At 60.4% G+C, this 229,870-nt stretch carries 212 protein-coding genes, 8 tRNA genes and 1 pseudogene (2 of these 221 running past the window's edge); 137 read left to right on the top strand and 84 right to left on the bottom strand.

Annotated features, from left to right (window positions below; translation table 11 throughout):
- Positions 1-2,112, bottom strand: partial view of a TIM-barrel domain-containing protein gene (locus tag HDE80_RS06085; RefSeq protein ID WP_184668771.1) — the 5' portion only. 156 nt of this gene lie to the left of the window's left edge; only the first 2,112 of its 2,268 coding nucleotides appear in the window; the start codon lies at positions 2,110-2,112; the stop codon falls past the left edge of the window.
- A gap of 475 nt (positions 2,113-2,587) precedes the next feature.
- On the opposite strand from HDE80_RS06085, the gene cycA reads away from it, so the two are divergent.
- Positions 2,588-3,961: a D-serine/D-alanine/glycine transporter gene (gene cycA, locus HDE80_RS06080; RefSeq protein ID WP_184668769.1), complete on the top strand. Its 1,374-nt coding sequence runs from the start codon at positions 2,588-2,590 to the stop codon at positions 3,959-3,961.
- An 88-nt stretch (positions 3,962-4,049) separates the two neighbouring features.
- Here cycA and HDE80_RS06075 read toward each other — a convergent pair whose 3' ends face one another.
- The 5 genes from HDE80_RS06075 to HDE80_RS06055 form a co-directional block, all read right to left on the bottom strand.
- Positions 4,050-5,153 (bottom strand): putative zinc-binding peptidase, encoded by a 1,104-nt coding sequence (locus HDE80_RS06075; RefSeq protein WP_184668767.1) that lies wholly within the window; start codon positions 5,151-5,153, stop codon positions 4,050-4,052.
- A gap of 198 nt (positions 5,154-5,351) precedes the next feature.
- On the bottom strand, positions 5,352-6,305 hold the full coding sequence (locus tag HDE80_RS06070; protein ID WP_184668765.1) for a transglutaminase family protein: 954 nt from the start codon (positions 6,303-6,305) through the stop codon (positions 5,352-5,354).
- Positions 6,306-6,325: 20 nt separating this feature from the next.
- A complete protein-coding gene (locus tag HDE80_RS06065) occupies positions 6,326-8,824 on the bottom strand; it encodes a circularly permuted type 2 ATP-grasp protein (protein WP_221437434.1) in 2,499 nt (832 codons plus the stop codon).
- A 186-nt stretch (positions 8,825-9,010) separates the two neighbouring features.
- On the bottom strand, positions 9,011-9,760 hold the full coding sequence (locus HDE80_RS06060) for a sulfite exporter TauE/SafE family protein (protein ID WP_184668763.1): 750 nt from the start codon (positions 9,758-9,760) through the stop codon (positions 9,011-9,013).
- Positions 9,761-9,875: 115 nt separating this feature from the next.
- Positions 9,876-13,178, bottom strand: a complete 3,303-nt coding sequence (locus HDE80_RS06055; protein WP_184668761.1) for a transglutaminase family protein — start codon at positions 13,176-13,178, stop codon at positions 9,876-9,878.
- Positions 13,179-13,536: 358 nt separating this feature from the next.
- Between HDE80_RS06055 and HDE80_RS06050 the strand changes: the two genes are divergently transcribed.
- Complete coding sequence (locus HDE80_RS06050; protein ID WP_184668759.1) at positions 13,537-14,733, top strand: cation:proton antiporter; 1,197 nt, start codon at positions 13,537-13,539, stop codon at positions 14,731-14,733.
- A 135-nt stretch (positions 14,734-14,868) separates the two neighbouring features.
- Complete coding sequence (locus HDE80_RS06045; protein ID WP_184668757.1) at positions 14,869-17,352, top strand: TonB-dependent receptor; 2,484 nt, start codon at positions 14,869-14,871, stop codon at positions 17,350-17,352.
- Positions 17,353-17,456: 104 nt separating this feature from the next.
- Here HDE80_RS06045 and HDE80_RS06040 read toward each other — a convergent pair whose 3' ends face one another.
- Positions 17,457-19,055 (bottom strand): alpha-amylase family glycosyl hydrolase, encoded by a 1,599-nt coding sequence (locus tag HDE80_RS06040; RefSeq protein WP_255483594.1) that lies wholly within the window; start codon positions 19,053-19,055, stop codon positions 17,457-17,459.
- Positions 19,056-19,194: 139 nt separating this feature from the next.
- On the bottom strand, positions 19,195-22,101 hold the full coding sequence (locus HDE80_RS06035; RefSeq protein WP_184668755.1) for a TonB-dependent receptor: 2,907 nt from the start codon (positions 22,099-22,101) through the stop codon (positions 19,195-19,197).
- Between the two features lie 448 nt (positions 22,102-22,549).
- Between HDE80_RS06035 and HDE80_RS06030 the strand changes: the two genes are divergently transcribed.
- Positions 22,550-24,223: an alpha-glucosidase gene (locus HDE80_RS06030; RefSeq protein ID WP_184668753.1), complete on the top strand. Its 1,674-nt coding sequence runs from the start codon at positions 22,550-22,552 to the stop codon at positions 24,221-24,223.
- 53 nt (positions 24,224-24,276) lie between these two features.
- On the opposite strand, the gene HDE80_RS06025 is transcribed toward HDE80_RS06030, so the two are convergent.
- Positions 24,277-25,935, bottom strand: a complete 1,659-nt coding sequence (locus HDE80_RS06025) for a M28 family metallopeptidase (RefSeq protein ID WP_184668751.1) — start codon at positions 25,933-25,935, stop codon at positions 24,277-24,279.
- Between the two features lie 284 nt (positions 25,936-26,219).
- Between HDE80_RS06025 and HDE80_RS06020 the strand changes: the two genes are divergently transcribed.
- The 4 genes from HDE80_RS06020 (at position 26,220) to HDE80_RS06005 (ending at position 33,528) form a co-directional block, all read left to right on the top strand.
- Complete coding sequence (locus tag HDE80_RS06020) at positions 26,220-27,233, top strand: LacI family DNA-binding transcriptional regulator (protein WP_255483593.1); 1,014 nt, start codon at positions 26,220-26,222, stop codon at positions 27,231-27,233.
- A gap of 268 nt (positions 27,234-27,501) precedes the next feature.
- The gene (locus HDE80_RS06015; RefSeq protein WP_184668749.1) at positions 27,502-30,051 is read left to right on the top strand and encodes a TonB-dependent receptor; all 2,550 of its coding nucleotides are present in this window, start codon (positions 27,502-27,504) and stop codon (positions 30,049-30,051) included.
- Positions 30,048-31,973, top strand: coding sequence for an alpha-amylase family glycosyl hydrolase (locus tag HDE80_RS06010; RefSeq protein WP_345776415.1), 1,926 nt, complete (start codon positions 30,048-30,050; stop codon positions 31,971-31,973). Before HDE80_RS06015 ends, HDE80_RS06010 begins: the two co-directional genes overlap by 4 nt.
- Before the next feature lie 247 nt (positions 31,974-32,220).
- Positions 32,221-33,528: an MFS transporter gene (locus tag HDE80_RS06005; protein WP_184668747.1), complete on the top strand. Its 1,308-nt coding sequence runs from the start codon at positions 32,221-32,223 to the stop codon at positions 33,526-33,528.
- Between the two features lie 55 nt (positions 33,529-33,583).
- On the opposite strand, the gene HDE80_RS06000 is transcribed toward HDE80_RS06005, so the two are convergent.
- From HDE80_RS06000 to HDE80_RS05960, 9 genes are all read right to left on the bottom strand, one after another.
- The gene (locus tag HDE80_RS06000) at positions 33,584-34,339 is read right to left on the bottom strand and encodes a molybdopterin-binding protein (RefSeq protein ID WP_184668745.1); all 756 of its coding nucleotides are present in this window, start codon (positions 34,337-34,339) and stop codon (positions 33,584-33,586) included.
- The gene (locus HDE80_RS05995; RefSeq protein ID WP_184668743.1) at positions 34,332-35,252 is read right to left on the bottom strand and encodes a cytochrome b/b6 domain-containing protein; all 921 of its coding nucleotides are present in this window, start codon (positions 35,250-35,252) and stop codon (positions 34,332-34,334) included. Before HDE80_RS05995 ends, HDE80_RS06000 begins: the two co-directional genes overlap by 8 nt.
- A gap of 231 nt (positions 35,253-35,483) precedes the next feature.
- Positions 35,484-35,939, bottom strand: a complete 456-nt coding sequence (locus HDE80_RS05990) for a molybdenum cofactor biosynthesis protein MoaE (RefSeq protein ID WP_184668741.1) — start codon at positions 35,937-35,939, stop codon at positions 35,484-35,486.
- On the bottom strand, positions 35,936-36,178 hold the full coding sequence (locus HDE80_RS05985; protein WP_184600874.1) for a MoaD/ThiS family protein: 243 nt from the start codon (positions 36,176-36,178) through the stop codon (positions 35,936-35,938). The genes HDE80_RS05990 and HDE80_RS05985 overlap by 4 nt, the downstream gene beginning before the upstream one ends.
- A complete protein-coding gene (locus HDE80_RS05980; protein WP_184668739.1) occupies positions 36,175-36,777 on the bottom strand; it encodes an NTP transferase domain-containing protein in 603 nt (200 codons plus the stop codon). The genes HDE80_RS05985 and HDE80_RS05980 overlap by 4 nt, the downstream gene beginning before the upstream one ends.
- Positions 36,774-37,253, bottom strand: coding sequence for a cyclic pyranopterin monophosphate synthase MoaC (gene moaC, locus HDE80_RS05975; RefSeq protein WP_184668737.1), 480 nt, complete (start codon positions 37,251-37,253; stop codon positions 36,774-36,776). The genes HDE80_RS05980 and moaC overlap by 4 nt, the downstream gene beginning before the upstream one ends.
- Complete coding sequence (gene moaA, locus HDE80_RS05970) at positions 37,254-38,249, bottom strand: GTP 3',8-cyclase MoaA (RefSeq protein ID WP_255483614.1); 996 nt, start codon at positions 38,247-38,249, stop codon at positions 37,254-37,256.
- 62 nt (positions 38,250-38,311) lie between these two features.
- Positions 38,312-39,574, bottom strand: a complete 1,263-nt coding sequence (locus HDE80_RS05965; RefSeq protein ID WP_255483592.1) for a molybdopterin molybdotransferase MoeA — start codon at positions 39,572-39,574, stop codon at positions 38,312-38,314.
- A 267-nt stretch (positions 39,575-39,841) separates the two neighbouring features.
- Entirely contained in the window at positions 39,842-40,489 is a 648-nt protein-coding gene (locus HDE80_RS05960; RefSeq protein ID WP_184668733.1) for a DUF2968 domain-containing protein, read from the bottom strand.
- Between the two features lie 575 nt (positions 40,490-41,064).
- Between HDE80_RS05960 and HDE80_RS05955 the strand changes: the two genes are divergently transcribed.
- The 13 genes and pseudogenes from HDE80_RS05955 (at position 41,065) to HDE80_RS05900 (ending at position 53,357) form a co-directional block, all read left to right on the top strand.
- Positions 41,065-42,078: an AraC family transcriptional regulator gene (locus HDE80_RS05955; RefSeq protein ID WP_255483591.1), complete on the top strand. Its 1,014-nt coding sequence runs from the start codon at positions 41,065-41,067 to the stop codon at positions 42,076-42,078.
- A 298-nt stretch (positions 42,079-42,376) separates the two neighbouring features.
- Positions 42,377-42,496 (top strand): annotated as a pseudogene (locus HDE80_RS22140) (ESPR-type extended signal peptide-containing protein); the annotation flags it as partial.
- 969 nt (positions 42,497-43,465) lie between these two features.
- Positions 43,466-45,931, top strand: a complete 2,466-nt coding sequence (locus tag HDE80_RS05950) for a YadA family autotransporter adhesin (RefSeq protein ID WP_255483613.1) — start codon at positions 43,466-43,468, stop codon at positions 45,929-45,931.
- A 183-nt stretch (positions 45,932-46,114) separates the two neighbouring features.
- Positions 46,115-46,831 carry an OmpA family protein gene (locus HDE80_RS05945; protein ID WP_184668727.1) on the top strand — a complete coding sequence of 239 codons (717 nt, stop codon included), beginning with the start codon at positions 46,115-46,117 and terminating at the stop codon, positions 46,829-46,831.
- Positions 46,832-47,108: 277 nt separating this feature from the next.
- On the top strand, positions 47,109-47,975 hold the full coding sequence (locus tag HDE80_RS05940) for an OmpA family protein (protein ID WP_184668725.1): 867 nt from the start codon (positions 47,109-47,111) through the stop codon (positions 47,973-47,975).
- Positions 47,976-48,178: 203 nt separating this feature from the next.
- Positions 48,179-48,490 (top strand): 2-hydroxyacyl-CoA dehydratase, encoded by a 312-nt coding sequence (locus HDE80_RS05935; RefSeq protein ID WP_345776414.1) that lies wholly within the window; start codon positions 48,179-48,181, stop codon positions 48,488-48,490.
- A gap of 404 nt (positions 48,491-48,894) precedes the next feature.
- Entirely contained in the window at positions 48,895-50,109 is a 1,215-nt protein-coding gene (locus tag HDE80_RS05930; protein ID WP_184668723.1) for an integrase arm-type DNA-binding domain-containing protein, read from the top strand.
- 110 nt (positions 50,110-50,219) lie between these two features.
- Positions 50,220-50,795: a hypothetical protein gene (locus HDE80_RS05925; RefSeq protein ID WP_184668721.1), complete on the top strand. Its 576-nt coding sequence runs from the start codon at positions 50,220-50,222 to the stop codon at positions 50,793-50,795.
- 98 nt (positions 50,796-50,893) lie between these two features.
- Entirely contained in the window at positions 50,894-51,124 is a 231-nt protein-coding gene (locus HDE80_RS05920; RefSeq protein WP_184668719.1) for an AlpA family phage regulatory protein, read from the top strand.
- Positions 51,121-51,573, top strand: a complete 453-nt coding sequence (locus tag HDE80_RS05915) for a virulence-associated protein E (protein WP_184668717.1) — start codon at positions 51,121-51,123, stop codon at positions 51,571-51,573. Before HDE80_RS05920 ends, HDE80_RS05915 begins: the two co-directional genes overlap by 4 nt.
- The gene (locus HDE80_RS05910; protein WP_184668715.1) at positions 51,570-52,685 is read left to right on the top strand and encodes an AAA family ATPase; all 1,116 of its coding nucleotides are present in this window, start codon (positions 51,570-51,572) and stop codon (positions 52,683-52,685) included. Before HDE80_RS05915 ends, HDE80_RS05910 begins: the two co-directional genes overlap by 4 nt.
- Before the next feature lie 232 nt (positions 52,686-52,917).
- Positions 52,918-53,130, top strand: a complete 213-nt coding sequence (locus tag HDE80_RS05905; RefSeq protein WP_184668712.1) for a hypothetical protein — start codon at positions 52,918-52,920, stop codon at positions 53,128-53,130.
- On the top strand, positions 53,127-53,357 hold the full coding sequence (locus HDE80_RS05900) for a hypothetical protein (RefSeq protein WP_221437432.1): 231 nt from the start codon (positions 53,127-53,129) through the stop codon (positions 53,355-53,357). The genes HDE80_RS05905 and HDE80_RS05900 overlap by 4 nt, the downstream gene beginning before the upstream one ends.
- A gap of 750 nt (positions 53,358-54,107) precedes the next feature.
- Here HDE80_RS05900 and HDE80_RS05895 read toward each other — a convergent pair.
- Positions 54,108-54,554, bottom strand: coding sequence for a hypothetical protein (locus tag HDE80_RS05895; RefSeq protein WP_184668708.1), 447 nt, complete (start codon positions 54,552-54,554; stop codon positions 54,108-54,110).
- 108 nt (positions 54,555-54,662) lie between these two features.
- Here HDE80_RS05895 and HDE80_RS22340 point away from each other — a divergent pair, with 108 nt between their 5' ends.
- From HDE80_RS22340 to HDE80_RS05880, 3 genes are all read left to right on the top strand, one after another.
- On the top strand, positions 54,663-54,941 hold the full coding sequence (locus HDE80_RS22340) for a helix-turn-helix transcriptional regulator (protein ID WP_184668706.1): 279 nt from the start codon (positions 54,663-54,665) through the stop codon (positions 54,939-54,941).
- Positions 54,942-55,273: 332 nt separating this feature from the next.
- Positions 55,274-55,612 carry a hypothetical protein gene (locus tag HDE80_RS05885; RefSeq protein WP_184668704.1) on the top strand — a complete coding sequence of 113 codons (339 nt, stop codon included), beginning with the start codon at positions 55,274-55,276 and terminating at the stop codon, positions 55,610-55,612.
- Position 55,613: 1 nt separating this feature from the next.
- Positions 55,614-55,934, top strand: a complete 321-nt coding sequence (locus HDE80_RS05880; RefSeq protein WP_184668702.1) for a hypothetical protein — start codon at positions 55,614-55,616, stop codon at positions 55,932-55,934.
- Between the two features lie 243 nt (positions 55,935-56,177).
- Here HDE80_RS05880 and HDE80_RS05875 read toward each other — a convergent pair.
- The 5 genes from HDE80_RS05875 to ftsY form a co-directional block, all read right to left on the bottom strand.
- Positions 56,178-56,253: transfer RNA gene (locus HDE80_RS05875), tRNA-Phe, on the bottom strand.
- 71 nt (positions 56,254-56,324) lie between these two features.
- Complete coding sequence (locus HDE80_RS05870) at positions 56,325-56,603, bottom strand: oxidative damage protection protein (protein ID WP_184668700.1); 279 nt, start codon at positions 56,601-56,603, stop codon at positions 56,325-56,327.
- Positions 56,604-56,693: 90 nt separating this feature from the next.
- Positions 56,694-57,740, bottom strand: coding sequence for an A/G-specific adenine glycosylase (gene mutY, locus HDE80_RS05865; RefSeq protein ID WP_184668698.1), 1,047 nt, complete (start codon positions 57,738-57,740; stop codon positions 56,694-56,696).
- Positions 57,737-58,816 carry an AsmA family protein gene (locus HDE80_RS05860; protein ID WP_184668689.1) on the bottom strand — a complete coding sequence of 360 codons (1,080 nt, stop codon included), beginning with the start codon at positions 58,814-58,816 and terminating at the stop codon, positions 57,737-57,739. Before HDE80_RS05860 ends, mutY begins: the two co-directional genes overlap by 4 nt.
- A 25-nt stretch (positions 58,817-58,841) precedes the next feature.
- Positions 58,842-60,002 (bottom strand): signal recognition particle-docking protein FtsY, encoded by a 1,161-nt coding sequence (ftsY, locus tag HDE80_RS05855; RefSeq protein ID WP_184668681.1) that lies wholly within the window; start codon positions 60,000-60,002, stop codon positions 58,842-58,844.
- Positions 60,003-60,088: 86 nt separating this feature from the next.
- On the opposite strand from ftsY, the gene rsmD reads away from it, so the two are divergent.
- The 6 genes from rsmD (at position 60,089) to HDE80_RS05825 (ending at position 65,124) form a co-directional block, all read left to right on the top strand.
- The gene (rsmD, locus tag HDE80_RS05850) at positions 60,089-60,655 is read left to right on the top strand and encodes a 16S rRNA (guanine(966)-N(2))-methyltransferase RsmD (RefSeq protein ID WP_184668671.1); all 567 of its coding nucleotides are present in this window, start codon (positions 60,089-60,091) and stop codon (positions 60,653-60,655) included.
- Between the two features lie 153 nt (positions 60,656-60,808).
- Positions 60,809-61,348, top strand: coding sequence for a pantetheine-phosphate adenylyltransferase (coaD, locus tag HDE80_RS05845; protein ID WP_184601139.1), 540 nt, complete (start codon positions 60,809-60,811; stop codon positions 61,346-61,348).
- On the top strand, positions 61,341-61,844 hold the full coding sequence (locus HDE80_RS05840; RefSeq protein WP_184600887.1) for a hypothetical protein: 504 nt from the start codon (positions 61,341-61,343) through the stop codon (positions 61,842-61,844). Before coaD ends, HDE80_RS05840 begins: the two co-directional genes overlap by 8 nt.
- A 173-nt stretch (positions 61,845-62,017) precedes the next feature.
- Positions 62,018-62,278 (top strand): YfhL family 4Fe-4S dicluster ferredoxin, encoded by a 261-nt coding sequence (locus tag HDE80_RS05835; RefSeq protein ID WP_184600888.1) that lies wholly within the window; start codon positions 62,018-62,020, stop codon positions 62,276-62,278.
- A complete protein-coding gene (gene ggt, locus HDE80_RS05830; RefSeq protein ID WP_184668661.1) occupies positions 62,275-64,005 on the top strand; it encodes a gamma-glutamyltransferase in 1,731 nt (576 codons plus the stop codon). Before HDE80_RS05835 ends, ggt begins: the two co-directional genes overlap by 4 nt.
- A gap of 63 nt (positions 64,006-64,068) precedes the next feature.
- Positions 64,069-65,124 carry a TMEM43 family protein gene (locus HDE80_RS05825; protein ID WP_184668653.1) on the top strand — a complete coding sequence of 352 codons (1,056 nt, stop codon included), beginning with the start codon at positions 64,069-64,071 and terminating at the stop codon, positions 65,122-65,124.
- Positions 65,125-65,149: 25 nt separating this feature from the next.
- On the opposite strand, the gene HDE80_RS05820 is transcribed toward HDE80_RS05825, so the two are convergent.
- From HDE80_RS05820 to HDE80_RS05805, 4 genes are all read right to left on the bottom strand, one after another.
- The gene (locus tag HDE80_RS05820; protein WP_184668649.1) at positions 65,150-65,725 is read right to left on the bottom strand and encodes an NUDIX hydrolase; all 576 of its coding nucleotides are present in this window, start codon (positions 65,723-65,725) and stop codon (positions 65,150-65,152) included.
- 67 nt (positions 65,726-65,792) lie between these two features.
- Positions 65,793-66,761, bottom strand: a complete 969-nt coding sequence (locus HDE80_RS05815) for a DMT family transporter (protein ID WP_184668647.1) — start codon at positions 66,759-66,761, stop codon at positions 65,793-65,795.
- Between the two features lie 45 nt (positions 66,762-66,806).
- On the bottom strand, positions 66,807-67,721 hold the full coding sequence (locus HDE80_RS05810; RefSeq protein ID WP_184668645.1) for a 5'-3' exonuclease H3TH domain-containing protein: 915 nt from the start codon (positions 67,719-67,721) through the stop codon (positions 66,807-66,809).
- Entirely contained in the window at positions 67,709-68,278 is a 570-nt protein-coding gene (locus tag HDE80_RS05805) for a nitroreductase (protein WP_184668643.1), read from the bottom strand. The genes HDE80_RS05810 and HDE80_RS05805 overlap by 13 nt, the downstream gene beginning before the upstream one ends.
- Before the next feature lie 224 nt (positions 68,279-68,502).
- On the opposite strand from HDE80_RS05805, the gene HDE80_RS05800 reads away from it, so the two are divergent.
- The gene (locus HDE80_RS05800; protein WP_221437431.1) at positions 68,503-68,991 is read left to right on the top strand and encodes a hypothetical protein; all 489 of its coding nucleotides are present in this window, start codon (positions 68,503-68,505) and stop codon (positions 68,989-68,991) included.
- 129 nt (positions 68,992-69,120) lie between these two features.
- Here HDE80_RS05800 and HDE80_RS05795 read toward each other — a convergent pair whose 3' ends face one another.
- Together HDE80_RS05795 and cdd are read right to left on the bottom strand one after the other, a co-directional pair.
- A complete protein-coding gene (locus HDE80_RS05795) occupies positions 69,121-69,780 on the bottom strand; it encodes a MarC family protein (RefSeq protein ID WP_184668640.1) in 660 nt (219 codons plus the stop codon).
- Between the two features lie 110 nt (positions 69,781-69,890).
- Positions 69,891-70,304: a cytidine deaminase gene (gene cdd, locus HDE80_RS05790; RefSeq protein WP_184668638.1), complete on the bottom strand. Its 414-nt coding sequence runs from the start codon at positions 70,302-70,304 to the stop codon at positions 69,891-69,893.
- 143 nt (positions 70,305-70,447) lie between these two features.
- On the opposite strand from cdd, the gene HDE80_RS05785 reads away from it, so the two are divergent.
- A complete protein-coding gene (locus HDE80_RS05785; RefSeq protein WP_184668636.1) occupies positions 70,448-71,548 on the top strand; it encodes an NAD(P) transhydrogenase subunit alpha in 1,101 nt (366 codons plus the stop codon).
- A 66-nt stretch (positions 71,549-71,614) separates the two neighbouring features.
- Here the strand turns inward: HDE80_RS05785 and HDE80_RS05780 are convergent, their stop codons facing one another.
- Genes HDE80_RS05780 through HDE80_RS05770 form a run of 3 tightly spaced genes read right to left on the bottom strand, consistent with a single transcriptional unit; the run spans position 71,615 to position 73,182 of the window.
- A complete protein-coding gene (locus HDE80_RS05780; protein ID WP_184668635.1) occupies positions 71,615-72,148 on the bottom strand; it encodes a DUF3106 domain-containing protein in 534 nt (177 codons plus the stop codon).
- A gap of 3 nt (positions 72,149-72,151) precedes the next feature.
- The gene (locus HDE80_RS05775) at positions 72,152-72,598 is read right to left on the bottom strand and encodes a DUF3619 family protein (protein ID WP_184600899.1); all 447 of its coding nucleotides are present in this window, start codon (positions 72,596-72,598) and stop codon (positions 72,152-72,154) included.
- Positions 72,595-73,182: an RNA polymerase sigma factor gene (locus tag HDE80_RS05770; protein WP_184600900.1), complete on the bottom strand. Its 588-nt coding sequence runs from the start codon at positions 73,180-73,182 to the stop codon at positions 72,595-72,597. The genes HDE80_RS05775 and HDE80_RS05770 overlap by 4 nt, the downstream gene beginning before the upstream one ends.
- A gap of 138 nt (positions 73,183-73,320) precedes the next feature.
- Between HDE80_RS05770 and HDE80_RS05765 the strand changes: the two genes are divergently transcribed.
- Both HDE80_RS05765 and HDE80_RS05760 read left to right on the top strand, forming a co-directional pair.
- Positions 73,321-73,641: an NAD(P) transhydrogenase subunit alpha gene (locus HDE80_RS05765; protein WP_184600901.1), complete on the top strand. Its 321-nt coding sequence runs from the start codon at positions 73,321-73,323 to the stop codon at positions 73,639-73,641.
- Complete coding sequence (locus HDE80_RS05760) at positions 73,641-75,113, top strand: NAD(P)(+) transhydrogenase (Re/Si-specific) subunit beta (RefSeq protein ID WP_184600902.1); 1,473 nt, start codon at positions 73,641-73,643, stop codon at positions 75,111-75,113. The genes HDE80_RS05765 and HDE80_RS05760 overlap by 1 nt, the downstream gene beginning before the upstream one ends.
- On the opposite strand, the gene HDE80_RS05755 is transcribed toward HDE80_RS05760, so the two are convergent.
- Positions 75,114-75,659, bottom strand: a complete 546-nt coding sequence (locus HDE80_RS05755; RefSeq protein WP_255483589.1) for a hypothetical protein — start codon at positions 75,657-75,659, stop codon at positions 75,114-75,116.
- A gap of 161 nt (positions 75,660-75,820) precedes the next feature.
- Here HDE80_RS05755 and sufT point away from each other — a divergent pair, with 161 nt between their 5' ends.
- Positions 75,821-76,378: a putative Fe-S cluster assembly protein SufT gene (gene sufT, locus HDE80_RS05750; protein WP_184600903.1), complete on the top strand. Its 558-nt coding sequence runs from the start codon at positions 75,821-75,823 to the stop codon at positions 76,376-76,378.
- Positions 76,379-76,838: 460 nt separating this feature from the next.
- Positions 76,839-78,653 (top strand): M4 family metallopeptidase, encoded by a 1,815-nt coding sequence (locus tag HDE80_RS05745; RefSeq protein WP_184668633.1) that lies wholly within the window; start codon positions 76,839-76,841, stop codon positions 78,651-78,653.
- 140 nt (positions 78,654-78,793) lie between these two features.
- On the opposite strand, the gene HDE80_RS05740 is transcribed toward HDE80_RS05745, so the two are convergent.
- A complete protein-coding gene (locus HDE80_RS05740; RefSeq protein WP_184600905.1) occupies positions 78,794-79,285 on the bottom strand; it encodes an asparaginase domain-containing protein in 492 nt (163 codons plus the stop codon).
- 138 nt (positions 79,286-79,423) lie between these two features.
- Entirely contained in the window at positions 79,424-81,064 is a 1,641-nt protein-coding gene (locus tag HDE80_RS05735) for an acyl-CoA dehydrogenase family protein (RefSeq protein ID WP_184668631.1), read from the bottom strand.
- Positions 81,065-81,167: 103 nt separating this feature from the next.
- On the opposite strand from HDE80_RS05735, the gene HDE80_RS05730 reads away from it, so the two are divergent.
- The 7 genes from HDE80_RS05730 to HDE80_RS05700 all read left to right on the top strand — a co-directional run bounded on the left by HDE80_RS05730 (position 81,168) and on the right by HDE80_RS05700 (position 86,702).
- Positions 81,168-81,953: a thioesterase family protein gene (locus HDE80_RS05730; RefSeq protein ID WP_184668629.1), complete on the top strand. Its 786-nt coding sequence runs from the start codon at positions 81,168-81,170 to the stop codon at positions 81,951-81,953.
- 78 nt (positions 81,954-82,031) lie between these two features.
- On the top strand, positions 82,032-82,466 hold the full coding sequence (locus HDE80_RS05725; protein ID WP_221437430.1) for a hypothetical protein: 435 nt from the start codon (positions 82,032-82,034) through the stop codon (positions 82,464-82,466).
- Between the two features lie 110 nt (positions 82,467-82,576).
- Positions 82,577-83,275 carry an MgtC/SapB family protein gene (locus HDE80_RS05720; RefSeq protein WP_184600907.1) on the top strand — a complete coding sequence of 233 codons (699 nt, stop codon included), beginning with the start codon at positions 82,577-82,579 and terminating at the stop codon, positions 83,273-83,275.
- A 95-nt stretch (positions 83,276-83,370) separates the two neighbouring features.
- Positions 83,371-83,652, top strand: coding sequence for a hypothetical protein (locus HDE80_RS05715; protein WP_184600908.1), 282 nt, complete (start codon positions 83,371-83,373; stop codon positions 83,650-83,652).
- Between the two features lie 118 nt (positions 83,653-83,770).
- Entirely contained in the window at positions 83,771-84,115 is a 345-nt protein-coding gene (locus HDE80_RS05710) for a hypothetical protein (protein ID WP_184668627.1), read from the top strand.
- Between the two features lie 35 nt (positions 84,116-84,150).
- Complete coding sequence (locus HDE80_RS05705; protein ID WP_184668625.1) at positions 84,151-85,131, top strand: NADPH:quinone oxidoreductase family protein; 981 nt, start codon at positions 84,151-84,153, stop codon at positions 85,129-85,131.
- A 347-nt stretch (positions 85,132-85,478) separates the two neighbouring features.
- A complete protein-coding gene (locus HDE80_RS05700) occupies positions 85,479-86,702 on the top strand; it encodes a GAF domain-containing sensor histidine kinase (RefSeq protein ID WP_184668623.1) in 1,224 nt (407 codons plus the stop codon).
- An 84-nt stretch (positions 86,703-86,786) separates the two neighbouring features.
- Here the strand turns inward: HDE80_RS05700 and HDE80_RS05695 are convergent, their stop codons facing one another.
- Together HDE80_RS05695 and wrbA are read right to left on the bottom strand one after the other, a co-directional pair.
- Positions 86,787-87,155: a DUF2069 domain-containing protein gene (locus HDE80_RS05695; RefSeq protein WP_184668621.1), complete on the bottom strand. Its 369-nt coding sequence runs from the start codon at positions 87,153-87,155 to the stop codon at positions 86,787-86,789.
- Complete coding sequence (gene wrbA / locus HDE80_RS05690) at positions 87,152-87,754, bottom strand: NAD(P)H:quinone oxidoreductase (protein WP_184668619.1); 603 nt, start codon at positions 87,752-87,754, stop codon at positions 87,152-87,154. Before wrbA ends, HDE80_RS05695 begins: the two co-directional genes overlap by 4 nt.
- A gap of 124 nt (positions 87,755-87,878) precedes the next feature.
- Here wrbA and HDE80_RS05685 point away from each other — a divergent pair, with 124 nt between their 5' ends.
- The 3 genes from HDE80_RS05685 to HDE80_RS05675 are packed head-to-tail and all read left to right on the top strand — an operon-like array spanning position 87,879 to position 89,916.
- On the top strand, positions 87,879-89,156 hold the full coding sequence (locus tag HDE80_RS05685; RefSeq protein WP_184668617.1) for a YihY family inner membrane protein: 1,278 nt from the start codon (positions 87,879-87,881) through the stop codon (positions 89,154-89,156).
- Entirely contained in the window at positions 89,153-89,635 is a 483-nt protein-coding gene (locus HDE80_RS05680; protein WP_184600915.1) for a TlpA disulfide reductase family protein, read from the top strand. Before HDE80_RS05685 ends, HDE80_RS05680 begins: the two co-directional genes overlap by 4 nt.
- On the top strand, positions 89,635-89,916 hold the full coding sequence (locus HDE80_RS05675) for an acylphosphatase (protein ID WP_184668610.1): 282 nt from the start codon (positions 89,635-89,637) through the stop codon (positions 89,914-89,916). Before HDE80_RS05680 ends, HDE80_RS05675 begins: the two co-directional genes overlap by 1 nt.
- A 24-nt stretch (positions 89,917-89,940) precedes the next feature.
- Here the strand turns inward: HDE80_RS05675 and ppk2 are convergent, their stop codons facing one another.
- From ppk2 to hemA, 4 genes are all read right to left on the bottom strand, one after another.
- Complete coding sequence (ppk2, locus tag HDE80_RS05670) at positions 89,941-90,717, bottom strand: polyphosphate kinase 2 (RefSeq protein ID WP_184600917.1); 777 nt, start codon at positions 90,715-90,717, stop codon at positions 89,941-89,943.
- A 15-nt stretch (positions 90,718-90,732) separates the two neighbouring features.
- Entirely contained in the window at positions 90,733-92,838 is a 2,106-nt protein-coding gene (locus HDE80_RS05665) for a tetratricopeptide repeat protein (protein WP_184668608.1), read from the bottom strand.
- 60 nt (positions 92,839-92,898) lie between these two features.
- Entirely contained in the window at positions 92,899-93,978 is a 1,080-nt protein-coding gene (gene prfA / locus HDE80_RS05660) for a peptide chain release factor 1 (RefSeq protein ID WP_184668606.1), read from the bottom strand.
- Positions 93,979-94,110: 132 nt separating this feature from the next.
- Complete coding sequence (hemA, locus tag HDE80_RS05655) at positions 94,111-95,436, bottom strand: glutamyl-tRNA reductase (RefSeq protein ID WP_255483588.1); 1,326 nt, start codon at positions 95,434-95,436, stop codon at positions 94,111-94,113.
- Between the two features lie 240 nt (positions 95,437-95,676).
- Between hemA and HDE80_RS05650 the strand changes: the two genes are divergently transcribed.
- The 55 genes from HDE80_RS05650 (at position 95,677) to HDE80_RS05380 (ending at position 139,280) form a co-directional block, all read left to right on the top strand.
- Positions 95,677-97,329 (top strand): tetratricopeptide repeat protein, encoded by a 1,653-nt coding sequence (locus HDE80_RS05650; protein ID WP_184668915.1) that lies wholly within the window; start codon positions 95,677-95,679, stop codon positions 97,327-97,329.
- A gap of 11 nt (positions 97,330-97,340) precedes the next feature.
- Entirely contained in the window at positions 97,341-97,952 is a 612-nt protein-coding gene (gene lolB, locus HDE80_RS05645; RefSeq protein WP_184668604.1) for a lipoprotein insertase outer membrane protein LolB, read from the top strand.
- Between the two features lie 68 nt (positions 97,953-98,020).
- On the top strand, positions 98,021-99,427 hold the full coding sequence (ispE, locus tag HDE80_RS05640) for a 4-(cytidine 5'-diphospho)-2-C-methyl-D-erythritol kinase (RefSeq protein WP_184668603.1): 1,407 nt from the start codon (positions 98,021-98,023) through the stop codon (positions 99,425-99,427).
- Between the two features lie 80 nt (positions 99,428-99,507).
- A tRNA-Gln gene (locus HDE80_RS05635) sits at positions 99,508-99,584 on the top strand.
- A 49-nt stretch (positions 99,585-99,633) separates the two neighbouring features.
- On the top strand, positions 99,634-100,575 hold the full coding sequence (locus HDE80_RS05630) for a ribose-phosphate diphosphokinase (RefSeq protein ID WP_184601145.1): 942 nt from the start codon (positions 99,634-99,636) through the stop codon (positions 100,573-100,575).
- A 133-nt stretch (positions 100,576-100,708) separates the two neighbouring features.
- Positions 100,709-101,392: a 50S ribosomal protein L25/general stress protein Ctc gene (locus tag HDE80_RS05625; RefSeq protein WP_184600923.1), complete on the top strand. Its 684-nt coding sequence runs from the start codon at positions 100,709-100,711 to the stop codon at positions 101,390-101,392.
- Positions 101,393-101,445: 53 nt separating this feature from the next.
- Positions 101,446-102,042 (top strand): aminoacyl-tRNA hydrolase, encoded by a 597-nt coding sequence (pth, locus tag HDE80_RS05620; protein WP_184668913.1) that lies wholly within the window; start codon positions 101,446-101,448, stop codon positions 102,040-102,042.
- An 81-nt stretch (positions 102,043-102,123) separates the two neighbouring features.
- Positions 102,124-103,215 (top strand): redox-regulated ATPase YchF, encoded by a 1,092-nt coding sequence (gene ychF, locus HDE80_RS05615; protein WP_184668601.1) that lies wholly within the window; start codon positions 102,124-102,126, stop codon positions 103,213-103,215.
- Positions 103,216-103,264: 49 nt separating this feature from the next.
- Positions 103,265-103,753, top strand: coding sequence for an acyl-CoA thioesterase (locus HDE80_RS05610; protein ID WP_184600925.1), 489 nt, complete (start codon positions 103,265-103,267; stop codon positions 103,751-103,753).
- A gap of 103 nt (positions 103,754-103,856) precedes the next feature.
- Positions 103,857-103,942: transfer RNA gene (locus tag HDE80_RS05605), tRNA-Tyr, on the top strand.
- 216 nt (positions 103,943-104,158) lie between these two features.
- A tRNA-Gly gene (locus tag HDE80_RS05600) sits at positions 104,159-104,232 on the top strand.
- A gap of 26 nt (positions 104,233-104,258) precedes the next feature.
- Positions 104,259-104,334, top strand: a tRNA-Thr gene (locus tag HDE80_RS05595).
- Between the two features lie 82 nt (positions 104,335-104,416).
- Positions 104,417-105,607 (top strand): elongation factor Tu, encoded by a 1,191-nt coding sequence (gene tuf / locus HDE80_RS05590; RefSeq protein ID WP_184600926.1) that lies wholly within the window; start codon positions 104,417-104,419, stop codon positions 105,605-105,607.
- Positions 105,608-105,738: 131 nt separating this feature from the next.
- Positions 105,739-105,814, top strand: a tRNA-Trp gene (locus tag HDE80_RS05585).
- Between the two features lie 81 nt (positions 105,815-105,895).
- Positions 105,896-106,294 (top strand): preprotein translocase subunit SecE, encoded by a 399-nt coding sequence (secE, locus tag HDE80_RS05580; RefSeq protein ID WP_184600927.1) that lies wholly within the window; start codon positions 105,896-105,898, stop codon positions 106,292-106,294.
- A gap of 10 nt (positions 106,295-106,304) precedes the next feature.
- Entirely contained in the window at positions 106,305-106,865 is a 561-nt protein-coding gene (gene nusG / locus HDE80_RS05575) for a transcription termination/antitermination protein NusG (RefSeq protein WP_184600928.1), read from the top strand.
- A 208-nt stretch (positions 106,866-107,073) separates the two neighbouring features.
- Positions 107,074-107,502 (top strand): 50S ribosomal protein L11, encoded by a 429-nt coding sequence (gene rplK, locus HDE80_RS05570; protein ID WP_179479246.1) that lies wholly within the window; start codon positions 107,074-107,076, stop codon positions 107,500-107,502.
- 3 nt (positions 107,503-107,505) lie between these two features.
- Entirely contained in the window at positions 107,506-108,213 is a 708-nt protein-coding gene (rplA, locus tag HDE80_RS05565; RefSeq protein WP_184668599.1) for a 50S ribosomal protein L1, read from the top strand.
- 347 nt (positions 108,214-108,560) lie between these two features.
- A complete protein-coding gene (gene rplJ, locus HDE80_RS05560; RefSeq protein WP_184668597.1) occupies positions 108,561-109,097 on the top strand; it encodes a 50S ribosomal protein L10 in 537 nt (178 codons plus the stop codon).
- Between the two features lie 46 nt (positions 109,098-109,143).
- A complete protein-coding gene (gene rplL, locus HDE80_RS05555) occupies positions 109,144-109,515 on the top strand; it encodes a 50S ribosomal protein L7/L12 (protein WP_184600933.1) in 372 nt (123 codons plus the stop codon).
- A gap of 327 nt (positions 109,516-109,842) precedes the next feature.
- The gene (gene rpoB, locus HDE80_RS05550; RefSeq protein WP_184601147.1) at positions 109,843-114,006 is read left to right on the top strand and encodes a DNA-directed RNA polymerase subunit beta; all 4,164 of its coding nucleotides are present in this window, start codon (positions 109,843-109,845) and stop codon (positions 114,004-114,006) included.
- Between the two features lie 25 nt (positions 114,007-114,031).
- Positions 114,032-118,246 (top strand): DNA-directed RNA polymerase subunit beta', encoded by a 4,215-nt coding sequence (gene rpoC, locus HDE80_RS05545; protein WP_184600935.1) that lies wholly within the window; start codon positions 114,032-114,034, stop codon positions 118,244-118,246.
- A 178-nt stretch (positions 118,247-118,424) separates the two neighbouring features.
- On the top strand, positions 118,425-118,799 hold the full coding sequence (gene rpsL / locus HDE80_RS05540) for a 30S ribosomal protein S12 (RefSeq protein WP_056386848.1): 375 nt from the start codon (positions 118,425-118,427) through the stop codon (positions 118,797-118,799).
- A gap of 12 nt (positions 118,800-118,811) precedes the next feature.
- Positions 118,812-119,279: a 30S ribosomal protein S7 gene (rpsG, locus tag HDE80_RS05535; RefSeq protein ID WP_184600936.1), complete on the top strand. Its 468-nt coding sequence runs from the start codon at positions 118,812-118,814 to the stop codon at positions 119,277-119,279.
- A gap of 48 nt (positions 119,280-119,327) precedes the next feature.
- Entirely contained in the window at positions 119,328-121,418 is a 2,091-nt protein-coding gene (gene fusA, locus HDE80_RS05530) for an elongation factor G (RefSeq protein WP_184600938.1), read from the top strand.
- Between the two features lie 135 nt (positions 121,419-121,553).
- Positions 121,554-122,744 carry an elongation factor Tu gene (tuf, locus tag HDE80_RS05525; RefSeq protein ID WP_184600926.1) on the top strand — a complete coding sequence of 397 codons (1,191 nt, stop codon included), beginning with the start codon at positions 121,554-121,556 and terminating at the stop codon, positions 122,742-122,744.
- Between the two features lie 437 nt (positions 122,745-123,181).
- A complete protein-coding gene (gene rpsJ, locus HDE80_RS05520) occupies positions 123,182-123,493 on the top strand; it encodes a 30S ribosomal protein S10 (protein ID WP_017461875.1) in 312 nt (103 codons plus the stop codon).
- Between the two features lie 20 nt (positions 123,494-123,513).
- The gene (gene rplC, locus HDE80_RS05515; RefSeq protein ID WP_179479264.1) at positions 123,514-124,155 is read left to right on the top strand and encodes a 50S ribosomal protein L3; all 642 of its coding nucleotides are present in this window, start codon (positions 123,514-123,516) and stop codon (positions 124,153-124,155) included.
- A 10-nt stretch (positions 124,156-124,165) separates the two neighbouring features.
- Positions 124,166-124,768 (top strand): 50S ribosomal protein L4, encoded by a 603-nt coding sequence (gene rplD, locus HDE80_RS05510; protein ID WP_184668595.1) that lies wholly within the window; start codon positions 124,166-124,168, stop codon positions 124,766-124,768.
- Complete coding sequence (gene rplW / locus HDE80_RS05505; protein ID WP_179479268.1) at positions 124,765-125,058, top strand: 50S ribosomal protein L23; 294 nt, start codon at positions 124,765-124,767, stop codon at positions 125,056-125,058. The genes rplD and rplW overlap by 4 nt, the downstream gene beginning before the upstream one ends.
- A gap of 17 nt (positions 125,059-125,075) precedes the next feature.
- Positions 125,076-125,897: a 50S ribosomal protein L2 gene (gene rplB, locus HDE80_RS05500; protein ID WP_184600942.1), complete on the top strand. Its 822-nt coding sequence runs from the start codon at positions 125,076-125,078 to the stop codon at positions 125,895-125,897.
- 12 nt (positions 125,898-125,909) lie between these two features.
- Positions 125,910-126,182 carry a 30S ribosomal protein S19 gene (gene rpsS / locus HDE80_RS05495; protein WP_007082178.1) on the top strand — a complete coding sequence of 91 codons (273 nt, stop codon included), beginning with the start codon at positions 125,910-125,912 and terminating at the stop codon, positions 126,180-126,182.
- Complete coding sequence (rplV, locus tag HDE80_RS05490; protein WP_184600943.1) at positions 126,182-126,517, top strand: 50S ribosomal protein L22; 336 nt, start codon at positions 126,182-126,184, stop codon at positions 126,515-126,517. The genes rpsS and rplV overlap by 1 nt, the downstream gene beginning before the upstream one ends.
- A 15-nt stretch (positions 126,518-126,532) precedes the next feature.
- On the top strand, positions 126,533-127,291 hold the full coding sequence (gene rpsC, locus HDE80_RS05485; RefSeq protein WP_184600945.1) for a 30S ribosomal protein S3: 759 nt from the start codon (positions 126,533-126,535) through the stop codon (positions 127,289-127,291).
- Between the two features lie 11 nt (positions 127,292-127,302).
- Entirely contained in the window at positions 127,303-127,716 is a 414-nt protein-coding gene (gene rplP, locus HDE80_RS05480) for a 50S ribosomal protein L16 (protein ID WP_056386829.1), read from the top strand.
- Positions 127,716-127,901 (top strand): 50S ribosomal protein L29, encoded by a 186-nt coding sequence (rpmC, locus tag HDE80_RS05475; protein WP_179479283.1) that lies wholly within the window; start codon positions 127,716-127,718, stop codon positions 127,899-127,901. The genes rplP and rpmC overlap by 1 nt, the downstream gene beginning before the upstream one ends.
- An 11-nt stretch (positions 127,902-127,912) precedes the next feature.
- Positions 127,913-128,197: a 30S ribosomal protein S17 gene (rpsQ, locus tag HDE80_RS05470; protein WP_184600947.1), complete on the top strand. Its 285-nt coding sequence runs from the start codon at positions 127,913-127,915 to the stop codon at positions 128,195-128,197.
- Between the two features lie 14 nt (positions 128,198-128,211).
- Positions 128,212-128,580, top strand: coding sequence for a 50S ribosomal protein L14 (rplN, locus tag HDE80_RS05465; protein WP_007513359.1), 369 nt, complete (start codon positions 128,212-128,214; stop codon positions 128,578-128,580).
- A gap of 14 nt (positions 128,581-128,594) precedes the next feature.
- The gene (rplX, locus tag HDE80_RS05460; protein WP_179479286.1) at positions 128,595-128,909 is read left to right on the top strand and encodes a 50S ribosomal protein L24; all 315 of its coding nucleotides are present in this window, start codon (positions 128,595-128,597) and stop codon (positions 128,907-128,909) included.
- An 8-nt stretch (positions 128,910-128,917) separates the two neighbouring features.
- The gene (rplE, locus tag HDE80_RS05455) at positions 128,918-129,460 is read left to right on the top strand and encodes a 50S ribosomal protein L5 (RefSeq protein WP_179479735.1); all 543 of its coding nucleotides are present in this window, start codon (positions 128,918-128,920) and stop codon (positions 129,458-129,460) included.
- Positions 129,461-129,474: 14 nt separating this feature from the next.
- Entirely contained in the window at positions 129,475-129,780 is a 306-nt protein-coding gene (gene rpsN / locus HDE80_RS05450; RefSeq protein ID WP_184668592.1) for a 30S ribosomal protein S14, read from the top strand.
- Positions 129,781-130,002: 222 nt separating this feature from the next.
- Entirely contained in the window at positions 130,003-130,398 is a 396-nt protein-coding gene (gene rpsH / locus HDE80_RS05445) for a 30S ribosomal protein S8 (protein WP_184600949.1), read from the top strand.
- A 10-nt stretch (positions 130,399-130,408) separates the two neighbouring features.
- Complete coding sequence (rplF, locus tag HDE80_RS05440; protein WP_184600951.1) at positions 130,409-130,936, top strand: 50S ribosomal protein L6; 528 nt, start codon at positions 130,409-130,411, stop codon at positions 130,934-130,936.
- A 108-nt stretch (positions 130,937-131,044) separates the two neighbouring features.
- Positions 131,045-131,404: a 50S ribosomal protein L18 gene (gene rplR, locus HDE80_RS05435; protein ID WP_184600953.1), complete on the top strand. Its 360-nt coding sequence runs from the start codon at positions 131,045-131,047 to the stop codon at positions 131,402-131,404.
- A 117-nt stretch (positions 131,405-131,521) separates the two neighbouring features.
- Positions 131,522-132,031, top strand: a complete 510-nt coding sequence (gene rpsE, locus HDE80_RS05430; protein WP_007082191.1) for a 30S ribosomal protein S5 — start codon at positions 131,522-131,524, stop codon at positions 132,029-132,031.
- Entirely contained in the window at positions 132,024-132,227 is a 204-nt protein-coding gene (rpmD, locus tag HDE80_RS05425; RefSeq protein WP_184600955.1) for a 50S ribosomal protein L30, read from the top strand. Before rpsE ends, rpmD begins: the two co-directional genes overlap by 8 nt.
- A gap of 3 nt (positions 132,228-132,230) precedes the next feature.
- Positions 132,231-132,662, top strand: a complete 432-nt coding sequence (gene rplO, locus HDE80_RS05420; RefSeq protein WP_184600956.1) for a 50S ribosomal protein L15 — start codon at positions 132,231-132,233, stop codon at positions 132,660-132,662.
- Positions 132,663-132,668: 6 nt separating this feature from the next.
- Complete coding sequence (gene secY / locus HDE80_RS05415) at positions 132,669-133,991, top strand: preprotein translocase subunit SecY (RefSeq protein WP_184668583.1); 1,323 nt, start codon at positions 132,669-132,671, stop codon at positions 133,989-133,991.
- A 126-nt stretch (positions 133,992-134,117) separates the two neighbouring features.
- A complete protein-coding gene (gene rpsM / locus HDE80_RS05410) occupies positions 134,118-134,474 on the top strand; it encodes a 30S ribosomal protein S13 (protein ID WP_179479306.1) in 357 nt (118 codons plus the stop codon).
- 12 nt (positions 134,475-134,486) lie between these two features.
- Positions 134,487-134,873, top strand: coding sequence for a 30S ribosomal protein S11 (rpsK, locus tag HDE80_RS05405; protein WP_007513384.1), 387 nt, complete (start codon positions 134,487-134,489; stop codon positions 134,871-134,873).
- An 11-nt stretch (positions 134,874-134,884) separates the two neighbouring features.
- The gene (gene rpsD / locus HDE80_RS05400) at positions 134,885-135,511 is read left to right on the top strand and encodes a 30S ribosomal protein S4 (RefSeq protein ID WP_184600960.1); all 627 of its coding nucleotides are present in this window, start codon (positions 134,885-134,887) and stop codon (positions 135,509-135,511) included.
- A gap of 17 nt (positions 135,512-135,528) precedes the next feature.
- Complete coding sequence (gene rpoA / locus HDE80_RS05395; protein WP_184600962.1) at positions 135,529-136,527, top strand: DNA-directed RNA polymerase subunit alpha; 999 nt, start codon at positions 135,529-135,531, stop codon at positions 136,525-136,527.
- Between the two features lie 299 nt (positions 136,528-136,826).
- Complete coding sequence (rplQ, locus tag HDE80_RS05390) at positions 136,827-137,210, top strand: 50S ribosomal protein L17 (RefSeq protein ID WP_184419205.1); 384 nt, start codon at positions 136,827-136,829, stop codon at positions 137,208-137,210.
- Between the two features lie 172 nt (positions 137,211-137,382).
- A complete protein-coding gene (locus HDE80_RS05385) occupies positions 137,383-137,886 on the top strand; it encodes a disulfide bond formation protein B (protein ID WP_184668581.1) in 504 nt (167 codons plus the stop codon).
- Complete coding sequence (locus HDE80_RS05380) at positions 137,883-139,280, top strand: 3-deoxy-7-phosphoheptulonate synthase class II (protein ID WP_255483587.1); 1,398 nt, start codon at positions 137,883-137,885, stop codon at positions 139,278-139,280. Before HDE80_RS05385 ends, HDE80_RS05380 begins: the two co-directional genes overlap by 4 nt.
- An 18-nt stretch (positions 139,281-139,298) precedes the next feature.
- Here the strand turns inward: HDE80_RS05380 and bla are convergent, their stop codons facing one another.
- Positions 139,299-140,198, bottom strand: a complete 900-nt coding sequence (gene bla, locus HDE80_RS05375) for a subclass B3 metallo-beta-lactamase (RefSeq protein ID WP_184668579.1) — start codon at positions 140,196-140,198, stop codon at positions 139,299-139,301.
- Positions 140,199-140,358: 160 nt separating this feature from the next.
- Positions 140,359-141,957, bottom strand: a complete 1,599-nt coding sequence (locus HDE80_RS05370; protein WP_184668577.1) for an amidase — start codon at positions 141,955-141,957, stop codon at positions 140,359-140,361.
- A gap of 195 nt (positions 141,958-142,152) precedes the next feature.
- On the opposite strand from HDE80_RS05370, the gene HDE80_RS05365 reads away from it, so the two are divergent.
- Together HDE80_RS05365 and HDE80_RS05360 are read left to right on the top strand one after the other, a co-directional pair.
- Positions 142,153-142,842: a c-type cytochrome gene (locus HDE80_RS05365; RefSeq protein ID WP_255483612.1), complete on the top strand. Its 690-nt coding sequence runs from the start codon at positions 142,153-142,155 to the stop codon at positions 142,840-142,842.
- A complete protein-coding gene (locus HDE80_RS05360) occupies positions 142,842-144,134 on the top strand; it encodes a cytochrome c (RefSeq protein WP_184668907.1) in 1,293 nt (430 codons plus the stop codon). The genes HDE80_RS05365 and HDE80_RS05360 overlap by 1 nt, the downstream gene beginning before the upstream one ends.
- Here the strand turns inward: HDE80_RS05360 and HDE80_RS05355 are convergent.
- On the bottom strand, positions 144,103-144,663 hold the full coding sequence (locus HDE80_RS05355; protein ID WP_184668575.1) for a mismatch-specific DNA-glycosylase: 561 nt from the start codon (positions 144,661-144,663) through the stop codon (positions 144,103-144,105). The two genes, HDE80_RS05360 and HDE80_RS05355, sit on opposite strands and share 32 nt — an antisense overlap.
- On the bottom strand, positions 144,650-145,366 hold the full coding sequence (locus HDE80_RS05350; protein WP_184668573.1) for an ATP-binding protein: 717 nt from the start codon (positions 145,364-145,366) through the stop codon (positions 144,650-144,652). Before HDE80_RS05350 ends, HDE80_RS05355 begins: the two co-directional genes overlap by 14 nt.
- A gap of 314 nt (positions 145,367-145,680) precedes the next feature.
- Between HDE80_RS05350 and rng the strand changes: the two genes are divergently transcribed.
- Both rng and HDE80_RS05340 read left to right on the top strand, forming a co-directional pair.
- On the top strand, positions 145,681-147,162 hold the full coding sequence (gene rng / locus HDE80_RS05345; protein WP_184668571.1) for a ribonuclease G: 1,482 nt from the start codon (positions 145,681-145,683) through the stop codon (positions 147,160-147,162).
- A 33-nt stretch (positions 147,163-147,195) separates the two neighbouring features.
- Positions 147,196-151,155, top strand: a complete 3,960-nt coding sequence (locus HDE80_RS05340; protein ID WP_184668563.1) for a YhdP family protein — start codon at positions 147,196-147,198, stop codon at positions 151,153-151,155.
- Positions 151,156-151,185: 30 nt separating this feature from the next.
- Here the strand turns inward: HDE80_RS05340 and HDE80_RS05335 are convergent, their stop codons facing one another.
- A complete protein-coding gene (locus HDE80_RS05335) occupies positions 151,186-152,412 on the bottom strand; it encodes a sterol desaturase family protein (protein ID WP_184668561.1) in 1,227 nt (408 codons plus the stop codon).
- 199 nt (positions 152,413-152,611) lie between these two features.
- On the opposite strand from HDE80_RS05335, the gene tldD reads away from it, so the two are divergent.
- On the top strand, positions 152,612-154,051 hold the full coding sequence (tldD, locus tag HDE80_RS05330) for a metalloprotease TldD (RefSeq protein WP_184600977.1): 1,440 nt from the start codon (positions 152,612-152,614) through the stop codon (positions 154,049-154,051).
- A 135-nt stretch (positions 154,052-154,186) separates the two neighbouring features.
- Here tldD and HDE80_RS05325 read toward each other — a convergent pair whose 3' ends face one another.
- The 7 genes from HDE80_RS05325 to HDE80_RS05295 form a co-directional block, all read right to left on the bottom strand.
- A complete protein-coding gene (locus HDE80_RS05325; RefSeq protein ID WP_184668559.1) occupies positions 154,187-155,206 on the bottom strand; it encodes a Rieske 2Fe-2S domain-containing protein in 1,020 nt (339 codons plus the stop codon).
- Complete coding sequence (locus HDE80_RS05320; RefSeq protein WP_184600979.1) at positions 155,203-156,318, bottom strand: hypothetical protein; 1,116 nt, start codon at positions 156,316-156,318, stop codon at positions 155,203-155,205. Before HDE80_RS05320 ends, HDE80_RS05325 begins: the two co-directional genes overlap by 4 nt.
- Positions 156,315-157,151 (bottom strand): ATP-grasp domain-containing protein, encoded by an 837-nt coding sequence (locus HDE80_RS05315; RefSeq protein ID WP_255483586.1) that lies wholly within the window; start codon positions 157,149-157,151, stop codon positions 156,315-156,317. The genes HDE80_RS05320 and HDE80_RS05315 overlap by 4 nt, the downstream gene beginning before the upstream one ends.
- A 313-nt stretch (positions 157,152-157,464) precedes the next feature.
- Positions 157,465-158,793 carry a F390 synthetase-related protein gene (locus tag HDE80_RS05310; protein WP_184668550.1) on the bottom strand — a complete coding sequence of 443 codons (1,329 nt, stop codon included), beginning with the start codon at positions 158,791-158,793 and terminating at the stop codon, positions 157,465-157,467.
- Positions 158,790-159,617: an MBL fold metallo-hydrolase gene (locus tag HDE80_RS05305; protein WP_184668548.1), complete on the bottom strand. Its 828-nt coding sequence runs from the start codon at positions 159,615-159,617 to the stop codon at positions 158,790-158,792. Before HDE80_RS05305 ends, HDE80_RS05310 begins: the two co-directional genes overlap by 4 nt.
- Positions 159,604-160,599, bottom strand: a complete 996-nt coding sequence (locus tag HDE80_RS05300; protein ID WP_184600983.1) for an NAD(P)-dependent oxidoreductase — start codon at positions 160,597-160,599, stop codon at positions 159,604-159,606. The genes HDE80_RS05305 and HDE80_RS05300 overlap by 14 nt, the downstream gene beginning before the upstream one ends.
- A 3-nt stretch (positions 160,600-160,602) precedes the next feature.
- Positions 160,603-161,616 (bottom strand): 3-oxoacyl-[acyl-carrier-protein] synthase III C-terminal domain-containing protein, encoded by a 1,014-nt coding sequence (locus HDE80_RS05295; protein WP_255483584.1) that lies wholly within the window; start codon positions 161,614-161,616, stop codon positions 160,603-160,605.
- Between the two features lie 156 nt (positions 161,617-161,772).
- Between HDE80_RS05295 and HDE80_RS05290 the strand changes: the two genes are divergently transcribed.
- Both HDE80_RS05290 and HDE80_RS05285 read left to right on the top strand, forming a co-directional pair.
- Complete coding sequence (locus HDE80_RS05290; protein WP_184600985.1) at positions 161,773-162,504, top strand: helix-turn-helix transcriptional regulator; 732 nt, start codon at positions 161,773-161,775, stop codon at positions 162,502-162,504.
- Positions 162,505-162,794: 290 nt separating this feature from the next.
- Positions 162,795-164,219: a putative sulfate exporter family transporter gene (locus HDE80_RS05285; protein WP_184668546.1), complete on the top strand. Its 1,425-nt coding sequence runs from the start codon at positions 162,795-162,797 to the stop codon at positions 164,217-164,219.
- Between the two features lie 290 nt (positions 164,220-164,509).
- Here the strand turns inward: HDE80_RS05285 and yjgA are convergent, their stop codons facing one another.
- Positions 164,510-165,070, bottom strand: a complete 561-nt coding sequence (yjgA, locus tag HDE80_RS05280; protein ID WP_184600987.1) for a ribosome biogenesis factor YjgA — start codon at positions 165,068-165,070, stop codon at positions 164,510-164,512.
- A 44-nt stretch (positions 165,071-165,114) separates the two neighbouring features.
- Complete coding sequence (locus HDE80_RS05275) at positions 165,115-165,366, bottom strand: DUF1653 domain-containing protein (protein WP_184600988.1); 252 nt, start codon at positions 165,364-165,366, stop codon at positions 165,115-165,117.
- A 167-nt stretch (positions 165,367-165,533) separates the two neighbouring features.
- Here HDE80_RS05275 and pmbA point away from each other — a divergent pair, with 167 nt between their 5' ends.
- From pmbA to HDE80_RS05260, 3 genes are all read left to right on the top strand, one after another.
- Positions 165,534-166,901, top strand: coding sequence for a metalloprotease PmbA (gene pmbA, locus HDE80_RS05270; protein ID WP_184668905.1), 1,368 nt, complete (start codon positions 165,534-165,536; stop codon positions 166,899-166,901).
- Positions 166,902-166,991: 90 nt separating this feature from the next.
- Positions 166,992-167,375, top strand: a complete 384-nt coding sequence (locus tag HDE80_RS05265; RefSeq protein WP_184668544.1) for a DUF4870 domain-containing protein — start codon at positions 166,992-166,994, stop codon at positions 167,373-167,375.
- Between the two features lie 360 nt (positions 167,376-167,735).
- Entirely contained in the window at positions 167,736-168,107 is a 372-nt protein-coding gene (locus tag HDE80_RS05260) for a DUF805 domain-containing protein (RefSeq protein ID WP_184600990.1), read from the top strand.
- Positions 168,108-168,177: 70 nt separating this feature from the next.
- On the opposite strand, the gene HDE80_RS05255 is transcribed toward HDE80_RS05260, so the two are convergent.
- The 6 genes from HDE80_RS05255 to HDE80_RS05230 form a co-directional block, all read right to left on the bottom strand.
- A complete protein-coding gene (locus tag HDE80_RS05255) occupies positions 168,178-169,068 on the bottom strand; it encodes a farnesyl diphosphate synthase (protein WP_184668542.1) in 891 nt (296 codons plus the stop codon).
- Entirely contained in the window at positions 169,052-169,303 is a 252-nt protein-coding gene (locus HDE80_RS05250; RefSeq protein ID WP_184600992.1) for an exodeoxyribonuclease VII small subunit, read from the bottom strand. Before HDE80_RS05250 ends, HDE80_RS05255 begins: the two co-directional genes overlap by 17 nt.
- Positions 169,304-169,377: 74 nt before the next feature.
- Positions 169,378-170,679, bottom strand: a complete 1,302-nt coding sequence (gene tilS / locus HDE80_RS05245; RefSeq protein WP_184668540.1) for a tRNA lysidine(34) synthetase TilS — start codon at positions 170,677-170,679, stop codon at positions 169,378-169,380.
- Positions 170,676-171,416 (bottom strand): NYN domain-containing protein, encoded by a 741-nt coding sequence (locus HDE80_RS05240; protein WP_184668532.1) that lies wholly within the window; start codon positions 171,414-171,416, stop codon positions 170,676-170,678. The genes tilS and HDE80_RS05240 overlap by 4 nt, the downstream gene beginning before the upstream one ends.
- A gap of 73 nt (positions 171,417-171,489) precedes the next feature.
- Positions 171,490-171,876, bottom strand: a complete 387-nt coding sequence (locus tag HDE80_RS05235) for a VOC family protein (RefSeq protein ID WP_184668530.1) — start codon at positions 171,874-171,876, stop codon at positions 171,490-171,492.
- Between the two features lie 5 nt (positions 171,877-171,881).
- Complete coding sequence (locus HDE80_RS05230; RefSeq protein WP_184600996.1) at positions 171,882-172,838, bottom strand: acetyl-CoA carboxylase carboxyltransferase subunit alpha; 957 nt, start codon at positions 172,836-172,838, stop codon at positions 171,882-171,884.
- 167 nt (positions 172,839-173,005) lie between these two features.
- Here HDE80_RS05230 and HDE80_RS05225 point away from each other — a divergent pair, with 167 nt between their 5' ends.
- Complete coding sequence (locus tag HDE80_RS05225) at positions 173,006-173,389, top strand: YajD family HNH nuclease (protein WP_184668529.1); 384 nt, start codon at positions 173,006-173,008, stop codon at positions 173,387-173,389.
- Between the two features lie 23 nt (positions 173,390-173,412).
- Here the strand turns inward: HDE80_RS05225 and dnaE are convergent, their stop codons facing one another.
- The 17 genes from dnaE to rpsB all read right to left on the bottom strand — a co-directional run bounded on the left by dnaE (position 173,413) and on the right by rpsB (position 193,855).
- A complete protein-coding gene (gene dnaE, locus HDE80_RS05220; protein ID WP_184668903.1) occupies positions 173,413-176,985 on the bottom strand; it encodes a DNA polymerase III subunit alpha in 3,573 nt (1,190 codons plus the stop codon).
- A 106-nt stretch (positions 176,986-177,091) separates the two neighbouring features.
- Positions 177,092-177,661, bottom strand: a complete 570-nt coding sequence (locus HDE80_RS05215) for a TlpA disulfide reductase family protein (RefSeq protein ID WP_184668527.1) — start codon at positions 177,659-177,661, stop codon at positions 177,092-177,094.
- 73 nt (positions 177,662-177,734) lie between these two features.
- Positions 177,735-179,024, bottom strand: a complete 1,290-nt coding sequence (locus HDE80_RS05210) for an Nramp family divalent metal transporter (RefSeq protein ID WP_184668525.1) — start codon at positions 179,022-179,024, stop codon at positions 177,735-177,737.
- A 123-nt stretch (positions 179,025-179,147) separates the two neighbouring features.
- A complete protein-coding gene (rnhB, locus tag HDE80_RS05205; protein WP_345776417.1) occupies positions 179,148-179,720 on the bottom strand; it encodes a ribonuclease HII in 573 nt (190 codons plus the stop codon).
- A gap of 70 nt (positions 179,721-179,790) precedes the next feature.
- Positions 179,791-181,005 (bottom strand): lipid-A-disaccharide synthase, encoded by a 1,215-nt coding sequence (lpxB, locus tag HDE80_RS05200; RefSeq protein WP_184668520.1) that lies wholly within the window; start codon positions 181,003-181,005, stop codon positions 179,791-179,793.
- Positions 181,006-181,083: 78 nt separating this feature from the next.
- Complete coding sequence (lpxA, locus tag HDE80_RS05195) at positions 181,084-181,857, bottom strand: acyl-ACP--UDP-N-acetylglucosamine O-acyltransferase (protein ID WP_184601001.1); 774 nt, start codon at positions 181,855-181,857, stop codon at positions 181,084-181,086.
- On the bottom strand, positions 181,854-182,327 hold the full coding sequence (gene fabZ / locus HDE80_RS05190) for a 3-hydroxyacyl-ACP dehydratase FabZ (RefSeq protein WP_184668518.1): 474 nt from the start codon (positions 182,325-182,327) through the stop codon (positions 181,854-181,856). The genes lpxA and fabZ overlap by 4 nt, the downstream gene beginning before the upstream one ends.
- Positions 182,320-183,348 (bottom strand): UDP-3-O-(3-hydroxymyristoyl)glucosamine N-acyltransferase, encoded by a 1,029-nt coding sequence (gene lpxD, locus HDE80_RS05185; protein WP_184668516.1) that lies wholly within the window; start codon positions 183,346-183,348, stop codon positions 182,320-182,322. Before lpxD ends, fabZ begins: the two co-directional genes overlap by 8 nt.
- 55 nt (positions 183,349-183,403) lie before the next feature.
- Entirely contained in the window at positions 183,404-185,809 is a 2,406-nt protein-coding gene (bamA, locus tag HDE80_RS05180) for an outer membrane protein assembly factor BamA (RefSeq protein WP_184668514.1), read from the bottom strand.
- 195 nt (positions 185,810-186,004) lie between these two features.
- Complete coding sequence (gene rseP, locus HDE80_RS05175; RefSeq protein WP_184668512.1) at positions 186,005-187,351, bottom strand: RIP metalloprotease RseP; 1,347 nt, start codon at positions 187,349-187,351, stop codon at positions 186,005-186,007.
- A gap of 36 nt (positions 187,352-187,387) precedes the next feature.
- Positions 187,388-188,575, bottom strand: coding sequence for a 1-deoxy-D-xylulose-5-phosphate reductoisomerase (locus tag HDE80_RS05170; protein WP_184668510.1), 1,188 nt, complete (start codon positions 188,573-188,575; stop codon positions 187,388-187,390).
- A gap of 1 nt (position 188,576) precedes the next feature.
- Entirely contained in the window at positions 188,577-189,398 is an 822-nt protein-coding gene (locus HDE80_RS05165) for a phosphatidate cytidylyltransferase (protein ID WP_184668508.1), read from the bottom strand.
- Positions 189,399-189,406: 8 nt separating this feature from the next.
- A complete protein-coding gene (gene uppS / locus HDE80_RS05160; protein ID WP_184668901.1) occupies positions 189,407-190,147 on the bottom strand; it encodes a polyprenyl diphosphate synthase in 741 nt (246 codons plus the stop codon).
- Positions 190,148-190,453: 306 nt separating this feature from the next.
- A complete protein-coding gene (gene frr, locus HDE80_RS05155) occupies positions 190,454-191,011 on the bottom strand; it encodes a ribosome recycling factor (RefSeq protein ID WP_184601008.1) in 558 nt (185 codons plus the stop codon).
- A gap of 92 nt (positions 191,012-191,103) precedes the next feature.
- The gene (gene pyrH / locus HDE80_RS05150; RefSeq protein ID WP_184601009.1) at positions 191,104-191,826 is read right to left on the bottom strand and encodes a UMP kinase; all 723 of its coding nucleotides are present in this window, start codon (positions 191,824-191,826) and stop codon (positions 191,104-191,106) included.
- A gap of 171 nt (positions 191,827-191,997) precedes the next feature.
- Positions 191,998-192,879: a translation elongation factor Ts gene (tsf, locus tag HDE80_RS05145; RefSeq protein ID WP_184668506.1), complete on the bottom strand. Its 882-nt coding sequence runs from the start codon at positions 192,877-192,879 to the stop codon at positions 191,998-192,000.
- A gap of 100 nt (positions 192,880-192,979) precedes the next feature.
- Entirely contained in the window at positions 192,980-193,855 is an 876-nt protein-coding gene (rpsB, locus tag HDE80_RS05140; RefSeq protein ID WP_184668504.1) for a 30S ribosomal protein S2, read from the bottom strand.
- Positions 193,856-194,176: 321 nt separating this feature from the next.
- Between rpsB and map the strand changes: the two genes are divergently transcribed.
- From map to HDE80_RS05080, 12 genes are all read left to right on the top strand, one after another.
- The gene (map, locus tag HDE80_RS05135; protein WP_184668900.1) at positions 194,177-194,941 is read left to right on the top strand and encodes a type I methionyl aminopeptidase; all 765 of its coding nucleotides are present in this window, start codon (positions 194,177-194,179) and stop codon (positions 194,939-194,941) included.
- A gap of 162 nt (positions 194,942-195,103) precedes the next feature.
- Entirely contained in the window at positions 195,104-197,752 is a 2,649-nt protein-coding gene (glnD, locus tag HDE80_RS05130) for a [protein-PII] uridylyltransferase (protein ID WP_184668502.1), read from the top strand.
- Between the two features lie 65 nt (positions 197,753-197,817).
- A complete protein-coding gene (locus tag HDE80_RS05125; protein ID WP_184668500.1) occupies positions 197,818-198,267 on the top strand; it encodes a CopD family protein in 450 nt (149 codons plus the stop codon).
- 283 nt (positions 198,268-198,550) lie between these two features.
- Positions 198,551-200,452 carry a threonine--tRNA ligase gene (gene thrS, locus HDE80_RS05120; protein WP_184668498.1) on the top strand — a complete coding sequence of 634 codons (1,902 nt, stop codon included), beginning with the start codon at positions 198,551-198,553 and terminating at the stop codon, positions 200,450-200,452.
- A 41-nt stretch (positions 200,453-200,493) separates the two neighbouring features.
- Entirely contained in the window at positions 200,494-201,036 is a 543-nt protein-coding gene (gene infC, locus HDE80_RS05115) for a translation initiation factor IF-3 (RefSeq protein WP_083743671.1), read from the top strand.
- A 232-nt stretch (positions 201,037-201,268) separates the two neighbouring features.
- The gene (gene rpmI / locus HDE80_RS05110; protein ID WP_077445148.1) at positions 201,269-201,466 is read left to right on the top strand and encodes a 50S ribosomal protein L35; all 198 of its coding nucleotides are present in this window, start codon (positions 201,269-201,271) and stop codon (positions 201,464-201,466) included.
- Between the two features lie 16 nt (positions 201,467-201,482).
- Positions 201,483-201,842 (top strand): 50S ribosomal protein L20, encoded by a 360-nt coding sequence (rplT, locus tag HDE80_RS05105; RefSeq protein WP_184601016.1) that lies wholly within the window; start codon positions 201,483-201,485, stop codon positions 201,840-201,842.
- Positions 201,843-202,012: 170 nt separating this feature from the next.
- Positions 202,013-203,008, top strand: a complete 996-nt coding sequence (gene pheS, locus HDE80_RS05100) for a phenylalanine--tRNA ligase subunit alpha (protein ID WP_184668496.1) — start codon at positions 202,013-202,015, stop codon at positions 203,006-203,008.
- A gap of 125 nt (positions 203,009-203,133) precedes the next feature.
- On the top strand, positions 203,134-205,512 hold the full coding sequence (gene pheT / locus HDE80_RS05095; RefSeq protein ID WP_184668494.1) for a phenylalanine--tRNA ligase subunit beta: 2,379 nt from the start codon (positions 203,134-203,136) through the stop codon (positions 205,510-205,512).
- 1 nt (position 205,513) lies between these two features.
- Complete coding sequence (gene ihfA / locus HDE80_RS05090) at positions 205,514-205,813, top strand: integration host factor subunit alpha (RefSeq protein WP_184601019.1); 300 nt, start codon at positions 205,514-205,516, stop codon at positions 205,811-205,813.
- 5 nt (positions 205,814-205,818) lie between these two features.
- On the top strand, positions 205,819-206,175 hold the full coding sequence (locus HDE80_RS05085) for a MerR family transcriptional regulator (RefSeq protein ID WP_056386704.1): 357 nt from the start codon (positions 205,819-205,821) through the stop codon (positions 206,173-206,175).
- Between the two features lie 68 nt (positions 206,176-206,243).
- A tRNA-Pro gene (locus HDE80_RS05080) sits at positions 206,244-206,320 on the top strand.
- Between the two features lie 106 nt (positions 206,321-206,426).
- Here the strand turns inward: HDE80_RS05080 and serA are convergent.
- Positions 206,427-207,659, bottom strand: a complete 1,233-nt coding sequence (gene serA / locus HDE80_RS05075) for a phosphoglycerate dehydrogenase (RefSeq protein ID WP_184668492.1) — start codon at positions 207,657-207,659, stop codon at positions 206,427-206,429.
- 121 nt (positions 207,660-207,780) lie between these two features.
- Between serA and HDE80_RS05070 the strand changes: the two genes are divergently transcribed.
- Both HDE80_RS05070 and pip read left to right on the top strand, forming a co-directional pair.
- A complete protein-coding gene (locus HDE80_RS05070) occupies positions 207,781-209,172 on the top strand; it encodes an FAD-binding oxidoreductase (protein WP_184668490.1) in 1,392 nt (463 codons plus the stop codon).
- 65 nt (positions 209,173-209,237) lie between these two features.
- On the top strand, positions 209,238-210,194 hold the full coding sequence (gene pip / locus HDE80_RS05065; RefSeq protein ID WP_184668488.1) for a prolyl aminopeptidase: 957 nt from the start codon (positions 209,238-209,240) through the stop codon (positions 210,192-210,194).
- Between the two features lie 70 nt (positions 210,195-210,264).
- Here the strand turns inward: pip and HDE80_RS05060 are convergent, their stop codons facing one another.
- The 4 genes from HDE80_RS05060 to HDE80_RS05045 all read right to left on the bottom strand — a co-directional run bounded on the left by HDE80_RS05060 (position 210,265) and on the right by HDE80_RS05045 (position 216,068).
- Positions 210,265-212,691, bottom strand: coding sequence for a TonB-dependent receptor (locus HDE80_RS05060; RefSeq protein WP_184668486.1), 2,427 nt, complete (start codon positions 212,689-212,691; stop codon positions 210,265-210,267).
- 577 nt (positions 212,692-213,268) lie between these two features.
- Positions 213,269-213,916 carry a uracil phosphoribosyltransferase gene (gene upp, locus HDE80_RS05055; protein WP_184601025.1) on the bottom strand — a complete coding sequence of 216 codons (648 nt, stop codon included), beginning with the start codon at positions 213,914-213,916 and terminating at the stop codon, positions 213,269-213,271.
- 120 nt (positions 213,917-214,036) lie between these two features.
- Entirely contained in the window at positions 214,037-214,396 is a 360-nt protein-coding gene (locus tag HDE80_RS05050) for a PsiF family protein (RefSeq protein WP_184668484.1), read from the bottom strand.
- Positions 214,397-214,568: 172 nt separating this feature from the next.
- Positions 214,569-216,068, bottom strand: a complete 1,500-nt coding sequence (locus HDE80_RS05045) for an aminotransferase class III-fold pyridoxal phosphate-dependent enzyme (RefSeq protein ID WP_184668482.1) — start codon at positions 216,066-216,068, stop codon at positions 214,569-214,571.
- Positions 216,069-216,690: 622 nt separating this feature from the next.
- Between HDE80_RS05045 and HDE80_RS05040 the strand changes: the two genes are divergently transcribed.
- From HDE80_RS05040 to HDE80_RS04990, 11 genes are all read left to right on the top strand, one after another.
- The gene (locus HDE80_RS05040; RefSeq protein ID WP_184668480.1) at positions 216,691-217,620 is read left to right on the top strand and encodes an ABC transporter ATP-binding protein; all 930 of its coding nucleotides are present in this window, start codon (positions 216,691-216,693) and stop codon (positions 217,618-217,620) included.
- A 1-nt stretch (position 217,621) separates the two neighbouring features.
- Positions 217,622-218,407 (top strand): ABC transporter permease, encoded by a 786-nt coding sequence (locus HDE80_RS05035; RefSeq protein ID WP_184668479.1) that lies wholly within the window; start codon positions 217,622-217,624, stop codon positions 218,405-218,407.
- A gap of 6 nt (positions 218,408-218,413) precedes the next feature.
- On the top strand, positions 218,414-219,676 hold the full coding sequence (locus tag HDE80_RS05030) for a sensor histidine kinase (protein ID WP_255483583.1): 1,263 nt from the start codon (positions 218,414-218,416) through the stop codon (positions 219,674-219,676).
- Between the two features lie 46 nt (positions 219,677-219,722).
- Positions 219,723-220,325 carry a response regulator transcription factor gene (locus HDE80_RS05025; protein WP_184668477.1) on the top strand — a complete coding sequence of 201 codons (603 nt, stop codon included), beginning with the start codon at positions 219,723-219,725 and terminating at the stop codon, positions 220,323-220,325.
- Positions 220,326-220,983: 658 nt separating this feature from the next.
- A tRNA-OTHER gene (locus tag HDE80_RS05020) sits at positions 220,984-221,055 on the top strand.
- Positions 221,056-221,549: 494 nt separating this feature from the next.
- Positions 221,550-222,671, top strand: coding sequence for a slipin family protein (locus HDE80_RS05015; protein WP_184668475.1), 1,122 nt, complete (start codon positions 221,550-221,552; stop codon positions 222,669-222,671).
- A 70-nt stretch (positions 222,672-222,741) separates the two neighbouring features.
- Entirely contained in the window at positions 222,742-223,965 is a 1,224-nt protein-coding gene (locus HDE80_RS05010) for an RtcB family protein (protein WP_184668896.1), read from the top strand.
- A gap of 172 nt (positions 223,966-224,137) precedes the next feature.
- On the top strand, positions 224,138-225,352 hold the full coding sequence (locus tag HDE80_RS05005) for a DUF3142 domain-containing protein (RefSeq protein ID WP_184668473.1): 1,215 nt from the start codon (positions 224,138-224,140) through the stop codon (positions 225,350-225,352).
- Positions 225,339-227,843 (top strand): hypothetical protein, encoded by a 2,505-nt coding sequence (locus HDE80_RS05000; RefSeq protein WP_184668471.1) that lies wholly within the window; start codon positions 225,339-225,341, stop codon positions 227,841-227,843. Before HDE80_RS05005 ends, HDE80_RS05000 begins: the two co-directional genes overlap by 14 nt.
- 120 nt (positions 227,844-227,963) lie before the next feature.
- Positions 227,964-229,010 carry a tRNA preQ1(34) S-adenosylmethionine ribosyltransferase-isomerase QueA gene (queA, locus tag HDE80_RS04995; protein WP_184601034.1) on the top strand — a complete coding sequence of 349 codons (1,047 nt, stop codon included), beginning with the start codon at positions 227,964-227,966 and terminating at the stop codon, positions 229,008-229,010.
- Positions 229,011-229,453: 443 nt separating this feature from the next.
- Positions 229,454-229,870, top strand: partial view of a flavin reductase family protein gene (locus HDE80_RS04990; protein WP_184668469.1) — the 5' portion only. The gene runs 192 nt beyond the window's last position; the window shows 417 of its 609 coding nt (coding positions 1-417); its start codon is at positions 229,454-229,456; the stop codon falls past the right edge of the window.

Below are 229,870 nucleotides of genomic sequence, written 5' to 3'. Positions count from 1 at the left end.
GACAAATGACGGCATGGCGCGACTATCCGTGACAACGGAAGCTGCGGCGCCGCCATGAATCTTCAGCAGATAGAACGCCAGATCCGGCCGATAGCTGCCGACGGCGGCGCTGATGTCAACGTGTACCGTGCCGCTCTGTCGCTGCACAGCCAGCGACTGGCGGAACGACGCGCCGTGCTCGTAGGCGTAGGTGCTGCCATCGTCGTCGTAATAGTCGAAGTGGGTGCGGCGATCGTCTGGAAAGATCTCGACGTCGAGCTGTGTCAAGGGTTGCTGGCCGACGTAGTCCATCACCGGCTGTGTCGGGATGATCGCGCCCTGGCGTACGAACAGCGGAATATCGTGCCAATGCGAGCTGTCGTTGACGTAGTGGACGCGCTGGCCGCCTTTGTAGAGCTTGCCGCTGAACCACTCGGTCCACGTGCCAGCGGGCAGGTAGATGTCCTTGGCGGTTTGTCCCTGAACCACCACTGGCGAGACCAGCAGGCTGTCGCCGAACATCCATGCATCGACATCGTTGCGCACCTGGGGATCGTGCGGCCAGTCGAAGGTCAGTGGTCGAACCAGGCCGATGCCATCGACATGGCGCGTGTATTCGTAGCTGTAGATATACGGGATCAGCGCGTAGCGCAGGCGAATCGCATCGGTGGCGGCCTTTTCGGCATCGCTGCCGTAGGTCCACGGCTGACGTTTTTCGCCGAAGTCGCCGTGCACGCGAAAGATCGGCGTGAACGCGCCAAACTCGATCCAGCGCGCGTAATTTTCATCTGACGGATGGCCGTGGAAGCCGCCGCCATCCATACCCCACTGCATCGCGCCTACGTCGATCGCGCTGAGCATGCGTGCGCGTTGCCCGGCCATGCTGGCGAAGCCGGTGGCAATATCGCCAGACCACAAGCCGTAGGCGTAACGCTGCGCGCCAAGCCAGAAATTGCGGTTGACCGACCATACGCGTTGGTCGGAATGCTCGCGCTGGCCGTCGTAGAGCGCACGCTGCATGTTGAGAAACTGGCCGTCGTTGCCGGTGTCGTCGGCTTCGTCGTTCCACCAGCCGACGATGCCGGTGTCGAACGAGTGTTCCAGCGTCTTGTTGAAAAACCATGTACGTGCGGTGGGCTTGTCGAAGTCGATATCGCGCACGGGCTTATGCGAAAAATAATCGTCACTCACCGGTTTACCGGCAAACCACAAGTCGTGTGCGGTGGCGTAACGACCTTCGACGGTGTCGACGTGAATGCGTGGTTTCATGATGCCGGTGAGGTGCATGCCGCGCTGATCGAGCAACGATTTCAGCTTGCCGCTGGGGCCGTCGGGAAACTTCGCCGGGTTCCAGCGGAACTCGCCGTAATCATCTTCACCCCAGGCCTTCCAGTCGAAGTCGAGAGTGAAGTTGTCGATCGGGATATGTTTGCGGCGATAGGTATCCACGATCGACAGCAACTCTTTCTGGTCGATGCTCCACTGGCTGTTGGTAAAGCCCATGGCCCATTTCGGAAACAACGGCGAGTGTCCACTGAGCCGCGCGATCGCGGCAAAAATATCATCGGGCTGACCGAGCACGATGAAGTAATCGAGATTGCCGGCGGGCGCCTGGACGTCCAGATGCGACCCGACCAGGGTGAAGCTGGTAGTGGGATTAATCACCAGAAGTCCGTAGCCGGCGGTGCTCCAGACCAAGGGCGCACCGGCATGCCCTTGTGCCCCGGCGGTGGCCAACTGGCGGCCATGCCGAAGGAGTCCTGCGGAGACGGTCTCGGTCGCGTTGTAGCCGCCGATGCCGTACATCGGATCACTGGCGGCGTGGGACAGATGCAGTTCGCCGCGAGCGAGTGAGGCAAGATCGTATTGACGCAGCAGAGGCTGGTGATCGGCATCCTCGATGCTCAACTCGCGCCGCTTTTTATCCCAGATCACATGCACCTGCGGCGCATCGAGTTCCAGCGTGGATGAATTCTCCTGCACGCGTGCAGATGGTGCTGTCGCTGCGTGCCACGTTGGATCGAGTACGAGGGATTCGGTTGCAGCCGGTGCATCAGCCAGGAATTGCACCTGCACGGTATCGTTAGCGACCAGTGCTATCGACAGCTGACCCTTTTCAAGCGGTATCTCCATGCATGCGCTGCAAGGCGCTGCACGATCCGACGACTGCGCCGATGTAGGCGAGGCCCGCGATAAACCCAGCATCAATAAGAAAAGAACCGGCAGGCAGGTGCGGAGCCTCATCAGCCAATATCCCGATTGCCGTTGTGGCATCGATTGTTGCGCTTTGGATGAATGGCCATCGCATGTCTCCCTCGAGTGCGGCCATGTTAGGCCGGACATCGAGCGAGGGTACATCGGTGCATACGTATTCATGCGGGCGTACGTCGCTTTGTGTTCTCAAGCACGATTCACCCAGTCATCAGCGAGCGGGCCGACCATAATGCGAAGTGGCCCGTCGAGGAGGCGTTGATTCGATCAGGCATGCAGTGCACTCTGCTGCAGCCAGCTGTCTTCTACGTCCCATGGCATTCCGTCGTCGAGCGGAACTGTGTCATAGCCGTATATCCATTGTATTCGTCATCCCCTGCCACTCACAGGAGTACACATGTCCCAGCACCTGGACCAACCAGACCATCTCCATCGCAGCCTGTCGAACCGCCACTTGCAGCTCATCGCCATCGGCGGCGCCATCGGCACCGGGTTATTCATGGGGTCGGGAAAGACGATCAGCTTGGCCGGTCCCTCGATTCTCCTGGTGTACCTGATCATCGGTGGCATGCTGTTCTTCGTCATGCGCGCGATGGGCGAGCTGTTACTTTCCGACCTTTCGTACAAATCCTTCATCGACTTCTCCACGGACCTACTGGGTCCCTGGGCAGGTTTCTTCTGCGGCTGGACCTACTGGTTCTGCTGGATCATCACCGCCATCGCCGATGTCATCGCGATCGCGTCCTATGCTCAGTTTTGGTTCCCGGGAATGGCGCCATGGATCCCGGCGGTGCTTTGTGTCTGCCTGCTGCTGGTGCTGAACCTCGCAACCGTCAGGCTCTTCGGCGAGATGGAATTCTGGTTCGCGCTGATCAAGATCATCGCCATCAGCGCGCTGATCGTGACAGGCCTGGGTCTCGTGGCTTACGGCTTTACTTCGCCCAGCGGACACCGGGCCAGCTTCGCCAACCTCTGGAACGATGGCGGTCTTTTCCCCATGGGTCTCGGTGGCTTCTTCGCCGGTTTCCAGATCGCGGTGTTCGCTTTCGTCGGAATTGAGTTGGTGGGTACTACGGCGGCGGAAACGGCAGACCCCCAGCGCAACTTGCCCAAGGCGATCAATTCGATTCCGGTGCGAATCATGCTTTTCTACGTGCTCGCGCTGATCGCAATCATGGCCGTAACGCCCTGGCGTCAGGTGGTGCCGGGCAAGAGCCCGTTCGTGGAGCTCTTCGTGCTTGCGGGTATTCCTGCCGCCGCAAGCCTGATCAACTTCGTTGTGTTGACCTCGGCTACCTCGTCAGCCAACAGCGGCATATTTTCCACCAGCCGAATGCTCTACGGCCTGGCTGCAGAGAATCACGCGCCGAAGGCATTCGCGCGCCTGTCGCAGGCATCCGTGCCTTCCCGGGGATTAATTTTTTCGTGCGTTTGCCTGCTGGTAGGCGCCATGCTCGTCTATGTGATCCCCAACCTGGTCACCGTGTTTACGCTGGTGACCACGCTCGCCGCCGTGCTCTTCATGTTTGTGTGGTCGCTGATCCTCTGCGCTTACATTGCTTACCGTCGCAAGCGTCCCGCTCTGCATGCAGAGTCCGCGTACAAGATGCCCGGCGGCGTATTCATGTGCTACGTGTGCCTGGCCTTCTTTGCTTTCGTCATCGTCCTGCTTACGCTACAGGCCGATACCCGACAGGCATTGCTGGCGAGCCCCGTGTGGTTCCTCTTGTTGGCAGCGGGCTACTTGCTGAAGCGCCGGTCGGTGTCGTGATCGATATTTGAAAATTATGGGGACGATGCGCTAAGTACTCGCGATAACCGTGCTCAGCGCATCGAATCCGTCCAGGCTCCAAGGCACATCATGCGGTGCGTAGGTTTGAATCTTCCTGCATATGCTCCGACGCTTGTCCCTGCGTGCGGATCACCTTGTGGATGAAGCGCAGCTTGTCGATGACTGGCGACGCCAGTGCGAACGGATAGCCGTCCGGCGTACCCATGCTGCGGTTGAGGCTGTTGAGTACGTAGGTCAGCGGAAACCAGCGCTCGATCATTTCACTGAAGGAGCGTGTTACCGTATCCACCGGGTCGACCTGCAGCGAGGGTTCGCTAGGGTTCGACGGCGCCAGCATCAGGCCGCAGGCGCTGGCGGTTTCCAGGGTGTCGACCATGTGCATGTAGTGCGCCCAGGTTTCGGCCCAATCCTCGAAGGGATGCATCGTGGCGTAGGCGCTGATATACGACCCCGCCCAGTTGGCCGGTGGGCCTTGCTTGTAATGACGCTCGATCTCTTCGCCGTAGTCGATGCGCTCGTCGCCGAAAACTACGCGGCACTCGTCCATCAGCTGACCTTCCTGCATCAGGCGCATGAAGTAGTAGTGGCCGATCTCGTGACGGAAATGACCGAGCAGGGTGCGATACGGTTCGTGCAGCCGCGTGCGTGTGCGCTCGCGATAAGCGTCGTCCGCCTCGGCGATATTGAGCGTGATCAGGCCGTCGGAGTGGCCGGTGTGTACTGGAGGTTCGCCTTGCTGGTTTTCCAGAAATTCAAAGGCGAGGCCGGTTTCCGGATTTTCTTCGCGTGACTCGATCGGCAGGTCGAGATGGCTGAGCGTGTAGAGCAGGCGGCGCTTGGCGCGCTCGAGCCTGTACCAGTATTCGCGATTTTCGTCGGACGACAAGGTGGGAATGGTCAGCGTCAGCCGGCATGACTTGCACAGTGCTTCGGGATCGTCCGTCGGGATCATCCGGTTGCAGACGTGTTCGGCGATGTAGTTCTGGCACTGCTTGTAGCTGCGGCCATTCGTGCGCGTATCCAGGCTGCGCCAGAAGCCGTTGTTGTCCGGCTCGAACGCGCTGACATCGTCCAGATCGTAGACATAGCCGAGCATATGGCCGCAGCGTTCGCACAATACGTTTTCGAAAAATACCTGCTGGTTGCAGCTGTTGCAGTGGAACGTTTTCATGAAGTTTGAGTACCCCTTTGGCCGCGTCCGGGCGAACCTTCATCCAGTCCAGTTTGTCGGCAGTCGCGCATGCTGCAAGTGAACTGCTGCGCCGACTTCGTTCACCGCTCGCCGTTCCAGGGCGAACGGACTGATGGCCTCGTCAAATCCGCTCGAATCGAGGCTGCGGTCGATAGGCTTGTGAGGTTTGGAAACGGATCACTGCGTCTGCCACTGCGCCAACGCGTCATTCGTTGCACCATCCAGCGGCAGTTCGTCCAAAGGCAGCATGGTGACGCTGACTTTCAACTCCTGTTCGCCGCCGCCGAGGATCACCCCGCGCAGCGGTGAGACGTCGCCGAAGTCGCGGCCCCAGGCGAGCGTGACGTGTTGGCTCCCGGGCAGCAGGTTGTTGGTGGGATCGGCGTCGAGCCAGCGGTTTTCGTCTTCGCCGGGGCACCATACGGATACCCAGGCGTGCGAGGCATCGGCGCCGATCAGTCGCTGCTGCCCTGGCGGCGGCGTGGTGAGGATATAGCCGCTGACGTATCGAGCCGCCAGACCGATCGAGCGCAGGCACGACACCATCACATGGGCGAAGTCCTGGCACACGCCACGGCGTCGGGTGAGCACGTCGGAAACCGGCGTAGCGACGGTGGTGGCTTCGGGGTCGAACTTGAAATCCCGGTGGATTTTTCCATTCAGCGCGATCACGCCATCCAGTAGTGACCGGCCCGGTGGGAAACAGTCTGCTGCATAGATCGCGAAGCGGCGCTTGATCCGCCCATACGGCGAGCCAAAGCGATACTGCAAGGCGGCGAGGGTGATTGGTGAAGGCGCTACGCCGGCATGGTAGTGCAGGCGATTGCGCACGCTTTCCCAGGCGGGCGTTTCGGCGAACGTGGACGGCTCTGGCGAAAACACCTCGACGATACTTTCGGTGCGCACCCACAGCTCGTCGTGTGGTGCCTCGAATGCCATCATCGCGGCGACGTTGCCGAAGGCATCCAGATGTTCGAGTTGAAAGCTCGGTTCCGGAATGACCTGCCGGCGATGCTCTAGGCACTGCTGCCGTGGCAGCTCGCGCGGCGTCAGGTGCAGCAGCTGGCGCGACAGCGCCACCGGCGCGTCGTACTGATAATGCGTGTCGTGAGTAACCCTGTAACGTGCCATATGCGAACGATAGCAGCCTCTCAAGCGGCCAGCGTCTGCCGACTGAGTTCGCCGACGTGGGTGAAGTGGCGCGCGGCCAGTACATCGGACAATTCACGCGCCGCACGCGTCGTTCGCTCGAGCAGTTCGGCCAGCGCGAGATAGACGTTCGCCTCAGGCCGCTCAAGCGTAGCCAGATCGAAGTCCGTGTATTGCTGCAGCACGGCCTGCAGCTCGTCGGCGAGTGCGTGATGGTTACCGCCGAGATCAGCAGACAACTCACCGAGGTGGATCAGCAGCTGGCGTAGCTGAAACACCACGCCATGCGGGTTGGTGTCATCGAACACCACCAGGTCGAGCATCGGCAGCAGCTCGGCCTGCGCGCGGTAGCGGCTGCGATAGGTGATGCTGCTGTCGGCCACTTCCAGCAGCCAGTCCAGGCTATGCCAGCCCTGATCCAACCCGTGATGCAGAAAACACGCGGTAGCCGATGCCATGAAGGCCAACCGTTCCAGATGACGACCGATCATCAGGAAGCGCCAGCCGTTGTCGCGCGTCATGCCATCCATCGCGAAGCCCGACAGGCCCACGCCGAGAATCAGGCTGCTGTCGAGATAGTCCAGCGTTGCGCCGAGACCGGATTTCTTGCGTGTTTCGATCGTCGGTGGATGTGGCAGATGATTGAGCACCAGCCAGTTGTCCAGCGACAGATGCTCGCGAATCTGCGTGCCGGTCCAAGCCAGGTGACGTAGGTTGGCGGTCAGGCTTTCGACGCGCTTCTCATCGCAGATAGCCGTCCAGATGGCATCTTCGGGTGTCGGCTCAGGCTCGTCTTTTTCCGGCGGCGAAAAAAGACCCAGCTCCTTGCAAAGCAGCAGTGCCGATGCGCGCGTGGCCGGTGCACCCGTATCTGTGAATCGCGTGAGCGTGATGCGCAGCAGTCGCGCGCTGTCGTCGCAGCGACTGGTGTAGCGACCAAACCAGAACAGGTTTTCCACTACGCGCGATGAAAGATTGGACGGACTACGCACCAAATTGCGCGCGGTAATCGTGTTGGCCAGCAGGCTGAAGTGACTGACCGCGACTTCGGATAGTACCCATGTGTCCTTGCTGCCGCCGCCGCGCTGCATGCTGATCATCTGCGCCACCGGCGTGCCGGCCACGCGCGCCAGACCACCGGGCATCACTGTGTAGCCCCCCTCGGTGTTCGCCGTGGCATACATGCGCAGGCCGACCGGCCGCGCGGCCAGATGATGTTCGTGCGAAATCACTGGCACCTGCGATAGCCGCACGATTTCCTGTGCCACCCATGCGCGCGGCTGCTTGCGCAGGCGCAGGATCAGCGCCGCGCGTGCCTTGCCGCGCATATCGCGCCCCAGCATCGGTCGATGCGTGGTCGAAGGGTAAGCCGGCTTGATCACCAGCTCGTCCAGATGCTCGATCACATAATCCAGTGCCGACGGCTCGCCGCACCACCAGCTGGCCACTGCCGGCATCGCCAACGGCTCGCCCAGCAGGCGCTCGCAGACGCGTGGCAGAAACGCGGCGATCGCACCCGATTCCACCAGTCCGCTGCCCGGTGCGTTGGCGATCAGCACGCGACCAGCTCGCGCGACCTGCAGCAGGCCGGGTACGCCCAGCGCGGAGTCGCCACGCAGCTCCAGCGGATCGCAGTAGTCGTCGTCGAGCCGGCGCAGAATCGCGTGCACGCGTTGCAGGCCGGTCAGTGTTTTCAGGTATACCGTCTCGCCACGCACGGTGAGATCCTGACCTTCGACCAGCGGAAAGCCGAGGTAGCGCGCGAGGTAGGCGTGCTCGAAATAGGTTTCGTTGAACGGACCGGGTGTCAGCAACACCATCAGGGGCGTCTCGCCCTCGTCATGCGGTGCATGCTGGTTGAGGTTTTGCCGTAGCGCGCGGAAAAATTCGGCGAGATGCTGCACCTTCAGATCGCGAAACAGCTCGGGAAATGCATGCGAGACGATCAGCCGGTTTTCCAGCGCGTAGCCTGCCCCCGAAGGTGCCTGCGCGCGATCGCCGATCACCCACCACTGGCCATCGGCGGAGCGTGCCAGATCCACTGCGTAAAGATGCAGAAAACGGCCGCCCGGTGGCTTCAGTCCACGGCACGGCCACAGGAAATCGGGGTGTCCGTAAACCGTTGCTGGTGGTATCAGCCCCTCGGCCAGCAGCGCCTGAGGGCCATACAGATCGGCCAGCACGGCATCCAGCAGTCGTGCACGTTGAGCAACAGCAGTGGCGAGATCGGACCATTCGCTGGCCGGTAGCAGCAACGGCAGCGGGTCGAGATCCCACGGCCGCGCCGCGCCCTGGGTCGACGCATACATATTGTACGTAACGCCGTTCTCCAGCACCTGGCTACGCACAAACTCCTGCCGCTGGCGCATTTGCGCCGCCGTGGTCTCGCGCAGATGCGTCAACAGCGGTCGCCAGTGCGGTCGCGACACGCCATTGGCGTGAAGCATCTCGTCGTAGCGATCGCGATGCGGCTGGTAGGCGTCGGTGTTCATCAATGCCATGAAGGAAACGTATGGCCTGCAGTTTAGAGAAACTGCAGGCAAGTGACAGCACGGAGTCATTATCGGTTAACGCAGAGGTCCGAGCCATCGTAGGTTGGGATGAGCGTGAGCGAATCCCAACGTCATGATCCTAATGCGGCAGGACTATTGCCATTTTCATGGCTCGCCACTTGCTTTGCATGCATGTCATCGCGTCACGAATAAGCCTATGGTCAGGACGATGCCGATGATCACGATAAGGATTCGCAGCAGCTTCTCTGGCACACGTCGCAGTAGCCATGCGCCAAGGAGTCCACCGAGGATGGCGCCTGCGGCCAGAAGCAAGGCAGGCATCCATACCAGCGATGGAGAGAAAAGAAAGACCAGCAGCGAGGCGGTGTTAATCACGGCAGCGAGCGCATTTTTTGTCGCCGAAGCTGGCCGCGCTGAAAGACCCATCAGCCCGAGCGAGGCCACCGTCATGAAACCCAGGCCGCCACCGAAGTACCCGCCATAAATCGATATGGCGCTCTGGATGACGACCGCTACCGTGGTCGGTGCCGGCTTCCTTTTCTCCTTCGTGCTGCCGCGACCAAAGGCCGACCAGGCGAACAGGCCCGTGGCGAACAGGATGAGCCAAGGCAGCATGGATTTAAACGTGTTGCTTGGCGTCCACAGCAGAAGTAGTGCGCCGAGCAGTCCTCCACTGGCACCAAGCACGCACATCATCTTGAACGACAGCGTTTCGGCATCGGCGATCAATCGCCGACCGGCATAACCGGTGGCAACCTGACCTGGATACAGCGCCACTGACGAGGTGATGTTGGCGGACCGTGCATCGAGGCCTGCAAGCATCAAGGCGGGAATGGTGATGAACGATCCGCCGCCGGCTAACGCATTCTGCGCGCCGGCCCAGAGGCCGGCGATGAAAAGCAATCCGAGGGTGGTCGCGGTCATGGTCTGAAGCATAAGCGAGGCGGTATTCGCTGTTCGATCGTCAAGGCCCAGGCGCTCCGATTATTTCGTCAAACGATACGGCTGGCTCGATACAAAGTCCTTTGCTGGAATAGTCCTACCGCCGCAGATCCAGCGTAAACGGAAAATTTGGATTGCGATCGGCCGGCTGTGCGCCGATCCTTCCCGGCGTATGACCGATGCGGAAGAAGCGGGTGAGGCGGCGGCTTTCGGCGGCATAGGCGTTGACCGGGAAATCGTCGTAGCTGCGGCCGCCGGGGTGCGAGACGTGGTACTGGCAGCCGCCCATGCTGCGGTCCATCCAGGTGTCGACCAGGTCGAATACCAGCGGTGCGTCGGCCGGGATGGTGGGATGCAAACTGGTCGGCGGCTGCCAGGCCTTGTAGCGCACGCCGGCAACGAATTCGCCGATGTCGCCGGTGGACGATAGCGGCAGGCTGCGGCCGTTGCAGGTGATTACGTAGCGATCGCCGACCATGCCACGCACTTTGACCTGCATGCGTTCGACCGAGGCGTCGACGTAGCGCACGTTGCCGCCGGCCGAGCCCTCTTCGCCAAGCACGTGCCACGGCTCCAGCGCGTGACGCAGATCCACGTCGACGCCGAGGCTGGCGAAGTCGCCGACCTTGGGGAAGCGGAATTCGAAGTGCGGTGCGAACCATGCCAAGTCGATCGGATAGCCGGCGTTACGGGTTTCCTCAAGCACGTCGGCCAGGTCTTGCTTGACGAAGTGCGGCAGCATGAAGCGGTCATGCAACTCGGTGCCCCAGCGCATCAGTCGCGGTGGTGCGTAGGGTTCTTTCCAGAAGCGCGCGATCAGTGCGCGGATCAACAGTTGCTGGGCGAGCGACATGCGCGCGTGCGGCGGCATTTCGAAGGCGCGCATTTCCAGCAGGCCGAGACGGCCGGTGGCGCTGTCGGGTGAATACAGCTTGTCGATGCAGAACTCGGCGCGATGGGTGTTGCCGGTGACGTCGATCAGCAGATTGCGCAGCAGGCGATCGACGACCCACGGCTCGATATCACCGCCGGGCGAGGGCATTTGCCGGAAGGCGATTTCCAGTTCGTAGATCGAATCGTTGCGCGCTTCATCGATGCGCGGTGCCTGGCTGGTCGGTCCGATGAACAGGCCGGAAAACAGGAACGACAGCGATGGGTGGTTGTTCCAGTACGAGATCAGGCTGCGCAACAAATCGGGTCGGCGCAGGAACGGCGAGTCCAGCGTCTGCGCGGCGCCCAGGGTGAAGTGGTTGCCGCCGCCAGTGCCGGTGTGTCGACCGTCGAGCATGAACTTCTCGGTGATCAGCCGCGTTTCGCGCGCAGTGTCGTACAAATGCGTGGTGCGCTCGACCAGATCGTCCCAGCCGGTAGCCGGATGGATGTTCACTTCGATCACGCCCGGGTCCGGCGTGACGCGGAACTGGTTGATGCGCGGGTCGCGCGGTGGCTCATAGCCTTCCAGTATCACCGGCGTTTTCAGTGCAGCGGCAGTGGCTTCGATCGCGGCGACGATCGCCACGTAATCGTCCAGCTCATCGGTGGGCGGCATGAACAGATAAAGGATGCCGTCGCGCGCTTCGGCGCACAGCGCGCGGCGGGCGATGTTGTCGGCCGATTCACCGACCGCTGGTGGCGCGTCTTCAGTGGCGGTGACATGGCCACTCAATGCGACGCCGCTCTCGATCGGCAGCAGCTGCTTTTTCAGCGCTTTGGCACTCGGCAGTTTGAGCACGGGGCGCGAAGGGTCGGGCGGAATGACAAACGGGAAATCGATTTTCCTCACCCACGGCTGCGAATCCAGCGGCAGGCGATAGCCCAGCGGCGAATCGCCGGGCACCAGATAGCAATGTTCGCTGCGCAGATACCATGGACTGCTTTTCCACTGGCCGTCGCTATTGCGCGAAACGGGCAGCACGTGGCCGACGACCTTATTTAGCCCTTGCCCAAATACCTTGGCCAGACGCTTGCGCTCCAGTGCATCGTCGAGCTTGGAGTCGATGGGGTCGACATTGATCGGCAGCTGACGTTCGCGCCACAGGTAATAGAAGCTGTCCTCGTACGCGGGGAACACATGGTCGGGCTGCACGCCCAGCGCCTTGGCCACACCGTGCAGAAAGCGCTCGGCCAGAGCCGTATCGGCCTTGCCGGGCTTGCGCTCGTCGGCATGCAGCGATGGATCGCTCCACAGCGGCTCGCCGTCGCGGCGCCAGAAACAGTTGAGCGACCAGCGCGGCAACTGCTCGCCCGGATACCACTTGCCCTGGCCGAAATGCACCATGCCATGCGGCGCGTACTTGTCGCGCAGCTTGTGGAATAGCTCGCCGGCCAGCTTGCGCTTGGTCGGGCCTAGCGCGGCGATGTTCCACTCGGCGCCATCGGGATCGTCCATCGCCACGAAGGTCGGCTCGCCGCCCATGGTCAGGCGCACGTCGAGCTTTTCCAGATCGTCGTCGATGCGATGGCCGAGTGTCTCGATCGTCTGCCACTGCTCTTCGGTATATGGCTTGGTGACGCGCGGGGCTTCCCATACGCGTTCGATCCGCATGATGTGCTCGAACTCGACCTCGCTCTCGTCGACGCCACCACTGATCGGTGCGGCCGAGGCGGGTTCGGGTGTAGCTGCCAGCGGAATATGACCTTCGCCGGCAAACAGGCCCGAGGTCGGGTCCAGACCGATCCAGCCTGCGCCAGGCAGGTAGACCTCGCACCAGGCGTGCAGGTCGGTGAAGTCGACCGTGGTACCCGATGGACCGTCCAGCGATTTGACGTCGGGCACCAGCTGGATCAGATAACCGGAGACGAAGCGTGCGGCCAGCCCGAGATGGCGCAGCAATTGCACCAGCAGCCAAGCCGAATCGCGGCAGGAACCCGAGCCGTTAGTGAGGGTTTCTTCTGGCGTTTGCACGCCGGGTTCCATGCGGATCAGGTAGCTGACGTCGCCCTGGACCATCTGGTTCAGCGCGACCAGAAAATCCACGCTGCGCAGTGGTTCGCGCGGCACCTTGGCCAGATAGCGCTCGAACAGCGGCGTCATCGGCAGCGTCTTGAGGTACGGCGCCAGCTCCTCGTTCTGTTCCGGGTCGTACGGGAACGGAATGGTCTCGGCGTAGGGCTCGAGAAAAAAGTCGAACGGGTTGATCACCGACAGCTCGGCGACCAGATCGACCTCGATGCGCAACTCGCGCGTCGGCTCGGGGAACACCAGCCGCGCCAGCCAGTTGCCTTGCGGATCCTGCTGCCAGTTCACGAAGTGCTTGGCTGGATCGACCTTCAGCAAATAGCTGAGGATCGGCGTGCGGCTGTGCGGGGCAGGGCGCAGCCGCACTACCTGCGGCCCGAGCTTCACCGAACGGTCGTAGCGGTAATGCGTGATGTGGGTCAGGGCGACATGGATCGACATGGGATCTCGATAGGCGTGGTGGGGACTGAAGGAGGCCCGCGCGGAATGATTTTCTGATGCAGCCGAATCTGTAGATCGCGACCCGACGTTGCCAAGGCTGAGTTATTGCCAGCCCGGCATCGGATCATCGGTTTGGTTACCTTACTGGTCATCGTGTGAGCAGACTATCGCGGTGCGTTTCGCGCATTCGTCCGCCCAGTCCGACACAACAAGTCGATGCGCAATGTTGTTGTACCAAGAGGTCGTGTCAGCAGCAACCGTAATTGCGTTGGACCACGGACGAACGGGGAATGCGCGGCACGTATTTCCGCTACGCTCAACACGCTTGCGCGCCGGCTGGCGCATCCTGGGGTGAGTGATGAACAGCACCGATATTTTCCTGATCGCGATGACGATCATCTTCGGCGTGCCGTACCTGATCTGGCGGCTGGGCCGCTTGGATTACTACGCACCGCTGGTGGTGGTGCAGATCATCACCGGCATCCTGCTGGGGCCGGGCATTCTCGGCGCGGCGTTTCCCGCCTACTACGCGGCGGTATTCAGTCCGCCGGTGATTCAGGCGCTCAACGGCATCGCGTGGTGGGCGGTGATGGTGTTTGTGTGGATAGCTGGCATCGAGCTGGACTTGAAGCAGGTATGGGTGCAGCGGCGCGAGTGCGGCATTACCGCCGGCCTGGCGCTGGGCGTGCCGCTGATCTTTGGTAGCGCGGCGGCTGCCGGGCTGCTGGTTTGGCGCGAGGGCTGGATCGGCGAAGCCGCGGCGCCGTGGCAGTTTCTGCTGGGTGTCGGCATGGCCTGTGCGGTGACGGCGCTGCCTATCCTGCTGCTGCTGATGGAAAAACTGGAAATCATGCGTGCGCCGTTGGGACAGCGCGTGTTGCGTTACGCCAGCCTGGATGACCTCGCGATCTGGGGCGTGCTGGCGCTGATCCTGCTCGACTGGCATCGGGTCGGCCTGCAGCTGTTGTTTCTGCTGCTATTTGCGCCGGCCGCCTGGTTATTCCGCAGGCTGATGCAATGGATGCCGGAATCGGACCGTTGGTACGTCGGTTTGATCTGGCTGGCCGCCTGTGGTTTTGCGGCAGATCGCGCCGGCCTGCATTTCATGGTGGGTGCATTTTTATCCGGTGCGGTGATCGACCGGCAGTGGTTCAATCAGGAGCATATGGATCTGCTGCGCAAACACGTGCTGCTGGTGGTGATGCCAGTGTTCTTTTTGTCGACCGGGCTGCGCACCAACTGGACGGTGGGCGGCGGTGCCGTGTTCATCGCCGCCGCGCTGCTGCTGATGGCGGGCGTCGCCGGCAAGTTGACTGGCATCCATTTGGCCGGCCGTTGGCTGGGTTGGCCGAAGGGTGATGCGTGGATCGTCGGCTGGCTGCTGCAAACCAAGGCGCTGATCATGATCATCTTCGTCAACATCCTGCTTGATCGCCACCTGATCACCAGCGCCACCTTTACCGCGCTGCTATTGATGGCGGTGGTCAGCACCATGTTGACTGTGCCGATGGTGAGCCCGCGGCTGGCGCGCGAGCGGTCGCTGCCAGGTCGGTAACATCGTTTTGTAACTTTAATTGAGTCGCCATGACATACCGCCTGCCTAGCATTCGCAGGATGTTGCGTCGGGCCTGAGGGCCGGCGTTGTATGGCGGCCGTGCGTTGTGCCGGCCGCGTCATTGGAGGCCGCAAAATGTTGAAGTTAGAACCCGCGCGATCTTTCGTGCGGCCGTACCGTGCCCGGCTGCTCGCCGCCGCCATCGCCACCGCCTTGATAACCGCGCCATGGATTGCCACCAACGTGGGCGCGACCGAAGTGCTGGCGACGCCCGCCGATGTCACCCCGGCAGGCGTTGCGCCTGCAGCCGCTCCGACGGCTGCACAGGACGCCCCGGCATCCAGTTCCAGCGCGTCGGCCAAGCAGCTCGACTCGGTAGTCGTAAGCGCCAAGAGCACGCGCTCGGCGGTGTCGCTGACCGGCAAGGAAATCCAGAAAATCCAGCCCGGCGCCAGCCCGTTGAAAGCGATCCAGACCCTGCCTGGCGTGCTCTATCTCACGGCCGATCCGTGGGGCAACAACGAGCAGAACACGCAGCTGTTCGTGCATGGTTTCAGCACGCAGCAGTTGGGCTACACGATGGATGGCGTACCGCTGGGCGATCAGCAGTACGGCAACTACAACGGTCTGTCGCCGCAGCGAGCGGTGATCAGCGAAGACGTCGGCTCGGTGACTCTGGCATCCGGTGCAGGCGACCTGTCGACAGCGTCGACCTCCAATCTGGGCGGTACGGTCACCACGCTTTCCAGCGATCCGGCCAAGGAAGCGGGCCTCAAGTTTGCGCAGACCTTCGGCAGCTACTCGGCGACGCGCACATATCTGCGTTACGACACAGGCAACTTCGGCGACGGCAACTCGGCCTATGGCTCGATCGTCAATCAGGACCAGCGCGCATGGGATTTCGCTGGTCATCAGCGCGGTGTGCAGGCTGACGGCAAATTCGTCCATGACGACAGCAATGGCAAGCTCACCCTGTTTGCCGATTACTCGGACAAGGTCGAGCCAAACGAGGACAGCATTTATCACGGCACGGCTGCAGGACAGGGCACGGTGCTGCCCTATACCCGTGCTTTCACTTATCCGAACTTTCCCTATGCGCTGGCCTACCTTGGCGCCAATGGCGCGCCGCCCGCGTCGGCGGGCAACAACTATCGCAACTACTACAGCGACGCCCAGCGCACCGATTATCTGACGTATGCCAAATACGACTGGAAAATCAGTGATGGCGTCACCTGGTCCAACCAGATTTACTACCACCACAATGACGGCGTCGGTGTGGTCGCCGGTCCGATCCAGGTGGCCGGGTTGCCCGCATTATTCAGCGTTTACTACCCGGGTCAGAACCTCAAGCAGGTATTCGGCAATTCGGGTTACGCCACGCGCACGACCGAATACGACATCAATCGTCGCGGCTTTCTCTCCAGTGTGGACTGGGTGGCCGGCAACAACCAGCTTGATGCGGGTGTCTGGTATGAGCTGAATCGTTCGGGCCAGTACCGTCGCTGGTATGCGCTTGACGTCAACGATCCAACGTCGCCGTATCAGCGTCCCAACGACAGCCTGCAGCCGCTGATCACACAGTACAACGTCGAGAATCGTACGCAGGTCGTGCAGCCGTACGTGTCCGACCAGTGGTTCATTACGCCGGAGATCACCCTGCAGGCCGGCTTCAAATCGAGCTTCCAGTTCGCCAATGGCCAGGTGCCAACGCAGCCGCTGCCGGGTTCGACGGTAGGTGTCACCCAGCTGCCGGTAGGCACGATCGATACGCGTCAGAAGTTTCTGCCGCAGATCGGCGCGACCTGGGATATCACCAGCCAGGATCAGCTGTTCGCCAACGTCCAGAAAAACACGCGCCAGTTCATTACCTACGGTGCGGGTGGACTGTCACCGTGGAGCCTGGGTAGCCAGGCCGCGTTCGAGCAGTTCAAGCAGAACGTATCGCCGGAAACTTCATGGACCGAAGAGCTGGGCCTGCGTTCGCAGCATGATTTCAATTTCGGTCCGATCAGCGGTATAGACGGCCAGGTCAGCGTCTATCACGTCGACTTCTCCAACCGCCTGCTGTCGATCAGCCCGACGCCGGTGATTTCGTCCATCGTCGGTGGTGCGCCAATCATCGCCAACGTGGGCAGCGTGACGACCAACGGCGTGGATATCGCGGGCACGTTGCACTTTGGCGATCACTTCAGCTTTTACGATGCGCTGTCGTACAACCAGTCGCAGTACAACGACAACTATCTCAGCGGCACTACGGTCGTGCCGACCTCAGGCAAGAATGTGCCGGGCAGCCCGGAGTGGTTGAACAAGTTCATCCTCAGCGCGAACTACGGTGCGATCAGCGGGCAGTTGGTCGGTGACTATGTCGGCAAGGTTTATGCGACTTATACCAACGATTTGTCGGTACCGAGCTACTTTCTGCTCAGCGCGCAGGCCAGCTATGCGATACCGGGTTCCTTCGGGATTCTGCACGACGCCAAGATCAGCTTGAACGTCAGCAACCTGCTACAGAAGAAGGGTGCCTACGAGGTGGTGGTCGGAGCGGCATCGGGAACCTACAACACTTATCCGATTCCGCCACGGCAGTTTTTCGTGACGTTCTCTGCGAGCTTCTTTTAGACCTCACCGGATCGTTCGACCGCAAAGTGTGTCAGCGCAAACATGAAGGCCTCTCCCGATTTGGGAGAGGCCTTTTGTTTTGAACAGAGTTGCCGGCAACGATTTCAGCGCACGATCGCGCTGCTGTAGGGCGGCATCTGCAGCTGCCCCTGAGTCAATGTGATGCCTGGGTTGCTTTGCTCTTGCAACGCACCGAAACGATGTCCCGTCGCATGCGTCACATCGACGGTCTGCGCTGTCCCTGAGAGGTTGTGTACCACCAGTACGCGGCTGTGTGCATCGCGCAGTTGCCACGCGACAATCTGTGGATTGGCCTGCGGCCAGTTGCTTAGTGTGCCGTCGCGCAATGCGCTGATCTGACGGCGCCAGCCGATCAACGTGGTGTAGTAGTTCAGCAGTGAATCGGTGTTGGTCTGCTCGGCATCCACCGAGATGTCGGGACCATCGCCGGCGCTGAAGGTTTTCCAGCGCGTTTCGTCGGCGCCATGATCATCGCGATGCCAGCGCATCGGCTCGCGGATATTTTCGTCGGGCTTCTGCCCGCGCATGCCCAGTTCCTCGCCGTAATAGATGAAAGGATGGCCGGGCAAGGTCAGCAGCATCGCGGCGGCCATGCGCATGTGCTGCGCGTTGCCATCGAGCTGGCTCATCACTCGATCCTGATCGTGGTTGGACAGGAAGGGTGCATCGACACCGGATTTTCCGGTCACTTTGCGATACGCGGTTTCGGTGCGATCGAGCAGTGCACCGAGATCGCCGGCGCGCTCGCTTTTGGCGCTGTCGATCAGCTGCTTGGCCAGTGGGAAATCGAATGCTGCGCTTAGCGGCTTGAAGTAGGGTGCGATTTCTTTGGCGCTGTCGCGCGCCACTTCGCCGACGACGTAGGCATCGGGTTTCACGGCATCGATACCGTGACGGAAGTCCGACCACCAGGTGATGTTCTTGGCCAGGATTTTCGGATCGTTCTTCTGCGACTTGAGGTCGAAGTAGATGTGCTGGGCCGCGTCCAGCCGGAAACCATCCACGCCCTTGTCCAGCCAGAAGCGGCCGAGTTTGATCATCTCCTGACGCACGGCGGGGTTGTCGTAATTGAGATCGGGCATCGCGCGGGTAAAAACGCCAAGGTAATGCTGGTCGCCGATAGCGTGCCATGCCGGAGTGTCGGTGGCGCTGATAGCGCCCAGGTCGGTTTGCGCATTCGACCAGCTGTACCAGTCGTGATACCGGCTCTTTGGATCAACGGCAGACTTGAACCACGGATGCTGGTCACTGCTGTGGTTGATCACTAGGTCGATGATCACCGCGATACCGCGCTTGTGCGCTTCGCTCAGCAGGTGCTGAAAATCGGCCGCCGTGCCGTACTGCGGATTGATGCCGTAATAGTCGGTGATGTCGTAGCCGTGGTAGCTCGGCGTCGGGTTGATCGGCATCAGCCAGAGGCCGCTCACGCCCAGCGATTTCAGGTAATCGAGTTTGGCCGTGATGCCATTGAGATCGCCTATGCCGTCGCCGTTGCTGTCGGCGAATGCGCGCACGAAAATCTCGTAATAGACGCCGGACGATTGTTCGCCATGTGCCGCGACTGTCCGTGCATCGTGATGGGCTGGCGCTGATGGGGTATGCGCAAAACAAACCGGTGCGCCGAGCATGGTAGCGAACCATCCGGCGAGCATGCGGTGCAGAAAGGAGCGGTGCTTTGACATATAGCCTCCCAGGGACACTAGCGGATGGTGCTACAGCAAGCCCGAATCCGCCGAAAAAAACCGGCCCCGAGGAGCAGAGCCCCAGGACCGGACGGGGAGAAGCAAAGCGGGCATCGTGAGGGACGATGCCCGGCCTGGATTACAGCTTGAGGTTCAAACCCACGTAAGACGTACGACCGAAATACTGGATCGTGCCGGTCTGTTGGGGGTTGCCGCCGAAGTAGGTACGCGTCGGCTGGTTGCTCAGGTTGAGCAACTGATAGACCACGCTCAACTGCTTGGTGACGTTATACGACGCCTGAAAGTCGAACACCGTCTCCCCGGCGAAGGTCACCAGCTGGTTGGTTACTGAAAGCTGCGTATCGGAGAGGAACGCCGAACGGTAGTTGCCCGACAGACGTGCCGAGAACGGGCCGTAGTCGTAGAACACCGCCATGCTGGCCACGCGCTTGGACAGGCCCGGCAGGCCGACATAGGTGGTGGGGCCACCGAGGGTGGTCGGGTTACGCACCGTGCTCGAGGTGAGCGCGAAGTTGCCGTCCACACCCAGTCCGCTCCAGATACCCGGCAGGAAGTGCGTCTTCGAGCCGGACAGTTCGAGGCCTCGCACCAGGCCGCCCTTGGCGTTATAGGCTGTCTGGAATTCACCGTTCTGGTAGGGCACGCCGGTGGTCGGGTCGATCGGCACGGTGATGCCGGCCGCGGCGAAATCGTAGTTGTTGTAGGTGACTTGCTGGATGAACGACTTCACGTCCTTGAAGAACACACCTGCGGTGAGCGCGCCTGACGAATCGTCAAAGTAGTGCTCGTAGTCGAGGTCGTACTGCGTGGCGCGCAGCGGGTTGAGCAGCGGGCTGGTACCGCCGTATACGTTGTACTGGCCGTTGGTTATATACGAGCCGGCACCGGCCAGCATCTGGTCGATCGGCGGGCGCGACAGCACCTTGGCGGCCGAGAAGCGCATCTGGTCGTCGTCGGTAAGGTGATAGATCAGATTCAGCGAAGGCAGGTAGTCGGTATAGGTCTTGCCGACGGTCAGCGGCGCGAAGTCGTCGCTGGTGTAGCCATTGCCATCGGTGATCGGAATGCCCGCGCCATTGCCCACCTGCTGCAGACCGTTGCTGTACTGCGACTGATGCGAGACGCGCACGCCGACGTTGCCGGTCAGCTCGTGGCCGAACACCTGGGCGTCGATGTCGGCCATGAAGAACAGGTCGTGGGTCTTCTCTTCGACCGTGCCGCTCTGGACGTACGTCCAGTTCTGGGTGTTGATGTCCTTCACCGGATTGGCGGTGATGCCGTGTGCTGCCAGGATGGCCGGTGCATTGAGCGTCAGGAAGCACGGCAGGCCGGAGAACTGACCCTTCCAGCAGGTGACCTTGGCGTCAGCTGCCGGAATGCTCAGCGGCGGCTCGCCCGCCACCGGCGAGGTGTTCCACTCCGAACCGTAGACGTAAGCCTCGCGGTCGGCCTCGTAGTTGTGGTTGTTCAGATAGACACCAGCTTCCAGCGCCGACAGCCAGGAGCTGTCGGGCAGGTCGTACTTCACGCTGGTGCGGAATGCCTTCATCTTGTCGTGATAGATGTATGGGTACACGCCGTAACGCGATAACCCCATGTCGTTGAGGTTGGTGTACAGGCCAGGGTTGGCGAACGACGCCGTGCCGATGTTGCCACCCTTCAGCATGTACGTCACCGACTGCGGCATCAGCTGCGGATTGGCCGTGCCCAAGCCGCTGTACGGATCGGCCGTGGTATCCACGTTGATGTCGTTGCTGGTCGCGCGCGACAGCGAAACGTCGGCATCGACGTGCCAGCGGTCGTGATCCCACTTCATGTTCAGGCCACCGGAGAGCACATTAGTGGTGGTCGAGTAATTATCGGCGGTGGTCTCATTGGAGAACTGGTTGCCGCCAACGCCGGTCGGATTGCTGCTTACCGTGCCGCCGATCAGTGTACCCAGTGAGCTGAACACCGGGTTGGTGATCTGCGCGTTGTTGCCGTAGAAGTTCTGCGAGCGCAGGCCATAGCCGAACGACTCGTTGTCGAATTTGGAGTAGAAACCGTCGCCGGTGAACTTCAGCTCATCGGTGGGCTTCCACACGATGGTGGCGACTTCACCGGTACGACGCTCTTCGCCGCCGTTCTGCTGCAACTGGATGCCCTCGGGCAGGTAACCCGAGGGCGAGTTGGCGCTGGAGTTCATCTTGTAGACCGCGCCATCGGAAGCCTCGCCCACGAACTGCTCGGCCACATGCGGCTGGTACATCTGCGCCACGCCCAGGCCAACACCCAGCGTATCGTCGAGGAACTTGCCCTGGTAGGCAGCGCTCAGGCGATAGCCAAGCGCGTTGGCACCAGACACGTCGTGCGCGGTGCCGTCGTAGCTGCCGCGTGCGTCGAGGTTGAAGTTCTGCTCCTTGGGAGCCTGCAGAGGATCGGCCGTCTGCATGGCAATGGTGCCGGCCACGCCGCCGGTGACCAGCGACGCCTGCGAGGACTTGTACACCGTGGCCATGTTGATCAGCTCGGACGGGTACTGGTCGAATTGGATGTAATTGCTGCCGCTGGTCGAGGGCTGCTCGCGACCATCAAGCGTGGTTTGGATAAAGTTGCCCGAGAGGCCGCGGATATTGATCTGCGATGCCTGGCCTGCGATGCGTTCGGCACTCACGCCAGGCAGGCGCGTCAGCGAGTCGGCGATCGACTGGTCCGGCAAGCCGCCGATGTCTGCAGACGTCACTACGTTCTGGATGGTGTCGGCATAACGCTGGATGTCGATTGCAGCCTCGGCGCCCTTGCTGTAGCCAGTGACCGTGATCGCGTCGAGGCTCTTGGCGAGTTTGTCTTTGCTGGTGTCTTTCTTTTTCGGATCATTGCTTGCCGGCCCACTGGCATCCTGCGGCGCGGATGCCTGGGCGGCCGGCGTTGCGGGTGTGTTGGCCGGCGCGGTGTTGTTATCGGTGGGCGTCGCCTTGACAGCAGCGGTGAAGCACATCCCGGCAGATATCAGCGCCACGGCCATCACGTTGCGTTTCAGTAGCATGTTCTCGTCTCCCCACGAAAATGTCGTTGTTGCTTGGACGCTTGCTACCCCATGCCTGTTGGCGATGGTGGCAGATTGCACTGGTTGGTGATCTCCAGCGGCGTGCCGGCATGGTAGGGCCGGCATTCCACGAGTCACCAGTTTCTGCATACGTATTCATCACGGCTGCACCAAACGACAGATCGCAGTGCAGCATGATGCGCGCTGTTCGAATTTCCGGATGAGCGATGGCTGTGCAAACGGCTTGCCGTAGGTGATGTTCCGGACATCTGCCCGATATTTCCGGAGAGCTGTTCGACCTGTACGCTCCATGGCGTGACGCAATCGCAGCACGAATGAATACGTATGCAGACCCCTGCGTGATGTCACGAGGCTGCCGCTAAGCTGCTGCCATTCGCCGACGAGCGCCTGCATGGCACGGCCGGTTCATGTCATGGGGTTTTGTTCAATGTCCGACGCATGCTGGTGGCGCGGTGCCGTCATCTATCAGATCTATCCGCGCAGCTTTCTCGACACCAACGCCGATGGTGTAGGTGATCTGCCGGGAATCATCGATCGGCTCGACTACGTGGCGAGCCTCGGTGTGGATGCGATCTGGATTTCGCCATTCTTCAAGTCGCCGATGGCTGATTTCGGTTATGACATTGCCGACTATCGTGACGTCGATCCCTTGTTCGGCACGCTGGCGGATTTCGATCGTCTGCTCGCCAAGGCGCATGGGCTCGGCCTGAAAGTAATGATCGACCAGGTGCTCAGTCATACATCGGTCGAGCACGCGTGGTTTCGTGAGAGTCGCGAAAGTCGCGACAATGCGAGAGCGGACTGGTACGTGTGGGCCGATGCGCGCGATGACGGCAGTCCACCGAACAACTGGCTGTCGCTGTTCGGCGGTTCGGCCTGGCAATGGGAGCCGCGGCGTGGCCAGTACTATCTGCACAATTTTCTGGCAGCGCAGCCGGATCTGAATTTTCATCATCCGCAGGTGCGCGCAGCGATACTCGATAGCGTGCGGTTCTGGCTGGACAAGGGCGTCGATGGCGTACGCCTGGATGCGATCAACTTCTGCTTCCACGATCGCCAGCTGCGCGACAACCCGCCCAAGCCGAAAGAGAAGCGCATCGGTCGCGGTTTCAGTGCGGATAATCCCTACGCGTTCCAGTATCACTACTACAATAACACGCAGCCGGAAAACCTGGCCTTTCTCGGCGAACTGCGCGCATTGATGGATGGCTATACAGATGTCGCAGCGCTGGGCGAAATTTCCTCGGAGGACTCGCTGGCGACGATGGCCGAATACACTCAGCATCATCGGCTGCACATGGGTTACAGCTTCGAGCTGTTGACCGACGATTTCAGTGCGGGCTATATCCGCGACACAGTGCAGACACTCGAGTCGCAGATGACCGAAGGCTGGCCGTGCTGGGCCATCTCCAACCATGACGTGGAACGTGTACTTTCGCGTTGGGGCAAGGGCAAACCTGTCGTGCCGCTGGCCAATTTGCTCACGGCGCTGGTCTGTTCGCTGCGTGGTTCGGTCTGCATCTATCAGGGCGAGGAGCTGGGACTGACCGAAGCCGATTTGCCGTTCGATGCGTTGCGTGATCCTTACGGCATCGCCTTCTGGCCACAATTCAAGGGGCGCGATGGCTGCCGTACGCCGATGCCCTGGAGCGATAGCGCAAACGCCGGTTTCAGCGATGGCACGCCGTGGTTGCCGGTGGCGGAAGAGCATCGCGCGAGCGCCGTGAGTCGACAGGAAGGTGACTCGCATTCCGTACTCAACGGCTTTCGCGCCTTCATGCACTGGCGGCAGTCGCAGCCGGCGTTGCGTTGGGGTGATATCCAGTTCATCGAGATGGCGGAGCCCGTCCTTGCGTTCACTCGGAGTTTCCAGGGTGAGACGTTGCTGGCAGTGTTCAACCTCGCCGATGCCACCATCGATATTTGCGTGCCGGTCAACGGCTTTGCCGAGGCTCTGAGTGGGCACGGTTTGCTACAGGGCACGCTTCACGATGGGCAACTGCGTCTGCCTGGATACGGCCTGTGGTTTGCATCGTTGCAGCCGTCGGATATCCGCGGCGCTACAAGTAGCTTTCACCACACGACTGTTGAAAGAGGTTGAAAAAAAGCCACTCCGATGCGGGAGTGGCTTTTTATTTTCGCTGCAGTTACCGACTACTTGCGATCGGCTGCTGTCTTGTCCCGGGTGGCGCGGAACTCGGAGTCTTGGCTCCAGTCCGGCCACTGGTTGGAGTTGGCCAGCTCGCTTCCCAGCACATAGAGCACCTGCAGATCGCGGGCCATGCCGGTGAACGGCCAGTCGGCCTGCCACTCGTCGCCCTGCTGGTGGTAGCGTTTGGCGGTGTAGTCGTCTTCGGCGGCCTTGCCGGCGGCGATGCCGCCAGCAACCCAGTCATTACCCGAGCCGAAGGAGATCGCCGGCACGCCGCGCTTGGCGAACGAGAAGTGATCGGAGCGGAAGAAGTGACCGGCTTCCGGCTTCGGGTCCGGGCTGTAGACCATGCCGAATTTTTTCGCGTTGGCGATCAGATCGTCCAGTAGCCCGAGTTTGGCGCTGCCCGAGATGGTGAAGTTGCGCGACGGGCCGTGCGGATCGAGCGCGTCCATATTGATCACGCCAACGGTGGTGGCCAGCGGATACAGCGGCTTGGCTGCGTAATACTCCGAACCCAGCAGACCCTTTTCTTCGGCGGTGACGTTGAGGAATACCACCGAGCGTTCCGGTCGTGGCGCCTTGGCAAAGGCTCGACCCAGCTCGATCAGCGCTGCCGTGCCGGTGGCGTTGTCGACGGCGCCGTTGTAGATGCGATCACCTTTCGCATCGGGCTGGCCGACGCCGAGATGATCCCAGTGCGCGCTGTAGATGACCGTTTGGTCGGGATGTTTGCTGCCCTCGATGCGGCCGACGATGTTGTGCGAGGTAATAACTTTGGAATCGACCTTGAAATTGGCCGAGAAACTCTCGCCCTTCAACGTCACCGGCTTGAATTCGCGTGTCTGTGCCTGCTTTTTCAGCGCCTCGAAATCGAGTCCGGCGCGCTTGAACATATCGACGGCGAGGTCGCGCTGGATCCATGCTTCCAGCTGCGGATGCACCGCGGCCGGCTTGTCACGCACGATGTCGAACATGGTAATGGTGTTGGAGTTCTTCACCGTGTTCCAGCCGTACGAGGCCGGCGCGGTTTCGTGTATCACCAGCATGCCCAGCGCGCCCTGACGCGCGGCTTCCTCGTACTTATAGGTCCAGCGGCCGTAGTAGGTCATCGCCTTGCCGCCAAAGTCGCCGACGCCGGTTTCGAAGTCGGGGTCGTTGATCAGCACCACGGCGATCTTGCCGTGCAGGTCGACACCCTTGAAATCGTCCCAGTGACGCTCCGGCGCATTGACGCCATAACCGATGAAGACCAGCGGTGCGTTGGCAATCGCGACGGACGTCGAGCCGTCCATCGGCGCACGCACCGCGATCTCGTTGCCCTGGGTCAGTGATTGCGCCTTGCCGTCGATCGACAGGCTGAGTGCGGGTGTGCCGATGATCTCGGTGCGCAATAGCGGCACGGCCTGGGTCCAGGCGCGTTTGCCGTTGCTCAGGTCACCGCCGGGCTGCAGGCCCGCGGCCTTCATCTGCGAAACGACGTAGTCGATTGTCTTGGTTTCGGCAGGCGTGGCCGGGCCACGACCTTCGAACGCGTCCGACGAAAGTACCTTGTCCTCTTCGGAGAGACGATGTGGATCGAAGGTCGGTGAGGGGACGGCAGCAGCCATCAGAGCCGTCGATACGGCCAAGGTGAGCGTGGAAAGAATCAGTCGTTTCAAGAGCAGCTACCTGTCTGTGGAATCCGCATCGATAGTAGGCAACTGACCAACGCGGGTCTACCCGTACGAGGGGGTGCCTTCGCGGCCAAGGTGATAAGGCGGGTTGCGCGCAATGATGTGCACGAATCGTCAAGCCTCTGATCCGTTATGCTCCTACTCATGCTTTCATTTTTCTTTTGTCGATCGAATTTGCCGTGCCACTTGACGGGCACATGGCGTGTTGTCGTCCGATGAGCCGGTTAACAAAATCCCGGCAAAGCAACTCAAATGCTCCGCGTCAGCGTATGCAGATGGCCGATCTGGCGAGGCTGGCCGGCGTGTCGACTTCAACGGTGTCGCGCGCACTGAGCGGTAGCGCCTTGATCAACGAGGAGACGCGAGAACGCATACAGGCGCTCGCTCGCCAGTTCAACTACACCATCAATAGCGTTGCGACCAACCTGCGTTCCGGCGTCAAGCGCACGATCGCTGTCGTGGTTCCTTATGAGATGGCCAGTCGTCAGAGTTTTGCCGATCCGTTCCTGCATGGAATCATCGGTAGCCTTGCTGATGCGCTTACCGAGCGTGGTTACGAGATGCTGCTGTCGCGCATGGATGCTGATCGGCTCGACATGGCGGCGGCATTGATCGATGGCGGCCGTGCCGCAGGGCTGATTTTGATCGGGCAGTGGCGTCATCACGATCAGCTGAACGCCATGGCAGAACGTGGTTTGCCCATGGTGGTTTGGGGCGCGCGCCTGCCGCATCAGAATTATTGCATTGTGGGTGGCGACAACGTCCTTGGAGGCCGTCTGGTGGCTGAGCATCTGCTTGCTCAGGGCCGTCGACGTATGGTGTTTCTCGGTGATGCGGGTCTGCCCGAAGTCGCCCAGCGCTATCGTGGTTTTGCACAGTGCCTGCGCAAGAACGCATTGCCGCTGCTGGAACAGCAGCGCGCAGCGGCATCGTTTCTGGCCGACAGTGGACGCAAGGCAATGCTGGCCTTGATCGATGCCAACCCGACGCTGGATGCAGTTTTCGCCAGCAGTGATCTGCTGGCGATGGCTGCCATCGGCGCACTGCGCGAGCGAGGTCGTCGCATCCCGGCGGACGTCGCCGTAGTGGGCTATGACGACGTTGAGCTGGCGGCGTATTTCAATCCACCCATCACTACGGTGCGACAGCCCATCCATGAAGCCGGTGGGCGGCTGGTGGAGACGCTTTTGAGCTTGATCAAAGGGCAGTCTTTGCCGGTCTCGGCTCCGCTGGAAACCCAGCTGATCGTGCGGGAAAGCAGTCAGGCGACAGCTGCGTACTGACGCAACGCAATATTTTTGCTGAATCGATCAGGGGCGATGTAGTGAGTTCTGGTCGACGCTATGCCGACTGCAATCGTTCCCATGACTGGCATTTTTCCGTGCCAATATTTTCGTAGAAAGTACTTAATAGAAGCTTTTTTGTGATGTTGCAGCGCAAATTGCAATCGATTGCATTAAAGTCGAGCATGCTCCCCGGGGATCGAAACACTAGGTCAGGCACGCGCGAAGTCGAACGCATGCCTGCTTCATAACTCGAAGGGGATGCGCGATGAAAACTGACGTGATTCGCAAGCATGTGCTTGCAGTTGCTGTGATGCTGGCCTTGATACCGGTGGCCGCGACGGCGCAAAGCACTTCAAGCGGAGAACCAGGTCCGCAGGCGCCTGGCAGCACCAACGGATCAGATCAGGGCAAAGCCAGTCAGAGCAAGCAAGAGCTGAACAAGTCCGATCACAACAAGGCGGTCAACCTGGACGAGACCGTGGTCACCGCGTCGCCAGGTGCACTGACCAAAATGGGCTCCAGCGTTTCCGTCAGCTCGCTGGAGGCCGATCAGATCAGCGACAGCGGCCTGCAGAACGCTGCAGACATTCTTCGCAACATTCCCGGTATTCGCGCCGAGTCCTCCGGCGGCGACGGCAATGCCAATATTTCGGTGCGTGGCCTTCCGGTGGCTTCCGGTGGCGGCAAGTACGTGCAGTTCCAGGTCGATGGCATGCCAGTGCTGGAATTCGGCGACATCTCTTTTGCCACGCCTGACACTTTCCTGCGCCCTGACTACAACATCGATCATGTGGAGGTCGTCCGCGGCGGATCTTCGTCGGTGTTCGCCAGCAACGCACCGGGTGCGGTGATCAACTTCATCACCAAGACGGGTGAGCAGCAGGGCGGCGACATCGGCATCACCACCGGGCTCAACTACGATGCCAAGCGGCTGGACTTTGACTACGGTCAGCCGATTTCCGACACAACGCGCTTCCATATCGGCGGCTATCTGCGTGACGGCACCGGTCAGAAGGACGTCGGCTACGACGCCCAGAAGGGTGGCCAGCTGATGGGGAATGTGACTCACGACATCGATGGTGGATTCCTGCGACTGAATTTCCAGTTGCTGGACGACAAGTCGCCGGTGTATCTGCCGGTACCGCTGTCGATCACCGGCAGCAACAGCAACCCGAGCGTGAACTCGCTGCCCGGCTTCAATATCCAGAGCGGTGCGCTGCAGTCGCCGTACTTCCTGCACGACCTCGCGGTCGGCGCCAATGGCGACCGGATCTTCACCAACATTTCAGATGGTTACCATTCCAAGGTGGCCGCCATTGGCGGCCTCGGCGAATTCAGCCTCGGTGATGGCTGGAAACTGGATGAGCAGTTCCGCATCGCCAACAACTCCGGTGATTTCGTCGGGCCGTATCCGGGCTCGGTGCAAACTGCTGCGTCTGCAGCCCAAGCTCTCGGTGGTACCGGCGCCACGCTGGCCTATGCCACCGGCCCCAAGGCCGGGCAGGCCGTCAACGCGGCCAACGTAGGCGGCAATGGACTGGTCTCGAACACGCTGTTGTTCAATGTGTCGCTGCCCAACATGAACAATGCCACCAACAACCTCACCCTCAAGCGCTCGTTCGATACGAACAACGGCCCGTTGAACCTGCTGTTCGGCTATTACCATTCCGATCAGACCATCGAGCAGGACTGGCACTGGAACCAGTATCTGGAAACCGTGCAGGGCAAGGACGCGGTGCTGCTCAACGTCTACAACGCGGCCGGTCAGGCTGTCACGCAAAATGGTCTGGTGGCTTATGGCCAGCCGGTGTTCGGCAACTGCTGCACTCGCTATCTGGACGTCGACTACAAGATGGATGCGCCATACCTGTCGCTGAGCTGGCAGCCGGGCAGCTGGCAGCTCGATGGTGGCGTGCGCTACGACTATATGAAAGCCAACGGCAGCTACGCGAGCGCGTCGACCGTCCCGCTGGATGTTAACGGCGACGGCATCATCGAAGCGCCGGAGCAGAACGTTCAGGTGGTCAATCTAGCCAATGCCTCGCCGGTGAATTACGACAAGAAGCACCTGGAATACTCCTTTGGCGCCAACTACCTGATCAACACCGAGGTAGCCCTGTTTGCGCGTATCAGCGACGGCGCTCGCTTCAACTCCGATCGATTGCTGTTCGGCGGCGGCGTGCTACCTGATGGCACGGTGCCGTCGGCGGTGGCGGTGAACGTGGTGAAACAGGACGAGGTCGGCGTGAAGTGGAGCACGCAGCACACCAGCTTGTTCGTCACCGGTTTCTACGCGACCACTCAGGAGACCAACCAGGACGTCACGATACCGTCCAATCCGATCATCAATCGCGACTACAAGTCCAAGGGCGTTGAGGTGGAGGGCTCGCTTGACTACGGTGATTTCAGCGTGCGCGGCGGTGTGACCTACACCGACTCGAAGATCACCAAGGACGAGATCACTCCGGACGACGTCGATGACGAGCCGCAGCGCCAGGCGCACTGGGTGTGGCAGCTCAATCCCAGCTATCGCTTCGGCCCGGTAACGGTCGGCGCCACGGTGATTGGCACCACCAAGTCCTACGCTGCTCAGCCAAATGGATTGGTGATGCCGGGCTATACCCAGGTCAATGCGTTTGTCCGCTACGACATCACCCCGCGCATGACCGTATCGCTGCAGGCGGACAACCTCTTCAACGCGGTCGGGTTGACCGAAATCGACCAGAGTCCAGGCGGCGTGACCACCAACGGATTGAACACGGCTCGTTCGATCCTCGGTCGAACGGTATTCGCCAGCTGGCGCTATAGCCTGTGAGTGAAGCGCAGCACCAGGAGACGTTCGAGCTGGCCGCGCTGCGTCAGCGATTCGTCTCGATGTTTAGCGTCGCGCGTCGGGCCGCTGCCGAGCGACAGTTCGATCGGGTCGGGCCGGCGTTGGCCGAGCGGCTTGCCGCGGTATACGGCGGCACCGCCGGATTCGGCGAATGGATGGCTACGGTGTATGAGGACCTTGGTCGGCTCGCGGCAACCCGATCCGCTGCGCTGGTTGCGCTGGACCAGCAACGTGCGCTGCAGCCGGACTGGTTTTTGCGGCAGCACATGGTGGGTTATTCGGCCTACGTCGATCGATTCGGCGGCACGCTTGCCGGTGTGGGTGAACGTATCGACCACCTGCGAGCGCTCGGTGTGGACTACCTGCATCTTCTGCCCTTTCTGCAGGCGCGCCAGGGCGAGAGTGATGGTGGGTTTGCGGTATCCAGCTTCGAGCACGTGGAGCCGGCATTGGGAACGATGGACGACTTGGAGACGCTGGCATCGCAGCTCCAGGAAGCTGGCATAAGCCTGTGTGCCGATCTGGTCCTCAATCATGTGGCCGATGATCATCCCTGGGCGCAAGCGGCGGCTGCCGGTGATGCGGCGATGCGCCAATTTTTCCACGTGTTTCCCGATCGCATCCTGCCCGATGCCTACGAGGCTACGGTGGGGGAAGTGTTTCCCCAGGCGGCGCCAGGCAACTTTAGCCAGGTACCGGCCATGGGCGGCTGGGTCTGGACGACGTTCTATCCGTTCCAGTGGGATCTCAACTACGCCCACCCACCCGTTTTCGCGGCGATAGCGCACGCGCTGCTGCAACTGGCCAATCGCGGTGTAAAAGTTTTTCGGCTCGATTCCGCACCGTTCCTTTGGAAACGTCTCGGTACCCTCTGCATCAACCAGCCTGAAGTGCATCAAATACTCGCCGCGCTGCGTGCTTGCGTGGAATTGGTCGCTCCGGGTGTGTTGCTGAAGGCCGAAGCCATTGTGCCCACAGAGCAGGTAAGCGCCTATTTCGGTCGCGATGAACTGCGCGGGCGCGAGTGCCAGCTGGCGTATCACAGTGGTTTGATGGCTTCTGCGTGGGCGGCACTTGCCGAAGGTCACGCCGGGCTGCCGAAGCAGCTGCTTGCCGACACTCCGCCACCACCGGAGGCGTGCGGATGGGTGACTTATGTGCGCTGCCACGACGATATTGTGTGGGGTGTGTTGAGGCCACTGGCGGAGGCTGCTGGTGAAGATTTTTCGCGGCGCATCGGTGCGGCAGCGGCCTATCTGGAAGGTCGCACACCCGGCAGTTTCGCGCGCGGTGCAGCTTTTCAGACGCTGGATGGAGAGGGGGTGCACGGTAGCAACGGCATGGCTGCTGCTCTGGTCGGGCTGCCAGAGCATATGCTGGACGACATCCAGCCCGCAGCGTTGCGCCGTTACGTTTTGCTTTACGCGCTGGCCTTCTGGGTCGGTGCTGTACCACTCATCTATATGGGCGACGAGTTGGGTCAGTACAGCAATACGGATCCGGCTGACGCTGGGCGCGTAGCGCTGGATGGTCGCTGGTTGCAGCGCCCAGCGCTCTCTACCGAGGCACTGGCTGCGCTGTCGAGTGGGCGAGGTGTGCCAGCTGCCACTTTTGCCGCGCTAACGGCGTTGGTCGCTGCACGTCGCCACCAGCATTGGCCGAGTGCCAGCAAAGTGTCGGTCGTTGCGCACCCGAACCCCGGTCTGCTGATAGTGCAACGTGGGGACGAGACGCTGGGCATATTCAATTTTTCTGCCAGCCACGCGATGGTCGATCTGGAATCGTTGGGGGTAGGGACTGGATGGTCGGATCTGTTTGCGTCAGGTGCCGATGTGATGACATCGCGTGACCTGCGGAAGCTGCAACCGTGGGCTACGCTGTGGCGGAGCCGCACACATGACTAAGTTGATGCAGAGCATGGCGCACCGGACAGGTCTGCTGCGTCAGTGCACGCTGGCGTTCTGTTCGATGAGGCGGTGGAGTTCGCCAGCCATAGTGGTAGCCGGCGCGGCGTCTTGCCGGCTGAGATGGTGCGCTCCGAGCCTTGGCATGTCTCCGTGGATGACGCTACATCGGGTGATGTTGAACTGGCCATTACCTTTGGCTCCGGCACGATTGCATCTACACAACGGTCGACGGAGTAGATAGAGAATGTCCACACCCAAGCCTCGTCTGCGTTTCTGGCAGATTTTGAACATGAATGTCGGCTTCTTCGGCATCCAGTTCAGCTTTGGTCTGCAGCAAAGCAATATGAGCCCAATCTACAAATACCTGGGTGCACACGACGGCAGCCTTCCATATTTGTGGCTGGCTGGGCCAATCACCGGCCTGTTGGTGCAGCCGCTGATCGGAGCAATGAGCGATCGCACCGACTCACGGCTGGGCCGACGCACACCGTATTTTCTGATCGGCGCGCTGATCTGCAGTGTATGCCTGCTGGCGATGCCGTTCAGCCCGACGCTGTGGGTGGCCGCGAGTCTGCTGTGGATACTGGACGCGGCCAACAACGTGACGATGGAGCCGTATCGCGCGTTTGTCAGCGATCGCCTGGACAGCTCGCAGCACGCGGTGGGTTTTCTCACCCAGAGCGCCTTCACCGGGCTGTCGCAGACGCTGGCCTATCTGACGCCATCGCTGCTGGTGCTGTTCGGGATGAACGTGGCCGCGCGCAACGCGCATGGCATTCCGTATGTGGTGGTAACCGCGTTCGTGATTGGTGCGCTGTTTTCGGTGGTGTCGATTGGCTGGTCGACGCTAACCACACGCGAGTTGCCATTGTCCGATGAAGAGCGCCAGCGTGTGCGCGCGGCGCCACGATCACTGGCAGCCACGCTGGGCGAAATCACCTCAGCCGTAAGACAGATGCCATCAACCATGCGCCAGCTGGCGGTAATGATGCTGTTCCAGTGGTACGCGATGTTCTGCTACTGGGAATACGTGCCGTTGTCACTGGCGCGTACTTTGTTCGGTAGCACCGAGGCGGACTCTGCTGGTTTTAGCCACGCGGTACTCATCAATGGCCAGATCGGCGGCTTCTACAATTTCGTGGCGTTCGTGAGTGCTTTTGCGATGATCCCACTGGCACGCCGGATAGGCCCGCAGCGCCTGCATGCCGCTTGCCTTACGTTGGGCGGCGCGGGTCTGCTGGCACTGCCGTTGATTCACAGCCAGCTGCTGCTGTTCGTGCCGATGATCGGGCTGGGGCTTTCGTGGGCCAGCACGATGGGCAACCCGTACGCGATGCTGGCTGGCAGCATTCCCCCCGAGCGAGCAGGGGTCTACATGGGTCTGTTCAACATTTTTATCGTGGCGCCGATGCTGCTGCAGATCATCACAATCCCACTGCTTTATCACGGAGTGCTGGCAGACAACCCGGAAAACGTGATTCGCCTGGCCGGTGTTGGCCTGTTGTTGGCTGCCGTGCTGGTGCTGCGTGTGCGAACGGGCAGTTTTCGTTAGCTTGGCGACATGGCCGTATAAACGTCCAATTTTTCTGGCCAATCAGCTGATGGCCTCAGATGCCGGCGTACCACTCATAGCCCTGGTCTTCCCAGTAGCCGCCGTTGCCGCTGCCAATCTTGGCGAAGGTATCGACCAGCTCGATGCTTCCTATGTACTTGGCCTGCTTGTAGCCGAGCTGCCGACCCACGCGCAGACGCAGTGGCGCGCCGTTGGATACCGGCAGCGGCTTGTCGTTGAGGTCGAAGGCTAGGAGGGTCTGCGGATGCCGCGCTTCCCGGATGTCGACGCTTTCGTAATACGGGGTGTCTTCGTCCATATTGTCCAGGCAGTGGAACACCACGAAGCGCGCCTTCGGATCGACGCCGACGTGATCGAGCAGGGCCGACAATTGCGTGCCCTGCCATTTACCGATGGCGCTCCAGCCTTCGACGCAGTCATGCCGCGTGATCTGGGTACGGTTGTCCAGTTTCTTTAAATCATCAATGGAGAACTCGCCCGGCTTCGTGACCAGGCCGGTGACCTTGAGCTTGTAGTCGCGAAAGTTGTTCGCCATCAATGCCTGATATTCGGGTGTGTCCGGCATGGTGGTGCCGTTGGGGTGAAACGTCGGCGAGATGTCGGCCTCGGTGTACTCCTTGGCCATCGCGCTGGACGGCGACAGCAGCGCTTGCACGCGGCGGTTCAAGCCCTGGGCCTTGCCCAGTACTTTCGGTCCCCAGCTACTCTGCGAGATCTTGTCGCAGCCGGCGACCAGCAGGCCGGCGGTGCCCATGATGGCCATGCGCAGAAACGTTCGGCGATCAGTCATGGGGCGCCTCCTTTATCACGGCAATCGGTTCGGGCCCAGCCACTTTCACTGGGTCCACGTCCACCTTGTAATAGCCGGTGATCATGCCGCGCAGCTGGTTGAATGCACCGCTGATCAGCACCTCGAATACGTGGATCAGCACGAACGCGACGAAAGCCCAGGCGATGATGAAGTGGATGGTGCGAGCTGCCTGCCTACCGCCGACGAACTCCACCATCGGCGACAGCACGGCATCCATCCGTGGCGACATCGCCAGTCCCATCAGCACGATGCCGATGCCGAAGACGAAGATCACGATCAGATATGCCAGTCGCTGCAGGATGTTGTAGCGCAGTGCTTCCTCACCGTGTGGATGCTTGAAGCGCACATGGTCGGCGATCGATTTGCCTATGCCACGCCAATCGGATTTGGTTGGCCAGAGGTCCCGCTGTACGTGTTTCCTGGCCAGCGAATAGCCGATATAGCAAATCCCGTTGAGTACGAAGATCCAGGCAAAGAAGAAATGCCACTGCCGGCCCATCGAGAGCCAGCCCGGGCCGGGCACCGTAAGCCAGGAGGGAAACCCGCGCGCGATTGGCGTGCCATCGGGGCCTTTGGAAACACCGAGTAAGCCAGTGGTATTGAATTCGTGCTTGCCGATGCGGGTGATGCCGACCAGATTGCCGCTGGCATCTTCGCGGGCTTCCAGCGACAGCAGTGGTTTGTCCGGATTGTTGTAGTTGCCCCACGCCAGGCTGGGATGCGCGTTGAAAATCTGCAGCCCGCTGAAAAACATCAGCGACAGGCTGATCACGTTGATCCAGTGCATCAACCGGATCGGCAGCGAATGGCGGTAGACCAGACGTTTTGATTTCGCGGGCGCGGGAGGCGCGATTATCTGCGCGTCGGCAACGATCACGTTTTCAGTGGTCATGGCATGTGCTCCCGATCAGCAGGATGAGCGGTTCGGTTCTTCAGCACAGTGTGCGCTTGCCAGGGTCTTGCCATGAAGATTTCTCCGCAATGCGCTCTGAAACGTGCTGTCTGGCTGAATGAGCGGCCGAACGGGTCACTTTGACGACCGAAATCCGACGGCTTCCTTCAACCATTTCGTTTCGAACGAGGCAGAGGTTACTTTGTGCAGTAGATTGAATTTGTCTGCCACTCAGCCTTGGTGAGCATGGTCGTGTTCGTCCGCCGGGGCATGGGCGCATGCCACCCAGGATGATTCGCCGACCAGGTAATGCTCTTTTTTCCAGATCGGCAGACGTTGTTTGACCTGGTCGATGATGTAGCGACAGGCGCGGAACGCCTCATCACGATGCGGTGAAACCACGCCGATCCACACCGCCGTATCACCGACCGCAAGGCTGCCCACGCGATGCGCGCAACGCGCATCGGCGATGCCGAAGCGTTGCACGGCTTCGTCGATGATGCGTTCGCCTTCGCCGATCGCCAGCTCGTTATAGGCCTCGTAATCCAGACCGCTGACTTCGCGGCCTTCGTTGGTTTCGCGCACCCATCCCTCGAACACGCAAAAACCGCCGCAACCGGGTTGCTGCAATGCCTTTCGCAGCGTATTGGTATCGACGGGCTGCGCGGCAATCGTGACGCGGCTCATCCGCCGGCCACCGGTGGAATGAAAACGATCAGATCGCCATCGGCAAACGCCTGCTGCCAGTCACGGAACTGCGCGTTCACGGCGACTTTCAGCTGTGCGATATCGAGCCGGAAGCCGTGCCGCTGGCGCAGTTCGCCATATAACGCGGCGAGCGAATCGGCATCGCTGGTGATGGTTTCGCGGCCTTGCCCGGCCTGCTCACGCAGTTGTGCGTAGTATTCGACGGTAACGGATGTCATGGCAGTGTGGCTCGCAGTGTGGCCAGTTCTTCGGGCGTATTGATGTTGTCCAGCGCATCGGCCGCGTAGGGTTGCAGCAATTGCGTGTCGCCCTGAATCAGCGCTTTGCGTGGGCAGCTCCGACCCTCCTCGACGCGTGCGAGAAGCTTGGCGCGGCTGGCCGGTTCCCATAAAGCGCACAGTGGCTCAGGAAGCCCATCATGACTGCTGACAAAAGCGGTGGCTTCGCGTTTCGGATCGCGCGCTTGCAGCAAATGCTGCAAGGTCGCAGCATCCAGTCGGGGCAGGTCGCAGGCAACGACCAGCCAGGCGACGTCGGGATAAAGCGCCTGCGCGGACAGGATGCCGGCCGCTGGGCCGGCATCTTCATAGGCATCGACGATCTGCGGCAGCTCGCGGCGTAACGGTTCATTGCGCTGATCGTTGCGTATCGAAATGAATACACGGGGGAGCACCGACGCCAGCAGGTGGTAAGTCCACAGCAGTTGCGGTTCGCCGTGGTAGTCGATCAGCGCTTTGTCGCGCTGCATGCGTTGGCTGGCACCACCGCTGAGTACGAGGCCGTAGACGGTTGTTGTTGAATCGGTCGATGCATTCATGACCGGCCAGTCCCTGCATCTACATCGCGTTTGCCGCCTGACTTGTGCAGCAGGCGCACGTCGCGGATCACTATGTCGTGCGACATCGCCTTGCACATGTCGTACACCGTCAGCGCCGCGATGCTGGCGCCGGTCAGCGCCTCCATCTCCACGCCCGTGATGCCGTGGCAGGCGACTTCGCAGACGATTACGATCTCGTTGTCCTCGACGGTGATATCCACATGGCAGCGTTGCAGCATCAGTGGATGGCATAGTGGGATCAATTGTGGCGTGGCCTTGGCGCCCATTACGCCGGCCAGGTTGGCGGTGGTCAGTACCGGACCTTTCGGCGTCATGTGGCCGGCCTCGCGCAGTTGTGCCGCCACGTCAGCAGGTAGCAACACCCGTGCCTGCGCGCGCGCCACGCGCTGCGTTGCGGCTTTGGCGCCGACGTCGACCATGCGCGGCTGGTTGTCCGATCCCACGTGCGAGAGCATTCAGCCTCCGATGAAATACATTTCAATTTTCTTGTGATGGTGAGCTTGCGGCGTGGCGCGTTCTTCGCTGTAGCGATCCGTGCGCTGTAGCCAGGCGTTACGCATCATGTCGAGCAGTTGCTCATCCGAGGCGCCGCTGCGCAGCGGCGTCTTCAGATCCATGCCGCGTTCGGCAAACAGGCAGGTATAGAGCGAGCCATCCGAAGAGATGCGTGCACGGGTGCAGGCGCCGCAAAAAGGTGCCGTGACTGACGAGATGAAACCGATCTCGCCCTGGCCATCGCGGTAGCGATAACGTTGTGCAACTTCGCCTTTGTAGTTCCCTGGCAGCGCTTCCAGTGGCCAGCGCTGCTCGATCTGTTGCAGCAATTCCGCGGACGGCACTACTTCGGCCATCGACCAGTGGTTGAGATTGCCCACATCCATGAATTCGATGAAGCGCACTACGATGCCGCTGCCGCGAAAATAGTCGAGCATGTCGAGCAGGGTGTGATCATTGACGCCGCGCTGCACAACCGTATTGACCTTCAAATGAGTCAATCCCGCATCAGCGGCGGCACGGATGCCTTTCAGTACGCGCTGCAGTTCGCCGCGTCCGCCATTCATGATCGAGAACACGGCGGGATCGAGCGAATCGAGGCTTATCGTGACGCGATTCAAGCCCGCTGCCATCAGTGAGGGCGCCTGTTGGCCCAGCAGCACGCCGTTGGTGGTCAGGGCGATGTCGGTAATCGACTCGATAGATCGAAGCTCGCTGATCAGTTCGGCCAGGTTGGGCCGCAACAGCGGTTCACCGCCGGTGATGCGTACCTTGCGCACGCCGAGCAGGGAGGCCAGCCTGGTCAGGCGCACGATCTCGTCGAAATCGAGCCGTTCGGCGCTCGGCAGAAAAGCGAAATCCTTGCTGTATTTCGCCTCCGGCATGCAGTACGGGCAGCGGAAGTTGCAGCGATCCATTACCGAAATGCGCAGGTCGTGCAGCTGTCGGCCAAGCATGTCCAATGGTGCAACGAGCTTGGCGCGCAGCGTGTCAGGCAGGGAGTCGGCGTTGTTCATTTCTACCAAGGATAGTAGGTGGCGATGAAACCGGCGGGAAAGTGCTGCTCGTCGGCGGGTAGCTCGATAAAGCCATCAGTTTGCGTGAGCGCTGAAAAGTCGCCCGAAGTCTGCGGTGGCAACGGCATGGCTGCAGGCATGCCCGAGGCATCCGGCTGCAGCTGGATCGGCACGAAATATGTCAGAGCCGCGGCAAAATCCATCGGCGCGGCCAAACGGACACGCTGAGGTGGCGCCATTACATGCCCCATTGCCTCCAGCAGCGCTGGCAGCACATAGCGTGTGCCACATACCAGCGCCGACACCGGATTGCCGGGTAGTGCAAACACCATCTGGCCCTGCGGCCCGATACCAAACCACATCGGTTTGCCTGGACGTTGAGCGATCTTGTGAAAGACGCGCTCGACGCCGAGCTCGCGCAATACATCGGGTACGAAGTCGCGTTGGCCCATCGATACGCCGCCGGACAGAATCAACACATCGCGCGTGCTCAATTGTTGCTCGATCGATGACTTCAGCAGATTGCGATCGTCAACCACATGCTCAAGCCGGACATCGTACAGACCACGGCTGGCGAGCAATGCGGCGAGCGCACGATCGTTCGATCGGCGGATCTGCCAAGTCTCTATCGGAGCGTCCACATCCACCAGCTCGTCGCCGGTGGCAAGAATGGCTACCCGTGGCTGTCGAGATACGGTCACTACCTTACAGCCGTTGGCGGCAATCACGGCGATCTCCGGTGCCCGCAGTGTCGCGCCGGCTTCGATGAGCGTTTCACCGGCACGGCAATCGCTGCCACGGCGGTGAATGAATTGCCCTTGCCGGGGGTGATGATCGATCGAGATCGTGAGCTGCGATCCATTGCGCCGGGTCTGTTCTACCGCAATCACCGTATCGCAGCCCTCGGGCATCACCGCGCCGGTCATGACCTCAATGCATGCATTGTTTTGATTCATCGAGATCGGTGCCATGCCGGCTGCTTGCATGCCTGTCACGGCGAAGCGGCGAGTGCCGTGCGCGAAATCGTCGAAGCGGATAGCCATACCGTCCATCGTTACCCGGTCGAAGGGGGGCTGGTCACGCTCGGCGATGATGGGTTCGCGCAAGATGGCACCGCCAACGCTATCGATCGGCCGTGACTCGGTCGGGAATCTGGCCAAGCGTGAGCGAATCAGCGCTTCCGCCTCGCTGACAGAAATCATGGTGGTCATGGAGTGGTCTGGCATCAGCTCATCGTGAACGGGTTCGTCGCGCAACGGGCGCATGGAAACATTCGACGTGTGAAGCCGCCGAGTTACGTCATGATAAGTCGGAAGACGCCGGGTAATGCCGGTGCAGGCGATGGAGCGGAGTCGTAGAAAAGTGCCGATGTTTCACGCAGCGCGCAAGGTGCATCGAACGGACCGTGTTGAAGCGAAGCTGGTTCAGCTCAGTGCCTACATTCCCCGTCCAGCTCCATCGATACCGGCGCCATAGCGAAGCGTTTGGTGGCCATCGCGTTAAAATACAAGTTGGGCGACCCGCAAACAGAGTCAGTTCGACGGAGTGCTTTGAGCTGGTGGATTGGCCGCCGCGGCTTGCTGTGGCGGCGTTGGCAGAATCAGCTCCGGATTGGCCTGCTGTGCTTCGAGTGCCCGAATACGCTCCTTCACCGCATCGAGCTGATTGCTGTTGTTACGCAAATCGTTGGATAGAGCTATGGCCTGCTGCTGGGCCTGTTGCTGCTGTACTGCTACTTGCTGTGCCTGCTGCTGCCGAAGGCTGGCATCCTGCTGCAGGTTCTGCAGTCGCTGTTGATTCATCGCGACCATCCGCTCAGCGTAGATATTGCCGGCTTTGAGGCGCATCGCGTCAATATCCACCTCGGCCAGCTTTTCCGACTGTTGCGAAAAAGCACGATAGATGGATTCGGCATCCGTCTCCGAATCGGTCTGGATGACACGCCAGTACACGTCGCTGTGAAACATTGCGACGTAGTAACTGAGCTTTTCCGGCTGAAAGAACAGTGTCGCGCCGTAGGTGCCGTTGAACGTGGTACGCAGCTGAGTCAGCTGACGGCTATCCATCAACTGGTGAAGGTAAAACACTGTTCCGCCCGAAGCGTTGTTTTGGGCAGGTGGCGTCTGGACATTTGGTGCCTTGGAAGGGTGCACCTGGGTGGTGCACGCTGAAGCAGCCATAAAAGTCAGTGCAATCAATAACCTCAAGAACCGCCGAACGTTCTCGCTGCCGATCATCGGATTCAACCCCTTGCGTTACTGGCCAAGTGACAACCAGCGACGAAACCAGGTCTGCGGTTGCCAAAGGGCTCACACGTGCGGCCCAACACTCGCAGTCTAATGGTGCGGTACGGTGGGTCAAGTAGCGCTTGCTGGCATGCAGAGGCTGCAGTGACGATCGACTTGTCTGGTTTTGATGGTTGGTTACTTACGCAGGTTTATGCTTGCAAATGATTTGCATCTTTATTTTCTGAATTCCAAAAGATTCCAAACAAAAGTGAGCTATTTCGCAAAATTGAAATCAGCGCACCTATTTTTTGTGATGTAAATCTCATTTGTTGACATTTAAATTTGCAAGGAGCGAAATATTGCCGAATTTGCGCATTCTGGCTCTGTGTACCCGGATTCAATCCAACCGAAATCAACCTGATTCGTACAAAACCTCGTTATGTCGTTTTTGGAAAACGAAATTGATCGAGATTTAATCGGAGTCGATTCCAGTTACATGAATTGGTCGCCAAATGGAGCAGGGCATCATGATTGCAGAAAACGCTCAAGCGTTGCTTCCACAAGATCTCATATCACTGAGTGGAGTTCTCAAAGTCTGCGATATGGAGACCGTGGTTCTCGGTGCCCACCTCCGACGGGCGACGATTGATTCCGAGGTTGTGGGAGAGTCGATTTTTTGTAATATCGAAACGGATTTTTCTTTCCGAGGTCGTTTCACGATTCCGGCCGACTGGTGCGTGATCGGTTGTTTGCAACACACAACCAAAGCGAGCGGATGCAACGGCACACCGGTAAGCTCAGGTACCGCGTTTACCATTTTGCCTAACGGAATTAGCGAATTCGTTTTTGGAGCCGGTAGCCACGTCGTTCTTATGCTGGTGCCGTTGCGGAAGATCCAGCTTAAATTTGCACGGCTCGTGCATCCTGATGTGGAAATTCCCGCAAGAATGCTCGCTCTTTTTAGTCTGAGCAGTACCCAGCAGGGAACCACACTTTCCGCGCATTATGAAAAGGTGCATCAGCATCTGATTCATGATCAGCGATCTGTGAGATCCGATCCTGTGATCGAGAAAGAGATCGATATGCTGCTGGAAAATCACCTGCTGGCCGGCCTTAGTGCGCAGGCAGACGATCGGCCACAGTGCTCACGAGGGCGTCGCGCTCACTATCAGATCGTGCAGCGCGCCGAGCAATATATGCGTGGAAACATGCGGCGCGTGATCTATCTCGATGAATTGTGCGCCGCTGCAGGAGTAAGCGAGCGCGCCTTGCGCTATGCATTCGACGATCTGTTAGGTCTGTCGCCCAATCGCTACCTGTCCATGCTGCGGCTTTGTACGGCATTCCGGGCGTTGTCTGTCGCCGATGCCAGTCGGCGTTCGGTGAAATCCGTCGCATTGAGCTGTGGACTATGGGACCTTTCCCGCTTCGCCGATCACTACCGACATACGTTCGGCGAGTTGCCACGCGACACGTTGATGCGCGCACCTCCGGGTGAGTTCACGTCATCTCTTGGAGCGCATGAAATGGCCTGTGGCTGAATTTGGAGTCCAGATTTAAAAGTTTGGCCAAATTCTTGTGGCTGGTTTTCATTCGGCTGAAGTGTTCGATGGTGATGTTGTGGTCAGCGAATGCTTTTCTTCTGCCGCCTTGCCGCCCGCATGCCGAATTTGTCTAGTCTCTTGCCGAATCGGCTTATCGACGAGTCGCAATTTGCACTCCGATAGAGCATGAGTGCGTCATATCAAGTTTCGCCGAATGGGAGTCGCATAGGGTGCTCTTCCATTTGCACAGAGGCTATTCCGCCGTCTTGCATCGATAAGTGATCAGGGGCAGCAAATGAATCGTATATATCGGCTGGTTTGGTGCCATTCGCGCAAGATTCTGGTGGTAGCGTCGGAGCTGGCTTCCTCTTGCCACGGCAGCTCATCAAGCGGCGCAGGCAAGATCGATCGACGCACGCCTGGATCGACAAGCAGGTTGTTGCTAGTTGCGCTTATCGGCGCAAGTGGCATGTTGTTCGCATCAGGTGTATCGGCTCAATCGGCTGGCGATGCAAAGCTGGATGACTTGCAGCTGTTGATTACGAAATACGATACCAGCCACGCCAGCGCAGCCCCGACTCAGGTGGTGGCCTCCAGCGGGATTGCAGCCAACAACAGCTCTGTCTCGAACGAAGCTCCGATTGCCACTGCACTGCCAACCGCAATGAAGAAACATGCCGCAGTCGTCCAGTCCGGGATTGCGTCAGCGGCCACTCGTGAAGCCCACACTGCCGCGGCTACCCCCGCATTGGCGGATATTCCGTCGACCGTGGCAAGTCGGACGCCAGTCGTCTTCGCCAAAGCATCAGTTGCATCACAACAGCAGCTACAGTCGGCCGTAGCGACCCCATCAGCGAGCCCGAACAGTGCGCAGGGTTCTGTTTTTCAGGCAGCTGACACGACTGATCGAAAGCTTACGCAGGTTGTAGGCGCTCAACTGGCGCAGCAGTCGAGTACTACAAAAACCCAAGATAGTCCGAGTGACGTGCAGGCTATTGACGTTGCCGCACCGGTCCCGGCTATCAAGCGGCCAGAGCAGCCGGTTGCGTTAACGGTTGCTGCGACGGACAAGGTAGGTTTGGTCGAGGCGATACCTCCCGTTTCCTTGAGTCTTGCAGCGACCGCTGCGTCAACGCCTCCGACAACGGCCACCTCGTCGACACCGGTACCGAAAGCGTCCATCGCAGCGAGTGTAGTTGCGGATGCGGCGTTGAAGAGCAGCTTGTCAGGTCCGATGGCTTCGACGAGTGAGGTCGCCGATCGTCGCCTTAAGCATCGCACTGATGCCAATGATACGGGGCAGACCAAATCCACGGATGTTTTTGACGATACCGATACATCAGAAGTTGCTGCTGCGAACGCATCTCCGACCGGCGTATCTCCCTTGGCATTCTCACCGCTGAGTTCGGTTGCAACGGCCACGTCGCTGTCGTCGTTGGAAGCTCCAGTTTCGCAGGCGGCACCGGTGACTGCGGCCGTGCCAGTGTTTCCAACGCCAAGTAGTTTGCCTACTGGCCTTATCGTTGGTAATGGCGGTCTCGTGGGAGCGGCGAGCCAACTGCTCGGCACCACGACCAATAGTCTTTTCTCCAGCAGCAACGGTTATGTGAGCAACGGTTCCCTGCAAGTCATCAATTCCAATTTCAGCCAGGGCTATTCCGTTGTCAGTGTCCTGGGCATTCCTCTGCTCACGCTTAATCCTGTGGGTACCCTTCTGACATCGACCACTGGCGCGCTGGTAGGCGGCACGGGTGAGAATTCACATCTCACCCTGCTGGGCGGCGTGACTTCCAACAGCTATATCTACAACATCAACAACGGCAACCCCAGTGGAGTGCTCGGTCTCCTCTTGCCGAATGCGGCGCCGGCATTTGCTTCAACCTGTCTGAATGCGCTGGTGGTTCAGGTGGCCTGCTACGGCATCAATGCGGCTCAGGATTATCAGGTGCTGGTCGGTGACGGTGCTACCGCGAACGGTTCGAAAGAGGTCGTGATCGGCACCAACGCCAGCCACACCTTGCCGCTGGTGAATGCCGATACGGCATTCCCGGGTAATGGCGTCAACGATGCCACGGATCCCACCGGTGTGCCGACAGCCGATTACGAGGCGCGCCTCGGGCACTCGGTCGTGATTGGCGATTCGGCCTCGGGCACCGCGAATGCACAGACGATTCTCGGTGCGGAGGCGACATCGGATGCAGTCAATAGTGTGGCGCTCGGCTACCAGTCCATAGCCAATCGCGGACCGTTGGCCAATTACACGGCTTATGGGCTTACCGCACTCCAGAATTCGGCTGGTGAAGTTTCGATTGGCTCGCCTGGTCAGGAGCGACAGATCACCAATGTGGCGCCTGGCAGTGCGGCAACTGATGCAGTGAACGTGGCCCAATTGGAAGGTGTTGTCGCTGCTGACACGAGCGATTCAGTGCAATACGACACCGCAACGCATACCAGCGTTACGCTAGCGGGCGTAACCAGCACGGATGGCGGAGTGACCAATGGAACCACCCTGACCAACCTCCATCAAGGTGCCGTGAGTTCGACAAGCACCGATGCCGTAAATGGGGCGCAGCTGTGGAACTGGACGCTGAATCCCGCCAATCAGTACAGCAATACCAGTCTCTACAACGACATCAATAATTCGGCTGGTAGCAAGTATTACGCCGTCGACTCCACGCTGGCCGCATCTCAGGCCACGGGCACCAATGCAATAGCGGCCGGTCCAACCGCCGTGGCGTCCGGTGCGGACGCGCTTGCGGTTGGCGACGGCGCCAATGCCAGCTTTGCGAATAGCATCGCGCTGGGTGCCGGATCGGCAACCGTCGTGGGCGCACTTGTCAACTACACCGCCTACGGTCTCTCGGCGCCCCAGACATCGGCCGGCGAGTTGAACGTGGGCAATCGTCAGATCACCGGTGTTGCGGCGGGCTCCGCTCCGGATGATGCGGTGAACCTGGCGCAGTTGGAGGCCGTATCGACGGCTGGCGGCGGCGGTACGAGCAATCGTGCCGTGCTCTACGATGCCGACGCCTCTGGCAATCCAACCAATACGATTACCCTTACTGGCAATGGAAGTGGCGCGCCTGTCGGTATCACGAACGTCGCTGCAGGCGCCGAAACAGCAACCAGTACGGATGCCGTGAATGGTTCGCAGCTGTGGAACTGGACTCAGAACGCTAGCAACATGTACAGCAATTACAGCCTGTACAACGACTTCAACAGTCTCACCACGCAGGGCGGCGGCGGAAACAGTAAATACGTCCAGGTAAATTCCACGCTGGGTGGTGCCACAGCGGGCGGCACGAACAGTGTTGCGATCGGCCCAGTGGCTAGCGCCAGTGGAGCCAATAGTGTGGCGGTGGGTAATGGCGCATCAGCCACTGCGGACAATTCCGTGGCGCTGGGCGCGGGGTCTCTTGCCAATAGGGATAATACGGTTTCTGTAGGTACCGCTGGTGGCGAGCGACAGATCACCAATGTTGCTGCAGGGACGTCAGATACCGATGCGGCGAATGTGGGGCAGGTGAATACGGGCGTGCAGCAGGCGGAAAACTGGGCGAGCAGCTACACCGATCAGCGTGTTGGCGCGCTCAGCAGTGAGATCCAGCAGGTAGGCAATCGGGCCAACGCAGGCGTTGCAGCAGCCATGGCGATGGCCGGCTTGCCGCAAGCCTATGAGCCTGGAAAGAGCATGGCTGCTGTCGCGGCAGGCACGTTCCGAAGTGAGTCCAGCATTGCCGTCGGTGTCTCAACCATCTCCGAAGGTGGGCGTTGGGTCTACAAGTTGACTGGATCTGTCGATACCCGCGGAGACGGCGGCATGTCGATTGGCGCTGGCATGCAGTGGTAATGCCCGATGCAAGCCCAAGCCAACGCTAACTCTTATCGATAGTTATCTGGGGGGTGCAAGATGCCACGGTTTCAAGCGCACGGATGGAAAGCTCTGGCAGTCGTCTTTGCCGGGTTACTGGCGATTGTCGGCTGCAGCAAGGTGCCCAGGCATGCTGCTGCAGACAGCGGTGCTACGGAAGGGGTGACTTTTCCTGATCCAGCCAAGGCCACCAGACCTGAAGGTACCTTCGTCAATCTGGCGAACCTCAGAAAAGTCGAGCCCGGCATGACCAAAGACCAGCTTTACGACTTGCTTGGAGCACCGGACTTCAACGAGGGCGTCTTTGAAGTGAGAAAGTGGACCTATATCTTCGATTTTCGTAATGCAGGAGGAGTGGCTGACTATTCCCGCTGTGAGTACCAAGTTGTTTTTGGCAAAGACCACCACTCGCAAGCCGTTTACTGGAAGCCGGAATCCTGCAAATCCGAACTCGACACCCCAGCGGCCGCACCCGCAGCAGTGGCAAACGTCGCTGCACCTTTGCCGCAAGAGCCAATCCGGCTGTCGGGGGATGCTTTGTTCGCGTTCAACCGTGCGGATTTGACCGATGACGGCCGGCAGAATCTTGGTCAATTCCTGCAGCGCATACAGCAGGCGAGCCAGGTCGAGGATATTTCGATCGTCGGCTACACCGATCGCATCGGCAGCGATAGCTACAATTTGTCGCTCTCCCAGCGTCGCGCAGATGCGGTGCAGCGCTATCTCGCCGAGGGCGGCGTCCCTGCAACGGCGATGCACAGCACGGGTAAGGGTAATGCCGACCCGGTAGTGCAATGCTCTGACGCCAATCACGCCGCATTGATCAAATGCCTGTCGCCCAACCGTCGCGTCGAGCTATCGGGCGTCGCGCGCCCCTGATTGTTTTCAGCTCGTTGCGATGAGCCGCCCCTGGGATTACGCCGATTTGGCGTGCGGGTGTCTTCAGCACAGTCTTGTGTAATGGCAGAAAACCACAGTGCGATGGCATATATCGCGCCATTTTCGTGCCGACTAACTTTGGACGGGCTCTTACCAAGGTCAATGAATAACTAAATGGGTCGATATTCGTGCTGATTACGCACTATCGATTGGCGTCAGTGCGTAATAGTGAGATATTGAGCACGGAAACGCGCAATTATCTTTGGCAGGGGTGCTGATGAATGTCATTCGAGTGCTTAAATTGCACCCTTGGAAAGTATTGCCGGTAGCTTGCGCATGGCTGCTGCTGATTGCAGGTTGCAGCACGTTATCGAATCACACGCCTGTTGCCAGCAGCGTGCAGGGGGAAGTTGCGTTCCCGGATCCCGTCAAATCCACCGCGCCCGAAGGTGCTTTCATCAGTCCGGAAAACCTTCGGCAAGTCACGCTCGGCATGACAAAAAATCAGCTCTACAAATTGCTGGGTGCGCCGCATTTCGATGAGGGTGTATTCGGTGTAAAGCAGTGGAACTACATTCTGAATTTCCGCCGAGAAGATGGTGAGGCTGATTTTTCCCGTTGCCAGTACCAGATTGTTTTTGACGACAAGCATCACGTGCAGGCAACGCATTGGAAGCCAGAGTCGTGCAAGTTCATTGTGGATAAACCAGAAGCTGCCGCTCCGATAGCGCAAGCCGTTGCGGCGCCAGCGGCCATGGTGGCACTGCCCAATGAACCGATACGTCTATCGGCGGATGCTCTGTTTGCGTTCAATAGCGCTGATTTGACGGAAGGCGGACGTGAGAGCCTTGGTCAGTTCATGCAAGAGGTTCTGGTAGCCAGCCAGATGGAAGATATTCTGGTGGTCGGCTACACCGATCGCATCGGCAACAGCCAAGCCAACCTGCTGCTGTCCAAACAACGCGCAAAATCAGTGCAGGGCTATCTTATCCAGGGCGGCGTTTCCGCATCAGCGATCCATAGCGATGGACGAGGGAGCGCCAAGCCGGTGGCCAAATGCACCGACAAAGATCGTACTGCGCTGATTGCATGTTTATCGCCGAATCGACGCGTGGAACTTTCCGGTAATACTCGACAAAAGTAATCCGCCAATCAGGTCCGCTCAGGATCTCAAACGCGTCACGCCAAACTTCGGCGGTTTTTCGAAAGCCGGCAGCTTGACCCACCGGTTACAAGAAGTAAGGGTGAAATCAGCGATGGTAAAACTACAGTCGCAGACAGATCGAAGAATATGGGGCGAAATTGCATTGTGAGCCCCTTTTCCGCCAGGAAACCTCAGAAGCGACCTTGGCTTTCGCACCCTGTGGGACAATAGCTTTCCATGCTGACTACCCCAATTCTGCTATGACCGTTTCAAAAGACGCCTTCAAAAAATTTCAGGAAGAATTAGCCGCGCTGGATAGCCAATCTGATCCGAAGTCTTCGAAGACACCACAGATGTCCAGACTGGATCATGCCAAGGCAGAATTTCTTACTTTGAAGAGAAGGTATGGGCTCACCGTGGCAGATGTAGTGGCATTCTTTCCTGAAGAGGACGGGATAACGTATCTGCAGCAGCTCATTGCAGCTGCAGAGGAAAAGCGTCTCAAGAAAAGATAGGTGGTATTCGGAACTGCCGTAGACCGTCCGATGGCACATCGCTCGACGAAAAAGAGCGGCTACTACATATTTTAATGGGGCAATACCCGTAGCTCGGTGCCCTTGTTTGTGGACTAGGCCCCTAAACGGGCGGTTCAAAACAGCCACTCCGAGAGGGCCGCAAAACGAAAAAGCCCACTCGATAGAGTAGGCTAAGTCATTGTTCTACATGGTGGCCGGGGACGCTAACTAACTGGTGTTTTCATGGGTCGGGATGGGACGCTATGGAACAGTCGGCAAGGTAATAAAACGGCGTAACCAAGCTATTTACTGGCTATCGATGGAATCAAGCCATCCCATGTAAGCCCATTGTGTCCCTCAACCTTTGTGGGTAAATTGAGGGTAACTCGCAAGGGGTTACCCGCATGCTCAATCTGCTGCAGATCAAGAACGCTAAACCTGTCGAACGTGCCTATAAGGTGGCGGACGGCAATGGCTTGACCCTGCTTGTGCAGCCAGACGGCGGGAAGTTCTGGCGACTGCGCTACCGGTACGCCGGCAAGGAGCAAATGCTCAGCCTAGGCCAATGGCCCGACGTGTCGCTCGCTGATGCCCGCGCGAAGCGCGAGGATGCCCGAGCCAAGCTACGTGCAGGCCAGAACCCGGCCGCTCTTCGTAAACAGGCCAAGGCTCAGGCCCAAGTCGCCGCGGGGAACACGTTCCGCGCTGTCGCTGAGGAATGGCTAGACATCCACCGGGCAACGTGGCGCGTATCGCACATGTCCCGCGTCGAGTCGCAATTCAAGATCGACATCTTTCCGTCCATTGGCGATAGGCCTGTCAGGGACATCTCGCCGGCCGAGGTGTTGGCGATTGCAAAGCGCATCGAGAAACGCGAAGCCCTCGACATGGCTCGCCGGGCGTTGCAACGGATGACAGCTGTCTTTGCGCTTGCTGTGCGTACGCTGCGTGCTGACAGCAACCCAGCCCGCGAGCTTACTGGAGTGATCCGCACCAAACGCGTGCAGCACCACGCTGCGCTCAAGCTCGATCAGATGCCTGACTTCCTGCGCCGCCTCGACGCGGTGGCTACCTACCCCGAAACGAAAGCGGCACTTGAGCTACTGGTTTACACAGCCAGCCGATCGGGCGAGATTCGGGGCATGCGCTGGTCTGAGGTCGATTTCAACGCCGAAGTGTGGACCATACCCGCAGACCGCATGAAGATGGACGCTGACCACTTGGTGCCGCTAAGTTGCCAAGCCCTAGCGTTGCTGGAGCGCATGCGTCCTCTCACAGGCGGCGGTGACCTCGTGTTTCCGAGTCCATCAAAGCCGAAACAGGCGCTCACGGCGAATGCGTTGCTGATGATGCTTAGGCGCATGGGATACGAAACTGGCGACATTACCGCACACGGCTTCCGGGCCACCTTTAGCACGACGATGAACGAGCTCGGGCATCAGCCCGACGTCATCGAGCGCGCGCTAGCGCACGTAGCAAAGGACAAAGTGCGTGCGGCCTACCACCGCGCGGCGTATATCGACGAACGCCGCGACTTGCTGCAGAGCTGGGCCGACTTGGTCGACTCGAAGCGGTCAGGCGCGGACGTCATACCAATTAGACGCCGAGCGCGTCGGTAAAGGCCAATCACGAGATTGACCATTTCAACGCCGCGTCTAGGCTTATCCCCGAAACCCTGACACTTTCTCAGGCGGATGCGGCTCCTTTTGAAAGGGCAAGGGTCTGCGCTATGGCCGCAAAAAAAAGTGCATCGACAGGAGATGACGTCTTGTTTGCGGCTCTTATCGAGGAGAACGCGACGCAAGTTGCTGATGCATTGCGCCTGCATGACCAAAATCAAAGCCGAACTTTGGTGCTAAAGATGATCGGTCATGAAATGGTCGCTAAGGGAGCATCAGACATAGACGAAATGTCCCCTAAAGAATTACGCGTTCACGCTAAAAATATGCTTTTACTCGCATCTCACCTTATGGGAATGCTCATACACGGGGATGCAAACCGGGTCGCGATCGGTATTCAAAACAGCGAAATAAAAAGAAAATTGGCCGGAACCGTTAAGACGCTCGACAAGGCGGCTAACCATGCATCAAGCAGGAAAAGTGCTGGTGCAGCACTTACAAACGCTGATAAGGCAGAAGCCGAGGCGACAGTTTTGGAGCTGTGGAATCGGCTTCCTTTACGTGAAAGAACAAGGCGGGGTGCGGTTAAAAGCTTTGCAGGGGAAACAGTTTCTAAAGTGAATAACACAACTTATGACGGCATCAGGAGGTGGGTTGCTAAGTTTCGGAAAACGTCCAATCGCTAGCGCTTAAGCGCAACCGCTAGCGGCTGCGCCTCGGATTGCTCTGCATGTGAATAATAGGCTTCCAACAAGGCCCGCCGGGTCTTGATTGGAGCCACTTCATGCAACCAAACGCCATACCCATTACAGGCTTTTTGCGTCAAGCCCAGCTTTTGGGCAACCCGAAAGCTGAGCCACCAATCGCCGGCATCCTTCCTATAGGAGCCAGCACACTTTGGCGTTGGATAGCGGATAAAAAATTTCCAAAACCTCTAAAACTCAGCCAGCGCGTCACTGCCTGGAAGTGTGAGGATATACGAGCGTGGATGGACGCTCAGGAGGCCGCGGAATGAGTGCACCTCCTAATTTGGCCCCATCTGTTCTGCTGCTGGCACGTCTTGATGGGGTCCAAAAGACCGCCAAGGGGTGGCGCGCATGCTGTCCGGTTTGTGGCGGCAAGTCTCGCAAGCTGAGCGTAGGTGAGGGTAACAACGGCGCGTTGCTTGTGACCTGTTTCAGTTGCCACGACACCCCTGCGATTCTCGATGCTGTCGGCTTGCAGATGGGTGACCTGTTCCCCGAACGCATCCGCGATACAACCCCCGAAGGTCGGCGCGCAGCGCAACAAGCGTTCAAGCAAGCGGGATGGGGTGCGGCACTTGGCGTCGTAGGTCGAGAGGCGAAAGTTATCAGTATCGCCGCGCATGACCTTGCAGCCGGCCTCGTGTTGAACGATACCGATGCCGAACGGCTGGCGCTCGCTATTGATCGAATCGACACCGCTCGCGAGGTGCTGGTATGACGCCCGCCGCGGAACCACTTCCCGCCAGCATCCGCAGTCTGGATGAACGCGCCGAACGCGACTTGGCCACTGTCGAACGTACCGTGGGTTCGCCTTGGTGCAATGGTGCAAATCCTATGAACGCACCAGCGCACCACGAGGAGAGGCTGCCGCGTAAGGTCGTGGCGGTAGATGCTGCAGGGCTTTTGTCCGAAAGTTTTCCGCCGCGCGACAAGCTGCTGAAGCCGTGGCTCACGACCCAGTCGCTCGCGATGATTTACGCGCCGCGCGGCATCGGCAAAACGCACATGGCGCTAGGCGTTGCATACGCGCTCGCATCGGGTGGCGAGTTCCTGGGCTGGAAGGCGACGGTGCAAACGCCTGTGCTGTATCTGGATGGTGAGATGCCGGGCGCGGATCTGAAAGCTCGCGTTGCCACGATTATCGCCAGCAATGAACGCGAGGCAGCGGACGGATACCTGCGGTTTGTCACGCCCGACCTGCAAGAGGATGGCGTGATGCCTAACCTATATCGGCCGGAAGGTCGGGAAGCCGTCACCGCGGCTCTAGGTAATGCCCGCGTGATTATCGTGGACAACTTGAGCTGTCTTGTACGTGGTGGCAAAGAGAACGAGGGAGAGAGCTGGCAGCCGGTCCAGGAGTGGGCGTTACAAATGCGCTCGCAAGGTCTTAGCGTTGTTTTCGTTCACCACGCCGGCAAGGGAGGCCAGCAACGCGGCACGTCTAAGCGCGAAGACGTTCTCGACACCGTCATTGCGCTGCGCAAGCCCGCTGATTACGAACCCGATCAGGGCGCACGGTTCGAGGTTCACTTCGAGAAAGCCCGCGCACTCTATGGGCAGGATGTGTCTCCCTTCGAGGCCGCGCTTACCACGCTGCCTGACGGGAACCAGACATGGGCGACGCGAGCGGTATCCGATGCCAGCGAGGAGCAAATGATCGAGTTGGCTGGGCTGGGTCTGACCATGCGCGAGATTGGCAGCGAGCTGGGTGTGAATCATTCGACCGTAGTGCGCGCACTGAACAAGGCAAAAGACGCGGGCCGTTACATCCCGAAGCCAAAGCCGAAAAAAAAGCCCACGCCGAAACGGGGGAACTGTGATGATGACTGACCCGAACGGAACCTGGTGCGCGGGTGCACCGCCAAAGAATGCACCAACGCACCAAAGCCCTAAAACATCGCTCAAGGTTCTTGCAGATAACGTTTTGCAAGGGAATGGCCGCGCACCAAAAGAACCTGCGCATGGTGCGTGTCCAAGTGCCGTTTCTGGTGCGTCTGGTGCGCTTGGTGCGACTGATGCACTAAAACGGTTAGACGCTTGCCAGCTTGCTGCACTTGAGTCGATGCAGCGCGACACCGACGACCGACATGCCGGACGTGTACCGGCTGGCGACACGGCGGCGATGCACTGCGAACTGTGCGGCCCGGTCTGGATACATCCGAGCATTGCCGAGGTGTTGCCGGTGGTCGACCATTGGCCGCGTGCGCTGGGCTGCCCGTGGTGTTTTGTGCGCAAGGCCGGTGGCTATATTCCGCGTCCGTCGGTGGCCTTATGACATGGCAACCGGGCTTACCCCTCGTGACGGCTGCCGACCACGCCGACTGGCAAGTGTGGCGTAAGGCTCGAAAGTTGGCGCAGCAGCGCGAGAGCCGGAAATTGTACCCACGCATCGACTACTACCCCAGTGATGAAGCTTTGCGCATTATCGGCGCACAGCGGGGCGACTATTCCAGAGTGATTGATGCGCTGGTGCTGATCGCCGCTGGCGAGCTTCCGGAATAAATAACAATGATTTACAGACGAACTGAGTCAGCTCGTGAATCTCCTTATACCGCCGTTAGATAGAACAGGTCTGCAGACAAACGCACCAGGAAAGCGATCAGTTTTGATTTAGGCGGTTTCCGCGCGCGCGATCAAGTTAGAGGCAAAAATGACGGCAAAGCGAATTTTTGAACCAGTACGCGCGCGGGCGAATGACTTAGCTGGGTTGCCTGTTTGGGCGGCGGCCTACCTACAGAAGCATGCTTGGCTAGCAGCGCATATGCGTGTGCCTTGCGGCGGTCGACGGCGTAGCGATGGCCAGCCCTGTACCGCGCTGAGCGTACCGGGCAAGCGCCGTTGTAAATGGCATGGCGGCCATTCAACAGGGCCGCGCACCGCAGAGGGTAAGGCGAAGGTCGCAGCGAACCTTCCAAAGCGCTCCGTTGCTGATTAGATGCATGCCTCGCTGGGTTTCTCTACGCTTCGCCCGCGCGTGGGCGCGCGAATGACTTTGGTTATTAGGGAGCAGTCAATGGCCGTATGTTTTTTTCGTTCCGGCCCTGCCTGTATACGGGTTTACGTTTCCCTTTGAGGAGAAATTATTAGTCTTGCTGCCGTCGGCACGCGAGCGGTTCGATGGCGCCACCCGGTTTCCGTTGCGCTTCGAGTATCCGTCAACGTGACTGGCGTAGGCACTTTGGTGCGGGTTTCTTGTCCCGGCACCAACTGCGCCGGTGGCCAAAATTAGACCTAAGGCTAAGATCACGGGTTTCATATCCTGCGCCTTTGTTGAAGGTTATGAATGTCCATCTCCATCATCGATTGCTGATGCTTGAGCTGGGCAATTGTTTTATTCATCTCGTCTAGCTTAATCAGTAGATAAATCCCCCATGCGGCCGCCATTATCAGCAACCCCCGCTCCGGCGAAACATGCCAATTTGCGTCGCTGATTTCTGCGTAGATAAACCACAAAAGTGCGCATCCTACGAGAAGCAAAAGCAGTTCCCATGCTGCGCAAAGGGAAACAAAAACGCCGATGCCTCCCAGAATAGGAGGGACGAAAGCTCCTCCTTGGTTGTGATCGAGCCATGCATAAAAAGCTGTCGATAGAAACACACCGCCGAAGGCGATTGGATATCTCCAATACCAAGGCCATCGAAAGATGTTCTGCATCGTTCCTGAATCAGTCAGGGGAATTTTCCAACGTGTAGCTGCCATGTCTCCCCACTCTTGAGGGCTGCCGCCCACCTGTCTGCCTGCGATTGCTATAAGTAACGTGACTCATAGTCCGTGGTTTCATAGTCCACATCAAGTGAACGTAAGGGAGTGGATATCACCCCTTACATTGGTCCCGCATTTCGCTTGTTGCGGGAAAGCATTGATTTAAGTCAGGAGGAGCTAGCGTTCCGGGCTGGGTTAGATCGAACCTACGTCAGCGGGATAGAGCGGGGACGGCGCAATCCTTCACTCAAGTCAATGCAGCGACTTGCTGCCGAGCTGTCGCAATCGCTAGATCAAGTTTTTATTCTCGCGCGCGAGTTGGCCGAGAAAATGGATGACGCGCCAGTTCAGAGGCGAGTCAAAAAGCGGACGAGCGGCGGCTAAGGCTGAACCACTCTCAACGCAATGGGCTCAAGCGTCTTACGTCGTCTTCGGAAATCACCTACAGCCTCAGATTGCGTAGGCCGATACCATTCGTGCATCGGATAGCCGTCCCATGCAGCACCCAACCTAGGTGGTTGTTGTGAGCATCCAGGGGCGCTGCAACGGCTGACCAGTCGGCCAGCAGATCGAACGAAAAGGATTTAGCGCGTTTGGGTTGTCGGGGCATGGCTGCAGGGTAGACGGCTGCCGTCTCATGCGATGATGTGCAATACAGGGCAAGTATCTATATTCAACGAGCGCGATTTGCGCTAGATCGGGATCTGGGGAAACTGATGGAAATGGATGCTGAGGGTTATAAGAACGCGCTTTCTGGATTGACGGATCTGCCGTACATTTCGTCGGAAATGCTCGAGGAGTTCCATAAAGCCAAAGGAATTACCGACATAAAGTGCCACCGTTGTGGGAACGAGGGCTGGTTCGTTTATTCGAGTCCGGAGGTAGGAGGTAATGGAATACCTGCGGCAAAAAATGAGAGTCGGGTTGACGTAGATTTGTTCACTCCGGTCATCATGCTCTCCTGCTCGAATTGCGGAACAATATGGATGATGGCCCTAGCCGCCGTCATGCAATGGCTTAAAACCACTCGCTACGCCGAGATGATGAAGGATTGACATGGGAACTTTGCACAAGCTCGGAAGCTATGGAGACAACGAAAATCACCCTTCGGGACTTGCAGGCGGCAATGAGCCACCCCATGATGACGGTATGAAAGAGCGCATCGACAGATTGGACCGCGCCGTGGAGCGCATAGATGCTGACCTGGGTGCCATCAAGGTATCAGCTGGGCGTATCGAGGAACGGCTGTCGCACATGCCGACCAGCGCGGAGCTTCTGCGCGTAGTGAGTAACGTGCAGTGGACGATCCTCGGCGCTTTGTTGCTGATCGTCCTTGGTGCAGCTCTTAAATGGGCGTGGCCATTCATTTTCAAATGACCCATAACCTCACGTAATCCCGAGAGCCCGCCATGCGCGGGTTTTTTGTTGGGTGATTAAAGCTTGTTAGGCGCTGCGCGCATCCGCAATCCGCAAGCTTCGCAGTTGAGCGAATGACTTTGGGCCAATTCAGCGTCGAGCCGAAGATCTGGCGCCGAAAAATGTTTGAGGGTAGAACTGTGGGTATGTTTCAGATGGTTGAGGGATAAAGCGGTTAAGTATCAACCGCTTGCCCTATCTACATGGTGGCCGGGGACGGAATCGAACCGCCGACACGGGGATTTTCAATCCCCTGCTCTACCAACTGAGCTACCCGGCCGAAGATACACAACCGCGCGGGTTGTTCGTTCCATGTAGAGCCGCGCATTAAACCGAATACGCGGGTTTTCGTCAAGACTCAGTATCAGGAGTGACGTAGCCAGTGGGTTTGGCGAAGTCGCCGCCGAACAGGAATTTCTCCATTTCTTCGGCGAGATACTTACGCGCTTTCGGATCGAGCGGGTTGAGGCGGTATTCGTTGATGAGCATGGTCTGATGGCTCAGCCATTGTTGCCACGCGGGCTTTGAAATCTCCGCATAAATGCGTTGACCCAAGGGACCAGGCCATGGCGCGAAATCCATACCTTCGGCATCGATGTCGAGCTTGCTGCAGTGAATGGTGCGGCTCATGGGTGATCCTCGGCGGTTACGGCTTTGCAGACAACAGTTATGGAAGATATTTGGTGCAAGGGGTGCGCCAGCCGGTCACTGGACTCAGACTCAGGCCAGGTCATTGATCTTCAGAAGCAGCTCACGCACCGGCGCGGGCAGGCCCAGTGTGACGAGCTCGTCTGCGGTGCACCAACGCTGTTGCGGATTATCGGCGATGCCGTGATGTGCTGTCGCCCCATCAAACAACAATGGCTCGATATTCAATCGATAGTGGCTGAAAACGTGCACGAATGAAGTGAGCGTCTGCGCGTCGTCGATCTGCGCGAGCTTTTGCGCAGTCGACCACGCGGTAGTTGCATCGGCCGCTTCAGGCAGGCTCCACAGGCCGGGCCAAACGCCGAGCGGGCCGCGGCGCTCCAGCAGCACGCGTCGCCGTGCATCGCGCAGAATCAGCATCGCCGTAGTGCGCGTTGGAATGGCCTTGGCTGGTTTGCGGCTGGGCAATAGCGCGGTGAGGTTGTCGCGATAGGCGATGCAGTCGCCTGCTAACGGACAGGCTTCGCATTGAGGGCGTGAACGCACGCAAATCGTGGCGCCCAGATCCATGATCGCCTGCGTGTAGTCGGCCACGCGTGCGGTGGGTGTGTGGGCGTCGGCATGCTTCCACAGCTGCTTTTCCACCGTGCTTTGACCAGTGTGGCCGTGGATGCCGTGATAGCGGGTCAGCACGCGTTTCACGTTGCCGTCGAGGATCGGGAAACGTAGTCCGTATGCCTGTGCCAATATCGCACCAGCGGTCGACCGGCCAATGCCGGGCAGGGCGGCGAGCGCATCGTAATCGCGCGGCATCTCACCGCGGTATTGCGCGATGCAAATCTGTGCCGCGCGATGCAAAAAACGGGCGCGGCGGTAGTAGCCCAGGCCTGACCACAAGGCCAGCACGGTGTCTTCATCGGCTTCGGCGAGATCGCGCAGTGTCGGCAACGCGGTGACGAAGCGTTCGAAGTAGCCGACGACTGTACTTACCTGGGTCTGCTGCAGCATCACTTCGGATAACCATACGCGGTAGGCGTCGCGCGGATGCTGCCAGGGCAGGTCCTTGCGGCCGTGCTGGTCGAACCAGCGCAGCAGCCGTTTTGCCACGGATAACGTCATGGTTTTTTGTTGACCGCAAGTTGGGTCGCGGCGGGTTTGGCGACGAGCGCCGTGCTGGCAGCGGCCGGCACGCTGTCGCCGGTATCCAGTGTCAGCCCTTCGATGGTGACGCCAGCAGCCTGGAGCTTGGCCATTTCAAGGTGACCGTTGACGGGGGGGGCATTGAGCGGCAGCGGTTGTTCACCGCCGAGCTGATTCCACCAACTGGCCAATGCCAGCGGTGGCAAGCGCAGGTCGGCGTGGTTGCCCGGTCCATCCAGTTTCAGTACGAGCAGTAGCGGATTGGTCTGGTCGGCTGGCGTAAGCAATAGTGAAATCGCGTATTGCCCAGCATTGGCCTGGTCGAGCGTACCGGTCAGGTTGGCTGCTGCATCGGCAGCACCATGCCAGCGCGCGCTGCCGCTCAATGCGAGAACCAGCAAATTGCCTTGCGAGAGATGCAGGGCGACATCATCCAGTTGCAGCGAGTTTTCGTGGATGCGCGGCGTGGCCGATAGCCGAAGTTGCAGTGGCACGCCTGTTGCCGTAGTGGCGGATAGACTCAGCGGAAATGGCTGGCCCGAGATCAGGCTGCCGGCATTGAGCCAGACGTTGCCAAGCAGTAGCTGATCACCGCGTACGATGCTGCCGCGCACGATGTTCACGCCGGTATCGATACGGGGGATATTGGTCGGCGCACTTTGCGGCTGAGCGGGCAAGGCGGTCAGCCACGCTTGCAGCGCTTCGAGGTCGACTCGGGGTGCATCAATCTGCAGTTGCGAGATGACGGTTGGGCCGCCAAGCAATGTGCGCCACGGTAGCTCCAGCTCCCCGTGCGCGGCCAGCAGGATCGGCACGCTGGCATTTTGCGCGTTGATGGTGATGCCGTTGAGATCCAGCGCCGGGCGCGGAAACAGCGTTGGACTGGCCGGGCTGGCGAGGTTCAACTCAAGCCCTGCAGCGCGTGCCTGGGCTTGGAGCATGGCAGTGAAACGATCCGGCTGCAGCAGCAAATAGACGGCTGTGACCACGACGAGCACAACCGTCAGCGCGAGGCCGCCGAGCGTTAGCAGGATCAGTCGCCACCGGCGCGGCATCGATCAGCCCCGTGATTGCCGGTGGTCAGTCATGGCTGCGCTCATCCTGACCAAGGCTGGTGGGTAAAAGGCCGTCGACAAACGCCTCGACTTCGAACGTGCGCAGATCCGTCGCGGTTTCACCGAGTCCGACGAATCGGATCGGAAGGCCGAACTCACGCGCCAGCGCGAAGATCACGCCGCCCTTGGCAGTGCCGTCAAGTTTGGTGACGACCAGTCCGGTGACGCCCACGATCTGGCGGAATTGCCGCACCTGATTCACGGCGTTTTGGCCGGTGGTGCCGTCGATCACCATCAGCACCTCGTGCGGTGCATCGACATCGATTTTTTTCAACACGCGGGCGATCTTGCCCAGTTCGTCCATCAGGCCACCCTGCGTGTGCAGACGACCGGCGGTGTCGGCGATCAGCACATCGGCGCCGCGCGAGCGCGCGGCCTGCAATGCATCGAAGATCACGCTGGCCGAATCGGCATCCTGTCCCTGCGAGATCACCGGCACCTGGTTGCGCTCGCCCCAGGTTTTCAGCTGGTTGACGGCGGCGGCGCGAAAGGTGTCGCCGGCGGCCAAGATCACTGAACGTTTTTCGTCGCTCCAGCGACGGGCCAATTTGCCAATGGTCGTGGTCTTGCCGGCACCGTTGATGCCGACAGTCAGCACTACAAAGGGTTTGTGACCAGTCACATCCAGCGGCTTCTCGATCGGCTTGAGCATGGCGACCAGCGACTCGCGCAGCGCTTTCAGCAACGCCGGTGCGTCGGCAAACTCGCGCTTGTGCATGCGCTTGCGCAGGTTTTCGACTAGCTCGGTACTGGCCTCGATACCGACATCGGCGCTGATAAGCGTGGTCTCGAGCTCGTCGAGCAGATCGTCGTCGAGCTTGGGATGACGCACGAACAGTGAGGTAAGCCCGCGGGAAAACGCATTGCCGGACAGTCGATCGCGCCAGCTGCGTTTGGCTGGTGCCTGATCTTCGGTGATGGCGCTGATAGCAGGGTTGTCGGCCTGCTGCTGTCCCACGTTATCTTGATCGCCCGGTTGTGGCTCGATACTCGCCGGAACTTCCGCCAGAACCTCGCGCAGCATTGCCTCGCTGCTTTCCGGTGTGGCGGCGACATCAGCCGATGAGGGAGGGGTAATCGGCTCCGACGTGGTCTCGGTGGGCTTCTTCTTCCAGAACTTGAGCATTGCGGCGGCGATTCAAAGACAATGGCGGGCATGCTATCACCCCAACCTATACTGCCCGCTGAGGATTCCGTAGCACGGAGGCGCATGTGAGCGCGGCGCGCGCCGCCGGGCCCGGGCGCATCCGCATCATCGGCGGCAGCCTGCGCAATTCCCGGCTTGACGTACCTGATCTGCCGGGGCTGCGCCCGACGCCCGAGCGAGTGCGGGAAACCCTGTTCAACTGGCTGGCGCCGACGATTGAAGGTGCGCGCTGTCTCGATCTTTGCGCCGGTACCGGCGCGCTGGGCATCGAGGCGCTGTCGCGCGGCGCGGCCAGTGTGCAATTCGTCGAGCGCGATGCGCGTGCGGTGCAGGCGTTGTGGCAAAACCTCGATAGGCTGAAGGCAGCTGCCGGCCAGGTGGCCGCCACCGACGCGCAGCAGTTCCTCGGCGGCTCGCCGCAGCCGGCAGATCTGGTGTTTCTCGATCCGCCGTTTGCCCTGGATCTCTGGAGCGGGCTGGCACAGCAGCTGGAGCAGGGCGGCTGGCTGACCGCGCGGGCCATCGTCTATGTCGAGTCGCCGCGTGCCGTGGTTCCCCCGTTGCCGCCGAACTGGCAGCTGCACCGAGAAGGTCATGCCGGTGAGGTGCGCTTTGCGCTCTATCGGCGCTAATACTAGTGATGACACGCCATAGTTGGTGCCTCGAATCCATGCGCCTACGCATGGCTTGGCTCGGTGATCCACCACCGCGCGGCTTCCGTTAAGCTACGCGGACTTTTCATCGACCTTCCCCGTCTCATAGAACTCCGTCTCGTGAACAAACCTTTGGGCAATCCGCGCTTTGCCGTTTATCCCGGCACGTTCGATCCGATCACCAACGGTCACGCCGACCTGGTGGCGCGTGCCGCACCATTGTTCGACCGCGTGCTGGTAGCGGTGGCCGACAGCTCCAGCAAGGGGCCTGGCTTCAGCATTGACGAGCGAATCACTCTGGCGCGGCTGGCGCTGGCCGATCTGCCCAATGTTGAAGTGCGTGGCTTCGATTGCCTGCTGGCAACCTTTGTCGAGGAAGTGGGGGCTGGCGTGATTATCCGCGGCCTGCGCGCGGTGTCGGATTTCGAATACGAATTTCAGCTGGCGAGCATGAATCGTCATCTGATCCCGCAGGCGGAGACGCTGTTTCTGACGCCAGCGGAGCAATACAGTTTTATCTCCTCGTCGCTGGTACGCGAGATCGGCCGCCTCGGTGGCGACATCTCCGGTTTCGTCCATCCGGCGGTACAACAGGCCATGCGGCAGCGCTGGCAAAAGAGCCGAGCCGGCTCCCACAAGCAACCCGAAATAGAAGGTGATCACCATGCGTAAGTTCGCTCTCATCGCTGCCCTCGCGCTGGCCGCTACCCTGTCCCTGAGCGCCTGCAACAAACAGCAGGACGACCAGCAGGCCGGCCCGGCCCAGGCACAGCAGGTGCCCAAGCCCACCAACCCGAACGACGCCAAGGGGTGGAATGACTATCTCGGCGACCTCGTGCAGAAAAATCTGCAGGGCATGACCGCCAGCCAGCCATTCGCTTATCTGGTTGATGCCGGTGATACCGACGAGGCCAAAGCCAACAACCAGCGGCAGCTGTCGAACGTGCAGGACTCGGTGGCTCGCGGCGTGCTGCCGGGTAACCTGATGGCCTTTGCCGGCGCCAATTCCGGCAAGACGGCCGACTTGCTCGTCGCCGCATTCAAGGATGCCAAGCCGGGTTCGTTCAAGGACGTGATCGTGTTGTTCATCGGTGACAAGGCCGACGAGCAGCGCGTGACCGACGTGATCAAGCCAACGGGTGCGACGTTCCACTTCGTGGCGATGTAAGACCTCGCGAATAGCTGTGGCCGCGTCTCGCGGCCACAGCTCGCGGGCTTCCCTGTTTACGGATAGGGTGAACAAAAGGCTGCTCCCGGCCGTATCGCCGCAGTGACGAAACTCTGCGTGCCAGCTCGACCATTACCCCGGGAATCACGCGCCCAGCATGTATTATTGAATGCATGTCTCTCAAAATCCTCGATACCTGCGTCAACTGTGACGTCTGCGAACCGGCTTGCCCGAACAAGGCAATTTCGCTGGGTGAGGAGTTCTATGTGATCGATCCGGACCTGTGCACCGAATGCATCGGTCATCACGACGAGCCGCAGTGTGTGGTGGTCTGTCCGGTCGAATGCATCATCACTGATCCCGAAAACGTCGAGTCGCACGAGCAGCTCGATCTCAAATACCAGCACCTGATGGCCAAGGAGTCTGTTGCATGAAGGTATCCCTGCGCTGGCGCGCATTGTCGTGCAGCCTGTTATTCGTGACGAGTGTCGCCTGTGCCGCCGACGGTTCACCAAAAGATTCGCCTTCAACGTCGATCAAGTCTGTCGCCCCCCAGCAACGCCCGGGTCATGCGGCGATCGCCAGCGCCAATTTTCTCGCCACCAATGCCGGCCTCGAAGTGTTGGCCAAGGGCGGCAATGCGTTTGACGCAGCGATCGCGGTTGCGTCGACGCTCTCGGTGGTGGAGCCGGAAAGCTCCGGCATCGGTGGTGGTTTCATGGGCGTGCTGCATCGGGCCAAGGACGACCACGACACGTTTATCGACGCTCGCGAAACGGCACCGATGGCGGTCAACAGCAAGGACTACCTCAACCCTGACGGCAGCCCGAACCGCGATGCTGCGTTGAAAGGTCCGCTGTCGGCGGGCATTCCCGGCGAACCGGCAGGCCTGGTGCTGATCGCCAAACGTTACGGCAAGCTGCCGCTGCAGCAGTCGCTGGCGCCGGCGATCCGCATTGCCCGTGATGGCTTTCAGCCGGACCCGCGTCTGCTGGGTGCAATCAATGAGCAGCAGAAAGATCTGCAGCGCTGGCCCGCCTCGGCTGCCAAATATCTGCCCAATGGTGCGCCGCCGGTGCAGGGCGCCATCTGGCGCGATCCCGATCAGGCACACACGCTCGAACTGCTCGCTGCGAAGGGCGACGAAGGTTTTTATCACGGTGAGACGGCGGCCAAGTTGATTGCTGCTGTGCAGGCGGCTGGCGGCAATTGGACGCTGGCTGACCTGGCCAATTACCGCGCGAAGGAGCGCACGCCGATCACGGTCAACTATCGCGGATACCGCATTGTGACCGCGCCACCGCCGTCGTCCGGTGGTGTGGCGATTGCCGAGATTCTCAACATATTGTCTGGTGTCGATCTGGACAAGCTCGATCAGGCGCATCGCGTGCATTACGTCGTCGAGGCAATGCGTCGTGCGTATCGCGATCACAACGATTACCTGGGCGATCCGGATTTCGTCACTATGCCGCTGGACATGCTGCTGTCGCCGTTCTACGCCGATGGTTTGCGTCAGAGCATCCTGCCGGATCGGGCCACGCCATCGTCGATGTTGCCGGCCGCCGAGGCTAGCGAGCCAGGCATGCATACCACGCATTTTTCGATCATCGATGCAGACGGCAATATGGTCGGTATCACCTCGACGGTGAACTACGTGCTGGCCTCCACCTTCGTCGCTGCCGGTACCGGCGTGCTGCTCAACGACGAGATGGATGACTTCGCCCTGGTGCCGAACAAGCCCAACGTCTATGGCTTGCTGGGCAGCGTGGCTAACGCGCCAAAAGGTGGCAAGCGCCCACTCTCGTCGATGTCGCCGAGCATCGTGATCGGTGCCGATCGCACCGCTGTTATCGGCTCGCCGGGCGGCTCGACCATCATCACCCAGGTGCTTGAAGGCATCCTCCATTTCATCGATGGTGAGAGTGCGAAGCAGATCGTCGCGGACAAGCGCTATCACCATCAGTACATGCCCGACGAAGTCGACGTGGAGACCGGCACGTTTGACCAGCCCACCAGCGACGCGTTGACCCAGATGGGCTATGCGTTGAAACAGCGGGAGTCGTGGGGTTTCATGAACGTGGTTACCTGGGATCGCAAGGCCAACCAGCTCGATGCGGCCAGCGATCCACGCCATCCATCCGGCCTCGGCAAGGTGCAGTGATCGCGTGACCGCGAAAGCTTCTATCCGTCATGCATTGCCGCGATTTGCGGCCGGATTCGCTTGATGAGCCCATTCAGCGGTGCGTCGATGCGTTGCGTGGTGCTGCACATCGTCGGCGTCCTGCTGATGTTCGCAGGGGTGATGCTGGTGGCGCTCACCGCGCACAGCCTGATGAATTACCGCCTGGCTGCCAATCGGCACGGTGGCGAAATAATGGATCTGGGTAGCGATACCAGCCTGCAGACTGGCCAGTATGGCCACATGGCGAGAGTCGTTGGTACGCCGAGCGTAGTCGAGCCACCGAGCGATCCGGAGTTTGGCCAGAAGGTCAATACGCCGGTGCTTGTGCGACACGTGGAAATGTTCCAGTGGCGTGAGCTTCACTTTGGCAGCGCGATCAGTTACGAGCTCGCCTGGATGGATCGACTGCTCGATGCCAGTCGCTTTGACCAGCCGGTGGGTCACGCCAATCCCGCCAGTTTCCCTATCAGCGGCAAAAAATTCGACGCGACACTGGTGCAGATCGGTGGTTTCAGGCTCTCGCCTGAACTGGTTCGCGCACTTCCCGGTTCCGCGACCGTTGAACCGGATATGAAATCGCTGCCAGCCAATCTCGCGGCAAGCTTCAGTCCCTATCAGCAGTACCTGACAACCAGCACTCAACCGGATAGCCCAAGAGTGGGTGATGTGCGCGTGAGCTGGGACGAAATTCCGTTGCGGGAGATGACGATTTTTGCGCGCATCGACGGCGATCGGTTGGTGCCGGCCACCGACGTCGCCGACGGCAAGGGCTACGATATCGAGGTCGGCGAAGTGCCTCTGCTCGACATGCTGCCTGACATGCCGATTCCACCGGACTATCTGGTGTTTCGGCGGATAGCTGCCGTTTTGCTGGCTGCGTTGGGTGCCTTTGTATTGCTGGTGGCGCGCAATCGCCGCCGTGATCCGCTGCTGGCCCTGGGTCTGGGTGCGCTGGTGGTTGGCGTGATGTCCACCGTGCTTTGGCTCGGTAACGATACGTGGACCATGACCGCCTGGTTGCTGGTTACCGTGCTTGGCATGGCCTTGGCTGTCTGGCGGTTGCGCTGGCACAAGCGTCGAGCGACCGACAGGCTTTGAACACGACAATCATTTGGACGTCTATTTATTTCGCTTTGAACAGGTTCTCGTGTTCGATGAACCATAGTCCGGCGAACAGTTTCGGGTCGATGGAATAGCCCTCTGCCGCACGCGCAAACAACCATGCGCCAGCCTCATTGCGCGGCACCGCATGCACGATGATGTTTTCCGTTTCATCGCCGCCGCCGGCGCTGACCTTCTCCAGATCGTATGCGCGTACAAAGGCGATCATCTCGGTGCTCATCCCCGATGATGACGGTCCGCGATGAATGAACTCCAGGCGCTGGCAGCGATAGCCGGTTTCTTCTTCCAGTTCGCGCTGAGCAGCAAGTAACACGCCCTCGTCTGCTTGCTCGGCGATGTCGCCGACCAATCCCGCGGGCATCTCGATGGTGTGCTGCTGAATCGGCACGCGATACTGCTCGACGAACAATAGTTCGTCCTCGGGAGTCACTGCCAGAATGATCACGGCACCGGCGGGATTGGTGCGCTCGACATATTCCCAACGGCCGCGCTTGTACAGGCTCAGCCAGCGGCCTTGATAGAGCATTTCGACTGATGCATGAGCGTCGGCAGGTAGCGGATGAGTGTTGGGCTTCATCGGAGGTCTGATTTGGGGGCCTCGGCATGTTGCCGTGTCCGGGCCGGCACGACAACCGTGCGTGCGATCAGGCGCTGTGCTCCTGCGCGACCACGGGCACTGGTTTCAACCGTACCGCGAACGCGACGCCGGCGATCAGCAGTGCGATACCGAGCAGCGTCAATGGTGCAGGCATTTGACCGCGCAGCGCGAATGCATAGCCCAGTGCCGACAAGGTCTCGAACACGATCAGCTGGCCGGCCAGGGTCGTTGGAAGGCGTTGGCTGGCCTCGTTCCAGCACAATGTGCCCAGCCAAGAAGCGAACAAGCCGATGGCTACCATCAGCCCGATGAATAGCCCGGGCCGCGGGCCGAATGGCAACGCTAGCGGATGGCTGGTGGTGCGAGTGACCAGCCACAGCAAGGCATAGCCGGCCAGTGCCAGCGGCAGCACGGCGACGCCCTGCGCCGTGCTCCACACGCGCGGATGCCGATCGGGATGCGCGCGCAGCCAATCGGCATTGCGCAGCGGATACCAGGTCCAGCAGGCAACGGCTGCAATGGCCAACACAACGCCGAGCGCATAGTTGCTGCCATCGATGGGCGTCTGTTGCTGCAGGTCGAGCAGCTCAACCCGATTGACGCAGCCGATGCCGGCGGCGATCAGCAGCAGCGAAGGCAACAGCTGGCGCCAGCGCAGGGTGCCGTCGCGCTGCGTGTTGCGGTGATTCGCGCAGACCGCGATCACTACCGGCAAAGTGCCGATGATCATCGTCGGTAGCGGCGCCCCGACGCGCTGGATCGCGCTGGCTAGGCACAGGTAGTACAACAAGTTGCCGACCAAGGCGAGCTTGAGTGCTTCCAGCCAATCGCCACGGCTGAGTCGACGCAGACCGGCGCGGTCGAACCAGGCCAGCATCAGCGCAATCAGGCCGAACGCAAAATAGCGCCCGACCGATAGCAGGGCGGCAGGGTAATCAGGCAGCAACAAGGGGGCGATAAAGACCAGACCCCACATCAAGCCCGCAGCCAGGGCGTAGAGGATTCCGAGCGGCATGGTTCGGAGTATGGGTGAAAACCGCCCATTCGGCCCAGCGTCTGCTCAGCGCAGCAGGCTGCGCAGTCGGCTGCGGGTGAAGGCGCCGAAGTTCAGCTCGTCGCAAAGATTATCGAGACGGTTCTGTGCATCGGGCCGACGCAGCAGCGTATCGGCGGCGTTGGCTCCAGGTGCATCCAGCGCAATGCGTGTCAGGCGTCGATAGAGCCGCGCCTTTTCGCCGTGTTCGCGCAGCTTCAACGCGCAGGCGGCTGCGCCGCGAAAACGCAGGTAACCCACCTCATCGATGCGGTCGAGCAAGCTGTCCAGGCTGCCGAAATGCGTGAGCAGCGCGGCTGCTGTTTTCGCCCCCACGCCGGGTACGCCGGGAATATTGTCCACGGCGTCGCCGCATAGCGCGAGGTAGTCGGCCACCTGATGCGGGTGAACGCCGAGCCGCTCATGCACGCCGGCCGGTCCCCAGCGCAGGCTGCGTGCGTAATCCCATTGCTCGTCGTGTTCACCCAACAGCTGACCGAAGTCCTTGTCGGCGGACACGATCACGCTGCGCCAGCCCAGGGCACGCAGGTTCCACACAGTGCTGCCGATCAGGTCGTCGGCCTCGAAGCTGTGGTCGATCATCAGGTGGATGCCGAGCGCTTCGGTGATGGCGCGGCACTGCACGAACTGCCGTTCGAGATCCGGCGGCGGCAATTCGCGGTTGGCCTTGTAAGCGGGATAGATCGCGTTGCGAAACGAGCTGGTCAGCGATGCATCGAACGCGACCGCGATATGTTCGGGTTGTGCACGTTCCAGCAGTTCGCACAGAAAGCGGGTGTAGCCATGCACCGCGTTGATCGGATGGCCGGCCACATCGAAAAATTCGTTCGGCATCGAATGCCAGGCGCGAAATACATACAGGCTGCCGTCGACCAGGTGCGCCGTGGGTGTGGACTTTATTGCCGGACTTACGGCTTCCATGTGCTGAGCAGGCCTTTCAGTGCCGGGCGATCGCGATCGGGTACGTCGATCTGCGCCGTGCCCATGTGGATAAAGGCGATCACATGTTCGTTTTCTTTCAACTTGAGCAGCGCCGCCACGTCGGGATCGTACGCGGCCCAGCCAGTTAACCATTGTGCACCGATGCCAAGCGCGTACGCGCCGATCAGGATGTTCTGTGCGACGCAACCAGCGGTCATCTGCTGTTCGATCGCCGGTACCTTGCTGTGCTTGTCGATGCATGCCACCAGCACCAGCACCAGCGGCGCGAACGTGTAGCGCCGACGCTCCTTGTCCAGCCTGGCGTCGGACATATCCGCATCCTTGCGTATGGCAATGTCAGCGACCTGTTCGCCGAAGCGCTGCTTCGACTTGCCTTTCAGCTTGATCAGACGAAACGGCACCAGTTTGCCGTGGTCCGGTACACGAACGGCTGCTTTCAGCAATGCATGCAAAGTCGCCTTGTCTGGCGCTGGCTCACCGAGTTGGCTTGAGGGAACGGAGTGGCGCTGCAGAAGCAGCGAGAGCGGATCGGACATGATGCAACTCGGTGATACAAAGAAGCTCATGCTAACTGGCGAAACGTTCTCTGGCGACTTTCGGCCACGTTAGGCCAGTAGCCGGTTTGGCAGTTGTGTTGCAGGTAGCGATTGGCTTGCCGCCGTGCTTTTTCGCTACATGTCTTTTTTTCTTAAAGAAAACGCCACAGAGTTCTCCTATGGTGGTCGGTGCAGGGGGACAACATGCACAAAGGAAGGTAGTCATGAAGCTTCGTTACATGTCATTCGCGCTGCTTGGCGCGACATTGATGATTGGCACGGCAGCGCATGCCCAGGACAACTACAGCAACGGCATATTCAAGCAGGCAAAGGCGCAGTCGTTTCCATGCAACAACTCGCAGTTTCTGCAGGACCAGCAGGAATTCGAAAACGGCGAAATCAGCGCCGATCAGTTTGAGGACGTTTGTGGCATGGTGACGGCCGTGTTGCCTGCTAAGAAAACCCGTAGCGGCAATCACGGCTATTTCTACGTACAGGTTGCCTCGGGCGTTACCATCGAAATCGTTTCCGATCTCGATCAGATGAATGCCCCGAAGTGGCCATGGGTTGCGGTAGGCGATACCACCTATGTGCAGGGTCGTTACTACTACGACAACGACGACAGCCAGGGTATCGACTGGACCCACCATGGAACCAGCAGCTCGTGGCCGCATGCCGGCTACGTTGTGGTTAACGGCACCGAGTATCAGTAAATCCTGATCGCTCGGTCCTGATCGAAGAAACGGCGCTACATGCGCCGTTTTTTTATTGAAGGACTGTTCGAATTTTCGGGGTTGACCGTATTCGGGGCTGACCGTAATCGCGCCATCAATATCCTGCCATCAATGCGGCAGGGAGCGAAGTAGCGTATCGAGGCCGCCCCAGGCGATCTGAACACCGATGCAGAGCAGGATGAAAGAGATGAGGCGCTGTACGCCGTTGAACGCATGCTCGGGAATCTTGCGCGCCAGTACGGGAGCATAGCCATAGCTGAGGAAAACCAGCACAGCCAATAGCGCAGACGCCACAAAAATGGAGGCGTGCGCCAAAAGAATGTCTGTCCAGCTGTGACCGGATGCGTTTGCACTGAGCGTCAGCACGACCACGATCGTGCCGGGACCAACAGTCAGGGGAAACGTCAATGGGTAGAAGACTTTATCTATCGCTGCATTACTGTCGCTTTCGATGGCTGCGGCAGCAGGGGTCGCAGCATCCGGAGCATTGAGCATTCTCCAACCCATGGCTGCGAGCGTAATGCCGCCACCTACCTGCAGGATCGGCAGGGAAATGCCGAAAAATTTCAGTATCCAGGCGCCAAGCAGCTCGACCACCGCGATAAAGATCAACATGTTGATCGCGATACGCAAAGCCAGTTGGCGATATACCGCTGGCGGTTCCACGCCAACGATGCCCAGAAAGATCAGCGCCGACCCTACCGGATTGACGATCGGCAGCAGCGCGGCGAAGGCCAGCGGGATGAAATGCAGCGCGTAGTCGAACATGGTCCGGTGTTCTCAAAAGTTTGCTGAGTATTGGCGCCCTGATCCTGCAACTGTGATCGCTGACGATTTCGATTTTCGCCTATACCATGTCCACGACAGGACCGGAACGATCAGCCTGACTCCGACAACTTGAACGCGCCAGGCAGCAGTGCTGCCACCGTCGTTTGATGCCTGTCATCGCGCAGGTTCGCCAGCAGCACCGGCATGGCGTCGGCGCACAGTTCGGCCATCACCTGGCGGCAGGAGCCACAGGGGCTGATCGGGCCGGAGCAGTCGCCGACGACGGCGATGGCGGCAAAGTCGCCGGGCTTGCAGCCGGCGGCAATCGCGCTGAACAGTGCGGTGCGTTCGGCACAGTTGCACAGGCCGTAAGCAGCGTTCTCCACGTTGCAGCCGCTGAACTGGCGGCCGTCGTTGGTCAGCAAGGCGGCACCGACGAGAAAGTGGGAGTAGGGCGCGTAGGCAAGCTCGCGCGCAGCGTGTGCCGCTGCCAACAGTGAATCGAATGAATTCGGTGCAGACATCGCGATCTCCGGTGACCCCGAACGATCCATACCATCGCTGCCGGCGGGCCAGCTTACTCTGCCAGTAGCGCGCCGCAAACCTGGCAGAACCCAAGCACCCGAGTGCCGCTAAGATAGCTGGACCATATGAAGGGAACTGCCTCATGCCGATCACCGTAGCTGCCTTGCGTGAAACCGCACCGGGAGAACGCCGCGTCGCGATCACGCCGGAGATGGCCAAGAAGCTGCGTGGCAAGGGTCTGCGCATTCTGCTCGAACATGACGCGGGGCGTGCGGCCGGGTTTCCTGACGGCCTTTATATCGATGTCGAATTTGCCGATGTCGCCGGTGTGCTGGCACAAGCAGACCTGCTGGCCTGCGTGCTGCCACCGGACGATGCGGTGCTCTCGCAGTTGCGTGAGCGCGTTATCGTGGTCGGTCAGCTGCGGCCATATGGTGCGCCTGAGCGCGTCGCAACGCTGAGCGCGCACAAGCTCACGGCGTTTTCGCTGGAGCTGCTGCCGCGCACTACCCGTGCGCAGGCGATGGATGTGCTGAGTTCGCAGGCAGCGGTCGCCGGTTATCGCGCGATGCTGATTGCAGCCGAGTCGTCGCCCAAATTTTTCCCGATGCTGACCACGGCAGCAGGCACCATTCGGCCGTCCAAAGTGCTGGTGATCGGTGCGGGTGTAGCGGGACTGCAGGCGATTGCCACAGCGCGTCGGCTCGGCGCGCAGACGGAGGGCTATGACGTGCGGCCGGAAACCCGTGAGCAGGTCGAATCGCTGGGTGCCAAGTTTCTGGAGCTGGGCGTCAGCGCGGCGGGCAGCGGTGGTTATGCGCGCGAGCTTTCCGCCGAGGAGCGCATCGCGCAGCAACAGGCGTTGGGTGAGCATCTGAAAACGGTCGATGTGATTGTGAGCACCGCGGCGGTGCCGGGTCGGCCGGCGCCGAAGATTCTCACTGCGGCCATGGTCGACGGCATGAAGCCGGGTGCGCTGATCGTCGATCTCGCTGCCGAAAGCGGCGGCAACTGCGAGCTGACCAGACCGGGCGAGCGGGTCGAGCACGGCGGCGTGGTGATTCTCGGACCGTTGAATCTGTCGGCCGGCGCACCGCTGCATGCGTCGGAAATGTACGCGCGTAACGTCTATAACTTCGTCGAGTTGCTGGTACATGACGGTGCGCTGCAGCCGGATTTCAATGACGAGCTGGTGGCAAAAAGCTGCTTGAGTCACGCCGGCGAAACGCGTTTCGCTGGTTGAAACAACAGACCCTGAAATAGCACGCCGTAAAACCAAAGGCCCCGCACATGGCGGGGCCTTTGGTTGTTAGTGCTCTGGGGTACCAGCGGGCGGCAATCCTTGATGCTCTGACCAATGCATGCGTTGACCGGGTGGTATCGCCTGCCATTGTTGCATCAGCCGATCGCGCTGCTCCGGCGGCAATTCCTGAAAGCGCTCGAACGCGGCGTGCAGTTTTGCGCGCTGCTCCGGTGGCAATTGGCGAAACTGTTGCACGTTGGCCCGTGCCTGTTTGCGCTGGTCGGGCGTCATTTCTTGCCAGTGGGCGATGCGCAGGCGCACTTCATCACGTTTTTCCGGTGGCAGGGTCACCCAGTGTTCGGCTTTTTGCAGCATGTTCTGCTGCCGGCTTGGCGGCAGCGTGTCCCACTTGTCCCGCAGCGGCGACAGCACGTCGCGCTGCGCGGGATTCAGACTGCTCCATGGCCGCGGCGGCGGAGGCGGCAAGTTCTGATCTTGTGGCGGCGGTGGAAAATCCTGCGCGTGCAGCGGCGTGGCGATCGGGCCAGCAAGCAGCGCTGCCAGCAGCATCGCAACCCCCAGTGAAAAAAATCGGCCCATGGTTCAGCGATTCACCGGCTGATTGTTCGATGCATTGTTGGCGGCCAGCCAACCGTAGAAATCGAGATTCTGGTAGAGATTGGGGTCGGTCTTTTCCGCATCGGGTGGCAGGTCGTTGTCCACATCCGCGCTCTGATCGGCAGCGTTGATGGCGTGGTTCGTCGGCACGGCCGGACCGCGCGACAGCGGCTGCCAAACCATCAGCATCGCGAAGGCGACAGCAGCGAATGCGCTGCTCGGGATCAACCAGCGGGCAGTGTGGCGCGGTGGCGATTTGGCGGCATCCAGCGCCTGTCGACGCACGGCGCGCAGGCGCCCGGCCGTAACCGGGTCGATGCGCTGGCTGGCCTCGCGAAAAAGCTCGCGGGCACGTTGCGCGATGCGCTCATCGCGTTGATCGGCCTGATCACCGGGTTGATGATCGGATGTCTTGTTGCCAGGCGTAGTCATCGCCAGTCCTCCAGTTGGTCGCGCAGATGATGCATCGCGCGCGACAGATGTGTTTTGACGCTGCCTTCGGAGCAGCCCATGGAACGGGCCGTTTCCGCGACATCCAGACCTTCCAGCATGCGCAACATGAAAGCCTCGCGCTGGCGCTGCGGCAGCTTTTTTACAGCGTCGGCCATGTCCGCGTACGACTGCGAATCGTGCAGCCGGTCGAGCGGGCCGGGGCCGCGATCGGCAGGCTCCCAGACGGGCATCTCGTCGCCTTCGTCATCGCGACCACCGCCGAGCCAGCCCACCACGATCGAACGCACCTTGCGGCGACGCTGCAGATCGACGATGCGTCGGCGCAGGATGCCCCAGAACAGCGGCGGCCACTCGGCGGCAGGCTTTTCACGGTAGTGCTTGACCAGCCGCAGCATGGCGTCCTGCACCGCGTCCATCGCATCCTCGCGATGGCGCAGATTGAGTTCGGCCATGCGGAAGGCGCGCCGTTCGACCTGCGCCAGAAAGGCGTCCAGCGTGGCAGGGGTTTCGCGTGCACTGTCCAGCAGCAGCTCGGCTTCCAAGGTACCGGCCACCGTGCTCATGGCCACTGCGTCCGCATCGTCAGTTGATGCATGCTCAGGCTCCAGCGGTTCGACTCCTGTAATCAACGCAGCAGGCTCGCACGGGTTGACTGGCAACCGTATAGTGTGCGGATAACTAAGTCCTGGCGGGGTGGGGTCATGATCGACGGTTTCCTGGCGCTGTACATCTTCATGCTTGCTGCATTTACCGGCTATGAAATCATCGCGCGGGTGCCGGTGATCCTGCATACGCCACTGATGTCGGGATCCAACTTTGTGCACGGTATTGTGCTGGTTGGGGCCATGATCGCGCTAGGCCATGCCCAGACACCGCTGGAAATGACGATCGGCTTCATTGGTGTGCTGCTTGGCGCGGGTAACGCTGCCGGTGGCTATGTGGTGACGGAGCGGATGCTGGAGATGTTCAAGTCCAGCAAGCCTGACGCGGGCAAATCGGCCATCGGCAAGGAGGCCAAGTGATGATCTGGCTGCCGAGCCTGATCAAGGCCTGTTATTTTCTCGCCGCACTGCTGTTCATCTTGGGTCTCAAGCGCATGAGTTCGCCGCGCACCGCGCGCGGTGGCATCGTATGGGCGGGCTACGGCATGTTGGTGGCGGTGCTGGCCACATTCTTCCTGCCGGACATGCACAACCGCGGATTGATCATCGCGGCGGTAGTGGTCGGGGTAGGCGCGGCGTGGTGGAGCGGTCGGCGTGTGGCGATGACGGCCATGCCGCAGATGGTAGCGCTGTACAACGGCATGGGCGGCGGGGCGGCGGCGGCGATCGGTGCGGTCGAGCTGATCGGCTACGTGCGCAACCTGCTGGCCTCCCACTGTATTCCCGACACTTCGCCACTGCGGCCGGAGGCCTGGGCAATCGACGCACCGCACCCGGTCATCCCGGTAGTGCCGCTGTCGCCGATCGAGCTGACGTTGGGCGTGCTCGGTGCGCTGATCGGTGCGGTGAGTTTCTCCGGCTCGCTGATCGCGTTTTCCAAGCTGCAGGGCTGGCTCGACAGGCGCTTTGTGTTTCCGGCCCAGCGTGCGGTCAACCTCTTGTTGCTGGCCGTGGCGATTGTGGTCGGCATTCTTCTGGTCAGCGGCTACGCCAGCTATCCACTGATCGCCGCATTTTTCGCGCTGGCGCTGCTCTTCGGCCTGATGATGACGCTGCCGATCGGCGGTGCCGACATGCCGGTGGTGATCTCGCTGTACAACGCGTTCACTGGCTTGGCGGTGGCTTTCGAAGGCTTTGTGCTAGGTAACGAGACGATGATCATCGCCGGTACGGTGGTGGGCGCGGCAGGTACGCTGCTGACCCAGCTGATGGCCAAGGCGATGAACCGCTCGATCGGCAACGTGCTGTTCGGCAGCTTCGGTGCTGCCGGTGGCGAAGCGAAGGCCATTGACGGTGCGCAGAAACCGGTCGACGCGGCTGACGCAGCGGTGATGATGGCCTATGCCGAGCGCGTGGTCATCGTGCCCGGTTACGGCATGGCCGTGGCACAGGCGCAGCACAAGGTGTGGGAGTTCGCGCAGCTGCTGATCAAGCGCGGCGTGAAAGTAAAGTTTGCCATCCACCCGGTGGCCGGCCGCATGCCGGGCCACATGAACGTGCTGCTGGCCGAAGCCGGCGTGCCGTACGATCTGATCGCCGACATGGACGAGATCAACCCGGAGTTCCCGGCGACCGATGTGGCGCTGGTGATCGGCGCGAATGACGTGGTCAATCCGTTGGCCAAGACCGATCCGGCCTCACCGATCTACGGTATGCCGATTCTCGACGTCAGCAACGCCAGGCACGTGATTGTGGTGAAGCGCGGCAAGGGCACCGGTTTTGCGGGCATCGAGAACGCGCTGTTCTATGCCGATAACACCCGCATGCTTTATGGCGATGGACAGGCGGCGGCGGGCGAGCTGGTGACCGAGTTGAAGTCGTTGGACGCCTGACTATTTCGGCTGTTTCTTGATCGGCAACGGGCGCAGGCCTAGCCAGGCCGCCAGCAGCATGGCCAGCAAGGTCCACACCACATCCGAAGTCGAGAAGCCGATGCGCGCCAGCTGCCAAAGCATGCCGGTGCCGGCGGTAAGCAGGGTATCGACGATGCCCAAGCCCATACTGCCGGCAATCTGCGCCGCGGCAATCAACATGCTGACGTAGATTTCCGCCAGCAAGGTGGCCAGCGCGGCCAGCGCGGCGGCAACATTGCCTGGTTTGCGAACGCTGTTACGGATGGCCCAAGCCAGGATGGCGGCGACGGGCAACACCAGCCATGGCATCGGTTGCCGCTGATAAACCGTCACCACCATCCACAGTGCGCCGGCAGCCAGCCCAAGCATCGCGGCGATGAAGGTGGAAAAGACCAGGCTGACGATGGACCGCACGCTCATCGGCAGCCACGCGACAAAAAGGGGGTAGGCAAGGGCTGCGGCGTTGGGCAGCTTTGGGTCGTGCAGTGCGCCATCAAGCATCCATCCATCGGGCAAAGCAGCCATCATAGCGTGGCTGGCCCACGGCCAATTCTTGAGTTCCACGATTTTGGCCTGATCTTTCTGGGGTCAGTTCGCTTCGCGGACGGCATAATAGGCAACCCGACGCGGCGTTCCATGCCGTACTTGGTGATGTTTTCTCGCAGACAGCGTATTTGGCAGGTGGCATGAGCGGTTTCAGTTTGAGCAGCGAACCTTTCACTCTGCAGCGCGACTGCAGCGCGGTGATGGTGCCGCAGGGCGATGTGGTGGAACTTCCGGCCGGCCAGATCGGCTATATCACGCAGGCGCTGGGTGGCAGCTTTACTGTGTATGTCGAAGGCAACCTGTTCCGCATTGCCGGCAAGGAGGCCGATGCATTGGGCAAGGAGTTGCCGCCACCGATCGAAGTGGCCGCCAACGCCACTGACGCGGATGTGGAAAAAGTCGCGTGGGATCAACTGCGTACCGTGTTCGATCCGGAGATCCCGGTGAACGTGGTGGAGCTCGGTCTGGTCTACGATCTCAGCCTGGAACACACCGAATCCGGCGAGCGCAAGGTCTACGTCAAGCTCACGCTCACCGCACCGGGTTGTGGCATGGGCGACATCCTGGTCGACGACGCACGCACCAAGCTGGAGATGATCCCCACGATCATCGAGGCGGATGTTGACCTCGTGTTCGACCCGCCGTGGACGCATTCGATGATGTCCGATGCCGCCAAGCTCGAAACCGGGATGCTTTGAGCGCGCATAGCGGCTAATCAGGCGTAAGTTTTAACGACATGGCGATCTCAGGCTCGCTTCAATTCGCGAAATATCGCGAATTCGCCCAAGGTGCTTCAGGCCCATAGGCTCGGTTTTCCGTGGTATTTCCGGCTTTCTACGATCTTTAGCCAAATCTGTGAGCTAATCGATGGTCGTAAGAAATATTCATATTGCCTACTAATATCGTAAGTAATAACGTCTAATGGTCTGGCTGACGGTCGGTTGATCGATAGATCTGCTCATCAAGTTACCGCCGCCGGTCAGCACCGCGTTTGAAATCGGCCTTGCGTGCCAAGGCCAGGGGACGCGAGCAGAACCCCGGCCTCGCCGGGCAGTCACCGAGTGCGAAGCCGTGCCGCCAGCACGGCGAATTTGAATGGGGTCCTCATGGCCGCATCGGGCGGTCTTGTCCCCAATACATCGTGGAGCTCTCACCCTAATGCTCAACACTTTCCGTTCGAAGCTTATGGTTGCAACGATTGGCATGGTCGCCGCCTCCACGGCTACCGCTGCCACCACTCAAACCCTGCGTGCTCAAAATCTCGGCGCTCAGCCGGTCAGTTCGCTGGCCACACGTCTGAACCTTGGACAGGATATGACGCTAGTGGCACGCGGCGCGGTGTCGCTCGCCAACGGTACGCAGGTTGTCCGTCAGCAGCAGTTCTATCGCGGCGTGCCGGTTTACGGGCGCAGCATCGCCGTGGTGCAGGATGCCAGCGGCAATGCATTGCGTGCCACCGGAGACCTGATGCAGGGCACACCATCCGACCTGATCTCGGCCGTTCCAACGCTGACGCCAGCTGCGGCGCTTGCGGTGTTGAAAGGACATGTACATACCGTAGTGGTTGCCGGTGCATCCATCCAAAATCAGCAGACTGATCTGTTCGTCTATCCGCAGGACAACGGTCCGACGCGGCTGGTCTATCGCGTCTCGTACTTTGTTGATGACGCGAAAAATCCGACTCGGCCGACCGCGATCATCGACGCCAGCACTGGCGAGGTAATCCAGAGCTGGAACGGCCTGACCGACGCCACGGCCAATGGACCCGGTGGCAACACGAAGACCGGTATGTACACCTATGGCACCGAATACGCCGCGCTCAATGTGACGCAGTCGGGTACGACCTGCACGCTGAAAAACACCGACGTCAGCACGTACAACCTCAAAAATGCCACCTCCGGGACCGGCACTCTGGTGAGCTTCATTTGTCCGACCAGCAATACCGATGCCATCAACGGCGCCTACTCGCCGGCCAATGATGCGCATCACTTCGGCAGCGTGGTGCACGACATGTATCAGGGATATACCGGCGGCAACCCGCTGAGCTTTCCGCTGGTGATGAAAGTGCATTATGGCAAAAGTTACGAGAATGCCTTCTGGGACGGGTCGGTGATGAGCTTCGGCGACGGTGCCACCACGTTCTACCCGTTGGTCTCGCTCGACGTGACCGGCCACGAGATCAGCCACGGCTACACCGAGCAGCATTCGGCATTGCAGTACACCGGCCAGTCCGGCGGCATGAATGAAGCCTATTCGGATATCGCCGGTGAGGCGTCGGAGTATTTCGACCGCGGCAAGAATGATTTCCTGGTCGGCGCCGACATCATCAAGAATGGCACGGCGTTGCGCTATATGTGCAACCCGCCGCAGGACGGCGGCTCGATCGACAACGCCGCCAACTACACGTCCAGTCTTGACGTCCATTACTCCAGCGGCGTCTACAACAAATCGTTCTGCCTGCTGGCCAAGACCTCTGGTTGGGATACCAAGAAAGCGTTCCAGGCCTACGCGCTCGCCAACAAGGTCTACTGGACTGCCACTTCAACCTTCAACTCCGGCGCCTGCGGCGTAGAGTCGGCAGCGACCGATCTGGGTTACAACAAGGATGACGTGATCGCCGCGTTCGCCGGCGTGGGCGTGACCTGCCCGGGCACCGGTGGCGGCAGTACTGGCGGTTTGCAGAATGGTGTGGCCGTGACTGGACTTGCCGCCGCCAAGGGTGGTGTCTTGAGTTACACCGTGACCGTGCCTTCAGGCTCCGGCACCCTGACCATCGCCATATCCGGTGGCACCGGAGACGCTGATCTCTACGTAAAGCTGGGTTCGGCACCGACTACCAGCAGCTACGACTGCCGCCCATACAAGACTGGCAATGCCGAAAGTTGCACCTTCAGCGCGCCGTCCGGCACGTACTACATCAATCTCAACGCTTACGCCGCTTTCTCGGGTGTTTCGCTGAAAGCCAGCTGGTAAGTCCAGCCGCGGACAGGGAAGATCTGCAACCTCGAAAGGGATAAATCGAAACGGGCCCGACGCTATTCGCCGGGCCCGTTTTGTTGTGTTTCGCACAGACGGCAAGAGCGCTGTCGACTGCTCGACAGAACAGAGCTGGCTCAGTCCGCTGCTTCCTCGAAGCGATTCGCATCACGATTTTTGCGCACCTTGGCTGGATCCCATATGCGACCATTCATCGCGATGTATACGCCATCGGGCAAGGTCTGCACGGCAGCCACCGCACAACCGATATTGAACACCGCGTCGGAACCCTGGAATCGCGCCGGGTTCAGTGCGCCGGTCAGTACGATCACCTTGCCCTCGATATGCGCCAGCTCGCGGGCAGTCTCCACCATCGTGTCGGTGCCGTGGGTCACCAGCACATGCCGTTGCGCCTGGCCCTCGATCGTCGAGCGCACCAGTACGCGGTCTTCTGCACCCATGTGCAGGCTGTCCTTGCGCAGGATCGGAATCACGTCAAACTGAAACGCCACGCCGAGTTGGGCGAGAATCTCGCCGATCTGCGGTGCGCCGATCTTGTAATCCGACTTGTCGTCAAAATAGATCTTGTCGATGGTGCCGCCGGTGGTGACGATGGTGAGATGCTGCATAGGGATGGGCCAGGGTTGATGACTCGCTTATTTTAGCTGGTGCGGCCAAGTAGTGCTTATCAACTTTGTTTCTTCAGCTCTTTGGTTTTGATCAGTCGATTGAGACGAAGAGCCTCGCTGTCAGAGCCATAACAAGGGTCAAGCCAGCAACAATTCCGTATCCGCCGCATCCTGCGTACTTAACCGCAACAAACCATGTCCCACAAAACGCCGTAACGCGGCTGCTGGCCTGGCATCGCCCCGCGCGGCTGACCACGTCGCCTGACGCGCCAGCAACGCGGCCGCTGCGCATCGCACCAACGTAATTGCCAACCCACGCGCGCCAGCTTCCAGCGAGTCACGACTCGCACGCTGAGTGTCCAGAAACGTCGCCGCGTCATCAAGCGCTGCATAAATCGTGTTGATCGAACGCGCATCCTCGCAACCGTCCAGCCATCCATCGACCGCAGTGCGCAGGGAGGCAAAACTGCCGCCAGCCAATGCGCGCAGGCTGTCCAGCGACAATACGTTGGTCGTGCCCTCCCAGATCGAATACACCTGTGCATCGCGCAACAGCTGCGGCAGGCCGGTGTCCTCGATGTAGCCGGCGCCACCGAAGCATTCCAGTACTTCGGAACAGATCTTTACCGCCAGCTTGCCGGTCCAAAGCTTGGCCAGCGGCGTCAGTAGACGCAGCAGCAGCGTTTCGTGTGGAGCGGCGATGTGCTGCTCGACACGGCCGAGTAGATGCGTTACTTCGAACGTCAGCGCAAAGGCGCCATCGAACTCCGCCTGTATGTCAGCCAGCGTCTGGGCGTGCAAGGGCTGCTGAATCAATGGACGTCCAAACGATTCGCGGCGCGCCGCGTAATCGCGCGCCAGGCTGATCGCACGCGCCATGCTCGCAATGGCGCACACTGCGTTCCAGGTGCGGGTGACGTTGAGCATCGGCGCGATCTGCCGCACGCCGTTGGCCAGTTCACCCAGCGGCCAAGCGGGCAGGCCATCGAGATGAATTTCCGCGGTAGGCAGTTCGTGCGTGCCGAGTTTGTCCTTCAGTCTATCGATGACCAGCTGCGGCTTGCGTTGCGCGCCATCCATCGTCTCGACGAAAAACAACGCCAGTGCACCGGTGCCTTCACCTGCACCCTCGGGCCGCGCCAGCGCCAGCGCGGCTTCACCGACTACCGCTGAGCTGAACCATTTGCGGCCGTGTAACCGCCACTGGCCATCGGTGTCCCGCCGCGCGATGGTTTCGGTGTTGCCGACGTCGGAACCGCCTGCGTTCTCGGTCATCCACTGACCGCTTAGCCAAAAGCTTGATGCTTCACGGCTCAGGAAATGCGGCAGCGCGTGATCGATCAACGCCTTGTTGCCGGAGGCTTTCAGCGCAGTAGCCGCGCCATCGGTCATCGCCAACGGGCAGGTGTAGAACTCGCTGGCCACGTGGTACAGATACACGCGGGCAAACTGTTCCAGTCGTGCGTATTCGTTGTTCGCATGGCCGGCTGCAAGCACGGAATGGCGCGTAGTGAGCTGCGGGCCCTCCAGCCAGGCCGTGGTCAACTCGATGCGATCGACTCGACGGCCCCATGCATCCCATTGCGTCAGCACGGGCTTGCGTCGCGTGCTGTTGCCCACGCGCTGCCATGCCATCTGTGCGTAATCACCCAAGGCATCGAGATCGGCATCCAGCGCGACCCGCCGATCAGTTGGCAGTGCGCGGTCAAGCAGTGCGCGTAACAAGCGGTCGCTGCGATAAGGGTGAGCCAGTTGCGGGGCATCCTGCAGGAAGGCCATGGCGTTCTCCATCCAGAGTCGAAGTACCAAAGTATAGGCATGCAAGCAGTTGGCTGGCTGTGCTGGCATCATCGAAGGCAACTTCACTGTGCAGGTAACGATCATGCGATTTTCCGAAGCGATGCAATCTGTCACCCGACACGGCGACAGTTGGCAGGCGACAGTCAGCGAGGACTGGCTGCAGGGGCGCAGCGCCTTCGGCGGACTGCAGGCGGCGCTGGCTTTGCGCGCGATGCGCGAATTGGTGAGTGCAGACATACCGCTGCGCAGCCTGCAGACCACCTTTGTAGCGCCGGTGCCGGCAGGTCAAATCACCCTTCACGCGCGTTGCCTGCGCGAAGGGCGCAGTGCGGTTCAGATCGAGGCAAGTCTATGCGACGGCGATCAGACCCTGTGCCGGCTGGTCGGCGTGTTCGGTAGCGCGCGACCTTCGGTGCTCAACTTTCAGCCCGAGCAGGCAGCCGTCGAAAGCAAGGTGTCGCGCGAGCTGCGCTATGTGGAAGGGCAGATGCCTGCCTTCACGCAGCATTTCCACGCGCGCTGGCTGCGGGGCGACCTGCCCTTCACTGGTGGCCGGCAGCGCGACAGCACGCTGCAGATTTCACTGCGCGACGAAGGCGTGCCCGATGAGACACATGTGCTCGCCTTCGCTGATTTCATACCGCCGATCGCGCTGGGTATGTTCGACAAGCCCACGCCGGGCAGTTCGCTCACCTGGATGATCGAGTTGCTGCGCGACCGTTACGATGACCTCGGTCTCGACGACTGGCGCGTCGACGCCGAGCTCATCGCCGCCCGCGACGGTTATACCAATCAAGGCGTGATGCTATGGGGTCCGCGCGGCGAACCAGTGGCGTTGAGCAGGCAGAGCATGGTTGTGTTTGGATGAAAGACTGGGGACTTTCCGCGTGTCGCTTGCCCCGTTGTAGGCTCACGCTCATGCGATTCTGAGCGTATCGAGCATTTCATGTCCTCATACCCGCCATCTGCGATGTCTCGCTTCACATCACTGGCCGGTCTGAGCCGCTGGCGAATCGCCGGTGTCGTGTTTGTATTCCTGTGGTTTTTGCTGGGCGGCATCGCGCATTTTGCGGCCACTCAAACGGAAATGCGGATCGTGCCACCTTACATTCCGTGGCCACGAGCGGCGGTGCTGGTGAGTGGCGTGTTCGAGTTGCTGGGTGCTGCCGGGTTGCTTTGGGGCAAGACGCGCCGCGCGGCAGGTATTGGCCTGTTCATCCTGACGTTGGCGGTGACGCCAGCACACATCTACATGCTGCAGTATCCGGCGTTGTTTGGCGTTCCGTACTGGGCGCTGATTGTGCGCCTGCCGGTGCAGGCCGCGCTGCTTGCACTGATTGCGTGGAGTACAGCGACGCCCAAGACACGTAATGGCAGGTAGTCTCGATAGTGTTGAATCGGCATCATCGCCACGGGTTGTTGTCCCATGGGTCGAGTCGCTACTCGATGCCACCTTCATGATTTGCCAAGCCAAAGCGAGAGGTTCCCGCCTTGATTTCAGATATTGACGTAGTGCTTCGACTGTTGACCGCCGCTGTGCTGGGTTCGGTGATCGGCGTTAATCGTGGTCGGCTCGAGTGGGCGGCGGGGCTGCGCACTCATATGCTGGTCAGCGTGGGCGCTGCCTTGGCGGTGATTGTTTCCGCTTACGGATTCAGCCACGCAATCGAACAGGATCACGTGGTACTGGACCCTTCCCGCATCGCCGCACAGGTGATCAGCGGCATCGGTTTTCTGGGCGCGGGTACGATCTTGTTTCTGCAGAAAGAACAGGTGATCAAGGGGCTGACCACGGCGGCGAGTCTTTGGGCTGTGGCCGCTGTTGGTCTGGCTGCCGGCACCGGCCTTTATTTTCCCGCCGTTTTCGCGACTGCCATTCTATGGGTCATTCTTGCTCTGCTGAAGCCGATCGAGCGACGATTTGTTCGGCCTCGCCGAAAGTACACGTCGATACAGGTAGCAGTGACGCAAGGCTCGGCGCTCTCGGCGGTCGAAGCGGTACTCGCAAGCTTTCATACGCCGGTGGATCACATGCTGTTGCGCCGGGATGCCGACGGTCAGGATCGGGTGATCATCCGTTTCGCTGCGGATTTTCCGGCCGACAAGCTGGCCGCCATCGCGGATGCGTGTCGCGAGATTGAAGGCGCTGAGGCCGTGTCATTTACTACGGCGGGCAAAGTAACGCCGTAGTTTTGTACTGGTCAACGCCTGAAGCCATCACGCACTTTTGTCTCACCGCCTGACACATTGCCGTGATACGTATGAGTGAACACATGGAGATGGTGATGACTGAACCGGTGACGGTACCGACTGCTGAAGGTGTGCGGCGATACCCGCGTACGGAGGGCTATTTTCCCGAGCTGCCGGCGATTGAGCTGTTTCCAGATCTGGACAAGCCGTGCACCTGCACCCCGGCATGCCGGTCGCGTTGCGGCGGCGAGTGCGGTTGCGCGGCGTGCCACATGCAGTTCTCGGTCTGGCGCGAAGAGCGCGGTGTGCCGGCGATTCGGCCAACGGAGCCAGATCACGAGGTGCAGCTCAAACGGTATCGCGGTGAAGTGCGCTAAACGAAGGCTGCATGCCGGACTAGCGCGATCTTGCATTCGGCGTCACATTCATTGACCGTATGGTCGGTCTTTCCGCAACAGCTTCATTCAAAGAACATTGACTTGAAGAGGAAATCTCATGAAAGCACGTTGGCTTGTTTTGGCAGGCGCCCTTGTTCTCGTTGGTTGTGGCAAAGATCATCAGGGCAGCGAGACGTACGATGTGTCGATCCTGCGTGAGACTCAGTGCGTGGCCGCGTCCGAACGCTTTCAGCTTTATGACCAAGCCAAAAAGCACACCGAGCATGCGAACGGCGCAGAAGACGAGCGCTTCGACAAGACCAAGCTGCGCAGTGATCTGGGTTTGAAACTTAAAGAGGCGCGAATCTCGATGATTTCCCAGGACAAGTCCTACAACGCCGAATACCTGAAAAACCGCTGCAACACGGAAATGTCGCAAGACCAGTTCAACGCCGCTGAATAAGTTATTCGATCGTTTCACAAGTCGTCGGGATTTTCATGAAAGCTCTTGTTTGCAACGCATTCGGCCCGATCGAAGATCTGAAAGTTGAAGACGTTGAATCGCCATCCGCTGGCCCCGGGCAAGTGGTGGTTGCCATCAAGGCGGCGGCGCTCAATTTCCCTGATGCGCTGATCGTGCAGGGGTTGTATCAGGTCAAGCCGGCGTTGCCGTTTTCGCCAGGTGCCGAGTTTGCGGGTGTAGTGAAAACCGTGGGCGAAGGAGTCAGTCACCTGAAAGTCGGTGACCGCGTGATGGCGTTGGTGCCGCACGGCGGGCTGGCTGAAGAATGCGCGGTGGATGCGCGCGGCGTGATTCCGTTGCCCGATGACATGGATTACGCGACCGGTTCGGCACTGCTGTTGACTTACTGCACGTCGTTGCACGCGCTGAAGGACGTGGCGAAGCTTGCGGCGGGCGAAACGTTACTGGTGCTAGGCGCATCCGGCGGAGTCGGCATTGCGGCGATCGAGATCGGCAAGTTGATGGGTGCGCGCGTGATCGCTGCGGCATCGAGCGAGAAAAAGCTCGCGCTGTGCCGAGAGCACGGTGCCGATGAAACGATCGACTACGTGCGTGACGATCTGCGCGAGCGCGTGGATGCGCTGACCGAAAAACGCGGTGTCGATGTGGTCTATGACGCAGTCGGCGGTGCTTACAGCGAGGCTGCGCTGCGAGCGACCAGCTGGGGTGGACGCCTGCTGGTCGTTGGATTCGCGACAGGCGAGATTCCGCGGATACCGTTGAATCTCGCCTTGCTCAAGGAGCGCGAGATTCTGGGCGTCTACTGGGGTGACTGGGCCAAACGTAACCCCAAGCTTCAGCAAGCTCATCTATTGCAGTTGCTGGACTGGTTTCGCAATCAACAGATTGCCCCGCCGGTGACCGAACAACTGCCGCTGGCTGGCGCTGTCGATGCACTGCAACGCATGGCAAAACGTCAGGTGCGCGGCAAGGTCGTGGTGTTGATCGATAAGTAGGCAACGGCGCACGGTGGGGCGAAGTGCTGGATGGCCTCGGCTGAGGTAGCGAGAGCAGCTCCTTCGCCCACCCAGGACGTGCCCGTGGCAGCTATCCACCTGCCATCCGTCCGGAAGTCATGCAGCGTGTTACTCGCTTGCCGTTTACGACTGTGTCGTTGCAAGCGACAGCGTGCTGGCCCGACGTTTTGACCATGAGTCTAGGTAAAAGCCGCGTTTCCATGCATATTGGCCCCATAAACGGGGTCGATAGCTGTCGAATGACCAAGCAGCGTGTTGGTTTTGGGGCAATGGCGAGCAACACGATTACCGAAGGTTGCTTTGGTATTCCTACATTTGAGCAATTCATGGATAACCGTTCTCCCATTGATCGCGACATTGCACTGATCTCCCGATCAGACGCTGTGCCCACGATATTGGAAGTGGTGGCGCGCACGACTGGCATGCGCTTTACCGCGGTGGCGAGAGTCACCGATACCCAGTGGGTTGCCTGCGCCGTCTACGACCGCATCGAATTTGGTCTGAAGCCCGGTGGCGAACTGGTGCTCGAGTCCACCATCTGCAACGAAATTCGTGGGCATCATCAGCCGGTGTTATTCGGGAGTGCCAGCGAGCACGCGCTTTTTTCGAACCATCCGACACCCAAGTTGTACGGATTCGAAAGCTATATCTCGATTCCCATTTTTCTTTCGGATGAAAGCTTTTTCGGGACGTTGTGTGCAATCGACCCTGCACCCGCGAAGCTCGATGATCCCGAACTTCTCAAGACGCTCCAGCTTTTCACCCAGTTGATTGCCGCGCAGTACGAGACCGAGCAGCGCAGGGATGCTGCCGAGCTGGCATTGGTTGATGCGCAGTCGACCGCGCGACTACGCGATCAGTTTGTTGCTGTGCTGGGTCATGATCTTCGCAATCCCGTGCAATCGATCAGCATGGGTGCCGATATGCTGGAGCGCGATCTGCCCGACGGACGCGAGCGGCGTGTCGCAAAGCATATCCAGCGCAGCTGCCAGCGCATGTCGGAGTTGATCAACAACGTGATGGATTTTGCACGCGGCAGGCTGGGTGAAGGTATCTCGGTTTCACTTGAACGTAGCCACGATCTTGCCGGCGATCTGGAGCATGTTGTATCGGAAATTCAGCGCGTGCATCCCGATCGAAAGATCGAAGTCACCATGTCGCTGGATCGAACCTTTCGCTGCGATCGCCGTCGCATCGCCCAGTTGCTCGGCAACCTGCTTTCCAATGCCGTAACACACGGATCGGACAAAGCGCCAGTGCGCGTTTTCATGACCAGCACGGAGTCCGCCTTCGAGCTTGCGGTGGAAAATGCGGGCAAGCCGATCGAGGGGGACAAGATCGAACGTTTCTTCCAGCCCTTTACGCGAGGTACATCCGCCTCACCACGCCCCGGTCTGGGGCTCGGCCTGTACATCGCTGCGGAGATCGCGAAAGCGCATGGCGGCACGCTGCAGGCTGCCTCGGATGCTTCAGCAACGCGATTCGCTTTTCACATGCCGCTCGACTGCGACGAGACGAGCCAGCCTGGGCTCACGAATGCGGGTGCCTGATTGTAGGTTGAGCTGAGCAAAGCGATGCCCAACCTGCTGATGCTATGAACGTTGGAATTTACAAGCTTCCCGCCCCCCACGGCATCAACGCAACGACGACCTCTCGGGTTGATCCGGACGTCGCCGTACACCGGCACCCAGGGTACCTATCAATAACAGGTTGAGCGCTACTTCGATCAATGCCAGCCAGCGTTCGCCGGCTGAACTCCACGCCTCTGCGATGCCGTGACAGAAATAGAACAGGCTGAGGATGCCGACCCAGAGCAGGGCACGTCGCGTATTGCGAATGGCCAGCAGCGGCAGCAGCAGCGGCACGACCGTGATGGCGAGCACCAACCACAGTGGAACGGTTTGCGCCGGTACCAGCCACGCATGCCAGACGAACTGGAGTAGCACCAGCATGGCCCAGGCACACAGTCCCCAGCGTTGCTCGGCAGGCAGGTGCGAACTCATGCGCTGGCCGCCAGCTTGCGGGCGGTGTCGGCCAGCCGTCGGCCCAGGGCCCGGGCCAGGTCGCGTTCGTGATCGCTGATCGGGTTGTCCCCCTTGCCGCCGGTGACGTGGCTTGCGCCGTAGGGCGTGCCGCCGGTTTGCGTGCTGCTGAGTGCGGCTTCGGTATAAGGCAGACCAAGCAGGAACATGCCGTGGTGCAGCAGCGGCAGCGCCATGGTCAGCAGGGTGGATTCCTGACCGCCATGCATGCTGCTGGTGGAGGTGAACAGCGCGGCCGGCTTGCCGACCAGCGTGCCGTTGGCCCATTCGGCGCCTGTGCTATCGAGAAAGTATTTCAGCGGCGCGGCCATATTGCCGAAGCGCGTGGGGCTGCCCATGGCCAAACCGATGCATTCAAGCAGGTCCCGCTTCTCCACGTAGGGTGCACCGTCTTCCGGCTCAGGCGGCTGCGCGGTTTCGGTGACAGGTGCGACGGGCGGCACCTGGCGCAGGCGCGCACGCATGCCGGCTACTTCTTCGATACCGCGCGCGATAAGTCGCGCGAGCTGTGCCGTATGGCCGGTTCGGCTGTAGTAGAGAACGAGGATGTCGTGGTTCATGCAGTGATCCTTAAGGGCGCGTGATGGGCCGGTGCGTTGAGGCTTTCACGGGCGATACGCTAGTGTACCTACCGATACCGACGACGATGGCTGCTTTCAAGCGCCGCTAAATTCGAGAGAGCCGATGGCCTTGCGTTTCAACCGCAACCGCGTTGTACATTTCAGCCGCTTTCTGTGGCAACGGTTTCTCGACGACAAATGTTTCGAGACCGCTGGTGCGCTGTCCTACACTACGCTGGTGTCGCTGGTACCGCTGACGGTGGCGGTGTTCGCGATGTTTTCGGCGTTTCCGGTGTTCGAGGGTGCTCGCGCCACGCTGGTCGATTTTGTGTTCGACAACTTTGTGCCGGCGGCTGGTGAAACGGTGCAGAACGCGATACAAGGCTTTGCCAGCAACGCCAGCAAGCTGACCGGCATCAGTATTCTGGTAATGCTGTTCAGCGCGTTGTCGATGATGATCAGCATCGAGGATCGCCTCAACCAGATCTGGCGCGTGCACCGGGCGCGCGCCTGGGGTTCGCGGTTGTTGCTGTACTGGGCGGCGTTGACGCTGGGGCCGATTCTGATCGTTGGCGGCATCGCGGTGACCTCCTACGTGACGGCGCTGCCCTTGTTGCAAGGCGCGGCGACCCAGATCACCGGCATCGGTCATAGCCTGCTCAGCGTGTTGCCCTTCCTGGTGACCTTTCTCACACTGTGGCTGCTGTATGCGGTGGTGCCCAACTGCAAGGTATCCCGGCGCGATGCCCTGATTGGTGCGACGCTCGGCGCGATATTGTTCGAGATCGTGCGCTGGGGGTTCACCATGTTCGTGCGGCATGCGCAGACGTATCAGCAGATCTACGGCGCGCTGGCGGCGATTCCGATTTTTCTGCTGTGGATTTATCTCTCGTGGGTGATCGTGATTCTGTCCGCGTCGATTGCGGCATCGGTTTCGGCGTTTGATTTCCATGCGCCGAAAGAGCGTCTGCCCGCGGGCGCCGAGTTTCTCGGTCTGCTGGTGGTGCTGGGGCATTTCATCAGCGCACAGCGCAGCGGTGACACGGTGGATCAGGCCACGGTACGGTTGTGTGAACCGTATTTGCACCGCGGCACGATCGCTGACTATTTTTTCGAACTGGAACAGGCTGACCTGATCAAGCAAAGCGAGCTTGGTAGCTGGCTGCTGTGCCGAAGCCTGGATAGCACCGACCTGCTGCGTGTATACGAACATTCCCGCTATCGTTTGCCGTTGAATCCGGTAGAAGAGGCAGCGGAGCTGGGTATCGAACTACCATCGCCGCTACTCGCCCTGCTGGCCGCGCTGGCTGACGAAGTGGCGACTACATTGGCTACCCGACTCAACACTGTTTATCCCCCGGACGCGAATCGCGCGGCCGATACCAAGGAACTCTCTGCATGACTTTGTTGCTGCGTAAATTGAAATTTGCCGCGATTGCTTTGATAGTGGTCGCTGCCATTCCGGCACATGCCGACATGCCTGCGCGGCCGACGCTGAAAGTTGCCACGCTGGACGGTAAGACGTTCGATCTTGCTGCCGAGCGCGGAAAGTGGGTCATCGTCAACTACTGGGCAACCTGGTGTGTACCGTGCATCAAGGAGATGCCGGATATCTCCAACTTTGTCGCAGCCCACAAGAACGTCGCCGCCATCGGACTTGCTTTCGACGACAGCGAGCCGGCCGATATCAAGGCGTTCGTGGCCCAGCATCCGGTGGTCTATCCGATTGCACAAGTCACGCTCGATAAGCCGGTGAAAGACTTCGACGAGCCGCGTGGCCTGCCGACGACCTGGCTGATCAGTCCGGATGGAAAGGTGGCCAAGCGCTTCGTGGGCCCGGTGACTCCGGCGCTGCTGAAGGCGGCGATTGGCGGCAAGTAATGCCGGCGGCGAAGTTTCTCGTCAGTGGCAGGGTGCAGGGTGTGTTCTATCGGGCCAGCACCCGCGAGCAGGCGTCAAGTCTGGGCCTGTCCGGCTATGCGAAAAATCTGCTGAGTGGCGACGTCGAAGTGCTGGTTGTCGGCGATGTCGCCGCTCTGGATGCGTTGGAGCAATGGTTGAATCGTGGTCCGCCGGCAGCGAGGGTCGAGTCGGTGAGTCGCGAAAATGTGCCTGAAGAGGATGTAGTCGAAAGGCACGGGCAGGGATTCCACATCCGCTAGCTCTTGCTTGCAGCCGAGGCACCATTAAAACGTATCGGGTACCCACACGGCCTTGTCGGTAAGCTGTTCATGCGCGGGCTGGCTCTTGAGCGCGGACAGTTTCACCTCGGCAATCGGTTCGTCGTCGAACTGCAGCTGCTGCAGCAGATGCCGGATCAGATTCACGCGGCCGCGTTTCTGGTCGTTGAAGTCGACCACGAACCATGGTGCATGTTTGGCATCGGTGCGCTTGATCATGGTGTCGCGCAGTTTGCCGATCTCGGTATATTTCTGGCGTGCAGCCATATCCACCGGCGACAGCTTCCATCGTTTCAACGGATTTTCGGCGCGCTGGCTGAAGCGCTCTTCCTGCTCCTCCTGGTCCACCGCCAGCCAGTACTTCAGCAGGATGATGCCATCGTCGGTGAGCAGCTTTTCGAACGTGGGCACGGCGTCGAGAAAATCCTTGTACTCATCCTTGCTGCAAAAACCCATCGCCGGCTCCACCACGGCACGGTTGTACCAGCTGCGATCGAACAGCACGAATTCGCCGGCGCTCGGCAGATGGGCGATGTAACGCTGGAAATACCATTGCGTAGACTCGTGCTCGCTTGGCTTGGACAGCGCGGCGATGCGGTAGCTTCGCGTATCCAGACTCTCGGTGATGGCCTTGATCGTGCCGCCCTTGCCGGCGGCGTCGCGCCCTTCAAAGATCACCACCAGCCGTTTGCCGCTGCGCCGTAGTCCATGCTGCAGACGGATCAACTCCAGCTGCAGTTCTTTCATGGCTTTTCGGTAGTGGTGTTTGGCGTGCTTGCCCATGCGAACTCCGGAAGTCTATTGAATATCGATATCGGCGGCCGGCCGACCAATCCGTCGACGCGCCACCATGGCCTGTAACGCGCGACGGAAATCCGATGCATAGCCGACCATGTCGAACAGCTTGCCGTGCTTGCGTTGATGCGACAGATGATGCCGCAACAGCTGCAAGGCTTCGTGATTGCTGCCCAGGCTCACCGCCAGCGCGACGAAGCTGGCTTCGTCCTCGGTCACCAGTTCGGGCAGGCCGGCATGCTGAAGCAGGCTTGTCGCCACGCGACCGGCAAACGTTTCGCCGGCAAAGGTAAGTACTGGGCAGCCGGCCCAGAGCGCATCGGATGCAGTGGTGTGCGCGTTGTAGGGGAGGGTGTCGAGAAACAGGTCGACGTGTTCGTATTGAGCGAGGTATTCCGCATGCGGGAGCTTGGCCATGAAGATCAGCCGTTCGGCGGCGATACCGGCCTGCACGACGTGCTCGCGCAGGCGCTGATCGGCATTTTCCGGGCCGCTCAACAACCACAGCACGCTGTCGGGTGTCTGATCCAGAATGCCGAGAAAACGATTGAACGCCTGCGGGTTGATTTTGTAGCTGGCGTTGAAGCACGCGAACACTGTGCCTCGTGCCGGCAGGCCGCATTTCTCCCGCGACGGTGCCTTTGGAATTTTCCGACTGGGGTCGTTGGGTTGAAAACAGCGCGGCAGGCGAACCACCTTTTCGCTGACAGTGGCGCGCAGACTATCCGGCTGTACAACGGCATCGGCCAGCATATAGTCCATCCATGGCGCACCGGACGTGCCGGGATAGCCCAGCCAATTAACTTGTATCGGTGCCGGACGCAACGCAAACAGCTTGGCGTTGGAGCCGCTGGAGAAAACAGTCAAGTCGATCAGCAGTTCGATTCGATCGGCATGGATGCGCTGGGCTAGCGGTGCCTCGCTTAGGCCGCTGACGTCATCCACATGACAGACCGCTTCAAGCCGAGCGCGGATGGCACCGCCATCGTTGGGCGCGGTGGCATAAAGGTGCAGCTCCAATTCGCTACCCGCGAGTGCTTCCAGCATGGCGACGATCAGCAACCCAGTGGCGTGTTCGCCGAATCCGTTGGAGACGAAGCCAACCCTTATCGGCGTTTTGGGTGCCGGCATCGAGTGCGCAAAGGCGAGCTGCCGACGGAGCGGCGCCATCTGCGTGTCGATGGCCGCGGCGAACGTTTCAGCGCAGTGGCGCTGCTCACCGGCCGAAGCATCTTCTGCCAGAAAACCGAAGGGCGTGATGCCTGCCATGCCTTCCGCCACGGCCACACGCAGTTGCGCGCTTAGGGTTTCAAGCTCGCTCCACTGGCAGAGCCGGCGCAGGGTAAATACGCGCTGGCTGAGCGCGGCGCCGTGACCGGCATTGCGTTCCAGTGCACGCGCATAGGCCATCTGGGCCTCATCGAAACGCGCGAGGTCATCCAGCATCATGCCGGCGTGATAGGGATGTTCGCTTTGTGCCGGTTCCAGTTCTTCAGCGCGCAGGTAGGCCTGCAGTGCTTCGGCAGACTGGCCGCGTACGCGATGGGTATGCCCCAACATGGCGTACGCGGGTCCCATTCCCGGCGCGATCTGCAGCGCCTCCTGGGCATGAATGGCGGATTGTTCGGGGTGATCGATCGCCAGTTCGGCGGCAGCGACGTTGAGGCGCAGACCCGGGTGACTGGGTGCACCATAGGTCGCCATGGCGTAGGAATCGCGTGCCTGTGCATACCTGGCGGCGGCCATCAGCGCGTTGCCGAGCGTCAGCAGGATGATCGGGTGACCTGGCCTAAGGCGCAGCGCTGCGCGCATGCGTTCGATCGCCTCATCGGCACGACCGTCGGCAACTTCCAGGCTGGCCAGATTGCACTGCACCTCAAGGCTGTCGGGGCTGAGCTTTTCGGCCTTGTATAGGAGGCGCAATGCTTCGTCGCGTCGATCGAGCTGATGCAGCGTGATGGCGTAGATGCGCAGCAGTTCGGCCGAGTCCGAGAAGCGCTTCAAGGCTTCTTCGGCCAGCGGCACGGCGTCGGTAAACGCACGAGCTTCGAGTAGCGAGGTCAGACGCGCCAGGTAGCCGTCGAGTTCGGATTGGAAGAGATCAGTCATTTGCTCACGCTAACGTATGGGCGTAGGGACGCCAAGCACGGGTTTCACGAAGGTCTGGTATCAGCCGCCGCTCAGCGATTTCAATTCGTCGGCCTGGTGCTCTCGGGTCAGGCTGTCGACCAGTTCGGCCAGGTCGCCCTGCATGATTTCGGTGAGGCGATAAAGATTGAGTCCGATCCGGTGATCGGTCACCAGATTGTCCTTGTAGCGGTAGGTGCGAATACGCTGGCTGCGGTCACCCGTACCCACCTGCAATCGTCGTGACTCGGCCTGAGCGGCGCTCTGCTTGCTGCGCTCGGCATCGAGCAGACGCGCCTTCAAAAGGCTCATCGCGCGGGCGCGGTTTTTGTGCTGGCTGCGCTCTTCCTGGCATTCCACGACGGTGCCCGTGGGGATGTGCGTGATGCGGATGGCGGAGTCGGTCTTGTTGACGTGCTGGCCACCGGCACCGGAAGCGCGGAAGGTGTCGGTTTTCAGATCGGCCGGGTTGATGACGATGTCGTCGATCTCATCCAGCTCGGGCAGCACGGCCACGGTGGCGGTGGAGGTATGTACTCGACCCTGCGATTCCGTCGTCGGCACGCGCTTGACGCAGTGCGTACCGGATTCGAATTTCAGTTTTGAATACGCGCCAGCGCCTTCGACGCGGGCAACGACTTCCTTGTAGCCGCCATGCTCGCCGGCGTGTTCGTTGAGAATTTCCACATGCCAGCGTCGGCTCTCGGCGTAGCGCAGATACATGCGCAACAGGTCGCCGGCGAAGATCGCGGCCTCGTCGCCGCCGGCGCCAGCGCGTACTTCGAGATAGAGGTTGGCTTCGTCGCGCGGATCTTTCGGCAGCAAAAGCAACTGCAGTTCGCTGTCCAGATCGAGCAGCCGCTGCTCCAGCCGCTGCATGTCGTCGGCGGCCATGTCGCGCAGTTCGGGATCATCGAGCATCCCGCGCGTTTCGGTCAGTTCATGCTCGGCCTGGTCGTGCTCACGCAGTGAGGTGGCGACCGGTTCGAGCTGGGCATATTCCTGCGACAGTGTGCGGAAACGCGTGTTGTCGGCCAGCACATCGGGCTGGCTGAGCAGCAGTCCAATTTCCTCATGGCGCTCGGCCAGTGCTTCGAGCTTGCGGCGGATCGATGGGGTCATGAGCGTGAACGGATCCCGATGAGGAAAAAATCCCTAAAAAGGGATAAATGGCGAGAGACGAGAGGCGAGTAAGGGCGTGAGTGCCAGTACTGCGTGGAGAATCATTCGACAAGCGGCAGCAAGCCGCCCTCGCTATTTATCCCTTTTTAGGGATTTATCCCCTTCCAGGGACTTATCCAGCTCTTGGGAGCTGTCTCTCGTCTGTGTCTCATCGAGCCCGTAAAGTCGGCCGGCCGCATGCAGCAGATCGAGATCGCCACTCAGGGCCGCTTCGCGCAGGCGGGCGCTGGGGTGGTGCAACAGCTTGTTGGTCAGCGTGTTGGCAAGGAATGCCAGCGCTTCATCAGCCGACTTGCCTCGCGCAAGCATGGTGCGGGCCTTGTCCAGCACTTCATCGCGGTAGACCTCGGCGTGCTGGCGCATGTCGAGTGCGGGATTCTTCAGGGTCAGCGCGCGGCGCCAGGCCATGTAGCGATCGACCTGCAGATCAATGATCGTGGCGGCTTCGTGCGCGGCGGCTTCGCGCGAGCGGCGGTTGTCGTCGATCACCTGTCGCAGGTCATCGATGCCATAAAGATAGACGTCTGGCAGTTCGCCGACACCGGCTTCGATATCGCGTGGTACCGCGATATCCACCATGAACATCGGCTTGCGCCGGCGCGTGGCCATCGCCTTCTCGACCATGGCGCGGGTCAGTATCGGCTGCCGTGCGGCGGTGGAGGAGATCACGATGTCGACCTCGGCCAGGTGTTGCGGCAGATCGGCCAGTGCGATCGCATAGCCACCATAGCGGCCGGCCAGCTCTTGCGCGGCTTCCAGCGTACGGTTGGCGACGATCAGCCGACGGGCCTTTTTCTCGGCAAGATGCTTGGCGGCCAGCTCAATGGTGTCGCCGGCACCGATCAGCAGCACGCAGGCATCGGACAGATCCGAAAACACCTGCTCGGCCAGCCGTACCGCGGTAAACGCAACCGACACCGTGAACGCGCCGATGCGCGTGTCCGTGCGCACCCGCTTGGCGACCGCGAACGTGTGCTGCAGCAATCGATCCAGTGGTGCACGCAGTGACTGTGCTTCGCGGGCCTGCTGGTAGGCATCCTTCACCTGACCGAGGATCTGCGGTTCGCCGAGCACCATCGAGTCCAGTCCGGTGGCGACGCGGAACATGTGACGCACGGCATCCTGTTCATCGTGCCGATAGAGGAACTCGTCCAGCTTGCCGGGAGTCAGATGATGATGACGACTCAACCACGCTTGCGGAATGCTTTCTGCACCTGCCGCCACGCCGACGTAAAGCTCGGTGCGGTTGCAGGTGGAAAGAATCATGGCTTCTTCCACGCCGGGTTCACGCGTCAGCTCGAGCAGCGCCTCGTTGGCGTCGTCGGGATCGAACGCCACCTGCTCGCGCAGGCTGACCGGCGCGGTGAGATGGTTGAGTCCGAGGGCGATCAGCGGCATGAGGGTGACAAGATCTCGACAGTGGGTATCAGCACGTCGTCTTCAGCGGCGTAGGCTAAGCTTGCTGCAGTGTGCGTACGGTGCCGTTGCCAGCAATAGCTTACGGGCTATGGCTGAAACGGGCCAACGACAGGCAAATGTTTGGAGAGTGATGTGCGGAGTAGGTTGACCAAGTTCAAGCAACTGCGTCATTTTACGGTACTGACGGCGTCGGTGCTGGTTTTGTGCGGCTGCGCCCAGATGTCGCAGCGTTCGTCGCGGCAGGCTTCCGCGGACGCGCAGCCGTTGGCTCACCTGGTGGTTGCTACGCCGGACGCCGAACACGACTTGCTGGCCCAGCTGTTGGCTGGGGAAATGGCGCTAAGTCGCAATGACCTCAATTCGGCTTCGGTCGCCTATAGCTATGCGGCGGCGCTCAGCCAAGACCCCGAAGTGGCCGAGCGCGCTGCCCGGCTGGCGATTGCCGTGCATGACAATGCCGCAGCCCAACGCGCGCTGGATCGCTGGCAAGTGCTCGGTGCCACGCCGGTGGGCATGGCCGAAGCGCGTGCCGAGTTGGCGCTGGATCGCGGCGATGGGGACGAAGCAAGGCGCCAGCTGAACATTCTGATCAGCAGCGGCGACAAAGATGCCTGGCGTCAGTTCGGCCGCGTGATGCTTGGTGCGCGCGATCAGGCGCAGGCGGCCAATCTGCTGGTCGAACTGGCCACGCCGCAGCGACTGCCGGCCGATGGACATGCCTGGTTGGCAATGAGCGAGCTGGGCGACAAATTTGGCCGGCACGCTTACGCGCTGCAGATCGCCGAAGGCGCGATGCAGCGTTTCAAGAGTGCCGAAACCTACGCCTGGCTGGCACAGATGAAGTTCAAGGACGGCGATCACGACGGTGCCCGCGTTCTGCTGCAGAAAGCCATTGCCAAGGCGCCTGACAACATCCAGCTTCGGTTGGCCTATGCGGGCATGCTGAGCCAGGCCGGCGACTACACGGGCGCGTCCAAAGTACTCGACCACGGCCCGCAGAATGCCGATACCTATGCGCTGCGTGTTGCACTGGCGGCCCAGAGCGGCAACGGCACCGGTCTGGCGACGCTTTACCGGGAGTTGCAGAAAGCGCCGCCTGGTGTGCGCGAACACAGCGCCTATCTGCTTGGGCAGCTGGCTGAGGCGCAGCATCTCAACGATGAGGCGCTGGCGTGGTACGGCCAAGTCGACGATGACGACGCGCACGCGTTTGAAGCGGATTTGCGCAGCGCCGTGATCTTGCAGTCGCAGGGCAAGGAAAACGAGGCGCATCAGGCGCTGGAACAGATGCAGATCGACTACCTCGATCAACCCGCGCAGCTGCGTCAGGCCTATCAGGTCGACGCCGAACTGTACATGCGGGACCAGAAATACCCGCAGGCGGTGACGGCTTTTAGCCGGGCGCTGCAGGTGGTGCCGGATGATCCGGATCTGCTGTATGGGCGCGGGCTTGCCTACGCTGAAGCGGGTAACGTCGATCTGGCCGTCAAGGATTTTCATCGCCTGCTGAAGCTCAAGCCCGGCGATGTCGATGCCAGCAATGCGCTCGGCTTTACCCTGGCCGATGCCGATCGCGATCTGCCCGAGGCTGAGCAACTGATCCAGACCGCCCGCACCGCCAAGCCGAATGATCCGGCAATCGCCGATTCGTGGGGGTGGTTGCAATACCGGCTGGGTCATCTGGACCAGGCCGCGCAGGTCTTGAGCAGTGCCTGGCAGGCGCAGAAGGATGCCGATGTTGGCGTGCATCTGGGCGAAGTGTTGTGGAAACAAGGTCGTCAGCAGGAGGCGCAGCGCGTTTTCGACGACGTGCGCAAGCTCGATCCAACGAATAAAAGCTTGCAAGACACGCTGAAGCGTCTGCACGCATGAAACAGGTACTGATGAAAAAGGGTCTTCGATTCCTGACTGTCGCGTTGCCGCTCTTGCTCGCAGCCTGCGCGCCGGCGCCAGCGGTGCGCATGAAAGGTGACGCCGGACAGCTTGCGGCGCAGCAGTCGCGTGAACAGTCGCTGGCGCAGGCCGACCATTGGGTGATGCAAGGTCGGCTCGGCGTTTCTAGTGGCAAGGATGGTGGTAGTGGCAGCTTCAGCTGGACGCAGAACGGCGATCAGTATGAATTTGTGCTGCGTGGGCCGGCGATCAGTGGTGCGGATTTTCGCTTGAGCGGTGGGCCAGATGGTGCGCTGCTGGAAGGTCTCAAGTCCGGCCCGATTCGTGGCCCCGACGCCGAGGCGCTGATGCGCAAGGCGCTGGGCTGGGAAGTGCCACTACGCGACCTGCGCGCCTGGGTGCTTGGCTTGAGGGCGGACAGTGGCCCGGCCGACGTGAGCTTTGGTGACAACAAGCTGCCCTCGCTGCTGCTGCAGGACGGTTGGGCGGTCGAATACCGTGAATGGGATACGAGCCGGCAGCCCGCGCTGCCAACCAAGGTGTACGCCTCGAAATCGCCATACAAGGTCAAGCTGTCGATCGAGTCGTGGCAGTTCCAGTGACGTTGCAAGATCGGCCAGCCAGCGTCGACTTGCATGCTGCGCTCCTGCGCTGAAGCGTGCGATCTGTCATGGCTGATCATTCAATCGCAACGTCCTTTTCCATTGAGCGCGCCCGGCCAGATCAGGTTGTCGCGCTCTGTACGATCGAGCGCAAGGCAGTGCAGCTCTTTCGTGGCCATCCGGCGTGGTCAGCGTATGTGGCGGTGTCGATTCCGCCAGAGCTGCTGCAGCAGGCGATCGGTCGCGGTTTGGTGTGGGTGGCGCTGAACCTGTCGGTGAAACCCATCGGCTTTGTCTGGTTGGACCTGGATGTGGGCGGCGCTGCGATCGGCATCGCTGAAATCGACGTGTTGCCTGACTACGGCCAACGCGGTATCGGTGCGGCCCTACTTGAGCATGCCTGTGAGTGGGCGCGTGCTGCAGGCTACCGTCGGATCGATCTGGGTACGCTGGTCGATGTGCCGTGGAACGCCCCGTTCTATGCCAAACATGGGTTTGCAGTGGTCGACAAGAACGATCCCGTTTTTGCGTATGCTCGCCAGCGCGACCGCGAAAACGGTTTTCCTGATCACTTGCGGGTGTTCATGAGCCGGTCTTTGCCTGCACCCGCGCACGTTGACTGGACGGCTTGGCCCGCACCGGCCAAGTTGAATCTGTTTTTGCGCATCACTGGGCGCCGCCCTGATGGCTATCACGAGTTGCAGACGGTATTTCGACTTCTCGACTGGGGCGACGAGATTCGCCTGCGCCTGCGCGACGACGGTGACATTCGTCGACTGCATGACGTGCCCGGAGTGCCTGAAGATACCGATCTGGCGATACGTGCGGCACTGCTTTTGCAAAGTTACGCAGGCATCGAGGTTGGCGTCGATATCGACGTGGAAAAACGCGTTCCGATGGGTGGAGGCTTGGGTGGTGGCAGTTCCGACGCGGCGACCGTGCTGGTTGCGCTGAACCGGTTGTGGGGGCTGGATCTGGATGAGGACACCTTGGCTGAACTGGGTCGCCAGCTGGGTGCCGACGTACCGGTATTCGTACGCGGGCGTTCGGCCTGGGCGGAAGGCATCGGTGAGCAGCTCACGCCTTTGCCCTTGCCTCGACGAACCTATGTGGTGCTGGATCCGCACGAATCGGTGCCAACCGGCGCACTTTTCCAGGCATCTGAATTGACACGAAATGCACCGCGGGCGACAATTTCATCCTTTGCTTCTGGCGAAACGACGGAAAATGCCTTTGCACCGGTAGTACGCGCGCGTCATCCGCGGGTGGCCGCAGCGCTCGACTGGCTGGGCAGTTTTGGTCAAGCGCGACTCTCCGGTAGCGGTGGTTGCGTGTTTCTGGAAGTGAAATCATTCGAGCGGGCGGTATCGATCGCCGGGCAATGTCCGGCAGCCTTCACGGCCCATGTGGCGTCAGGTGTCGATGTTTCCCCATTGCAGCAAGCTCTGGCGCGCCATCGGGCGCGTACCGGGTGAAATCAATAATTCGGCAATCGCTGGCGGCATGGCGAAGCCAAACGAGTACGAACAAAAGCACAATCGAACACACCTAATACTGGGGCGTCGCCAAGCTGGTTAAGGCACGGGATTTTGATTCCCGCATACGCAGGTTCGAATCCTGCCGCCCCAGCCATTCCTGATGGCTTGAGTTCTGAGGTAATACTGTGGACACGTCCACCCCGATGATGCTGTTTACCGGCAATGCGCACCGCGCGCTGTCGGAGGATGTTGCCCATCGCCTCGGCGTACCGCTGGGCAAGGCACTGGTCAGCACGTTCAGCGACGGCGAAGTGCAGATCGAAATCGAGGAAAACGTTCGGCGGCAGGAAGTGTTCGTGATCCAGCCCACCGGTGCACCGAGTGCGGAGAATCTGTTCGAGTTGCTGGCGTTGGCCGATGCGCTGAAGCGCGCTTCCGCCATGAGCGTGACGGCGGTGATTCCGTATTTCGGCTATGCGCGGCAGGATCGTCGGCCCCGCTCGGCGCGCGTGCCGATTACCGCCAAGCTGGCTGCCCGGATGATTGGCGCCGCAGGTATCGATCGGGTACTGACGGTGGATCTGCACGCCGACCAGATTCAGGGTTTTTTCGATATTCCGGTCGACAATGTGTATGCCTCACCGGTGCTATTGGCGGATATCTGGCGCCACCACAGCATGGACGACGTGATCGTGGTCAGTCCGGACGTGGGCGGTGTGGTGCGCGCTCGCGCACTGGCCAAGCGGCTGGATGATGCGGACCTGGCCATCATCGACAAGCGTCGGCCGAAGGCCAATGTGGCGACGGTGATGAACATCATCGGTGACGTGAACGGCAAGACTTGTGTGTTGATCGACGACATCGTCGACACCGCCGGTACGCTGTGCGCGGCAGCCGCTGCGCTGAAGGAGCGCGGTGCCCGCAAGGTGGTTGCCTATTGCGTGCATCCGGTGCTTTCGGGCGCGGCAGTCAGCAATATCGAAGGCTCCCAGCTCGATCAGCTGATTGTCACCAATACGTTGCCGCTGAGCCCGCAAGTGCAGGCCTGCGCCAAGATTCGCCAGCTCTCGGTTGCCGAACTCCTGGCAGAAACCATTCGCCGAATCGCCTTTGGCGAGTCGGTGAGTTCGTTGTACGTGGATTGATTCACACGAGTTGATTCACACTATCCGGCTTCAAACGCGGTGGCATCGGTCACCGCACCATCGACTTTTCTGGTCGCGGGAAAGTCAATCGGCCGCTGCGAAGCGGTCATTACCCAACTAAGGCAATACCAACATGGCTAAGACACACGAAATCAAGGCGCAGAGCCGCAAGGACGAGGGGAAAGGTGCGAGCCGCCGCCTGCGTCATGCGAGCTTTGTGCCTGCCGTCGTTTACGGCGCTGGCAAGGATCCGGAGAGCATCCAGATCGAACACAACACCATTCTGCTTGCCGCCAAGCACGAGTGGTTCTTCTCCTCGGTGCTCGATCTCAACGTCGATGGCAAGGTGCAGAAGGTGCTGGTGCGTGACTGGCAGAAGCACCCGTTCAAGCAGCTGATGATGCATATGGATTTCCTGCGCATCAACGAGAACGAAGTCATTCGCGTCAACGTTCCGCTGCACTTCCTCAATCAGGAATCCTCGCCCGCCGGCAAGACCTCCGGTGTGGTTATTTCGCACAACCTGACGGAAGTCGAAGTCTCCTGCCTGCCGAAGGATCTGCCGGAGTTCATCGAGCTCGATCTGGGCAAGCTGAAGGAAGGCGACATCATCCATCTGTCGCAGCTGACGCTGCCGGCGAACGTCGAGATTCCGGCGTTGGCGCTGGGCGAAGATCACGATATCGCCGTGGTCACCGTGATGTTCGTGCAGGAAGAAGTGGACGAAACGCCGGAAGCCGCTGAAGGCGACGCTGCTGCTGCCAAGCCGGCCGCCGCCAAGCCTGCTGGCGACGCCAAGAAGGACGACAAGAAGTAAGCCGTTGCAGCCCGCACCTTCGCTGGTGCGGGCTGCACTGCTTGCCTTCCGTTATGGCGGGTCTGCGACTTATTATCGGGCTGGGCAATCCCGGTGCCGAATACCTCCGAACCCGGCACAACGCCGGGTTCTGGCTTGTTGATGCCCTGGCGAATGCTCAGGGCCAGCGGTTCGGTTTCGACGGCAAGCTGCATGGCGAAGCCTGCAAGGTGAGCATTGGCAACGAGTCGGTCTGGTTGTTGAAGCCGGCGACGTTCATGAATAAAAGCGGCATCGCGGTGATCTCGGCGCTGCGCTACTACAAGATCGAGCCGGAGCAGTGTCTGGTGGCGCATGACGATCTGGATCTGCCTCCTGGCATCGTGCGGGTCAAGTTCGACGGTGGTCACGGCGGCCAGAATGGTTTGCGCGACATCATGGCGCATCTCGGACACGGCAAATTTCATCGCCTGCGCGTGGGTATCGGTCATCCCGGACATCGGGATCAAGTCACGCCTTGGGTGCTGGGCCGGCCATCGGCGGCGGATGAAGATGCGATGCTTGTCGGTATTGGCCGTGCGCTGGATGTGTTGCCGCTGGCGGTCAGCGGTGAGTTCGAGAGGGCGATGCATCAGCTGCACAGTGCAGAAAACGTCGAGTCGAAAAAATAGGCTTCACTCAATAGCAGACGCGATACGCAAGCCGAGCCACCGGATCGATTTGCGCCTCACGTTTCACGGTACGGAATCATCATGGGCATCAAATGCGGCATCGTCGGCCTGCCTAACGTTGGCAAATCCACCCTGTTCAATGCGCTGACCAAGGCAGGTATCGAGGCGGCGAACTATCCGTTCTGCACCATCGAGCCCAACGTGGGCATCGTGGAGGTGCCGGATGCGCGACTGGCTCAGCTTTCCGAGATCGTCAAGCCGCAAAAGATCGTCTCGGCCATCGTCGAGTTCGTCGATATCGCCGGACTGGTGGCGGGTGCGTCGAAAGGCGAGGGGCTTGGCAACCAGTTCCTGGCCAACATTCGTGAGACCGATGCCATCGTCAATGTGGTGCGTTGCTTCAACGACGACAACATCGTGCATGTTGCCGGTCGCATCGATCCGCTCGACGACATCATCGTGATCGGCACCGAGCTGGCGCTGGCCGATCTCGCCACGGCTGACAAGGCGCTGCAGCGGGAACAGAAAAAGGCCAGAGCTGGCGACAAAGATGCCAAGCTGATGGTCGCCGCGCTGGAAAAGGTGGTGCCGCATCTGGATCAGGGCAATCCGGCGCGCTCCGCACCGCTGTCGGATGAAGAACGGCTGGCGCTCAAGCCGCTGTCGCTGTTGACCATCAAGCCGGCGATGTATGTGGCCAACGTGGCCGAGGACGGCTTCGAGAACAACCCGCTACTCGACAAGGTACGCGAACACGCGGCGATCGAGGGTGCGCCAGTGGTCGCTGTCTGTGCGGCGATCGAGTCGGACATGGCCGAGCTGGATGATGCCGACAAGGCGGAATTTCTCGCTGAAATGGGTTTGCAGGAGCCGGGCCTCAATCGGCTGGCGCGCGCCGCATTCGGGCTGCTCGGACTGCAGACGTACTTCACCGCTGGCGTCAAGGAAGTACGTGCCTGGACCATCCATATCGGCGATACCGCGCCGCAGGCGGCTGGTGTGATCCATACCGATTTCGAGCGCGGATTCATTCGTGCGCAGACGATCGGCTTCGACGATTTCATTCGCTATCGCGGTGAGCAGGGCGCCAAGGAAGCGGGCAAGATGCGCGCCGAGGGCAAGGACTATGTCGTCAAGGATGGTGATGTGCTGAACTTCCTGTTCAACGTTTGATCTGCTTCAGTCATAGGTAAATTCTTTTCGATCATCTGCCGGAGTTTTCATGTCAGGCCAGCAGCACGAAGTAACGTTCCGTTTTCTCGCCCAACCCACCGACGTGAATTTCGGCGGCAAGGTGCACGGCGGTATGGCGATGAAATGGATCGACCAGGCTGGCTACGCCTGCGCGGTAGGCTGGAGCGGGGCGTACTGCGTCACCGCGTCGGTCAGCGGCATCCAGTTTGTGGCGCCGATCCTGATTGGCGACCTGGTGACCGTGCGGGCGCGATTGATTCATACCGGCACATCGAGCATGCACATGGCGGTGGACGTGCTGGCGCGCGATCTGCGCAAGGACGAGCAGCGTCTGGCGACCAGCTGCGTGATGGTATTCGTGGCGCTGGATAGTCCCGATGGCAAGCCCACGGCTGTGCCGCGCTGGGAACCGCGCGACGACAACGAGCGCCGCCTGCAGCTGCAGGCAAAACAGCTGCTGGAATTGTCCAAGGGAATGGAGCAGCTGATCGATATCCAGGCGTCGTCAGCAGGCTGATTTCTGCGTCGGCTGGGCTGAAATAGTGCGCCAATCATGCGTATCCGAGTGCGCAAGGTGTTGACAGCTCAAGGCCCGATCCACACAATACGCGTTCTTTGTTGGAGGGATACCCAAGCGGCCAACGGGGGCAGACTGTAAATCTGCTGGCTTACGCCTTCGGTGGTTCGAATCCACCTCCCTCCACCAGCTTGGATACCACTCTGAAAGTTCGAGAGTGGCGAAAAGTTAAAGTTTTCGACAAAGCGACCTTGGTCGCGATGAAGAGAAAAGATTCAACAGGGTTGCATGGAAGCAATCTTGATCGCGACGCGAAAGCGGCGCGGCCCGGATGAAGGAGCTGGGTTGGTTGGTTCGTGGCGGACCAGGCGATCGATCTTTTTTATCAAGCGAGTTCCGCGCAGGGCGGGAGTAGTTCAATGGTAGAACATCAGTTTTCCAAACTGATTACGCGGGTTCGATTCCCGCCTTCCGCTCCATTGGCTCTCGCGCTGCGTTAAAAAACGCTCATGTAGCTCAGTCGGTAGAGCACTTCCTTGGTAAGGAAGAGGTCACAGGTTCGATTCCTGTTATGAGCACCATTTCACTGCGACCGTAGAAGCTTCGGCCATATACGGACGGTTTTTTCCTTCAATTGATTGACTCCATCGGGGTTTAGCGCGCATGGCAAAGGGTAAATTCGAACGCACCAAGCCGCACGTCAACGTCGGCACGATTGGTCACGTGGATCACGGCAAGACGACGCTGACGGCGGCGCTGACGAAAGTCGGTGCAGAACGTTTCGGTGGCGAGTTCAAGGCCTATGACGCGATTGACGCGGCGCCGGAAGAGAAGGCACGTGGCATCACGATCTCGACCGCCCACGTGGAATACGAGTCGCCGCTGCGTCACTACGCGCACGTCGACTGCCCGGGCCATGCGGATTATGTGAAGAACATGATCACGGGTGCGGCGCAGATGGACGGTGCGATCCTGGTGTGTTCGGCCGCTGACGGCCCGATGCCGCAGACGCGCGAGCACATTCTGCTGTCGCGTCAGGTGGGCGTGCCGTTCATCGTGGTCTACCTGAACAAGGCGGACATGGTCGACGACGCCGAGCTGCTCGAGCTGGTCGAAATGGAAGTGCGCGAGCTGCTGACCAAGTACGACTTCCCGGGCGACGACACCCCGATGATCCACGGTTCGGCCAAGCTGGCGCTGGAAGGTGATCAGAGCGAAATCGGCGTGCCGTCGATCATCAAGCTGGTCGATGCGCTGGACAGCTACATCCCTGAGCCGGTGCGCGTGATCGACAAGCCGTTCCTGATGCCGGTCGAAGACGTGTTCTCGATCTCCGGCCGCGGCACCGTGGTGACCGGCCGTATCGAGCGCGGCATCATCAAGGTCGGCGACGAAATTGAAGTGGTCGGTATCCGCAACACGCAGAAGACCACCGTGACCGGCGTGGAAATGTTCCGCAAGCTGCTGGATCAGGGTCAGGCAGGCGACAACGCCGGTCTGCTGCTGCGCGGCCTGAAGCGTGACGACGTCGAGCGCGGCCAGGTATTGGCCAAGCCGGGCACGATCACCCCGCACACGGACTTCGAGGCCGAGGTGTATGTGCTGTCGAAGGACGAGGGTGGCCGTCATACGCCGTTCTTCAAGGGCTACCGTCCGCAGTTTTACTTCCGTACCACCGACGTCACCGGCGCTTGCGAGCTGCCCGAGGGCGTGGAAATGGTGATGCCGGGTGACAACGTGAAGATGGTGGTGAGCCTGATCCACCCGATCGCGATGGACGAAGGCCTGCGTTTCGCCATCCGTGAAGGCGGTCGTACCGTCGGCGCGGGTGTCGTGGCGAAAGTTCTCAAGTAAGCTGCACTTATGAAGAGTCCGGCATGGATGCCGGACTTAGCTCTGCCATCAGGGAGGATGGCTGAAATTACAGTTCACGGGGCGAGCGGACTTCATCCGCTCGCCGTCGTGTTTTAAAGTTCAAGTCATGTACGCCAGTAGCTCAATTGGCAGAGCAGCGGTCTCCAAAACCGCAGGTTGGGGGTTCAAGTCCCTCCTGGCGTGCCACTTTCCCGAGGATCGATGACGGGTGACGATGGCAAGGCCGCCCGCATGGGCCGGCATGCTGCTGACACTTGATCACTGTGCATGAATACCAAGGCAGAACAGCAGCCCAAAGGCACGAATGCCGCCGATGTTGCCAAGCTGGTGCTGGCGGGGCTGATACTGGTTGGCGGCATCTTCGCCTATTCCTGGTTCGGCAACGACGCCAGCATCCCATCCTCCGTGCGCTTGCTTGGCGTGCTGGCAGCGCTGGTCATTGCGCTGGCCATTGCGGCATTTACGGCGCTGGGCCGGCGGGTGCGCAATTTCATCGGCGAATCGCAGTTCGAATTGCGCAAGGTCGTCTGGCCGACCAAGGACGAGACGATCAAGACCACCGGCATCATCATTGTCGTGGTAGTGGTTCTTTCGTTGTTGCTGGGTCTGATCGATCTGATTCTGAAGTCGGTCATCCTCGACTGGCTGCTCAAGTTGGGTACCTGAGGTGGAAAACATGAGCAAGCGTTGGTACGTGGTGCACGCCTATTCGGGTTTCGAGAATCAGGTGAAGCGTTCCCTTGACGAGCGCATCAAGCGCGCCGAGATGGAAGAGAAGTTCGGCGAAGTGCTGGTGCCGACCGAAGAAGTCATCGAAATGCGCGGCGGCCAGAAGCGTCGCAGCGAGCGCAAATTCTTCCCTGGCTATGTGTTGGTGCAGATCGAGACGAATACCGAAGGCAAATCGCCGCGGATCGACGACGAATGCTGGCATCTGATCAAGGAAACGCCGAAGGTCATGGGCTTCATCGGCGGTACGGCGGATCGTCCGCTGCCGATCAAGGACAGTGAAGCCGAGGCCATCCTTAGCCGGGTTCGTGAAGGTGTCGAGAAGCCGCGGCCCAAGGTGCTGTTCGAGCCGGGCGAGATGGTTCGCGTCACCGAAGGCCCGTTCAACGATTTCAACGGTGTGGTCGAGGAAGTCAATTACGAGAAGAGTCGCCTGCGCGTTGCGGTGCTGATCTTCGGTCGGTCGACCCCGGTTGAGCTGGAATTCGGTCAGGTCGAGAAAGCCTGATCAAAGCCGGCTTGATCACCAAAGGCGTGTCTTGGCACGGGGCTTGCTGAAAGCCTTATCAATCTCTATACTGCGCGGTTCACGTCGAGGTCTCACGATCTCGGCGTGCCCGTGTTTCAGGGTTTGCAAGAGGCGAACCTTCCTTCCATCCATGGATCGGTGAACAGCGAGGAGCCGCAAGGCGCCTGGACTCGCGAGGAAAAACGCAATGGCAAAGAAAGTAACTGGTTATATCAAGCTGCAGGTCAAGGCTGGTCAGGCCAATCCGTCGCCGCCGGTGGGTCCTGCCCTCGGTCAGCGCGGCCTGAACATCATGGAGTTCTGCAAGGCGTTCAATGCTGCCACGCAGAAAATGGAGCCTGGTGCGCCGATTCCGGTCGTCATCACCGCTTACTCCGACCGCAGTTTCACCTTCGCGATGAAGACTTCTCCGGCCACTTTCTGGTTGAAGAAGCTGACCAACACGGCCAAGGGTTCGCCCAAGCCGAATACCGACAAGGTTGGCAAGGTCACTCGGGCGCAGCTCGAAGAGATCGCCAAGCAGAAGAGCGCGGATCTGACAGCGGCTGAACTCGAAGCTGCGGTCCGTACGATCGCCGGTAGCGCCCGTTCCATGGGCTTGGTAGTGGAGGGTTAAGACATGACGAAGCTCACAAAACGTATGAAGGCCGCGCAGGGCGCGGTGCAGCTGGGCAAGTTCTATGGCCTAGATGAAGCGCTGAAGATCATCAAGGACAACGCCAAGGCCAAGTTCGCCGAGTCGGTGGACGTGGCTGTGCGTCTGGGTATCGACGCGAAGAAATCCGACCAGGGTGTGCGCGGCTCCTCGCTGCTCCCGCACGGCACCGGCAAGACCGTCAAGGTTGCCGTGTTCTGCCCGCCGGGTGAGAAGGCTGAGGCCGCCAAGGCCGCTGGTGCTGACGCGGTTGGCATGGACGATCTGGCTGAGCGCATGCAGGCTGGCGATCTCGACTTCGGTCGTGTAATTGCCACGCCGGACGCGATGCGCGTGGTCGGCAAGCTCGGCCAGCTGCTCGGTCCGCGTGGTCTGATGCCGAATCCAAAAGATGGTTCGGTCACCGCTGACGTCGCCACGGCCGTCAAGAACGCCAAGGCCGGCCAGGTGAAGTTCCGCAACGACAAGGCGGGCATCATCCACGCCACCATCGGCAAGGCCAGCTTCGAGGCTTCGCAGCTTGCGGACAACCTCAACACGCTGATCGCCGATCTGCTGAAGGCCAAGCCGTCCACGGCGAAGGGCCAGTTCCTGCAGAAGGTTGCGTTGTCCAGCACGATGGGCGTCGGCGTTGCCGTCGACACCTCCACGCTGACCACGGCGGCCAAGTAACAGAATCAAGTCCTGTGCCAGCGAAAGCTGACGCAGGCAGTTTTTGAGGGCAGTTCCGACTTCGCATGAAGGCCGGGACGGCTGTCAAAGACCGCAGGTGTGACCAGCGCACGACGACGACGGGCAGGAGGCTCGCAATGGCAAGGAATCGCCGTTATCGGTAGCGAGGTCGCTTAATCGGATTGTTCAAATCCGGCCAGCGTAGATGGTGCTGCCCATTCTGGAATCGTTCGATTTGTTCTGGAAAGGCCGACACCCGGGGCGCTCGCGCCCCCGACGTCAAGGACGGCGTCGCCCAGGACCGCAAGCGGCAGGAGCCGTAAGCGGAGTTCATTTGGAGGAGTGATATGGCTCTAAATCTTTCTCAGAAACAAGAAGTAGTTGCCGAACTGGCAGAAGTTGCCTCGAAGGCTCACTCCTTGATTGCTGCCGAATATGCGGGCACCACGGTCGCGCAGATGACCGCGATGCGCAAGCAGGCCCGTGAATCCGGCGTGTACTTGAGAGTCGTCAAGAACACGCTCGCTTCGCGCGCTGTGGCTGGTACCGAATTCGAGGTCGTCAAAGACTCTCTGGTTGGTCCGCTGCTTTATGCATTCTCGACAGAGGAACCCGGTGCTGCCGGTCGTCTGATCAAGGAATTTTCCAAGAGTAACGACAAGCTGAAGGCGAAAATCGTCTCGGTCGAAGGCAAGCTGTTTGCGGCCGAGCACGTTGATGTGCTGGCCTCGCTGCCGACCCGCGAACAGGCGCTTTCCATGCTGGCACGCGTGCTGGCCGAGCCTGCTGCGATGTTCGCCCGCGCCATCAAGGCCGTGGCCGACAAGCAGGACGGTGGTGGCGAAGTTGCCGCCGAAGCGCCGGTCGAAGCCGAGCCCGCTTAAGTTCGATTTCTATTCAAACTGAAACCCATTTCCAGAGGTAAATAAAATGTCCCTGTCCAACGAACAGATCGTTGAAGCTGTTGCCGCCAAGTCGCTCATGGAAGTGATGGAGCTGGTCAAGGCGATTGAAGAGAAGTTTGGCGTGTCCGCTGCTGCCCCGGTTGCTGCTGCCGGTCCGGCCGCTGCCGCTGCTGCCCCTGCTGAAGCGCAGACCGAGTTTGACCTGATCCTGAAGTCCGCCGGCGCCAAGAAGGTCGACGTGATCAAGGCCGTCCGCGCCATCACTGGCCTGGGCCTGAAGGAAGCCAAGGACCTCACCGAGGCCGGTGGCGTCCTGAAGGAAGCCGTGTCGAAGGAAGACGCAGAGAAGTTCAAGAAGGATCTCGAAGCTGCCGGCGCCACTGTCGAACTGAAGTAATCGGCGTTTGCGCGCCGATAGTTCGACTTGACGTCAAGCAAGCCTGGGGGCGAAAGCCCCCGGGCTTTGCCTGTTAACGGTGAACTTCACCGAGTCTGTGGCATCGAAACCGTGTTCAGGCACCAACGCGTAAGCGTCAAGAATCACCAGTAATACCGTCAGAAGTCAGCACTGAGAGATCGACAGCTTCAGTCGCGATCTTTGATTCATGCCTTTTGACGTGCCGGCTGACAAGTCATCGTTTTCCGGTCACTAGCGGCATCCACAGTTCTTACCATTTAGCCGGTGTGTGCACCACCGGCGTCACTGCGAACCGAGGCGCTCCCGATCATGGCCTACTCGTTTACCGAGAAGAAACGCATCCGCAAGGACTTTGGCAAGCGTCCGCCCGTATTGGGCGTACCCAACCTGCTGACCATCCAGACCGATTCCTACCGCGAGTTCCTGCAGGAACATATCGCGCCCAAACAGCGTGGCGAAAAGGGTTTGCACGCTGCGCTGAAATCGGTGTTCCCGATTACCAGCTACTCGGGCAATGCCGCGCTGGAGTATGTCGAGTATCGCCTCGGCGAGCCGGCGTTCGACGAACGCGAGTGCCGCAACCGCGGCATGACCTATGGTGCGCCGCTGCGCACCACCGTGCGCCTGGTCATTTATGACAAGGACAGCCCGGCATCGAAGAAAGTCGTCAAGTACATCAAGGAGCAGGAGGTCTACATGGGCGAAATTCCGCTCATGACCGACACCGGCACCTTCATCATCAACGGCACCGAGCGCGTGATCGTCTCGCAGCTGCATCGTTCGCCGGGCGTGTTCTTCGATCACGACCGTGGCAAGACGCATAGCTCGGGCAAGCTGCTGTTCTCGGCGCGCGTGATTCCTTACCGTGGCTCGTGGCTCGATTTCGAGTTCGATCCGAAGGATGCGCTGTTCACCCGTATCGATCGTCGCCGCAAGTTGCCGGTGACCGTGTTGCTGCGCGCGCTCGGCTACAACAACCAGGAAATGCTGGGCATTTTCTTCGAGCACAACGTGTTCCACCTCGGCAAGAAGGGTGGTACCACATTAGAGCTCGTCGCCGAGCGTCTGCGTGGCGAAACGCTGAGCTTCGACCTGGCCATTGGCGGCACGGTGCTGGTGGAAGCCGGCAAGCGCATTACGGCGCGTCACGTGCGTCAGCTGGCGGCCGAGAACATCACTGCGCTGGAAGTGCCGGACGACTATCCGGTCGGCCGCATCGTGGCGACCGATATCATTGATCCGGCCACCGGCGAGCTGTTGGCGTCGGCGAACGACGAGATCACGGCCGAGCAGCTGGAAAACTTCCGCAAGGCCGGTATCGAGATCGTGCCGACGCTGTACGTCAACGATCTGGATCGCGGCGCCTACATCTCGCACACCCTGCGCATCGACAACACCAAGACGCCACTCGAGGCGCTGGTGGAAATCTATCGCATGATGCGCCCGGGCGAGCCGCCGACCAAGGATGCCGCACAGAACCTGTTCTTCAACCTGTTCTTCACCTTCGATCGCTATGACCTGTCGGGCGTCGGCCGGATGAAGTTCAACCGCCGCGTGGGCCGCAAGGAAATCCTTGGCCCGGGCGTGCTGTATGACCACAAGTTCTTCAGCGAGCGCAAGGAAGAGGCGTCGCAGAACCTGGTCAAGGAGCAGGGCGAGACGTCCGACATCCTCGACGTGCTCAAGGTACTGATCGACATCAAGAACGGCCACGGTACCGTGGATGACATCGATCATCTGGGCAACCGTCGCGTGCGTTCGGTTGGCGAAATGGCCGAGAACACCTTCCGCATCGGTCTGGTGCGCGTGGAGCGTGCGGTGCGCGAGCGCCTGTCGCTGGCCGAGGCCGATGGCCTGACCCCGCAGGACCTGATCAATGCCAAGCCGGTGGCAGCAGCGGTGAAGGAGTTCTTTGGCTCCTCACAGCTCAGCCAGTTCATGGATCAGAACAATCCGCTGTCGGAAGTCACGCACAAGCGCCGCGTTTCTGCGCTTGGGCCAGGTGGTTTGACGCGTGAGCGTGCCGGCTTCGAAGTGCGCGACGTGCATCCGACCCATTACGGCCGCGTCTGCACCATCGAAACGCCGGAAGGCCCGAACATCGGCCTGATCAACTCGCTGGCCGTATACGCCCGTACCAACTCCTACGGCTTCCTCGAGACGCCGTACCGCAAAGTTGCCAGCAGCAAGGTCACCGACAAGGTGGATTACCTGTCGGCGATCGAAGAGGGCGATCACGTGATCGCGCAGGCGAACTCGCCGCTCGACAAGCACGGCGGCTTCATCGAGGACTTCGTGTCCTGTCGTTTCCGCGGTGAGTCCGAACTGCGTCCGGCGTCCGAAGTCGATTACATGGACGTCTCGCCGATGCAGACCGTGTCGGTGGCCGCGGCGCTGGTGCCGTTCCTCGAGCACGACGATGCGAACCGCGCGCTGATGGGCGCGAACATGCAGCGTCAGGCCGTGCCGACGCTGCGTTCGCAGACTCCGCTGGTCGGTACCGGCATCGAGCGCGCCGTGGCGCGTGACTCGGGCGTCATTGCCACTGCCAAGCGCGGCGGCGTGATCGACCAGGTCGATGCGGCCCGTATCGTGGTGCGCGTGAACGAGGAAGAAGTTGGCGACAACGACGCCGGCGTGGATATCTACACGCTGACCAAGTACACCCGCTCCAACCAGAACACCAACCTCAACCAGCGTCCGCTGGTGAACGTGGGTGACGTGGTGGCGAAGGGCGACACGCTGGCCGACGGTTCGTCGACCGATCTGGGTGAGCTCGCGCTCGGCCAGAACATGCTGATCGCCTTCATGCCGTGGAACGGCTACAACTTCGAAGACTCGATCCTGCTCTCCGAGCGTGTCGTGCAGGAAGATCGCTACACCTCGATCCATATCGAGGAGCTGTCCTGCCCTGCGCGTGACACCAAGCTGGGCGCCGAAGAAATCACCGCCGACATCCCGAACGTGGGCGAGCAGGCGCTGGCCAAGCTCGACGAGTCGGGCATCGTCTACATCGGTGCCGAAGTGAAGGCGGGCGACATTCTGGTGGGCAAGGTCACGCCGAAGGGCGAGAGCCAGCTGACACCGGAAGAGAAGCTGCTGCGTGCGATCTTCGGTGAGAAGGCGTCCGACGTTAAGGACAGCTCGCTGCGCGTGCCGCCGGGCATGGATGGCACCGTCATCGACGTGCAGGTTTTCACCCGCGACGGCATCGAGAAGGACAAGCGCGCCAAGCAGATCGAAGAGACCGAGATCAAGCGGGTCCGCAAGGATCTGGACGATCAGTTCCGCATCCTCGAAGGTGCGATCTACAGCCGCATGCGCACCGCGCTGGTCGGTAAGTCCGCCATGAGTGGTCCGGGAGGCCTGAAGCGCGGTACGGAAATCACCGATGCCTACCTCGACGGTCTGAAGAAGGACGACTGGTTCAAGGTCAACGTCAAGGACGAGGATGTCACCGAGTTCCTCGAGCGCGCGGCCGATCAGGTCAAGCGCCACAAGGAGGAGTTCGACAAGCGCTTCAAGGAGAAGCAGGGCAAGATCACGCAGGGCGACGATCTGGCTCCGGGCATGCTGAAAATGGTCAAGGTGTTCTTGGCCGTGAAGCGCCGCATCCAGCCAGGCGACAAAATGGCTGGCCGCCATGGCAACAAGGGTGTCGTTTCCAACGTGGTGCCGGTCGAAGACATGCCGTACTCCGCCGACGGCGTGCCGGTCGACATCGTGCTGAACCCGCTGGGCGTGCCGTCGCGCATGAACATCGGTCAGATTCTGGAAGTCCATCTGGGCTGGGCCGCCAAGGGCCTGGGCAAGAAGATCCAGAAAATGCTCGAGGCACAGGCAAAGGTGGCGCAGGTCCGCGAGTTCCTCGATCAGATCTACAACCACCATGTGGCCGGTGCCGTGCAGCACGTCGACCTGAAGTCGCTCACCGACAAGGAAATCTTCACCCTCGCCACCAATCTGCAGGAAGGTGTGCCGATGGCGACGCCCGTGTTCGACGGTGCCGAAGAGTCCGAGATCAAGGCGATGCTCAGGCTGGCAGATCTGCCCGAGTCCGGTCAGACCATGCTGTACGACGGCCGCACCGGCGAGGCGTTTGATCGCCCAGTCACCGTGGGCTACATGCATTACCTGAAGCTCAACCATCTGGTCGACGACAAGATGCATGCCCGTTCAACCGGTCCGTACTCGCTCGTTACCCAGCAGCCGTTGGGCGGCAAGGCGCAGTTCGGCGGCCAGCGCTTCGGCGAGATGGAAGTGTGGGCACTGGAAGCTTACGGCGCGGCATACACGCTGCAGGAAATGTTGACGGTGAAGTCCGACGACGTGCAGGGCCGCAACCAGATGTACAAGAACATTGTCGACGGCAACCACGAGATGTCGGCCGGCATGCCGGAATCCTTCAACGTGCTGGTGAAGGAAATCCGCTCGCTCGCCATCGATATCGATCTGGAAGAGATCAAGTGACCCGCGCGCATACAGGAGCCAAGCAATGAAAGACCTGCTCAATCTGTTCAATCAGCAGCGCGCCACACCGGATTTTGATGCAATCAAAATCGCGCTGGCGTCGCCTGAGCTGATCCGTTCGTGGTCATTCGGCGAAGTCAAAAAGCCGGAAACCATCAACTACCGCACCTTCAAGCCCGAGCGTGACGGCCTGTTCTGCGCCGCCATCTTCGGACCGGTGAAGGACTACGAGTGCCTGTGCGGTAAGTACAAGCGCATGAAGCATCGTGGTGTGGTCTGCGAGAAGTGCGGCACGGAAGTGACGCTGGCCAAGGTGCGTCGCGAGCGCATGGGCCACATCGAGCTGGCCAGCCCAACCGCGCACATCTGGTTCCTCAAGTCGCTGCCGTCGCGCATCGGCCTGATGCTGGACATGACCCTGCGTGACATCGAGCGCATCCTGTACTTCGAAGCCTTCGTGGTGATCGATCCGGGCATGACGGCGCTCGAGCGCGGCCAGCTGCTCAGTGAAGACCAGTACCTGGAAGCGACCGAAGAGCACGGCGACGAGTTCGATGCCCGCATGGGTGCCGAGGCCGTCTTCCACCTGCTGAAGTCGCTCGACCTGCCGGGCGAAGTCATCCGCCTGAAGGAAGAGATCACCTCCACCAATTCCGAGACCAAGCTGAAGCGGCTGACCAAGCGCGTCAAGCTGATCGAGGCGTTCCTGGAATCCGGCAACAAGCCGGAGTGGATGGTGCTGACCGTGCTGCCCGTGCTGCCGCCGGACCTGCGTCCGCTGGTGCCACTGGACGGTGGCCGCTTTGCGACATCCGATCTGAACGATCTGTACCGTCGCGTGATCAACCGCAACAACCGCCTGAAGCGTCTGCTCGAACTCAATGCGCCGGACATCATCGTGCGCAATGAAAAGCGCATGCTGCAGGAATCGGTCGATGCGCTGCTCGACAACGGTCGTCGGGGTCGTGCCATCACCGGCACCAACAAGCGTGCACTGAAGTCGCTGGCCGACATGATCAAGGGCAAGCAGGGCCGGTTCCGTCAGAACCTGCTCGGCAAACGCGTGGACTACTCCGGTCGTTCGGTGATCGTGGTCGGTCCGACCTTGCGTCTACATCAGTGCGGTCTGCCGAAGAAGATGGCGCTTGAGTTGTTCAAGCCCTTCATCTTCGCCAAGCTGCAGGCGCGTGGCGAAGCCACCACCATCAAGGCGGCCAAGAAGCTGGTCGAGCGCGAAGAAGCGCAGGTGTGGGACATCCTGGAAGAGGTGATCCGCGAGCATCCGGTGCTGCTGAACCGCGCGCCGACCCTGCATCGTCTGGGCATCCAGGCGTTCGAGCCGAAGCTGATTGAAGGCAAGGCCATCCAGCTGCATCCGCTGGTCTGTACCGCATTCAACGCCGACTTCGACGGCGATCAAATGGCCGTGCACGTGCCGTTGTCGATCGAGGCACAGCTCGAAGCGCGCGCGCTGATGATGTCGTCCAACAACATCCTCAGCCCTGCCAACGGTGAGCCGATCATCGTGCCGACCCAGGACGTGGTGCTGGGTCTGTATTACATGACCCGCGAGCTGATCAACGTCAAGGGCGGCGGTATGGTGTTCTCCGGCATCGCCGAAGTGCGCCGCGCCTACGATAACCGTGCCGTTGAATTGCACGCCAAGGTCAAGGTTCGCCTGAAACTGGTGAACATTGCCGAGGACGGCACCCGCACCAACGAAACCAAGATCGTCGACACCACCGTCGGCCGCGCGCTGCTGGCCGAGATTCTGCCCGAGGGTCTGCCCTTCGAGCTGGCCAATACCGAGCTGACCAAGAAAGCGATCTCGCGTCTGATCAACTCCAGCTATCGTTTGCTGGGCTTGAAGGAAACGGTCGTGTTCGCCGACAAGCTGATGTACACCGGCTTCCGTTTCGCTACGCGTGCCGGTATCTCCATCGGCATCGACGACATGCTGATTCCGGACGAGAAGAAGCCGATCCTGGAAGAAGCCGAGAAGGAAGTGGTCGAGATCCAGCAGCAGTATCAGTCGGGTCTGGTCACGGCCGGCGAGCGCTACAACAAGGTGGTCGACATCTGGTCCCGCACCAGTGAGCTGGTGGCGAAGGCCATGATCGACGGCATTGGTACCGAAAAGGTCAAGGACGTCGACGGCAAGACGGTCAATCAGAAGTCGATGAACTCGCTGTACATCATGGCCGACTCCGGCGCCCGTGGTTCCGTGGCGCAGATTCGTCAGCTGGCTGGTATGCGCGGTCTGATGGCCCGTCCCGATGGCTCGATCATCGAGACGCCGATCAAGGCGAACTTCCGCGAAGGCCTGAACGTGCTGCAGTACTTCAACTCCACCCACGGTGCTCGTAAGGGCCTCGCGGATACGGCGTTGAAGACGGCGAACTCCGGCTACCTGACCCGTCGTCTCGTCGACGTGGCGCAGGACGTGGTCATCACGATGGACGACTGCGGCACCGAGAACGGTGTGATCATGCAGCCGATCGTCGAAGGCGGCGATGTGGTCGAGCCGCTGCGCGAGCGCGTGCTGGGCCGCGTCGTGGTCGAGGACGTCTACGGCCCCGGCGACGACGATCAGCCGATCGTTACCCGCGACACGCTGCTCAACGAGGCACTGGTCGAGAAGCTGGACAAGGCTGGCGTACAGATCATCAAGGTCCGTTCGCCGATCACCTGCGCCGCGGCGCACGGTGTCTGCAAATTCTGCTATGGCCGCGATCTGGCCCGTGGTCACCTGGTCAACATGGGTGAAGCCGTGGGCGTGGTTGCCGCGCAGTCGATCGGCGAGCCCGGTACCCAGCTGACCATGCGTACGTTCCACATCGGCGGCGCGGCTTCGCGTGCAGCGGCGGTGGACAACGTGACGGTGAAGACCACCGGCTCGCTGAAGTTCAACAACCTCAAGTCCGTGCAGCACAAGCAGGGCCATCTGGTGGCCGTGTCGCGTTCAGGAGAGCTGAGCGTGATCGACACCAGCGGCCGTGAACGCGAGCGCTACAAGGTGCCGTACGGCGCCATCATCGCGGTCAAGGACGGTGCGCCGGTCAAGCCGGGCCAGACCGTTGCCAACTGGGATCCGCATACCCATCCGATCGTCACGGAAGTGGCCGGTGTGGTGCGCTTCATCGACTTCCTCGATGGCGTCACCGTGCAGAGCCAGACCGACGACCTGACCGGCCTGGAGTCGGCGGTGGTCACCGATCCGAAGCGTCGCGGTGCGCAGGCGAAGGATCTGCGCCCGATCGTGCGCCTGGAAGACAGCAAGGGCCGCGAGCTCAAGCTGCCGGGTACGGACATCGCCGCGCAGTACTTCCTGCCGGCCGGTGCCATCGTGTCGATCCAGAACGGTGCGGAAGTGGGCGTGGGCGACGTGGTGGCACGTATCCCGCAGGAAACTTCCAAGACCCGCGACATCACCGGTGGTCTGCCGCGCGTGGCCGACTTGTTCGAAGCGCGCAAGCCGAAGGAGCCGGCGATCCTCGCGGAGCGTTCGGGAATCATCAGCTTCGGCAAGGACACCAAGGGCAAGCAGCGTCTGATCATCAAGGACGTCGACGGCAACGAGCACGAGGAGCTGATTCCCAAGTGGCGTCAGGTCATCGTGTTTGAAGGTGAGCATGTCGAGAAGGGCGAAACCGTTGTCGACGGCGAGCCAAGCCCGCATGACATCCTGCGCCTGCTGGGTGTGGAGCCGCTGGCTTCGTACCTGGTCAAGGAAATTCAGGACGTGTATCGCCTGCAGGGCGTGAAGATCAACGACAAGCACATCGAAGCGATCATTCGCCAGATGCTGCGCAAGGTCGAGATCGTCGAGCCGGGCGAAAGCCATTACCTGCGTGGCGAGCAGGTTGAGCGGGTGCGCATCAATGGCGAGAATGATCGTGCGATCGCCAAGGGTGAGCGTCCGGCCGAGTATCAGTCGGTGCTGCTGGGTATCACCAAGGCGTCGTTGGCCACCGAGTCGTTCATCTCGGCCGCTTCGTTCCAGGAGACTACCCGCGTATTGACCGAGGCAGCCGTTCGCGGTACGCGTGACACCTTGCGCGGCCTTAAGGAAAATGTTATTGTCGGGCGCTTAATTCCGGCAGGAACGGGCCTGGCTTACCATGCAGCGCGTCGTCGCCAGGGCGGTTTGACCGATTCGGAACTGGACGCGTTGTCCGGCTCCACCCCGGTCGTATCCTTTGCCGAGGCTCCGGCCGGTAATGATGATGGTGCCGAGTAAGCCTGCTCAAGGCCTTGCTCGCTGAAATACGAAATGAGGCGCATGGATGCGCCTCGTGTTCGGGTCATGGATGGCTGGGTATCTTGGTTGCCTCTGGTGGCCTGCCCATGTTAAATTTCCGCTTCTTGGCAGACCGAGCTTGTTCGGGCTGCCTTTATGTTTTCAGGATCAGCTTCGCATGACGACAGTCAATCAATTGGTGCGCAAATCCCGCAGCCCCAAGACCTACAAGAGTGGGTCGCCGGCGTTGCAGAGCAGCCCGCAGCGTCGCGGCGTCTGCACGCGCGTATACACAACTACCCCGAAAAAGCCGAACTCGGCCTTGCGCAAGGTCGCCAAGGTGCGCCTGACCAACGGCTTCGAAATCATCAGCTACATCGGTGGTGAAGGTCATAACCTGCAAGAGCACTCGGTGGTTCTGATCCGCGGCGGTCGCGTCAAGGATCTGCCTGGTGTGCGCTACCACACGGTGCGCGGCAGCCTCGATTGCGCTGGTGTCACCAAGCGTCGTCAATCGCGTTCGAAGTACGGCGCCAAGCGCCCGAAAAAGTAAAGGACTAGAAACATGTCGCGTAAAGGTTCACATCCCGCCCGTCTGATCCTGCCGGATCCCAAGCACGGCAGCCAGCTCATCGCCCGTTTTATCAACATGGTGATGAAGAGCGGCAAGAAGTCGGTCGCCGAAAGCATCGTCTACGGCGCACTGCAGCACATTGGTGAGAAGAACGGCGAGCCGGTAGCGCTGGTCGAGAAAGCACTGAACAACATCGCGCCTGCCGTCGAGGTGAAGTCACGTCGCGTCGGTGGTGCCACGTACCAGGTGCCGGTCGAAGTTCGTCCGGGTCGCCGCATGGCGCTGGCGATGCGTTGGGTGATCGACGCGGCGCGCAAGCGCGGCGAGACCTCGATGCCGCGCAAGCTGGCTGCCGAGCTGCTGGAAGCCTCGGAAAGCCGTGGTGGTGCTGCCAAGAAGCGTGAAGAAACGCATCGTATGGCCGAAGCCAACAAGGCGTTCTCGCACTACCGCTGGTAAGCGCTGCTGGTCGTCTGCAGACGCTGCAGGTTTTTTGAGGTCAACTCCGTGGCACGCACCACTCCCATCGACCGTTATCGTAATTTCGGCATCATGGCCCACATTGATGCCGGGAAAACCACGACAACGGAGCGCATCCTGTTCTACACCGGTGTCAGTCACAAGATTGGCGAAGTGCATGATGGTGCGGCAACGATGGATTGGATGGAGCAGGAGCAGGAGCGGGGCATCACCATTACGTCGGCGGCAACGACGGCGTTCTGGAAAGGCATGGATCGCTCCATGCCGGAGCATCGTTTCAACATCATCGATACGCCGGGACACGTTGACTTCACGATTGAAGTTGAGCGATCCCTGCGCGTTCTTGATGGCGCCGTCTTTGTGTTGTGCGCCGTGGGTGGTGTGCAGCCGCAGTCCGAGACTGTCTGGCGTCAGGCCAACAAGTATTCGGTGCCGCGCTTGGCGTTCGTCAACAAGATGGACCGCACTGGTGCCGACTTCGACAACGTGGTCAGCCAGCTGAAATCCCGCCTAGGTGCCAATCCGGTGCCCATGCAGGTGCCGATCGGCTCCGAAGAGGGGTTCGAAGGCGTTGTCGATCTGATCAAGATGAAAGCGGTTATCTGGGACATGGAGTCCCAGGGTATGAAGTTCGATTATCGGGAAATCCCGGCCGACCTGAAAGATGCTGCTGACCAGGCGCGCAACTTCATGGTCGAGGCGGCGGCGGAAACGTCCGAAGAGCTGATGAACAAGTACCTGGAAGAGGGTGATCTGGCTGAGGAAGACATTCTCGCCGGCATCCGCGCAGGTACCCTTGCAGCAACGCTGATCCCGGTTTTCTGCGGTACGGCGTTCAAGAACAAGGGCGTGCAGGCCATGCTCGACGCGGTGGTGCAGTTGCTCCCTTCGCCGGCCGATCGCCCGCCGGTCAAGGGTCTGGACGAAGACGAGCAGGAAATCACCCGCACCGCCGGTGATGACCAGCCGTTTGCCGCACTGGCATTCAAGATCATGACGGATCCATTCGTCGGGTCGCTGACCTTCTTTCGCGTCTATTCGGGCGTGCTGAAGTCGGGCGATGCGGTATACAACCCGATCAAGAGCAAGAAAGAGCGTATCGGTCGCCTGCTGCAAATGCATGCGAACGAGCGTCAGGAACTGAAGGAAGTCTGCGCTGGTGACATCGCTGCAGCAGTCGGCCTGAAAGATGTAACAACCGGCGATACGCTATGTGCTCAGGATCATCTGATCACGCTGGAGCGGATGGTTTTTCCGGAACCCGTCATTGCGATGGCGGTTGAGCCGAGAACCAAGTCCGACCAGGAGAAGATGGGTATCGCGTTGGGCCGCCTCGCGTCGGAGGATCCATCCTTCCGCGTGCGCACTGACGAGGAGTCCGGCCAGACCATCATCGCTGGCATGGGCGAGTTGCATCTGGATATCCTGGTCGACCGCATGCGCCGCGAGTTTGGTGTCGAGGCGAATGTCGGCAAGCCACAGGTGGCCTATCGCGAGACCATCCGCAAGCAGGTCAAGCAGGAAGGCAAGTTCATTCGCCAGTCCGGTGGCAAGGGCCAGTTTGGCCACGTGGTGCTGGAAATTGTTCCGCAGGAACGCGGGCAGGGCTATGTGTTCGAGAATGCAATCGTCGGCGGTGTGATTCCGAAGGAATACATCCCGGCTGTCGACAAGGGTATCCAGGAAGCGATGACCTCCGGTCCGCTAGCGGGTTTTCCGGTTGTCGACATCAAGATCCGTCTGATTGACGGTTCGTATCATGAGGTCGATTCCAGCGAAATGGCGTTCAAGATTGCCGGTTCGATGGGCTTCAAGGAAGGTTTCCACAAAGCCAGTCCGGTTTTGCTGGAGCCGGTCATGAAGATCGAGGTGGTGACACCCGAGGATTACATGGGTGATGTCATGGGTGATCTGAGCCGCCGTCGTGGCGTCTTGCAGGGATCCGAAGACACCAACTCGGGCAAGGTGATCAATGCAACGGTTCCGCTGGGTGAGATGTTTGGCTACGCCACGAGTCTTCGTTCGCAGACCCAGGGGCGGGCCACGTACACCATGGAATTCGATCACTACGCCGAAGCGCCGACCAACATCGCCGAGCAGGTCATGAAGCGGGCCTGATGATTCAGTTTTTGCACCATCGTTTTTGCATTCGTCCTTGAATGCGAAGATCAAGAAGCGGCCATTCATGGCCGTACTTTTTATAAAATTCCGTTCTTAAAAGTTCCGTGTTTTCAAATTAGAGGTTTTTCGGTCATGGCAAAGGGTAAATTCGAACGCACCAAGCCGCACGTCAACGTCGGCACGATTGGTCACGTGGATCACGGCAAGACGACGCTGACGGCGGCGCTGACGAAAGTCGGTGCAGAACGTTTCGGTGGCGAGTTCAAGGCCTATGACGCGATTGACGCGGCGCCGGAAGAGAAGGCACGTGGCATCACGATCTCGACCGCCCACGTGGAATACGAGTCGCCGCTGCGTCACTACGCGCACGTCGACTGCCCGGGCCATGCGGATTATGTGAAGAACATGATCACGGGTGCGGCGCAGATGGACGGTGCGATCCTGGTGTGTTCGGCCGCTGACGGCCCGATGCCGCAGACGCGCGAGCACATTCTGCTGTCGCGTCAGGTGGGCGTGCCGTTCATCGTGGTCTACCTGAACAAGGCGGACATGGTCGACGACGCCGAGCTGCTCGAGCTGGTCGAAATGGAAGTGCGCGAGCTGCTGACCAAGTACGACTTCCCGGGCGACGACACCCCGATGATCCACGGTTCGGCCAAGCTGGCGCTGGAAGGTGATCAGAGCGAAATCGGCGTGCCGTCGATCATCAAGCTGGTCGATGCGCTGGACAGCTACATCCCTGAGCCGGTGCGCGTGATCGACAAGCCGTTCCTGATGCCGGTCGAAGACGTGTTCTCGATCTCCGGCCGCGGCACCGTGGTGACCGGCCGTATCGAGCGCGGCATCATCAAGGTCGGCGACGAAATTGAAGTGGTCGGTATCCGCAACACGCAGAAGACCACCGTGACCGGCGTGGAAATGTTCCGCAAGCTGCTGGATCAGGGTCAGGCAGGCGACAACGCCGGTCTGCTGCTGCGCGGCCTGAAGCGTGACGACGTCGAGCGCGGCCAGGTATTGGCCAAGCCGGGCACGATCACCCCGCACACGGACTTCGAGGCCGAGGTGTATGTGCTGTCGAAGGACGAGGGTGGCCGTCATACGCCGTTCTTCAAGGGCTACCGTCCGCAGTTTTACTTCCGTACCACCGACGTCACCGGCGCTTGCGAGCTGCCCGAGGGCGTGGAAATGGTGATGCCGGGTGACAACGTGAAGATGGTGGTGAGCCTGATCCACCCGATCGCGATGGACGAAGGCCTGCGTTTCGCCATCCGTGAAGGCGGTCGTACCGTCGGCGCGGGTGTCGTGGCGAAAGTTCTCAAGTAAGCTGCACTTATGAAGAGTCCGGCATGGATGCCGGGCTTAGCTCTGCCATCAGGGAGGATGGCTGAAATAAAAGCACGTAACAAAATTATTGCCGGACCACTTCACTAAGTGGAAATTTACCGGTATACTCCGTAGCTCACTTGCTTATCTCGCTACTGGGATGGGTACACCGCGAAATGAGGCGCAGGATGTGCTTCGAGTTCGCAGGCCGGGATGGCCCTCGCAATACCGTGATCGCAGGGGAGACTCTGATGGTCGTTGTTTTGCTTGATTTTCAAGGTTTTCGCCTAGCGACTCTAGTGAGTCCGCTTGGCGTTTTTGAGTTGAAGTCACGAGCAATCGCGACTTTTGATGTGGCGGTAAAGGTAAAGGGTTGTGCGAAATGGTGAGAAGCCGTTTCGTTTCACATTACGTTCTTTCGACAACAGGACACGGTTATGGCGAACCAGAAGATTCGGATTCGATTGAAGGCGTACGATCATCGTTTGATCGACCGCTCAGCCAGCGAGATCGTCGAGACAGCCAAGCGCACTGGCGCAACGGTTCTCGGCCCCATCCCACTGCCGACCAAGATCGAGCGTTACACCATTCTGGTGTCTCCGCACGTCGACAAAGACGCACGCGACCAGTACGAAACCCGTACTCACAAGCGCGTGCTGGACATTGTTGACCCGAACGACAAAACCGTGGACGCGCTCATGAAGCTTGATCTCGCCGCTGGCGTCGATGTTCAGATCAAGCTCGGTTGAGCGATAGACAGGATACGAAGATGAGTATCGGATTGGTTGGCCGCAAATGCGGCATGAGCCGACTCTTCACTGAAGATGGTCGTTCGATTCCGGTGACGCTGATTGAAGCGACGCCGAACCGGGTGACCCAGTTGAAGACGGAAGATAACGATGGCTACAGCGCTGTCCAGGTCGCGGTTGGCACCAAGCGTGCAAACCTGCTGACGCAGCCGCTGAAAGGTCATTACGCCTCGGCCAAGGTTGAGCCAGGTCGTGGTTTGTGGGAATTCCGCGTGTCTGCCGATGATCTCGGCAAGTACGCCGTGGGCAACGAGATCAAGGCGGACGAGGTTTTCACCGTCGGTCAGATCGTAGACGTTGCCGGCGTGTCGAAAGGCAAGGGCTTCCAGGGCACGATCAAGCGCTGGAACTTCAAGATGGGTGACGCCACCCACGGTAACTCGCTGTCGCATCGCGCTCCGGGCTCCATCGGTCAGCGCCAGACGCCAGGACGCGTGTTTCCAGGCAAGAAAATGTCCGGCCACATGGGTGCGGTAAACCGTACGCAGCAGGGTCTGGAAGTGATCAAGGTCGACGCCGAGCGTCATCTGATTGCGGTGAAGGGTGCGGTACCGGGTGCAACCGGTGGCGACGTCATCATCCGTCCGACGACGAAGAGCTGAGGAGTACGCCATGGAACTTAACGTTATTGGCGCAAAGCCGCTCAGCGTATCGGACGAAGTGTTCGGTGCCGAGTTCAAGCAGGCCCTGATCCATCAGGTGGTTGTTGCCTACCAGGCAGCTGGCCGTGCCGGTACCCAGTCGCAGCTTTCGCGCGGCGAGATGTCCGGTACCACCAAGAAATTCAAGAAGCAGAAGGGCGGCGGTGCGCGCCACGGCGATTACCGCGCTCCGATCTTCGTTGGCGGTGGCCGTACGTTTGCTGCCAAGCCACGTAGCTATGAGCAGAAGGTCAACCGCAAGGCGTATCGCGTTGCGATCCGTTCGATCCTGGCCGAGCTCAACCGTGCCGGTCGTCTGAAAGTGGTCGAGAGCTTCGGCATCGACAACCCCAAGACCACCACGATGGTGGCCAAGCTGGCCGAGCTGGAAGTGACTGGACGCGTGCTGCTGGTGTCGGAAGATGCCTCGGAGAACGTGTTCCTGGGCGCGCGCAACATTCCGTACATCCATGTGCTGGACGTGATGGCGCTGAACCCGGTCAGCTTGGTCGGTTCGGATCATGTGGTGATGACGGTTGACGCCGTGAAGAAGATCGAGGAGTGGCTGGCATGAACAACGAACGCATTCTCGATACGCTGCGCGCTCCGCACATCTCGGAGAAGTCGGCCCGTCTGGCCGAGCACAACCAGTACGTATTCGTGGTTGCTCCTACCGCAACCAAGGCCGACGTCCGCGTTGCCGTGGAAAAGCTGTTTGACGTCACCGTCAAGCAGGTGAACCTGGTCAACACCAAGGGCAAGGTCAAGGCTTTCCGTCAGCGCGCTGGCAGCCGCCAGGGCAAGCGCAAGGCTTATGTGCGTCTTGCCGATGGTCAGACCATCGACGTTTCCGCCAAGGCCTGAGCCAGGAGTTCTTTGAGATGACATTAATTACTCACAAGCCGACCTCGCCGGGACGCCGTGACGCAGTAAGCGTTCGCACCGAAGGTCTGTACAAGGGCGCACCGTATGCGCCGTTGACCGAATCGCAGTCGCGCACCGGTGGTCGTAACCATCATGGTCGCATCACTGTTCGTCACCGCGGCGGTGGTCACAAGCAGCATTACCGCATCATCGACTTCAAGCGTGACAAGGAAGGCGTGGCGGCGAAGGTCGAGCGGATCGAATACGATCCGAATCGTACTGCACACATCGCGCTGCTTTGCTACGTCGACGGCGAGCGTCGCTACATCATTGCGCCGAAGGGTGTGGCGGTTGGTGACGTGCTGCTGTCCGGTCGTGAAGCGCCGATCAAGTCCGGCAACTGCATGCAGCTGCGCAGCATTCCGATGGGTAGCACGATTCACTGCATCGAGCTGCGTCCCGGCAAGGGTGCGCAGATCGCCCGCAGCGCCGGGGCATCGGTGCAGCTGGTCGCCCGTGAATCTGGTTACGCCACGTTGCGTCTTCGCTCTGGCGAAATGCGCCGGGTGCCGGTCGAGTGCCGCGCCACCATCGGTGAAGTCGGCAACGGCGAGCACAGCCTGAAGAAGCTCGGCAAGGCCGGCGCAAAGCGCTGGCTCGGTATTCGCCCGACCGTTCGCGGTGTGGTGATGAACCCGGTCGATCATCCGCACGGTGGTGGTGAAGGCAAGACTTCAGGTGGTCGTCATCCGGTCAGCCCATGGGGCACGCCGGCCAAGGGCTACAAGACCCGTAACAACAAGCGCACGCAGCAGTTCATCGTGCGTCGTCGCAAGTAATAGGAAACCGACATGCCGCGTTCTCTAAAAAAAGGTCCGTTTGTCGACCTCCACCTCGTAAAGAAGGTGGAAGCTGCGGTTTCCGCCAATAACAAGCGCCCGATCAAGACTTGGTCGCGTCGCTCGATGATCCTGCCGGAAATGGTTGGCTTGACCATCGCAATTCATAACGGCCGTCAGCACGTACCCGTATTGATCAACGAGAACATGGTCGGGCACAAGCTCGGCGAGTTCGCGGTGACCCGTACGTTCAAGGGCCATGTCGGCGACAAGAAGGGCAAGTGATGAGCACTGAAGCCAAAGCGATCTTGCGTGGCGCCCGCATTTCGGCGCAAAAGGCACGCCTGGTAGCTGACCTCGTCCGCGGGCTTCCCGTCGGCCGGGCCAGTGACGTGCTCACCTACACCAACAAAAAAGCCGCCATCCTTGTTCGCAAGGTGCTGCTGTCGGCCGTCGCCAACGCTGAGAACAATCTCGGCGCTGACGTTGACGAGCTGAAAGTGTCCAGCATCTTCGTTGATGAGGGTCCGGCGATGAAACGTATGCATGCCCGCGCCAAAGGCCGTGGATCACGCATTCTCAAGCGCACCAGCCACATCACTGTGGTTGTTGGCAACTAACCGAGGATAGAGACGATGGGTCATAAAGTTCATCCCACCGGTATCCGCCTCGGCATTGCCAAGGACTGGAACTCCAAGTGGTTCGCCAACAAGCGTGATTACGCGACGTACCTTGTCGCCGACATCAAAGTGCGCGACATGCTGAAGAAGAAGCTGGCTGCTGCCGGTATCTCCCGCATCCAGATCGAGCGTCCGGCCAAAACCGCACGTGTGACGATTCACACCGCCCGTCCGGGCGTGGTGATCGGCAAGAAGGGCGAGGATATCGAGAAGCTGCGCAAGGAAGTCAGCGACATGATGGGCGTTCCGACGCACATCAACGTCAGCGAAGTGCGCAAGCCGGAGTTGGACGCGCAGCTGGTTGCCGAGTCGATCGCGCAGCAGCTCGAGCGTCGCATCATGTTCCGCCGTGCCATGAAGCGTTCGGTCGGTAATGCGATGCGCCTTGGCGCCCTGGGTATCAAGATCAACGTGTCCGGTCGTCTGAACGGTGCCGAGATTGCCCGTTCCGAGTGGAGCCGTGAAGGTCGCGTGCCGCTGCATACGCTGCGTGCCGACATCGATTACGGTACCGCCGAAGCGAAAACCACGTACGGCATCATCGGTATCAAGGTCTGGATCTACAAGGGCGAGATCTTTGATCTTGCTGCTGCCAGCCAGGAACAGAAAGATGAGCCGGCATCGTCGCAGCCGCGCCGCGAAGGTGGCGAAGGTCGTCGTAATGATTCGCGTCGCGAGGCCGGTGACGGCCGCCGCGAGCGGACGGCCAAGTAAGGAGAGTTGCCATGTTGCAACCTAAGCGAACCAAATACCGCAAGCAGTTCAAGGGCCGTAACGACGGCTTGGCCCAGTGCTCCAATCTCGTCAGCTTTGGCGAGTATGGCCTGAAGGCAACCACGCACGGCGCGCTTACCGCGCGCCAGATCGAGGCAGCTCGTCGTTGCATCACCCGTTTCGTCAAGCGTGGCGGCAAGTTGTGGATCCGCGTGTTCCCGGACAAGCCGATCACCAAGAAGCCGATCGAAGTGCGCATGGGCGCCGGCAAGGGCAGTGTCGAGTTTTGGGTTGCCCCCATCCAGCCCGGCCGTATGCTTTATGAAATCGAAGGCGTCGACGAATTGACGGCGCGTGAGGCATTCCGTCTGGCGGCAGCGAAGCTGTCCGTGCAGACCCAGTTTGTGACCAGGGCGGTGATGTGATGGCCACCAAAGATATCAACAACCAGTCGGCCGACGAGTTGCAGCAGCATTTGCTGGACCTTCGCAAGGAGCAGTTCAATCTGCGCATGCAGAAAGGTTCCGGTCAGCTCACTCAGCCGCACCAGCTTCGCCGCGTTCGGCGTGACATCGCCCGCACGAAGTTTGTGCTCGGCGGCAAGAAGTAAGGACGGCTGACATGAGCGCTAATCAAGAAGTTCAGGTTCAAGAAACCAAGAAACAGGCACGTACCCTCGAGGGTCGCGTGACCAGCAACAAGATGAACAAGACGGTGACCGTGCTGGTCGAGCGTCAGGTTCAGCATTGGCTGCTCGGCAAGATCATCCGCCGTTCGACCAAGTTGCATGCGCAGGACGATATCGGTGCAAATGAAGGCGATGTGGTTCGTATCGCCGAGTGCCGTCCATTGTCCAAGACCAAACATCACCGCGTGGTTGAAATCATCACGCGCGCTAACGTCTAAGGGAGGGTGCAGCCATGATCCAGATGCAAAGCACGCTTTCCGCAGCGGACAATAGCGGCGCGAAAGAACTGATGTGCATCAAGGTGCTCGGTGGCTCCAAGCGCCGTTACGCCGCCATCGGTGATGTGATCAAGGTTACCGTGAAGGATGCGATTCCGCGCGGTAAGGTAAAGAAAGGCGAGGTGTACAATGCCGTGGTGGTTCGCACTGCCAAGGGTGTACGTCGTCCCGATGGCTCGCTGATCCGTTTCGACGGCAATGCAGCGGTGCTCCTCAACAACAAGCTCGAGCCGATTGGTACCCGTATCTTTGGGCCGGTCACCCGCGAGCTGCGCAGCGAGAAGTTCATGAAGATCGTCTCGCTTGCTCCCGAAGTGCTCTGAGCGGAGTTTAAGAAATGAACCGTATCCGCAAAGGTGATCAGGTCCTCGTGATCACCGGTAAAAACAAGGGTCAGCGCGGCGATGTGCTGCGTGTTGCAGACGATCGTGTATTCGTCTCCAACGTGAATCTGGTCAAGCGTCACACCAAGCCGAATCCCCAGGCCAATCAGGCCGGCGGTATCGTCGAACGTGAAGCTTCGATCCATCTCTCCAATGTGCAGCTGTTCAACCCCGCCACGAACAAGGGTGAACGCGTCGGCACCAAAACGCTCGAAGATGGGCGCAAGGTCCGCGTGTTCCGTTCGAATGGCGAGGTCGTGGACGCGTAAGGAACACGATCATGACCCGCCTTGAAAATTTTTATAAAGAGCAGGTAGTTGCCAAGCTCACTGAGCAGTTCGGCTACCAGAACGTGATGCAGGTTCCCCGCATCACCAAGATCACGCTGAACATGGGCGTGGGCGAAGCTGCCGGCAACAAGAAGGTGCTCGAGAACGCCGTGGCCGACATGGCGAAGATCGCCGGACAGAAGCCGATCACGACGAAAGCTCGCGTGTCCGTCGCCTCGTTCAAGATCCGTGACGGCTGGCCGATCGGCTGCAAGGTCACCTTGCGCCGCGCTCAGATGTGGGAATTCATGGATCGTCTGATCAACATCTCGTTGCCGCGCGTGCGCGACTTCCGTGGTGTGTCGGCGCGTGCATTCGACGGCCGTGGCAACTACAACTTCGGTATCAAGGAACAGATCATCTTTCCTGAGATCGACTTCGACCAGGTCGACGCGCTGCGCGGTATGGATATTTCCATTACCACCACCGCCAAGACCGATGAAGAAGCGAAGGCCCTGTTGGCCGCGTTCAGCTTCCCGTTCCGTAACTGATAGGCGCGATATCCATGGCTAAGACATCAATGGTGAACCGCGATATCAAGCGGACCAAGCTCGTCAAGAAGTACGCTGTCAAGCGCGGCGAACTGAAGTCGATCGTGCTGAGCGCCACCGCCTCCTACGAGGAGAAGATGGAAGCGCAGGCGAAACTGCAGAAGCTGCCGCGTGACGCCAGCCCGTCGCGCCAGCGTACGCGCTGTGCTTTGACCGGCCGTCCGCGCGCCGTGTATGCAAAGTTTGGCCTCGGCCGCAACAAGCTGCGTGAAGCAACCATGCGCGGTGACGTGCCGGGTCTGCGCAAGGCTAGCTGGTAATAAAACTCTTACAGAATCGAAGTCTGCTTACTGCAGATTTTGATTCGACCGGTGGTGTGTTTGCCGCCGTTATATGCGACTACCGCACTTGATACTCGCTAAAACCTGGTAATGCTGATATAGTCGGCGGTCTGCGCAAGGCAGGCCGACGTTCTCGGTCGGCTCACAATCTAATTGATTTCCGGTTTTATCGGATATCGGTGCACTCAGGAAGGACTTTTCATGAGCATGACTGATCCCATCGCCGATCTGTTTACGCGCGTCCGCAATGCCCAGGCTATGGGCAAGCCGGTCGTGAGTATGCCGTCGTCGAAACTGAAGGTGGCAATTGCCGACCTTCTCAAGAACGAGGGCTATATCCTCGACGCCAAGACTTCCAGCGAGGAAGGCAAGCCGGTGCTCGAGATCAAGCTCAAGTATTTCGACGGCCAGCCGGCCATCGAGACCATCGCCCGTGTCAGCCGCTCCGGCCTGCGTGTTTATCGCGGCAAGGACGAGCTGCCCAAAGTGCTTGGTGGCCTCGGTATTTCGATCATCTCGACTTCGGCCGGTCTGCTGACCGACGCTCAGGCCCGTGCAAAGGGTCTCGGCGGCGAAGTCATCGGCCGCGTGGCGTAAGGAGACTACGATGTCACGTGTAGCCAAACAACCTATTTCCCTGCCCAAGGGCGTCGAGCTGACTGTCGGTAACGACGACATCTCCGTCAAGGGTCCGAAGGGCAAGCTTTCCATGCATCATCTGCCGGGCGTGTCCATCACGCAGGACAACGGTGTAGCAAACATCAGCCTGGCCGAAGGCACCGACGACAAGTTCGGCGGCACCGCTCGCGCGCTGCTGGCCAACATGGTGAAGGGCGTTTCCGATGGTTACGAGCGCAAGCTTGAGCTGGTCGGCGTCGGCTACCGCGCTGCCATGCAGGGCAAGTCGCTGAATCTGAGCCTTGGCTTTTCGCATCCGGTTTTGTTCGACGCGCCGGAAGGCATCAGCATCGAGACCCCGACGCAGACCGAGGTCCTGATCAAGGGTTCGGACAAGCAGATCGTGGGCCAGGTCGCGGCAAAAATTCGCGGTTTCCGTCCGCCAGAGCCTTACAAGGGCAAGGGCGTGCGTTATGCCGGTGAGAAAATCACGCTGAAGGAAGCCAAGAAGGCGTAAGTGAATTAGTACGCTGTCCCTGCGTGTGGGAGCGGCCATCCATGGCTGCACTCTTCACAAAGTGCCACGACTACCAGCTCAAGCCGATCCGCTTTCGAGGAATTAACGATGAACAAAACCAAGAACGAAAATCGCATTCGCCGCGCCAAGTCCACGCGGAGTCACATCCGTAAGCTGGCCGTGCCGCGTTTGTCGGTGCATCGCACCGGGCAGCACATTTATGCGCAGGTCTTCGACGCTTCCGGCCTGAACGTGGTGGCTGCTGCCTCCACCGTGCAGAAATCGGTTGCCGAAAGCCTCAAGGGCACGAAGAACCGTGAAGCCGCGGCTGCCGTGGGCAAAGCCATTGCCGAGCGCGCTGTGGCGGCAGGTATCGAGTCCGTCGCATTCGATCGTTCGGGCTTTCGCTACCACGGCCGCATCAAGGCTTTGGCCGATGCGGCGCGCGAAGCTGGTCTGAAGTTCTAAGCAACAAAGTTTAGCGATACCGGAGCGAGGCTGGATTTGCTCCATAGAGTCACCTAAAACTCCAAGCGGCCAAGCCGCAAGCAAAGTCCTGGTTTTGCCGGGCACATGGAAAAGAACATGTCTTCTAACGATCGCGAAAATTCGGATGGCCTGCTCGAGAAGCTGATTGCCGTCAACCGCGTGGCCAAGACCGTCAAGGGTGGCCGCCAGATGAGCTTTACTGCGTTGACCGTCGTCGGCGACGGCGAGGGCAAGGTCGGTTTTGGTTATGGCAAGGCACGTGAAGTGCCGGTCGCCATCTCCAAGGCGATGGAGCGCGCCCGCCGCCAGATGGTCAACATCGAGCTGAACAACGGCACCCTGTGGTACGCCATCAAGGCCAACCATGGTGCGGCCCGCGTCTACATGCAGCCTGCCTCGGAAGGTACTGGCGTGATTGCCGGCGGCGCCATGCGCGCTGTGCTGGAAGTGGTTGGTGTGAAGAACGTGCTGGCCAAGGCGGTCGGTTCGCGTAACCCGATCAACTTGGTGCGCGCGACCATTAAGGGCCTGCAGGCTGTCGCCTCGCCCAAGAAGATCGCCGCCAAGCGTGGCAAGACTCTGGAAGAGGTGTTGGGCAATGGCTAAGTCAAAAGCAACCGCCGAAAAGACGACCGTGCGCGTGCGTCTGGTCAAGGGCCTGCGCGGCGTGCAGGCGCGTCATCGTCTCAGCGTCAAGGCGCTGGGTCTGGGCAAGATCAACGACGTCCGTGAACTGAAGGACAGCCCGCAGGTGCGTGGCCTGATCAACACGGTCTATTACCTGGTCCGGGTCGAGGAGTAAGTCATGCATCTCAATACACTTAAGCCGAATGCCGGTTCGCACAAGACGCGTCTGCGCGTCGGTCGCGGCATCGGTTCGGGTATGGGCAAGACCGCAGGTCGTGGACACAAGGGTCAGCACGCCCGTGCCGGTGGTACCCATAAGTACGGTTTCGAAGGCGGCCAGATGCCGCTGCAGCGCCGGTTGCCGAAGGTCGGCTTCCGTTCGTTGAAGAAGGCTGAGAGCCAGGAAGTGTTCCTGTATCAGTTGGCCAATATCAAAGACGAAGTGATCGACATCGTTGTGCTGCACAAAGCTGGCCTGATCAGCAGCCGCGCGAAGAAGGTCAAGGTTGTGCTGAAGGGTGAAATCGGTCGCGCCGTGAAGCTGACTGGTCTGCTGGCTACCGCCGGCGCCAAGGCAGCGATCGAAGCGGCCGGCGGAAGCGTGGAGTAATCGACGGTGGCTGAAGCCAAGGGCAATTCGCTCGGCAAGCTCGGCAAGCTGACGGAGCTTCGTCAGCGCATCTTCTTTGTGATTGCGGCACTGGTGGTTTTCCGGTTGGGTTCTTTCATACCGGTACCCGGCGTCAATCCGGAGGCGATGAGTAATCTGGTTAACGGCAACGGCTTGATGGACATGTTCAACATGTTCTCCGGCGGTGCGCTGTCACGTTTTTCGGTGTTCGCGCTCGGTGTGATTCCGTATATCTCGGCATCGATTGTTTTCCAGATGATGGGATCGGTGATTCCGAGCCTGCAGGGCCTGCGCAAGGAAGGTGAGTCCGGCAAGCGCAAGATGACGATGTATACGCGCTATGCCACGGTGGGTTTGGCGGCGTTCCAGTCATTCGGTATCGCGGTCGCGCTGCAGAGTCAGGTAGCCGCTGGCGGCGCGCCGGTGGTCTATACGCCAGGTTTCGGTTTCATCATGTCGTCGGTTGTGGGTTTGACTGCCGGCACGATGTTCCTGATGTGGCTGGGCGAACAGATGACCGAACGCGGTATCGGTAACGGTATTTCGTTGCTGATTTTCGCGGGTATTGTTGCTGGTCTGCCTGCGGCGCTAGTGCATACGCTCGGGATGGCCAGCAACGGTGAACTGACGGTGCTGATGCTGCTGATGGTGGTAGCGCTGGTGCTGGCGGTTACGGCATTCGTTGTGTTCATGGAGCGCGCTCAGCGGCGCATTACCGTGAACTACGCACGTCGCTCTGGTGGGCAGCGCGCGTACATGAATCAGACGTCGCATCTGCCGCTGAAGATCAACATGGCCGGTGTGATTCCGCCAATCTTCGCCTCCAGCTTGCTGATGTTTCCGGCGACTGCGGTGGCCTGGTTCGGTACGAATCACCAGTCGCGCTGGTTGCAGGATCTGACGCAGCAGCTGAGTCCGGGCAATCCGTTGCACGATATTGTTTTTGCGGTACTGGTTATTGCGTTTGCGTTCTTCTATACGGCAATTGTTTTCAACGCCGAGGAGACAGCCGACAACCTGAAGCGGTCGGGTGCATTGATTCCGGGTATTCGCCCAGGTCGTGCCACTGCCAATTACGTTGACTCGGTAATGACGCGTTTGACCGGTGTAGGTGCTCTGTATCTGGTGCTGGTATGTCTAGTGCCGTCGTTCATGCAGGCCACGTGGCACGTACCGTTTGTTTTCGGCGGCACATCGCTGCTGATCGTGGTGGTGGTGGTGATGGATTTCACGGCTCAGGTGCAGGCGCATCTGGTCAGTCACCAGTACGAGAGTTTGCTTAAGAAGGCCAATCTGCGCCGCAGCTAAGGCTGCAAACAGACGGCTAAAGGTGGGAGGCGTGGTGGCGGTGAATGCCACAGGGCTTTCCAGTCAGGGTAATTCAGGTTAGAATTGCGCGTTTACCGCGCACGAAAGCATCGGAGATAACACATCATGGCGCGCATTGCGGGTGTCAATTTGCCGGTCCAGAAACATGTCTGGGTTGGGCTGCAGAGCATTTTCGGTATCGGCCGCAGCCGGGCCAAGAAAGTCTGCGTGGATGCCGGAGTGGTTCCGACCACGCCGATCAAGTCACTCAGCGAAGGCGAGGTGGAGAAAATCCGCCACGAAATCGCCAAGTACACCGTCGAAGGCGATCTGCGCCGTGAGGTGGGTATTGCCATCAAGCGTCTGATGGATCTGGGCTGCTACCGCGGCCTGCGCCATCGTCGCGGTCTGCCGGTGCGCGGCCAGCGCACGCGTACCAACGCACGTACCCGCAAGGGTCCCCGTCGCGCGATCAAGAAGTAACGGATTTCGAATATGGCTAAGCCGGTTAAAACCAAGAAGAAGATCAAGCGCGTTGTCACGGATGCCGTGGCGCACGTGCAGGCCTCCTTCAACAACACTATCGTCACCATCACCGATCGTCAGGGTAACGCTCTGTCGTGGGCCACAGCCGGCGGCGCCGGGTTCCGTGGTTCGCGCAAGTCGACTCCGTTCGCTGCTCAGGTTGCTGCTGAAAAGGCAGGCCGCGCCGCTGGCGATTACGGTGTAAAGACGGTCGAAGTGCGCATCAAGGGCCCAGGCCCGGGTCGCGAGTCGGCCGTGCGTTCGCTGAACGCGTTGGGCTACAAGGTGCTCAACATTATTGACGTTACGCCGATTCCGCATAACGGCTGCCGTCCCCCCAAGAAGCGTCGAGTCTAAGGAGCATACCCATGGCCCGTTATCGTGGAGCTACCTGCAAACTCGCCCGTCGTGAGGGTGCAGATCTCAGCCTGAAGAGCCCGGCGCGCGCGCTGGATTCCAAGTGCAAGCTGGAAAACAAGCCCGGCCAGCATGGCGCCAACAAGCGCATGCGCATGTCGGACTACGCTGTGCAGCTGCGTGAAAAGCAGAAGGTCAAGCGCATCTATGGTGTGCTCGAGCGTCAGTTCGCCAACTATTACTCGAAGGCGGCAACGACCAAGGGCAACACGGGTGAGAACCTGCTGCAGCTGCTTGAGAGCCGTCTGGACAATGTCGTCTATCGCATGGGTTTTGCGGTCACCCGCGCCCAGGCTCGCCAGCTGGTTGCCCACAAGGCGATCCTGGTGAATGGCAAGAAGGTCAACATTCCTTCGTACCAGGTTCGTCCGGGCGACGCGATTGCATTGACTGAGCGCGCCCGCACCCAGCTGCGTGTGCAGGAAGCGTCGACGATCTTTGACACCATGGATCTGCGTCCGATCTGGGTCGAAGTCGATGCCAAGAAATTTGAAGGTACGTTTAAGTCGGTACCGGATCGCAGTGACCTGCCGTCCGATATCAATGAAGCCCTGATCGTCGAGCTTTACTCGAAGTAATTTTACCGGAGCTCTGCATGGCAGTTTCGTCAACTAGTGTGCTGCGGCCTCGGGGCCTCAGCGTCGAACAGCTCGGAGCCAATCGCGCCAAGGTCGTGGTAGAGCCGCTCGAGCGTGGCTTCGGCCATACCCTCGGCAACGCGCTGCGTCGCGTGCTGCTCTCCTCGATTCCTGGCAGCGCTATCGTCGAAGTTGAAATCGACGGCGTGTTGCATGAATACACCACGCTTGAAGGTCTGCAGGAGGACGTGATCGAAGTCCTGCTCAACCTGAAGGACGTGGCCATTCGCCAGCATTCGGGCGATGAAGTCACTCTGACCTTGTCCAAAAAGGGCAAGGGTGTGGTCACGGCCGGCGACATCGTGGTCGATCATACGGTTGAAATCATCAACCCGGAGCATGTGCTTTGCCATCTGACCAAGGACATTGCGCTCAACATGCGTTTGAAGGTGCGTCGCGGCGTCGGCTATCAGCCCGCCAGCACGCGTCAGCATCCGGATGACGAGGCGCGTCCGATCGGTCGCCTGCAGCTCGACGCGTCGTTCGCGCCGGTGTTGCGCGTAGCTTACGAAGTGGACGCCGCCCGTGTTGAGCAGCGCACCAATCTCGACAAGCTGGTTCTGGACATCGAGACAAACGGCACGATCGGCGCTGAAGATGCAGTCCGCAAGGCGGCTGAAATCATCAACGACCAGCTGTCCGTGTTTGGTGACTTTTCGCGTCGCGAAAGCGCGACCGACAAGGCCGAGAAGAGTGGTTTCGATCCGCTGTTGCTGCGCCCGATCGACGATCTGGAGCTGACTGTGCGTTCGGCCAATTGCCTCAAGGCCGAGAGCATCTACTACATCGGTGATCTCGTTCAGAAGACCGAAGTGGAACTGCTCAAGACGCCGAACCTTGGCAAGAAGTCCTTGACCGAAATCAAGGACGTGCTGGGTGGACGTGGTCTAGCTCTTGGCATGAAGCTTGAGAACTGGCCGCCGCCGGGCTTGTCGCACGGTATGCAGTTGGGTTGATATTTGATTTTTGCGATCGTTTTCGATCGCTGTGGTATCGGTGTTTTGGCGAGTTTGAGCCTAGCTCTCTCGCCAGTCGCCAGAAGCGTTCATCCATGAGCGTGATTGTTTTTTGCGATCCTTCTTGATCGCTGAATTATTTCGGTTTGGCGACTCGCTTTGCCAACCGCCAAAGGCGGGCATCCGTGGCCGCACTCTAATTAAGAGCCTGTTCTAAAAAGGCTCCTCATAGCGGGTAACCGCGGGAAGCCGGACACAAGCGCCGGTTTTTCATAACAACAGACATCAGAGAACTAGCCATGCGCCACCAAAAATCCGGACGCAAACTCAACCGCACCAGCTCGCACCGCGAAGCCATGTTCAAGAACATGGCGTCCTCGTTGATCAAGCATGAGCTGATCCGTACCACCCTGCCCAAGGCGAAGGAACTTCGCCGTGTGGCGGAGCCGCTGATCACGCTCGCCAAGGCCGACGGCGTTGCCAATCGCCGCCTTGCCTTCTCGCGCCTGCGTGACAAGGAAGCGGTAGGCAAGCTGTTCGTCGAGCTGGGCCCGCGTTACCGCGAGCGTCCCGGCGGCTATCTGCGCATCCTGAAGTGCGGCTTCCGCCCCGGTGATAATGCGCCGATGGCGTACGTCGAACTCGTCGGTCGCCCGCAGGTCGAGGCAGTCGACGCCGAGTAATCGGTGGGGCTATCCAGCCCCGGTTGTGTCGATATAGAAACCCGGCAGGGTAGCTTGCCGGGTTTTTTGTTGATTGGATTTGCCGAGCCAAAGTCAGCGCGATATCGCTGCGCTGCTGACAGTGGGACAATGAGCAGGTAATGTCGTCATCCCTGCAACGTACCAATCTGCCATGAATCCATTTCGCTGGTCGTATCGCCTCAGTTTTCTGCTCGGATTTCTCATCTGCATCGGGTTGCTGGGTTTCGCACTCTATGCGGAACACGAGTGGGGCATGAATCCTTGTCCGCTGTGTATTTTCCAGCGCATCGCCTTTATGGTGATGGGCGCTTTCTTTTTGTTGGGCGCGATCTTCGGTCCTCGAGCTGGTGGCCGATGGATCTGCACCGGCGGCGCGTTGCTGGGGGCGATCTTCGGCATCGGCGTGGCCAGCCGGCATTTGTGGATCCAGTCGTTGCCACCCGACCAGATCCCCTCATGCGGCCCTCCCTTGGATTACATGTTCGGGGCCTTTCCGTTCGCGAAAGTGCTGAAACTGGTTTTTACCGGTTCCGGGGAGTGCGCCAAGGTTGAGCCGATTCTCGGTTTGCCGATGCCCGCATGGAGTCTTCTGTGGTTCGTGTTGTTGGCCATACTGGCGATCATCGCCACGCGTCGGCGGAGTGTTTTGAGATGAATGGCCGACAGTTGAACGCGGTACCGACGGATTCCAGCTTGCCGGCTTTGCCCGAGGCTTCACACTGGGCACCCGATTCCTGGCAGCAGCATGAGGCGTTGCAGCAGCCGCGTTACGACGATGCTGTCGAACTTGCGGAGGCTGGAGCCCACCTCGCGCGCTTGCCACCGCTGGTGACCTCATGGGAAGTACTTTCGCTGAAGCAGTCGCTGGCAGAAGCACAGGAGGGTCATCGTTTCCTACTGCAGGGTGGCGACTGCGCGGAAAGCTTTGGTGACTGCACCAGTCCGATCATTTCCAACCGTCTCAAAGTGTTGTTACAGATGAGCCTGGTGCTGGTGCATGGACTCAAGAAGCCGGTGCTGCGCGTGGGTCGTTTTGCCGGGCAGTACGCCAAGCCGCGTTCGACCGATAACGAGACGCGCGATGGGGTGACGCTGCCCAGCTTTCGCGGCGACCTGATCAACGGTCAGGCGTTCACGCCTGAGGCGCGCCGCGCGGATCCGCAACGTCTGATTCAGGCGCACGCGCACTCGGCACTGACGATGAACTTCGTACGTGCATTGATCGACGGCGGCTTTGCTGATCTGCATCATCCGGAGTACTGGGATCTGGCCTGGGTCGAGCGCTCGCCGCTGGCGGCCGAGTACCGGCAAATGGTCGCCAATATTGGAGATTCGCTGCGCTTCATGGAGACGCTGGCGGGACCGATCGCCGGGTTCTCACGCGTGGATTTCTTCACTTCGCACGAAGCCTTGCTGCTGCACTACGAGCAGGCTTTGACGCGTCAGGTGCCACGTCATCGCGGCTGGTTCAACCTGTCCACGCACTTCCCGTGGATAGGCATGCGCACGGCCGCGCTCGATGGTGCACACGTGGAATATTTTCGCGGTATCAGCAATCCGATCGCAGTGAAAATCGGTCCCAGCGTCACGCCCGAAAGGCTGCTGCCACTGATCGACGCATTGAACCCGCATGACGAACCGGGCCGGCTTACGCTCATTCATCGGATGGGCAACGCGCAGATTGCCAATGCACTGCCGCCGCTGCTCGATGCAGTGAAGCGTGAGGGACGCCGCGTGCTCTGGGTAGCCGATCCGATGCATGGCAACACCGAGAGTACCTCGAACGGTCACAAGACCCGTCGCTTCGACAATATCGCGGGCGAGCTTGATCAGGCGTTCGATATCCATGCCGCCGCGGGAACACGGCTCGGTGGTGTGCATCTGGAACTCACCGGTGAAGACGTCACCGAGTGTATGGGTGGCGCGCGCGATCTGTCGGAAACCGATCTGGATCGCGCCTACAAGTCGACGGTCGACCCGCGTCTGAACTACGAGCAGTCGCTGGAACTGGCCATGCTGATCGTGCGCAAGTCCGGCGGTATGAGCTGATAGCTTGCCCTGCGCCTGTCAGTGCGCAGGTGCTTCAGCGGCTTCCTTGGCGATCCGCTTTTCCAGGTTGTCCTGGCCAGTCGCCGCGTAAGCTTTGCAGGCTTGCGGATCAATCAACGGGTCAGCTTTTTCGCCCGGTCTGCGACGCATGGCGCGCGCCAGGAAATCGATGGCGTCTTGGTGTGGAACCATCAGGATGTCGCAGGGCAGGGCCGCAATGGTTTTCAATGCCTGACGAAATGCATCCAGCCGCTCCGGGTGCGCCGGGTCGTTATAGTGATATCCATCGGCACTCAACAAGCTGAGGCTGTCCGCGTAGACCATCGAGAGGCAGCGTTTGCCCTCGCATGATGTCCATGTCCATGTGGTGCTGCCCGGCGTATGTCCCGGCGTGTAATGGGCCTGTACAGCGAGAGAACTTACATGCACCGTTTCGTTATCCGCCACGCTGCGTACGTTGTCGACCTTGGGATAAAGCGGTGCGTCACCGTGCTGCGGATCATTCGGGTCGTCACCGCCGAGCATGATGGCCTTGGCACCCTTCACGCTTGCCGCAACCGATGCACCGCTGTCGCGCGCAATCGCAGCAATCCCGCCGGCATGATCGGAATGCGCGTGTGAATTGAGGATCAGCTTGATGTCTTTCAGCTTGAATCCAAGAGCACGGATATTCGCTTCGATCATCGGCGCGTTTTTCGCCAACGTGCCGTCTATCAGGATGTCGCCATCCGGCGAGGTGATCAGGATGGCGCTCAAGCCTTTGCTGCCCACGTAGTACGTATTGCCGTAGATGCGGAACGGCTTTTGCGGCTGCTCCCAGGCGGTCTTGTCGAAGACTTCTGGTTTGGTTATTGGCGCGGCATGTATGACACAGCATGCAGACAGCGCGATGATGCCCACGGCGATTCGTGCATTCATGGGGTTACCCCAAAAGAAAGTGAGGCGATTGTGCCGATCAGGAGTGGCACTGCGCCGTCGCATTTGGGGTGTTATGCGGGCACGCGTAGCGACCGAAGCCGTTGCCACACGAATCCCGCGGGGCAGCGCGAATGACTTTGGCCGCGGGACGATATGGAGATCAATCGCTTGCCTGCGGCTTGCCGGCAACGGTATCGAGAAACTTCGGTGGCTGCCAAACATGCGTGTGCTGTTCGAAACCATAGCCAATGGCGATCAGCGTCGGCTCGCTCCATTTCGCGCCAAACAAAACGATGCCCACAGGCAAACCGTGCGCCCAACCCGCCGGTACGGTGAGTGATGGATAGCCGGAAACGGCTGCCGGTTGCGAGGCGCCGCCAACGGTGGGATCGCCACTGACGATGTGGTCGCCCAGCACTGGATCGGTCATATAGGCCGGACCCCATGACGGTGCCAGCAGTGCATCGAGGCGATCCGCCTTCAGCGCCGCATCAATACCTTCCGGGCCTGCCAGCCGCTTCGCTTTTTCCAGAGCCTGCATGTATGCCGTTTCGGTGAGAGGGCCTTTTGCTTCGGCCTGCTCGAACAGCTCCTGCCTGAACCAGGGCATCTCGCGTGCCGCTTCGCGTTTGTCGAAGGCGATCAGATCGGCCAGCGTATGCACGGTGAGGCCGCTGCGCGTCGCCAGATAGGCATTGATGTCGTGCTTGAAGTCATACAGCAGCACGGTCGTCTCCGGCGCGCCCAGCTCACTGAGATGCGGCAGCGTAACGGGGTCTACGATGATGGCGCCGTTTGCCTTCATCGCCGCAATCGCCTGATTGAGCACGCGATCGGCGTTTGGCTCCGCACCACCGAGCTGTCGCACCACGCCGATGCGCTTGCCGCGCAGGCCGTTCGGATCGAGGAAGCGGGTGTAGTCGGTGGCGTGCTTGTCTGCATCGATCGTGGCCGGGTCTTTGGCATCGCTACCGGCGATGACGCTGAGCAGGGCCGCGGCATCGGCGACGTTGCGTGCAATGGGGCCGGCAGTGTCCTGATTGTGGCTGATCGGTACGATGCCGCTGCGACTGACCAGACCCAACGTCGGCTTGATGCCGACGAGACCGTTCATCGATGCCGGGCAGATAATCGAGCCGTCGGTTTCGCTGCCGATCGCCACCGTGGTCAACCCGGCGGCCACCGCGGCGGCCGAGCCTGCGCTCGACCCGCAAGGGTTGCGATCGAGCGCATACGGATTGTGCGTCTGCCCACCACGACCACTCCAGCCGCTGCTGGCGTGGTTAGAACGATAGTTTGCCCATTCGCTGAGATTGGTCTTGCCCAGGATCAATGCTCCGGCATCGCGCAGCCGCGTGACTAAGGTGGCATCGTGCGTCGCTGGTGTACCTACCAGCGCCAGTGAGCCGGCGCTGGTCTGCATGCGGTCGCCGGTGTCGATATTGTCTTTCAGCATCACAGGAATGCCGTAAAGCGGACCGTGCTTTTTCTTGCGCTGCTTGTCGAGCGCAGATGCAAGACTCGCTGCATCCGGATTGACTTCCAGCACGGCGCGCAAGCTTGGTCCGCTCTGATCGATCTGTTGAATGCGCGCAGCAAATTGCTGAGCCAGAATCGCGGTACTCAGCCTGCTCGCATCCATCTGCTGCTGCAGTTGAGCGATTGAGGCATAGGCGTCAGTGGCATCTTGCGCAGCCATGGGTGCGCTGGCCAATGTGGCTCCGCCGAACAGTACGCAGAGGAGAATCGAACGAACCATGCTGCACTCCGGCTGTTATTGAAGGCACAGGTTATCGCGTCATCGCGACTTGGTCGCGTGCGCGCCCTTTTTACACAGGCATCCGTGCACTTTTTCGATGAGAATGCGCAGATGAATCTTTGCGCCAAGCTGAAAGAGTCACCGAACGCCATCAGCCGATGGCTTTCCATCGCTGTCATTCTGGGTCTGCCTGCCATGTGTCCGGCGTTTGCCGTTGATGCCGCGGCATCAGCGGCAGTGCCAATTCCCGATACTCTGCAGCAACGTATCGCCGCCTGCACCGCCTGTCACGGGGTGCATGGCGAAGGTTCGGCTGATAGTCATTTCTTTCCGCGACTGGCGGGCAAACCGGTCAACTATCTCGCGCGACAGTTGCAGTACTTTCAGAGAGGCCAGCGCAGGTACGCACCGATGCAATACATGGTGCAGTCGCTCAGCCCGGCTTATATGCGCGTGATCGCCGAATACTTTTCCATTCAGCGTGTGCCTTATCAGCAGTCGCTGGTGCCGACGCTGTCCGCCGCGGTGTTGCAGCGTGGCGAGCAGATCGTTACGCAAGGCAATCCCGCAACGAAGCTACCGGCGTGCCAGAGCTGCCACGGCAGGCAGCTCACCGGAATGGAGCCGAATATTCCGGGGTTGGTTGGCCTGCCATATGACTATCTGAGTTCGCAGCTCGGCTCATGGCGCACGGGTACACGTTCATCTGCTGCGCCGGATTGCATGGCGCAGATTGCAAACCGGTTGAGTCCTGACGACATCACTGCCGTATCCGCCTGGCTTGCCAGTCAGCGACCACCTGCCGATACGCGGGCACAACTGGCGGGTTCGGTAACGCCGCCACTGGCGTGCGGCGTGCTGGCTGTGAAAGGAAGCGGTGCATGATGAAGTGGCTGCGTCGTGTCATGACCGTGTTCGTGCTGTCCATTGCCGTGCTGGCCGGCTGGTTCTTTTTTCGACGCGATCATGCCGAGCCGCTGCCGGTTGCGATGCGCACGGTCGATGCCGCCATGCTGAAGGATCCTGTGCTGATCGCCCGTGGCGAATATCTTGCCAAAGCTGGAGATTGCAGCGTCTGTCACACGGAGCAGGGCGGCCAGCCGTATGCCGGTGGACGCAGCGTCGCAACGCCATTTGGCGATATTCCCGCACCGAACATCACGCCGGACAACGATACGGGTCTGGGCAACTGGAGCTTCGAGGATTTCTGGCGCGTCTTGCATAGTGGTATCGGTCGAGATGGGGCGCTGCTCTATCCGGCGTTTTCCTACACGGCATTTACTAAGGTTCATCCCGACGACGCGCTGGCCATTTTCGCCTATCTGCGTTCGCTGCCGCCAATACATCAGACGTCTAAACCGCCAAACCTCAGGTTTCCTTACGGCATCCGCAATACTTTGATTGCCTGGCGTCTGCTTTATTTTCACGAAGGACAGTACCGGCCCGATACCAGACAATCGGCACAATGGAATCGTGGCGCCTATCTCGTGCAAGGCCTGGGCCATTGCAACGAATGCCACGATACACGCAATGCGCTGGGTGCACTTTCCGGTCGGCAGTCTTTGTCCGGCGGCGAGATCCCTGCACAAAACTGGTATGCGCCGGATCTTGGCTCGCGACAGAACGGCGGCTTGGCGGGTTGGAGCGGCAAGGATATTGTCGACCTGCTCAAGACTGGCCAGTCGGCTAAAGGTGTGGCTTTGGGACCGATGGCCGAGGTTGTGACCAAGAGTACGCAGTACCTGGCTGACGATGACCTGCAGGCCATCGCGGTCTATCTGCAGTCGCTGCCGGAGCGGCCAATGGCGGTAGCTCCGAAAGAGGCTTTCAACAGCAAGGCGCTGGCCGATCAGGGCGAGAAAATTTATGCCCAGCAGTGCGCGAGCTGCCACGGCCAGGACGGTAACGGTGTCGATGGTATCTATCCACCGCTCAACGGCAATGTGTCAGTGACCGAACCGGTGGGTATGAACGCTACGCGCGTTGTCCTGCTCGGTGGCTTTTCGCCGGGTACGGTGGCCAACCCACGAGCGTATTCCATGCCACCGTTCGCCCAGCAGCTCAGTGATGCCGATGTCGCCGCCGTGGTCAGCTACGTTCGTCAGGCATGGTCGAATCACGCACCGGTCGTGCAGGAGCGCGACATCAGCAAATATCGAACGACGCCGGTCGACTGAGCGTTTCATTTTTCCGGTGTTCTGCCGCAAGGTCGGTGAGTTCGGCCAGCGCCAGCCACGGTGCCAGCGTCCAGTGGCCACGGGCCTGTCCCGAGGGCGATGGCAGTACAAATATTTGGGTGCTGCCGATGGTATCGGCCTGCAAGCCATAGTCGACTGCGTGACCAAGTGCTGCTCGCGCGCCATTCTTGCTGGTGAAGGCAAGCACGCGTGGCGCGTGGTATTCGATCTTGGCGATGAGTGCCGAGGTATCGAAGGCGTCACGTGGCAGCTCGTTGTCATTGCCGATGTGGTGCTTGGCCAGATCGGTAAGACCAATACCGTAGCCGGGCAATTGTGCGAATTCGGCAGGCGCCAGCAGGCGTGGCGTCAATCCTGATTGATGCAGGGCGCGCCAGAACAGGTTGCCCGGATGCGCGTAATAGGCGCCCTCGGCTGCCGAGCGTTTGCCGGCAGCGGTGCCGCAGAACACCAGCGCCAATCCGGATTGCAGCACGTCGGGTAGCACGTGGCCATCATCCGCGCACATCAAGTCTCGTGCTACCAGGCGGCGCATCATCCAGCAGGAAATCAGTGAACTGGAAACGTCCATCGCGTAGTACGGACTCGCCTCGGCGCAGCTTCAATGGTTCGGCAAACAAGGGGCCACCGAAAGCGAGTGTATGGAATTCACCGCGTTCGCCGCACGCATCGGCGCCGGGCGGTAGTTCATCGAGCAGGGCCGTGTTGTACTCGCGGCCACAATACGCGGCGTCCAGTTGCTGGGTATCCACGCAGCACAGCATCGCGCGATGTCCCTCGCTGACGAAGCGTCGCGACAGCGCGGCGGTATCCTCGCCCCACAGTGGAAATACCGCACGCCAGTTGTCGCGACCGAGCTGGCGCACGCGGTAATCACGCACGTCCTGCAGGAACAGGTCGCCAAAGGCGCAATGGCGAATACCCGGCCAGCGCATGCGTGCTTCGACCAGCCCTTTGGCATGGGCTTCCTCGTAGGCGTCGTTGCTGCCGGGCCAGTCCAGCAATACTTCGATCAACGGCAGCCCGATCGCGGCCGTTTGCGCCAAAAGGATGTCACGATGGATGCCGTGCATGGCCACGCGCGAATAATTGCGATTGACCGTAGTCAACAAGCCAACCACCCGCCATTTCGGATCGGCCAGCAGCCGCTGCAGCGCCAGCAAACAGTCCTTGCCGCCGCTCCAGGCCAGTAATGTCGGAGTTGCCGTCATCGCGCTACTTTACGCGATGCAGCGTCGGGAATTGAACGGGCTCGTCCCCTTGCCTACACCTCGTGTACGCACCGGCCGCCAAACTGCGCGTATGTCATTCATGGATGTCTGGAATCAGGACCGGTGGGTACAGCCGGGCGTGGCAGTAAGCATCGCGTTGGTGCTGCCTGGGCATAATGCGTCGGCTAGCCTGGGGGTTGTCGCTGGGCAGCCTGGGCTCTGTAAATCGCTATGTTGCTAGGTGTCGTGAAAATGGTTCATCGACAGTCAACCGCCGCAGCCGCTATAAAGAAGCTCAATTTGGGGAGTATCTGGTGAGTGAAGAAATTCTGATCAACGTGACGCCGCGCGAGACGCGGGTCGGCGTGGTCGAGAACGGCATGTTGCAGGAGGTGCACGTTGAACGGGCCTCCAAGCGCGGCTACGTCGGCAACGTCTACAAGGGTCGCGTGCAGCGCGTGATGCCTGGCATGCAGGCAGTGTTCGTGGAGATCGGGCTGGAGCGTGCGGCGTTTCTGCACGCCTCGGACATCGTGCGCCCGCCGTCGGCGCCGTCGGTTGATGGCGCAGAGCCGGTCGGTAACGGCCACACACCCTCGATCAATGAGCTGGTGCACGAAGGCCAGGAAATTGTGGTGCAGGTGGTCAAGGACCCTATCAGCACCAAGGGGGCCCGGCTGTCGGCGCACTTGTCGATTCCCTCGCGCTATCTGGTGCTGCTGCCGTACGCGCGTACGCTGGGTATTTCCACCCGGATCGAGGACGAAGCCGAGCGGCAGCGACTGAAGGACGTGCTGACGCCGCTGATTGGCGAAAACCCATTGGGTTACATCGTGCGCACGAACGCGGAGGGGCAGAGCGCCGAGTCACTGGCGTTCGATGTGACCTATCTCAGTAAAGTCTGGCGCGTAGTGCAGGAAAACATCGCCAAGGCCAAGGTCGGCGAGCGTGTCTACGAAGAACTCTCGCTGCCGCTGCGCAGTTTGCGCGACATGCTCAACGACGATATCGAAAAAGTACGGATCGATTCGCACGCAACGTTCGAAAAAGTGGTGAAGTTCGTGCACAAGTTCATGCCGCATCTGGACGACCGCATTGAGCATTACGACGGCGAGCGGCCGATCTTTGACCTCTACGGCGTCGAAGACGAGATGCAGCGCGCGCTAAAAAAGGAAGTTCCGCTGAAATCCGGCGGTTATCTGATCGTCGACCAGACTGAGGCGATGACCACGATCGACGTCAATACCGGCGCTTATCTGGGTACGCGCAATCTCGAAGAGACGGTTTACAGGACCAACCTCGAAGCGGCGCAGGCGGCGTCGCGGCAGCTGCGCCTGCGTAACCTCGGCGGCATCATCATCATTGACTTCATCGACATGATCGATGAGGAGCACAAGCGCCAGGTGCTGCGCATGTTGAACAAGGGGTTGGCGCGCGACCACGCGAAGACCACGGTATACCCGATGTCGGCGCTGGGTCTGGTCGAGATGACCCGCAAGCGCACGACGGAAAGTCTTGCGCGCCAGCTGTGTGAACCCTGCGCCACCTGCAACGGTCGTGGGCAGCTGAAGACCGCCGAAACGGTGACCTACGAAATTTTTCGCGAAATCACCCGTGCGGTGCGCCAGTTCAACGCCGAGAAATTGCTGGTGATGGCCAGCCAGTCGGTAGTCACCCGTATTCTGGAAGAGGAGTCTGGCGCAGTGGCCGAACTGGAAGAGTTCATCTCGAAAAGCATACGCTTCCAGGCCGAAGAACATTATTCGCAGGAACAGTTTGATGTGGTTTTGCTGTAAGTCTGTCCCGAAATCCGGCCCGGATTACTGCGCGTGAAGGCGTTGTGGCAGAGACGGGCGCACGGCTGCGCGCGTGCAGTGGGCTGGATCAGCGGTGTCGCGGTGATCCTGCTGGCGGTGGTGATGGCGTTGACGCAACTGCTGCTGCCGCTACTGGCACGTCACCCTGAATGGGTGGCTGCGCAACTCAGCGAGCGATTGCAGCGGCCAGTCAGCTTTGCCTCGATGGAAGGGCGCTGGACGCCGTCCGGGCCGCTGTTTGTGATGCATGGTGTGACCGTCGGTGCGTTGAAAGGCGAAGCCGGTACGCCGCTGCAGATTCCCGAGTCCGAATTGAAGCTGGATTTTGGCGGCTGGCTCGCGCCATCGCGGCACCTGGTCAACCTGCACGTGCGCGGCCTGGAGCTGGATCTGGCTCGTGACGCCGACGGTGGTTGGCACGTCAACGGTATCGGCGTGGCAGGCGGTGGAAATCAGCAGCCGCTGTCGCTGGGTCCGCTGTCGATGGATATCTGGCTGGAGAGTCTGCGAGTTGTCATCACCGATGCAAAGCCCGCCAAAAGCTACACGCTGCTCGCTCAGCAGTTGCGTCTGAGCCGCCAGGGCGACCATATTCGTTTCGGCGGCGTTCTGCGGCGTGACGGTGCTGCTACCGTGTTGCATGCGGCGGGGCGTTTCCGCGAGGACGGCAGCTCAGGTCATCTGTGGCTCGGTGCTCATGACGTCGATCTCAAGCCGTTGCTGCAGGGAATCGATCTGGACGGCTATACGGCTGAGCAAGGTCACGGTCAATTGGCATCATGGCTCGACTGGCGCCGCGGAAAGCTGGTCAGCAGTACGATCCGCTTCGACCTCGATCAGCTGGCGGTGTCCCACGCCGACGGAGCGCGTGCCAGCGTTTCGGCCTTGCACGGGGTTGCCGGCTTGCGCCGCATCGCCGACGGTTATGACCTGCGCTGGGCCGGCGACGACGGCAGCCTGCTGGCGCTCAGCCTGCATCAGCCCCAGGGTCAGCCAGTCAGCGTGGGCGTTGCCGCCCGTGAACTGCAGCTGGCGCCGCTGTTACCTTGGCTGGCATTGAAGCCGGACCTGGGGCTACCGATGGCCCAATGGCTGGGCAGCGGACATCCGCGTGGCGATCTCAATCGCGTTGCCTTGCACTGGAATCAGACCGACGGCGTGCAGGCAGTCGATCTGGCGTTCGCTGGCTTGGGCATCGACCCCGTAGGCAAGCTGCCCGGAGTGAGTGGTCTACATGGCGAACTGCGTGGCGACGACGAAGCGTTCTCGTTGGAGTTGCCGGCGCAGGCAACCACCCTGCAATTTCCACAGAGCTTCCGCCAGCCGTTTTCCCTGACCTCGTTGGGCGGCACGCTGGCGTTCTGGCCAGACAATGGCGACTGGCATATCGGCGTGGATGCACTGGACTTTGCCGGTACTGGCTATGCCGGTGACGCGCGTGGCGAGGTGACTCTGCCGGCGCAGGGTGGGCCGCCTTTCGTGGATATGTATGCGAATCTCGACCATGCCGACTTGCCGGTGGCAAAGCAGTATTTGCCCATCAATGCGTTACCGCCCGCCACGGTTGCGTGGTTGGATAACGCCTTGGTGGCGGGCAATATCGATCAGGCGCAGGCGCTGTTGCGCGGTAGTCTGGCCGATTGGCCGTTCCGACATAACGAGGGTCGTTTCGAGGTGCGCGCTGCGATCAGCGATCTGACGTTCGACTATGGCAAGGATTGGCCACGTGCAGAAGGCCTGGATCTGGTCGCCAACTTCGTCAACAACGGGCTGTTGGTCGAGTCCAGCGCCGGTCATGCGCTCGGCGTCAAATCGGACAAGGCGGTTGCGTTGATCCCCGACTTTGCCACGCCCTTGCTCGACCTGAACGTGCAGGGCAGCGGTAGCGGTGCCGACCTGATGGAGTTCGTGCGCAAAAGCCCGATCGGCAATCGTCAAGCCGATATCCTGACCAAGTTGAACCTTGGCGGCAGCGGCACCGTCGATTTTCATCTTGCGTTGCCTTTGAACAAACCCGCCGACGCGCAACTGAACGGTATAGCGCAGCTGAAGGACGCGGACTTCACCGCACCGGAATGGAACCTTAAGCTGGACAAGATCAGCGGTCCATTGCGCTTTGACCTGCATGGCCTGCAGGGTGGTCCACTGGATGCCGGCTTCCGTGGACAGCCGTCCAAGCTGCAGCTGGCCATCGCCGGCGGCAACACCGATCCGAACACGACTTTTTCGGCGCAACTGACCGGCAGCTATCAGTTCACCGAAATGCTGCAGGACTATTCTTCATTGAAGTGGATTGCACAGCTGGTCGATGATGGCCGCAGCGATTTCACCGTAGGCTTCACGATTGCGCATGCCCCCGGTAGCGATGCGCTAACGCAGAACCTCAGCATTGATTCCCCCCTCAACGGTATCGCACTGAATCTGCCCGTGCCGCTAAAAAAATCGGCCGATGAAACCCTGCCTCTGCACGTGGCGATTCGTCTGCCGGTTGCAGGGGCTGATGTGCAGTTGGGGCTTGGCCAGGCGATGCGCGGACACCTGCGTTTGAGCGACGGCGCGCAGAAACCGCTGGCGGCCACCCTAGCCTTGGGCAGCGTGATGCCGGATGACTTGCCTGCACAGGGTCTGCGCATTCGCGGACATACCGATCAAATGGACGTTACCGGCTGGGTGCAGCGCGCAGTGGCTGGCGGTAGTGGCGATGGTCCGTCAATGGAAAGTATCGACATCAGTGCGGGGCAGGCTACGCTGTTTGGTTACCCGTTGGGTGCAATGCAGATCAAGGCCAAGCCACAGGCCGATGCGCTCAGCGTGGACGTCGATGCTGCCACGATGAGCGGCAATTTCAATATACCGACCCGCGAACTGGACAAACGCGGTATCACCGCCCGGCTGCAAAAGTTGTACTGGCCCAAGGATACGGTGACATCGGTTGACGCAAAAGGGCGTCCAATTATTGTGCCGCCCGTCAGTGCGTCGACAACCGCCGCAAACGGATCAACCGCGGAAACTACGGCAACAGCGAATACGCCGCCGAGCAATCCGGCCAACACTGGCATCAATCCCGCTGCACTGCCACCGTTCCATCTGTGGCTTGGAGACCTGCGTCTGGGCGATGCCAAGCTCGGTGAAGCGCGCTTGGAAACGTGGCCCACACCAGCTGGGCAGCATATTGAGCAGTTGCGTGCGCTGTCCAGCCGCGTGCAGATAAACGCCAGCGGCGACTGGAATGGCACGGCTACCGATAGCCACACTCATATGAAAATCAGCTTCGCGGCTGAAGACCTCGGTGGCATGCTCAGCGCCTTCGGTTTTGAAGGCTTGGTCAACGGCGGCAAGACCAATGATCAACTCGATGCGAGCTGGCCTGGCGCGCCAAACGCTCTGACACTGGCCAGCATGGACGGTACGCTGAGCGTGCATGTGAATGATGGACGTATTCCGGAGGTGTCATCACCGGGCGCGGGGCGTTTATTGGGTCTGGCTTCGCTGGCCGAATTGCCCCGCCGGATGACGCTGGATTTCGGTGACGTGTTCGGCAAGGGGCTGGCGTTCGACTCGATGATCGGTGATTTCCGTTTGGCCAACGGCACGGCAACCACCAATAACTTCAAGATCCATAGCCCTGCAGCGGAAATCAGTATCACCGGCCGTACCGATCTGCGCGCGAAAAAATTCGATCAGCAGATTGTCGTGGTGCCGCACGCGGGCAACAGTTTGCCGATTGTCGGCGCGGTAGTGGGCGGTCCGATCGGTGCAGCAGCGGGCTTCGCGGTGCAGGGCCTGCTGGGTCACGGTTTGAACAAGGCGGTCGGCGCGCGTTACAAAATTACGGGTAGCTGGGATAAACCCGTAATGACCCTGCTCGAAAAGCATACGGCGCCGGTGTTGGGGCCGGCACCCGTTGCGCCGATGCCGATCAATGCATCCAAAGATGTCGAGCCGGCATCGGCGCAGTCAGCGGGACACTGATCAGGCCAGCTCTGATCAGGCAGATCAGGATCAGGCGACCGGCTCAGCCGGTTTAGTGCTACCGCGGAACGGAAACAGCTGCTGGTTGATGAAACCGTCCGGCATGTAGTCGCCGACTACGCCGTAACGGACTGGAAACTTGTCGCTCGTCTTCACCACGGTGCCGAACAGGTAGTCGATAAAGGCGTAATGCGCGGCATAGTTCTTGTCGATCGCGATATCGTCGGAGGCGTGGTGCCAATGGTGGAAGTTGGGCGTCACGAATACGTACTTCAGTGGTCCCCATGGCAGGTGCACGTTGGCGTGGTTGAACACCGCCTGGAAGCCCACGATCAGGATGTAGCCATTCATCACTGACTCGCTGAAGCCCAGTATGTACAGCGGCGCCAGCACGCAGACGCGGGTGGCGATCAATTCAAACATGCTCTGGCGCGAACCGGCCAGCCAGTCCATCGTCTTTACGCTGTGGTGTACCGAATGGAAGCGCCACAGGAACGGCACCTCGTGATACGCGCGGTGCGTCCAGTACTGCGCCATGTCCGCTACCAGTACGCAAAGCAGCAGTTGCGGCACGAACCAGATGTGCTGCACGAATTGTTGGAAATCGCTGCGTACCAGCCAGCCGAACAAGTGGTGTAGCAGGAAATTCACTGTCAGCAACGCCAATCCCACGATGAAATGATTCACCGCGAAATGCTTCATGTCGGTTTGCCATTCAGGCCGGAAAATCGCCTGGCCCTTGTATAGCGGAAACAGTTTTTCGATCACCACGAAGATCAGTGTGGAACCGAGCAGGTCGAGGATGAACCAGTCCAGGCCGATATACGGCGTGTGATCCGGAAAATTGCCGACTGGCACGCGCGAGCCGCCCAGCGCCACTGCCGCAATGACCAGCACAAACGACGTGATATTGATATTGCGCTGGCGGTTGAGTATCAGGTTGCCGAGTGATAGCGCGCCGGCAATCAGCAGCGCGCCAAACAGTGCCTGGCGCAGCACATCCACCGAGTATTTGACGCGTAGCTCGGGCGTGGTGAGGTACTGCGGAAAGTGGAAAGCCAGTACGCCAAGCAGGCACAGGATCGCCAGCGACATGGCGATCGCGGTGGTGACCATCGCCTTGCCGGGCACGAGCTCACCGCTGCCGCGGAACATCTCGCGGGTGTCGTCGACCACGATGCCGATGCGTTCGGCGGGCGCGATCACTGCAACATTGACCAGCTTGTGTGCGAACTTGCGTCGTGAGGGATGCGTCATCAGCGTTCCTGCGTCAAAGAGTGCATGTATGACGGCCTATCCGGTCGTCTAGCGCATGGTAGCGCCAAGTTTGGGCAGTGGTCATGTCGGGGCAGGCCGCGATATTGATGCTGACCGGGCTTGCAGCGGCAGGCTTTAAGCCGCAGGATTTGACCTCATCTAGTAAGCAATTCAACTGCACCAGAAACGGCAGAACCCCATGGATTCACTGATTGCCCAGGCCGAGCGCCGTTTGCTCGCGCCAGGCGGCATTGCCGCCACCGACCTCGACCGTGTGTTCAACCAGCTGATGGGCCCGTCGATCGACGCGGCCGACCTGTATTTTCAGCATTCGCGCAGCGAGTCGTGGCTGCTGGAAGAGGGCATCGTCAAGGACGGCAGCCACTCGATCGAGCAAGGCGTTGGCGTGCGCGCCATCAGCGGCGAGAAAACCGGCTTCGCCTATTCCGATGAAATCGTGATGCCGCAGCTGCTGGATGCTTCGCGCGCGGCGCGCGCGATCGCCCACGATGGCAACGGCGCTGGCAAGCCGCTGGCCCTGAACGGTGCGCGCCAGCTGTATCCGGCGATCGATCCGGTCGACAGTCTGCCCAATCCCGAGAAGATTGCGCTGCTGCGCGAGGTCGATGCGTACGCGCGCTCGCGCGATCCGCGCATCAAGCAGGTGATCGTCAGCATTGCCGCCACCATCGACACCATTCTGATTGCCGCCTCCGACGGCACCCTGGCCGCCGACGTGCGTCCGCTGGTGCGCCTCAACGTGCAGGTGATTGCCGAGCAGAACGGCCGTCGCGAGCAGGGTCATTCCGGCGGCGGCGGCCGCTATGGTTATCGCGAGCTGATCGAGAACGGCCGCGCGCTGGCCTTTGCCGACGAAGCCGTGCGCCAGGCGCTGGTGAACCTCGATTCCGTCGATGCACCGGCTGGCAACATGACGGTGGTGCTTGGTCCCGGCTGGCCCGGCGTGCTGCTGCACGAGGCGATCGGCCATGGCCTGGAGGGCGACTTCAACCGCAAGGGCAGCTCTGCCTTCTCTGGCCGCATCGGCCAGCGCGTAGCAGCCAAGGGCGTCACCATCGTCGACGACGGCACGCTGCCGGGTCGCCGCGGCTCGCTCAGCATCGACGACGAAGGCACGCCGACCGAGTGCACCACGTTGATCGAGGACGGCATCCTCAAGGGCTACATGCAGGACAAGCTCAACGCACGACTGATGGGGATGGCGCCCACCGGCAACGGTCGCCGCGAATCATTCACGTCGTTGCCGATGCCGCGCATGACCAACACCTACATGTTGGCCGGACAGCACGATCCGGCCGAGATCATCCGCTCGGTCAAGAAGGGTCTGTATGCGCCCAACTTCGGCGGCGGTCAGGTCGACATCACCAGCGGCAAGTTTACCTTCACCGCCAGCGAGGCCTACCTGATCGAGGACGGCAAGATCACGCGCCCGGTGAAGGGCGCCACGTTGATCGGCAGCGGCCCCGAGGTGCTCAACCGCGTCTCGATGATCGGCAATGATCTGAAGCTCGACGAAGGCGTCGGCGTCTGCGGCAAGGATGGTCAGAGCGTGCCGGTGGGCGTTGGTCAACCGACGCTGAAGATCGACGGTATGACGGTAGGCGGCACGGCGTCGTAACGCATATGGAATTTGGTTTGTCTTGAATTTAAGCGCAGTTGAAGAGTGAGTGCGATGCCGGGGGCCTTATGGCAATTTGCGGATTTCGGCGCTTGCCTCTGTTGCTAAGAATGCCCGCAATTGCTTGATGTTCCGTCAAAGCTTCATCAACGTTTCGCTATCAGCGGAGTTACCGTTAGCGTCGACAAAATTCGCGTCCCACCGTGCCACTATCCTTCGCCTAACGAGATCGAACGGCGTGACCGCGTCTTTTCGTTCCGGAAAGCGTCTGATATTTGCGGCCTGCAGCGCGAGAATATCTCGATCCTGGTTAGCGACCCTGCGAATCAGTGGCCATACGAATAATCGAACGGCCCATGCCGGCGCCCAGCGGCCATCGATATGCAGTGTGCCAAATACGTTGGTTCGATGGCTGGACTCCGGGGACACATGGATTGATATGCGTACGCGGCTGCCGTTGCGGTAACCATAGTCCAGTTGAACGGAACCCGGCTCGTAGAAGTGCGCGCGCTCGAACTCGCGTGGTGATTCGAACAGTCGATAAATCAAGCCCGATTGCTGCGCATTGCCCTTGTAGTCGACCGTAAAGCCGCTGGCTGTTGTCGAGCACGACGCGACCGTATCGCGTCGTGTCGCGGAAAAGCGGATAAGGCCGCGGTGGACAAAGTGCGTATGCAGGGGATCAAGCACATTCTCCAGGATGTCCGCTGCACCCGCGTGCCATGTCGACTGCCATATAAATCGTCGATTTTCATCTGCAAGGCTCTGAATGGCTGGAGGAATGCTAGTGTCGTTGTTGCGCTCCAGTCTCGCCCATACGAACCCGCCGTTTTCCATGACGTCGATCGCACGCGCGCGAACATTGGGCAGACAATTACCGACGGGCATTCCCGGAAGTTCGACGAGCGTACCCGATGGATCAAAACGCCAGCCGTGATAGGCGCATTGCAGCGTGCGGTCAACAATGCGCCCGGCTGAAAGGGGAACCTGCCGATGCGGGCAACGGTCTTCGTAACCGACGACGTTCTTTCCGTCTACTCTGGCGAGGACGATGGGTTGCTTGAGCAGTATTGCCGCGACGGGCTTCGTGCCGATGCGATCCGCACGCCCGACAACAAACCATTTTTGATACAGCTCAGCGGGCCAGGAATTCATAGCTTGTACCGCCTCATGATGGGCACGCCAATATGACGTGTCGCCGCACCCAGGATTTTGAGCGCAACCTGCGTGCGTTGGGGAAGGTGGCTTGCGAACACGGCGCTGTACTCAATCGCCGGTTGACCGCCGCGCTGTCGTTTGAAGTGCGCTACGCCAGCGCTGAGGTTAACCAGGCATGTGTCTGTAGCTGCCTGGCGCATCACGAGTGCCGAAAGCATGCGATACAAACCAAGCTTTGCAGGTAGCGACGTGTTGTAGCCAACGATGGGCGAGGTCAAGAGATTGCCAAAGCGGATGATACCCACGGCCCCCTGGAGTACCCCGGCCTCATCGCGTATGCCGCTAAGTTCCAGCAGCCCCCCTTGCGACCACGCCTTGATAAGTGTCCAGTCATAAAACGGATTGAGCGCGGAGTACTTGTGCATATACAAATCTGCGTAGAGCTCTGCGATTCGCCGAAAATCCGCATCATCAAAATCACGGGCGATTCGGTTATTTCGATCAGTTTGGCGCAGCAGCGCGAGGTCGCGTTTCAAATCCGTTCTGTGCAGTGCGAGTTTGGCAACATCCTCAAATAGGTAGACCTGGCGGCTGGGTACCATGATGCACCCACGGTCGGACAGCGCGCGTAGCCAGTCGGCGTGATGGGCGCTGTTGAGCGACCTCAACCAGATCGCATGCGTCGGATAACGACGCATTGCCTCTGCCAAAACCTGGTCAAGCCCAACCCCACCCAGGTCGGGATACGCATTGGTGGAAACCAGCCAGTTATTTATCGCTACGGCGCGATCAATAGATGCGTGGCGCAACCAACTGCCAACTCCTCTGGCGAGCCCTTTCAACGGTGCAGTGATCAGCGGATGGCCAAGGCGTTCAACCTCCTCCATGGCGTAGCTCGCGTAGGTCGTCAAGGGTGAACAGACCCATGCGTTATCGGGCTCGGCGTCGTTAACCGTCACGGGAAACAATGCGCCACCCGCTTCGATGGCATCAACCTCAGTCTGGACGTTGGCAATAAAAGGTCGTGTTGGTCGTCGCCGGTGAATACGCAGATACGCATCCGCTTTGGCATTGAACTCGTCCAGCTTTACGACAGGTACGGCGGTCATAGCGCAGCCAGGGGGTCGCCATCCCATTCGATATCACAGGTAGCCGCTTGACGCAGGTTGCAGCGATTCTGCACTGCCAGCCTTGCGTAGGAACCAAAGTCCAATAGCCCGCCGAAGAACGGCAGCGGATCGCGCGGCGCTGCGATCACATCAACCCCCCGTCGGAAATCCTGCCACCAGAGGCCGACACGCGAATCACGTAATGCCTGCGCACCACCGGCGACTAACATCACGGCTGAAATCATCCGTGCCGCATGATTCGCCGGAACGACGCAATCGGTGGCAGCACCCGCCAGCGCGGCCGGCAATGCGTCGTCCAGGCCGAACAGATGAACACCACTGATCGCGCGTGGATTGCACTCAAGCACTTGTGCGTTGCCGTTATCGGCTTCGATCCAGTCGAACGATAATTGCCCGGTGTAGTCCATCTTGCGTGCGAACATATCGACAAACTTTTGGATGGCTGGTGAGGGACAGGCTTCGAAAAAGAAACTGGAACTTGCCTGAAGCCGGTAGCTGGGACGATAGGTGACATGGGCAAGCAAGCGCCCACGGTCGATCACGCTGTAAGAGCACAGTTCGCGTCCATGGCAAAATCGCTGGACGACCCATCGCCCGGGGACGTCGAACGGCTTGGCATCGGCTGGGATACCGTTCGGGTGCAGGCGTACATGCACGCCGAAGCGGGAGTATTCCGGTTTGAGTACCACCGGGTCGGTACCTGCCCAGCTCCGCGCCTGCTCAAGTGTATCGACGCATGCACTCTCGGGAACGACAGCGCCACAACCTTGCGCTGCTTCAAGGAATCGCCATTTACTATGCAACGTGTCCATCGTATCGAACACGCCGACGGCGACTCGTGCGGATTCCGGCAATAACGCACGATAGCGCGAGAGATAAAATACTTCCTCGCAAGTCGGTACGACGAGATCAATGCGGTGGGTACGGATGGCGTGGGAGAGGCCGTCAACATACGCGCGGGATGCAAAGCGCGCTGATGGTAGCGTTACAGTTGACGTAACTGAGCGAGACCACCCTGACATCCTGCAGGGGATGCTGTCTCCGATCGTCACCGTCCAGCCCTGATGCGCAAAACGTCGTGCGTGGTCCAGCGCGGCGGGAGCCCGCCCGCCCAAGATGAGTACGTTAGGCATGAAACTCCCCAGGGACGTCAATCAAACGGCGAACCCGCCGGCATTTCTGCGTAGCAGGACGTTCTGCCCAAACGTCGAACTCTATTTGAGGAACCGCAGCGCCAATACGCCGAGTGCATTCCACGAGTGCTTCTCGGACGTTATCCTGCTGGGTCGACGTGAGAGTAGGGCTTACGCCAATGCGTAGTGTGGCGGGTCCGCATTGCTCGATTTGATATTGATCCGCCGACGGAATGGCATTCAGCAGCGCACGTGAGAGGACGTCCGGAAACATCGGCACAACGCCTGTGCCTGCAAATTTGGGTAACCACACAATGTCATCCTCTCTCCCCTCGATCCGTTCGAGTGCGATAAATGGCGAACCGCACGGACAAGCTTGCTCGCGCTCTACCAAAATGTCGTTTAGACGATAGCGGATGACAGGCTGGGTACTGCGATAAAGATCCGTGATGATCGGAGCGAAACGACGCGTCGCGCGATCAATCCAGTCTCGTTCGACGATAAGGCAATCCTCGTTGAGGTGGATAACTCCCTGTGCGCAGGTATGGCCGAGAAATCCTTCGGTCGCCTGGTAGATCTGTTCAATGGGCACGCGGAAAGTATCGGTCACGCGCGCCGCATCGAGCGGATCAAGCACTTCGGCTACAGCAATGATGCGCGTGGGACAGATATTTATTTGCCCAGACTTCATGGCAGCGGCGACCAGTGCGATAACGCTTGGCGGCCCCACCAGAATTGTCGGTTGGAAATGGTCAAGTCTTGCAATCACCTGATCGAATGGCATTGCCAGATCAAAGTGTTGAAAACGAAGCCGCACGCCGCCGGAAAGGGTTTCGTAGAGGTTGCTACCCGCTCGCAACAACAGCGCGATTCTCGCGGGTGCGAAGATGCCCGCTGGCAACAGCTTCGCGAGCAAGGTGCCCGCCCAACGCAACCGCTCCGATCGACTGGCGAGAAAAATGCCGCGGGCACCGGACGTACCCGTCGACATGCCAACGGCCGTACCTTTCAGCATGGGATTGAAGTCGCGCGTACGTTCCGCTTCCTCGGCGACACGCATTGCGTCCTCCAGCGCGACATGCAAAGTGTTGATGTCATTGAAATGCTTCATCCATTGCTGCTTGTCGATGAGCGGATAGTCGTGAAATTGTCGCCGGCCATACGGTGCGTATAAGGGAGATTTCGTCAGCACGTGATCCGCCAGGTGGCGCCATTGCTTCTGCTGATGTTTCACCACATCCGCACGGCTTCGAAACCGTCGTAGGCGTCGGGCCGAGGCGTATTGCCATAGCAATCCCAATCCTTCGGTCACGCGGCTCACCACTGCATCCATTCATTGCAATGCGAGGGTAATATGCGGATCTCCGGCGCATTGACTGCTAGCCGATGCAGTCGCTGCAACGTATCGCGGTAAACCCGCGTATCTCCCAACCAGCCGGTGACGAGTGATGGGGGTGGCACCCCTTCGCGGATGGCTTGAGACGACCAGGCGGCGTCTGCAACCAGAAATATAGACTTCCCTTTTGCATCCTCAAACAACAAGCCGTAGTGGCCAGCCGCGTGACCTGGCAACGACACCGCAAGCATGCTCGCGTCACCAAAGAGATCGTGTCCGCGACCAAATTCGATCAACTCGGGAGGGAGATCACGCAGCGGAGCATCTTCAATCCAGCTGACCCGCTCGAGAAAATCATCGGGCAGCAGCTTCGGTAGTAGTCCGACCCGGAGCGAACCCAGACGGGTGCGCGAGCAAAGATCTTCCCAGGCCGCACGAGAACAAATGAGCGCCGCCTCAGGAAAATCCAATAGTCCGCCGACGTGGTCGCCGTGGAAATGCGATAGCACGATGTGTTTGATGTCCAGGGGCGACAAGCCTGCGCAAGTCAACTGCGAACGCAACGACCCGCTGTCCTGCAATTGCACAGGGGTGACTGTGCGATAAAGGCGCTCCGGAAGATGCCTCGTGGCATGAAGAAAATGCTCCGAGTAACCCGTGTCGAAAAGTATGTTTCCCCACTGCGGATGATCGAGGAAAAACGTCAATGCGGGAAAACGCGCTACCGCGAGTGGGGCGCCCCACCGGGTCGCGCATTCGGCATGCGTGCAATAACCCGCTTCATAGATATGCCATTCAATATTGGACACGAGACTTCCACCATTGGGCAAAACGGGCGATGCCTTCGATAACGCTGATCGTCGGCGCGTATCCCAGCTGCTGGCGTGCGGCAGAAATATCCAGCGTTTGTGAGAAGCCGAGGACGCCCACACCGTAGCGACTCAAGCGAGGCTCTGGACGTCCCGGCATTACATTGGCAATCGTCTCGGCCGCGCCGCCGAGGGCGATAGCAACACTGCGCGGCAATGGAATCATTCTTACCTTCAAGTCCAATGCGCTGAAGAGATGGTGCAACAATTCACGCACTTGCATGGATTCACCATTAGTGATGTTGAATGCGCGACCGTCAACAGGCACGGTGTATTCCATGCTGGCTTGCACGGCTGCTACAACGTTGGCCACGTATGTGACATCAATCAGTGCTTTTCCGTCGCCAATCCTTGGAAACCACCCGCGCTGCGCCAATCCAAGCAAGCGGGGAAATATGGCGCGATCGCCCTCACCAAACACTGCCCTCGGCCGAAGAATTACGGCGGGAAGCCCTGCCGATACCGCCTCCCTCACGCATTGCTCAGCCAGCCATTTGGTTTCGGCATAGGGGTTGATCCATTTGCGGGGCGGTTCAAAAGCCTCGGGTGTATTGAACTGATCGCCGAGGCGGAAATAAATACTGGGCGAAGAGAAATGTACGAAACGTCGAACACCAGACTGTCGGGATGCATCCAGTAATCGCTTGGTGGCAAGCACGTTCGCCGCCATGAATTGCTCGCGCCTACCCCATGGTGATGACAACGCGGCGCAGTGCACGACCACGTCGGTCTCGTCAGTCAGTGGCGACAAAGGGTCGCTCGAAAGATCGCGGACCCACGAGCGCAATCCCGCACGGGAAAGAACGTCGAGCCGAGCCACGTCCCGACCTGTTGCGATTACCTCATGCCCTTGCGCGTGAAAATGCTTTGCTACATGGGAACCGATAAACCCGGAGGCGCCCGTCACCAGGATACGCGTCATGATCTAGTACCTCAGCACCGTGCCGCCGAAGGAGAGGCCCGCTCCGGAACCTACCAGCGCTATCAGGTCGCCCCGCCGTACGCGACCGGAAGTGATGGCGTGATGCAGCGTGACAGGAATGGAGGCGGCCATCTGATTGCCGCGGTGAGCTAGCACGCGCACCAGTAGATCCGACGGCAGTCCCAATGTCGCTTCCAGATGATCGAGTCCCTTGGCGCTTGCCTGATGGGGGACGATGCAAGCCAGTTCCCCAAGCGCAATGTTTGCACGTTGAAATAGCCGCTCGAGAAAAGCGGGCAGGCGTTGTGCTGCCATCCGGTAGGTTGCCCGTCCCTGCATTTCGAAACAGGCACCGCGAAGGAATTCTTCCATCTGGGTGCGTGGTCGAATGCGCGTTCCGCCGGATTTCACCTGACATAGCTCGGCGCCGACCGAAAACGTTTCGAAGTGTGTGCCAAAAACTTTCGAGTCGTCCGCTTCAGCCGCTTGTCCAAGTATCACGGCGGCCGCACCGTCACCAAACAACATGGCGGTTTCGGGATCGTCCCAGCGAAGGCCGGCCGAGGCGATCTCGCTGGATACGATAAGTACGCGCCGGTACCTGCCTGCAGCCATCGCGGCGCTCAACAGGTCCAGTGCCGCGACAAAGCTCAGGCAGGTAGCGTTAATGTCGAACGCCGGGATACCGCTTTCTCCAAGACCGAGCTGGCGCTGGATCAGTACACCCGAACACGGTATGGCCTGTTCCATAACGCTGCATGCCGAAACGATGCAATCGAGCTCGTGTGCTTCCATGCCAGCGGCCGCGAGCGCGGATCGCGCGGCCATGGCACCCATGAACGACGAAGTCTCGCCATCGTCTGCGTAGTAGCGCCGTTCGATGCCCGCATGTTTGAGGGTCCAGCCCGACGTTTTTTTCCAGCGCTCATCGAGTATGTGCGATTCGACGCAGTTACCGGGAAGATGCTCCCCCGTGCCGAGAATCCTGATGGGAAGCGAGTAGTTGATATTTGTCATTTGCACGATCCTTGCCCTCAGATGCATCCGTTGCGGTGAAGCGTGCTGCGCTGGCAAACATGGTGCAAATCGGAATGCCAACCCAACACTTTTTGAGCCCTTGGGTATCATATATTGATACTCTTGGCATCGTTGGTGCCCTCATGGAGTATAGATATGGCTGGCTCGGCGCTTGTGGTGCAAGCAATCCGCGCCATTCTTCGCGAACGTGGCATCACCTATCGCAACCTCGCCGACCTGATGGGTGTTAGCGAGCCGACCGTCAAGCGGGACCTGGGGCGAGGCGATTTTTCGCTAAGTCGGCTTGATCGCATTTGCGATGTCCTCGGCGTCACCGTGGAGGACCTAGTCCGCAATGATCGCCCGCTGATCAATACGCTAACCGAGCTCAGTCAAAAGCAGGAAGCGGCCCTCGTGGTCGATTCCAAACTGTTACTGATCACTTACCTGATCGTAAACGACTGGCGATTTAGCGAAATGATGTCTACGTTCCGAATCGAAGAGAATGAGCTGATATCGCTATTGTTGAAGCTGGACAAGTTACGGGTCATCGAATATCGGCCACCGCGTCGCATCAAGAAACTCACTGCACGCAATTTCTCCTGGCGCAAAGATGGCCCCGTTCAAGTGTTCTTCCTTTCCCGCGTTTTGCCGGAGTTCTTCAACGGCTCCTTCGAAGGCACCGGCGATGCATTTCACTTCGTCGGAGGAACCCTCTCGGAAGCCTCACGCGCACGCATGAAAGTGGCTATTGCGCATCTCGTGGAGGAGTTTGAACAACTTGCACGCCAAGATTCAAGACTGCCACTCGACGCACGGAACGGCTGCAGTGCCGTCATTGCCATCAAGAAGTGGGAATTTTCGGATTTCACGCTACTAAGGCGATAAAGCGCGGAGCGTGTATTCTGAATTCAAGCAACCATGCGCGTGGACACGCCGCTACTTGCAAGCCACGGTGCACCCTGTGGAAGAAAACCTGAATAAGTTTCAAATCCTGCTGGCCGGCCATCACGATCCGGCATAACGATAAAACGAAAGATCATTTTGTTCTCACCGCTCGCGCGTCAACACTTGGCGCTGAAGGTGCGAGGGGGTGAGCTTCAAACAGATCGCCAATTTTGGCCGTCTGTCTCACTTTTTGACATACCGCACCGCTGATTTCAGTCAGGGGCAAGGCGATGAATCAAGTGAGGAGCGAGTTGCCGGCGAGTGTTCGGCCATCCGTTTCCGCTGCGACGCAAACGGCGCGCGGCGGCGTGTTTTCAAATGAGGACTGGTGGTCGGTGTGGATCGGCTTGTTGCTGGTGGTGATCGCCTGGCTGGTTTTTGCATCCGGTAGCAGTATCAAGTGGCTTGCCGCAGCGCCGGCCAAATGGTCGAGCGTGGCGCAGGCCGGCGCGGATATCGCCGCGCACTTGCCGAACTATGCGGTGCTGTTCGTGGTTTTTGCGCTGCTGTTCGGTATCGCTTCTACGGTGTTGAAGCAGCGCCTCGCGCACTTTCTGCCGGCGTTTCTGGTTCTGTTTGTTGTCTCGTTATTGATCTTCGAAACGGCAGCCTGGACGCAGGCATCCCACTACAACCTCGAGGCGCCGTTAGTGGCGTTGCTGCTTGGCCTGGTGATATCGAATGTTGTGCGTCTGCCTGCGTGGTTTCTGGCTGGTTTGCGGGTGGAGTTTTTCATCAAGGTCGGTATCGTGCTGCTTGGTGCGACGCTGCCGTTTACGCTGCTGGTATGGGCGGGGCCGGTAGCGGTCGGGCAGGCGACGGCGGTGTCGCTGCTGACGTTCTTCGTGATCTTTTTCACCGGCCGCGCACTTGGCCTGGATCGGCGTTTTGCCGCGGTGCTCGGCGTTGGCGGTGCGGTCTGCGGCGTATCGGCGGCAATCGCTATTGCTGGAGCCGTGCGCGCCAAGCGCGAGCAGGCCTCGGTGGCGATTACGCTGGTGGTGTTATGGGCGATCGTGATGATCTTCGTGCTGCCATTCACCTCGCATGCGCTGGGTTTGTCGACTGGCGTGGCCGGTGCGTGGATTGGCACCTCTGAGTTTGCCGACGCGGCGGGCATTGCTGCGGCCCAGGCGTATGGCGACATTGCCCGCAACGCCGGTGGCGCGATTGCTGGAGCGCCGGAAGCGGCAGTGCAGAACTTCACCCTGATGAAGGTGGTGGGACGCGACATCTGGATCGGTATCTGGGCGTTCGTGCTGGCCTGGGTGGCCACGACGCGCTGGGATGCTTTCGACGATGGCGTGCAGGCAAAGAAGGTCAATGTCGGCGAGATCTGGGCACGCTTTCCGAAATTCGTGATCGGCTTTGTGATCGCCTCGGCACTGATCACCTGGATTGCCAGCGCGTACTCGCTGGCGGATTACCGCAAGGTCGTCACGCCTGACCTGGTGGCGCCGATCACCGCGCTGCGCACGTGGGCTTTCACTTTCTGCTTTCTCAGCATTGGTCTGACGACACGCTTTGGTTCGCTTAGTAAAGCTGGATGGAAGCCGTTCGTGGCGTTCACCGCCGGCGTGGCAATCAACATCATCATCGGCTACGTGCTGTCAGTTCATGTGTTCGCGGCGTATTGGAATAGCGTGGGTCACTGATGAGCCGGGTGTCCGCGACCAGCACGGACGTTGTCGTCCAGGCTCGTCGCCAACCCATGGAAACGCCCCGCTGCGCTGACTGCCACCATCGGCTGGATGATCGTCAAGCAATCGAGCGGCGGGTTTCGGGGTTGGCGGTGTTCGGTTCGGCCTACGGCGCGAGCATCGGTGAAAGCCGACTATGCGTGTTGCATGATCGGCTGGTGTCGCCGGACGATCGATGTGCGCGCTTTAGTGCTCTCGACGGCAGTGCTATGAGCGGTTAGTGCTGCAGCTGCGAAGCGCTCGATTCAGGCTTGCTCGCCGTCGGCATCTTTGCTCGCTGCCAGATCCTTCAATAGCTGAAAAATTTCCCGATACGCCCGCGGTGGCTTGTTTGGAGTTTCCTTTTCGATGCGCGCCTTGCGGATCAGCGAACGCAGGTGCTGGCGATCGACCTGCGGATTTTCGTTGATCAGCTCGGAGAAGGCGGCTTCGTCTTCGCTGATCAGCCGATCGCGGGTCGCTTCCAGGCGGTGCATCGCTGCGTTTTCCTGGCGCTGCTTTTCGCGGTTTTCGCCGAGTTCGGCGCGCACGGAGGCGAAAGCTTCGTCGTCGTAGCGACGCATGACTTTCGCGAGGAAGGCGAGCTGGCGCTTGTGCGCGATATGCGCGGTGATGTTGCGTGTGCGGGTGATTTCGTCACGGACGTCGTCGGGCAACTCCAGCTTCGCCAGCCGGCTGGGCTGCATCTCGACAAGCTGGCTGGCCAGTGCCAGCACGGCTAGCGCCTCGCGGCGCTGCTGGGTGCGGCTGGGGCCGTAGTCCTCTTCGTCGAGTTCGGTCTGGTTGCGGCTGCGGCTTGGGCTCACGGTTTCAGTTCCACGGTTTCAATTCCAGGATCGGGCTTTCAGGATCAGGCTTGCGTATCACGTTCGGTAGCTGCGTCAGGCGGGTCAGCCTGTTCGAGAGCGAAGCGCGGGATCGGTTCGCCCTCCAGCTCGATGGTTTCAATAAACATCGCCGCTGGGCGTACCCACAGGCCATAGTCGCCGTAGAGCGCCTGATAGACCACCAGCGGTTCCATCGTTTCGCTGTGCTGCGCCGTGCCCAGCACGCGGTAGCGCTGGCCTTTGTAGTGGCGATAAGTACCGGGGACGGGTTGCATGGGCGTTCTCCGCGGCTCTTTTCATTTCGCCGCGGCGACCCCATCTCCGAGTCTGAACCCGTTTCGGGATCGCGTTGAATGGCAAGCCGGCTTAAGCGAGCCACTATTCTACGCGTCAAACCTTCAGGAAGCCCAACGTGAGCGAAGTCGTTATCAGCCAGGACGTTATTCACCAGAACGCCATCAATCAAGATCGCAGCCTGGAAGAACTTGATCGATTGTCCGAACTGGCCGAAGACGTGATTCGTCGCGCCCGTGCCGCCGGCGCCAGTCAGGCCGAGGTGGCCGCCAGCATCGATAGCGGACTGAGCGTGAGCGTGCGGCTTGGCGAGGTCGAAACGGTCGAGCACACGCGCGATCGCGGCTTCGGGCTCACCGTGTATTTCGGCCAGCGCAAGGGTTCGGCCAGTACAGCCGACCTGCATCCGGATTCGATCCAGGCCACGCTCGACCAGGCCTGCGCGATCGCGCGCTATACCGAGGCCGATCCGGCCTCCGGTCTGGCCGATGCGTCACGCATGGCGACAAACTTTCCCGATCTTGACCTTTGGCATCCGTGGGATATCGACACCACCCGCGCCATTGAGCTGGGTATCGAAATCGAGGACATCGGCCGCGCACATGCGGGCATCACCAATTCGGACGGCACCAGCGTGCAGGCCGGGCAGGGTGTGTCGGTGTATGCGAACTCGCATGGTTTTGTCGGGCGTGAGCGTGGCACGCGGCATTCGCTCTCGCTGGCGCTGATCGCCGGTGACGAAGCCGGTATGCAGCGTGACTACTGGTACGACAGTGTGCGTCGCGCTGGCGACTTCATCAGCGCAAAGACGCTGGCGGATCGTGCCGCCGAGCGCACGCTCGCACGCATGGGGGCTCGCAGCCTGTCGACCCGGCAGAGCCCGGTGCTGTTCCCGCCGGAGTTGGCGCGCGGATTGATCGGGCATCTGCTTGGTGCGGTGAGCGGCGGTGCGCTGTATCGCCAGGCCAGCTTTCTGCTCGATCATGTCGGCAAGCAGGTGATGCCATCGTGGTTGAACATCAACGAGCGGCCGCATCTGATTGGCGGTCAGGGCTCGGGCAATTTTGACGCCGAGGGCGTAGCGACGCGCGATAGTTCGCTGATCGAGGGTGGCGTGCTCTCGCGCTACATCCTGGGCAGCTATTCGGCGCGCAAGCTCGGATTGGAATCGACCGGCAATGCCGGCGGCATCCATAACCTGATCGTCGAGCCGGGCAGTGTCGACAATTCCAAAGATGATTTTGCAGCACTGCTGAAACGCATGGGCACCGGTCTGCTGGTGACCGAAGTGATGGGGCAGGGTGTGTCGACCATTACCGGCGACTACTCCCGCGGCGCGGCGGGTTTCTGGGTCGAGAACGGCCAGATCGTCTATCCGGTGGAGGAGATCACCATCGCGGCCAATCTTCGGCAGATGTTTACCGGAATTCTCGCGGTAGGCGCGGATGTCGATCTGCGCTCGGCCATTCTTACCGGCTCCATTTTGCTGGACCAGATGACCATCGCCGGCGAATAGGCCAACGGTCACCTTGCGGTGGCCTGCGACAGGGCTGAATATGGCGCTCGAAGGCTTTTACGGCAGCACTTACCAGGGAGCGAAAGGTCCATGAATACTCCGTCCGATCAATTTCCACCGGTAGCCCCGGAGCCGCAGGTCGTCGGTCATTCCACCGACGATAAAAACCTGGCAATGCTCACGCATCTGTCGGGTTTTATTCTGAACATCGTCGTGCCGCTGATTATCTGGCTGATGTACAAGGACCGGGTTGAAAAAGCCTATCTCGTCAGCGAGGCGAAGGAAGCGCTGAATTTTCAGATCACCGTGCTGATTGGTTACGTCATCTGCTGGATTCTCAAAATCATCCTTATCGGTTTTTTCCTGAGCTGGGTGCTGTGGATCGCCAATCTCGTGTTCTGCATCGTCGCGGCGGTAAAGGTGAGCTCCGAAGGAACCTATCGCTATCCCATTGCGCTTCGTCTAGTGAGCTGAAAGACGTCAGTGTCGTAGGCGACATTTCATAAAAGAAAAAGCCCGTTTTGCGGGCTTTTTTATGGGCGGCTAGACGGTCATATTTTAAGTGGCCAATTGCGATGTGCCGTATTGCGGATAAGCCACTATCCGATAGCGATGAAGTATCGGACGTTATTTCTGGTCTGCTGCAAAGGTTCTCGGGATGATTTCAAAATAAGATGATCTGTCGGCACCGTAGCTGTAATCGACGTTCCGCATCTACAATGCTCGACGGGGGGCAGGGGAGTCCTTGTGGCTGGTGGCTGAAACGTTTTCCTGACGGGTAGCGTCGGTGCTTATTTGCTTTCGCAAACTGAAATCACAACCAAGGAGTAGTTCATGGGTTTCTTTGATTGGTACCTGAAGTGCATTAAGGATCATTACGCGGACTTCGAGGGGCGCGCGCGTCGCACTGAATATTGGATGTTCACTCTGGTGAATATCCTTGTCGCGATCGTAGTCTTCATTATTTTCCGTATTATCCATTTGCCAATGGTGGCAAATCTTTACAGCTTGGCTGTGCTGGTTCCTGGCTTGGCTGTTGGCGCGCGTCGGCTGCACGACACGGATAAAAGCGGTTGGTGGCTACTGATCGGCCTGATTCCGCTCATCGGGGCCATAGTGCTCATCATCTTCTTTGCGACCGAAGGAACTCGCGGATCGAACCAATACGGTCCGGATCCAAAGGGTGAATTGCCGCCTGCGATCTGAGTCATCAGGTAAGTACAAGGGCAGCTGAGGCTGCCCTTATACTTTGCGTCAGGCGTCGCGAGTCTGTTGATCAGCTGCTGCGATGTGCCGCGTAGTGAGCCAGCTCCTGCAGCAGCACGCCGGGTGTGCCTAGTGGTGCAATAGCGTCAAGCGCGAGTGTCGTCAGTTCACGCAAGCGCGCTCGTGAGGCATCGAGGCCAATAGTTGAGGGGAAGGTCGGCTTGTCGTCAGCGGCATCTTTTCCGGCGGTTTTGCCGATCACGGCGGCATCGCCTTCCACATCCAGAATGTCGTCGCGCACCTGGAAAGCCAGGCCGACGGCGGCAGCATAGCGATCCAGCATGTTCAGGGTGGCGGCATCTGTTCCTGCGCTGAGCGCGCCCAGGCACACCGATGCGCGGATCAGCGCGCCGGTCTTGCAAGCGTGCATATGTTCGAGCTCGGCGAGAGTCAGCGTGTGACCGACGGCAGCGAGATCCAGCGCCTGTCCGCCGGCCATGCCTTCGGCACCGCAGGCACGGCCCAGTACGCGCTGTTTTTCCATGCCGATAGCGGCATCGCCTTTGTCCTCGCTGAGGATCTCGAACGCCAGCGCCTGCAGCGCATCGCCGGCAAGTATGGCCATCGCCTCGCCAAACACGATATGACAAGTGGGTCGGCCGCGGCGCAGGGCGTCGTCGTCCATCGCGGGTAGATCGTCATGCACCAGTGAATAGGCGTGGATCAGTTCCACTGCGCACGCAGCGCCATCGAGCTGCGGGCCGTCTTCGCCAAGCGCATGCGCCGCGGCATAGACCAGCAGCGGACGCAGCCGCTTGCCACCGCCGAGCACGGCGTAACGCATCGCGCCATGCAGGGCAGAGGGGGATTGTTCGGCGGGCGGCAGGCAATGTTCCAAGGCCTGTTCGGCGCGGCGGATCAATGCTTGCAGTGCAGGGCCAAGCTCAGAGTTCGGGTTCAAACGGTTCGGCACTATCGGGAGCATCGGGGTCGAGCAGCAGACGAACACGCAATTCAGCTTTTTCCAGCGACTGCTGGCAGTGCCGATACAGGCCGATGCCACGTTCGAAGGAGGCCAGCGACTCGTCGAGGCTCAGCTCGCCGCCTTCCATCTTCGCAACCAGCTGTTCGAGCTCATCCAGTGAATGCTCGAAATCCACGGCGGGCGGGGTTTTGACGGAAGCGGTCTTGGCCATGGGCAGCAACGCTAACCGAGTGTCAGCGCGGAATCAATCTGTAGAGGGTCCGAAAGCACCTGCGTGTGATGCAGTCAGCGCGGTGGCAACCAGCGGGGCAGCGTGCCGGCCTGCTGGAAGATCACCTTGCCACGTGCCGTGATCCAGCGGTCGGCCACGGCGATGATTTCATCGCCGGCATAGAGCAGCGGCACGCCGAGGCGTCGCCATGGAGGAATCATGGCCTGCTGGAACAGGTCGCGCAGCTCGCGTGTATGCGCATCGCCGGCGGGTTTGATGCGTTCGCCACCCTGGCGCAGGCGCACATGCAGTGGTTCGATCAGATGCGTATTGGCATCGACCAGCGACAACGTGCCGCCATCGGGTAGCTTCAACGGTTCGCCGTGCCAGTGGGTTTGCCAGTCGTTTTCGATCATTGATCTTGGCGATATGGCCCACAGCCGTCCCCGCCAGATATGCAATTCAGCTCCAGACCACTGGATGCAAGGCTGTTGGCCGGCGCGTGCACCGCACTGGTATTCGATCTGCTGGCGTTGCGCCGTTGTCGGTGCGGGCAGGCCGCGTGCGTGCAGCCAGTAGTCGAGCAGGGGTTCGCGCAGCGCAGGATGCAGTGCCAGCCAGCCGGAGGCTTCCAGGCTGTCCGTGGCCGGATCGCGCAGTACATCAAATGCCGCCAGCCATTGTGCTTGCAGCGCATCAGCGGCAGCGCGGCTAAGCGCGGCGCTATGCACGATCGAATCCACCGCCTGCGGCCAGTGTCGCGTAAGCCGTGGCAGAATCTCGAGGCGCAGATGATTGCGCGCCAGCCGGGTGTCGCTGTTGGAAGGGTCGTCGATGCAGGGCAGCTGGTGTGCATCCACATAGTCACGAAGCTGTTTCCGCGATAGCGCCAGCAGTGGTCGCCAGAGCAGCCCATGGGCGAACGGGCGCAGCGCCTGCATGCCGCCAAGGCCTTCCGGACCCGCGCCGCGAAGCAGTTTCAGCAACACGGTTTCGGCCTGATCGTCGCGATGATGGGCGAGCAGCAGCCGTTCGCCGGCATGTAATTTCTCGGCTAACGCATCGTAACGGGCATGGCGCGCAGCCGCTTCCAGCCCCAGACCTTTGCCGACATCGACCTGCACGCGCAGCACCTCACACGGCAGATTCAACGTGGCGCAAAAGCGCTGGCAGTGTTCCGCCCAGGCTGTGCTTTGCACGTGCAGTCGATGATCGACATGCAGTGCGCGCAGGCCAGATGCTCGTGCCTCGGGCAGCTGCGCCAGCGCGTGCAGCAACGCCGTGGAGTCCGGGCCACCGCTGAAGGCGACGCATAGTGGTATCGATGGCGCATCCGCCAGCGCGGCGACGAGATGTTGACGCAGCGTATCGCTCATTTCTTGCCGACGTGGGGGCGCACGTAGAAATGTTTGCCGTTACCGATATGTCGCTCTTCGGTATCGAACAGGCCGAGGCCATTGACCAGTCCGCTGAGTTTGGCGTAGCCGTAGTTGCGCGAGTCGAAGTCGGGCGACTGCTTGTTGATGATGCTGCCGATGGCGCCGAGCCCGGCCCAGCCGGTGTCATCCGAGGCTGCCTCGATCGCATGGCGCAGGAGATTGAGCAGGTGCGTGTCGCCACGCAGTTCCTTGGCGGAGCGTTTCTTCGGCGCGCTGTCGGAAACAGCCTCGGCGGAGCCTGCCAGCACTTCGGTATAGATGAACTTGTCGCAGGCAGTGCGGAAAGGCTCCGGCGTCTTCTTTTCGCCGAAGCCATAGACGATGCGTCCCGATTCGCGGATACGCGAAGCCAGCCGGGTGAAGTCGCTGTCGCTGGAGACGATGCAGAAACCGTCGAAGCGCTCGGTGTACAGCAGGTCCATCGCGTCGATGATCATGGCCGAGTCGGTCGCGTTCTTGCCTACCGTGTAGCGGAACTGCTGAATCGGCTGGATCGAATGCCGCAGCAGCACTTCCTTCCAGCCGTTGAGGTCGGGCTTGGTCCAGTCACCGTAGATGCGTTTGACGTGCGCGGTGCCGTACTTGGCCACTTCGGCGAGTAGGCCTTCGACGATCGCCGGCCGCGCGTTGTCCGCATCGATCAGTACGGCGAGCTTGGTGGTGTCGTTGGCCATGGCGGTTCCCGCGGTGTTGGGTGCTTCGATGGTAGCGCTGCTTGTGTCTGTCCGGGTTTGTACCCAGCGAAACTCAGCGGCGAAAGTTCAGCTCGACCGTGATGCCCGCTGGATCGACGACGAAGATCTGCACCTGATGCCCCTCATCCAGCACCTGGATTCGCGCGGTGATCCCCGCTGCGTCCAGCCGCTCGCGGGTTGCCGCCAGATTGGTGCAGGCGAATGCGACGTGACTGAAATACCCATTGCCTTGGCTGACCGAGCCGCCGGCGTTGCCGGTGCTCAGATGCAGCACCGCCGCATCACCGGCGTAAAGCCAGTAACCGTGCGAGCCGGAAGCGACCGGCGGCCGCGGGCCGTCGTGCAGGCCAATCAGGTCGATGTAGAACGCGCGTACCGGTTCGAGCAGCTCTAGCGGTACGCGCAGATTGATGTGATCCAGTCCGCGCACGCCTGCCATGCGGGTTATTCCTGGTACGCGCCGTAGCTGCGCAGGCGCTTGTAGCGCCGTTCGAGCAGATCGCTCACGGGCAGTGCTTCGAGCTCGTCGAGCTGGTTGAGCAGCACGGCTTTCAGGCGCACGGCCATCGAACGGGCATTGCGGTGGGCGCCGCCCAGCGGTTCGCGCACGACCTTGTCGATCAGGCCCAGTTCGAGCAGGCGCGGTGCGGTCATGCCCATGGCTTCGGCGGCGTCGCGTGCCTTGTCGGCGCTTTTCCACAGGATCGAGGCGCAGCCTTCGGGCGTGATGACGGAATAGGTGGAGTACTGCAGCATCAGCGTGCGGTCGCCGACACCGATGGCCAGTGCGCCGCCGGAGCCGCCTTCGCCGATCACCGTGCAGATGATCGGCACTTTCAGGCCAGCCATTTCGATCAGGTTACGTGCAATCGCCTCGCTCTGGCCGCGCTCTTCGGCGCCCACGCCAGGGTAGGCGCCGGGGGTGTCGATCAGGGTCAGCAGCGGCAGATGGAAGCGCTCAGCCATCTTCATCAGGCGCAGCGCCTTGCGGTAGCCCTCGGGACGCGGCATGCCGAAGTTGCGGCGGACCTTGGTCTTGGTGTCGCGGCCCTTCTGGTGGCCAATGATCACCACCGGCCGGCCGTTGATGCGACCGAGGCCGCCAACGATGGCGGCGTCCTCGGCATACATGCGGTCGCCAGCCAGCTCGTGGAATTCTTCGCAGATCACACCGATGTAATCCAGCGTATACGGCCGTGCCGGATGGCGTGAGAGCTGGGTCATCTGCCAGGAATTCAGGTTCCGGAAGATTTCCGCCGTCTTGATCTTCAGCTTCTCGCGCAGCCGGCTGACGTCATCCTCGATATTGAACGCCTGGCCCTGGCTGGCATGCCGAAGCTCTTCGATCTTCGCTTCCAGGTCGGCGATCGGTTGTTCGAAATCGAGGAAGTTGGGGTTCATTCGCGACATTTCGTTACATAGAGCGGCGCAGTATACCGTTACGCGCGTAAGGGCGAGAACGGCGCCGTATGGCGACAAGAGTTGAAATTCGACGGACAGGCAGGCACCAGACGCCAACCGATTACGCTATTGTCCGCGCCAACATGCGCTTTTCGCTGGACCCGACCATGCCGATCCAACCACCTATCGACCATAACAAGCTCGACCGCATCGTGGCCGAGGCGCGGCGCAATGCCGAGCAGCGCGAGCTCGGCTACCGCGAGCGGGCGCTGAAGATGTATCCGTGGATCTGCGGCCGCTGCGCGCGTGAGTTCACCCGGGTCAATCTCTCGGAACTTACGGTGCATCACCGTAACCACGATCACGACTTCAACCCGGCTGACGGCAGTAACTGGGAACTGCTGTGCGTGTACTGCCATGACAACGAGCATTCGCGCCACATCGACCATGTGCGCGGCGCGGGTTACAGCGTGCAGGAAGAGGTGGCGCCAGCCACCGGCAATCCGTTTGCCGACTTGAAAGCGATGATGGAGCGTGGCGGCAAAAAATAATCAAGGCTGCAGAAGCGTCGACCTTAGTCCGCCTGCTTGACGATACGCAGCCGTACCGCCTGCACGCCTGGCAGCGCGCGTACCGTACGCAACAACGCTGGTATCGCGTCGACGCGCCAGGCGTCGCTCAGTTCCAGATCGGCCTGCGCATTCTGGTTGTGGTAGCCGTGCAGCACCACGGTGGCGCGGCCGCCGCGATAGCCGGCCAGCGCATGCTGGAGCTGCTCGACGAAATCGGGTTTGACGCCGTTCAATTTCAGCTGCAGCAGGCGTGCGTGCTTGCGGCAGGCGTCGGCCAGCGAGGTCGCGCTGCGTGCACGAATCTGGAAGCCGCCGCCGGAGAAATCGTCGATGCGCAAACCACCTTCGACGACGAGCATTTCGTCGCGGGTCAACAGCGGCGCGATCTGCTGATACAGCTCGCCGAAGAAGCTCACTTCGATGCTGCCGGTACCGTCCTCGATGCGTACGAACGCGTCGCTGTCGCCGCGCTTGCGCACGGCGGTAACCATGCCGGCGATCGTCCACGGCGTGTCCGGGCCACGGCGAAAGCGGTTGCCGTCGTCATTGTCGTTCTTGCGCGGCTTGGGCGGCTGGTAACGCACGGAAATCTCACCCAGCGGGCAGGTCGACAGTTGTGCCAGTTCGTCTTTCCACGGGTCGGTCGGGTGGCCGGACAAGTAGTGACCTAGCGTGTCGCGCTCACCCTGCAGCAGCTGCTCCAGCGGCCATTCCGGCGCGGTGGGCAGGTCGATGTGCACCACCGGTGTCAGCGCGCCCGAGGCCGCGCCGAACATGTCGTTCTGGCCCGACTGCCGATCGCGCAGATGCTGCTCGGCAGCCTTGATGGTGTCAGGCAACTGCAGCATCAGGCTGGCGCGTGTGGGCGCCAGTGCGTCCAGTGCGCCGGAATGGATCAGCGCCTCGAGCACGCGGCGGTTGAGCTTGGTCGGATCGACGCGTCGGCAAAAGTCGGCCAGGTCGGTGTAACGACCGTTCTGGCGTTCCGTCACGATCGCCTCACACACGCCTTGCCCCACGCCCTTGATCGCGCCGAGGCCGTATTGGATCGTGCGAGCGCTTTGGCGTGAGTTATTGGATGACGTGTCGGGCCCTACCGCGACGAACATGTAGTCCGACGCGTTGACGTCCGGCGGCAGCACGGTGAGCCCGATGGCGCGGGACTCGTCGAGGAAGATCACCGCCTTGTCGGTGTTGTCCATGTCCGACGAGATCGTGGCGGCCATGAACTCGGCGGGGTAGTGCGCCTTCAACCAGGCCGTCTGATAACTGACCAGCGCGTAGGCCGCGGCGTGCGACTTGTTGAAGCCGTAGCCGGCGAACTTCTCCATCAGGTCGAAGATTTCGTCGGCCTTGGAACCAGCCAGACCGTCCTTCGCCGCACCGTCGCGGAACTTGGCGCGCTCCTCGGCCATCTTCTTGGCGTCTTTCTTGCCCATCGCGCGACGCAGCAGGTCGGCGCCGCCGAGCGAGTAACCGCCGACGATCTGCGCCATCTGCATGACCTGCTCCTGGTAGACCATGATGCCGTAGGTCTCCTCCAGGATCGGCTGTACGCGCGGGTCGGGATAGCTCACCTCCTCGCGGCCGTGCTTGCGCGAGACGAAGCTGGGGATCAGATCCATTGGGCCGGGTCGGTACAGTGCCACCAGCGCGATGATGTCCTCGAAGCGATCGGGCTTGGCATCTTTCAGCATGCGTTGCATGCCTGAGGATTCGAGCTGAAATACCGCGATGGTCTGTGCTTTTTTCAGCAAGTCGTAAGGCTTTGGATCGTTCAGCGGCAGCTGCGAAATATCTAGCGGCGCTTCGTCGGTTTTCGCGCGACGAAGGTTGATCGCCTTCACCGCCCAATCGATGATGGTGAGCGTGCGCAGCCCGAGGAAGTCGAACTTCACCAGGCCGACCGCTTCGACGTCGTCCTTGTCGAACTGGGTTACCACGCCGCCGCCGCCCGCTTCGCAGTACAACGGAGCAAAATCGGTCAGCGCGGTGGGCGCGATCACGACGCCGCCGGCGTGCTTGCCGGCGTTGCGGGTGAGGCTCTCGAGTTTCAACGCCAGGTCGATCAGCGCGCGGGCGTCTTCATCCTGCTCATAGGCTTCGCAGAATTCCTTGACGACGCGATCGGTTTCTTTCTTCGATTTTTCCGAACGGCCCAGCGCATCGGACAAGGTCAGATCGAGCGGGCGCGGCGGCACCAGCTTGGCCAGCTTGTCGACCTGGCCGTAAGGCATGCTCAGCACGCGACCCGAATCGCGCAGCACGGCCTTGGCCGCCATCGAGCCGTAGGTGATGATCTGGCTGACGCGGTCGCGGCCGTATTTGCGCGATACGTAATCGATCACCTCGTCGCGACGATCCATGCAGAAGTCGATGTCGAAGTCGGGCATCGACACGCGTTCGGGATTGAGGAATCGCTCGAACAGCAGGTCGAACTGCAGCGGGTCGAGATCGGTGATCTTCAGCGCCCATGCGACCAGCGAACCGGCGCCTGAACCGCGACCCGGGCCCACCGGAATGCCGTGTTCCTTGCCCCAGTTGATGAAGTCCGCCACGATCAGGAAGTAACCGGGAAACCCCATCTCGATGATGACGTCCAGTTCTCGCTCGAGCCGCGTCTGGTAGTCGGCGGCTGTACGGCCGTTGGCCAGCGGTACAGCGGCGTGGCGTTGCTGCAGGCCTTCGCGCGACAGCTCGCGGATGTAACTCGCCAGGTCGTGCCCCGGAGGCACCGGAAAGTCGGGCAGGTAATACGTGCCGAACTTCAGCTCGACATTGCAGCGCCGGGCCAGCTCGACGGTGTTTTCCAGCGCTTCGGGAATATCGGCAAACAGCGCCTCCATTTCCTCTGGCGATTTCAGATACTGCTGGTTGCTGTAATCACGTGGGCGCTTGTTATCCGCCAGCACACGTCCCTGGTTGATGCATACGCGCGCCTCGTGCGCCTCGAAGTCGTCCTGCAGCAGAAAGCGCACATCGTTGCTGGCGACCACCGGCAGATCGAGTTCGCCGGCGAGCGCCAGCGCAAGGGTGTTCCAGTTTTCCTCGCCCTCGCGGCCACAGCGGGTCAGCTCCAGATACAGGCGGTCTGGGAAAAGGCGCATCAACGGCTGCAGTTTCGCCAGTGCTGCATCGATGCCCTGATTCAAGGCAATGCGCCCGATCTCGCTTTCGCGTCCCAGCAGGGCGATCAATCCATGTGCTGCATCGGCATGTAGCCAGCCAGCTTCGATCAGCGCGCGGCCGCTGTGCTGGCCCTCGCGCCAGGCACGCGATACGAGACGCGACAGGTTGAGGTAACCATCGCGGTTCTGGCATAGCAGGTTGAGCCGCCAAGGCCGCGGGTCGTCGGGTGCGGAAATCCACAGGTCGCAGCCGCTGATCGGCTTGATGCCCGCCGCGCTGCAGGCCTTGTAGAACTTCACCAGCGCGAACATGTTGCATTCGTCGGTGAGTGCTACCGCCGGCATGTTGGCGCGCACGCAAGCGTCAACCAGCCCCTTGATGCGGATGGTCGAATCGACCAGCGAATACTCGCTGTGCAGATGCAGGTGGACGAAGCGGGTGGTCATGGAACTCACGCGGCGAGTCCATGAAGGCTACCCGTCCGATTGCGCACCGACAAGGTTTGACTTACGCGCATATTCCGCGATTCGTTGCGCTGGGCGGGAGCCGCGTTCAATTCACCGAGGTAATCGTTTTTTGCGCAGCGGATGAGCTGGACGCCGCGGGCAGTGCGGACGGTTCGGCCATCAACGTATTTATTTCGGCAAGCAGGTCATCAAGCATGGCTTCGCTATAACCCACATGGACGTCGGCCACAGTGCCGTCGCGATGAAGCATCACCATCACCGGAATGCCCTTGTTCGTGCCGAACGGTTTGCCGATTGAGCCGTCACGATCCCAGCTCATCAGCAGGCCGGGCAGGCGAGGCCGCAATAGGCGGGCGGTCCGGAGAAAAACGTCGCGATCCTCCTTATGATCGATGGAGACAACCTGAAGCGGCAGATGGCGTTCGGTGGCCAGCTTCTGCAAGCCCGCGAGTATCGGCAACTCCTTCATGCAGTAGGTGCACCATGTGGCCCAAAAGCTGATAACCACGACCTTGTCACGCATCGAAGCGAGGCTGACGATCTCACCATTGGGCGTTTTGCCCAAGGCGTCAGGCGGCACCGCACCCGGCTGGATTTCCGCGTTCGCCGAGAAGCAAATCAAGGCGATGATCCATGCAAAAACTATCCTGCGCATCCGGCAAACTCCCCTGTCCAGGCTGCTAGCGTAGCGCCTTGTCGGGAGTACTGAAACGCTGCTTTATTGCCGCTCAGCCGAAGGCAGTCAGGAGCAGGTAGCCATCCAGTACGATCACGACCGCGGTACCGGCTGCAGCCAGCGCCATAAAGATACGACCGAAGCCGTACTGACCCATCAGGTCGCGCCGGCGCGCCAGCATCAGCATCGGCAGCAGAGCGAACGGCAGGGCGACGCCCAGCACGCACTGGCTGAGTACCAGCAGGGTGTCGGCACCCATCCTGGGGCGGGCGGCGAGCAGCACGAACCCGATGCAGACGCCGGCCAGGCGCGTGGCGATGCCGCGCAGCCAGGTACGGCTTGCTCGGCCGCGAAAGCCTTGGCTCAATATGCGGCCAGCCAATACGCCGGTGATCGCCGAACTCTGCCCGGCGGCGTATAGCGCCACGGCGAATATCACTGCCGCGCCGCTGCCCAGGGTCAGGGCAATCGCGTGGTAGGCATCGTCCAGGCTTTGTACCGGCCTGCTCAGGTGAGCCAGCGAGGCGGCGGCCACCATCAGCATCGCCGCGTTGACCAGGGTGGCCAGCAGCAGCGAGACGCGCGTATCGGTTTCGACCACGCGCAGCGCCATGGGTCGTTCGTGTGCAGGAAGCTCTTTGCTGCGTTCGGCGATCAGGCCCGAATGCAAAAACAAATTGTGCGGCATCACCGTGGCACCCACGATACCCAGCGCTATGGCCAGCATGCCGTGGTTGCCAAAAATATCGCCGCTGGACGCCAGCCCATGCAGTACATCTTGGGCAGCCGGGCTGGCCTTGATCAGCAGATAGACAAAGGGCAGCGAGACGACGGCCAGCAGTGCACTGACCACATACTCGTGCGTGCGCTGGCGACGTTGCGAAAGCGCCATGATCGCCAAAGTCCCCATGGCCGCCACGATCAAACCAGCCTGCAGCGGCAGCCCGAACAACAGCCGTAGCGCGATCGCCCCACCGACCAGTTCAGCCAGGGCCGTGGCGACGATGGCCAGCTCGCTGGCCATCCACGCAGACACCGTCAACGAGCGTGGCAGCAGGCGGCGGGTCAGCGCGGCGAGATCTTCACCGGTAGCCATTCCCAGTCGTGCAGCCATGGTCTGGAACAACAGCCCGAGCAGGCTGGCCAGCAATACCGAACCTAGCAGCGTGTAGCCATAGCTGGAACCCGCAGCGATATCGGTGGCCCAATTGCCCGGATCCACGTAGCCCACTGCCACCAGCAGCCCCGGTCCAATCATCCGGCGCATGGAAATGCGCGTCGCCGGTGACAGCGATCGGTTGACAGGATGCAGAAGGCTCAAGGTTTCGATCAGCGCAGACATGGCCGCAAGGCAGGGGTCTAGATCCCTCCATTGGGGCCCATCCGAGGTGCCACTGTCCAAGTGATCCTGCCCATGTCGACCATAGGCAAAAGCTATGACCTATCGATCACAGGAAAGCCGTATCTATGGCATGAGCAGCCGCTTTACCGGTGCAAAGCTGCGGCGATGCTGCGGGCACGGGCCCAATAGCGTCAGCGCAGCGAGGTGTGCCGGCGTGGGATAGCCCTTGTGTATGGCAAAACCGTAGCCTGGATGCTTCGCTTCCATCGTCACCATCAATCGATCACGGGTGACTTTCGCGAGAATCGAGGCAGCGCTGATGGCCGGTTCCAACGCATCGCCACCAACGATCGCGCGGCCGCGGCAGGGCAGGTCCTTCGGCAGCTGGTTGCCGTCGATCAGCGCCTCATCGGCGACGATCGCTAGGCCGGCCACGGCACGGCTCATGCCGGTCATGGTGGCCTGGAAGATATTCAGCCGGTCGATTTCGTCCGGCTCGATAAGCACCACGCACCAGGCCAGGGCGCGCTCGATGATCCGCGGATACAGCGCTTCGCGTTTCGTTTCGCTGAGTTTCTTCGAGTCATTGAGGCCGACGATGGGGCGGGCAGGGTCAAGGATGACGGCAGCCACAGAAAGCGGACCCGCCAGCGGTCCACGGCCAGCTTCGTCGACGCCAGCCACTAAAACGCTTATTGCCTTTGCCCCGTCCCCCTCCCGAGGCTTCGGTTGGGATGAGGTGACGGTGGCACTTGCCTCAAACAAATCAGTCGCCATCAGTACCACCCACCAACTCGGCAATCGCCGCCGCGGCTCGTTCACCCGCGTGGCCTTCCAGACCGCTACGCAATGCTTGATGCAACTGCTCGAACGCGCTGACGATGTAGCCGCGTCGTTCGCTGTCCTGAAACAGCGCAAGCGTTGCAGCGGCGAGATTTCCGGCGGTGCACTCATCCTGCATGAACTCCGGCACCAGCAGTTCGCCCTGGATACCGCTGGCGCGCGCGAGAATATTGGGTAGCGCGTAGACGTCGGTTTTCAGCATTTTCAACGCGCGTGCAATGCGATAACTCAGCGGCGCGACGCGGTAGCCGACCACCATGGGTCGTTTGGCCAGCATGGCTTCCAGTGTTGCTGTGCCCGAGGCCAGCAACACCACGTCGGCCGCCAACATGGCTTCGTGCGCATGGCCGTCCAGCAACAGCGGTCCGGTCTCATCGCGAGGCAGTTTTGCCAGCAACGCCTTGAGCCTGGCGTGCACCTGCGGGTTGGCCGCGGGTATGACGATGCGCAGGCCTGGAAGTGCTGCGGCAACGCGGGTTGCCGCGTCGATAAAAATCTGGCCCATCCGCGCCAGTTCGGATGGCCGGCTTCCGGGCAACAAAGCCAGGATTGGCGCCTGTTGCGGCAACTGCAGAAACTCGCGCGCGCCGACGCGATCGGACACCAGCGCAAAGCGATCGGCCAGCGGATGCCCGACAAAGCGCGCATCGATGCCGTGTTTGGCGTAGATCGCTGGCTCCATAGGGAACAGGCACAGCACTCGGTTGGCGCTGCGGCCGATTTTCTCCGCGCGTTTTTCGCGCCACGCCCACACCGACGGGCTGACGTAGTGAACGGTTTTCAGGCCGGCCTGCTTCAGGCGCTGCTCGACGCCAAGATTGAAATCCGGCGCGTCGATGCCGACGACTATCGCGGGCTGCACCTTGAGCAATTTCGCAATCAGTGCGCGGCGCAGTCGCAACAGTCGCGGCAGATGGCTGATGACCTCGCTGAAACCGAACAGCGACAGTTCGTGGATGTCGTACCAGGATTCGAAACCCTGTGCCTGCATGCGGGCACCGCCAATGCCGACGAAGCGCACATGCGGATAGCGTTGACGCAGAGCGATGATGAGGTCAGCGCCGAGCTGGTCGCCGGAATCTTCACCGGCGATCAGTGCGATGAGTGGGGTGTTGGTGGAGACGTCGATGTTTTGCATTTCGTCTCCTAAGTAAAGCGGGAGTCAGAGCGCGATCTTGATTCCCTCATAAGCGCGTAGCACTTATGAGGGCGCATATCAGCGGGCTAGCGCGCGATTGCTGCGGTCAAGAAAATCGAGCATGGCGTTAACATCCTCACTCTCGCCTGCCTGTTTTGTCAGCAGTTCTCGGGCTTCGGGCAACGACAGGCCAGCCATGTAGAGGGTGCGATAGGCACGTTTGATTGCGGAAATACGCGCGGCATCGAAACCGCGACGTTTCAGGCCTTCACTGTTGATGCCACGTGGACGACCGTGCTGCTCGTTCGCCATCATCACGAAGGGCGGCACGTCCGAGCCGACCAGGCAACCCATGCCGATGAAGGCATGGGCACCGACCTTGCAGAACTGATGGATGCCGGAATAGCCGGACAGGATCGTCCAATCGCCGATTTCCACGTGTCCGGCCAGTGCCGAGTAGTTGGAGAACACGATGTTGTTGCCGACCTGACAATCGTGCGCGATATGCACATAGGCCAGTAGCCAGTTGTCATTGCCGATGCGGGTAACGCCGCCACCGTCACCGGTGCCACGGTTGATGCTGGCGAACTCGCGAATCAGGTTGCGATCGCCGATCACCAGCTCGGTGCGCTCACCGGCAAACTTCTTGTCTTGCGGATCACCACCCAGTGAAGCGAATTGGGCGATACGGTTGTCACGTCCGATTTTTGTCGGTCCTTCGATCACCACGTGCGGACCGATGACCGTGCCATCGCCGATTTCCACATCAGCGCCGATAACACTGTAGGCGCCGATGCTGACGTTTTCGCCAATGCGCGCGGAGGGATCAATCAACGCCGTTGCGTGAATCATTTCTCGGACCTCGCGGCACACATCAGCTCGCAGCTGGCTACCTCTTTGCCATCGACCAGAGTGCGCGCGACAAAGATACCCATGCCGCGCATCAGGCGCTTCAGACTTACTTCCATACGCAGCTGATCACCAGGTCCGACGACAGCGCTGAAGCGTGCGTTGTCGACCTTGACCAGATAAAACAGCGGGCTGCCGGCGTTGCCTTTCATGCGGCTGCTGATCTGCGTCAACAGACCTGCGGTCTGCGCCATCGCTTCGACGATCAGTACACCGGGCATGACTGGGTGGCCAGGAAAGTGGCCCTGGAAAAACGGCTCGTTGATGGTCACATTTTTCAGTGCGACCACACTGACGTCAGGCACGATCTCGATGACGCGATCCACGAGTAGGAATGGATAGCGATGCGGAAGCAGTTCCTGGATCTGCTCCACATTCACCGGCATGGTGATGGCGGCAGGTTTGTCACTCATGATTCTTGTCCTTTTCCAGCGCCGACAGTCGGCGCGCGTACTCATCAAGATGTTTGAAACGCGCTGCGTTCTTGCGCCATTGGAGATTGGCTTGCAGCGGCACGCCCGACGAATATTCGCCCGGCTCACGGATCGAGCTGGTGACCAGGCTCTTGGCAGTAATGGTAACCCGGTCGGCCAGCTCGAGATGACCGAGTACGCCGGCGTTGCCGCCGATCATGCAATAGCGACCGATTTTTGCACTGCCTGCCACCGCGGCACAGCCAGCCATGGCAGTGTGTGCGCCGACATAGACGTTGTGGGCGATCTGGATCTGATTGTCCAGCCGCACGTCTTCCTCGAGTACCGTATCGTCGAGCGCGCCGCGATCAATGGTGGTGTTGGCACCAATCTCGCAATCGTCACCGATGCGCACGCCGCCGAGCTGCGGTAGTTTGATCCAGTGATCTTTGTCGAAGGCCAGGCCAAAACCATCCGAGCCGATCACCGCGCCCGGATGCACGAGGACGCGCTTGCCGAGGGTCACGCGTATCACCAGTGTGACCCTCGCGACCAGGCGCGATTGCGCACCGACGGTGCAGTCGGTACCGATCATGCAGTGCGGGCCCAGTATCGCGCCGTCCTCGATAACGGCCCCATCCTCGATCACGCAGCAGGGTCCGATGCTGGCGCTGTTGCTCACTCGCGCACTCGCGGCAACCACCGCACTGGAGTGAATGCCCGGCGGAGCGGAGGGTAAACGTTCGAACAACGCGGCAATCTTGGCGTAGGCGACGTAAGGGTCTTTGGCTATCAGCGCAGCTGTCGGGCACGAGGTCAGATTTTCCTCGCGCAGCACGACCACGCCCGCGTGCGTGGCGGAAAGCTGGGCATCGTATTTGCTGTTGGAGAGAAAACTCAGCTGACTGGCGGTGGCGCCAGCCAGTGTACCGACGCCGTCGATACGGTGCGTGCCGTCGCCGTGCGACGACAGCCCGAAACGTTCGGCCAGCTCGGCCACTGAATAGGACAATTCGCTCAAGAGCATGCTCCGCACATCGGCGTCCGGCGGGACGCCGGTGCGCCGGGCTTGATCATCAGAACTGGCTACCGAAGGTGAACTGGATCTTCTCTTCGTAATGACTATCGTCGGCCTGGGTACGGAACGGATGCGCCAGGCTGATGATCAGCGGACCGATCGGCGCTTGCCAGTGCACCGAGACACCGGCCGATGCTCGCAGGGTGCTGGCGCTGAAAGTGCTGAGGCTCTGGTAAGCATTACCCACATCCATGAACACGGATACGCGGGCGGTGTTGATGTCCTTCAGGAACGGCAGCGGTAGATAGACTTCCGTCGTGCCGAGCACCTTGAACGCGCCACCGATCGGCTCGGCGTAATTACCGTCCGGGCAGTAGCCATTTTTCGCCGGAGCGACATCGGCAATACAGACGCGTGGTCCCAGGGTGTTGTCCTGGAAACCGCGCACGTCGCGCACACCACCTGAATAGAAGTTCTCAAAGAACGGGAAGTCCTGCCGCATATCGACGAGGGTGTGGTCGGTGACGGCATTCTGCAGGGTGGTGTAGTCGCTATCGCTGATGCCATTACTGCCATAGGTCTTGCCGTAACCCACCTGACCATCCAGATAGAGCACAAAGCCCTTGCCGATTGGCCAGTAATGGTTGGCTTCGGCGGTGAACTTCCAGTACTGGATGGTGGAGCCTGGTAATGCGATGTCCGCCGATGCCGAGATCAGGCCGCCACGCGTTGGGGAGAAGTAGGCGTTCCGCGTGTCGTGGTTCCAGCCCAGTGTGCCGGTCCAGGTATGGATGGTCTGGTTGCCGATTTCATTCTGGTAATCGATCAGTACCTGCGGGCTGTAGCCCGGGATCAGGCTGACTTTGTCGCTGCTGATACCCAGGCCGACGCGCACGCCATCCGTTTCGGTGATCGGAATGCTCAGATAGCTAGAGAAGCTCTTATCACTGGTCGAATAGTCGGCGAAATCAGTATCGCCGTAGTCGGTTTTGGAATATGTAGCGTTATAGCCGATACCGACATTACTGTCGGTGAGATACGGATTGAAGTAGTTGACACTGAACTTCGTGTAGTAGCTGCTGCGCTCGCCGCTGATCGATGCGCTGTCGCCTGTGCCAAAGATGTTGTTCTGCGACACCGACGCGTTGAGGATGATGCCGGAGTACTGTGAATAACCCACACCAAACTGCAGGCTGCCTGCGGACTGCTCTTCGACCTTGACCGTAACGTCGACCTGATCCAGCGAGCCTGGTATCAGTTTCTTGTCGATGTCCACGGTCTTGAAATAACCCAGACGCTGCAGGCGGATCTTGGAGCGGTCGAGAGCCGCCTGCGAATAGAAGGTGCCCTCGAGCTGGCGCATTTCACGGCGCAGCACATCGTCCTCAGTGCGGGTATTGCCCTGGAATACCACGCGGCGCACATACACTCGCTGACCTGGTTCGACGAAGAGGGTCAGGTCGACGGTATGGTTGTTCTTGTCCAGTTTCGGAATCGGCGTGACCTTGGCGTAGGCGTAACCGATGTTGGCCAGAATCGCCTTGATCGCCTTGCCGCTGGTTTCGATGGCCGAGCGATTGAACAGCTCCCCCTTTTTGACGTACAGCAGCTGGCGCAGCGTGGATTCCGGCAGGATCAAGGTGCCGAGGAGCTTGACGTCGGAGATCGTGTAGGTATCGCCTTCCTTCACGCTGGCATCGATGTACATCGAGCGCTTGTCGGGGGCGATGCTCACCTGGGTCGAGTCAACGCCGAAATCGGCGTAACCGCGATTCATGTAGTACGACTGCAGTTTTTCCAGATCGCCGGAAAGCTTTTCGCGCGAGTACTGGTCGTCCTTGGAGTACCAGGACATCAGACCCGGCGTGTTCGATTCGAAACCGGTGCGCACTTCCTTGTCGGTAAATGCGTGGTTGCCGACAATGTTCAGTTCCTCGATCTTGGCCGCTTTGCCCTCGCGGATTTCGATATCGACAGCGACGCGATTGCGTTCCAGCTGGGTAACATGCGGCGTTACCGAGACGTTGTACTTGCCGCGGTTGTAATACTGACGGACCAGTTCCTGTTGCACATTGTCCAACGCCAGGCGGTCGAAGGTCTCACCCTCGGTGAGGCCGATCTGCTTCAGCCCCTTCTTCAGGTCATCGGTTTTGATGTCCTTGTTGCCGCGGATCGTCAGCTTGGCAATCGACGGCCGCTCGACCACCTTGATCACCATGATGTCGCCTTCGCGATCGATTTCCACGTCGCTGAAGAACTTGGTCTGATACAACGCGCGGATGGCTTTCTGGGCCTGGTCATTGGTCAGGCGGTCACCCTTGCTGATGGGCAGATACGTGTAAACCGTACCAGGAGCGATGCGGCTGAGGCCGTCGATACGAATGTCTGACACCACGAACGGGTCGAACGCAAACGCATTGGCGGAGAGGGAGGCAAGCAGGATCAGCGCGGCGATACGCTTCATCGTCGGTTCCGTTGGGTTATTTCGATGGAGCAGCCAACGTGGCCGCCCCGATCAACACATGAAACAAGGCAACGCCCTGCTTCGAAAAAGAGTACGTGCTCTGCGGGAGCACATCGCGTAACGCACCACATCGATCTGCTGCATCAAGAGCAGCGGAGCTCCTCACCGATACATCCGATTTGCCTGTCATCGCCATCACGACAGCAAAATGCCATGGATGTCGTTGTAAAACGCCAGCCCCATCACGGTAAACAGCAGAGCGATGCCGATGTACTGACCAACAACCATCGTCTGCTCGCTAACCGGACTGCCTTTGATCAGCTCGATTAGATAATACAGCAGGTGCCCACCATCAAGGACGGGAATCGGCAACAGGTTGATGATGGCCAAACTCAGGGACACCAGTGCAAGAAACTGCAGAAATGACGCAAAACCCATGCTGGCCGAGGCGTTCGCCACCTGGGCGATGCCAATCACGCCGTGCAGGTTCTGGGTCGAGGCTTCGCCGGTAATCAGCTTGCCGAACATGGCAAATGTCTGTGCGGCGTTGTGCCAGGTACTCTGCAGCGATGCGCCGAAAGCCTTGATCGGTCCATAGCGCACCATGGCTTCTTCAGGCATTGGAGCGCCGATGCCCATCACCCACTTTTGCGGCTGACCCTGCAGTGACTCCCACTTGGTGACGACGCTGAGTTTTTTCGACTGACCGCTGCGCTCGATCACTACGGTGAGCGTAGGTGATTTGACCGCATCGGCCTGTACCAATTTGCCGAAAGCTTCGAAGTCACTGACGGACTGGCCGTTGACGCTGATCAGACGATCACCACCTTGCATGCCGGCAAGGGAGGCGGGCATGCCTGGCGTCACCGATGCAGCAATCGCCGGTGGTGGCGCTGGCTTCAGACCCAAGGCATCGAAAGACTTTTCAACCGGCTGTCCGGCCGGTAGCTGGTCCAGCGGAAGTACAAGCTGGCGAGAACGGCCATCTGTGCCGCGGACGGTTATCGGCAGAGGCGCGCGCCCGAGCAACCCGTTCGCCAGCGCGTCCAGGGAATCGCCCATGGTCGTCACGGTCTGGCCATCGATGCTGAGAATGCGGTCGCCGGGCAGGATACCTGCCTTGGCGGCAATACTCTGCGGCGTGGCGGTGATGACGGGTACATAGTCCGGCCGTCCCAGCATGAACATCAGCCAGAATGCGGCCAGCGTAAAGATCACGTTGAAGCCGGGTCCTGCGGCAACGATGGCGATACGCTTCCACACGGATTTGCTGGTGAATTCCTGGTCGCGCAGGGCCGGATCGACGTCACCTTCGCGTGCGTCCAGCATCTTGACGTAGCCGCCGAGCGGGATCGAGGCAATCTGGTATTCCGTGCCGTCGCGGCCGGTGCGTTTCCAGATGGCCTTGCCGAAACCTACCGAAAAGCGCAGCACCTTGACGCCACAGCGCCGTGCGACCCAGTAGTGGCCGAACTCATGAAAGGTCACCAGCACGCCAAGCGTGACGATCAACCAGAAAACCGAGCCGAAAAAAGAGTTCATCAATCGCCGTTGAAAAGTGACATCACGCCAAGAATATCAGCAAGCATTGCGCAGAATGCGCCGAGCGGCTTCCCGGGCCACCCGATCACGTTCAAGCAAGATCTGAATATCGACCACGGCTTGCGCTGGCAGTTCCGCAAGAACCGACTCCACGACGTCGGCAATGGAAAGAAACGGCAGTGCGCCGGCCAGAAATGCCTCCACAGCGACCTCGTTCGCGGCATTCAGCACGGCAGGTGCGTCGCCGCCAGCGCGCAGCGCCTGAAACGCCAACGCCAGGCAACGGAACGTCACCAGATCGGGCGGTTCGAAGGCTAGCGGTGCGCAGGCGGTCAGATCCAGTGGTGCGACGCCGGCATCGACTCGCTCAGGCCATGCCAGCGCGTGAGCGATCGCGGTGCGCATATCGGGGTTCCCCAACTGCGCCAGCACGGAGCCATCGACGTATTCGACCAGCGAGTGCACCAGGCTTTGCGGGTGCACCACCACGCCGATCGCATCGGCTGCGGCGCCGAACAGGTGATGCGCCTCGATCACCTCGAGGCCCTTGTTCATCAGCGTGGCCGAGTCGACCGAAATCTTGCGGCCCATCACCCAGTTGGGGTGTTTGCAGGCCTGCTCCGGGGTAATGTCGGCCAGTTCAGCCCGCGTGCGACCGCGAAACGGGCCACCCGAAGCGGTGAGCGTTAGCCGTCGAACACCTTTGTGCAGCATCGGTCTGCCACCGGCCAGGCCTTCAGCAGGCAGGCACTGGAACAGCGCATTGTGTTCGGAGTCGACCGGAATCAGCGCGGCGCCGCCAGCAGCGACCGCATCCAGCAGCAGCGGGCCGGCCATCACGATGGCTTCCTTGTTGGCCAGCAGCAGGTGTTTGCCGGCGCGTGCGGCCGCCAAGGTGGACTCCAGTCCGGCGGCGCCGACGATGGCCGCTACCACGGTATCGCACAGGGGGCTCGCCACGGCTTTGGTTAGGGCATCGTGGCCGCTGGCCACGTCGCATGGAACACCAGCAGCGCCGAGCTTGCGGGACAGCTCGGCCTCCAGAGCCGGATCGGCGATCACCGCCAGTTCGGGGCGATGCTGCACGCACAGCGTGACGAGCGCATCGACTTGCCGATGCGCGGTCAGCACGGTGGCGCGAAAACGCTCCGGGTGCCGGGCTATCACGTCCAGTGTATTGCCGCCGATCGAGCCGGTGGCGCCAAGTACGGCAACGTTCTTCATGTCACAAACCCAGCAGCATCAGGCCGGCGGCAAAGATCGGCAGCGCGGCAAATACGCTGTCCAGGCGATCCATCAGGCCGCCGTGGCCTGGCACCATGGTGCCGGAATCCTTCACCTGGGCATGGCGCTTCATCAGGCTTTCGATCAGGTCCCCCACGATCGAGGCACCGACGGTGACGATGGCCAACACAGCGAGCCCAACGAGCTGGTCGCCGCGTACGTCGAACAGCCACCAGCCGCCCAGCGTGGTTACTGCCACGCCTGCGACCAGCGCACCATATGCGCCGGCCCACGTCTTGCCCGGGCTGATCTGCGGGGCCAGTTTGCGCTTGCCAAAGGTGCGGCCGCTGAAATAGGCGCCGATATCGGCAGCCCAGACGATCACGAGGGCGAGCAGGGTAAAGCCGTGACCGTGCGGCTGTCCCGCGTGGATGCTGATCATCGCGACCCAGGCTGGAAACACCACGAATGCCCCGGCCAGCAGTTTGAGCGCGCGATTTTCCTGGGTGGGTGCTGCGCCGTACGCGAAATGACGTAGCCAAACGCAGGCAAGCAACCACCAGGCCACGCCCAGGGTCAGCACAATGGGCATCACGACAGTGGTGCGGGCTAGCCACAGCATCACGAACACTGCCGCCGCCGCCGCCAGCCATACGATCTGCCACGCAGTGCTTTTCAGTCCGCTCAAGCGCGACCATTCCCACAACGCAGCGAGGAAAGCAGCGGCTGCGACCAGCGTGAACACCGGTGTCGATGCGAGCAGGATGATCAGGATGACCAGCGGTGCGAGCACCAGGGCGGTGAGGGTGCGCTGAAGCAGCATCGGTATCCTTAACTAGTGGCGGCGACTTGCTCACCCGTGCGGCCATAACGGCGCTCGCGGCGGGCATAGTCTTCGATGGCGCGACGCAGGCAGGCTCGATCAAAATCGGGCCACAGCGTCTCGGTAAAGTACAGCTCGGCGTATGCGGCCTGCCACAGCAGAAAATTGCTGATGCGATATTCGCCACCGGTGCGGATGAAAAGGTCCAGCGGCGGTAGCTCGGCCAGGCTCATCCACTGACCCAGTCTTGCTTCGTCGATATCCTCGGCGCGCAGTTCGCCGCGCGCCACGGCTTCGGCCGCCTGACGTGCAGCCTGCACGATATCCCAGCGACCACCGTAGTTCACGGCAATGCTGACATACAGCTTGTCATTGCCGGCGGTTCGCATCATTGCCGCTTGCATACGTGCACGCAAGGGTTCGTCGAAAGCGCTCAGATCACCGATGAAGCGCAAGCGCACGCCGTTGCTGTGCAACTCGTCCACTTCCTTGTCCAACGCGCGGACGAACAAGCTCATCAGTGCCATGACTTCGTCTGGCGGTCGCTGCCAGTTTTCGCTGGAAAACGCGAATACCGTCAGCGCCTGCACGCCTTCGCGCATGCAGGACTCGATCGCTTCACGTACAGCCTTGCGGCCAGCGTTGTGGCCAAAGCTGCGCGGGCGATGCCGGGCTTTGGCCCAGCGGCCGTTGCCATCCATGACGATGGCGATGTGGCGCGGAACCGTGGGATGTCCTGCTCTATTCAGCACAGGTGTCACCGGCCCTGTCTGTTCGCAGATTTGTGGTGCGCGGACAAAAACAGGGATCCGCCTGTCGAGGAGACGCGCCGCAGATATGTGGACAGACAGGGCCGGCCCCAACGATTGGGAAATTATGATGATGGGGTGATATCCAGAAGGCGCGCATGCGGTAGCGCGCGGCTTGCCAAGGCAGCCAGCCTTGCCTGCGCCACGCACTTCCACCTGCGAACCTTCTGGATATCATGCCGCCTGCGCTGAATAGATCAGGACATCCCTTGGCCTCGGCGCCGGACATGGGGGTTGCGATGGCGCTCAGAGCGCCATCAGCTCCTCTTCCTTGGCCTTGACCACGGCGTCGACGTCTTTCACCGAGCGATCGGTGAACTTCTGGATCTCGTCGTCGGCGCGGCGCTCGTCGTCCTCGGTGATCAGCTTTTCCTTCAGCAGATCCTTGATCTGCTGAAGTGCGTCACGACGTACGTTGCGGATCGCGATTTTCGCATTCTCACCTTCATGGCCGACGTGCTTGGCCAGCTCACGGCGACGCTCTTCGGTGAGCGGCGGCATGTTCAGGCGAATCACAGTGCCGGCGGTGGTTGGCGTAACGCCGAGATCCGACGCCATCAAGGCCTTCTCAATCGGCGCGACCATGGGCTTTTCCCACGGCGTGATGATGATGGTCCGTGCATCGGCGAGAGAGACCGAGGCGACCTGGGTCAGCGGCATGTCCGCGCCGTAATAGGACACCTTGATGTTATCGACCAGCGCCGTACTGGCGCGACCCGTGCGAATACGGGTGAGATCGTGCTTGAGCGAGTCGATGCTCTTGCCCATGCGGGTCTGGGCATCAGTCTTGATGTCGTTGATCATGAAACGTTTCCCGGTGAATCTGGCAAGCGGATGATTATAGCAGCCGGGTTATGGCGAGCTGTATGCGTTGAAGCGAGAGGCGAGTGCGTCGCTCAGCCGCCGTCAACCAGGGTACCGATCGGCTCGCCATGCATGATGCGCATCAGGTTGCCTGGCACGGTCATGTCGTAAATGCGCAGCGGCATGTCATGGTCACGGCAGAGCGAGATGGCGGCGGTATCCATGACCGCCAACTTGCGCTCGATCACTTCATCGTAATCGAGCCTGTCGTAGCGAACCGCGTCGCTGTGCTTGGCCGGATCGGCGGTGTATACGCCATCGACCTTGGTCGCCTTGAGCAACAGGTCGGCACCGATTTCAACCGCGCGTAACGCAGCTGCGGAGTCGGTGGTGAAAAATGGGTTGCCGATGCCGGCGGCGAACAGCACCACGCGGCCCTTTTCGAGATGGCGGATGGCGCGGCGGCGCACGAAATCCTCGCTGACGTCGTGAATCTGGATGGCACTCATGACGCGGGCGATGCCGTTGCGCTTTTCGATCGCGTCCTGCATCGCCAGCGCGTTCATTACCGTGGCCAACATGCCCATGTGGTCGCCGGTGACGCGATCCATACCGGCCGCGGCGAGCCCGGCACCGCGGAAGATGTTGCCACCGCCAATGACTACACCGATTTCCACGCCGGCGCGCTGGACCTCGATGATCTCGTCGGCCAATCGGCCGATGACTTTGGGGTCAATGCCGTAGTCGGCCTGGCCCATCAGTGCTTCACCGGACAATTTGAGCAGGATACGGCCGTAATTCAGCGGGGTGCTCATGGAATCTCCGGATTATGTGTGGCAAAACAGCTGCATTGTACTGGCTGCTGGAAGTGGCTGGGAGAGCGTTTGCCACGTTGCGATTTATTTGTGTCGACTATTCGCTATACAGATGTAAAAAAGCCGCGGTTCCCCGCGGCTTTTTTGATGCTTGCCGAATGACGTTAAAACTCAGGCCAGGCCGGCCTGCTTCATCACTTCAGCGTGGAAATCCTCTTCCACTTTCTCGATGCCTTCGCCGACGGCCAGACGCACGACCGTGACAACGTCCGCGCCTTCCTTCTTCAGCGCTTCGGCCACCGTGGTGTTGGTATCCAGCACGTAGGGCTGGCCGAGCAGGGTGACTTCGGAGACGATCTTGTTGATCTTGCCGGCGATGATCTTTTCCAGGATTTCGGCCGGCTTGGCCTTGTCCTTTTCGGTCATCTGGCTCAGCGCGATGTCTTTTTCCTTGGCGACGAAATCAGCCGGTACGTCCTCGGCACGGATATGCGCCGGGTTCATGGCGGCGACGTGCATCGCAATACCCTTGGCCAACTCTTCGGAGCCGCCCTTGAGCGACACCAACACGCCGATGCGGCCACCGTGGATGTAACTGCCGATCACGTTGTCGCTCTCGACGCGAGCCATGCGGCGCACGTCGATCTTCTCGCCGATGGTGGCGATCAGGGTCTTGGCCGCTTCTTCGACATTGCTGGCGCCCGGGTAGGCAGCCGCCTTCAAGGCATCGACATCCGCTGCGCCGGATTTCAGGGCGATGTCGGCGACGGTGTCGGTGAATTTCAGGAAGCTGGCGTCTTTGCCGACGAAATCAGTTTCGCAGTTGATCTCGACCAGTACGGCGGTCTTGCCGGCCTGGGCGGCCACGATGCGGCCTTCGGCAGCGACGCGGCTGGCTTTCTTGTCGGCCTTGGACAGGCCGGACTTGCGCAGCCATTCCATCGCGGTGTCGATGTCGCCGTTGTTCTCGACCAGGGCCTTCTTGCATTCCATCATGCCGGCGCCGGATCGCTCGCGCAGTTCCTTGACCAGTTGGGCGGAAATAGTGCTCATGGGTAGTCCTCCAAAAATTTGGATACGCCGCAACGGTTGCCCGCTGCGGCGCGAATATTTCTAGGGTGTCGCGACGGCGCGAAGCCGTCGCTGCACTGGCTTACTTCGCTGAGGCGCCGTCGCGCGGGCCACGACCACCATCGCGACCACCATCGCGACGCGGAGCGCCGGCACCCTTCTTGGGAGCGGCATCACGGCGCGGGGCGGCCGGCTTGCGGTCCACCTTGGCGATCGGATTGCCTTCCTCGTCGAGCTCAACGAAATCGTTGGCATCGCCTTGGACAGCAGCCGGCGCAGCGGCCTTGCCTTCCAGGATCGAGTCGGCGGCGGCGCGGGCGTACAGCTGGATGGCGCGGATGGCGTCATCGTTGCCCGGGATGGCGTAATCGACCAGCTCCGGGTTGTAGTTGGTGTCAACCACGGCGATCACCGGGATGCCGAGCTTCTTGGCTTCCTGCACGGCGATGTCTTCATGGCCGATGTCGACCACGAACAGCGCGTCGGGCAGGCGGTTCATGTCCTTGATGCCGCCCAGCGAAGCCTGCAGCTTGTCGCGCTCACGGCGACGGGACAGCACTTCGTGCTTGACCAGCTTCTCGAACGAACCGTCGGTCTCGGCAGCTTCGAGCTCTTTCAGGCGCGATACGGACTGTTTGACAGTGCGGAAGTTGGTCAGCATGCCGCCGAGCCAGCGCGAGGTGACATACGGCATACCGGCGCGCGCGGCCTCTTCAGCCAACGGCTCGCGAGCCGAACGCTTGGTGCCGACGAACAGGATGGTGCCGCGCTTCTGCGCCAGCGCCGACAGGAAATTCATCGCGTCGGTGAACAGCGGCAGGGTCTTTTCCAGATTGATGATGTGGATCTTGCCGCGGGCGCCGAAGATGTATGGAGCCATCTTGGGGTTCCAGTAACGAGTTTGGTGACCGAAATGGACGCCGGCTTCGAGCATTTGACGCATGGTGACTTGTGCCATGGTGAAACTCCTTGCAATGACCTTGTGAGGTCTGGGGGTTGGGACCTCCACGTACCCCCGACTTCGACCGCGAACGTCCCATATAGTGGAGGGATCGAGCGCAGCACCCCGAAGGCGGTGCCGATACGTGTGTGGCGTTGGTTGGGTATTGAACCGCTGGGCGGTTACAATCCCGGTACGCTTTGCGCTGCGCAGATCCAATGAAACGGCTACGTCAGGTCAGCAAAACTCCCGAATTATAGCCGGTGCGCCGGCAGTGCAGCAAGTTGTGGCGATTCATTGGTTGAACCGCCGTACTTGAGGCGCCATCTAGGCATGACTATGGCCATTACCCTCAAAAATTCCGAAGACCTCGAAGGCATGCGCGTCGCGGGCAAACTGGCCGCCGATGTGCTTGCCATGCTCAAGGATCACGTCAAGCCCGGTGTGACCACCGAAGAGCTTGATCGTCTCGCCCACGACTATATTGTCAACGTGCAGCAGGCGATTCCGGCCAATGTCGGCTATCACGGCTTTCCGAAGACGCTGTGTGCCTCGGTCAACCACGTGATCTGCCATGGCATTCCGAACGAGGGCAAGGTGCTGAAGGATGGCGATATCGTCAATCTGGACGTCACCGTGATCAAGGACGGCTGGCACGGTGATACCAGCCGCATGTATTTCGTCGGCACGCCTTCGGTGCTGGCCAAGCGGCTGGTCGATACGACCTTCGAAGCGATGATGAACGGCATCAAGGCCGTGCGCCCCGGCGCCACACTGGGCGATGTCGGTCATGCGATCCAGCAGCATGCCGAGGCTGCGGGTTTCAGCGTAGTGCGCGAGTACTGCGGCCATGGCATCGGCAAGGTTTACCACGACGAGCCGCAGGTCCTGCATTACGGCAAGCCGGGCGCTGGCGTCGAATTGAAGAAAGGCATGACCTTCACCATCGAGCCGATGATCAACGCCGGCAAGCCGCAGACCCGCCAGTTGCCGGACGGCTGGACCGTAGTGACCAAGGATCACTCGCTCTCGGCACAGTGGGAACACACCATCGCAGTCACGGACGATGGTTTCGAGATACTCACGGCGTGGCCCGACGCCTGAGTCTCCTGGATGGCTCAGGTAGTGATTACTCCGCATCTGCCTGAGTCATCGAGCCAGGCATGCCTGTCGGTATTCATCGCAGTCATCTGGTTAAGATGAGTCGTTAAAGCCTGCTGTTACCGCTCGCGGACTGTAAAGTTCTCACGGAGCTACGCCCAGATCATGTCGTCGATACGCAGCCTCGCCGCTCTACCGCCGCTGCCGCGCTTGCCGGTGGCTGTGCCGCGGTCTGGTGTTTCGGCCGAAGCGCGTCTGGCATTGCGGCAGCTGCTGGGTGATGTCAATCGCACCCTGACCACGGCCTTTCGCGATGGTGGCGATGCCACATTGCTGGCACGTCGGCGTGGGGAATCGGTGGAACGTGTGGTTGCGCACGTATGGATGGCTTGCCTGGGCGATGTCAGCGGCGCGGCGCTGTTTGCCGTGGGTGGGTTTGGTCGAGGCCTGTTGTTTCCGTATTCGGACGTGGATTTGCTGGCCCTGGTCGAAGCGCCTGCGCCCGCGCGCTTGCGCGCGCTGGAACAGTTTTTCGCCACGCTGTGGGATGTTGGCCTGAAGGTAGGACACGCCGTACGCGATACGGCGCAATGCCGTGATCTGGCATCCAGGGATTTGAGTGTGTTCACCAGCCTGCTGGACGCACGTCGATTGGCCGGTGATCAGCTGTTGGGCGACCGGCTACGCGGAATCATCGACGACCCCGAGCTGTGGCCGACGACAAAATATCTGGCGGCGCGGCTGGCCGAACGCGATGCGCGTCATGCCCGTTACGACGATACGGCCCACAATCTGGAACCCAATCTCAAGGATGGTCCGGGCGGTCTGCGCACGCTCGACGCGCTGCGCTGGCTCGGTCGACGGTTGGCACATGCGAACGGATTTGCTGATCTGGTGACCGAGGGGTTGCTGGACGCCGCGGAGCAACTGGCGCTCGAAGAATCCGAAGCGACGTTGCAACAGTATCGCTACGCCCTGCATCTTGAGGCCGGTCGCGCCGAAGAACGTCTGTTGTTCGATTACCAGCGTGGGCTGGCCACGCGACTGGGCTTCGAGGACGAACACGAAAAAAATCTGGGCGTCGAACAGTTCATGCAGGGCTATTACCGCGCTGCGACCCAGATCGAGCGTCTCGGGGTGCAAGTGGCCGAGCGCTTCGAGGAAATGCTGGAAACACCTCTCGATGCCCAGCCTGCGGGCGTCGACTTTGTGCGTTACGGCACGCGTCTGGCCGCGCGCGATCCGCAGCTTTTCATGCGACGGCCTTCCGCGTTGGTGGACATATTCATCGAGCGGCTCGATCAGCCGGGGGTCATCGGCTTCACTGCCGACACCATGCGTCGCATCCATCAGGCAACCGCTTCGCATGGCGAATTGCTGTCGACCGATCGCGGCGTACTGGATGCATTTCTGATCCTGCTTCGCCGCGGCGCGCCCGCGGTCGACGCCCTGTGGAGCATGAACCGGCACGGCTTGCTGGCGGCGATTCTGCCGGCTTTTGGCATGGTCTTCGGTCGCATGCAGTACGACTTGTTTCATGTCTATACGGTCGATGAGCATACGCTGCGCGTGCTTCGCAACGTGGCGCGTTTTGCGGAGCCGGCGGCAAAAACGGAGTTCCCTGTCGCGTGCCCGATTTGGCGCGCGTTGCCGAAGCCGGAAATTCTGCTGCTGGCGGCGTTGTTTCACGACATCGCGAAAGGTCGTGGCGGCGATCACTCCACGCTTGGCGAAGAAGATGCCCGCACGTTTTGCACGCAGCTGGGCTTGCCTCGTGCCGATACCGAGCGAGTGGCCTGGTTGGTGCGCTGGCATCTGCTGATGAGCACTACCGCACAACGCCAGGATATTACCGATCCCGATGTCGTGCAGCGCTTTGCCGATCTTGTCGACGATCGGGAACGCCTAGGCCAGCTGTATCTGCTGACCATCGCCGACATCATCGGTACGAGTCCGCGCTTGTGGAACGCGTGGAAGGATCGGCTGCTGTCCGATCTGTATACCGCCACTCGATATGCGCTGCGCAGCGATGTAAACCTGCCGCGTGATGCCAATGAACGCGTACGTGAATGCTCCGAACACGCGCTGGCGTTGCTGATGAACGAGGGCTACGCCGAGATCGACGTTGTCCACGTATGGGCTGATTTCCCGCAATTGAGTTTCATGCGTCACCGACCCGAGCAGATCGCCTGGCAAACGCGGGCCATCCTGGTGGCAAACGGCGCAGTTCCGTTGGTGGCTGTACAGCCCTTTTCGGTACGTGGAAGCACCGAGCTGTTTGTTTACACCCCCGATCGCGATGGCCTGTTTGCCACGGTCACCGCCGTGCTGGATCGGCTGCGTTTTTCGGTGATGGAGTCGCGCATCCTCAGTTCGCCGACTGGCATGGCGCTGGACACGTTCCTGTTGCTGGAGGCAGACACGCAGCAGCCGGCCGGCGCGGCGCGGGCTCAGGAACTCCAACAGCGGCTGCAGCGCGAACTGGAACATCCCACCGGAATGCAGCCGTGCAAGCGCAACATGACTCGCCATCAGAAGCACTTCCAGACGCCGCCGCGAATCACCTTCCATGCCGCCGGTGATCGAACCCAGCTCGCGCTGGTCGGCACGGACCGTCCTGGTTTGCTGGCTGCCGTGGCGCAGGTCATGCTCAATACCGAAGTGCGGGTACACGACGCGCGCATCGCGACCTTTGGTGAGCGCGTGGAGGATTTTTTCCAGATCACTGACCGTTACAACGCGCCGTTGATCGCCGTGCAGCAGGAGCGGCTGCTGCAAGCGCTGATGTCCAGCATCGGCCCCGTGCGGGATTGATCGGCATGACGTCCGCGCTATCATCGCGATAGCTGCACATCGCAGCGGCCACTCGCACTCCAGCCATGACCTACACGTTTATAGAAACGCTGCATTTGTTGTTTGTTGTCGCGTGGATGGCAGCGGTTTTTTACTTGCCGCGGATCCTGGTGAACATGGCTGAGACAGTGGGGCAGCCACCGGTGCAGGCACGTTTGCAGCTGATGGGTCGCCGGCTGTATCGCTTCGGTCACATCATGTTTGGTCTCGCTTTCGTCATGGGGCTGACGTTATGGCAAGGCTGGCGCGTGTTTCCCTCTGCGCTACCGAACGTGGTTGGACCGATGCACTGGATCGATGCCAAGGTGACCCTGGTGATCGTGCTGCTGATCTATTTCATCCTGTGCGGACGCATGCTCAAGCGTGCGGCCGCGGGCGGCGCGCTGCCCACGTCGAAAGCGTTGCGCTGGACCAATGAACTACCGGTGCTGCTTCTGCTTGGTGTGCTTTACCTGGCTGTCGCCAAGCCGTTTTGAGATGGCGGCGGGGGCATCGTAGACGAGGTTTGGCCGCGAATTTGCGCTAAACTGATCGCCAACAAAATAACCGACGAGACAAGGTGGCCCGCGCTTTGCGCCGGCCGAGCGTGCGACATGGCAACTACCCGCTACCACCGCTGATTCTCAACGCCTTGTTTTCCAAAAACAGAGGGCGTTATGCCCTTTCTTTTTGTCCACTGTCTGGACGGGTTGCCAAGACAGCCTTCAGGCCAACTTTTTAATCAACGCACGCTTCAAGCGCGAATGCCCAGGTACTCCCATGATTGAAATCACGCTACCCGACGGCAGCAAGCGGCCGTTCGATCACCCCGTTACCGTGCAGGACGTGGCCGCCTCGATTGGCGCCGGTCTGGCCAAGGCGACGCTGGCCGGCAAGGTCGACGGCCAACTGGTCGATGCCGCCTTTCCGATCGGGCATGACGCCAGCCTGCAGATCATCACTGACAAGAGTCCCGAGGCGCTGGATATCCTGCGCCATTCCACCGCGCATCTGATGGGGCAGGCCGTGCAACGCCTTTATCCCGGCGCGCAGGTGACGATCGGTCCGGTGATCGACAACGGCTTTTTCTACGATTTCGCCTACGAGCGACCGTTCACGCCCGACGATCTGCCGAAGATCGAGGCGGAGATGGCCAAGATCGTTGCCGAGCAGCTGCCGGTGACGCGCGACGTCAAATCGCGCGACGAAGCCGTGGCGTTTTTTCGCGGCATGGGCGAGGAGTACAAGGCCGAAATCATTGAGGGTATTCCGGCCGATCAGGCGCTGTCGCTGTATACGCAGGGCGAGTTCACCGACCTGTGCCGTGGCCCGCATGTGCCCAATACCGGCAAGCTGCGCGCGTTCAAGCTGATGAAGGTGGCCGGTGCCTACTGGCGCGGCGATTCCAACAACGCGATGCTGACCCGCATCTACGGCACTGCGTGGCTCAACGACAAGGATTTGAAGGCTTACCTGTTCCAGCTGGAAGAAGCCGAGAAGCGCGACCATCGCAAGATCGGCAAGCAGCTCGACCTGTTCCATCAGCAGGAAGAAAGCCCGGGCATGGTGTTCTGGCACCCCAACGGCTGGGCGATCTGGCAGCAGGTCGAGCAGTACATGCGCAGTGTCTACAAGCGCAGCGGTTATCAGGAAGTGCGCTGCCCGATGGTGCTGGATGTGTCGCTCTGGAAAAAGTCCGGGCACTGGGACAACTACGCCGAGAACATGTTCTTTACCGAGTCGGAAAAGCACACGTATGCATTGAAGCCGATGAACTGCCCTGGCCACGTGCAGGTATTCAACACCGGCCTGCACAGCTATCGCGAACTGCCGATCCGCTACGGTGAATTCGGCGGCTGCCATCGCAACGAGCCATCGGGCGCACTGCACGGCATCATGCGCGTGCGCGCCTTCACGCAGGACGACGGGCATATTTTCTGCACGCCGGAACAGGTGGAAGCCGAGGTCACGGCATTCCATCTGCAGGCCATGAAGGTCTATGCGGACTTCGGCTTTACCGACCTCGCCATCAAGCTGGCGCTGCGACCGGAAAAGCGGATTGGCTCGGACGAATTCTGGGATCGCACCGAGGAAATGTTGCGCCGGGCACTGCGTGCCGCCGGCGTGGAGTGGGAGGAGCTGCCGGGCGAGGGCGCCTTCTACGCGCCCAAGATCGAGTACCACCTGAAGGATTCGATCGGCCGCGCCTGGCAGGTGGGCACCATGCAGGTGGATTTCATGATGCCCGAGCGCCTCGACGCCGAGTACGTGGACGAGCATTCGCAGAAAAAGCACCCGGTGATGCTGCATAGGGCCATCGTCGGCTCGATGGAGCGCTTCATCGGCATCCTGATCGAACATCACGCGGGACTGCTGCCGTCCTGGCTGGCTCCGGTACAGGCGGTGGTGCTCAATATCACTGATGCGCAGGGCGATTATGTCCGGGAAGTGACGCAAACCCTTGTCGATAAAGGTTTCCGGGTGCAGTCCGATTTGCGCAATGAGAAGGTCGGCTATAAAATCCGCGAACATACGATGCAGAAAGTGCCTTATCTGCTCGTGGTCGGTGACCGCGAGAAAGAAACGGGTACCCTAGCCGTGCGTACCCGTTCGGGTGAGGACCTGGGCAGCATGTCGCTGGCCGACTTTGCCGAACGACTGGTGACCGAAACCAAGCGCTGAGCCAAATACTCAGCTTTGGCGGTCAGTTTTTCTTACTTCTTCTGGAGGATCGTGGTATCGCAACCACCGACAACAAAGGCAATCGTCGCAACCTAGAAATCCGTGTGCCACGGGTACGTGTGATTGGTGCCGAAGCCGAACAGCTTGGCATTCTGACCCGCGACGAGGCGCTGGCGCTGGCGCAGGAAGCGGGCATGGACCTGGTCGAGATCCAGCCGAACGGCGATCCGCCGGTCTGCCGCATCATGGATTACGGCAAGTTCAAGTTCGAAGCCCAGAAGAAGGCGCAGGCCGCCAAGAAGAAGCAGAAGCAGGTCGAGATCAAGGAAGTGAAGTTCCGTCCGGTCACGGATGTGGGCGACTACCAGATCAAGCTGCGCAACATGCTGCGTTTCCTTGAGGAAGGGGACAAGGTCAAGGTCACCATCCGCTTCCGTGGCCGCGAGATGTCGCATCAGGATCTGGGCCAGAACCTGGCCAAGAAGATTCAGGAAGACGTCGGCGAGAACGGCCAGATCGAGTCCTTCCCGCGGCTGGAAGGGCGTCAGATGGTCATGATGATCGGCCCCAAGAAGAAGCAGTAAAAGAAAAGGCAGCCTCGGGCTGCCTTTTCCACATGCGGCGGCCTTTGCATGTCTGGCTGGCATCAAACCGGGTTTACCCGTACAATTCGCGGTTCGACCCGCCGGATGGGTCGTGCACCGATCATGGCAGGACGGAAAGCGTGGCCGGATTCCTCGGAGTCCGAGACACCGCCAGATCAGTCAGAAACCGGGGCGCCAACTCAAACAGGCGTTCCCACACAAGGAAACTGTTATGCCCAAGATCAAGACCAACCGGGCGGCGGCGAAGCGTTTTCGCAAGACCGCGTCGGGCAAGATCAAGTGCGGCCACGCCTTCAAGTCACACATCCTGACCAAGAAGTCGACCAAGCGTAAGCGTGGTCTGCGTGCCCCGAATCATCTCAAGGCGTGTGACACCAAGGGTGTAGCGCGCATGTTGCCGTACTTGTAAGACGAGGAGATAAACCATGGCTCGTGTAAAGCGTGGCGTTACCGCCCGTCGTCGTCACAAAAAAGTTATCGGTCGTGCCAAGGGCTATTACAACGCCCGTCGCAAGGTCTTCCGCGTTGCCAACCAGGCCGTCATCAAGGCCGGTCAGTACGCGTATATCGGCCGCAAGCAGCGCAAGCGTCAGTTCCGCGCGCTGTGGATCGTCCGTATCAATGCCGCGGCACGCATGTTCGGCCTGTCTTACAGCCGCCTGATCAATGGCCTGACCAAGGCCGGTATCGAAGTCGACCGTAAGGTATTGGCTGACATCGCCGTGCACGACATCAAGGCCTTTGAAGTGATCGCCGAGAAAGCCAAGGCCAGTCTGGCCGCTTGATCGTCGGGCGCTTCGGCGCCAGCGCGATATGATGCAAAGCAAGCGGGGAAGAGGCCAAAACCTCTTCCCCCTTTCGTTTCTGGAATACGGTGTTTGTGGAACGCGGTTGTTGGGGAATTCGCGGATCTGGTTATTGGATCCATTGACTAGGTAATACCGGAGTCGCATTGATGGACGACCTGGAAAGCCGCGCCGCGCAGGCGCTGGCCGAAATCGACAAAGCCGATACGCTCGAGGTGCTCGATGCGCTGCGCGTCGGCCTGTTGGGCAAGAGCGGTATCGTCACCGCTGCATTGAAAGAACTCGGTGCGCTGGCACCGGACGCGCGCAAGGCGCGCGGTGCCGAGGTCAACGCGGTCAAGGACCGTCTGGCCGATGCGCTGGCAGCGCGCAAGCAGATGTTGGAGCAGGTCGAGCTGGATCGCCGGCTGGCATCGGAGAAGCTGGATATCAGTCTTCCTGGTCGTGATGGCGAGCGCGGCGGTATCCATCCGATCACCCGTGCGCTGGAACGCATTGCGTCGATCTTCTCGCGGTTGGGCTACCAGCGCGCCGATGGTCCCGAGATCGAGGACGACTGGCACAACTTCGAGGCACTGAATTTTCCACCGCATCATCCGGCGCGCGCGATGCACGACACTTTTTACTTTGGTGACGGCCGTTTGCTGCGCACGCATACCTCGCCGGTACAGATTCGCTCGATGAAGGACAGGCAGCCGCCGATCCGCATCATTGCGCCTGGCAAGGTCTATCGCAGCGATTCGGATCAGACCCACTCGCCGATGTTCCATCAGATCGAAGGTCTGTTGATCGACGAAACCTCCAGCTTTGCCGATCTCAAAGGCACGTTGGCCGAATTCATCCGCGCGTTTTTCGAACGCGACTTCGAGATGCGTTTTCGTCCTAGCTACTTCCCGTTTACCGAACCGTCGGCCGAAGTCGATATTCGCTGGGATGCCGAGGACGGCTCCACGCGCTGGCTCGAAGTGCTGGGCTGCGGCATGGTGCATCCGAACGTGCTGAAAAACTGCGGTATCGATCCGGAGCGTTACACCGGCTTCGCATTCGGCCTGGGTGTGGAACGCTTCGCGATGCTGCGTTACGGCGTGTCCGATCTGCGTGCGTTCTTCGAGAACGATCTGCGCTTCCTCAAGCAGTTTGCCTAAAGCATTAAAGGGACGGCAGATGAGGGGCGAGTAGTGAGGGCTTTAGCACTGCCGCTGACGCAAGGTTGGATTCTGCGTCCTTGCTACTCGTCTCTCGACCGGCTCTTCGAACACAGTGAGTATCTATGAAATTCTCCGAAAACTGGCTGCGTGAACTTGTCGAGATCAAAGCTGGCCGCGTAGAGCTTGCTCACGCGCTGACCATGGCCGGGCTTGAGGTCGAAGAGTTGACGGCGCTTGGTGAAAGCCTCAGCGGCGTCGTTGTGGCCGAGATCGTCGCTGCCGAAAAGCATCCTGAGGCGGACCGTTTGCAGATTTGCAAAGTCGATGCGGGGCGGGGCGAGACGCTGCAGATCGTCTGCGGAGCGCCGAACGCGCGCGTCGGTATCAAGGTTCCGCTGGCCAAGGTCGGTGCGAGCCTGCCCAACGGCATCGCGATCAAGGCGGCGAAGCTGCGTGGGGTGGAATCGTTTGGCATGCTTTGTTCGGCGAAAGAGCTGGATCTTGACGCCGATGCGTCCGGCTTGTTGGAGCTACCGGTCGATGCGCCCGTTGGTAAACCACTGGCGGATTATCTTGGCCTGCCCGATGCCAGCTTCGAATTGAAGCTTACGCCGAACCGCCCTGATTGCCTCGGCCTGGTTGGTCTGGCTCACGATGTGGCCGCGTTGTTCGGCAGTGCCGTGAAGGTCAATGATCAGACAGCTGCTCCGATAACGAGTAATGCGCGCCGTGGTATTCGTCTCGAGGCTGGCAGAGATGCACCACGTTATCTGGGGCGCATCGTCGAGGGCATTGACCCGGCAGCGCGTAGTCCACTGTGGCTTGCCGAACGTTTGCGTCGCTCCGGTTTGCGCTCAATCAGCGCTGTTGTCGATATCACCGCCTACGTGATGCTGGAGCTGGGTCAGCCGATGCATGCGTTCGATAACGACAAGCTTCAAGGCGACATCGTTGTGCGCCACGCGCAGGCGGGTGAAACGTTGAAGCTGCTTGATGGCAGCGAGGCCAAGCTTGACGAAAAGTTTGTGCTGATCGCCGACGAGAACAATGCGTTGGCAGTTGCCGGTGTGATGGGCGGTTTTGATTCGCGCGTTACCGACGCCACGCAGAACGTATTCCTGGAGTCTGCCCATTTTGTGCCGGCCGCGATCATGGGCCGCGCGCGCAAACTGGGTTTGCATACCGATGCTTCGCACCGCTTCGAGCGTGGCGTCGATCCCGAGCTACCGCTGCGTGCGCTGGAGCGTGCCACCGAGCTGCTGCTGTCGATTGCTGGCGGCAACGCTGGTCCTGTGCTGGTCGCCGAAAACCTTGCCGATCTGCCGCAGCCTGTCGCGGTAACGCTGCGTCGTTCGCGCCTGCAACGCGTGCTCGGCGTTGAAGTCGCTGACGCCGAAGTGGCGCGCATTTTTATCGCGCTAGGCATGCGGGTCGAGTCGAATGGCGAAGGCTGGAGCATCACCGCGCCGAGCAGTCGCTTCGACATCGAGCGCGAAGAAGATCTGATCGAAGAGATCGCGCGTATCTTCGGCTACGACAATATACCCACGCATACGCCAACCGGCGCCCTGGTGCTGGCGGTTGAGCCAGAGGCGCGCATCAACGAACTGGCGTTGCGCGAGCAGCTGGCGGCACGTGGCTATTACGAAGCGGTGAATCTGTCGTTCGTGGCGGCGGATCTGCTGGCGCAGTGGGGTTTTACTGATCGGCTCGTACCGCTGGCCAATCCGTTGTCCGCGGATCTGGCGATCATGCGGCCATCGCTATTGCCAGGTTTGATCGAAGCCTTGCGTCACAATCGGGCAAGGCAGCAAGAGCGGGTGCGTCTGTTCGAAGTGGCGCGAGTATTTGAAGCGGGCAACCCGCCGGTCGAAACGCCTAGCGTGGCCATCGTCGCCTGCGGCAACGCTCGTGCGGAGCAGTGGGGCGAGCCGTCGCGGCCGCTCGACTTTCACGACATCAAGGGTGATCTCGATACCTTGATCGCATGGGGTGGTGAACCGGGACGCTGGTCGGTGCACGCGGACGGCTTGCCGGGCTGGCTGCATCCAGGCCGCTCGGCACGCGTGGTACGTGATGGCGAAACGGTGGGGTATCTGGGTGCCTTGCATCCGCAACTGGCCAAGGCGCTCGATCTGGGCGCCGACGTGCACGTGCTGGAGCTGGCGCTGGAACCGGTACTGGCGCGACGCCTGCCGAAAGCCCAGCCGATATCGCGATTTCCTGCGGTCCGCCGCGATATCGCGATGGATCTGCCCGAAGAAGTCAGCTGGTCGCAGATCGAGCAAATAGTCCGCATCACGCTGGGTACGCGGCTGCAGGAACTGCAGCTGTTTGACCGTTATAGCGGAAAAGGTGTCGAAGCCGGCCGAAAAAGTCTCGCTATGGGCTTGATTTTACAGGACGCTTCACGCACCCTTACTGACGACGACGCGGACCGTTGCGTACGAGAAGCGATAGCTGCGTTGGAGCTGACATGCAAGGCAAAGCTGCGAGGATGACATGGCGCTGACCAAGGCGGAGATGGCCGAGCGGCTATTCCTCGAAGTAGGTCTCAACAAGCGTGAAGCGAAGGAATTCGTGGATGCTTACTTTGAGGAAATTCGCGGAGCATTGGAAAACGGGGAGCAGGTGAAGTTGTCCGGTTTCGGCAATTTCGATCTGCGTTTGAAAAACCAGCGGCCTGGGCGTAACCCGAAAACCGGTGAGGAGATTCCAATTTCCGCCCGACGTGTGGTGACGTTCCGTCCAGGGCAGAAACTCAAGGTAAGAGTCGAGGGCTATGCTGGACCAAGGGAATAACGACTATGCTGGATCAAGGGAATAACACAGAACTACCTGCCATCCCGGCCAAGCGCTATTTCACCATCGGTGAAGTCGGCGAGTTGTGCGGTGTAAAACCCCATGTGTTGCGTTACTGGGAGCAGGAGTTTCCGGCGCTCAATCCGGTCAAGCGTCGCGGTAATCGTCGCTATTACCAACGACACGACGTGCTGATGATCCGGCAGATCCGTTCGTTGCTGTACGACGAGGGTTTCACTATCACTGGCGCACGTGCGCGGCTTGAAGGTCCGCAGGCGCGCATGGAGGCGAGTATCTCGCACCAGATCGTGCGCCAGGTGCGGATGGAACTGGAAGAAGTGCTGACGCTGTTACGTCGCTGAAATCCATCGCATCGGCAACTACCGGCAATGTCCGGTGAGCTGCTACAATTTCAAACTTGCTGTTTCGTCGGGGCGTAGCGCAGCCTGGTAGCGCATCTGCCTGGGGGGCAGAGGGTCGTGGGTTCGAATCCCGCCGCCCCGACCATTACAGTGACTGGTATATAAAAAAGCGCCCTCGGGCGCTTTTTTATTGAAAACGTAAAAAGGGGGAACAATAGCGTAGCGGTCTCTGTTTCCGTGCCCGGGTTAGCTCAATAAAGCACCCGGCTGCGCAGCGTCCCCGGTATCGCCGCCAGCTGACTCTTCAAGGCCGTGGCCTGGGCTTCGTCGGCGGTGACGTCGATCACGACGTAACCGACCTCGCTGTCGGTCTGCAGGAACTGTGCGTCGACGTTCATGTTGCCACTTGAGAACAGCTCGTTGATGCGCGCGAGCATGCCGGGCACGTTACGGTGGATATGCAGCAAGCGATAGCTGTTCGGGTGCTCGGGCAGGGTGACTTCGGGGAAATTTACCGCTGACAAGGTCGAGCCGTTGTCGCTGTAGCGGATCAACTTGCTGGCGACTTCGATGCCGATATTGTCCTGCGCTTCCAGTGTGCTGCCGCCGATATGCGGAGTCAGGATGACGTTGTCCATGCCGACCAGTGGGGAGACGAACGCATCGTCGTTACCCTTCGGCTCGATCGGGAATACATCGACCGCGGCACCGGCAAGGTGACCCGCGCGCAGCGCTTCGGCCAGCGCGTCGATATCCACCACGGTGCCGCGCGAGGCGTTGATCAACATCGCGCCGGCATGCATCTTCGCCAGCTGTTCCACACCGATCATCATCTGCGTCGCTGGTGTTTCCGGTACGTGCAGGGTCACAACGTCGGCGCGTTCCAGCAGCTCGTCCATGCTGTGCACGGCACGCGCATTGCCCAGCGACAACTTGGCTTCAATGTCATAAAAGATCACCCGCATACCCAACCCCTCGGCCAACACGCCGACCTGGGTGCCGATATGCCCGTAGCCGACGATGCCGAGCACCTTGTCGCGCGTTTCGAAGCTTCCGGCGGCGGACTTGGTCCAGCCGCCGCGATGGCATAGCGCGTTCTTCTGCGGGATGCCACGCAACAGCATGATCGCCTCGGCGATGACTAGTTCCGCGACACTTCGAGTATTCGAGTAGGGCGCGTTGAATACCGGAATGCCTAGCTTGCGCGCGGCGCCGAGATCGACCTGATTGGTACCGATACAGAAGCAACCCACCGCGATCAGCCGCTTGGCGTGCGTCAGCACGTCTTCGCTGAGCTGGGTGCGCGAGCGGATGCCGACGATATGCGCATCGGCGATACGCTGCTTCAGCTCGGCATCGGGCAGTGATTTCGTGTGCAGCTCGACATGGCTATAGCCCGCCCGATGAAAAACCTCGACGCCGCTGGCACTGACGCCCTCAAGCAACAGCACATTGATGTCTTGGCGGGGATACGAGGTTTGCATTGCAGCCTTCCACACAGATGAGAGGGCTTACTATGCCAGAGCGCAGCAGGTCGTGTGGCAATGCAGCACTGGACGCGATGGCAGGCGGCTGGCAGGCTCTGTGGATCCTTTGGAGCCCCGCATGTCCGATAGTCCGCTCGCCGAACTGGTCCAACGCCTACCCGAACTACGCCTGCTGACCGAGCCGGGCGATCTGGAGCATTACGGCCGCGACTGGACCCGCCGATGGACGCCCACGCCGTTGGCCATCGCGCTGCCGTCGAGCGTTGATGAAGTGCAGGCAATCGTGTGCTGGGCCAACGAATTGAATGTTGCGCTGGTGCCTTCCGGCGGGCGCACCGGTCTATCCGGCGGCGCGGTGGCGGCCAACGGTGAGCTGGTGTTGAGCCTGGAACGGATGAATCGCGTACTCGATTTCAATGCGGTGGATCGCACGCTCACCGTACAGCCGGGCATCACCCTGCAGGCCGTGCACGATGCCGCGCGCGGAAATGGCTTGTTATATCCCGTCGATTTTGCCGCCCGCGGTTCGTGCTCGATCGGCGGCAATATCGCCACCAATGCAGGCGGCATTCGGGTAATCCGCTATGGCAACACGCGCGAGTGGATCGCGGCGTTGAAAGTCGTTACAGGCAATGGTGAACTACTCGAACTCAACCGCGGCCTGATCAAGAACTCCAGCGGCTACGACTTTCGCCAGCTGATGATCGGCTCGGAAGGCACGCTAGGTGTCGTGGTCGAAGCGACATTGAAACTCACCGATCCACCGCCGTTATCGCAGGTCATGTTGCTGGCGCTGCCGGACATGGATGCGTTGATGCAGGTGTTTGCGCTATTCCGTTCGCGACTCTCGTTGCAGGCATTCGAGTTTTTTACCGATCATGCTCTGCACCACGTACTGGCGCACGGCGCGCAACGAGCGATCGACGGCGACTATCCGTATTACGTCGTGACCGAATTCGACGCTGTCGACGAAAAAACGCAGGAGATCGCGTTGGCGACCTTCGAACAGGCGGTGGAAAAGGGCTGGGTCAGCGACGGCGTGCTGGCGCAGAGCGATGCGCAGGCGGCTGCACTATGGCGCTTGCGCGAAGGCATCACCGAAAGCCTCGCGCCGCATCGGCCCTACAAGAACGATGTTTCGGTGAAAGTCAGTGCGGTGCCGGCATTTCTGCACGAGATGCAGGCGTTGCTCACGCACGAGTATCCACAGATCGAGGTGGTCTGGTTCGGCCATATCGGTGATGGCAACCTGCACATCAATGTGCTGCGGCCAGATGATCTCGACGAGGTGGCATTCGTCGCGCAGTGCGATCACGTCACCAGGCTGCTGGCCACCACTCTGCAGAGTCACGGCGGCAGCATCTCGGCTGAACACGGCATCGGACTGGTCAAGCGTGCGTATCTGGAAAGCACCCGCAGCGCAGCAGAAATCATGTTGATGAAAGGCGTGCGCAAAGTGTTCGATCCCAACGGTATTCTTAACCCCGGCAAGCTTTTTATGGACAACTGAGATCAGCTCTGAAGTCCTTGCGTGGTAGCCTTGTGCGCTGAGTTTGCATGCCTCCTGGAGCCTTCATGCCGTCGACATTGCGTTCGCTTTATCCCGAGATCGAGCCCTTCAACAGCGGCACGTTGGCGGTCTCTCCGCTGCACACGCTGTACTACGAGGAGAGTGGCAATCCGAAGGGCAAGCCGGTGGTTTTTTTGCACGGCGGTCCGGGCGGCGGTACCAATCCGAAATGTCGGCGTTTTTTCGATCCAGCCATCTATCGCATCGTGTTGTTCGACCAGCGCGGCTGCGGCAAGTCCACGCCGCATGCGGAACTCACCGACAACACTACCTGGGATCTGGTTGCCGATATCGAGCGGCTACGTACGCATCTCTCGATCGCGCGCTGGCAGGTGTTCGGCGGCTCATGGGGATCGACCCTGGCGCTGGCCTATGCACAGACTCATCCGGACAAGGTGACCGAGCTGGTGCTGCGCGGCATTTTTCTGCTGCGCCGGAAAGAGCTGGAGTGGTTCTATCAAGAGGGCTGCAACTCGCTCTACGCCGATGCGTGGGAAACCTATCGCGATGCGATTCCCGAGGTCGAACGCGCCGACATGATGAGCGCGTATTACCGCCGCCTCACCAGCCCTGATGCGAAGACGCGCGTCGCTGCAGCGCGCGCCTGGTCGGTGTGGGAGGGGGCGACCAGTTATCTTTGGCAGGACCGTACGCACATCGCCTCCAGCGGTGAGGACGAGTTCGCACTGGCCTTTGCTCGTATCGAGTGCCACTACTTCGTCAATGGCGGCTTCCTCGAACACGACGATCAGCTGCTGCGCAACGTCGATCGCATCCGCCATATCCCGGCGGTGATCGTGCAGGGACGCTACGACGTGGTCTGTCCGATGCGTAGCGCCTGGGATCTGCATCGCGCTTGGCCCGAGGCGGATCTGAAGATCGTGCAGGATGCCGGCCACTCGGCGTTCGAGCCAGGGATTACCGATGAGCTGATCAAAGCCACGGACTACTTCCGTAGCTGAGTGGTGGAGCTGCGGCGAGAGTGATCAGACCCATTCGGGTGGAGGCAGAGCCACCCGAATGGGCGGTTCTTTAGAACAACGTCGTGCTGATGGTGAGATACCACTGGCGTGGCGCACCCACGTAGTAGGTAGGCGAGCTCTCCGCCGCATCGATGGTCGGACCATAGGGCAAGCTCAGATAGTGACGATTGAGCAGGTTCAGTGCGTTCAGCGCGATGGTGGTCTTGTGCAGGACGCCGTAGTCCGGCAACTCGTAGCTGGCGCTGCCGTTCAAGGTGAAGTTGGAAGGCACGCGATCGGTGTTCATGAAGTCACCGTATTCGCTGCCGGTGAACTTGCCGTTGAGGTTCAACACTAATCCGCGATCAGCCCAGCGCGTACCCAGATAAACCATGTTGCGCGGCGTACCAGGGAATTGCTTGCCCGCGGTCGCATAGGAGGCCGCCTCCACGCTGCCACCGCTGAGGTCGGTGCCGGCCGGCAGGTTCAGATCATCCTTCACCTTGGACTGCGTGTAGGTGTAGGAGCTGTACAGGCTCAGGCCGTGGCCAAGATCCAGGTTGCCCTCTGTATTCACACCCGCCATGCGCACCGGCCCGGCGTTGATGTAATAGGACACGTAGGTGTTGTAATCGGTGCCCGAAGCCGTGCGGTTGCCCATGTTGGACAGATAGGCGTTGGTATTCAAGGTCAACGGACCATCGGTGAAGCGCCAGCCGATTTCGTTCGACCAGGCACTTTCCGGCATCGGTGGGGGCAGGCCGAGCAGGCTGTTGCCGAAGGTGGATGAATCCTGCGGTGCGCGGAAGGTGCGGGTGAGGCTGTAGTAGATTTGGTTGTTCTCATCCGGTCGCCACGACGCGCCGAGTGTCGGCAGGAAGCGGTGGTAACGCTCGTCCGAATTGACGTTGTAGGCCCAGTCAGCTGGATCGGGATTGTTCGGATACATCACGAACTGGTTCTGACGCTGGGTATCCAGATAGGCCACGCCGGCGTTGAAGGTCCATTGCTCGGTGGGATTCCAGCTGTCTTCCACGAAGACTTTTTTGACCGTCGTGAGGTCGGATTCCCCATTGTTGATCCACGGCAAGCCGTTGCTATACGTCAGCAGATTCTTGTCGCCCCAGATCGATGCCGGCGTGCCGGTGTTCGGATCGACGTACATGGCCGGATAGTCTTCGGTCTGACGCGAACGCTCGTACCAGAAGCCCCAGGCCAGCGTGTTGTCCAAGCCCAGGTTCAGCGTGAACTTGGCATTGATACCCGGGCGATAGGTGTAACCACGGAAAGCTTCCAGCACGCTGTAGTACGGGCCGGCGGAATACTGATTCGCCTGCACCGGTGAGGTGCCGGTGCTGCTCAACGGCAGGAAGCCGGAGTAAGTGCCAGTGCCGCCGCCATACTGAAAATACGGAATCACCGACAGCGACAGATCCGGCGTGATCTTGAACTCGCCGTCCAGGCTCGCCACGTAGGAGATCCAGGGGTTCTGGAACAGCTTGTAGTAATTCTCTTGTGCAGCGGAAGCTGCCGTGCCGCCGAAAGCTTCATCGGAGGAAAAACCACCGGCCGGCGTCGGTGCCCACGTGGTGAGGTAGTCGACGTTGTGATCCTCGGCGAACTGCGCCTTGGTCGGATACAGGTAATCGTAGTTGCGCTCGTGGTTGTAATTGAGGTTGAAGGTGATGCTGTTGTTGTCGTCGATCTTCCACACGGACTTGGCCTGGATGCGATGGATCTGATCCTGGCCCGCGCCACGCCACTTGTCGTCGGAGTCCTGCGACACCGAGATCCAGCTGCTCACCGGACCGATATCGCCCGTGTTCAGGCGTACGAACGTACTGCGCGCATCATCGCTACCGAAGGTCTGACCGAAGAACACGTTGAAGTCACTGGTGGGCGCCTTGGTGACGAAGCTGATGTGGCCACCAACGGCGCCAAGGTCCGGCATATCCAGATCGGCCGAACCCGGCGACACTGTGATCGATTCGTAGTTGCGCGCTTCGCCATATTCGGAAGCGTAAGGCGCGTAGTTGCCCGCATCGTTCACCGGCACACCGTCCAGCGTCACGCCTATCTCGCTCGCGTTGAAACCGCGGATGGTGTAGCTGCTGGCGTCGGTCAGACCAAAACCGTCGCTGGAGGCGGAATTGACACCCGGCACACTATTGATCATCTGCGTGTAGTCGGCGGTGATCGGTACTTCGGCAATCGCCTGCGCGGTGATCGTGGATACCTGCTTGGGCTGATCCTGCTCGGCCATGCGGCCACCGGCCAGGGCTCGCGCACTCACGTTGATCGAGGAGAGCGTAGTGCTTTTGGGCGGTTTGGCGACTGTCTTCGTATCGCTCGACGTCGCATCGCTGTCCGTGGCTTGTTGCGGGTTGTTCACGACCGAAGGCGGGTCGAGGGCGTGCGCGGCGCCGCTTGTTCCCAGGGCGAAGGCCAGGGCCAGCCAGAGAATGTTTTTATGGTGTCGGTTGGTCGCGGTATTCATGCGTGGTCGATCCCCTTCCCCTGAACAGGTGACGAAATAGCCGAGGTGCCATCGCAGTGGCTCCCTGGACGAATATTGGATTTATCTGAAACATCCCGAAACCGCGTTATGGCGCAGTCTCTTCGTACCATCCATAGCGATGGATACCCTTTGGTCGGACCGGCCAACGTGGCAGGTGGACAATGTCTTTCATGTTGCGTTGCAATAAAATTTTTACCGGATTGACATGCGCTTGTCCAGCAAACGATTTATTGCCGCGCGATGGGCAATAAATTACGAATTCAATCCTGACAAATAGCTCTTTTGTTGCATTGCGCAAAATTTTGGCATCTGTCGCCTAGCTGGGTGCGGATTGTGTCCGCGCAGCATCTGAGTCGGGCCGGTGGGCGATGATCAGCCTTGGCGGTGGCTGGCGTTTATAGACGGCTCTATCGGGTCGTTGGGAGCCAGTCCGCCAGTGGCGATGCGCGGGTTATGGGCTTACCGGATAAAGCGCTTTCACCCTCCTACAGAGGGCGAGCCACGTTCTGTTGTGTGGGCAATGGCTTGCGCGTGTGGGTACGCGATAGCCGCGAGGTCAGGTTGCGTCGGACAACTGCTTGGTGCCGAAAATCTTGTCGCCCGCGTCGCCGAGGCCGGGCAGGATGTAGCCGTTTTCGTTGAGGTGGTCGTCGATGGCCGCGGTATAGATTTCAATGTCGGGGTGGGCGGCTTCGATGCGCTTGAGTCCTTCGGGAGCGGCAACGAGGAAGATGCCCTTGATGCGTTTGCAGCCGGCGGCCTTGAGCATGTCGACGGTGGCGACGAGAGTGCCGGCGGTGGCGAGCATGGGGTCGACGATGAGGGCGATGCGTTCGTCCATGCGACCGCTGAGTTTTTCGTAGTAGGTCACGGGCTGCAGGGTCTGCTCGTCCCGCTGCAAACCGACCACGCTGACCTTGGCGGCGGGGATCATGCCGAGCACGCCGGGCAGCATGCCAAGGCCGGCGCGCAGGATCGGCACGATGGTGATTTTCTTGCCCTTGATGCGCTGCACTTGCACCGGGTCGCCAGCCCAGCCAGGGATGGACTCCTCGACGGTTTCCATATCGGCGGTGGCTTCGTAGGTCAGCAGCGCGGCGACTTCGGCGGCCAGCTCGCGGAACTCCTTGGTGCTGATGCCGGCGCGACGCATCAGGCCAAGCTTGTGCTGGATCAGTGGATGGCGGACTTCAACAATTTTCATGCTCGATGCTCTTCGTCAACACGGCGTTCTTTCGCGATTGCCACCGAGCTTAACGAAGCAACCCCGCCTGTGCACCTCGATGTCGGGATACGCAGGCGGGGTTGATGATGCCCACGTGTGTTACGGAGTCGCCGGTGCGCTCTTCAGACACGAACTCATGAAAGTCTTGCGATCGGCACCCGCGAGCGCCTTGGTCTTGGCGTCGGCGTTGCAGCTGGTCATTTTCTGCTGCTGGGTCATTTTTGTCGGCGCAGCCATCGGCGTCGCAGCAGTTTGGCCTTTCAGGCAGCTGCTCATGAAGGTCTTGCGGTCATCGCCTTTCTTGCCGGTAGCGGATTTGTTGCAGTCGCTCATGCGCTGCTGTTGAGGGGTGAGCGTTTTGGCGGCGGGACCGGTCATGCTGGACTGCGGAGACGCAAAGACGGCGCCGACAAAAGCGAAAGCCGCGCTGATAGCCAACAGACGAAGTGACATCGACATCGTGGAGTCCTCCCTAAATGACCGGCGAGCGCCGGCCGCGCCAGTCTATGCCTCTGGCCGGGATACTGGCAGTGGGGGAGTCCTATAATTTTTGCCCTATCCGTCCACACTCTGATGGCGAGGACGAGCAGGTTGCGGCGATGTGTTTCGGAAACCGCCGCAACCCATGTGATCAGGCCGCTTCAGCCCTGGCCTTGCACGGGCCTTCCAGCAGCGCCTTGCGCAGGTGCGCGACGATCAGATCCACTTCGGCACTGGTGACGTTGAAGTGCGGTGTGAAGCGTAGCGAATTGACGCCGCCGTGGATCACGCCAACGCCTCGCTCGCGCATGTATTCCTCGGTCGAGCCGGCGCCGTAGCATTTGTAGTCCGGTGACAGCTCGCAGGAAAACAGCAGGCCGGTACCCTGTACCTTGGTGATCATGCCACCGAGCTCGTTCTTCAGGGCATTGAGCTTGTCGATGAATTCCCGACCGCGCTCGCGGATGTTGGTGCGCAGGGCCTCGTCCAGCAGGCCAAGGGCAGCGCAGGCGACATCCAGCGCGCGCGGGTTGGCGGTCATCGTGTTGCCGTAGATGCCCTTGCGATACAGCGCTGCGGTGCGTTCGGTCACGGCCAGCACGGACATCGGATACTGCCCACCGTTGAGCGCCTTGGAATAGGTTTCCATGTCCGGCGCTTCGAAGTGCTGGAAGCCTGGGTAATCCACGATCGACAGTACGCCGTGCGCGCGCAGGCCGGCCTGGATCGAGTCGACCAGCAGCAGGGTTCCGTGAGCTTTCGTCAGCGCACGGGCGGCGGCATAGAACTCCGGCGTCACGGCGCGGCCGGGGTCGCCTTCGCCCATCACGGGTTCCAGGAACATCGCCTCGATATGCCAGCCGTTCTGATCGGCCTCGGCAAAGGTTTTCTTCAACTGCTCGACGTTGTACGGCTCTACGATCAGCAGCTCATCGTTGTGAAACTTGAAGCTGCCGAGATGTTGCAGGTACGTCTTGCGGGTCGAGTCGGAATATAGCGCCGGCAATTCGGTGCGGCCGTGAAACGCGCCGCGCACGGCAATGCGCTTGATCGCACGGCCAGCATGCGGACCACCTTCATCGGTCATCAGCTTGGTGTTGACGTCGGCCAGACGGCCAGCAAGGCTCACGCTCTCGGAGCCCGAATTCAAGCACATGATGTGCGTGTACGGGCTGCCGCTGCGGGTGTGGCCGAGCTCGCGCTGCAAGGCCGCGCTTAGCCGAAGCTGGGCTACGCTGGGCGTCATCACGTTGGCCATCACTTGCGGCTTCGCCATCGCCGCAGCGATGGCGGGATGGTTGTGGCCAAAACCGAGCATGCCGTAGCCGCCGTTGTCATGCAGCACAGCGCCCTTCAGCGTGACTACCCACGGGCCGCTGGCGGCGGCGGGCAGGTACGGGTTGATCGCGTCATCGGGATAGAAATTGATGAAGCCGGCCTGTGCCTTGACCAACTGCTCGGCTTCGTCCAGCTTCAGGAAGTCGGCCATGTCGGTGCGCAGCTCGCGATGGCGGGCCACGGCTGCGGCAATCGCTTCGACCAGCTTGGGGTCGCTCGCGGCCATACGTTCGATGCTGGCGTCGTCCAGGCCGGCGGTACGCGGCTTGCCGCCGAATTCGCGCAGTTCGCGCAGCTGTTCAATCATTCGCATGACGCTTCTCCTCGCCCCGTCGGCGCCTCGCTCCTAACGCAAAGCAGGCCGCCAGGTTTTTGAATTTCGATCCGAACGCCGGGGTTGGGCTTGCCGCACCGAAACGGTTGCGCATTCCCAGGCCCTATTCGCAGGCCTTGAACCCTCTGGTGCACCGCCGCACAAGGGCTGGCGGGCATAGGCAGATGAAGAGCATAGCGCGAGCCCGGATTCTCCGGTACCCCCATAGAGCCTGCTCACGATCTCCACGTAGCCCGTGTTGAGCCATGGCAGCCGTCGTGTGGTTGTGCGTGGTTTACACCTTTCTCGGTGCGCAGCGTCTGATTGGTCGTCAGGTTTAACCGCGCACTGAGAAAGGTGCAAGCACTGCTGCCGGGTGGCTGCCACGACTCAACCCTTCGGGCCGGGTCGGTTTGCCCCCAGGCCGGCGTCATCACTCGGTTGTGTACGGACGTACACGCCCTCCTTCTTCCTTGCCCTGCGCGCAAACCGCTCCCGGCGCGGGCCACGTGGGGATCGTGAACAGGCTCTTACATGACGGCTGTCACCCGCAATCACTGACGCCAGCGACTGCCGGCCATCCGCGGCGACGCGCAGCATGAGCAGCACAAGAGGAGCCCTCATGTCACTCACGACCACATCGATCGCACGCCTCGACGGCGCTATCAAAACCTACGGCCGACTGACCGCGCTTGACGGGGCCAACCTGCAGATCGGCCGCGGTGAACTGCTGGCGCTGCTCGGTCCCAATGGTGCCGGCAAGACCACGGCCATCGCGCTGCTGTTGGGACTGATCCGCGCCGACGCCGGCACGGTCGAGCTGTTTGGGCGGGATCCGCAACAGATCGAGGCGCGCCGCCGCATCGGCGTGATGCTGCAGAACGCCGTGCTGCCGCCCACGTTACGGGTTGGCGAACTGTTGCGGCTCACGGCCAGCTATTACCCGTCGCCGCGCCCGCTGGCCGAAACCGCCGAACTGGCTGGCATCGGCGAGTTGCTGAAGCGGCCTTACGCGAAACTCTCCGGCGGCCAGCAGCGCAGCGTGCAGTTTGCGCTGGCGCTGTGCGGCCGTCCCGAGCTGCTATTTCTCGATGAGCCCACTGTCGGCATGGATATCGATGCGCGGCAGAAGCTGTGGTCGGCGATCCGTCGCCTGATCGCCGAAGGTTGCGCCGTGCTGCTCACCACGCACTACCTGGAAGAGGCCGAAGTGCTGGCTGATCGGGTCTGCGTCATGGCACATGGTCGGATGATCCATGAGGGCACCGTCGACGAGTTGCGTGCGCGGGTCGCATTGAAGCGCATTCGCTGTGTCACGGGAACGTCCATCGAAAAAGTACGCGGCTGGCCGGATGTCGCCGAGGCGCGACTGGACGGTGAGCGTCTGCACATCACCACCGCCGACGCCGAGACCGTGGTGCGCCACTTGCTCGGCGCCGATGCGCAGTTGCGCGAACTGGAAGTGCAGCGCGCGGGTCTAGCCGAAGCCTTCACAGAACTCACCCGCGATGCCGACGAGGTATCCGCCACCGACCAGCGCGAGGCTGCCTGAAATGGAAACCGTCATCTCCGTCCTTGCTTCGGAACCCGCTTCGATGTCGCGCGGCCGTGTATTCGGCGCTTATCTGGCCGAGGCGCGCAGCGAGTGCGTGCGCTACATGCGCGCACCAGCCTTCATGCTGCCGATCATGTTGTTCCCGGGTCTGTTCTATCTGGTGTTTGGCGTGCTCATGGTGAAGTCGGAAGGCGCCGACGCTGCGCGATACCTGCTTGCCAGTTACGGCGTGTTCGGTGTGATGAGCCCGGGACTGTTCGGCTTCGGCGTGTCGCTGGCGCTCGAGCGTGACGGCGGCCTGCTGACCTTCAAACGTGCATTGCCGATGCCGCCGGGCGCCTACCTGCTTGGGAAGATGTTGATGGCGATGTGTGCTGCCGCGGTGGTGATCTTGCTGCTGCTGGCACTGTCGCGACTCGCGCACGTGGCACTGTTGCCGACGCAAGCCGGAGCACTGCTTTTGACCGGTGTGCTGGGCGTGCTGCCATTCTGTGCCTTGGGCATGTTTATCGGTACGGTGTTCAAGGGCCAGGGCGCACCCGGCATGCTGCAGCTGATCTACCTGCCGATGTCCTTCCTGTCCGGCCTGTGGTTTCCGCTGCCGATGCTGCCGAAGTTCCTGCAGCAGATCGCGCCGATCTGGCCGAGCTATCACCTGGACAAGATTGCCATGGCGGCGGTGGGCCTCAACAACGAGCCGTTGCTTCCGCACGTGCTGGTGCTGCTCGGTTTCGCGGTCGGCTTCCTGCTGCTGGCGACGCGGCGACTGCGTCGTTATGGTTGAAGTAGCATGGCCGACAATGACGCACCAACGGAAGATCGCCGCATGACGTCCAATCTGCTCGCGAGATGGTTTTCTGCGGCACCTGATTCGGGTTTTGCCGACGACATACGGCAAGGGAAAAATCCATTTACGGATAGCGTGCATTTGCTCTGGTCTTTGTGGATTTTCGTCACGCCGATGTTCGACCACGGCCTGACGGGTTACACACGCCAGTGGCTGCTCATGACGGCCATCACTTATCCGTTGTTCCTGTTCCTGTTCATCAAGGTGCAACTGGTTAGCCGCCAATACGTGCAGTGGTTTCCGCTGGGCATGATTGCACTGTGCTTTGCATCCATGCCGTGGTTTCCGAGTGGTGTGAGCTATCTAGTTTTCGGTTGCATCATGCTCTATCACTGCAAGATGAGACGGCGTCAATACATGGCCGCCTTGTTGGCCATCAACGCTGTCTTCGTGGCGCTTGCCTGGTGGATCGGCTATCCACTGGTAATGATCGTGATCATGCCGGGCACGATCTTCATCATCTGCACCATTGTGATGGTCGAGAGCATCAGTAAGGAGCGCAACGCCATGCTCGCACTGTCGCAGGACGAGGTGCGCCGTCTCGCGGGCCTGGCCGAACGTGAACGCATCGGCCGTGACTTGCACGATCTGCTGGGCCACACGTTGTCGCTGATCACGCTGAAGCTGGAGCTGTCGCGCAAGCTGTTTGATCGTGACAGCGAAGCGGCACGGCGCGAGATGGAAGAGGCGGAAAAGGTCGCGCGCCATGCGCTGGCCGAAGTGCGCAGTGCAGTCAGCGGCATTCGTGCCACGGATCTGGCCGCCGAGCTGGCCTCGGCGCGATTGCTGCTGGAATCGTCGCGTGTGCATTTTGAATACGGTGAGCTGCCAACCGATCTACCAGGTGATATCGAGCGCGGCTTTTCGCTGATCGTGCGAGAAGCGGCCACGAATATCGCGCGCCATGCCGAGGCGAGCTCTGCAAAAATCGACATCATCCGCGAGCATGCCAGCGTGCGCATGCTGATCAGCGACAACGGTCGTGGCGGCATCAACGGTGACGGCAACGGCTTGTGCGGTATGCGCGAGCGCGCGCGAGCGCTGGGCGCCACGCTGATCATCGAGTCGCCGCGTGGCCACGGAACCCGGCTGCGTATTGTGGCGCCGGTGCCGATCCTGCGGCTGGTCGAAACCTCGCGTGTGCCGTCGGACCTGTCGCTTGGAGCGACGTTGAACTCAACCGTTTCAGGAAATCCTGCCGCATGAATCGATTGTCCTCTGCTGCGTTCTGCCCGAACCACGAGGTGTTCGCATGATCCGCATTCTGCTGGCCGAAGATCAGGCCATGGTGCGCGGCGCGCTGTCCGCGCTGCTCAATCTGGAGTCGGATATCGAGGTATTGGGCTCTGCTGCCGATGGCGAGATCGCCTGGCGCGAACTGCAGCGTCTGAAGCCTGACGTGCTGGTTACCGACATTGAAATGCCCGGCCTCACCGGGCTGGAGCTGGCGCAACGCATCCAGCGGCACGCCATGCCGATCAAGGTCATCATCGTGACCACGTTCGCACGTCAGGGCTTTCTGCGCCGCGCGCTCGATGCGGGTGTGGGCGGCTATCTGCTCAAGGATGCGCCTGCCGAAAATCTTGCCGAGGCTCTGCGCACCGTGCATCGTGGCGGTCGCGCCATCGATCCGCAGTTGGCACTCGAAGCGTGGTCTGAAGCCGATCCACTCAACGACCGCGAGCGCCAAGTGCTGCGCCTTGCTGGTGAGGGCCAGTCGGCCGGCGATATCGCTACGCAGCTGAATCTCTCGCATGGCACCGTACGCAATTACCTCTCCGAGGCCATCGGCAAACTCGGCGTGGCCAATCGCATCGAGGCGTATCGGATGGCGCGGCAAAAAGGCTGGCTATAAATAATCCATATCAAATAATTCTGGTTATTTATATAAAGTGCTTGCGATTAAAAATAAACGCGGGTATTCTCCGTCACCTCGCCACTCCCGGCGATAACCGAGTCACCTCTACATGTCATTCCATCTCGCCATTGTTGTTCAGCCAAATACGTTGCCGCTAATGCGCGACGGCGGCCGGCGCGTGCGCTTGGAATATGTAGCAGGAAAAGATTTCGTTCACTCACCAGACTGATCCCACCCAGGGAGATCGGTCACCCCGATCTCCCGAGGCAACGCGAACGCCCTCGGGTCGCCAACCCCGGGGGCGTTTTGTTTTGGCGTTCGCAAGGGAATTCATGAATCGATCAATGTTTATGGAATGCGTTTCGCCCTGAAGCATCCGGCTGCTCCCAGCCGAGGCAGGGGCGCGGCTGCGACGAGCGCCTGTGCGCTGCGTCCCGATGCTTCGGCGCGGGCTGTGCGGAAAACGGATTCAAGGAATGGGACAAGCGCAGCCAAAGTTGCGGCGCGTCTGTCCACACGTATTGCCGGTTGGCGACAGCCGGCAATCAGGAGCATCGAACCAACAGGTTCCCGCGGTATGGGCTCAAGCCCCATCCGGTGCGCGCGGCCATGCCGATAGCGTATGCCAGAGCCTGCCAGGCGATGTTCCGTAAGCTGACGTTAGCTCAGAGGTAGAGCAGCAGCCTCACGGTTGCTGGTCGCCGGTTCGACTCCGGCACGTCAACCACTGGATAGCTCAGATGGGTAGAGCATCGGTCTTATAAACCGACTGTCGCGGGTTCGACTCCCGCTCCAACACCATGACCTGTTACGTCATGACAACAGGAACGAAAGTTCCGACCAGGAAACGCCTCGTGCGTTGCAGGGCATACACGTCATGGAAGGTGATGTGCGTTGCAGGGCAGCGGAGGCGGAGCCAGACCCACGTCCTGAAGTCGGGCGATCGGGTATCTCGACGGATGGTTCTGCGGAATATCGCAGGTTTCCGGTGAGGTGACTGATTCCCCGTGAACGCACGCAGGTTTCGCTCCGCTGACGTCGGGAGGCGTTTCCAACTTATTTTTCAATCGAGGCGTTGTTAATAGTTAATCGATTATCCCGTGAGGGAGGTTCGATTGCGGATCTTCCGATTATCAAATGGACGCATGCGCCGTAACGATCCGGCGACACATGCGGATTATCTATCGGGTCGAAACCAGAATAACCAAAAGGAGAATCATCATGTTCTGGCTCAAGCAAATCGTGATCGGCGACGGCGAGCGCGGTTTGCTGTATCGCAACCGTCGTTTCGAGCGCGTACTGCCTGCGGGCGTGTATCGGATCTTTGATCCGCGCAACCGGGTGACCGTGAACGTGCACAATCTTGCCAAGCCCGAGTACGTGGGCGCGGATGCCGATGTGCTGATGGTGCAAATGGACGGCCCGCTGGCCGAGTGCTTCATCGTGGCCGACATCGGCACGTTGCAGGTCGGTCTGGTACTGAAGAACGGCAAGCTGGAGGACGTGCTCGCGCCGGGTACCCGCAAGCTGTACTGGAAGGGTCTGGTGCCGGTCGAGGTACAGGCGGTATCGCTGACTGACTCGTTGGAGGTCGATGCGCGCGTGGCCAGTCGTTTGCGTCAGCTGGGCCTGCTCGGCAAGGTGGCGGTGACGGTGGATGTGCCGGTGGAGTCGGCGGGTCTGTTGTTCGTCGACAGCAAGCTGCTGCGCACGCTGGTGCCGGGTGCCTACGCCTTCTGGAATTTCCAGAAGAACGTGGCTGCCGAGGTGATCGAGCTGCGTGTGCAGTCGCTGGAAGTGTCGGGTCAGGAGCTGTTGACGCGCGACAAGGTCAGCCTGCGTGTGAACCTGGCCGCCAGCCTGCGCGTAACCGATCCGGTCGCGGCGCGTACCAAGGTGGCCAAGTACGGCGATTACCTCTATCGCGAGCTGCAGTATGGCTTGCGCAAGGCAGTCTCGGACAAGACGCTGGACGAATTGCTCGGCGACAAGGCCTCGTTGGATGCGGACATCTTTGCCTACGTGCGTGGCCGCGTCGGCGAGCTGGGCCTGGAGGTACTCGGTGTCGGCGTGAAGGACGTGATCCTGCCGGGTGAGATGAAGACAATCCTCAACAGCGTCGTGCAGGCGGAGAAGGCGGCTCAGGCCAACGTCATCCGTCGTCGCGAGGAGTCGAACGCCACGCGTTCGCTGCTCAACACGGCGCGTCTGATCGAGGAGAGCCCGACCCTCATGCGCCTCAAGGAGCTCGAGGCGCTGGAGAAGGTCACCGAGAAGATCGACAAGCTGACTGTGTTCGGCGGCCTGGATGGCGTGCTGAATCAGTTGGTCAGTCTGAAGTAACAACCTCGTGGCGATCGCACGGATGCGATCACCACGATTTCATTCAAGGAAAGAATCATGCAAGGAAAGAATCATGATTAAGCAAAACTACGAACTGCTACATGCCGAAGGCAGTGCCACGCCGATCAAGGGCTGGGTGCACGGCGTGCCGCTGGAAGATTCCGCGAAGCAGCAGTTGCGGAACATCGCCGCGCTGCCGTTTGTCGGCCCGTGGGTCGCAGTGATGCCGGACGTGCATCTGGGCAAAGGCGCCACCGTGGATTCGGTGGTGCCGACCCGTGGCGCGATCATCCCTGCCGCGGTCGGCGTGGATATCGGCTGCGGCATGGCCGCGGTGCGGACCACGCTGAGGGCGAAGGACCTGCCGGACAGCCTGGCGCAACTGCGTTCCAGCATCGAGCGAGGTGTGCCTGTCGGCAACGGTCGTGGCGGCGATCACGGACGCATGCCCGACAGCATCGAAACGCGACTGGCGCAGTCAGGACTGGTTGCCAGGCTGGAGCTGATCAAGGCCAAGCATCGCAAGATCCGCACCGACAAAGTCGACAAACAGATCGGCACGCTGGGCGGCGGCAATCACTTCATCGAGGTGTGCCTGGATGAGTCGGATGTCGTGTGGGTGATGTTGCATTCGGGTTCGCGCGGCACCGGCAACCTGATCGGCAGCTACTTCATCGAGATGGCGCGCGAGCAGCTGGCGCATCGCGTGCTGGGTTTCCATCTGCCGGACAAGGACCTGGCGTTCTTCATGGAGGGCGAGGCCCTGTTCGATGACTACGTCGAAGCCGTGTCCTGGGCACAGGATTATGCTCGCGCCAACCGTGAAGCGATGATGTCGCGTGTGCTGGCGGAAATGCGTCACCGTCTGCCCACATTCCAGCTCGCCAAGATGGCGGTGAACTGTCATCACAACTACGTCCAGAAGGAGATGCACGGTGGCGACGAACTGCTGGTCACCCGCAAGGGCGCGGTGAGTGCTCGCGAAGGTGAGCTGGGGATCATCCCCGGCAGCATGGGCACGTGCAGCTATATCGTGCGTGGCAAGGGCAATGCCGACAGCTTCCACAGCTGCAGCCACGGTGCGGGTCGGGTGATGAGTCGTACCGCGGCGCGCCAGCAGATCACGTTGGCCCAACATCGCGAGGCGACGGCGCATGTGGAATGCCGCAAGGACGCGGCCGTGATCGACGAGTCGCCGGCGGCATACAAGTCGATCGACGCGGTGATGGCGGCACAGACCGATCTGGTCGAGGTGGTACACACCTTGCGTCAGGTGCTTTGCGTAAAGGGGTGAAACTCATGTTGTCGTTAGGTTTGCAGCAAGCGGCGCCGCTCCTCGTGAGCGGCGTTTTTTTGCGCCCTTGAAAATCGGCATTCGCGGATTGTCATTCCAGCGGATGAGCGATCGGTCAGGGGATAGCTAGAATGGGCTTCACATCGTGCGGCGACGCAGGGGCGTTGAGTTGATGATCGTTATCCGGTTTCGCCTTGCGGCGCTTCTTCGCGCAGTCTTTTTTGCCGCGTCGATGTGGCTGGTGGCTTGCAGCCATCCGTCCCGCCCGCTGACACACGACGCCTACATCTGGCGGCGCGTGTGGACGCCAGCGGTGACGCAGGCAATGCAGGGCAGTGCGGGCGATATCCGCGCATGGCGCGTGCTGGCGGCGCAGACCGATCGTGCGGGGCGGTTGCAGGTGTTTCATCCGGATCGCGTGGCGCTGCTGGCCAGCGGCAAGCCGGTGATGCTGGTGGTGCGTATAGACGGCCAGCTGGTGCAGTGGGATGAGGCGCAGTTGCTGGCGGATACCGAGGCTTTGTGGAAGGACTGGCAGGGCGGCGATATCCGGATCGCGGGGCTGGAGATCGATCACGATTGCGGCACGGCGAGACTGCCGGCCTACGCACACTACCTCGCCGCGCTGCATCCGCTGTTGCAGGGCGCCACGCTGTCGATCACCGCGTTGCCCGCGTGGTTGCATTCGCCGGATCTATCTACGGTGCTGGCGCAGGTCGACGAATCGGTGCTGCAGGTGCATGCGGTGCGCGATCCGCACGCCGGCCTGTTCGACAGCGCGCTGGCCTTGCATTGGGCCGATGACTACGCACAGCGCAGCGACAAACTGTTTCGCATCGCCTTGCCGACCTACGGTTCACGCGTGAGCTGGGATGCACAGGGTCGGCTGGCCAGCGTGCAAAGCGAAGCCGGTATACTGGATGCGGGTGACGATAGTCGTGAACTGCTGGCGATACCGCAGGACATTGCCGGTTTCCTGCAGCAGCTGCAACGCGATCCGCCGCCACACCTGGCTGGCATTGTCTGGTTCCGGCTGCCGACCATGCAGGATGATCGCGCATGGAATCTGGCTACATGGCTGGCGGTGATCCGGCAGCAGCCATTGCATGGCGAAATCACGGCCACCGCTCGCCCCAGCAGCACGCCAGGCACGCTGGATCTGCTGCTGCAAAATCCCGGCGAACTGGATATGTCGTTGCCCAAGGTGGTCGCGCTGCCGCAGGCCTGCGCACTGGCCGATGGCATCAACGGCTATGCACTTGAGTCGAGTCGCGACACACTAAGCATCAAGCGTCTGCAGCCGGGGTTGCTGCACGGACACAGTCAACGAGTCATTGGATGGGCGCGCTGCGCCACACAAGGAGCGCAATTGCATGTGGAACCGTAATGTCGTCTTGAGTGCCTGTATTGCCACGGCAGTTGCGGCCGGTGCCGTGTGGGCCTGCGGTCCAGATTTCCCGAGCCAGCTACTGGACCATCGCGACGCCACCCTGAAGGCCACGCCACAGAACAGTTTTGCGTGGGAGGCCGCGCACCTGCTCCCCGCAACCGACACGTTGCGGCCGCAGGAGTCGGAAGCATCGCCCTATGACACGCCCAAGCCCGTCGATGAAGCCAAGTCGCAGGGCATGACGCCAGGACAGTGGCAGCGGGTGCTTACGCTGCGGCAGTCGGTGGATGGCAACAAGGCGTATGACGATGGCAAGGATCTGCCCGAGGATTTGCGCCTGTACGTCGCTGGTGCGGTCGACTATGCCGCCGCCAACAAGGCGTGCGCCGCCGCGGTGAACCCGGCCGAGGCGACGACAGCGGCCGCTTCGCCGACTTCGACTGCCGCGACCACCGCATGCGACAAACCCGATCAGGCGAAGACGGACCTTGCCATCGCCAGTTTCGAGAAAGTGCTTGCACTGCCGCCCGAGCAGGCGACGCTGCGTTCGGTATGGGCCGCATACATGCTGGGCCGCATTCACGCGCTGCGCGCCAATGCAGCGATCGGCGATGCCGCCGTGTTCAAGCGCGAGCGCGATGCCGCGGCCAAGGCATTTCAGCTCGCGCGCACGCGCGCGGTGGCTGGAGCATCGGACACGCAAGGTCTGGGCGTGTCCAGCTTCGGCGAAGAGGCGCGGCTGTATCTCTACAACGGCAGGCAACAGTGCAGTTGGGCCAACCTCTATGTCGACAATAACGACTGTGGCGCGGGCATCGCCGCGGCCGATCTGAAGCATGCGATCGCGCTGTACGCAGCGCAGGCCGGGCACGGTTCGGACAGCGCCGTGCAGTCGCTGGCGACCCTCGCAGGCAACGTGCTGCGTGACGATGACCGTGCTGCCGCGTTGGTGGATGGCCCACTTTCGCAGCGCTTGTTGGTGGCGTACGCGCTGGCGCGCCTTGGCGACGACGAGGGCAGCGACGCGGCAACTGCAACGCCATCCCCGGCGAAACTCAATCCGGCCCTGCCAGCACTGGTGCAGGCCATCGAAAAGCAGGGTCTCGATCATGTGGCCGGTGCCGATCGCCTCGCTGCCCTGGCGTATCGCAGTGGGCGTTATGACCTGGCGGCAACGTTGGCGGCCAAGGCGCCGGGTCCGCTGGCCAGTTGGGTCGACGCGAAACTGGCGTTGCACAAGGGCGATCTCGCAGCCGCAGCCGCTGCGTACGCGGATGCCGCCAAGGCATTTCCCAAGTCGGATGATCCGAAGGCGGCTATCCAGCCGAGTAACGTGCCCCTCATCGGTGGCGAACAAGGTGTGCTGGCACTGGCGCGCGGTGAATACGTCGAGGCCATGGGCCATCTCTATGACGCGGCAAACCGCGATGACCGCGATGGCAACGTTTATACCGGCGATGATGGCGGCATAGGCGATGCCGACGAAAGGTTTTACGTTGGCGACGATGATGACGGCATCGGTTATTCCGACGACACGTTTTACGTCGCCGAGCGCGTGCTCACCATTGATGAGTTGAAGGCCTTCGTCGATGCGCATGCTGCTGCGACGCCAGTACCGGCCCGAAGCATCGAGAAGGATCACAAGGACGGCATCGGAACGCTGGCCGGCCGCTTGCGTTGGCTGCTGGCGCGGCGGCTGATGCGCGCGGCGCGATACGACGAAGCGCAGGCTTATTTTCCGGCCAGTAGCGATCCGCGCTTCGGTAATGTGGACCTCCGCGCCAAGGCCAACGAGTACGCCAGCGATATGCACAAGGCCGACAGCGCCTGGACCGACATCGGCAAGGCGCAGGCGCGTTATGCCGCGGCGGTGATCGCCCGCGAAAACGGCATGGAGCTGCTCGGCTTCGAGCAGGGACCGGACTACGTCGACAGTGGTGGTGGTTTCCAGGGCGGCAGCGGCCATTCTGCCGCTGATCTGAAGCAGACCTTCGTCACCGATGGCGAGCGTCAGCGCTTTACTGACAGTGCCGCGAAGTTGGATTGGCGTTTCCATTACCGCTACATCGCCGCGGACGAGGCCTCGGCGGCGGCCGATCTTTTGCCGCCGCGTTCGCAAGCTTTCGCTGCCGTGATGTGCAAGGCAGCTAGCTGGATGCGTGAGGGGCCACCGGATTACGAGGATCACTATCAGGGCTACGGTGACGCCAAACCCTCCGGGCCTTCCGAAGCCCAGCGTCGCGTTGCCGCCTATTACCAGCGTTACGTGAAGGAGGGCGCCTACGTGAGTTGGAACGACAACTTCGGTGCGGATTGCGAAGCGCCGGATTTCGATCACGCGCGGTTACTGTTGCGGCATCAGCGCATCGTCAAGGCCAAGCATTTAGTCAGGCATTGGCTGCCGTATGAAATAGCCGCGTTTGTGCTGGTGGTTGCAGGGCTTGCCGGATGGTGGGTGCGTCGTCGCCGTCGTAACGCGGTGGCCTGACTGCCTCTCGGTAAAGGACGAGGCGCTCCAGCTGCGCGATAATGCGCCGCTGCCATCCCTCATCGCCAATACCGCGCCGCTCGTTTGCCAATCGGCGTGGCTCCCGAGAAGTTCAACGTCTTGAAGAAGTCCGATTTCGATTTTGAGTTACCGCCCGAGCTGATCGCGCAGGCGCCACTGGCGGAGCGTTCGGCCAGCCGCCTGCTGCTGCTCGATGTGGAAAAGCATGCGCGCGAGGATCGGCTGTTTCGCGAGCTGCCGGACTTTCTGCGGCCTGGCGATCTGCTGGTGTTCAACGATACGCGGGTGCTGCCGGCGAGGTTGTACGGGCGCAAGAGCACCGGCGGTGCAGTGGAGATTCTGATCGAGCGCATCACCGGCGCGCACGAAGCCACGGTGCAACTGGGCGTCAGCAAAAAGCCGAAGGAGGGCGGGCGGATCGAGCTGGCCGACGGCAGCTTCGCCGTGGTACTGGGTCGTGACGAGGCTTTTTTCCGGCTGCGGTTCGAATCCGCTGAGCCGTTGGAAAAATTGTTGCTGAAACTGGGCGAGATGCCGCTGCCGCCGTATATCGAACGGCACGCCGACGCCAGCGACATGGAACGTTATCAGACGGTTTACGCGCGCGAGCCCGGCGCCGTTGCTGCGCCTACGGCCGGGCTCCATTTTGACGAAGCGATGCTGGCCCAGCTGCGCGACAAGGGCATCGACTTCGGCTACGTCACCCTGCATGTGGGCGCGGGTACGTTTCAGCCGATGCGCGCCGAAGACGTGAGAGATCACGTCATGCACCGCGAGTGGCTCAATGTCGGTGCGGCGCTGGTGGAAAAAATCCGCCGGACGCGCGCGGCGGGTGGCCGTGTGGTGGCGGTAGGTACGACGGTCGTGCGCGCGCTGGAGAGCGCAACCAAGGATGGCGAGCTGCACCCGTTCGCCGGCGAGACGCAGATCTTCATTTTCCCCGGTTATCGCATCACCAGCGTCGATGCGCTGGTTACCAATTTTCATCTCCCACAGTCAACGTTGCTGATGCTGGTCTCGGCGCTGGCCGGGCGTGATTTCATGCTGGATTCGTACCGGTATGCGGTGGAGCAGCGGTACCGCTTTTTCTCTTACGGTGATGCGATGCTGATCTTGCCTAAGAGCCTGTTCACGATCTCTACGTAGCCCGCGTTGTGCCGTGGCGGCCATCCGGCGGTGGTGGGTGGTTTACACCTTTCTCGGTGCGCAGCGTCTGACTGCCGGTCAGGTCAAGCCGCGCACCGAGAAAGGTGCAAGCGCTGCCGCCGGATGGCCGCCACGACTCAACCCTTCGGGCCGGGTCGGTTTGCCCCCATGCCGGCGTCATCACTCGGTCGTGTACCGACGTACACTCCCTCGTTCTTCCTTGGCCTGTGCGCAAACCGCTCCCGGCGTGGGCCACGTGAAGGTCGTGAACAGGATCTAAGGGCAGGTAAAACAACACGCCTTCTGCAGGCCGGTGATTCAGTTGTTGCCCTTCGCCACGCGTTGTCGACGCAGCACATGCAAAATGCTCGGACAAATTCTCTTTCCAGAGCGGCCTCACGGTGCTTTGGCGCTCCGTCCAGTGTGATCAGGAATTAGATACCATGCAGCTTGATTTCAGTCAGCTCAATGCCGCCGAATCCTATCGCTGGTTGTCGTCTACGGTGACGCCCCGGCCAATCGCCTGGGTTTCCACGCTATCGACTAATGGGGTGACCAACCTCGCGCCATTCAGTTTTTTCCAGGTGATCTGCGATGACCCGCCGACGCTGATGGTCAACGTAGGGCTGCGTGCCAGCGGTGAGCTGAAAGACACCTTGCGCAACGCCCGCGATACCGGCGAACTGGTCATCCATCTGGTCAGCAAGGCCGAGGCGGAGCACATGAACGCCACGTCGGCGACGCTCGCGCATGACGATAGCGAGTTCGAAGCCGTTGGCATCGCCACGGTGCCCAGCGTACGCATAAAACCACCCCGCATTGCCGCTGCCTCGGTGGCGTTCGAGTGCACGTTGGCTGAA

This window comes from Rhodanobacter sp. A1T4, assembly GCF_014207185.1.
GTDB lineage: Bacteria > Pseudomonadota > Gammaproteobacteria > Xanthomonadales > Rhodanobacteraceae > Rhodanobacter.
This window is presented reverse-complemented; position numbering and strand designations above follow the sequence as displayed.

Bases quoted from the DNA above. Each gene is read 5' to 3' on its own strand.
- cycA (WP_184668769.1), top strand. From the start codon at position 2,588: ATGTCCCAGCACCTGGACCAACCAGACCATCTCCATCGCAGCCTGTCG.
- HDE80_RS06075 (WP_184668767.1), bottom strand. From the start codon at position 5,153: ATGAAAACGTTCCACTGCAACAGCTGCAACCAGCAGGTATTTTTCGAA.
- HDE80_RS06070 (WP_184668765.1), bottom strand. From the start codon at position 6,305: ATGGCACGTTACAGGGTTACTCACGACACGCATTATCAGTACGACGCG.
- HDE80_RS06065 (WP_221437434.1), bottom strand. From the start codon at position 8,824: ATGGCATTGATGAACACCGACGCCTACCAGCCGCATCGCGATCGCTAC.
- HDE80_RS06060 (WP_184668763.1), bottom strand. From the start codon at position 9,760: ATGACCGCGACCACCCTCGGATTGCTTTTCATCGCCGGCCTCTGGGCC.
- HDE80_RS06055 (WP_184668761.1), bottom strand. From the start codon at position 13,178: ATGTCGATCCATGTCGCCCTGACCCACATCACGCATTACCGCTACGAC.
- HDE80_RS06050 (WP_184668759.1), top strand. From the start codon at position 13,537: ATGAACAGCACCGATATTTTCCTGATCGCGATGACGATCATCTTCGGC.
- HDE80_RS06045 (WP_184668757.1), top strand. From the start codon at position 14,869: ATGTTGAAGTTAGAACCCGCGCGATCTTTCGTGCGGCCGTACCGTGCC.
- HDE80_RS06040 (WP_255483594.1), bottom strand. From the start codon at position 19,055: ATGTCAAAGCACCGCTCCTTTCTGCACCGCATGCTCGCCGGATGGTTC.
- HDE80_RS06035 (WP_184668755.1), bottom strand. From the start codon at position 22,101: ATGCTACTGAAACGCAACGTGATGGCCGTGGCGCTGATATCTGCCGGG.
- HDE80_RS06030 (WP_184668753.1), top strand. From the start codon at position 22,550: ATGTCCGACGCATGCTGGTGGCGCGGTGCCGTCATCTATCAGATCTAT.
- HDE80_RS06020 (WP_255483593.1), top strand. From the start codon at position 26,220: ATGCAGATGGCCGATCTGGCGAGGCTGGCCGGCGTGTCGACTTCAACG.
- HDE80_RS06015 (WP_184668749.1), top strand. From the start codon at position 27,502: ATGAAAACTGACGTGATTCGCAAGCATGTGCTTGCAGTTGCTGTGATG.
- HDE80_RS06005 (WP_184668747.1), top strand. From the start codon at position 32,221: ATGTCCACACCCAAGCCTCGTCTGCGTTTCTGGCAGATTTTGAACATG.
- HDE80_RS06000 (WP_184668745.1), bottom strand. From the start codon at position 34,339: ATGACTGATCGCCGAACGTTTCTGCGCATGGCCATCATGGGCACCGCC.
- HDE80_RS05995 (WP_184668743.1), bottom strand. From the start codon at position 35,252: ATGACCACTGAAAACGTGATCGTTGCCGACGCGCAGATAATCGCGCCT.
- HDE80_RS05990 (WP_184668741.1), bottom strand. From the start codon at position 35,939: ATGAGCCGCGTCACGATTGCCGCGCAGCCCGTCGATACCAATACGCTG.
- HDE80_RS05985 (WP_184600874.1), bottom strand. From the start codon at position 36,178: ATGACATCCGTTACCGTCGAATACTACGCACAACTGCGTGAGCAGGCC.
- HDE80_RS05980 (WP_184668739.1), bottom strand. From the start codon at position 36,777: ATGAATGCATCGACCGATTCAACAACAACCGTCTACGGCCTCGTACTC.
- moaC (WP_184668737.1), bottom strand. From the start codon at position 37,253: ATGCTCTCGCACGTGGGATCGGACAACCAGCCGCGCATGGTCGACGTC.
- moaA (WP_255483614.1), bottom strand. From the start codon at position 38,249: ATGCTTGGCCGACAGCTGCACGACCTGCGCATTTCGGTAATGGATCGC.
- HDE80_RS05965 (WP_255483592.1), bottom strand. From the start codon at position 39,574: ATGCGCCCGTTGCGCGACGAACCCGTTCACGATGAGCTGATGCCAGAC.
- HDE80_RS05960 (WP_184668733.1), bottom strand. From the start codon at position 40,489: ATGGCTGCTTCAGCGTGCACCACCCAGGTGCACCCTTCCAAGGCACCA.
- HDE80_RS05955 (WP_255483591.1), top strand. From the start codon at position 41,065: ATGATTGCAGAAAACGCTCAAGCGTTGCTTCCACAAGATCTCATATCA.
- HDE80_RS05940 (WP_184668725.1), top strand. From the start codon at position 47,109: ATGAATGTCATTCGAGTGCTTAAATTGCACCCTTGGAAAGTATTGCCG.
- HDE80_RS05930 (WP_184668723.1), top strand. From the start codon at position 48,895: ATGCTCAATCTGCTGCAGATCAAGAACGCTAAACCTGTCGAACGTGCC.
- HDE80_RS05925 (WP_184668721.1), top strand. From the start codon at position 50,220: ATGGCCGCAAAAAAAAGTGCATCGACAGGAGATGACGTCTTGTTTGCG.
- HDE80_RS05920 (WP_184668719.1), top strand. From the start codon at position 50,894: ATGCAACCAAACGCCATACCCATTACAGGCTTTTTGCGTCAAGCCCAG.
- HDE80_RS05915 (WP_184668717.1), top strand. From the start codon at position 51,121: ATGAGTGCACCTCCTAATTTGGCCCCATCTGTTCTGCTGCTGGCACGT.
- HDE80_RS05910 (WP_184668715.1), top strand. From the start codon at position 51,570: ATGACGCCCGCCGCGGAACCACTTCCCGCCAGCATCCGCAGTCTGGAT.
- HDE80_RS05905 (WP_184668712.1), top strand. From the start codon at position 52,918: ATGCAGCGCGACACCGACGACCGACATGCCGGACGTGTACCGGCTGGC.
- HDE80_RS05900 (WP_221437432.1), top strand. From the start codon at position 53,127: ATGACATGGCAACCGGGCTTACCCCTCGTGACGGCTGCCGACCACGCC.
- HDE80_RS05895 (WP_184668708.1), bottom strand. From the start codon at position 54,554: ATGGCAGCTACACGTTGGAAAATTCCCCTGACTGATTCAGGAACGATG.
- HDE80_RS05885 (WP_184668704.1), top strand. From the start codon at position 55,274: ATGGAAATGGATGCTGAGGGTTATAAGAACGCGCTTTCTGGATTGACG.
- HDE80_RS05880 (WP_184668702.1), top strand. From the start codon at position 55,614: ATGGGAACTTTGCACAAGCTCGGAAGCTATGGAGACAACGAAAATCAC.
- HDE80_RS05870 (WP_184668700.1), bottom strand. From the start codon at position 56,603: ATGAGCCGCACCATTCACTGCAGCAAGCTCGACATCGATGCCGAAGGT.
- mutY (WP_184668698.1), bottom strand. From the start codon at position 57,740: ATGACGTTATCCGTGGCAAAACGGCTGCTGCGCTGGTTCGACCAGCAC.
- HDE80_RS05860 (WP_184668689.1), bottom strand. From the start codon at position 58,816: ATGCCGCGCCGGTGGCGACTGATCCTGCTAACGCTCGGCGGCCTCGCG.
- ftsY (WP_184668681.1), bottom strand. From the start codon at position 60,002: ATGCTCAAGTTCTGGAAGAAGAAGCCCACCGAGACCACGTCGGAGCCG.
- HDE80_RS05840 (WP_184600887.1), top strand. From the start codon at position 61,341: ATGCGTAAGTTCGCTCTCATCGCTGCCCTCGCGCTGGCCGCTACCCTG.
- HDE80_RS05835 (WP_184600888.1), top strand. From the start codon at position 62,018: ATGTCTCTCAAAATCCTCGATACCTGCGTCAACTGTGACGTCTGCGAA.
- ggt (WP_184668661.1), top strand. From the start codon at position 62,275: ATGAAGGTATCCCTGCGCTGGCGCGCATTGTCGTGCAGCCTGTTATTC.
- HDE80_RS05825 (WP_184668653.1), top strand. From the start codon at position 64,069: ATGAGCCCATTCAGCGGTGCGTCGATGCGTTGCGTGGTGCTGCACATC.
- HDE80_RS05820 (WP_184668649.1), bottom strand. From the start codon at position 65,725: ATGAAGCCCAACACTCATCCGCTACCTGCCGACGCTCATGCATCAGTC.
- HDE80_RS05815 (WP_184668647.1), bottom strand. From the start codon at position 66,761: ATGCCGCTCGGAATCCTCTACGCCCTGGCTGCGGGCTTGATGTGGGGT.
- HDE80_RS05810 (WP_184668645.1), bottom strand. From the start codon at position 67,721: ATGGAAGCCGTAAGTCCGGCAATAAAGTCCACACCCACGGCGCACCTG.
- HDE80_RS05805 (WP_184668643.1), bottom strand. From the start codon at position 68,278: ATGTCCGATCCGCTCTCGCTGCTTCTGCAGCGCCACTCCGTTCCCTCA.
- HDE80_RS05800 (WP_221437431.1), top strand. From the start codon at position 68,503: ATGAAGCTTCGTTACATGTCATTCGCGCTGCTTGGCGCGACATTGATG.
- HDE80_RS05795 (WP_184668640.1), bottom strand. From the start codon at position 69,780: ATGTTCGACTACGCGCTGCATTTCATCCCGCTGGCCTTCGCCGCGCTG.
- cdd (WP_184668638.1), bottom strand. From the start codon at position 70,304: ATGTCTGCACCGAATTCATTCGATTCACTGTTGGCAGCGGCACACGCT.
- HDE80_RS05785 (WP_184668636.1), top strand. From the start codon at position 70,448: ATGCCGATCACCGTAGCTGCCTTGCGTGAAACCGCACCGGGAGAACGC.
- HDE80_RS05780 (WP_184668635.1), bottom strand. From the start codon at position 72,148: ATGGGCCGATTTTTTTCACTGGGGGTTGCGATGCTGCTGGCAGCGCTG.
- HDE80_RS05775 (WP_184600899.1), bottom strand. From the start codon at position 72,598: ATGACTACGCCTGGCAACAAGACATCCGATCATCAACCCGGTGATCAG.
- HDE80_RS05770 (WP_184600900.1), bottom strand. From the start codon at position 73,182: ATGAGCACGGTGGCCGGTACCTTGGAAGCCGAGCTGCTGCTGGACAGT.
- HDE80_RS05765 (WP_184600901.1), top strand. From the start codon at position 73,321: ATGATCGACGGTTTCCTGGCGCTGTACATCTTCATGCTTGCTGCATTT.
- HDE80_RS05760 (WP_184600902.1), top strand. From the start codon at position 73,641: ATGATCTGGCTGCCGAGCCTGATCAAGGCCTGTTATTTTCTCGCCGCA.
- HDE80_RS05755 (WP_255483589.1), bottom strand. From the start codon at position 75,659: ATGGCTGCTTTGCCCGATGGATGGATGCTTGATGGCGCACTGCACGAC.
- sufT (WP_184600903.1), top strand. From the start codon at position 75,821: ATGAGCGGTTTCAGTTTGAGCAGCGAACCTTTCACTCTGCAGCGCGAC.
- HDE80_RS05745 (WP_184668633.1), top strand. From the start codon at position 76,839: ATGCTCAACACTTTCCGTTCGAAGCTTATGGTTGCAACGATTGGCATG.
- HDE80_RS05740 (WP_184600905.1), bottom strand. From the start codon at position 79,285: ATGCAGCATCTCACCATCGTCACCACCGGCGGCACCATCGACAAGATC.
- HDE80_RS05735 (WP_184668631.1), bottom strand. From the start codon at position 81,064: ATGGCCTTCCTGCAGGATGCCCCGCAACTGGCTCACCCTTATCGCAGC.
- HDE80_RS05730 (WP_184668629.1), top strand. From the start codon at position 81,168: ATGCGATTTTCCGAAGCGATGCAATCTGTCACCCGACACGGCGACAGT.
- HDE80_RS05725 (WP_221437430.1), top strand. From the start codon at position 82,032: ATGTCCTCATACCCGCCATCTGCGATGTCTCGCTTCACATCACTGGCC.
- HDE80_RS05715 (WP_184600908.1), top strand. From the start codon at position 83,371: ATGACTGAACCGGTGACGGTACCGACTGCTGAAGGTGTGCGGCGATAC.
- HDE80_RS05710 (WP_184668627.1), top strand. From the start codon at position 83,771: ATGAAAGCACGTTGGCTTGTTTTGGCAGGCGCCCTTGTTCTCGTTGGT.
- HDE80_RS05705 (WP_184668625.1), top strand. From the start codon at position 84,151: ATGAAAGCTCTTGTTTGCAACGCATTCGGCCCGATCGAAGATCTGAAA.
- HDE80_RS05700 (WP_184668623.1), top strand. From the start codon at position 85,479: ATGGATAACCGTTCTCCCATTGATCGCGACATTGCACTGATCTCCCGA.
- HDE80_RS05695 (WP_184668621.1), bottom strand. From the start codon at position 87,155: ATGAGTTCGCACCTGCCTGCCGAGCAACGCTGGGGACTGTGTGCCTGG.
- wrbA (WP_184668619.1), bottom strand. From the start codon at position 87,754: ATGAACCACGACATCCTCGTTCTCTACTACAGCCGAACCGGCCATACG.
- HDE80_RS05685 (WP_184668617.1), top strand. From the start codon at position 87,879: ATGGCCTTGCGTTTCAACCGCAACCGCGTTGTACATTTCAGCCGCTTT.
- HDE80_RS05680 (WP_184600915.1), top strand. From the start codon at position 89,153: ATGACTTTGTTGCTGCGTAAATTGAAATTTGCCGCGATTGCTTTGATA.
- HDE80_RS05675 (WP_184668610.1), top strand. From the start codon at position 89,635: ATGCCGGCGGCGAAGTTTCTCGTCAGTGGCAGGGTGCAGGGTGTGTTC.
- ppk2 (WP_184600917.1), bottom strand. From the start codon at position 90,717: ATGGGCAAGCACGCCAAACACCACTACCGAAAAGCCATGAAAGAACTG.
- HDE80_RS05665 (WP_184668608.1), bottom strand. From the start codon at position 92,838: ATGACTGATCTCTTCCAATCCGAACTCGACGGCTACCTGGCGCGTCTG.
- prfA (WP_184668606.1), bottom strand. From the start codon at position 93,978: ATGACCCCATCGATCCGCCGCAAGCTCGAAGCACTGGCCGAGCGCCAT.
- hemA (WP_255483588.1), bottom strand. From the start codon at position 95,436: ATGCCGCTGATCGCCCTCGGACTCAACCATCTCACCGCGCCGGTCAGC.
- HDE80_RS05650 (WP_184668915.1), top strand. From the start codon at position 95,677: ATGTCGCAGCGTTCGTCGCGGCAGGCTTCCGCGGACGCGCAGCCGTTG.
- lolB (WP_184668604.1), top strand. From the start codon at position 97,341: ATGAAAAAGGGTCTTCGATTCCTGACTGTCGCGTTGCCGCTCTTGCTC.
- ispE (WP_184668603.1), top strand. From the start codon at position 98,021: ATGGCTGATCATTCAATCGCAACGTCCTTTTCCATTGAGCGCGCCCGG.
- HDE80_RS05630 (WP_184601145.1), top strand. From the start codon at position 99,634: ATGATGCTGTTTACCGGCAATGCGCACCGCGCGCTGTCGGAGGATGTT.
- HDE80_RS05625 (WP_184600923.1), top strand. From the start codon at position 100,709: ATGGCTAAGACACACGAAATCAAGGCGCAGAGCCGCAAGGACGAGGGG.
- pth (WP_184668913.1), top strand. From the start codon at position 101,446: ATGGCGGGTCTGCGACTTATTATCGGGCTGGGCAATCCCGGTGCCGAA.
- ychF (WP_184668601.1), top strand. From the start codon at position 102,124: ATGGGCATCAAATGCGGCATCGTCGGCCTGCCTAACGTTGGCAAATCC.
- HDE80_RS05610 (WP_184600925.1), top strand. From the start codon at position 103,265: ATGTCAGGCCAGCAGCACGAAGTAACGTTCCGTTTTCTCGCCCAACCC.
- tuf (WP_184600926.1), top strand. From the start codon at position 104,417: ATGGCAAAGGGTAAATTCGAACGCACCAAGCCGCACGTCAACGTCGGC.
- secE (WP_184600927.1), top strand. From the start codon at position 105,896: ATGAATACCAAGGCAGAACAGCAGCCCAAAGGCACGAATGCCGCCGAT.
- nusG (WP_184600928.1), top strand. From the start codon at position 106,305: ATGAGCAAGCGTTGGTACGTGGTGCACGCCTATTCGGGTTTCGAGAAT.
- rplK (WP_179479246.1), top strand. From the start codon at position 107,074: ATGGCAAAGAAAGTAACTGGTTATATCAAGCTGCAGGTCAAGGCTGGT.
- rplA (WP_184668599.1), top strand. From the start codon at position 107,506: ATGACGAAGCTCACAAAACGTATGAAGGCCGCGCAGGGCGCGGTGCAG.
- rplJ (WP_184668597.1), top strand. From the start codon at position 108,561: ATGGCTCTAAATCTTTCTCAGAAACAAGAAGTAGTTGCCGAACTGGCA.
- rplL (WP_184600933.1), top strand. From the start codon at position 109,144: ATGTCCCTGTCCAACGAACAGATCGTTGAAGCTGTTGCCGCCAAGTCG.
- rpoC (WP_184600935.1), top strand. From the start codon at position 114,032: ATGAAAGACCTGCTCAATCTGTTCAATCAGCAGCGCGCCACACCGGAT.
- rpsL (WP_056386848.1), top strand. From the start codon at position 118,425: ATGACGACAGTCAATCAATTGGTGCGCAAATCCCGCAGCCCCAAGACC.
- rpsG (WP_184600936.1), top strand. From the start codon at position 118,812: ATGTCGCGTAAAGGTTCACATCCCGCCCGTCTGATCCTGCCGGATCCC.
- tuf (WP_184600926.1), top strand. From the start codon at position 121,554: ATGGCAAAGGGTAAATTCGAACGCACCAAGCCGCACGTCAACGTCGGC.
- rpsJ (WP_017461875.1), top strand. From the start codon at position 123,182: ATGGCGAACCAGAAGATTCGGATTCGATTGAAGGCGTACGATCATCGT.
- rplC (WP_179479264.1), top strand. From the start codon at position 123,514: ATGAGTATCGGATTGGTTGGCCGCAAATGCGGCATGAGCCGACTCTTC.
- rplD (WP_184668595.1), top strand. From the start codon at position 124,166: ATGGAACTTAACGTTATTGGCGCAAAGCCGCTCAGCGTATCGGACGAA.
- rplW (WP_179479268.1), top strand. From the start codon at position 124,765: ATGAACAACGAACGCATTCTCGATACGCTGCGCGCTCCGCACATCTCG.
- rplB (WP_184600942.1), top strand. From the start codon at position 125,076: ATGACATTAATTACTCACAAGCCGACCTCGCCGGGACGCCGTGACGCA.
- rpsS (WP_007082178.1), top strand. From the start codon at position 125,910: ATGCCGCGTTCTCTAAAAAAAGGTCCGTTTGTCGACCTCCACCTCGTA.
- rplV (WP_184600943.1), top strand. From the start codon at position 126,182: ATGAGCACTGAAGCCAAAGCGATCTTGCGTGGCGCCCGCATTTCGGCG.
- rpsC (WP_184600945.1), top strand. From the start codon at position 126,533: ATGGGTCATAAAGTTCATCCCACCGGTATCCGCCTCGGCATTGCCAAG.
- rplP (WP_056386829.1), top strand. From the start codon at position 127,303: ATGTTGCAACCTAAGCGAACCAAATACCGCAAGCAGTTCAAGGGCCGT.
- rpmC (WP_179479283.1), top strand. From the start codon at position 127,716: ATGGCCACCAAAGATATCAACAACCAGTCGGCCGACGAGTTGCAGCAG.
- rpsQ (WP_184600947.1), top strand. From the start codon at position 127,913: ATGAGCGCTAATCAAGAAGTTCAGGTTCAAGAAACCAAGAAACAGGCA.
- rplN (WP_007513359.1), top strand. From the start codon at position 128,212: ATGATCCAGATGCAAAGCACGCTTTCCGCAGCGGACAATAGCGGCGCG.
- rplX (WP_179479286.1), top strand. From the start codon at position 128,595: ATGAACCGTATCCGCAAAGGTGATCAGGTCCTCGTGATCACCGGTAAA.
- rpsN (WP_184668592.1), top strand. From the start codon at position 129,475: ATGGCTAAGACATCAATGGTGAACCGCGATATCAAGCGGACCAAGCTC.
- rpsH (WP_184600949.1), top strand. From the start codon at position 130,003: ATGAGCATGACTGATCCCATCGCCGATCTGTTTACGCGCGTCCGCAAT.
- rplF (WP_184600951.1), top strand. From the start codon at position 130,409: ATGTCACGTGTAGCCAAACAACCTATTTCCCTGCCCAAGGGCGTCGAG.
- rplR (WP_184600953.1), top strand. From the start codon at position 131,045: ATGAACAAAACCAAGAACGAAAATCGCATTCGCCGCGCCAAGTCCACG.
- rpsE (WP_007082191.1), top strand. From the start codon at position 131,522: ATGTCTTCTAACGATCGCGAAAATTCGGATGGCCTGCTCGAGAAGCTG.
- rpmD (WP_184600955.1), top strand. From the start codon at position 132,024: ATGGCTAAGTCAAAAGCAACCGCCGAAAAGACGACCGTGCGCGTGCGT.
- rplO (WP_184600956.1), top strand. From the start codon at position 132,231: ATGCATCTCAATACACTTAAGCCGAATGCCGGTTCGCACAAGACGCGT.
- rpsM (WP_179479306.1), top strand. From the start codon at position 134,118: ATGGCGCGCATTGCGGGTGTCAATTTGCCGGTCCAGAAACATGTCTGG.
- rpsK (WP_007513384.1), top strand. From the start codon at position 134,487: ATGGCTAAGCCGGTTAAAACCAAGAAGAAGATCAAGCGCGTTGTCACG.
- rpsD (WP_184600960.1), top strand. From the start codon at position 134,885: ATGGCCCGTTATCGTGGAGCTACCTGCAAACTCGCCCGTCGTGAGGGT.
- rpoA (WP_184600962.1), top strand. From the start codon at position 135,529: ATGGCAGTTTCGTCAACTAGTGTGCTGCGGCCTCGGGGCCTCAGCGTC.
- rplQ (WP_184419205.1), top strand. From the start codon at position 136,827: ATGCGCCACCAAAAATCCGGACGCAAACTCAACCGCACCAGCTCGCAC.
- HDE80_RS05385 (WP_184668581.1), top strand. From the start codon at position 137,383: ATGAATCCATTTCGCTGGTCGTATCGCCTCAGTTTTCTGCTCGGATTT.
- HDE80_RS05380 (WP_255483587.1), top strand. From the start codon at position 137,883: ATGAATGGCCGACAGTTGAACGCGGTACCGACGGATTCCAGCTTGCCG.
- bla (WP_184668579.1), bottom strand. From the start codon at position 140,198: ATGAATGCACGAATCGCCGTGGGCATCATCGCGCTGTCTGCATGCTGT.
- HDE80_RS05370 (WP_184668577.1), bottom strand. From the start codon at position 141,957: ATGGTTCGTTCGATTCTCCTCTGCGTACTGTTCGGCGGAGCCACATTG.
- HDE80_RS05365 (WP_255483612.1), top strand. From the start codon at position 142,153: ATGTGTCCGGCGTTTGCCGTTGATGCCGCGGCATCAGCGGCAGTGCCA.
- HDE80_RS05360 (WP_184668907.1), top strand. From the start codon at position 142,842: ATGAAGTGGCTGCGTCGTGTCATGACCGTGTTCGTGCTGTCCATTGCC.
- HDE80_RS05355 (WP_184668575.1), bottom strand. From the start codon at position 144,663: ATGTGCGCGGATGATGGCCACGTGCTACCCGACGTGCTGCAATCCGGA.
- HDE80_RS05350 (WP_184668573.1), bottom strand. From the start codon at position 145,366: ATGACGGCAACTCCGACATTACTGGCCTGGAGCGGCGGCAAGGACTGT.
- HDE80_RS05335 (WP_184668561.1), bottom strand. From the start codon at position 152,412: ATGACGCATCCCTCACGACGCAAGTTCGCACACAAGCTGGTCAATGTT.
- tldD (WP_184600977.1), top strand. From the start codon at position 152,612: ATGGATTCACTGATTGCCCAGGCCGAGCGCCGTTTGCTCGCGCCAGGC.
- HDE80_RS05325 (WP_184668559.1), bottom strand. From the start codon at position 155,206: ATGAATTCCTGGCCCGCTGAGCTGTATCAAAAATGGTTTGTTGTCGGG.
- HDE80_RS05320 (WP_184600979.1), bottom strand. From the start codon at position 156,318: ATGACCGCCGTACCTGTCGTAAAGCTGGACGAGTTCAATGCCAAAGCG.
- HDE80_RS05315 (WP_255483586.1), bottom strand. From the start codon at position 157,151: ATGGACACGTTGCATAGTAAATGGCGATTCCTTGAAGCAGCGCAAGGT.
- HDE80_RS05300 (WP_184600983.1), bottom strand. From the start codon at position 160,599: ATGACGCGTATCCTGGTGACGGGCGCCTCCGGGTTTATCGGTTCCCAT.
- HDE80_RS05295 (WP_255483584.1), bottom strand. From the start codon at position 161,616: ATGACAAATATCAACTACTCGCTTCCCATCAGGATTCTCGGCACGGGG.
- HDE80_RS05290 (WP_184600985.1), top strand. From the start codon at position 161,773: ATGGCTGGCTCGGCGCTTGTGGTGCAAGCAATCCGCGCCATTCTTCGC.
- HDE80_RS05285 (WP_184668546.1), top strand. From the start codon at position 162,795: ATGAATCAAGTGAGGAGCGAGTTGCCGGCGAGTGTTCGGCCATCCGTT.
- HDE80_RS05275 (WP_184600988.1), bottom strand. From the start codon at position 165,366: ATGCAACCCGTCCCCGGTACTTATCGCCACTACAAAGGCCAGCGCTAC.
- HDE80_RS05265 (WP_184668544.1), top strand. From the start codon at position 166,992: ATGAATACTCCGTCCGATCAATTTCCACCGGTAGCCCCGGAGCCGCAG.
- HDE80_RS05260 (WP_184600990.1), top strand. From the start codon at position 167,736: ATGGGTTTCTTTGATTGGTACCTGAAGTGCATTAAGGATCATTACGCG.
- HDE80_RS05250 (WP_184600992.1), bottom strand. From the start codon at position 169,303: ATGGCCAAGACCGCTTCCGTCAAAACCCCGCCCGCCGTGGATTTCGAG.
- tilS (WP_184668540.1), bottom strand. From the start codon at position 170,679: ATGAGCGATACGCTGCGTCAACATCTCGTCGCCGCGCTGGCGGATGCG.
- HDE80_RS05240 (WP_184668532.1), bottom strand. From the start codon at position 171,416: ATGGCCAACGACACCACCAAGCTCGCCGTACTGATCGATGCGGACAAC.
- HDE80_RS05235 (WP_184668530.1), bottom strand. From the start codon at position 171,876: ATGGCAGGCGTGCGCGGACTGGATCACATCAATCTGCGCGTACCGCTA.
- HDE80_RS05230 (WP_184600996.1), bottom strand. From the start codon at position 172,838: ATGAACCCCAACTTCCTCGATTTCGAACAACCGATCGCCGACCTGGAA.
- HDE80_RS05225 (WP_184668529.1), top strand. From the start codon at position 173,006: ATGCCGATCCAACCACCTATCGACCATAACAAGCTCGACCGCATCGTG.
- dnaE (WP_184668903.1), bottom strand. From the start codon at position 176,985: ATGACCACCCGCTTCGTCCACCTGCATCTGCACAGCGAGTATTCGCTG.
- HDE80_RS05215 (WP_184668527.1), bottom strand. From the start codon at position 177,661: ATGCGCAGGATAGTTTTTGCATGGATCATCGCCTTGATTTGCTTCTCG.
- HDE80_RS05210 (WP_184668525.1), bottom strand. From the start codon at position 179,024: ATGTCTGCGCTGATCGAAACCTTGAGCCTTCTGCATCCTGTCAACCGA.
- lpxB (WP_184668520.1), bottom strand. From the start codon at position 181,005: ATGCAAAACATCGACGTCTCCACCAACACCCCACTCATCGCACTGATC.
- lpxA (WP_184601001.1), bottom strand. From the start codon at position 181,857: ATGATTCACGCAACGGCGTTGATTGATCCCTCCGCGCGCATTGGCGAA.
- fabZ (WP_184668518.1), bottom strand. From the start codon at position 182,327: ATGAGTGACAAACCTGCCGCCATCACCATGCCGGTGAATGTGGAGCAG.
- bamA (WP_184668514.1), bottom strand. From the start codon at position 185,809: ATGAAGCGTATCGCCGCGCTGATCCTGCTTGCCTCCCTCTCCGCCAAT.
- rseP (WP_184668512.1), bottom strand. From the start codon at position 187,351: ATGAACTCTTTTTTCGGCTCGGTTTTCTGGTTGATCGTCACGCTTGGC.
- HDE80_RS05170 (WP_184668510.1), bottom strand. From the start codon at position 188,575: ATGAAGAACGTTGCCGTACTTGGCGCCACCGGCTCGATCGGCGGCAAT.
- HDE80_RS05165 (WP_184668508.1), bottom strand. From the start codon at position 189,398: ATGCTGCTTCAGCGCACCCTCACCGCCCTGGTGCTCGCACCGCTGGTC.
- frr (WP_184601008.1), bottom strand. From the start codon at position 191,011: ATGATCAACGACATCAAGACTGATGCCCAGACCCGCATGGGCAAGAGC.
- pyrH (WP_184601009.1), bottom strand. From the start codon at position 191,826: ATGAGCACCCCGCTGAATTACGGCCGTATCCTGCTCAAATTGTCCGGT.
- tsf (WP_184668506.1), bottom strand. From the start codon at position 192,879: ATGAGCACTATTTCCGCCCAACTGGTCAAGGAACTGCGCGAGCGATCC.
- rpsB (WP_184668504.1), bottom strand. From the start codon at position 193,855: ATGGCACAAGTCACCATGCGTCAAATGCTCGAAGCCGGCGTCCATTTC.
- map (WP_184668900.1), top strand. From the start codon at position 194,177: ATGGCCATTACCCTCAAAAATTCCGAAGACCTCGAAGGCATGCGCGTC.
- glnD (WP_184668502.1), top strand. From the start codon at position 195,104: ATGTCGTCGATACGCAGCCTCGCCGCTCTACCGCCGCTGCCGCGCTTG.
- HDE80_RS05125 (WP_184668500.1), top strand. From the start codon at position 197,818: ATGACCTACACGTTTATAGAAACGCTGCATTTGTTGTTTGTTGTCGCG.
- thrS (WP_184668498.1), top strand. From the start codon at position 198,551: ATGATTGAAATCACGCTACCCGACGGCAGCAAGCGGCCGTTCGATCAC.
- rpmI (WP_077445148.1), top strand. From the start codon at position 201,269: ATGCCCAAGATCAAGACCAACCGGGCGGCGGCGAAGCGTTTTCGCAAG.
- rplT (WP_184601016.1), top strand. From the start codon at position 201,483: ATGGCTCGTGTAAAGCGTGGCGTTACCGCCCGTCGTCGTCACAAAAAA.
- pheS (WP_184668496.1), top strand. From the start codon at position 202,013: ATGGACGACCTGGAAAGCCGCGCCGCGCAGGCGCTGGCCGAAATCGAC.
- pheT (WP_184668494.1), top strand. From the start codon at position 203,134: ATGAAATTCTCCGAAAACTGGCTGCGTGAACTTGTCGAGATCAAAGCT.
- ihfA (WP_184601019.1), top strand. From the start codon at position 205,514: ATGGCGCTGACCAAGGCGGAGATGGCCGAGCGGCTATTCCTCGAAGTA.
- HDE80_RS05085 (WP_056386704.1), top strand. From the start codon at position 205,819: ATGCTGGATCAAGGGAATAACACAGAACTACCTGCCATCCCGGCCAAG.
- serA (WP_184668492.1), bottom strand. From the start codon at position 207,659: ATGCAAACCTCGTATCCCCGCCAAGACATCAATGTGCTGTTGCTTGAG.
- HDE80_RS05070 (WP_184668490.1), top strand. From the start codon at position 207,781: ATGTCCGATAGTCCGCTCGCCGAACTGGTCCAACGCCTACCCGAACTA.
- pip (WP_184668488.1), top strand. From the start codon at position 209,238: ATGCCGTCGACATTGCGTTCGCTTTATCCCGAGATCGAGCCCTTCAAC.
- HDE80_RS05060 (WP_184668486.1), bottom strand. From the start codon at position 212,691: ATGAATACCGCGACCAACCGACACCATAAAAACATTCTCTGGCTGGCC.
- upp (WP_184601025.1), bottom strand. From the start codon at position 213,916: ATGAAAATTGTTGAAGTCCGCCATCCACTGATCCAGCACAAGCTTGGC.
- HDE80_RS05050 (WP_184668484.1), bottom strand. From the start codon at position 214,396: ATGTCGATGTCACTTCGTCTGTTGGCTATCAGCGCGGCTTTCGCTTTT.
- HDE80_RS05045 (WP_184668482.1), bottom strand. From the start codon at position 216,068: ATGCGAATGATTGAACAGCTGCGCGAACTGCGCGAATTCGGCGGCAAG.
- HDE80_RS05040 (WP_184668480.1), top strand. From the start codon at position 216,691: ATGTCACTCACGACCACATCGATCGCACGCCTCGACGGCGCTATCAAA.
- HDE80_RS05035 (WP_184668479.1), top strand. From the start codon at position 217,622: ATGGAAACCGTCATCTCCGTCCTTGCTTCGGAACCCGCTTCGATGTCG.
- HDE80_RS05030 (WP_255483583.1), top strand. From the start codon at position 218,414: ATGGCCGACAATGACGCACCAACGGAAGATCGCCGCATGACGTCCAAT.
- HDE80_RS05025 (WP_184668477.1), top strand. From the start codon at position 219,723: ATGATCCGCATTCTGCTGGCCGAAGATCAGGCCATGGTGCGCGGCGCG.
- HDE80_RS05015 (WP_184668475.1), top strand. From the start codon at position 221,550: ATGTTCTGGCTCAAGCAAATCGTGATCGGCGACGGCGAGCGCGGTTTG.
- HDE80_RS05005 (WP_184668473.1), top strand. From the start codon at position 224,138: ATGATCGTTATCCGGTTTCGCCTTGCGGCGCTTCTTCGCGCAGTCTTT.
- HDE80_RS05000 (WP_184668471.1), top strand. From the start codon at position 225,339: ATGTGGAACCGTAATGTCGTCTTGAGTGCCTGTATTGCCACGGCAGTT.